This is a genomic window from Burkholderia pyrrocinia (assembly GCF_001028665.1).
Taxonomy (GTDB): domain Bacteria; phylum Pseudomonadota; class Gammaproteobacteria; order Burkholderiales; family Burkholderiaceae; genus Burkholderia; species Burkholderia pyrrocinia.
In genome coordinates this window covers 2,873,633-3,101,424 of the sequence record NZ_CP011504.1, presented here as the reverse complement: position 1 = coordinate 3,101,424, position 227,792 = coordinate 2,873,633, and the positions used below count along the sequence as shown (strand labels likewise).

General features: G+C 67.7%; 197 protein-coding genes and 3 pseudogenes (2 of these 200 running past the window's edge). 102 read left to right on the top strand and 98 right to left on the bottom strand.

Translation table 11 applies throughout. The features are described from left to right. On the bottom strand, nt 1–1,187 hold the 5' portion of the coding sequence (locus ABD05_RS29855; protein WP_047903519.1) for a sigma-70 family RNA polymerase sigma factor. Its footprint begins 349 nt before the window's first position; only the first 1,187 of its 1,536 coding nucleotides appear in the window; its start codon is at nt 1,185–1,187; its stop codon lies beyond the left edge, outside the window. Nucleotides 1,188–1,484: 297 nt separating this feature from the next. Between ABD05_RS29855 and ABD05_RS29850 the strand changes: the two genes are divergently transcribed. Further along, complete coding sequence (locus tag ABD05_RS29850) at nt 1,485–1,916, top strand: hypothetical protein (protein ID WP_047903518.1); 432 nt, start codon at nt 1,485–1,487, stop codon at nt 1,914–1,916. Between the two features lie 33 nt (nt 1,917–1,949). Next, the gene (locus tag ABD05_RS29845; RefSeq protein ID WP_047903517.1) at nt 1,950–2,777 is read left to right on the top strand and encodes an SH3 domain-containing protein; all 828 of its coding nucleotides are present in this window, start codon (nt 1,950–1,952) and stop codon (nt 2,775–2,777) included. A 182-nt stretch (nt 2,778–2,959) separates the two neighbouring features. On the opposite strand, the gene ilvD is transcribed toward ABD05_RS29845, so the two are convergent. The 5 genes from ilvD to ABD05_RS29820 all read right to left on the bottom strand — a co-directional run bounded on the left by ilvD (nt 2,960) and on the right by ABD05_RS29820 (nt 10,561). Beyond that, entirely contained in the window at nt 2,960–4,819 is a 1,860-nt protein-coding gene (gene ilvD / locus ABD05_RS29840; RefSeq protein WP_047903516.1) for a dihydroxy-acid dehydratase, read from the bottom strand. Nucleotides 4,820–5,098: 279 nt separating this feature from the next. Further along, on the bottom strand, nt 5,099–6,121 hold the full coding sequence (locus tag ABD05_RS29835) for an Ldh family oxidoreductase (RefSeq protein ID WP_047903515.1): 1,023 nt from the start codon (nt 6,119–6,121) through the stop codon (nt 5,099–5,101). Continuing rightward, a complete protein-coding gene (locus ABD05_RS29830) occupies nt 6,114–7,706 on the bottom strand; it encodes an aldehyde dehydrogenase (NADP(+)) (protein WP_047903514.1) in 1,593 nt (530 codons plus the stop codon). The genes ABD05_RS29835 and ABD05_RS29830 overlap by 8 nt, the downstream gene beginning before the upstream one ends. Before the next feature lie 77 nt (nt 7,707–7,783). After that, the gene (locus ABD05_RS29825; protein ID WP_047903513.1) at nt 7,784–9,409 is read right to left on the bottom strand and encodes an APC family permease; all 1,626 of its coding nucleotides are present in this window, start codon (nt 9,407–9,409) and stop codon (nt 7,784–7,786) included. Nucleotides 9,410–9,640: 231 nt separating this feature from the next. Next, nucleotides 9,641–10,561 carry a dihydrodipicolinate synthase family protein gene (locus ABD05_RS29820; RefSeq protein WP_011547925.1) on the bottom strand — a complete coding sequence of 307 codons (921 nt, stop codon included), beginning with the start codon at nt 10,559–10,561 and terminating at the stop codon, nt 9,641–9,643. Between the two features lie 251 nt (nt 10,562–10,812). Here ABD05_RS29820 and ABD05_RS29810 point away from each other — a divergent pair, with 251 nt between their 5' ends. From ABD05_RS29810 to ABD05_RS29795, 4 genes are read left to right on the top strand one after another with little or no spacing between them, the layout of a single operon-like run. Next, complete coding sequence (locus ABD05_RS29810) at nt 10,813–11,745, top strand: 4-hydroxyproline epimerase (RefSeq protein WP_047903897.1); 933 nt, start codon at nt 10,813–10,815, stop codon at nt 11,743–11,745. Continuing rightward, nucleotides 11,742–12,869 carry an NAD(P)/FAD-dependent oxidoreductase gene (locus ABD05_RS29805; RefSeq protein ID WP_047903512.1) on the top strand — a complete coding sequence of 376 codons (1,128 nt, stop codon included), beginning with the start codon at nt 11,742–11,744 and terminating at the stop codon, nt 12,867–12,869. Before ABD05_RS29810 ends, ABD05_RS29805 begins: the two co-directional genes overlap by 4 nt. Then, nucleotides 12,866–13,099: a 2Fe-2S iron-sulfur cluster-binding protein gene (locus tag ABD05_RS29800; RefSeq protein WP_012338331.1), complete on the top strand. Its 234-nt coding sequence runs from the start codon at nt 12,866–12,868 to the stop codon at nt 13,097–13,099. The genes ABD05_RS29805 and ABD05_RS29800 overlap by 4 nt, the downstream gene beginning before the upstream one ends. Beyond that, nucleotides 13,096–14,364: an NAD(P)/FAD-dependent oxidoreductase gene (locus ABD05_RS29795; protein ID WP_047903511.1), complete on the top strand. Its 1,269-nt coding sequence runs from the start codon at nt 13,096–13,098 to the stop codon at nt 14,362–14,364. Before ABD05_RS29800 ends, ABD05_RS29795 begins: the two co-directional genes overlap by 4 nt. Before the next feature lie 43 nt (nt 14,365–14,407). Here ABD05_RS29795 and ABD05_RS38010 read toward each other — a convergent pair. After that, nucleotides 14,408–14,560, bottom strand: a pseudogene (locus tag ABD05_RS38010) (LysR family transcriptional regulator); the annotation flags it as partial. A gap of 171 nt (nt 14,561–14,731) precedes the next feature. On the opposite strand from ABD05_RS38010, the gene ABD05_RS29790 reads away from it, so the two are divergent. The 3 genes from ABD05_RS29790 to ABD05_RS29780 are packed head-to-tail and all read left to right on the top strand — an operon-like array spanning nt 14,732 to nt 15,936. Continuing rightward, on the top strand, nt 14,732–15,082 hold the full coding sequence (locus tag ABD05_RS29790; RefSeq protein WP_047903510.1) for an ArsR/SmtB family transcription factor: 351 nt from the start codon (nt 14,732–14,734) through the stop codon (nt 15,080–15,082). Then, nucleotides 15,072–15,506, top strand: coding sequence for a YeeE/YedE family protein (locus ABD05_RS29785; protein WP_047903509.1), 435 nt, complete (start codon nt 15,072–15,074; stop codon nt 15,504–15,506). Before ABD05_RS29790 ends, ABD05_RS29785 begins: the two co-directional genes overlap by 11 nt. 1 nt (nt 15,507) lies before the next feature. Next, on the top strand, nt 15,508–15,936 hold the full coding sequence (locus ABD05_RS29780) for a DUF6691 family protein (protein WP_047903508.1): 429 nt from the start codon (nt 15,508–15,510) through the stop codon (nt 15,934–15,936). A gap of 144 nt (nt 15,937–16,080) precedes the next feature. Here ABD05_RS29780 and ABD05_RS29775 read toward each other — a convergent pair whose 3' ends face one another. Beyond that, a complete protein-coding gene (locus ABD05_RS29775; protein ID WP_047903507.1) occupies nt 16,081–16,431 on the bottom strand; it encodes a hypothetical protein in 351 nt (116 codons plus the stop codon). A gap of 203 nt (nt 16,432–16,634) precedes the next feature. Between ABD05_RS29775 and ABD05_RS29770 the strand changes: the two genes are divergently transcribed. Next, nucleotides 16,635–18,119, top strand: a complete 1,485-nt coding sequence (locus ABD05_RS29770; RefSeq protein ID WP_409994818.1) for an aminotransferase-like domain-containing protein — start codon at nt 16,635–16,637, stop codon at nt 18,117–18,119. Nucleotides 18,120–18,200: 81 nt separating this feature from the next. On the opposite strand, the gene ABD05_RS29765 is transcribed toward ABD05_RS29770, so the two are convergent. The 4 genes from ABD05_RS29765 to ABD05_RS29750 all read right to left on the bottom strand — a co-directional run bounded on the left by ABD05_RS29765 (nt 18,201) and on the right by ABD05_RS29750 (nt 22,463). Further along, nucleotides 18,201–18,476 carry a CppA family protein gene (locus tag ABD05_RS29765; protein WP_047903505.1) on the bottom strand — a complete coding sequence of 92 codons (276 nt, stop codon included), beginning with the start codon at nt 18,474–18,476 and terminating at the stop codon, nt 18,201–18,203. Between the two features lie 97 nt (nt 18,477–18,573). Then, complete coding sequence (locus ABD05_RS29760) at nt 18,574–19,992, bottom strand: cytochrome-c peroxidase (protein WP_047903504.1); 1,419 nt, start codon at nt 19,990–19,992, stop codon at nt 18,574–18,576. Further along, entirely contained in the window at nt 19,989–21,452 is a 1,464-nt protein-coding gene (locus ABD05_RS29755) for a metallophosphoesterase (protein WP_047903503.1), read from the bottom strand. The genes ABD05_RS29760 and ABD05_RS29755 overlap by 4 nt, the downstream gene beginning before the upstream one ends. Nucleotides 21,453–21,740: 288 nt before the next feature. Continuing rightward, the gene (locus ABD05_RS29750) at nt 21,741–22,463 is read right to left on the bottom strand and encodes a helix-turn-helix transcriptional regulator (protein WP_053059993.1); all 723 of its coding nucleotides are present in this window, start codon (nt 22,461–22,463) and stop codon (nt 21,741–21,743) included. Between the two features lie 644 nt (nt 22,464–23,107). Here ABD05_RS29750 and ABD05_RS29745 point away from each other — a divergent pair. From ABD05_RS29745 to ABD05_RS29715, 7 genes are read left to right on the top strand one after another with little or no spacing between them, the layout of a single operon-like run. Further along, a complete protein-coding gene (locus ABD05_RS29745; RefSeq protein WP_238594192.1) occupies nt 23,108–23,695 on the top strand; it encodes an NAD(P)H-dependent oxidoreductase in 588 nt (195 codons plus the stop codon). Beyond that, complete coding sequence (locus ABD05_RS29740) at nt 23,692–24,240, top strand: DUF2867 domain-containing protein (protein WP_047903502.1); 549 nt, start codon at nt 23,692–23,694, stop codon at nt 24,238–24,240. The genes ABD05_RS29745 and ABD05_RS29740 overlap by 4 nt, the downstream gene beginning before the upstream one ends. After that, entirely contained in the window at nt 24,240–25,463 is a 1,224-nt protein-coding gene (locus ABD05_RS29735; protein ID WP_047903501.1) for an AfsA-related hotdog domain-containing protein, read from the top strand. The genes ABD05_RS29740 and ABD05_RS29735 overlap by 1 nt, the downstream gene beginning before the upstream one ends. After that, nucleotides 25,460–26,653, top strand: coding sequence for an oxidoreductase (locus tag ABD05_RS29730; protein WP_053059991.1), 1,194 nt, complete (start codon nt 25,460–25,462; stop codon nt 26,651–26,653). The genes ABD05_RS29735 and ABD05_RS29730 overlap by 4 nt, the downstream gene beginning before the upstream one ends. Beyond that, nucleotides 26,643–27,416 (top strand): SDR family NAD(P)-dependent oxidoreductase, encoded by a 774-nt coding sequence (locus ABD05_RS29725; RefSeq protein ID WP_047903499.1) that lies wholly within the window; start codon nt 26,643–26,645, stop codon nt 27,414–27,416. The genes ABD05_RS29730 and ABD05_RS29725 overlap by 11 nt, the downstream gene beginning before the upstream one ends. 14 nt (nt 27,417–27,430) lie before the next feature. Beyond that, a complete protein-coding gene (locus ABD05_RS29720; RefSeq protein ID WP_158361697.1) occupies nt 27,431–28,168 on the top strand; it encodes an SDR family NAD(P)-dependent oxidoreductase in 738 nt (245 codons plus the stop codon). 20 nt (nt 28,169–28,188) lie between these two features. Then, nucleotides 28,189–28,608 (top strand): hypothetical protein, encoded by a 420-nt coding sequence (locus ABD05_RS29715; RefSeq protein ID WP_141685048.1) that lies wholly within the window; start codon nt 28,189–28,191, stop codon nt 28,606–28,608. Between the two features lie 77 nt (nt 28,609–28,685). On the opposite strand, the gene ABD05_RS29710 is transcribed toward ABD05_RS29715, so the two are convergent. The 5 genes from ABD05_RS29710 to ABD05_RS29690 all read right to left on the bottom strand — a co-directional run bounded on the left by ABD05_RS29710 (nt 28,686) and on the right by ABD05_RS29690 (nt 36,515). Then, the gene (locus ABD05_RS29710) at nt 28,686–29,000 is read right to left on the bottom strand and encodes a hypothetical protein (RefSeq protein WP_047903496.1); all 315 of its coding nucleotides are present in this window, start codon (nt 28,998–29,000) and stop codon (nt 28,686–28,688) included. A gap of 61 nt (nt 29,001–29,061) precedes the next feature. Continuing rightward, complete coding sequence (locus ABD05_RS29705; RefSeq protein ID WP_047903894.1) at nt 29,062–31,083, bottom strand: BCCT family transporter; 2,022 nt, start codon at nt 31,081–31,083, stop codon at nt 29,062–29,064. Between the two features lie 415 nt (nt 31,084–31,498). After that, a complete protein-coding gene (locus ABD05_RS29700) occupies nt 31,499–32,686 on the bottom strand; it encodes a porin (RefSeq protein WP_047903495.1) in 1,188 nt (395 codons plus the stop codon). Between the two features lie 109 nt (nt 32,687–32,795). Then, nucleotides 32,796–35,216 (bottom strand): glycoside hydrolase family 31 protein, encoded by a 2,421-nt coding sequence (locus ABD05_RS29695; RefSeq protein ID WP_047903494.1) that lies wholly within the window; start codon nt 35,214–35,216, stop codon nt 32,796–32,798. Nucleotides 35,217–35,243: 27 nt separating this feature from the next. Continuing rightward, nucleotides 35,244–36,515 carry an MFS transporter gene (locus tag ABD05_RS29690; RefSeq protein WP_047903493.1) on the bottom strand — a complete coding sequence of 424 codons (1,272 nt, stop codon included), beginning with the start codon at nt 36,513–36,515 and terminating at the stop codon, nt 35,244–35,246. A gap of 468 nt (nt 36,516–36,983) precedes the next feature. On the opposite strand from ABD05_RS29690, the gene ABD05_RS29685 reads away from it, so the two are divergent. From ABD05_RS29685 to ABD05_RS29650, 8 genes are all read left to right on the top strand, one after another. Further along, entirely contained in the window at nt 36,984–37,928 is a 945-nt protein-coding gene (locus tag ABD05_RS29685) for a MurR/RpiR family transcriptional regulator (RefSeq protein ID WP_082146287.1), read from the top strand. Further along, nucleotides 37,925–38,917, top strand: coding sequence for an isoaspartyl peptidase/L-asparaginase family protein (locus ABD05_RS29680; protein ID WP_047903491.1), 993 nt, complete (start codon nt 37,925–37,927; stop codon nt 38,915–38,917). Before ABD05_RS29685 ends, ABD05_RS29680 begins: the two co-directional genes overlap by 4 nt. A gap of 25 nt (nt 38,918–38,942) precedes the next feature. Beyond that, entirely contained in the window at nt 38,943–40,838 is a 1,896-nt protein-coding gene (locus ABD05_RS29675) for a dipeptide ABC transporter ATP-binding protein (RefSeq protein ID WP_047903893.1), read from the top strand. A gap of 129 nt (nt 40,839–40,967) precedes the next feature. After that, nucleotides 40,968–42,530, top strand: a complete 1,563-nt coding sequence (gene gsiB, locus ABD05_RS29670; protein ID WP_047903490.1) for a glutathione ABC transporter substrate-binding protein GsiB — start codon at nt 40,968–40,970, stop codon at nt 42,528–42,530. A 67-nt stretch (nt 42,531–42,597) separates the two neighbouring features. Beyond that, nucleotides 42,598–43,518 carry a glutathione ABC transporter permease GsiC gene (gsiC, locus tag ABD05_RS29665; protein ID WP_047903489.1) on the top strand — a complete coding sequence of 307 codons (921 nt, stop codon included), beginning with the start codon at nt 42,598–42,600 and terminating at the stop codon, nt 43,516–43,518. A gap of 7 nt (nt 43,519–43,525) precedes the next feature. Continuing rightward, a complete protein-coding gene (gene gsiD / locus ABD05_RS29660; protein WP_047903488.1) occupies nt 43,526–44,419 on the top strand; it encodes a glutathione ABC transporter permease GsiD in 894 nt (297 codons plus the stop codon). After that, the gene (locus ABD05_RS29655) at nt 44,419–45,492 is read left to right on the top strand and encodes a DmpA family aminopeptidase (protein WP_047903487.1); all 1,074 of its coding nucleotides are present in this window, start codon (nt 44,419–44,421) and stop codon (nt 45,490–45,492) included. The genes gsiD and ABD05_RS29655 overlap by 1 nt, the downstream gene beginning before the upstream one ends. Continuing rightward, nucleotides 45,489–46,316 (top strand): M55 family metallopeptidase, encoded by an 828-nt coding sequence (locus ABD05_RS29650; RefSeq protein WP_047903486.1) that lies wholly within the window; start codon nt 45,489–45,491, stop codon nt 46,314–46,316. The genes ABD05_RS29655 and ABD05_RS29650 overlap by 4 nt, the downstream gene beginning before the upstream one ends. A 35-nt stretch (nt 46,317–46,351) precedes the next feature. Here ABD05_RS29650 and ABD05_RS29645 read toward each other — a convergent pair whose 3' ends face one another. After that, entirely contained in the window at nt 46,352–47,131 is a 780-nt protein-coding gene (locus tag ABD05_RS29645) for an alpha/beta fold hydrolase (RefSeq protein WP_047903485.1), read from the bottom strand. A gap of 142 nt (nt 47,132–47,273) precedes the next feature. Between ABD05_RS29645 and ABD05_RS29640 the strand changes: the two genes are divergently transcribed. Beyond that, nucleotides 47,274–48,053: an AraC family transcriptional regulator gene (locus ABD05_RS29640; protein WP_047903484.1), complete on the top strand. Its 780-nt coding sequence runs from the start codon at nt 47,274–47,276 to the stop codon at nt 48,051–48,053. 460 nt (nt 48,054–48,513) lie between these two features. On the opposite strand, the gene pcaG is transcribed toward ABD05_RS29640, so the two are convergent. The 3 genes from pcaG to ABD05_RS29625 all read right to left on the bottom strand — a co-directional run bounded on the left by pcaG (nt 48,514) and on the right by ABD05_RS29625 (nt 50,659). After that, complete coding sequence (pcaG, locus tag ABD05_RS29635) at nt 48,514–49,107, bottom strand: protocatechuate 3,4-dioxygenase subunit alpha (RefSeq protein WP_047903483.1); 594 nt, start codon at nt 49,105–49,107, stop codon at nt 48,514–48,516. A 3-nt stretch (nt 49,108–49,110) separates the two neighbouring features. Then, nucleotides 49,111–49,818 carry a protocatechuate 3,4-dioxygenase subunit beta gene (gene pcaH / locus ABD05_RS29630; protein WP_034179751.1) on the bottom strand — a complete coding sequence of 236 codons (708 nt, stop codon included), beginning with the start codon at nt 49,816–49,818 and terminating at the stop codon, nt 49,111–49,113. A gap of 277 nt (nt 49,819–50,095) precedes the next feature. After that, nucleotides 50,096–50,659, bottom strand: a complete 564-nt coding sequence (locus tag ABD05_RS29625; protein WP_047903482.1) for a YiiX/YebB-like N1pC/P60 family cysteine hydrolase — start codon at nt 50,657–50,659, stop codon at nt 50,096–50,098. Nucleotides 50,660–50,779: 120 nt separating this feature from the next. Between ABD05_RS29625 and ABD05_RS29620 the strand changes: the two genes are divergently transcribed. The 4 genes from ABD05_RS29620 to ABD05_RS29605 all read left to right on the top strand — a co-directional run bounded on the left by ABD05_RS29620 (nt 50,780) and on the right by ABD05_RS29605 (nt 53,437). After that, nucleotides 50,780–51,517 (top strand): helix-turn-helix domain-containing protein, encoded by a 738-nt coding sequence (locus ABD05_RS29620; RefSeq protein ID WP_047903481.1) that lies wholly within the window; start codon nt 50,780–50,782, stop codon nt 51,515–51,517. A gap of 77 nt (nt 51,518–51,594) precedes the next feature. After that, nucleotides 51,595–52,581, top strand: coding sequence for a pca operon transcription factor PcaQ (gene pcaQ, locus ABD05_RS29615; protein WP_047903480.1), 987 nt, complete (start codon nt 51,595–51,597; stop codon nt 52,579–52,581). 127 nt (nt 52,582–52,708) lie between these two features. Next, nucleotides 52,709–53,068, top strand: coding sequence for a type II toxin-antitoxin system RelE/ParE family toxin (locus ABD05_RS29610; protein WP_047903479.1), 360 nt, complete (start codon nt 52,709–52,711; stop codon nt 53,066–53,068). A 72-nt stretch (nt 53,069–53,140) separates the two neighbouring features. Further along, complete coding sequence (locus ABD05_RS29605) at nt 53,141–53,437, top strand: XRE family transcriptional regulator (RefSeq protein WP_011355454.1); 297 nt, start codon at nt 53,141–53,143, stop codon at nt 53,435–53,437. A 100-nt stretch (nt 53,438–53,537) separates the two neighbouring features. On the opposite strand, the gene ABD05_RS29600 is transcribed toward ABD05_RS29605, so the two are convergent. The 3 genes from ABD05_RS29600 to ABD05_RS29590 form a co-directional block, all read right to left on the bottom strand. Then, complete coding sequence (locus ABD05_RS29600; RefSeq protein ID WP_047903478.1) at nt 53,538–54,812, bottom strand: APC family permease; 1,275 nt, start codon at nt 54,810–54,812, stop codon at nt 53,538–53,540. A 117-nt stretch (nt 54,813–54,929) separates the two neighbouring features. Beyond that, nucleotides 54,930–59,372 (bottom strand): DEAD/DEAH box helicase, encoded by a 4,443-nt coding sequence (locus ABD05_RS29595; protein ID WP_047903477.1) that lies wholly within the window; start codon nt 59,370–59,372, stop codon nt 54,930–54,932. A gap of 222 nt (nt 59,373–59,594) precedes the next feature. Beyond that, on the bottom strand, nt 59,595–60,119 hold the full coding sequence (locus ABD05_RS29590; protein WP_047903476.1) for a metal-dependent hydrolase: 525 nt from the start codon (nt 60,117–60,119) through the stop codon (nt 59,595–59,597). A gap of 402 nt (nt 60,120–60,521) precedes the next feature. Between ABD05_RS29590 and ggt the strand changes: the two genes are divergently transcribed. Then, nucleotides 60,522–62,243, top strand: coding sequence for a gamma-glutamyltransferase (gene ggt, locus ABD05_RS29585; protein WP_047903475.1), 1,722 nt, complete (start codon nt 60,522–60,524; stop codon nt 62,241–62,243). Between the two features lie 84 nt (nt 62,244–62,327). Here ggt and ABD05_RS39625 read toward each other — a convergent pair. Further along, nucleotides 62,328–62,498 (bottom strand): annotated as a pseudogene (locus ABD05_RS39625) (TolC family protein); the annotation flags it as partial. A 60-nt stretch (nt 62,499–62,558) separates the two neighbouring features. Between ABD05_RS39625 and ABD05_RS36910 the strand changes: the two are divergent. After that, nucleotides 62,559–62,780: a hypothetical protein gene (locus tag ABD05_RS36910; RefSeq protein ID WP_238594196.1), complete on the top strand. Its 222-nt coding sequence runs from the start codon at nt 62,559–62,561 to the stop codon at nt 62,778–62,780. 95 nt (nt 62,781–62,875) lie between these two features. Further along, a complete protein-coding gene (gene ppk2, locus ABD05_RS29575) occupies nt 62,876–63,823 on the top strand; it encodes a polyphosphate kinase 2 (protein ID WP_047903473.1) in 948 nt (315 codons plus the stop codon). A 55-nt stretch (nt 63,824–63,878) separates the two neighbouring features. Here ppk2 and ABD05_RS29570 read toward each other — a convergent pair whose 3' ends face one another. The 3 genes from ABD05_RS29570 to ABD05_RS29560 all read right to left on the bottom strand — a co-directional run bounded on the left by ABD05_RS29570 (nt 63,879) and on the right by ABD05_RS29560 (nt 66,077). Continuing rightward, a complete protein-coding gene (locus ABD05_RS29570; RefSeq protein WP_047903472.1) occupies nt 63,879–64,169 on the bottom strand; it encodes an H-NS histone family protein in 291 nt (96 codons plus the stop codon). Between the two features lie 266 nt (nt 64,170–64,435). Next, nucleotides 64,436–65,035: an IMPACT family protein gene (locus ABD05_RS29565; protein ID WP_409994817.1), complete on the bottom strand. Its 600-nt coding sequence runs from the start codon at nt 65,033–65,035 to the stop codon at nt 64,436–64,438. A 184-nt stretch (nt 65,036–65,219) separates the two neighbouring features. After that, nucleotides 65,220–66,077 (bottom strand): LysR family transcriptional regulator, encoded by an 858-nt coding sequence (locus tag ABD05_RS29560; protein WP_047903891.1) that lies wholly within the window; start codon nt 66,075–66,077, stop codon nt 65,220–65,222. A gap of 129 nt (nt 66,078–66,206) precedes the next feature. Here ABD05_RS29560 and ABD05_RS29555 point away from each other — a divergent pair, with 129 nt between their 5' ends. After that, nucleotides 66,207–66,785 carry a DUF4865 family protein gene (locus ABD05_RS29555; protein ID WP_047903471.1) on the top strand — a complete coding sequence of 193 codons (579 nt, stop codon included), beginning with the start codon at nt 66,207–66,209 and terminating at the stop codon, nt 66,783–66,785. 328 nt (nt 66,786–67,113) lie between these two features. On the opposite strand, the gene ABD05_RS29550 is transcribed toward ABD05_RS29555, so the two are convergent. From ABD05_RS29550 to ABD05_RS29540, 3 genes are all read right to left on the bottom strand, one after another. Next, complete coding sequence (locus tag ABD05_RS29550) at nt 67,114–69,315, bottom strand: glycoside hydrolase family 3 C-terminal domain-containing protein (protein ID WP_047903890.1); 2,202 nt, start codon at nt 69,313–69,315, stop codon at nt 67,114–67,116. A 453-nt stretch (nt 69,316–69,768) separates the two neighbouring features. Then, on the bottom strand, nt 69,769–70,848 hold the full coding sequence (locus ABD05_RS29545) for a glycosyltransferase family 2 protein (RefSeq protein ID WP_047903470.1): 1,080 nt from the start codon (nt 70,846–70,848) through the stop codon (nt 69,769–69,771). Between the two features lie 75 nt (nt 70,849–70,923). Beyond that, nucleotides 70,924–72,180, bottom strand: coding sequence for an oligosaccharide flippase family protein (locus ABD05_RS29540; RefSeq protein ID WP_047903469.1), 1,257 nt, complete (start codon nt 72,178–72,180; stop codon nt 70,924–70,926). A gap of 636 nt (nt 72,181–72,816) precedes the next feature. On the opposite strand from ABD05_RS29540, the gene ABD05_RS29535 reads away from it, so the two are divergent. After that, on the top strand, nt 72,817–74,673 hold the full coding sequence (locus ABD05_RS29535; RefSeq protein WP_047903468.1) for a serine aminopeptidase domain-containing protein: 1,857 nt from the start codon (nt 72,817–72,819) through the stop codon (nt 74,671–74,673). A gap of 161 nt (nt 74,674–74,834) precedes the next feature. Here the strand turns inward: ABD05_RS29535 and ABD05_RS29530 are convergent, their stop codons facing one another. Then, the gene (locus ABD05_RS29530) at nt 74,835–75,242 is read right to left on the bottom strand and encodes a hypothetical protein (RefSeq protein WP_047903467.1); all 408 of its coding nucleotides are present in this window, start codon (nt 75,240–75,242) and stop codon (nt 74,835–74,837) included. Nucleotides 75,243–75,369: 127 nt separating this feature from the next. Between ABD05_RS29530 and ABD05_RS29525 the strand changes: the two genes are divergently transcribed. The 5 genes from ABD05_RS29525 (at nt 75,370) to ABD05_RS29505 (ending at nt 82,821) form a co-directional block, all read left to right on the top strand. Then, nucleotides 75,370–76,575 (top strand): polysaccharide biosynthesis/export family protein, encoded by a 1,206-nt coding sequence (locus ABD05_RS29525; protein ID WP_047903466.1) that lies wholly within the window; start codon nt 75,370–75,372, stop codon nt 76,573–76,575. 55 nt (nt 76,576–76,630) lie between these two features. Continuing rightward, complete coding sequence (locus ABD05_RS29520) at nt 76,631–78,898, top strand: polysaccharide biosynthesis tyrosine autokinase (protein WP_047903465.1); 2,268 nt, start codon at nt 76,631–76,633, stop codon at nt 78,896–78,898. A gap of 65 nt (nt 78,899–78,963) precedes the next feature. Continuing rightward, the gene (locus ABD05_RS29515) at nt 78,964–80,400 is read left to right on the top strand and encodes an oligosaccharide repeat unit polymerase (protein WP_238594148.1); all 1,437 of its coding nucleotides are present in this window, start codon (nt 78,964–78,966) and stop codon (nt 80,398–80,400) included. Nucleotides 80,401–80,425: 25 nt separating this feature from the next. Then, entirely contained in the window at nt 80,426–81,484 is a 1,059-nt protein-coding gene (locus ABD05_RS29510; RefSeq protein WP_047903464.1) for an acyltransferase family protein, read from the top strand. A gap of 20 nt (nt 81,485–81,504) precedes the next feature. After that, on the top strand, nt 81,505–82,821 hold the full coding sequence (locus tag ABD05_RS29505; protein WP_047903463.1) for a right-handed parallel beta-helix repeat-containing protein: 1,317 nt from the start codon (nt 81,505–81,507) through the stop codon (nt 82,819–82,821). A 54-nt stretch (nt 82,822–82,875) separates the two neighbouring features. On the opposite strand, the gene ABD05_RS29500 is transcribed toward ABD05_RS29505, so the two are convergent. Further along, a complete protein-coding gene (locus tag ABD05_RS29500) occupies nt 82,876–84,456 on the bottom strand; it encodes a mannose-1-phosphate guanylyltransferase/mannose-6-phosphate isomerase (protein WP_047903462.1) in 1,581 nt (526 codons plus the stop codon). Continuing rightward, nucleotides 84,453–85,115, bottom strand: coding sequence for a GNAT family N-acetyltransferase (locus ABD05_RS29495; protein ID WP_082146255.1), 663 nt, complete (start codon nt 85,113–85,115; stop codon nt 84,453–84,455). Before ABD05_RS29495 ends, ABD05_RS29500 begins: the two co-directional genes overlap by 4 nt. A 197-nt stretch (nt 85,116–85,312) precedes the next feature. Between ABD05_RS29495 and ABD05_RS29490 the strand changes: the two genes are divergently transcribed. The 3 genes from ABD05_RS29490 (at nt 85,313) to ABD05_RS29485 (ending at nt 88,617) form a co-directional block, all read left to right on the top strand. Continuing rightward, entirely contained in the window at nt 85,313–86,536 is a 1,224-nt protein-coding gene (locus tag ABD05_RS29490; protein WP_047903887.1) for a glycosyltransferase family 4 protein, read from the top strand. A 403-nt stretch (nt 86,537–86,939) separates the two neighbouring features. Continuing rightward, nucleotides 86,940–87,080 carry a hypothetical protein gene (locus ABD05_RS38415; RefSeq protein ID WP_158361693.1) on the top strand — a complete coding sequence of 47 codons (141 nt, stop codon included), beginning with the start codon at nt 86,940–86,942 and terminating at the stop codon, nt 87,078–87,080. Nucleotides 87,081–87,225: 145 nt separating this feature from the next. After that, entirely contained in the window at nt 87,226–88,617 is a 1,392-nt protein-coding gene (locus ABD05_RS29485) for a sigma-54 dependent transcriptional regulator (RefSeq protein WP_047903461.1), read from the top strand. Between the two features lie 47 nt (nt 88,618–88,664). Here the strand turns inward: ABD05_RS29485 and ABD05_RS29480 are convergent, their stop codons facing one another. The 6 genes from ABD05_RS29480 to ABD05_RS29455 form a co-directional block, all read right to left on the bottom strand. After that, nucleotides 88,665–91,115, bottom strand: coding sequence for a glycoside hydrolase family 2 protein (locus ABD05_RS29480; RefSeq protein ID WP_420796366.1), 2,451 nt, complete (start codon nt 91,113–91,115; stop codon nt 88,665–88,667). A gap of 29 nt (nt 91,116–91,144) precedes the next feature. Then, nucleotides 91,145–92,200 carry a DUF1839 family protein gene (locus ABD05_RS29475; RefSeq protein ID WP_047903886.1) on the bottom strand — a complete coding sequence of 352 codons (1,056 nt, stop codon included), beginning with the start codon at nt 92,198–92,200 and terminating at the stop codon, nt 91,145–91,147. After that, nucleotides 92,197–93,171: an amino acid--[acyl-carrier-protein] ligase gene (locus tag ABD05_RS29470; protein ID WP_047903459.1), complete on the bottom strand. Its 975-nt coding sequence runs from the start codon at nt 93,169–93,171 to the stop codon at nt 92,197–92,199. The genes ABD05_RS29475 and ABD05_RS29470 overlap by 4 nt, the downstream gene beginning before the upstream one ends. Beyond that, nucleotides 93,168–94,364 carry an acyl-CoA dehydrogenase family protein gene (locus ABD05_RS29465; RefSeq protein WP_047903458.1) on the bottom strand — a complete coding sequence of 399 codons (1,197 nt, stop codon included), beginning with the start codon at nt 94,362–94,364 and terminating at the stop codon, nt 93,168–93,170. Before ABD05_RS29465 ends, ABD05_RS29470 begins: the two co-directional genes overlap by 4 nt. Continuing rightward, on the bottom strand, nt 94,361–94,612 hold the full coding sequence (locus ABD05_RS29460) for an acyl carrier protein (protein ID WP_047903457.1): 252 nt from the start codon (nt 94,610–94,612) through the stop codon (nt 94,361–94,363). The genes ABD05_RS29465 and ABD05_RS29460 overlap by 4 nt, the downstream gene beginning before the upstream one ends. A gap of 168 nt (nt 94,613–94,780) precedes the next feature. Beyond that, nucleotides 94,781–95,563, bottom strand: a complete 783-nt coding sequence (locus tag ABD05_RS29455) for a Crp/Fnr family transcriptional regulator (protein ID WP_175804786.1) — start codon at nt 95,561–95,563, stop codon at nt 94,781–94,783. Between the two features lie 918 nt (nt 95,564–96,481). Here ABD05_RS29455 and ABD05_RS29450 point away from each other — a divergent pair. The 5 genes from ABD05_RS29450 to polX all read left to right on the top strand — a co-directional run bounded on the left by ABD05_RS29450 (nt 96,482) and on the right by polX (nt 102,579). Beyond that, a complete protein-coding gene (locus tag ABD05_RS29450; protein WP_047903455.1) occupies nt 96,482–97,264 on the top strand; it encodes a Crp/Fnr family transcriptional regulator in 783 nt (260 codons plus the stop codon). A 32-nt stretch (nt 97,265–97,296) separates the two neighbouring features. Beyond that, nucleotides 97,297–98,682: an undecaprenyl-phosphate glucose phosphotransferase gene (locus tag ABD05_RS29445; protein WP_047903885.1), complete on the top strand. Its 1,386-nt coding sequence runs from the start codon at nt 97,297–97,299 to the stop codon at nt 98,680–98,682. Nucleotides 98,683–98,967: 285 nt separating this feature from the next. Further along, entirely contained in the window at nt 98,968–100,008 is a 1,041-nt protein-coding gene (locus tag ABD05_RS29440; protein WP_238594147.1) for a glycosyltransferase family 4 protein, read from the top strand. Nucleotides 100,009–100,319: 311 nt separating this feature from the next. Further along, nucleotides 100,320–100,712 carry a TraR/DksA family transcriptional regulator gene (locus tag ABD05_RS29435; RefSeq protein ID WP_047903453.1) on the top strand — a complete coding sequence of 131 codons (393 nt, stop codon included), beginning with the start codon at nt 100,320–100,322 and terminating at the stop codon, nt 100,710–100,712. Nucleotides 100,713–100,854: 142 nt separating this feature from the next. Beyond that, complete coding sequence (gene polX / locus ABD05_RS29430) at nt 100,855–102,579, top strand: DNA polymerase/3'-5' exonuclease PolX (RefSeq protein ID WP_047903452.1); 1,725 nt, start codon at nt 100,855–100,857, stop codon at nt 102,577–102,579. Nucleotides 102,580–102,966: 387 nt separating this feature from the next. Here the strand turns inward: polX and ald are convergent, their stop codons facing one another. After that, complete coding sequence (ald, locus tag ABD05_RS29425; protein ID WP_047903451.1) at nt 102,967–104,082, bottom strand: alanine dehydrogenase; 1,116 nt, start codon at nt 104,080–104,082, stop codon at nt 102,967–102,969. A 323-nt stretch (nt 104,083–104,405) separates the two neighbouring features. Between ald and ABD05_RS29420 the strand changes: the two genes are divergently transcribed. Beyond that, nucleotides 104,406–104,822: a DUF3995 domain-containing protein gene (locus ABD05_RS29420; RefSeq protein WP_047903450.1), complete on the top strand. Its 417-nt coding sequence runs from the start codon at nt 104,406–104,408 to the stop codon at nt 104,820–104,822. Nucleotides 104,823–104,834: 12 nt separating this feature from the next. On the opposite strand, the gene ABD05_RS29415 is transcribed toward ABD05_RS29420, so the two are convergent. Next, nucleotides 104,835–105,101, bottom strand: coding sequence for an RNA 2'-phosphotransferase (locus ABD05_RS29415; RefSeq protein WP_047903449.1), 267 nt, complete (start codon nt 105,099–105,101; stop codon nt 104,835–104,837). Nucleotides 105,102–105,553: 452 nt separating this feature from the next. Here ABD05_RS29415 and ABD05_RS29410 point away from each other — a divergent pair, with 452 nt between their 5' ends. The 4 genes from ABD05_RS29410 to ABD05_RS29395 all read left to right on the top strand — a co-directional run bounded on the left by ABD05_RS29410 (nt 105,554) and on the right by ABD05_RS29395 (nt 111,419). Then, nucleotides 105,554–106,294, top strand: a complete 741-nt coding sequence (locus tag ABD05_RS29410) for a gluconate 2-dehydrogenase subunit 3 family protein (protein ID WP_047903448.1) — start codon at nt 105,554–105,556, stop codon at nt 106,292–106,294. Further along, nucleotides 106,294–108,072, top strand: coding sequence for a GMC family oxidoreductase (locus ABD05_RS29405; RefSeq protein ID WP_047903447.1), 1,779 nt, complete (start codon nt 106,294–106,296; stop codon nt 108,070–108,072). The genes ABD05_RS29410 and ABD05_RS29405 overlap by 1 nt, the downstream gene beginning before the upstream one ends. Then, the gene (locus ABD05_RS29400; protein WP_047903446.1) at nt 108,069–109,493 is read left to right on the top strand and encodes a cytochrome c; all 1,425 of its coding nucleotides are present in this window, start codon (nt 108,069–108,071) and stop codon (nt 109,491–109,493) included. The genes ABD05_RS29405 and ABD05_RS29400 overlap by 4 nt, the downstream gene beginning before the upstream one ends. A gap of 207 nt (nt 109,494–109,700) precedes the next feature. Further along, entirely contained in the window at nt 109,701–111,419 is a 1,719-nt protein-coding gene (locus tag ABD05_RS29395; protein WP_047903445.1) for a cation:proton antiporter domain-containing protein, read from the top strand. Nucleotides 111,420–111,577: 158 nt separating this feature from the next. Here the strand turns inward: ABD05_RS29395 and ABD05_RS29390 are convergent, their stop codons facing one another. Both ABD05_RS29390 and ABD05_RS29385 read right to left on the bottom strand, forming a co-directional pair. Next, nucleotides 111,578–113,467 carry a peptidoglycan D,D-transpeptidase FtsI family protein gene (locus ABD05_RS29390; RefSeq protein WP_047903444.1) on the bottom strand — a complete coding sequence of 630 codons (1,890 nt, stop codon included), beginning with the start codon at nt 113,465–113,467 and terminating at the stop codon, nt 111,578–111,580. Between the two features lie 419 nt (nt 113,468–113,886). Then, nucleotides 113,887–114,231 carry a DUF3564 family protein gene (locus ABD05_RS29385; RefSeq protein WP_047903443.1) on the bottom strand — a complete coding sequence of 115 codons (345 nt, stop codon included), beginning with the start codon at nt 114,229–114,231 and terminating at the stop codon, nt 113,887–113,889. Nucleotides 114,232–114,882: 651 nt separating this feature from the next. Between ABD05_RS29385 and ABD05_RS29375 the strand changes: the two genes are divergently transcribed. Then, nucleotides 114,883–116,094 (top strand): SDR family oxidoreductase, encoded by a 1,212-nt coding sequence (locus ABD05_RS29375; RefSeq protein WP_047903441.1) that lies wholly within the window; start codon nt 114,883–114,885, stop codon nt 116,092–116,094. A 55-nt stretch (nt 116,095–116,149) separates the two neighbouring features. Here the strand turns inward: ABD05_RS29375 and hpaR are convergent, their stop codons facing one another. Beyond that, nucleotides 116,150–116,590: a homoprotocatechuate degradation operon regulator HpaR gene (gene hpaR, locus ABD05_RS29370; RefSeq protein ID WP_047903440.1), complete on the bottom strand. Its 441-nt coding sequence runs from the start codon at nt 116,588–116,590 to the stop codon at nt 116,150–116,152. A gap of 152 nt (nt 116,591–116,742) precedes the next feature. Here hpaR and ABD05_RS29365 point away from each other — a divergent pair, with 152 nt between their 5' ends. The 8 genes from ABD05_RS29365 (at nt 116,743) to ABD05_RS29330 (ending at nt 124,047) form a co-directional block, all read left to right on the top strand. Beyond that, nucleotides 116,743–117,432, top strand: a complete 690-nt coding sequence (locus ABD05_RS29365) for a fumarylacetoacetate hydrolase family protein (protein WP_047903439.1) — start codon at nt 116,743–116,745, stop codon at nt 117,430–117,432. Then, nucleotides 117,429–118,193 carry a fumarylacetoacetate hydrolase family protein gene (locus ABD05_RS29360; protein ID WP_047903438.1) on the top strand — a complete coding sequence of 255 codons (765 nt, stop codon included), beginning with the start codon at nt 117,429–117,431 and terminating at the stop codon, nt 118,191–118,193. Before ABD05_RS29365 ends, ABD05_RS29360 begins: the two co-directional genes overlap by 4 nt. 26 nt (nt 118,194–118,219) lie before the next feature. After that, entirely contained in the window at nt 118,220–119,683 is a 1,464-nt protein-coding gene (hpaE, locus tag ABD05_RS29355) for a 5-carboxymethyl-2-hydroxymuconate semialdehyde dehydrogenase (RefSeq protein ID WP_047903437.1), read from the top strand. A gap of 170 nt (nt 119,684–119,853) precedes the next feature. Then, nucleotides 119,854–120,702, top strand: coding sequence for a 3,4-dihydroxyphenylacetate 2,3-dioxygenase (gene hpaD / locus ABD05_RS29350; RefSeq protein WP_047903436.1), 849 nt, complete (start codon nt 119,854–119,856; stop codon nt 120,700–120,702). Nucleotides 120,703–120,743: 41 nt separating this feature from the next. Further along, entirely contained in the window at nt 120,744–121,136 is a 393-nt protein-coding gene (locus ABD05_RS29345; protein ID WP_034179677.1) for a 5-carboxymethyl-2-hydroxymuconate Delta-isomerase, read from the top strand. A 20-nt stretch (nt 121,137–121,156) separates the two neighbouring features. Next, complete coding sequence (gene hpaH / locus ABD05_RS29340; RefSeq protein ID WP_047903435.1) at nt 121,157–121,960, top strand: 2-oxo-hept-4-ene-1,7-dioate hydratase; 804 nt, start codon at nt 121,157–121,159, stop codon at nt 121,958–121,960. Between the two features lie 7 nt (nt 121,961–121,967). Next, the gene (gene hpaI / locus ABD05_RS29335) at nt 121,968–122,774 is read left to right on the top strand and encodes a 4-hydroxy-2-oxoheptanedioate aldolase (RefSeq protein ID WP_047903434.1); all 807 of its coding nucleotides are present in this window, start codon (nt 121,968–121,970) and stop codon (nt 122,772–122,774) included. Between the two features lie 220 nt (nt 122,775–122,994). Continuing rightward, entirely contained in the window at nt 122,995–124,047 is a 1,053-nt protein-coding gene (locus tag ABD05_RS29330) for an RNA-guided endonuclease InsQ/TnpB family protein (protein WP_047903433.1), read from the top strand. Here the strand turns inward: ABD05_RS29330 and ABD05_RS29325 are convergent. After that, complete coding sequence (locus ABD05_RS29325) at nt 124,044–124,826, bottom strand: AraC family transcriptional regulator (protein ID WP_047903432.1); 783 nt, start codon at nt 124,824–124,826, stop codon at nt 124,044–124,046. The two genes, ABD05_RS29330 and ABD05_RS29325, sit on opposite strands and share 4 nt — an antisense overlap. A 94-nt stretch (nt 124,827–124,920) precedes the next feature. On the opposite strand from ABD05_RS29325, the gene ABD05_RS29320 reads away from it, so the two are divergent. Beyond that, nucleotides 124,921–125,172, top strand: a complete 252-nt coding sequence (locus tag ABD05_RS29320; RefSeq protein WP_047903431.1) for a hypothetical protein — start codon at nt 124,921–124,923, stop codon at nt 125,170–125,172. Nucleotides 125,173–125,218: 46 nt separating this feature from the next. Then, nucleotides 125,219–126,181 carry a quinone oxidoreductase family protein gene (locus ABD05_RS29315; protein ID WP_047903430.1) on the top strand — a complete coding sequence of 321 codons (963 nt, stop codon included), beginning with the start codon at nt 125,219–125,221 and terminating at the stop codon, nt 126,179–126,181. Nucleotides 126,182–126,343: 162 nt separating this feature from the next. Here the strand turns inward: ABD05_RS29315 and ABD05_RS29310 are convergent, their stop codons facing one another. The 5 genes from ABD05_RS29310 to pdxR (ABD05_RS29290) all read right to left on the bottom strand — a co-directional run bounded on the left by ABD05_RS29310 (nt 126,344) and on the right by pdxR (ABD05_RS29290) (nt 133,343). Then, complete coding sequence (locus ABD05_RS29310; protein ID WP_047903429.1) at nt 126,344–127,435, bottom strand: porin; 1,092 nt, start codon at nt 127,433–127,435, stop codon at nt 126,344–126,346. 168 nt (nt 127,436–127,603) lie between these two features. Next, nucleotides 127,604–128,671 (bottom strand): ABC transporter ATP-binding protein, encoded by a 1,068-nt coding sequence (locus ABD05_RS29305; protein ID WP_047903428.1) that lies wholly within the window; start codon nt 128,669–128,671, stop codon nt 127,604–127,606. After that, nucleotides 128,664–130,436: an ABC transporter permease gene (locus tag ABD05_RS29300; protein ID WP_047903427.1), complete on the bottom strand. Its 1,773-nt coding sequence runs from the start codon at nt 130,434–130,436 to the stop codon at nt 128,664–128,666. The genes ABD05_RS29305 and ABD05_RS29300 overlap by 8 nt, the downstream gene beginning before the upstream one ends. Nucleotides 130,437–130,536: 100 nt before the next feature. Next, on the bottom strand, nt 130,537–131,637 hold the full coding sequence (locus tag ABD05_RS29295; RefSeq protein ID WP_047903426.1) for an ABC transporter substrate-binding protein: 1,101 nt from the start codon (nt 131,635–131,637) through the stop codon (nt 130,537–130,539). 218 nt (nt 131,638–131,855) lie between these two features. Continuing rightward, nucleotides 131,856–133,343, bottom strand: coding sequence for a MocR-like pyridoxine biosynthesis transcription factor PdxR (gene pdxR, locus ABD05_RS29290; RefSeq protein ID WP_047903425.1), 1,488 nt, complete (start codon nt 133,341–133,343; stop codon nt 131,856–131,858). A 111-nt stretch (nt 133,344–133,454) separates the two neighbouring features. On the opposite strand from pdxR (ABD05_RS29290), the gene ABD05_RS29285 reads away from it, so the two are divergent. The 3 genes from ABD05_RS29285 to ABD05_RS29275 all read left to right on the top strand — a co-directional run bounded on the left by ABD05_RS29285 (nt 133,455) and on the right by ABD05_RS29275 (nt 136,967). After that, on the top strand, nt 133,455–134,690 hold the full coding sequence (locus ABD05_RS29285; RefSeq protein WP_047903424.1) for a multidrug effflux MFS transporter: 1,236 nt from the start codon (nt 133,455–133,457) through the stop codon (nt 134,688–134,690). Between the two features lie 125 nt (nt 134,691–134,815). Then, entirely contained in the window at nt 134,816–135,487 is a 672-nt protein-coding gene (locus ABD05_RS29280; RefSeq protein ID WP_047903423.1) for a response regulator, read from the top strand. A gap of 79 nt (nt 135,488–135,566) precedes the next feature. Further along, a complete protein-coding gene (locus ABD05_RS29275) occupies nt 135,567–136,967 on the top strand; it encodes a sensor histidine kinase (protein ID WP_047903422.1) in 1,401 nt (466 codons plus the stop codon). 435 nt (nt 136,968–137,402) lie between these two features. Here ABD05_RS29275 and ABD05_RS29270 read toward each other — a convergent pair whose 3' ends face one another. The 8 genes from ABD05_RS29270 to ABD05_RS29235 form a co-directional block, all read right to left on the bottom strand. Beyond that, nucleotides 137,403–138,269 (bottom strand): MOSC domain-containing protein, encoded by an 867-nt coding sequence (locus ABD05_RS29270; RefSeq protein WP_047903421.1) that lies wholly within the window; start codon nt 138,267–138,269, stop codon nt 137,403–137,405. A gap of 93 nt (nt 138,270–138,362) precedes the next feature. Further along, a complete protein-coding gene (locus tag ABD05_RS29265) occupies nt 138,363–139,316 on the bottom strand; it encodes an ABC transporter substrate-binding protein (protein WP_047903420.1) in 954 nt (317 codons plus the stop codon). 37 nt (nt 139,317–139,353) lie between these two features. Continuing rightward, a complete protein-coding gene (locus tag ABD05_RS29260; protein WP_047903419.1) occupies nt 139,354–140,544 on the bottom strand; it encodes a c-type cytochrome in 1,191 nt (396 codons plus the stop codon). 50 nt (nt 140,545–140,594) lie between these two features. Then, complete coding sequence (locus ABD05_RS29255) at nt 140,595–141,422, bottom strand: ABC transporter ATP-binding protein (RefSeq protein ID WP_047903418.1); 828 nt, start codon at nt 141,420–141,422, stop codon at nt 140,595–140,597. Then, nucleotides 141,416–142,531, bottom strand: coding sequence for an ABC transporter permease (locus tag ABD05_RS29250; RefSeq protein ID WP_047903884.1), 1,116 nt, complete (start codon nt 142,529–142,531; stop codon nt 141,416–141,418). Before ABD05_RS29250 ends, ABD05_RS29255 begins: the two co-directional genes overlap by 7 nt. 4 nt (nt 142,532–142,535) lie before the next feature. Continuing rightward, on the bottom strand, nt 142,536–143,570 hold the full coding sequence (locus tag ABD05_RS29245; RefSeq protein WP_047903417.1) for an ABC transporter substrate-binding protein: 1,035 nt from the start codon (nt 143,568–143,570) through the stop codon (nt 142,536–142,538). Nucleotides 143,571–143,603: 33 nt separating this feature from the next. Beyond that, entirely contained in the window at nt 143,604–144,443 is an 840-nt protein-coding gene (locus ABD05_RS29240; RefSeq protein ID WP_047903416.1) for a class II aldolase/adducin family protein, read from the bottom strand. Nucleotides 144,444–144,463: 20 nt separating this feature from the next. Then, the gene (locus tag ABD05_RS29235) at nt 144,464–145,549 is read right to left on the bottom strand and encodes an LLM class flavin-dependent oxidoreductase (protein WP_047903415.1); all 1,086 of its coding nucleotides are present in this window, start codon (nt 145,547–145,549) and stop codon (nt 144,464–144,466) included. Between the two features lie 310 nt (nt 145,550–145,859). On the opposite strand from ABD05_RS29235, the gene ABD05_RS29230 reads away from it, so the two are divergent. Beyond that, nucleotides 145,860–147,203, top strand: a complete 1,344-nt coding sequence (locus tag ABD05_RS29230; protein ID WP_047903414.1) for an acyl-CoA dehydrogenase family protein — start codon at nt 145,860–145,862, stop codon at nt 147,201–147,203. A gap of 67 nt (nt 147,204–147,270) precedes the next feature. Here ABD05_RS29230 and ABD05_RS29225 read toward each other — a convergent pair whose 3' ends face one another. Further along, on the bottom strand, nt 147,271–148,245 hold the full coding sequence (locus ABD05_RS29225; protein ID WP_175804785.1) for a LysR family transcriptional regulator: 975 nt from the start codon (nt 148,243–148,245) through the stop codon (nt 147,271–147,273). Between the two features lie 17 nt (nt 148,246–148,262). Between ABD05_RS29225 and ABD05_RS29220 the strand changes: the two genes are divergently transcribed. Then, complete coding sequence (locus tag ABD05_RS29220; protein WP_047903412.1) at nt 148,263–148,829, top strand: cysteine dioxygenase family protein; 567 nt, start codon at nt 148,263–148,265, stop codon at nt 148,827–148,829. Between the two features lie 104 nt (nt 148,830–148,933). Further along, the gene (locus tag ABD05_RS29215; protein WP_047903411.1) at nt 148,934–150,559 is read left to right on the top strand and encodes a rhodanese-related sulfurtransferase; all 1,626 of its coding nucleotides are present in this window, start codon (nt 148,934–148,936) and stop codon (nt 150,557–150,559) included. A gap of 96 nt (nt 150,560–150,655) precedes the next feature. On the opposite strand, the gene ABD05_RS29210 is transcribed toward ABD05_RS29215, so the two are convergent. Then, nucleotides 150,656–151,801, bottom strand: coding sequence for a glycerophosphodiester phosphodiesterase (locus tag ABD05_RS29210; protein WP_047903410.1), 1,146 nt, complete (start codon nt 151,799–151,801; stop codon nt 150,656–150,658). Nucleotides 151,802–152,182: 381 nt separating this feature from the next. Between ABD05_RS29210 and ABD05_RS29205 the strand changes: the two genes are divergently transcribed. Then, on the top strand, nt 152,183–153,247 hold the full coding sequence (locus ABD05_RS29205) for a phytoene/squalene synthase family protein (protein ID WP_047903409.1): 1,065 nt from the start codon (nt 152,183–152,185) through the stop codon (nt 153,245–153,247). 476 nt (nt 153,248–153,723) lie between these two features. Then, on the top strand, nt 153,724–154,920 hold the full coding sequence (locus tag ABD05_RS29200) for a porin (RefSeq protein ID WP_047903408.1): 1,197 nt from the start codon (nt 153,724–153,726) through the stop codon (nt 154,918–154,920). Between the two features lie 226 nt (nt 154,921–155,146). Here ABD05_RS29200 and ABD05_RS29195 read toward each other — a convergent pair whose 3' ends face one another. The 8 genes from ABD05_RS29195 to pdxR (ABD05_RS29155) all read right to left on the bottom strand — a co-directional run bounded on the left by ABD05_RS29195 (nt 155,147) and on the right by pdxR (ABD05_RS29155) (nt 163,135). Beyond that, nucleotides 155,147–156,637 carry an efflux transporter outer membrane subunit gene (locus ABD05_RS29195; protein ID WP_047903407.1) on the bottom strand — a complete coding sequence of 497 codons (1,491 nt, stop codon included), beginning with the start codon at nt 156,635–156,637 and terminating at the stop codon, nt 155,147–155,149. A gap of 10 nt (nt 156,638–156,647) precedes the next feature. Continuing rightward, complete coding sequence (locus ABD05_RS29190) at nt 156,648–157,802, bottom strand: ABC transporter permease (protein WP_047903406.1); 1,155 nt, start codon at nt 157,800–157,802, stop codon at nt 156,648–156,650. Further along, nucleotides 157,799–158,758 carry an ABC transporter ATP-binding protein gene (locus ABD05_RS29185; RefSeq protein WP_047903405.1) on the bottom strand — a complete coding sequence of 320 codons (960 nt, stop codon included), beginning with the start codon at nt 158,756–158,758 and terminating at the stop codon, nt 157,799–157,801. The genes ABD05_RS29190 and ABD05_RS29185 overlap by 4 nt, the downstream gene beginning before the upstream one ends. Beyond that, a complete protein-coding gene (locus ABD05_RS29180) occupies nt 158,755–159,717 on the bottom strand; it encodes an HlyD family secretion protein (protein WP_047903404.1) in 963 nt (320 codons plus the stop codon). The genes ABD05_RS29185 and ABD05_RS29180 overlap by 4 nt, the downstream gene beginning before the upstream one ends. Continuing rightward, entirely contained in the window at nt 159,714–160,412 is a 699-nt protein-coding gene (locus ABD05_RS29175; RefSeq protein ID WP_047903403.1) for a TetR/AcrR family transcriptional regulator, read from the bottom strand. Before ABD05_RS29175 ends, ABD05_RS29180 begins: the two co-directional genes overlap by 4 nt. Nucleotides 160,413–160,688: 276 nt before the next feature. Further along, nucleotides 160,689–161,108 (bottom strand): cupin domain-containing protein, encoded by a 420-nt coding sequence (locus ABD05_RS29165; RefSeq protein WP_047903401.1) that lies wholly within the window; start codon nt 161,106–161,108, stop codon nt 160,689–160,691. A 10-nt stretch (nt 161,109–161,118) separates the two neighbouring features. Beyond that, nucleotides 161,119–161,556, bottom strand: coding sequence for a carboxymuconolactone decarboxylase family protein (locus ABD05_RS29160; RefSeq protein ID WP_047903400.1), 438 nt, complete (start codon nt 161,554–161,556; stop codon nt 161,119–161,121). A 94-nt stretch (nt 161,557–161,650) separates the two neighbouring features. After that, the gene (gene pdxR, locus ABD05_RS29155; protein WP_047903399.1) at nt 161,651–163,135 is read right to left on the bottom strand and encodes a MocR-like pyridoxine biosynthesis transcription factor PdxR; all 1,485 of its coding nucleotides are present in this window, start codon (nt 163,133–163,135) and stop codon (nt 161,651–161,653) included. A gap of 215 nt (nt 163,136–163,350) precedes the next feature. On the opposite strand from pdxR (ABD05_RS29155), the gene ABD05_RS29150 reads away from it, so the two are divergent. Together ABD05_RS29150 and ABD05_RS29145 are read left to right on the top strand one after the other, a co-directional pair. Further along, entirely contained in the window at nt 163,351–164,268 is a 918-nt protein-coding gene (locus ABD05_RS29150) for a LysR family transcriptional regulator (protein WP_047903398.1), read from the top strand. A 139-nt stretch (nt 164,269–164,407) separates the two neighbouring features. Continuing rightward, complete coding sequence (locus ABD05_RS29145) at nt 164,408–165,157, top strand: SDR family oxidoreductase (protein WP_047903397.1); 750 nt, start codon at nt 164,408–164,410, stop codon at nt 165,155–165,157. A gap of 104 nt (nt 165,158–165,261) precedes the next feature. On the opposite strand, the gene ABD05_RS29140 is transcribed toward ABD05_RS29145, so the two are convergent. Then, on the bottom strand, nt 165,262–166,899 hold the full coding sequence (locus ABD05_RS29140; protein ID WP_047903396.1) for a glycoside hydrolase family 32 protein: 1,638 nt from the start codon (nt 166,897–166,899) through the stop codon (nt 165,262–165,264). 156 nt (nt 166,900–167,055) lie between these two features. Further along, nucleotides 167,056–168,642 carry a glycoside hydrolase family 68 protein gene (locus ABD05_RS29135; protein ID WP_047903395.1) on the bottom strand — a complete coding sequence of 529 codons (1,587 nt, stop codon included), beginning with the start codon at nt 168,640–168,642 and terminating at the stop codon, nt 167,056–167,058. A gap of 203 nt (nt 168,643–168,845) precedes the next feature. Between ABD05_RS29135 and ABD05_RS29130 the strand changes: the two genes are divergently transcribed. The 5 genes from ABD05_RS29130 (at nt 168,846) to ABD05_RS29110 (ending at nt 174,012) form a co-directional block, all read left to right on the top strand. Beyond that, nucleotides 168,846–169,874: a substrate-binding domain-containing protein gene (locus ABD05_RS29130; protein ID WP_047903394.1), complete on the top strand. Its 1,029-nt coding sequence runs from the start codon at nt 168,846–168,848 to the stop codon at nt 169,872–169,874. Between the two features lie 396 nt (nt 169,875–170,270). Continuing rightward, nucleotides 170,271–170,957, top strand: a complete 687-nt coding sequence (locus ABD05_RS29125) for a type 1 glutamine amidotransferase domain-containing protein (RefSeq protein WP_047903393.1) — start codon at nt 170,271–170,273, stop codon at nt 170,955–170,957. Between the two features lie 141 nt (nt 170,958–171,098). Next, entirely contained in the window at nt 171,099–172,208 is a 1,110-nt protein-coding gene (locus ABD05_RS29120) for an NADH:flavin oxidoreductase/NADH oxidase (RefSeq protein WP_047903392.1), read from the top strand. Between the two features lie 136 nt (nt 172,209–172,344). Beyond that, nucleotides 172,345–173,415 (top strand): AI-2E family transporter, encoded by a 1,071-nt coding sequence (locus ABD05_RS29115; RefSeq protein ID WP_047903391.1) that lies wholly within the window; start codon nt 172,345–172,347, stop codon nt 173,413–173,415. A 222-nt stretch (nt 173,416–173,637) separates the two neighbouring features. Then, complete coding sequence (locus ABD05_RS29110) at nt 173,638–174,012, top strand: hypothetical protein (RefSeq protein ID WP_047903390.1); 375 nt, start codon at nt 173,638–173,640, stop codon at nt 174,010–174,012. A gap of 28 nt (nt 174,013–174,040) precedes the next feature. On the opposite strand, the gene ABD05_RS29105 is transcribed toward ABD05_RS29110, so the two are convergent. Beyond that, on the bottom strand, nt 174,041–174,835 hold the full coding sequence (locus ABD05_RS29105; protein ID WP_047903389.1) for an SDR family NAD(P)-dependent oxidoreductase: 795 nt from the start codon (nt 174,833–174,835) through the stop codon (nt 174,041–174,043). A 176-nt stretch (nt 174,836–175,011) separates the two neighbouring features. Here ABD05_RS29105 and ABD05_RS29100 point away from each other — a divergent pair, with 176 nt between their 5' ends. Further along, nucleotides 175,012–175,857, top strand: a complete 846-nt coding sequence (locus tag ABD05_RS29100; protein WP_047903388.1) for an AraC family transcriptional regulator — start codon at nt 175,012–175,014, stop codon at nt 175,855–175,857. A gap of 73 nt (nt 175,858–175,930) precedes the next feature. Here ABD05_RS29100 and ABD05_RS29095 read toward each other — a convergent pair whose 3' ends face one another. The 7 genes from ABD05_RS29095 to ABD05_RS29065 form a co-directional block, all read right to left on the bottom strand. Next, nucleotides 175,931–176,518 (bottom strand): LysE family translocator, encoded by a 588-nt coding sequence (locus ABD05_RS29095; protein ID WP_047903387.1) that lies wholly within the window; start codon nt 176,516–176,518, stop codon nt 175,931–175,933. 99 nt (nt 176,519–176,617) lie between these two features. After that, complete coding sequence (locus ABD05_RS29090; protein ID WP_047903386.1) at nt 176,618–178,093, bottom strand: heavy metal sensor histidine kinase; 1,476 nt, start codon at nt 178,091–178,093, stop codon at nt 176,618–176,620. Next, on the bottom strand, nt 178,090–178,785 hold the full coding sequence (locus tag ABD05_RS29085; RefSeq protein WP_047903385.1) for a heavy metal response regulator transcription factor: 696 nt from the start codon (nt 178,783–178,785) through the stop codon (nt 178,090–178,092). The genes ABD05_RS29090 and ABD05_RS29085 overlap by 4 nt, the downstream gene beginning before the upstream one ends. 22 nt (nt 178,786–178,807) lie before the next feature. Then, nucleotides 178,808–180,307, bottom strand: a complete 1,500-nt coding sequence (locus tag ABD05_RS29080; protein ID WP_047903384.1) for an efflux transporter outer membrane subunit — start codon at nt 180,305–180,307, stop codon at nt 178,808–178,810. Then, the gene (locus ABD05_RS29075) at nt 180,304–181,533 is read right to left on the bottom strand and encodes an efflux RND transporter periplasmic adaptor subunit (RefSeq protein WP_047903383.1); all 1,230 of its coding nucleotides are present in this window, start codon (nt 181,531–181,533) and stop codon (nt 180,304–180,306) included. The genes ABD05_RS29080 and ABD05_RS29075 overlap by 4 nt, the downstream gene beginning before the upstream one ends. Nucleotides 181,534–181,559: 26 nt before the next feature. Then, nucleotides 181,560–184,808, bottom strand: coding sequence for an efflux RND transporter permease subunit (locus ABD05_RS29070; protein ID WP_047903382.1), 3,249 nt, complete (start codon nt 184,806–184,808; stop codon nt 181,560–181,562). Nucleotides 184,809–185,036: 228 nt separating this feature from the next. Then, the gene (locus ABD05_RS29065) at nt 185,037–185,792 is read right to left on the bottom strand and encodes a Crp/Fnr family transcriptional regulator (protein ID WP_047903381.1); all 756 of its coding nucleotides are present in this window, start codon (nt 185,790–185,792) and stop codon (nt 185,037–185,039) included. Nucleotides 185,793–185,960: 168 nt separating this feature from the next. Between ABD05_RS29065 and ABD05_RS29060 the strand changes: the two genes are divergently transcribed. Continuing rightward, nucleotides 185,961–187,613: an acyl-CoA synthetase gene (locus ABD05_RS29060; RefSeq protein WP_047903380.1), complete on the top strand. Its 1,653-nt coding sequence runs from the start codon at nt 185,961–185,963 to the stop codon at nt 187,611–187,613. Nucleotides 187,614–187,648: 35 nt separating this feature from the next. Here the strand turns inward: ABD05_RS29060 and ABD05_RS29055 are convergent, their stop codons facing one another. From ABD05_RS29055 to ABD05_RS29045, 4 genes and pseudogenes are all read right to left on the bottom strand, one after another. After that, on the bottom strand, nt 187,649–189,631 hold the full coding sequence (locus ABD05_RS29055) for a methyl-accepting chemotaxis protein (RefSeq protein ID WP_047903379.1): 1,983 nt from the start codon (nt 189,629–189,631) through the stop codon (nt 187,649–187,651). A 143-nt stretch (nt 189,632–189,774) separates the two neighbouring features. Beyond that, nucleotides 189,775–190,206: a YqaA family protein gene (locus tag ABD05_RS29050; RefSeq protein ID WP_047903378.1), complete on the bottom strand. Its 432-nt coding sequence runs from the start codon at nt 190,204–190,206 to the stop codon at nt 189,775–189,777. Between the two features lie 85 nt (nt 190,207–190,291). Next, nucleotides 190,292–190,457 (bottom strand): annotated as a pseudogene (locus tag ABD05_RS39330) (voltage-gated potassium channel protein); the annotation flags it as partial. Beyond that, nucleotides 190,454–191,128: a LysE family translocator gene (locus tag ABD05_RS29045; protein WP_047903377.1), complete on the bottom strand. Its 675-nt coding sequence runs from the start codon at nt 191,126–191,128 to the stop codon at nt 190,454–190,456. The pseudogene ABD05_RS39330 and the gene ABD05_RS29045, both read right to left, overlap by 4 nt. A gap of 287 nt (nt 191,129–191,415) precedes the next feature. Between ABD05_RS29045 and ABD05_RS29040 the strand changes: the two genes are divergently transcribed. Together ABD05_RS29040 and ABD05_RS29035 are read left to right on the top strand one after the other, a co-directional pair. Further along, a complete protein-coding gene (locus tag ABD05_RS29040) occupies nt 191,416–191,898 on the top strand; it encodes an Lrp/AsnC family transcriptional regulator (protein ID WP_047903376.1) in 483 nt (160 codons plus the stop codon). 275 nt (nt 191,899–192,173) lie between these two features. Further along, on the top strand, nt 192,174–195,044 hold the full coding sequence (locus tag ABD05_RS29035; protein ID WP_063847297.1) for an alkaline phosphatase family protein: 2,871 nt from the start codon (nt 192,174–192,176) through the stop codon (nt 195,042–195,044). A 519-nt stretch (nt 195,045–195,563) separates the two neighbouring features. Here the strand turns inward: ABD05_RS29035 and ABD05_RS29030 are convergent. Further along, a complete protein-coding gene (locus tag ABD05_RS29030; protein ID WP_047903375.1) occupies nt 195,564–197,213 on the bottom strand; it encodes an IclR family transcriptional regulator in 1,650 nt (549 codons plus the stop codon). Nucleotides 197,214–197,390: 177 nt separating this feature from the next. Between ABD05_RS29030 and ABD05_RS29025 the strand changes: the two genes are divergently transcribed. Next, complete coding sequence (locus ABD05_RS29025) at nt 197,391–198,350, top strand: MBL fold metallo-hydrolase (RefSeq protein WP_047903374.1); 960 nt, start codon at nt 197,391–197,393, stop codon at nt 198,348–198,350. 157 nt (nt 198,351–198,507) lie between these two features. Next, nucleotides 198,508–199,860, top strand: a complete 1,353-nt coding sequence (locus ABD05_RS29020; RefSeq protein WP_047903373.1) for an MFS transporter — start codon at nt 198,508–198,510, stop codon at nt 199,858–199,860. Nucleotides 199,861–199,934: 74 nt separating this feature from the next. Here the strand turns inward: ABD05_RS29020 and ABD05_RS29015 are convergent, their stop codons facing one another. Continuing rightward, the gene (locus ABD05_RS29015) at nt 199,935–201,743 is read right to left on the bottom strand and encodes a sensor domain-containing diguanylate cyclase (RefSeq protein ID WP_238594146.1); all 1,809 of its coding nucleotides are present in this window, start codon (nt 201,741–201,743) and stop codon (nt 199,935–199,937) included. Between the two features lie 375 nt (nt 201,744–202,118). Further along, a complete protein-coding gene (locus tag ABD05_RS29010; RefSeq protein WP_047903371.1) occupies nt 202,119–202,919 on the bottom strand; it encodes an SDR family NAD(P)-dependent oxidoreductase in 801 nt (266 codons plus the stop codon). A 136-nt stretch (nt 202,920–203,055) separates the two neighbouring features. On the opposite strand from ABD05_RS29010, the gene ABD05_RS29005 reads away from it, so the two are divergent. Beyond that, a complete protein-coding gene (locus tag ABD05_RS29005; protein ID WP_047903370.1) occupies nt 203,056–204,009 on the top strand; it encodes a GlxA family transcriptional regulator in 954 nt (317 codons plus the stop codon). A gap of 283 nt (nt 204,010–204,292) precedes the next feature. Here ABD05_RS29005 and ABD05_RS38005 read toward each other — a convergent pair whose 3' ends face one another. Then, a complete protein-coding gene (locus ABD05_RS38005) occupies nt 204,293–204,484 on the bottom strand; it encodes a hypothetical protein (protein WP_141685040.1) in 192 nt (63 codons plus the stop codon). A gap of 206 nt (nt 204,485–204,690) precedes the next feature. Here ABD05_RS38005 and ABD05_RS29000 point away from each other — a divergent pair, with 206 nt between their 5' ends. The 4 genes from ABD05_RS29000 to ABD05_RS28985 all read left to right on the top strand — a co-directional run bounded on the left by ABD05_RS29000 (nt 204,691) and on the right by ABD05_RS28985 (nt 207,387). Then, a complete protein-coding gene (locus ABD05_RS29000; protein WP_047903369.1) occupies nt 204,691–205,572 on the top strand; it encodes an NmrA family NAD(P)-binding protein in 882 nt (293 codons plus the stop codon). A gap of 30 nt (nt 205,573–205,602) precedes the next feature. Then, the gene (locus ABD05_RS28995) at nt 205,603–205,977 is read left to right on the top strand and encodes a hypothetical protein (protein WP_047903368.1); all 375 of its coding nucleotides are present in this window, start codon (nt 205,603–205,605) and stop codon (nt 205,975–205,977) included. 72 nt (nt 205,978–206,049) lie between these two features. After that, entirely contained in the window at nt 206,050–206,763 is a 714-nt protein-coding gene (locus tag ABD05_RS28990; protein ID WP_047903882.1) for an SDR family oxidoreductase, read from the top strand. Nucleotides 206,764–206,925: 162 nt separating this feature from the next. Beyond that, nucleotides 206,926–207,387: a MarR family winged helix-turn-helix transcriptional regulator gene (locus ABD05_RS28985; RefSeq protein ID WP_047903367.1), complete on the top strand. Its 462-nt coding sequence runs from the start codon at nt 206,926–206,928 to the stop codon at nt 207,385–207,387. 97 nt (nt 207,388–207,484) lie between these two features. Here the strand turns inward: ABD05_RS28985 and ABD05_RS28980 are convergent, their stop codons facing one another. Next, nucleotides 207,485–208,264, bottom strand: coding sequence for an SDR family oxidoreductase (locus ABD05_RS28980; RefSeq protein WP_047903366.1), 780 nt, complete (start codon nt 208,262–208,264; stop codon nt 207,485–207,487). Beyond that, on the bottom strand, nt 208,261–208,593 hold the full coding sequence (locus tag ABD05_RS28975; RefSeq protein ID WP_238594145.1) for a nuclear transport factor 2 family protein: 333 nt from the start codon (nt 208,591–208,593) through the stop codon (nt 208,261–208,263). Before ABD05_RS28975 ends, ABD05_RS28980 begins: the two co-directional genes overlap by 4 nt. An 82-nt stretch (nt 208,594–208,675) precedes the next feature. Here ABD05_RS28975 and ABD05_RS28970 point away from each other — a divergent pair, with 82 nt between their 5' ends. Further along, nucleotides 208,676–209,044, top strand: a complete 369-nt coding sequence (locus ABD05_RS28970) for a winged helix-turn-helix transcriptional regulator (RefSeq protein WP_047903365.1) — start codon at nt 208,676–208,678, stop codon at nt 209,042–209,044. A 333-nt stretch (nt 209,045–209,377) separates the two neighbouring features. On the opposite strand, the gene ABD05_RS28965 is transcribed toward ABD05_RS28970, so the two are convergent. Next, complete coding sequence (locus ABD05_RS28965; RefSeq protein ID WP_082146252.1) at nt 209,378–210,355, bottom strand: LysR family transcriptional regulator; 978 nt, start codon at nt 210,353–210,355, stop codon at nt 209,378–209,380. A gap of 132 nt (nt 210,356–210,487) precedes the next feature. Between ABD05_RS28965 and ABD05_RS28960 the strand changes: the two genes are divergently transcribed. Then, on the top strand, nt 210,488–211,339 hold the full coding sequence (locus tag ABD05_RS28960; protein ID WP_047903364.1) for a class I SAM-dependent methyltransferase: 852 nt from the start codon (nt 210,488–210,490) through the stop codon (nt 211,337–211,339). 36 nt (nt 211,340–211,375) lie between these two features. Next, the gene (locus tag ABD05_RS28955) at nt 211,376–211,873 is read left to right on the top strand and encodes a hypothetical protein (RefSeq protein WP_238594144.1); all 498 of its coding nucleotides are present in this window, start codon (nt 211,376–211,378) and stop codon (nt 211,871–211,873) included. 88 nt (nt 211,874–211,961) lie between these two features. On the opposite strand, the gene ABD05_RS28950 is transcribed toward ABD05_RS28955, so the two are convergent. Beyond that, nucleotides 211,962–212,453, bottom strand: coding sequence for a 2,4'-dihydroxyacetophenone dioxygenase family protein (locus ABD05_RS28950; RefSeq protein WP_047903363.1), 492 nt, complete (start codon nt 212,451–212,453; stop codon nt 211,962–211,964). A gap of 159 nt (nt 212,454–212,612) precedes the next feature. Between ABD05_RS28950 and ABD05_RS28945 the strand changes: the two genes are divergently transcribed. The 3 genes from ABD05_RS28945 to ABD05_RS28935 are packed head-to-tail and all read left to right on the top strand — an operon-like array spanning nt 212,613 to nt 214,727. Beyond that, complete coding sequence (locus tag ABD05_RS28945; RefSeq protein ID WP_420796365.1) at nt 212,613–213,101, top strand: MarR family winged helix-turn-helix transcriptional regulator; 489 nt, start codon at nt 212,613–212,615, stop codon at nt 213,099–213,101. A 37-nt stretch (nt 213,102–213,138) separates the two neighbouring features. Further along, on the top strand, nt 213,139–213,474 hold the full coding sequence (locus tag ABD05_RS28940; protein ID WP_047903361.1) for a hypothetical protein: 336 nt from the start codon (nt 213,139–213,141) through the stop codon (nt 213,472–213,474). Next, nucleotides 213,471–214,727, top strand: coding sequence for an MFS transporter (locus ABD05_RS28935; RefSeq protein ID WP_047903360.1), 1,257 nt, complete (start codon nt 213,471–213,473; stop codon nt 214,725–214,727). Before ABD05_RS28940 ends, ABD05_RS28935 begins: the two co-directional genes overlap by 4 nt. A gap of 146 nt (nt 214,728–214,873) precedes the next feature. Here ABD05_RS28935 and ABD05_RS28930 read toward each other — a convergent pair whose 3' ends face one another. Continuing rightward, nucleotides 214,874–215,827: a LysR family transcriptional regulator gene (locus ABD05_RS28930; protein WP_047903359.1), complete on the bottom strand. Its 954-nt coding sequence runs from the start codon at nt 215,825–215,827 to the stop codon at nt 214,874–214,876. Between the two features lie 105 nt (nt 215,828–215,932). Between ABD05_RS28930 and aptA the strand changes: the two genes are divergently transcribed. Then, a complete protein-coding gene (gene aptA, locus ABD05_RS28925) occupies nt 215,933–217,291 on the top strand; it encodes an omega-aminotransferase AptA (RefSeq protein ID WP_047903358.1) in 1,359 nt (452 codons plus the stop codon). Nucleotides 217,292–217,341: 50 nt separating this feature from the next. After that, nucleotides 217,342–218,859, top strand: coding sequence for a CoA-acylating methylmalonate-semialdehyde dehydrogenase (locus ABD05_RS28920; RefSeq protein ID WP_047903357.1), 1,518 nt, complete (start codon nt 217,342–217,344; stop codon nt 218,857–218,859). A 146-nt stretch (nt 218,860–219,005) separates the two neighbouring features. Here the strand turns inward: ABD05_RS28920 and ABD05_RS28915 are convergent, their stop codons facing one another. From ABD05_RS28915 to ABD05_RS28900, 4 genes are all read right to left on the bottom strand, one after another. After that, nucleotides 219,006–219,380: a COG4315 family predicted lipoprotein gene (locus ABD05_RS28915; protein WP_047903356.1), complete on the bottom strand. Its 375-nt coding sequence runs from the start codon at nt 219,378–219,380 to the stop codon at nt 219,006–219,008. 294 nt (nt 219,381–219,674) lie between these two features. Next, a complete protein-coding gene (locus ABD05_RS28910; RefSeq protein ID WP_047903355.1) occupies nt 219,675–220,607 on the bottom strand; it encodes a DMT family transporter in 933 nt (310 codons plus the stop codon). A 127-nt stretch (nt 220,608–220,734) separates the two neighbouring features. Then, a complete protein-coding gene (locus ABD05_RS28905; protein WP_047903878.1) occupies nt 220,735–221,667 on the bottom strand; it encodes an AEC family transporter in 933 nt (310 codons plus the stop codon). 164 nt (nt 221,668–221,831) lie between these two features. Beyond that, nucleotides 221,832–222,716, bottom strand: coding sequence for a LysR family transcriptional regulator (locus tag ABD05_RS28900; protein ID WP_047903354.1), 885 nt, complete (start codon nt 222,714–222,716; stop codon nt 221,832–221,834). Between the two features lie 306 nt (nt 222,717–223,022). Between ABD05_RS28900 and ABD05_RS28895 the strand changes: the two genes are divergently transcribed. Then, a complete protein-coding gene (locus tag ABD05_RS28895) occupies nt 223,023–223,412 on the top strand; it encodes a nuclear transport factor 2 family protein (RefSeq protein WP_047903353.1) in 390 nt (129 codons plus the stop codon). 63 nt (nt 223,413–223,475) lie between these two features. On the opposite strand, the gene ABD05_RS28890 is transcribed toward ABD05_RS28895, so the two are convergent. Continuing rightward, entirely contained in the window at nt 223,476–224,411 is a 936-nt protein-coding gene (locus tag ABD05_RS28890; protein WP_047903352.1) for a helix-turn-helix domain-containing protein, read from the bottom strand. Between the two features lie 87 nt (nt 224,412–224,498). Between ABD05_RS28890 and ABD05_RS28885 the strand changes: the two genes are divergently transcribed. Then, a complete protein-coding gene (locus ABD05_RS28885; protein WP_047903877.1) occupies nt 224,499–225,938 on the top strand; it encodes a cytochrome P450 in 1,440 nt (479 codons plus the stop codon). Between the two features lie 188 nt (nt 225,939–226,126). Continuing rightward, nucleotides 226,127–226,432, top strand: a complete 306-nt coding sequence (locus ABD05_RS28880; protein WP_034191456.1) for a panthothenate synthetase — start codon at nt 226,127–226,129, stop codon at nt 226,430–226,432. Between the two features lie 155 nt (nt 226,433–226,587). On the opposite strand, the gene ABD05_RS28875 is transcribed toward ABD05_RS28880, so the two are convergent. After that, nucleotides 226,588–227,388, bottom strand: coding sequence for a helix-turn-helix transcriptional regulator (locus ABD05_RS28875; RefSeq protein WP_047903351.1), 801 nt, complete (start codon nt 227,386–227,388; stop codon nt 226,588–226,590). A 124-nt stretch (nt 227,389–227,512) separates the two neighbouring features. Between ABD05_RS28875 and ABD05_RS28870 the strand changes: the two genes are divergently transcribed. Further along, on the top strand, nt 227,513–227,792 hold the start of the coding sequence (locus ABD05_RS28870) for an APC family permease (RefSeq protein ID WP_047903350.1). The gene runs 1,127 nt beyond the window's last position; only the first 280 of its 1,407 coding nucleotides appear in the window; the start codon lies at nt 227,513–227,515; its stop codon lies off the right edge, out of view.

Sequence of the window (227,792 nt, the reverse complement as noted above, 5' to 3'; positions counted from 1 at the left end):
ACCGCGCGCAGCTTGTCCTCGTCGAACCCGGTTTCGGCCGCGAGTTCGGCAGGCGTTGCCTGGCGGCCGGTGCGCTGGCGAAAGCGCAGCGCATGCCGCCGTACACGCTGGTACTGGTCGCCGACGTGCACGGGCACGCGGATCGTGCGCGAGCGATCCGCGACCGCGCGCGCGACCGCCTGGCGGATCCACCAGGTCGCATAGGTCGAGAACTTGAACCCGCGCCGATATTCGAATTTCTCGATCGCGCGCATCAGGCCGAGACAGCCGTCCTGCACGAGATCGGGCAGGTCGATGCCGCGGTTCATGTACTTGCGCGCGATCGACAGCACGAGCCGCAGGTTCGCCTCGAGCATCGCGCGTGTCGCGTCGTGCACCTTCTGCTGGCCGTCGGTCAGCGCTGCCGCGAGGGCACGCCGGGCGACCGCGTCGAAGCAGCCGGCTTCGCCCGCGGCGGCGTCATGCGGTGCTGCCGCGAGCGCGCGCACGACGCGGCTTGCGTCATCGACGGCCGGCGCGACCCACGCGATCGAACCGAGCAGGGCAGCCATGCGGTTGCGCGCGTCGCGGTATTCGTCCGAACGGCAGCCATGCGCAAGCAATGCGCCGCGCAGCGCCGACACGGCTGCCTGCAGCGCGTCGTAGCTGGCGGGCACGGGCGTGTCGCCGTCGCCGTCATCGGGCGATCCGGTTGCGCTGGCGGCACCCGTTGCACGGTGACGCGCAAGCAGCGCGTCGACCGCCGCCGGACAGCCGGCGAGCGCGTGCAGCACCTGGTGGCGGCCCGTCTCGATTTCGCGGGCGAGCACGATTTCACCTTCGCGCGTGAGCAGCGGCACCGCCTGCATGCGCCGCATGTAGAGCGCGAGCGGATCGGTCGACGCGCTCGTGCCGCGTGCGAGGTCGCCAAGCACGGCCCGGCCTTCGTCGAGCGTGTCGCGATCGACATCGACAGGTGCCGGGCCGGCGAACGGCGCAGGTGCGGCCGGCTCGTCGAGCACGGCGATGCCGATGTCGGCGAGCGCGGCGCGCACGACGTCGAGCGCGTCGGCGCTGTCGCTTTCGGGCGGCAGCGCGTCGACGAGGTCGGCGTGCGTCAGATAACCCTGTTCGCCGGCGAGCGCCAGCAACTGGATGATCGGATCGAGCGGCGTGTCCGCCCGGGGAGTGGGGCGTGGCGTAGTCATGTCGATGGCGGCGTGAGCCGCGCTCCTGTCGGGGGCGGACCGAAGTCTGCCGGTTTCCGGCCGCCGGGTGTCCGCGAACGCTCGTCCGCGCCGGTCAGCCTGACATCGTTCAAGTTGAGGGCATTTGCGCCAACTTCAACGCGGGCGCGGCAGACGGGCCAGCACGCAGCATACCCGCACCACCGCCGGCGCAGGAAACAAAAAGTAACCGATCATACCCGCTGAAATCTGCAGGGGACGTAAGCTAGAGTCAGGCGCGCGCCCGGCGGCGGCGCGCGGATTTTGCCGGAGCACGAGATGAACCCGATTCCCGCCGCGAGACCCGCCGTCATCGCGTTGTCCGCGCTGACGCTCGGCGGCTGCTACTACACGAGCCCGTACGGCTATGCGCCTTATTACGCACCGGTGCCCGCCACGGTAACGCAGCGCGAGATTCCGGTTGCACCGGCCGCGCCCGGTCCGGCCGTTTCGCCGGCGCCCACCGCGCCCGACACGTCGGCCGACGTCGGCACGCCGGCGCCGGTCTATGTCGTGCCGGCCTATGTGCCGCCGCCGTATCCGTACTACTACCCCGCGTACTACCCGGGCTGGTACGGGCCGCCCGTCACGATCGGCTTCTGGGGCCGTTGGGGCGGTGGATACTGGGGCGGGCGCGGCGGGTACTGGCATCGTCCGTGGGGCGGCGGGCATTGGGGCGGCGGCCACTGGGGCGGCGGCCATCGGCACTGACCGACGTGCGGCGGGGCCGCGCGGGAGAGCATCATGAGCAACACGATTGTCCGAAGTCTGTGCGTCGTCCTGCTTGGCCTCGCGGCCGCGCCAGGCGTCGCCGATGCGCAGAGCACCGCTTACACGAACTCGCCGGCCGAACTGTTCGCCGGGCCGGCGCCTGATTATCCGGTGGTCGCGGAGCTCCCGCCCGACACGGCGCTGGACGTATTCGGCTGCCTGAGCGACTACTCGTGGTGCGACGTCGCGCTGCCGGGCGTGCGCGGCTGGATCGATGCGCAGTTGCTTGCGTATCCGTACCAGGGCAGCTACGTGCCGGTGCTCGAATACGGCGCGATCATCGGCGTCCCGGTGACCGGATTCGCGATCGCCGCGTACTGGGATCGTTATTACCGGCACCGCCCGTGGTTCCACGACCGCGATCGCTGGGCGCATCGCGCGGAACCGCGGCTCGGCCCCGGCGGGTTCCCGCCGGGACAGGGCCGTCCGCAGCCGGGCGGGCCGATCCAGGCCGCGCCGGGCGGCCCGTCGCCTGGGCCGCATGATGCGCGGCCGTCGGCCACGCGCGGCGGCTGGAACGGAGCGAACCGTACGCAGCCGCCGGCGGCACCTGCGCCGATGCCGGGCGCGGCGGGCAATGCTCGTTCGGCAAGCCCGCCGCCGGCCGTCATGCATCCATCACCCGCACCGGGCGGTGAAGTCCGTGCGATGCCGCCGCCGATGCGTCAGGGAGGAGGAGGTGGCGGCGGTGGTGGTGGCGGTGGCGGCGGTTACGTGCGGCCGCAAGGTGGTGGAAATGGCGGCGGTAGCCACGGCGGCGGTGGCGCAGGAGGCGTCGGATCCGACGAATTCCGTCGCTGACGGCGCCGGCGCGGCGGGTTCGCCGCGCGCCGGACGAAAAAAAGCCGCTCCGGAGAGCGGCTTCTGGATCGGGCGAGCGGGCGAGCGGGCGGTCAGGCGGTTGTATGGCCCGCAGCCCGACCGGATGGGATGCCCGTTGCCGGTACCCGTCGCCGGCCGACCGTCGCCGGTAGGCCGACCCGTCAGTCGTCGAGCAGCGACAGGTCGCGCACCGCACCCTTGTCGGCCGACATGACCAGCTTCGCGTAGGCCTTCAGCGCCGCGGACACCTTGCGCGGGCGCGGCTGCGCCGGCTTCCAGCCCTTCGCGTTCTGCTCTTCGCGGCGGCGCGCCAGTTCGTCGTCCGAAACCAGCACGTCGATCGTGCGGTTCGGGATGTCGATGCGGATCTTGTCGCCGTCGCGCACGAGGCCGATCGCGCCGCCCGCTGCCGCTTCCGGCGAGCAGTGACCGATCGACAGGCCCGACGTGCCGCCCGAGAAGCGGCCGTCCGTCAGCAGCGCGCATGCCTTGCCGAGCCCCTTCGACTTGATGTAGCTGGTCGGGTAGAGCATTTCCTGCATGCCGGGGCCGCCCTTCGGGCCTTCGTAGCGCACGATCACGATGTCGCCGGCCTTGACCTTGTCGTTGAGGATGTTCTCGACCGCTTCATCCTGCGATTCGGTCACGTGAGCCGAGCCTTCGAACACGAGGATGCTCTCGTCGACACCGGCCGTCTTCACCACGCAGCCGTCGAGCGCGATGTTGCCCGTCAGCACGGCGAGGCCGCCTTCCTTCGAGAACGCATGCTCGTACGAGCGGATGCAGCCTTCGGCGCGGTCGAGGTCGAGGCTCGGCCAGCGCGTGTCCTGGCTGAACGCGACCTGCGTCGGGATGCCGGCCGGGCCGGCCAGGTAGAACGTGCGGACCGCGTCGTCCTGCGTGCGGACGATGTCCCACTGGTCGAGCGCGTCCTTCAGCGTCGGTGCGTGCACGGTCGGCACGTCGGTGTGCAGCTTGCCGGCGCGCTCGAGCTCGCCGAGGATCGCCATGATGCCGCCGGCGCGGTGCACGTCCTCGATGTGGTACTTGTTCGTGTTCGGCGCGACCTTGCACAACTGCGGCACGACGCGCGACAGGCGGTCGATGTCCTTCATCGTGAAGTCGATGCCGGCTTCCTGCGCGATCGCCAGCAGGTGCAGGATCGTGTTGGTCGAACCGCCCATCGCGATGTCGAGCGTCATTGCGTTCTCGAACGCCTTGAAGCCGACCGAGCGCGGCAGCACGCGTTCGTCGTCCTGCTCGTAGTGCTGGCGGGTCAGCTCGACGATGCGGCGGCCGGCGCGCTTGAACAGTTGCTCGCGATCGGCGTGCGTGGCGACTACCGTGCCGTTGCCGGGCAGCGACAGGCCGAGCGCTTCGGTCAGGCAGTTCATCGAGTTCGCGGTGAACATGCCCGAGCACGAGCCGCAGGTCGGGCAGGCCGAACGTTCGACTTCGGCGACTTCGGCGTCGGAATACGACGGGTCGACCGCGATCACCATCGCGTCGACGAGGTCGAGCTTCTTCAGTTCGACGGTCTTGGTGACCGGGTTCGCGAGGCGCGTCTTGCCGGCTTCCATCGGGCCGCCCGACACGAAGATCACCGGGATGTTGAGGCGCATCGCGGCCATCAGCATCCCCGGCGTGATCTTGTCGCAGTTCGAGATGCATACCATCGCGTCCGCGCAGTGCGCGTTCACCATGTATTCGACCGAGTCGGCGATGATGTCGCGGCTCGGCAGCGAATAGAGCATGCCGTCGTGGCCCATCGCGATGCCGTCGTCGACCGCGATCGTGTTGAATTCCTTCGCGACGCCGCCGGCAGCCTCGATTTCGCGCGCGACGAGCTGGCCGAGATCCTTCAGGTGCACGTGCCCGGGCACGAACTGGGTGAACGAGTTGACGACCGCGATGATCGGCTTCGAGAAATCGTCGTCTTTCATGCCGGTGGCGCGCCACAGCGAGCGCGCACCTGCCATGTTGCGGCCGGCGGTGGAGGTTTTGGAACGGTAAGTGGGCATTGTGGTTGCTGAAGAAATATCGCGGAAAAGGGTGGAGGCACGGGAATAAAGGCCTCTCTCGCGCCCGTGCGAACAACCTCTTGAGCTGCGCCCTGGGCAAACCGGGCGATTATCCCACAGCCGCCGCGGGCGTGGCGCCCGCGGGGCCGGCGGCCGGCGCGTGCGATGTGCGCGGCGCGGCCCGCGCGGGCGGTTGCGGGACGCCCGCGCGGCCGGTCCGGGAGGCGGCCGGATGGCGCTTTATCGACGATGCATGCGCGCCGCCTCCGCGTTCCGGCGTCAGTCGAGCAGCGTCAGGATCTCGTCGTAAAGCGCCGTCGGAATCCGCACGCCGTTCGCGATGCTGCGCGCGCGGGCGTCGAAGCGCCGTTGCGACGGCAGCCGCGCGCCCTGCGCGACGATCGACCCGAACATCCGCTCGCCGCGCGCGAGCCCCGCGTCGAGATCGTCGCCGAGGAACACCTTCGGATCGAACGCGATCACGAGCTCGCCGTGACACGGCGTCGCGCCGATGCCTTCGTCGAAGTCCATCGATTCCTGGCTCGTCATGTCGCCGATCAGCGCGCCGCCGAGCAGTTCGACCATCGCCGCGAGCGCCGAGCCCTTGTGGCCGCCGAACGTGCGCATCGCGCCCTGCAGCGCGGCCTTTGGATCGGTGGTCGGCTGGCCGTCGGCGTCGATCGCCCAGTGCGGCGGAATCGCCTTGCCTTGCTTCGCGTGCAGCTCGATGTCGCCGCGCGCGATCGCGCTCGTCGCGAAATCGAACACGAACGGCTCGCCGCCCGGGCGCGGCCACGCGAACGCGATCGGGTTCGTGCCGAACACGGGTTCGCGGCCGCCTTCCGGCGCGACCCAGCTATGGCTCGGGTTCATCGCGATGCCGACCAGCCCCTCGGCCGCGATCGCCTCGACCTCGGGCCACAGCGCGGAGAAGTGGTAGCAATGGTTGATCGCCATCGCGGCGATCCCGTGCTGCTTCGCCATCTCGACGAGCACGGGCAGCCCGGTTTCGAAGCTCAGCAGCGAGAAGCCGCGATGCGCGTCGACCGCGACGATCGACGACGACAGCCGGCGCAGCGTCGGCACCGCTTGCGGATCGACCTTGCCCTTGCGCAGCGAACGCACGCAGACGAGCAGCCGGTACACGCCATGCGAATGGCATTCGTCGCGCTGGCCCTGCGTGATCACGTTGGCGATGGCCCGCGCATGCGCGTCGGACATCCCGTTGTGCGTCAGCACGCGCAGCGCGAGCGCATGGACTTCGTCGAGCGACAGGACGACTTCGGCGGTTTGCTCAGACATGGTTCACCTCGCGCGGCGCGGGCACGCCGTCGATGCGCTGCGGCACGTTCAGCGGATTGCCGTTGCGGATCGCTTCCGGCAACAGCGCGTCCGGCAGGTCCTGGTACGACACGGGGCGCAGGAAGCGCTCGATCGCGCGTGCGCCGACGGACGTCGTGCGCGTGTCGGACGTCGCCGGGAACGGGCCGCCGTGCACCATCGCATGGCCGACCTCGACGCCGGTGCCGAAACCGTTGACGAGAATGCGGCCGGCCTTGCGCTCGAGCGTCGGGCGCAGCGCGGCGAACAGCGACGTGTCGCCGTCGGCGAGATGCGCGGCGATCGTCAACTGGCCTTCGAGCGACTTCAGTACGCGATGCAGCGTGTCGGCGTCCGGGCAGCGCACGATCAGCGAAGCGGGGCCGAACACTTCCTCGCGCAGTTCGGGGCGCGCGATGAACGCGTCGGCCGACGTCGCGAACAGCGCCGCGCGTGCCTGATAGCGACTGCCCTCGACGCCTTCCGCGAGCAATTCGACCGCATCGTGCCCGCGCAGCGCCGCGACGCCTTGCGTGTAGCTCGCGTGGATGTGCGGCGTCAGCATCGTCTGCGCGGCCGCCGCGCGCACGGCATCGGCCGCTGCGGCTTCGAACGCGCGCAGCGCCGGGCCGTCGACCGCGAGCACGAGGCCCGGGTTCGTGCAGAACTGGCCGGCGCCGAGCGTGAGCGATGCGACGAACTGCGGCGCGATCGCATCGTGACGCGCATCGAGCGCGGCGGGAAACAGCAGCACCGGATTGATCGAGCTCATTTCCGCATAGACGGGAATCGGCTCGGGGCGTGCGGCCGCGATGTGCATCAGCGCGACGCCGCCGCGACGCGAGCCGGTGAAGCCGACGGCCTTGATGCGCGGATCGGCGACGAGCGCCTGGCCGATCTCGCGCGACGCGTCGAACAGCAGCGAGAACACGCCGGCCGGCATCCCGCATTCGCGGGCGGCCTGCTGGATCGCGCGGCCGACGAGTTCCGACGTGCCGGGATGTGCGGAATGCGCCTTGACGATCACCGGGCAGCCGGCCGCGAGTGCCGAGGCCGTATCGCCGCCGGCGACCGAGAACGCGAGCGGGAAATTCGACGCGCCGAACACGGCGACGGGCCCGACCGCGACGTTGCGCAGGCGCAGGTCGACACGCGGCAGCGGCTTGCGCTCGGGGCGCGCCGGATCGATCCGTGCATCGAGAAAGCCGCCGTCGCGCACCAGCGACGCGAACAGCGCGAGCTGGCCGACCGTGCGGCCGCGTTCGCCTTCGATGCGTGCGCGCGGCAGGCCCGTTTCGGCGACGCAGCGCTCGATCAGGTCGTCGCCGAGCGCCATGATGTGGCGGCCGATTGCGTCGAGAAATGCGGCGCGCGCGTCGAGCGTCGTTTCGCGATACGTGTCGAACGCGTCGTCGGCGAGCGCACAGGCCGTCTCCAGGTCGTGCAGGCTCGCGCCGCCGAAAGCAGGTTGGAGTGGCTCGCCCGTCGCGGCGGCGATCGCGTGGAGGGTGCCGTTCTGTCCGGCGACGGCTGACTGGCCGATCAGGAGCTGACCTGTGAGTTGCATGGTTTTCCTCGAAAAAAAAACAGGGGCCGGGCGTGGTGCGCCCGGCCGGAGTGACGGTGAGAAAGGGGGCGGGTGCGTCAGTTCTCGTCGTCGTCGAGCTGCAGCTTGTCGGAACGCACGCCGGTATTCGCACCCCAGTAGTAGATGACGAGCGCGACGGCCGCGACGACGACCGTGTCGTACGGGTGCGCGAGTTGGCCCGTGCCGCCGAAACCGCCGAGATACGACAGCACGATCATTGCGGCATAAAACGCGATCAGCCACGCGGACGAGCGCACCTGTTCGGCGAGGCTCAGGTGCGCGGTCGGCACCCAGCGGCGGCACGCGAGATAGATGACGAACATCGCGATCTGCAGGCCGAGCAGCCAGGACACCGTGCTCCAGCCCGACCAGTAGACGATCAGCGCGGCGATCACGAACGACGCGGGCCCGGTGATGCCGAATGCGCTCGCGCGGAACGGCCGCGGCAGGTCGGGCGCGGTGCGGCGCAGCGCGGCGACCGATACGGGCGCGACCGCGTAGCTCAGCACCAGCGCGGCCGACACGATGTTGATCAGCGCTTCCCACGACGGGAACGGCATCGTCCAGAAGATCGCGAGGCCGAACGTGAGCCACAGGCCCGCGCGCGGGATGCCCGACGCTTCGTCGACGCGCGTGAACACCTTGAAGAAGGTGCCCGTCTTCGCCCAGCCGTAGACCACGCGCGGCGTCGCGTTCATGTAGATGTTGCCGCAGCCGCTCGGCGAGATCATCGCGTCGGCGACGACCATCACAGCGAGCCAGCCGACGCCGAGCGCGAGCGCGATGTCGCGGTACGGCAGCGTGAACGCCTTGCTGATGTCGTGCCAGCCGCCGGCGAGCATCGCGGTCGGGATGCTGCCGATGAACGCGAGCTGCAGCAGCACGTAGATCAGCGTCGACAGCAGGATCGACAGGATCAGCGCGATCGGGATCGTGCGCTGCGGATTGCGCACCTCGCTCGCGACCGACACGATCGGCGTGAGCCCGAGATACGCGAAGATGATGCCGCCCGCGGATACGGCCATCTCGATGCCCGGCATGCCGAACGGCGCGAAACCGTGCACGGTCAGGTTCGCGGGCTTGAAGAACGTGAACAGCACGCCGATCACCGCGAGCGGCACGATGAACTTGAAGATGCTGATGATGTTGTTCGCCTTCGCGAACGTCTTCACGCTCGAATAGTTCAGGTAAAAGAAGAAGCAGAGCAGCGCGGCCTGCACGAGCCAGCCGATTGTCGTCGGGTCGCTCGACCCTTCGACCGTCAGGCCCGGAAACCACGCGGCTGCATATTGGCGCGCGGCGACGACTTCGATCGCGATCAGGCTCGAAAAGGCGATCAGCGTGATGAAGCCCATCAGGTAGCCGAGCAGCGGGCCGTGCGAGAACACCGGGTAGCGGACCACGCCGCCCGCGCGCGGCAGCGCAGCGCCGAGTTCGCAGTAGACGATGCCGAGCAGCAGCACCGCGAAGCCGCCGAGCAGCCACGAGAAGATGCCGGCCGGGCCGGCGATCGTCGACACGTGGCTTGCGGCGAACAGCCACCCCGAACCGAAAATGGCGCCGAGACCGATGAACGTGAGATCGGTCAGCGACAACTGTTTCTTGAACTTGCCGTGACCCGCGTCGGAGTGCGCGGTACGGGAAAGCGGGACAGACGGGTGAGCGTTGCCTTGGCCTGGCATGGGCTTGTCTCCTGGGGGAATGGCGGTGCAGGCGTCGTATGCGCCGCGCTCCGACGGAGCAGCGGCGCACGCCTGCCGGCCGGCGTCGCCCGGTTCGAACGACCGGGGCGGGCCGCGGGCCGTTCACGCGCGGCGCAGGCGGGCGCCGGGGCGAACGGGCCCGCAGGCCATGCCGGACCGGAGACGGCGGCGCGCGGGGGGAAGCCTGCACGCCGCCGCAGGGGGAGTCGATCAGAGACCGACGTCGGGCAGCGCCGGGCGCGTTTCGAGCGCCTTCGCGACGATTGCCTTCACTTCCGCGAGCGTGTCGCCCTGCAGCGCGAGGCGCGGCGGACGCGTGATCGCGCTGCCGCGGCCGACCAGTTCTTCGCACAGCTTGATGCACTGCACGAGGTCGGGGCGTGCGTCGAGGTGCAGCAGCGGCATGAACCAGCGGTACAGCGCGAGCGCTTCGTCGAAGCGCTTTTGCTTCGCAAGGCGGAACAGCGTCTCGCCTTCCTTCGGGAACGCGTTCGACATGCCCGACACCCAGCCTTCGGCACCGACCGCGATGCTTTCGACCACGACGTCGTCGAGGCCCGCGAACAGCACGAAGCGATCGCCGACTGCATTGCGCAGGTCGATGAAGCGGCGCGTGTCGCCCGACGAATCCTTGAAGCAGACGATGTTCTCGCAGTCCTGCAGCGCGATCAGCACGTCGGGCGTCACGTCGTTCTTGTAGATCGGCGGGTTGTTGTAGACCATCACCGGCAGGTCGGTGCTCGTCGCGACCGCGCGGAAGTGCGCGGCGGTTTCATGCGGCTTCGCCGAGTAGACCAGCGCGGGCATGACCATCACGCCGTCGACGCCGACGCGCTGCGCTTCGCGCACCGTGTTGCGTGCGAATTCGGTCGTGAATTCGGCGATGCCGGCGATCACCGGAATCTTGCCGCCGGCCGCGTCGCGCGCAGCCTCGATCACCTGCAGCTTCTCGCTCGTCGACAGCGACGTGTTTTCGCCGACCGTGCCGCAGACCACGAGGCCCGACACGCCGTCGTTCACCAGGTTCTTCACCACGCGGTGCGTGGCGTCGATGTCGAGGGAAAAGTCCGGCTTGAACTGGGTGCTGACGGCCGGGAAAACCCCGGTCCATTGAATGGCTTTGCGGCTCACTGAAATCTCCTACGTTCGTATCGGTCGGCCGACAGGTGTGTCGGTGTGGCAACCAGTATCGCCGCGCAAATGCCCATCACGCTTGAGTCGTATCGCGGAGCAAAATGACGAAATCGGCACAGCGGCCGGCAGGGGCGCGAAGGGCGCCTCGCGCTATGCCGATTTCGTCGTCGTCCCCATCGAAAAGCCACAAGCGGACGGACGCGCGACAGAGGAAGCTATGCTCCTTTCCCCACTTCGGACGGCTCATGATGAAGCGCATCCAGATCATCGATTCGCACACGGGCGGCGAACCCACTCGGCTCGTCGTGTCCGGATTCCCCTCGCTCGGCAGCGGCACGATGGCCGAGCGCCGCGACGTGCTCGCGCGCGAGCACGACCGTTACCGTACCGCGTGCATCCTCGAGCCGCGCGGCAGCGACGTGCTGGTCGGCGCGCTGCTGTGCGAACCCGTGTCGCCCGACGCGGCGGCCGGCGTGATCTTCTTCAACAATAGCGGCTATCTCGGGATGTGCGGGCACGGCACGATCGGCGTCGTGCGCACGCTGCATCACATGGGGCGCATTCGGCCCGGCATTCATCTGATCGAAACGCCCGTCGGCACCGTCGAGGCGACGCTGCACGACGACCTGTCGGTCAGCGTGCGCAACGTGCCCGCGTATCGCCACGCGAAGGGTGTCGCGGTCGACGTGCCGGGTTACGGCCCCGTGAAGGGCGACATCGCGTGGGGCGGCAACTGGTTCTTCCTGATCAGCGACCACGGGCAGCGCGTCGCCGGCGACAACGTCGCGGCGCTCACCGCGTATGCGTCGGCCGTGCGCGAAGGGCTCGAACGCGCGGGCATCGCCGGCGCGAACGGCGGCGAGATCGACCATATCGAGCTGTTCGCCGACGATCCCGAGCACGACAGCCGCAGCTTCGTGCTGTGCCCGGGCCTCGCGTACGACCGTTCGCCGTGCGGCACCGGCACGAGCGCGAAGCTCGCGTGCCTCGCGGCCGACGGCAAGCTCGCGCCGGGCGCCGTGTGGCGGCAGGCGAGCGTGATCGGCAGCGTGTTCCACGCGAGCTACGAGCAGGCCGACGGCGGCATCGTGCCGACGATCCGCGGCAGCGCGCACCTGAGCGCGGAAGCGACGCTGCTGATCGAGGAAGACGATCCGTTCGGCTGGGGCATCGCGCCGTGAGCGACGCAAGTACCGACGTCGTCGTGATCGGCGCCGGCATCGTCGGCGCGGCGTGCGCGCACGAACTCGCGCAGCGCGGGCTGCGCGTGCTCGTCGTCGACGACGCGAGCGGCGGTGCGACCGGCGCGGGGATGGGCCACCTCGTCGCGATGGACGACAACGCGGCCGAGCTCGCGCTGAGCCATTACTCGATCGAACTGTGGCGCGCGTTGAGCGGCGAGATGCCGGAAGGCTGCGCGTACCGCAACTGCGGCACGCTGTGGCTCGCGGCCGACGCGCACGAGATGGATCTCGCGCGCGCGAAGCAGGCGACGCTTGCCGCGCACGGCGTGGCCGGCGAGCTGATCGACGCGGCGACGCTCGCGCAACTGGAGCCGATGCTGCGCGCCGGGCTCGGCGGCGCGCTGAAGATTCCCGGCGACGCGATCCTCTATGCGCCCGTCACCGCGAACTGGCTGCTGCAGCGCGCCCCGCGCATCACGTTGCGCCGCGACCGGGCCATGGCGGTCGACGGCACGAGCGTGACGCTCGCGAGCGGCGACACATTGCGCGCGGAACGCGTGGTCGTCGCGAACGGCGTCGCGGCGCGCACGCTGCTGCCCGAACTGCCGCTGCGCCCGAAAAAGGGCCACCTGCTGATCACCGATCGCTATCCGGGCCACGTGTCGCACCAGCTCGTCGAGCTGGGTTATGCGGCGAGCGCGCATGCGAGCGACGGCACGTCGGTCGCGTTCAACGTGCAGCCGCGGCCGACCGGCCAGTTGCTGATCGGCTCGTCGCGCCAGTTCGATACCGAGGACGCGCGCGTCGAGCCGCCCGTGCTTGCGCGGATGCTGCGTCGCGCGGTTGGCTATCTGCCGGATCTGGCCGACCTGAACGGGATCCGTTCATGGACAGGGTTCCGTTCCGCGAGCCCCGACGGCCTGCCGCTGCTCGGCGAGCACCCGGCGCGGCCGGGCGTGTGGCTCGCGGTCGGGCACGAAGGGCTCGGCGTGACGACCGCGCCGGGCAGCGCGCGGCTCGTCGCCGCGCAGATGGCCGGCGAACGGCCGCCCATCGATATCGAACCGTATTTGCCGGGACGCTTCCTGACCGCGTCCCCCGTAGCTGGAGCGCTGACATGATCATTCATCTGGACGGCCGCGCGCTGACGGTGGCCGACGGCGCGACCGTCGCGGCCGCCGTCGCGGCGAGCGGCGACGACACGACGCGCGTGTCGTGCACGGGTGCGGCGCGTGCGCCGTTTTGCGGAATGGGCATCTGCCAGGAGTGCCGGATGACGATCGACGGCAGGCGTCGGCTGGCCTGCCAGACGTTGTGCCGCGACGGAATGCAGGTGGAGCGCACCAGATGAAACAGGAACGACTGAGCGTCGACGTCGCGATCGTCGGGGCCGGCCCGGCCGGGTTGTCGGCCGCGCGGGCCGCCGCGCAAAGCGGTGCAACGGTTGCGATCGTCGACGACAACCCGCGCGCGGGCGGGCAGATCTGGCGGCAAAGCGCAGCGGCCACGCCGGTTTCGGCCGCCGCCGAACGCCTCGCCGTCCTGCGGCAGCCGAACGTCACGCACCTTGCAGCGACGCGCATCGTCGCCGAAACGCAGCCGGGCACGCTGCTGCTCGAGGACGACGAACGCGGGCTGCTGCTCGATTTCCGGACGCTGATTCTCTGCTGCGGCGCACGCGAGCTGCTGCTGCCGTTTCCGGGCTGGACGCTGCCGGGCGTCACGGGCGCAGGCGGCTTGCAGGCGCTGATCAAGTACGGCCTCGACGTGTGTGGGCAGCGCACGGTGATCGCGGGCAGCGGGCCGCTGCTGCTGGCGAGCGCGGCGACGGCCCGTCAGGCCGGCGCGCGCGTGTCGCACGTGCTCGAACAGGCCGCATGGGGCGACGTGGCCGGCTTCGGCGCAGGGCTGTGGCGCTGGCCGTCGAAGCTCGCGCAGGCCGCGAAGCTCGTCACGGCCGCTTATCGGCCCGATGCGCACGTCGTCGAGGCGTTCGGCGACAAGCGGCTCGAACGCGTGCGGATCCGCCAAGGCGATCGCGAGTTCGTCGTCGATTGCGACCGGCTCGCGTGCGGCTTCGGCCTCGTGCCGAACACCGTGCTGCCGAGCCACCTCGGCTGCCGGATCGAGAACGGCGCGGTGGCGGTCGACGCGCACCAGCGTACGAGCCGCGACGGGTACTTCGCGGCCGGCGAGTGCACGGGCGTCGGCGGCAGCGAGCTGGCGATGGTCGAAGGCGAAATCGCCGGTTATGCGGCGACTGGGCAGACCGCGCCGTTGGCCGCGCTCGTCGCGCGGCGCGCGCACTGGCAGGCGTTTGCCGATGCCGTACGCGAGCGTTTCGCGATTCGCGAGCCGATCCGCCGGCTCGCGCGGCCCGATACGCTGCTGTGCCGCTGCGAGGATGTGCGTTTCGATGCGGTCGCACGCGAGCCGGGCTGGACGGCCGCGAAGCTGCAGTCGCGCTGCGGGATGGGCGCGTGCCAGGGCCGCGTATGCGGCGCGGCCGCGCAGGCGCTGTTCGGCTGGACGCCACCCGTGCCGCGCACGCCGCTCGTGCCCGCGCGGGTCGGCACGCTGATGCTGGACGGCACGGCATCCTGCGACGGCGCGTGACGCGTCGCAGTGAAGCGGCCCGGTCGATGCCGGGCCGCGTCATTCACTCCACCTCGACCTTCTCCCATCCACTGACCTGAGGCGCCGCACAGGCGCGCAGGCACTCGATCGTCGCGGCCCCGGCAGCGCGATTCGCGCTGTCGGGGTGCCGGTACATCGACACCGCGCCCTGGCCCTCGAGCTCCATCGGCAGGATGCTGGCGCGCGGCATGGTTCGCGCTGATGCGGCGCGTGCGTCGGCCGCCAGTGCGATTGCGGGCGAGCAAACCTGAGCGAAGAGGGCACAAGGTCGCCGATGGATAAACGGCGGGAAGCAATATTATATTTATAGATATAATATTGTTTTGTTAATTGTCCTCCCGCCCCGATGAACAACGACCCTCCCGCCGGGCTGCCCGAGCCCGACCAGATGCGCGCCGCCGCCGAATCGGCCTGTGCGTTCCTCAAGGTGCTGTCGAATCCCGACCGGCTGCTGCTGCTCTGCGAACTGTCGCAGGGCGAGCGCTGCGTGAGCGATCTCGAGACCAGGCTGGACATCCGCCAGCCGACGCTGTCGCAGCAACTCGGCGTATTGCGGGACAACGCGCTGGTCCGCACGCGCCGCGAAGGCAAGAACATCCACTATTCGCTCGACAGCCCGGCCGCGATCGCGGTGATGGGCGTGCTGTACGAACAGTTCTGCGGCCCGGCCGCGAAGGGGACGCGCGATGCAGCTTGATGCGATTCATTTCACGCCGTGGCTGTCGCTGGCCGGCGGCGTGCTGATCGGGCTCGCGGCCGCGTGGCTCGTCGCGTTCAACGGCCGGATTGCCGGCATCAGCGGAATCGTCGGCGGCCTGTTCGCGGCGGGTTCCGGAGAGCGCGACTGGCGCGTCGCATTCGTCGCCGGGCTGATCGCCGCACCGCTCGCGATGCGCGCCGCCGGAGCCGGCCTGACGCCGCAGGTCGATGCAGGCTGGCCCGAGTTGATGGCGGCCGGCCTGCTGGTCGGGATCGGCACGCGGTACGCGGGCGGCTGCACGAGCGGCCACGGTGTGTGCGGGATGTCGCGCGGCGCACTGCGTTCGGTCGTCGCGACGGCGACCTTCATGATCGCGGGCTTCGTGACCGTATTCGTGCGCCGGCACGTGCTGGGAGGTTGACATGCAGGCTGGATTCGCGTTTCTGGCGGGGCTGCTGTTCGGCGTCGGCCTCATCGTGTCGGGCATGGCCAATCCGCACAAGGTGCTCGGCTTTCTCGACCTGGCGGGCCGCTGGGATCCGTCGCTCGCGTTCGTGATGGCCGGCGCGACGGGCGTGGCCGTGTTCGCGTTCGCGTGGGCGAAACGCCGGAAGCGGTCGTGGCTCGGCTTGCCGATGCAGTTGCCGGCCTTGCGGGCGATCACCGTGCGCCTGGTCGCCGGAAGCGCCGTGTTCGGCATCGGCTGGGGGATGGCCGGGTTTTGCCCGGGGCCCGCGATCGTGTCGATCGGCTTCGGGTCGGCCAAGGGAATCGGGTTCGTCGTCGCGATGCTGGCCGGGATGGCGATATTCGAGTGGGTCGAGCGTCGCAGGAGCAGGAGTGCGCGGTGACGCGATGGTCGCCGCGTGCCGGGCAGGCTGCGTCGGTCGAGGCGCTCTCTCCGGATGAGGATGGCTGGAGCGCGATGCGTTCGCTCGTTGCCGCAATGATGTGGTGACTGCGTGGCCGATACCGCGGCTCGGTGCGCCGCGACGTCAGGAATGCTCTCGCACATGATGGCCGCCGCGCACCTGCCCGGACAGCCGGCGCAGGATCGCGCGCCACACCGCGAGCACGCTTCTGCGGCCGGCAGGCTCCACGACTGCCGTGCTGACCGCGCCGACGCCGCCGGCCGACAACGCCACGTGACCGGCCGTGTCGAGCACCAGGCATTCGCCTTCGTCGAGCACACGGCGGATGTAGTGCGGCGCGTCGGGCAGCCAGTCGAGCCCGCCGTGACGCAGCGTAACCGCGAGCGCACCGTCGAGCACGATCACCTGGCTGCCCTTGTCGAACCACGCAAAGTGGCTTTGCCCGGCGTCGAGCCGGATATGTTGCGTCCGCATGGCGATTCCTTTTCCCGGTTGCTCGGCCTCGCGACGGCGAGGCGACAGCGTGCAGTCAGGTTAGGGAAACAGGCGCGGGCACGACAGATTCAGGGACCGGGAATCTGTTGCGGTGCAGGTGCCGATTTTGCATCGCTGTATCGGCGGGTTTCCCCCGAATCTGTATCTGGCGTGCCCCGGATCGCGCGGGCACGATGGCCCGTATGACGCCTTTCGCCGATGCATCCCGCACGCCCTTGCCGATGGACGGCGAGCCGCTTTACGAACGACTTGCCGAACATTACCGCCGCATCATCGCGGCCGGCACGTTGTCGCCCGGCGACCGGATGCCGTCGGTGCGCGCATTCATGGCGCAGCACGGCGTGAGCCTGTCGACCGCGATCCAGGCATTCCGGCGGCTGGAGGATACGGGCTGGTGCGAGGCGAAGCCGCGCTCGGGCTACTTCGTGCGGCGCCGCGCGTCGGCCGCGCTCGAAACGCTGCCGGAAAGCGAAGGACCGCCGTTGAGCGTCGAGCCGCCGTTCGCGGGGCTGCACGAACGCGTGTCGCGCGTAATCGACCGCGCGAATGCGGCAACCGACGCGTTGAATCTCGGCGGCGCGTCCGCGCTGGCCGCGCTGTATCCGACCGAGCGCCTGCAGACGCTGGCGATCCGGCTGCTGCGACGCAAGCCGACGCTGTTGACCGACGCGGGGCCCGTCGGCGGTTCGCCCGAATTCCGGCAGACGATGGCCAAACGCGCGCTGTCGTATGGCGTGACCGTGTCGCCGGACGACGTGATGTCGACGAGTGGCGGTGTCGATGCAGTGAATCTCGCGCTGCGCGCGGTCGCGCGCCCCGGCGACACGATCGCGATCGAATCGCCGGCCTTCTTCGGCTTGATCCAGTTGCTCGAAAGCCTCGGCCTGCGCGCGCTCGAAATCCCGGCCAGCCCGACGACCGGCTTGTCGATCGAGGCGCTCGAAGTGGCGCTGGCCGCGTATTCGGACATTCGGGCCGTGGTCGTCGTGCCGAACCTGCAGAACCCGCTCGGCTGCGTGATGCCCGACGAACGCAAGGCCGCGCTCGTCGCGCTGTGCTCGCGCCACGGCGTGGCCGTGATCGAGGACGAGCCGTATCGCGAGCTCGTCGAGGCGCCGCAGGCGGTCAAGCCGGTCAAGGCATGGGACCGCGACGGCACGGTGATCTACTGCCCGTCGTTCAACAAGGTGCTCGCCCCCGGGATGCGGCTCGGCTGGATGAGCGCGGGGCGCTGGCATGCGCGCGTGAAGATGCTGAAGTTCGCGCACAGCCGGCACAACGCCGCGTTGCTGCAGGCCGTTGCCGCCGAGTTCGTCGGCTCGGGCGCGTTCGATCGCCATCTGCACCGGTTTCGCGAACAGTTGCGCGTGCAGCGCGATGTGACGATCGACGCGATTGCGCGGCATTTTCCGGCCGGAACCCGGATGAACCAGCCGCCGGGCGGGATGCTGCTGTGGATCGCGTTGCCGGACGGCGTGCGCTCCGATGCGCTGTTCGACGCCGCACTGGCGCACGGGGTCAAGATTGCGCCCGGTTCGATCTTCTCGAATTCCGACCGCTTCGACGCTTATATCCGGCTTGCGTGCACGCGCGTGTTCGATGCGGCGCACGAGGCGGCATTCGAAACGCTCGGCCGCCTGATACGCGACGCTGCGGCTGCTGCATAAGCACGGCGGCTGCCGGCCGGGCTCGCGCATGCGCGAGCGTTCCGGCCCGCCGCGCCACCTCGGCGGCCGGACGCCGCCATGTCAGCGGCTGGCCGAGTGCGAGGCGAGGTGCTGGCGGATCAACGACAGGTAACGATCGCCGACCGAGAAATCGCGTGCGACGCGCGGCCGTTCGGCCTGGCGCAGCGTGGCCGGCGCGCTCATGCCCAGATACCGGCAGACGGCAGACGGAAAAGGCTTGCGGGTATGCCCGAGCTGGCGCGCCGCGCGCTCGACGCGGGCGTCGCCGGCCTGGGTGCGAAGCCACGCCAGCACTTGGCGATCGGTGTCGTTGACGATACGGACCAGATGTTCCATCGCGCACCTCACTGTTCATAAATACAGTGCTGTAAATATAACCAGTGTTTGCGGCGACCGCAAGCGGGCGCGCGTGCGGCTGGCCGTTCGGCCAGGGTCAGCGCGCCGGCGCGGCGGTTCGACGGTCCGGCGATCCGGTGATCCCGGCGACGGGGGCGGCAGGGGCGGCAGGGGCGGCGGCCGCGGCGATGCCCGTATAGCGCGCGTCGGTCAGCGTGCCGAGGAATGCGACGATGTCGTCGATTTCCGCGTCGGTCAGCGCGGGCGGCGTGCCGGGCCGGCGGTTCATCGGCGTCGAGTTGACGTTGATGTTGCCGCGATAGGCGGCCGGCACGTCGTCGAACGTCCTGGCGCCGTGATACCAGAAGCCGGGGTCGGTCGAGCGCGTGTTGTAGAACGCGACCGCGTCGCGCAGCGTCGTGAACACGCCGTTGTGCATGAACGTCTGCTTGACCGCGACGTTGCGCAGCCCCGGCGTGCGCAGGTAGCCGCACCATTGCGTCGGCTCGGGCCAGCGCAGCCGCCGCGCGGTGTCGCACAGTCCGTTGTCGAAATGGCGCGGATCGCGGTTCGCCGGCAGCGCGCGGTTGCGCGGCACGGCGATCGCGTCATAACCGAAATCGGTGAAGAGCGAGCGCTCCGGGCGGTTCGACGTGTCCGACAGCGTATGGCAGGTCATGCAGTTGCCCTTGTCCGGATTCCGGAACAGCGCGAGGCCGCGCATCTCGGCCGGCGCGAGCGGCTTGCGGGTGCGCAGGAACGCGTCGAAGCGCGACGTGAACGGCGCCATCTCGTCGCTCTGCAGATAGGCCTCGACGGCCGAACCCAGCGCGCGCACGAGTTGTTCGGGATCGCGTCGCACCGGCGCGCCGAAACGCGCGGCGAGGTCGGGCGCGAGTTCGGTCGTATTGACCTTGCGCAGCAGCGCGGCCGGCGACCGGTTGTTCATCTCGTTCGGATCGAACAGCGGCCCGCGGATCTGCTCGGCGAGCGTATCCGCGCGACCATCGCTGAACAGGCCGCCGAACGGCGACGGCGCGGGCGCATCGTCGTCCTGGTAGAAGTGGCGGCGCGGCACGTAGCGCACATAGAGCAGCGACGGCGCATTGCGCTGGCTGAAGCGCCCGTGCCGGCTGCCTTCCGGCACGCCGGGCCCCGCGAGCGAAGCCGCAGACAGCGTCGGCGCGAACGCGCGGCCCGGATCGTGGCAGCCCGCGCACGACATGCCGCGCGGCTCGGACAGCCGCGGGTCGAAGAAGATCCGACGGCCGAGCGCGACGAGCGTCGGGTCGGGCGCGAAGCGCGCGGTGGCCGCGTCGATCTTGCCCGTCACCTGCGGCGTGCCGTTGCCGATCGTGTCGACGACGCGCGACGGCGGCGCGCCGGGAAGCAGGACCGTTTCGGACGGCGCGGCGTGCGTGGCGAGCGCCAGGCCGGCGAGCACGGCCGCGGCAAGCGTGTGCAGCGTTTGCCGGCCGAGCGCAACGCGGCCGTCGCATCGAACCTCTTCACTCACGGCGCAATGAACCCCGTCTTGTCGCAGGCGAGCGTCGTGCCCGACTGGTTGCACGACGCGAGCAGCTTGCCTGCCGCCGAATACGCACGGAACACCCAGCCCGTCGCGGGTGCCGCACGGCGTTCCATGATCAGGAAACCGAAGCTGTTGTTGTGCGACAGCCGCTCGATCACGGCGCCCGGTGCGGGCGTCAGGCCGGCCGGGAACGGGTCGGGCAATGCGACGTCGAGGTTGTCGCCGCCGTTGCCTGACACGATCGTCGCCGGGTGTCCGGACGAGAAGTTGATCGCCTGGAAGTCGTGCACGTGACCGTGCAGTGCGACGTGTACGCCCGGCGGGTAGTACGCCTGCGCGTAGAGGCTCGACATCACCGACTGCAGCGCGAGGTTGCCCGGCGCGGGCGTGCTGCCGGCGATCGGCGCGAACGCGAGGATCGGATGATGATTCGTGAAGATCGTCGTCGTCATGCCGGCCTTCGACGCGAGCGTGGCCACCGTCTGGAACTGCTTCTGGTAGATGCCGAATTGCGCGTCGGTCGTCTTGAGCGGCGTGCGGCCGACCTTCGCGGTGTCGAACACGATCACCTGCGAGCCGCCGCCGAGCGACACCGCATAGGGATCCGAATAGTTCGCGTTGGTGTCGTTGGCCGGATCGTCGCACGAGCGGGCAGCCGAATACGGGCGCGGATCGAGGAAGCGGAACCAGCCCTGGCCTGCGCGCGCGCATTCCTCGTGGTTGCCGCGCACGACGACCCACGGCGCCTTCGCGAGCAGCGGCGCGGCCGGGCGGAACAGGTCGGCCTGCCACGTATCCCAGCCATAGCCCCACGGGCTGTCCTTGCAGCCGGCGATGTCCGGCGGGCAGGCGTTCTCGCGATAGTGGTAGTCGCCCACATGCATGACCAGGTCCGGCGACAGCTTCGCGACGCTGGCCGCGATCGTGTCGAACGGCCAGACCGTCGCGTCGTTGCACGCCTGCCATGCGTTGTCGGCCTTCTTCATCCGGCAGCCGGTGTCGGCGATGATCGCGATGCGTTGCGGCTGCGCTTTCGGCAGCGGCAGCGTGCGGCCCGCGACGCTCGCCGCCTGTGCATCGGCCGGCAACGTCGTTTCGCAGACGGAGACCGGGAAGTTCGACGGCTTCGAATCGGCCGGGTCGCTGGCGGTCGGCCGCTGGGCCCGGGTCGCGGCGCCTGCGCGCAGCGTCATGCGCGACAGCTTGCCGTCGACGGTCAGTTGCGGACACAGCGGATCGCTGGCCGACGCGGGGGTGTAGTTCGTGATGACGCGTGCGATCGCCTGGTTCGCGTCGCCGATCTCGACCCATGCGGCCTGGACGTTGATCGCGGCGCTTGCCGGATCGGCCGGCGTATCGATGTGATTCGAGCACGCCGACAGCGCGGCGAGGGCAACAAGGGGGGCGCAGCGCGCAAGCAGTGCGCGCGGGAGGAGTCGTCGCATGGGAGGCACCGTAGGAAAGTCGTCAACGATACGCAGCGCGAATGTAAGAAATGTGAAAAAACGAGGCACGTCGGTTCGCGCATGACGAAGCCACGCTGCGGTTCGGCATCTGAGACTGATTGCTGGCCAGCGCCACTCAGGCGATCCAGAAGCGACGAACGACTGGCACCGGGCCGACTGGTGCTGTATTTGCCACGGCCGCGAAATCATCCGTCGCTCAGATCCTCCGGGGGAGGCTAGTGTGCATACCACGCACCGGATGGACGGCTTCGAGCGGACATGGGCGCTTCAGGTCGGAGCAATGAGACCATGGCAAATCCCTTTGATAACGGCTTGCTGCCGGGTTCTTACGCCAAACTTCCTGATCAGGTTGTAGACATGGAAATTAACGGTTGCTTCCGAACACGTCAGGATTCGCGATATTTCCCACGACGTTTTGCCGATGCCGAGTAATGTCAGGCATTCGAGCTCGCGTGCCGTCAGGTTGATCGCACGATTTGAATTGAAATGGCTTGCCGAGAATGCAATCGATGTTTCGGTTGCGTAATCACTCAACATAGACAGCGATGCGTGCAGTTTTTTGCACGCGAACATGCTTCCCGCATTTGCTTCGTTGGAAACGAAGCTCGAGACGCCAAACTGACCATCCGGGCCGTGGACAGGAAAGGCGATGCCTGATCTCAAGCCGTGATCGAACGCATCTTCATATAACACTCGCTGGATTGGCGTTACATAGGTTCGCTCGTCCCAGATCAGCGGTAGCTTGTGCCTCATGCAATGGTCGATGATAGGGTCAATGCCATAGAACTGTCGGTGCTCGTAGCGATGAAGCCATGTCGTGGAGAGATTGGTTTTGATGAACGCAGACGAAAATTCTGCTGCCTTACTTCTCTTGATTCCATACACTACGCCGGCTAGTCCAAATGACTCGACCAACGAGAATAGGCGGGATGCCCACGAGTCGACCGTTTTGCAATCGACTAACTCGATCAATTTATCAAGATGATTCATGATAGACCTTCGCTGGATGGCGATAGTCTAGCCGAATGCAGGAGTTTTGAAATTTTGGGATGGACTGGATCGTGAGTATTCCGGAAGACTGGGGTGCGATTGATGTGCATGCCAAATTTAACAATTTGAAAGATTTGGATGAATTTCGAACCGTTTATTCATGTTATTTTTTCGTCAAAGTTGCTGAATGTTGCGAAGCGTCATCGGATAGGTTGGCGGTATCGTTCTGCGCGGCAAGAGCACGGAATGCTCATCGTTCATCGAGCGTGTGGCGATGTTCCCATCGGCGCAAATGGAGCGGAGATTCGACGGTATGGCACAGTTTGAAATAATTTATATGCATTCCATAGTGTCTGTGCGGATTGGCGCGAAGTTCGATTTGCAGTCTGAGTATCTTGTCGCAAGATAAGAGTGAGGTCGAAGGCAGGCGTCAGATCCAGAATCCTTATATAACCTATAAAAAATTGCAGGTTACAGATTATTCGATTTATCGTTTAATGGTGGTGCTTGATTAATTTCGAGGTGCGTCGTTAATGATGAGTGTTTCTCGTGTGGGGTGGCGATCTGAATCGTAGGGTCGTAAGTCTAGCGGAATGGTAATTTTCGTTTTTGTATATTAAAAAATGGAGGTCGATTTGAGTGAAATGCTGGTAATTTGTGGTCACCCAGATCTCGAATCTTCGCGTGTTAATAGGGCGGTGGTCAGTGCGCTGCGTACGGATAACGCTATCACGCTGCACATTCTTGCGGAGAATTTTGCTAACCATCAATTTGATGTTGCGGCCGAACAGGATCGACTGACGCATCATAATCGGATTGTTTTGCTGTTTCCGATGTATTGGTATTCGTGCCCCGCGCTGATGAAGCAATGGATCGATGATGTATTTACGCCCGGGTTTGCCTATGCCCGTAACGGAGACAAGTTGCGCGACAAGGAATTCCTGGTTGTTACCACGATTGGGGCGCCAGAATCGGCTTATAGAGCGAGCGGATTCAACAATCATACGGTCGATGAGCTGCTTCGTCCACTGCAGCAGACGGTGTGTTATATAAGGGCCCGATATTTGGGAGCTTTCTCGGCTTATGAGTCGGTATTTATCGATGATGTTGCTCTTGTGGAGGCGGTCGATAAAATCATGGTTGAGATCAAGAGAAGTTATGATACATCGGCTCGCGCTTATGAAGAATTGCTTTGCAAGGCTGAGTCAGCAGGGATTTCGCTCATCCAATGAAAAGATCCTATATTGCGGATATTCCGGACAGTGCATGCTTGGTCGGGAGTGCGAACAATTTGAATTTCCTGCACGTCGATTGTGCGCCGCTGAATGGTCCGTTTACGGCATTCGAGGCCTACCGCATCATGACGACGGATATTTCGTTACCGTTGCGAGGTGCATTTTTTTTGCGCGACAAGATATCAAGACTGTTCAACGTGCGGGAAATTAAAGGGTTTTCGAGAAAGAGACCGAGGTCGACACCTTTAGTCGGCGGTCGGCTCGATTTCTTCACGGTTGAGAGGATCGGTGACTACCAACTGGTGCTGTCTTCCCGAGACCGGCATCTGGCCGTCATGGTTTCTGTCGATATCGTGCCCCGTGCTGACGGCGCAATAGTGACCGGCCGTGCCAAGTCAATGTATGTTACGACGTCGGTTGAAACCTACAACATGTATGGGCGCCTCTACATGGTCCCGGTTGCGGTGGCGCACCGGCATATCGTTCGCAAGATGCTGAGAAAGGTGGAAGCGATAACCGGCGCAATCAAGGAAAGGTCGTGATGATGTCATTAAAGCCCATTACTCCGGATATTGTTCACAAAGACAGCGTCCACGATGTTTTGATCGCGGGTGAAAATCATGTCATTCCCGTATGGATAGAAGAGGCGCAATGCGTAACGCTTGAGAGGCATTGGTCGGTCGACGATATCGATAGATTTAATGCGATTTATCGTAAGGAAGACGGTTTTTTTGTATTGAAAGGCGTTCCCCTGTATCTGAGTCGTGGCGTAGTGGAATCCGGGAAGGATTTTGATCTGGATTTGTCGGAGTACTACGCATTGGATGCGGGCCGATACCGGATCGACGCACGCTATCTACCCAGGTCGGTCGAGACATGTCTGCGCCGGCGCTTCTTTCCCGCGGTAGTGCCTCCGGGCGAACAGGCCATTGCACACATCGCCAGGCTCCTGACGCGTTCGCCGGATTGGAACGCTGCCCCAATGAGCAGTTACCGGATGGTAAACGACACGGAAAATTACTTCTTTTATCGCAAGCCCCACGAGCATGTTCCTGGCTTGATGCTGATCGAAGTTGCTCGTCAGTCGATGTACCACTACCTCTACAATTTCAGCGGTTACGAACGCGGAGATGTGTCGATCTCGATGTCGAGGCTCGATGTTCGCTTCGTCAGCTATGTCGAGTCGGCATACGACGTCGAAGTACTGGTCACCCAGACGGAAGGCGTGACCCGGATCAAGCCACGGTTCATTGACAAGACCGCTAGCTTTTACCAGAACGGCAGGTTGGTTGCACAAGTGCATCTTGTAGGCGGGGCGATGAAAGTCGATGTGTTCCGCAGGATGCGCGTTCTGAATGTTCCGGAAAGTCACTGGTTTGTTCCGTCTTCCAGATTATCCATTCGGACACTGATCGGCATACCCGGCGGCCTGCCGATTCAGGCGACGTTGACGGCCCTGTCTTTGCGTGCCGGTCGATTACGTGTCAGTCAAGGATTGGTCAATATGCTTCGGACTGCGAAGCATATATCAATTTATGTAGAAAAAAGCGGTTTCCTGTCATTTCCTCTGGAATCGATCGAAACCTCTCCGCATGAAGGCGAAGTCACGGTGAAGTTTGGAGATTTGTCGCGCGAACAGATGGTCGCTCTCAAAGAAACGATCAAATGCCACTGTTTTTTTGGGGAGTGTGCATTCGAGATCGGCCAGGCGTCCAGTTCGTGCGTTGCCGAGTTGCCCGCCGCCCAGAGGAGTGATGTGGAATGACTTCGCGTGTCAACGAATATCGGTATTCGGCGGCATTGTCACCGTTGCGAATCGGTCGGATGCAGATGGTAAAAAACCGGGTGTATTTTGCCCCGATGGGCATCGATCTTGCGGATAAAGACGGTTCGTTATCTGAATCGATGATGCATTTTTACGAGGGCATGATCCTGGGTGGCTGCGGTATGTTGGTACTCGGCAATTCGTCAATCGATTCATCGACGCGATTGCAGAGCCGGGGGCTGTGCCTGCACACTGCCCACCACGCGAATCGCCTCGCGCCGGTGATAGCCTACGGTGCGGATCACCATTGCCGCGTCGCCGTGCAACTCCAGCACTATGGTGCTCAAGGCAAATGCCTGCCTACTGGCGCGCCGTTGTTGAGTCCTAGCGGGGTTCCGTGTCGCAGAATGCAGAAGATCGATCCGACATACCGCGTTCGAACCATGGATCTCGCGGACATCGCGGCGGTGCGCGCGCAATTTGTCCGTGCGGCATGCCTTGCTCGGCAGTCTGGAGCCGATCTGGTGCAACTGCAAGCCTCGAATGGCTATCTGCTCAGCAGCTTTCTGTCGCCGCATACCAACAGAAGAAAGGATGGCTATGGCGGTACACCCATGCGTCGCGCTCGACTGCTCCTCGAGGTTATCGACGATATCCGTTCGGCGACCGGAAACTCGCTCGAGATAAGCGTTCGCCTAGGCATAGACGATTGCCTTGGCGACACTGGACAGCGGCCGCATCTACTGCATGACGTGGCACGAGCATTGGAGCAGGCCGGCGTGGTGGCGATCATGTGCTCCATCTCGATTGGAGAGACCTTTGACCGAATGATGCGCCCGACACCGGAGACGCGCCAACTGTTGCTCAGCGGTGTTCGATCGATTCGTTCGACGGTGTCCATTCCGATCGGCTTCGCGGGCTTCGTCGGTTCGCTGAGCGAGATCGAAGCTCTTGTTGCCGATGGTACGGCCGACTTGGTCGGTATGACACGCGCGTTATTTGCCGACAACGACTTGATCCTGAAATCAGTTGCCGGACAAGCGCATCTAATCAACGCATGCCGATTCGATGGAAATTGCTTTCGGGATAAGAGCAATCCGAATCTCGATCGCGTCTATTGCTGCGTCAATCCAAATTATCGGCGCCCCACGCATATCAAATATTCATTGGACGACGATCATGATGTTTAACGGTAAAACCTGCGTTATTTCTGGCGGAACGAGCGGCATCGGTTTGGCGGTGGCCGAGCGGATGGTTCGTGAAGGTGCTCGCGTCGTCATTCTGGGGCGTGATGGGGACAAGGGGCGAAGAGTGGTGGAGCACCTTGGCCCGGCAGCCGCTTTCGTTGCTTGTGACGTCGGAGATCTCGCATCAGTAGAAGCTGCGTTCGACGAAATAGAGCGTCGCTTCGAGCATTTTGAACTGGCGGTGAACAATGCGGGCGTCACGGCGCCTTACGGTCCGGTTGCACAGATTTCGGCGGCGAGCTGGGAGCATGTGCTGCGAGTCAATGTTTCCGGTCCGCTGTATTGCATGCGTCGCGAGTTGCAATGCATCGGGCGATCGCCCGGTGGAGCGATTGTAAATGTCTCGTCGTGTGCCGGCGTCGTGCCAATCCCGAATCAGGCGGCTTACGTGGCCAGCAAGGCGGCACTCAATGCATTGACTCAGGTGGCGGCGATGGAGAGTGCGTGTGACGACGGTGCGGACAGTTATGCGGTACGCGTCAACGCCGTGGCGCCGGGGCCGACCTATGGCGGTATGAACTCTCCCGAAAGGCTCGCGGCCAACCCAGAACGGACGAGACTCAAGGCGGCGTCAACCGCGATGAAGCGCTTCGCCGAGCCGGAGGAGATAGCAGGCAGTGTCGTTTATTTGCTGGGCGGTGAATCATCCTATGTCACCGGGACGATTCTGAATGTCGACGGTGGCTATCAAGCAGGCAAATGCTGAATGGGGTCGTTTCTATGAAATCTATTCTGGTGACTGGCGTCAGCGCCGGCATTGGCAAGGCGTTGGCAAGGCTTTATCTTGAGCGAGGCTATCAGGTGTGCGGGATGTCGAGACGCCCACCCGGCGAACTTGCAGGTCATCCCAATATGCATTTCGCGGCTTGCGACATGCGGAATCTTCATGAGGCTCAGGAGGTGGCGAGTCGTTTGCTGGATCAGGTCGGCCATGCGCCGCCCGAAATCGTCTTCCTCAATGCTGGGAAATTTGGCGATGCGCCGCGACTTGCGCATGAGACGACGCCGAGTCAGTTCGAGGACGTGCTCGCGTTGAATCTGCTCGCGAACAAAGCGATACTCGATGTTTGTTTCACGCGGGCGAAAAAGCCCGAGTGCATCGTGATTTCTTCGTCCATATCGGCGATACGCCCACGTGCGGGCATGTTGTCCTACGCGGTGTCGAAAGCCGCGCTGAATACATTGGCGCAGGTCTATCGGCAGGAGAATCCCGAGGTGTTCTTTGCGGTACTGGGATTGTGCTCGGTCGATACGGATCTTGCCGCTGCCGTGAGGAAGGCGGGCCCGAGTTTCCCGGAGCTATGTGCATTGCGAGAGCGAGCGTTGCAGCCTGGATATCTGGTGAGCGCCCAGGACAGAGCTGTTCATGTGGCTGCGGTCGTTGATCAGCGAGACCGCCTGGGCGTCGTATCTGGTCAATTTCACGAGATTCGGGAACTGATTCCTCTTCTTGCATGATGTTCTACCGAGGCCCCAACATGATTTCCACTTTCGACAAACGCGTTGTGCAAGTCGGTGCAATCTACGATCTGCTTGCTACCGTTGCATTGGCCGTTCCCATTTCACTGGCGTATGTGTTGTCAGCGATTCAGGCGCTGGATGAAGCACTCGGGTTCAATACTCGATTCGAATCGCTCGATCCGACGGCGCATTTCCTGATTAATCTCGGCGGGTGTGCGTATGTGATTTGGGCGCTGGCACGCTTGCGCAATCCTGGCCGAGAGTTGGCGCGTCTTGATGCCTGGCTGAGATTGATGGTCGTACTCTGCCAGATATGGGCAGTCATACAAGGCGCCACGCCTGTTTTGTTCGGCCTGGCGGCGATTCTTGCCGTGATTGGCATTCTGGAGTTCCGGCAAGGTGGGCCAGCCACGCGCGGACGACAGGTCGCAGGCTGAGGCCGAGCCGCGTCGCGTGTGCGGCTGCGGCTGCGGCTGCGGCGCTACGCGGTGCGCAAGCAAGTCGTAACCCGTTGTCATCGCGGCGGCCGGTTGCGCAGCATCAGCCACGCGCAACCTCCGGCAACCAGCACGAGGCCAAGCAGGACGGCCTCGACGCCGAGCGCGAAGCCGGGCGGCATTTCACCGCTGTTCGGCACGGGCGACAGGTTGCCGCCCATCGCGATCGCGCCGCCGGCCAGCAACACCATGCAGACGATCCAGTAGAGCTTGCCGCGCGGCGCCGCGGCCCGGATCCGCCACAGCGCGATGCCGGCTCCGCCGAGATAAAGCACGGCGAGCGTGCCGAGCGCGGCGATGTCGGCGGAGCGGCTTTGCAGGAGCGCGTTCATCGCGCGGCTCCGTCGAACGTGCCGGATCGGCGCGGTGCAGCAAAGGCTGCGGCGTGCGCGCTCATTCGGCCTCCGTCGCGTGCCCCGGCGCGCGGCTCAGCAGGTGCGTGCGCTTGTCGGCCGCGAGCGACACATAGCGTTCGTACTGGCGCAGCACGTCGGCGATCACTTCGTCGCCGCGCAGGTATTCGACGTCGTAGCCGAGCCGCCCGTCCTCGAAGAACGTGACGATTCCGTACACGTGCGCACGCGCCGCGTCCGGCTCGGCTGCTTCGCGCACCAGGAACGCGGCCGCGGATTTCACCGTCACGCGCACGCCGTACACGAAATCGCGGTGCTCGGCAGTCGGCACGGTGAGCCGCACGGCGTCGTCGCTGTCGCGCTGTACGTGCGCATCGACGCCGCTCGCGCGCAGTTCGTCGGCAACTTTGCGCAGCGCAGGCTCGACCGTCTCGGCGACGAACTGGCGCGCCTCGGCCTCGGTCGTCTGCCGCAGGATGTGCGTCAGGCGGTGGCGCCAGTGCTGGCCGGTCCAGTAGCTCGTCGCGGGCGCGATGTCCTGCGAATAGTGCGCGCGGTCGGCCGCGAGCCCGCGCCACAGCCCGTAGCAGAGCGCGAGCATGATGATGGCGACCGGCAGCGCGGCGATCAGCGTCATCGCCTGCAGCGCGCCGAGCCCGCCGGCGACGAGCAGCACCGCGGCCGTCACGCCGAGCAGCGCGGCCCAGAACAGCCGTTGCCAGGCCGGCGAGTGCGCGCTGCCGCGCGTCGCGATCTGGTCGATCACGAACGCGCCCGAATCGGCGGACGTGACGAAGAACACCGCGATCAGCACGATCGCTGCGATCGACAGCCCTTGCGACAACGGCAGGAAATCGAAGAAACGGAACAGCAGCGCATCGACGCTGGTGGCCGTCTGCGCGAGCGCGCCGGCCGCGCCGTGCGTATCGAGCCAGATTGCGCTGTTGCCGAACACGGTCATCCACACGAGGTTGAACGCGGTCGGCACGAGCAGCACGCCGATCACGAACTGGCGGATCGTGCGGCCGCGCGAGATGCGCGCGATGAACATGCCGACGAACGGCGACCACGATACCCACCACGCCCAGTAGAGGATCGTCCAGCCGCCGAACCAGCCTTCCTCGCGCGGCGACGCATACGCATAGGTGCGGAACGACAGGTCGACGAGATTCGACAGGTACTGGCCGATGTTGTCGCCGAGCGCGCGCAGCAGGAACGCCGTCGGGCCCGCGACGGCCACGAATGCGAGCAGCAGGAACGCGAGCAGCAGGTTCAGTTCGGACAGCCGCCGCACGCCCTTGTCGAGGCCGCTTGCGGCCGACAGCCCTGCGAGGATCACGACGAGCGCGACGAGCCCGATGCGAAACGCATTGCTGCCCGTGTCCCAGCCGGCGACCGTATGCAGGCCCGCGCTGATCTGCATCACCCCGTAGCCGAGCGTCGTCGCGATGCCGGCGACGGTGCCGACCAGCGCGAACGCGTCGACCGTGTGACCGATCCAGCCGTTGATGCGCTCGCGCAGCACCGGATACAGCCCCGAGTGCAACGTCAGCGGCAGGTTGTAGCGAAAGCCGAAATACGCGAGCACGAGCCCCATCAGCCCGTAAATTGCCCACGCATGGAAGCCCCAGTGGAAGAAGGTCATCAGCATCGCCTCGCGCGCGGCGGCGTGCGTGCCGGGGTCGACCGTCGGCGGTTTCAGGAAATGCTGCATCGGCTCGCCGACGCCGAAGTACATGAGCCCGATGCCCATGCCGGCCGCGAACAGCATCGCCGTCCACGACATGAAGCTGAATTCGGGTTCGGCGTCGTCCGGGCCGAGGCGGATGTTGCCGAAATCGCTCGCGGCGATCAGTACGAGAAACACGAGGAAGCCGGTGACGGCCAGCACGTAGAACCAGTCGAAGCGCGCGATGACCCATTGCTGGCCGGCGGAGAACAGCGCGCCGGCTTCGCTCGGGAGCAACGCGCACACGACGAGCAGCGCGCCGATGACCGCGAGCGCGGGCAGGACGACCTGCGGCTTGAATGTCGTGCGGGGCGAGGGGCGGGAATCTGGCATGTCGGGCATCCAGTTGTGGGCGCAACGAGGCGCGACGCCGCCCGGCGCGCATGTGGCGCGTCGGACCCTGATACGGCGTGCGTCGAGTGTACCGCGGTGTCAGGACTGCAAGAAGGGGCATGCAGGAGAGATGAGCCTGACGGATTGTAAGGTATCGGGGCGATCGAGGAAAACCGCGCGGTTCGCGCGGCGTGGGGACGGGACGTGGAAAGCGCGGCGGGCGCCGGGCCTCGGGCGCCCGGACGGCGCGCGTGCAATGCGCATCGTCCGGGGCGAAGGCAGCGCGCTGAAGGCGCTGCCGTGCGGGTTCTCAAGAAAACGCTGGGCCGCCCCAAGTTTTCCGCCCCGGAGGAAGTCCCCTTGGGGGATGACCCCCTCGGGGGTGCCTGGCGCGAAGCGACAGGTCCGGGGGCGCTCAGAACGTGACGGCGATCCCGGCCATGCCGACGAACTGGCCGTGCGTCGTCGCCGGCGTGAGCTGCTGCGAATCGCCGACGATCGGCGCCGCGTCGATGATGTGGCCGGCGCCTTGCGCGCCGAGCGTCTGCCCGCTCGAATGCGTGTACGCCTGCAGCGCATAGAGCGTCGTGCGCTTCGACAGGCTGTACGACTCCTTCAGCGAATACTGCTGGTAGCGGGCCGCGTTCGCGACGCCGTTCGCCTTCGACGCGAGCGTGTACGCGAACGCGCCGGCCACCGAGAACGCCGGCGTGAAGCGGTATGCGGCCAGCGCGCCGTAGGTGTTGAACACGGCCGTGTCGGTGAATACGGAACCGTTGCCGGGCAGGTACTTCACGTTCGAATAGTTGACGCCCATCGTCAGGTTGCCGAGCGTGTAGTTGCCGGCTGCCGCAACGTGTTCGATGGCCTTCGCGGTCAGGTAGCCCTGGTTCAGCACGGACACCGCGAAGCTGCCCGACGACGCGGTGGCCGGGTTCTGGAAGCCGGCGGCCGAGCCCGAGCTGTTGATGCGCAGGTAACCGGCCGCGATCCCGATCGGCCCGTTCGCATAGCGCAGCGCGGCGCTGAACGTGTTGCCCTTGCCGGTCGCACCGGCAATGCCGCCGAATGCGTACATCGCGCTGGCGCTCAGCCCGGCGAAGGTCGGCGACGTATAGGTAACCGAATTGTTCACGCGGATCGTCGTGTCGAGGCCGTCGATGTCGCCCGGATGCGCGCCCGTCGCGCCGGTCAGCCAGCTGCTCGACGCGTACGGGCCGACGAACAGGAAGTAGGGCGTGTACTGGCGGCCGGCCGTCAGCGTGCCGTAGTGATCGTTGCGCAGGCCGACGAATGCCTGGCGATTGAAGATCGTGCCGGCGGCGGCCTGCGCGCCGTTGTTCAGGTTGAAGCCGGACTGCAGGTCGAAGATCGCGTGCGTGCCGCCGCCGAGATCCTCGTCGCCGCGCAGCCCGAACTTCGACGCATACAGGTTGCCGTCGCGCATGTAGAGGTTCGAGTGGCCCTGCTGGTTGTTCACGTACGCGAGCGAATCGTCGACGACACCGTACAGCGTCACGCTGCTCTGCGCGTGGGCGGCAGCCGAACCGAGGGACGCGGACGATAAAATAAGGATTGCATAGCGATTGACGGATGCTTTCATTGTTGACCTCCAGACTCTTTGTTCAAAGGGGGCGGGAGGTTCGGAGACCTCCTCTGTGGCGGGTGGCGGACCGCGCGAACGGCCCGCCTGATCGGTGCGGCGTGCGCGGTCAGCTATCGAACGCGACGACGATGCGGCGCCATGCGCCGTCCTGCGCTTCCTGTTCGACGCGCGCGCCGCGGACGGCGACCGAGCCTTGCAGCGACGCGGGCAGCAGGATCTCGACGCGGTCGGCCGGGCGGGCCGGGCGGCCGTCCCAGCGGACCGACACGCCGAGCACGCCCGACGCCTCGCGGCCGGTCTCGATGCGCCACAGTCCGTATTCGCCGTCGCGCCATGCTTCCGTCTCGCCGTCGTCCTCGACGCATTCGCCGTACGCGACGCCGTCCTCGATGCGCGGCGCGACGAGGAAGCCTCGCGTGTCGGCGCGCGCACCGAAATGCTGTGCCGCGACGTTCAGCGGCAGCACGCGGCCTTCGCGCAGCAGCATCACCGGTGTATCGAGCGGCGCGGGCAGCGTCACGCTCGTGCCGCCGTCGAACGACTGCGCGCTCGCGCAGCACGTCCAGCGCGCGCCCGACGGCAGGTAGACCGTGCGTTCCGTGCGACCGGGATCGACGACGGGCGCGACCAGCAGCGCGTCGCCGAGCATCATGTCGTCGCACTCGTCGTAGCAGCGCGCATCGGCCGGGAAATCGGCGAAGGTCGGCCGCAGTACGGGCTCGTAGCGGGTCGTCGACAGCCACAGCAGGTGATAGAGGTAGGGCAGCAGCCGGTAGCGCTGCTTGATCAGCGACGCGACCTGCGCGGCGATCTCCGGGTACATCCACGGTTCGTTGACGGTGCCGTCGTCATTCCACGAATGGATGCTGAAGCGCGGCATGAAGATGCCGAACTGCACCCAGCGCAGCAGGAGCTCGGGTGACGGCGCGGGCCCGGAGAAGCCGCCGATGTCGTGGCCGATGTTCGACACGCCCGACAGCGCGAGCCCGAGGCCCATCTTCAGGTTGTAGCGCAGCGTTTCCCACGACGTGTAGTTGTCGCCGGACCAGGTCTGCACGTAGCGCTGCATGCCGGCGCCGCCGGAGCGCGACACGAGGAACGGCCGCTGCGCCGGCGCATGCGCGCGCTGCGCGTCGCGCGACGCACGCATCATCAGCATCGTCTGCAGCACCTTCGCCTCGCGCGCGGGGAACGGCCGGCCGAAGCCGTGCGCGATCGCGTCGGGCGACCAGATCTCGTATTCGTTGTTGTCGTTCCAGGTCGACTCGATCCCGTACTCGAGCAGCGCCGACGTGACCTGCTCGCGCCACCAGCGGTACGCGTCCGGCTGCGTGAAGTCGAGATACGCGCCGACCTCGTCCCAGAACTGCACCCATGCAGGCTCGCCGGACGCCGAGCGGATCAGCAGCCCGCGTTTTGCGGCATCGTCGAATGCGGGATGGTCGCGCAGCAGGCACGGCTTGATGTTCGCGCACAGGCGGATGCCGTGGTCGCGGTAGTGCTTCACGAAACCCTTCGCGTCGGGAAACTTGTCGCGGTTCCAGTTGAACACGTAGCGCTTCGCGCCGATCGACGTATAGCCAGACGACAGGTGGAACGAATCGCACAGGATGTCGTGCGCGTCGCACTGCTCGACGAACTGGTTCATCTGCTGCTGCGCGTCCGGCGCATCGGTGTAGCTCATCGTCGAGCCCGAATAACCGAGGCCCCATTTCGGCGTGCGCGCGGGGCGTCCGGTGAGCCACGTGAAGCGCCGCGCGGCCGCGAGCGGCGTATCGGGCGATGCGATGAAGTAGTAGTCGAGATCGCCGTGCTCGGCGACGAAATAGCGGTACGGGCCGTGATAGTTGTCGAGCTCGCGGCCCATGTCGAACGAGCAATCCGACAGCGTGTCGTAGAACAGGCCGAACCCCTGGCACGCAGCGGGCGACCACGTGATGTAGAACGGGATGTGCTTGTACAGCGGGTCGGTGTGTTTCGCGCTGTAGCCCATCGCGTCGATGTTGCGCATCTCGAAGCGCGCGCCCGTGCGGTCGAGGTCGCCCGCGCGTTCGCCGAGGCCGAACACCTTGTCGCCGCGCTCGCGGGCGACGTAGTGATACGCGCGATCGTCCCACCAGCCGAAGTTGTATGCCTGCGTCGCGCGGTCGGCGAGCGCGACGCGCCATGCGCCGTCCGCGCCGCGCATCGACCACGTGCAATGGCCGCCTTGCCAGCGCACCGCGAGCCGGATCTGCGCGGTTTCGATGCGCAGGCCGTCGTCGTCTTCGACGAGGCTATAGGACGGCAGCGCGAAGCCGTCCAGGTCGACGCGGTCGCGCCCGTCGAGCGGCACGTCGTCGAGGCCCGGCGCGATCGACCATGTGCGCGGGTTGCGTGCCGTCGCGTCGGGCAGCACGCGCACACGGACGATGTCGTCCTCGAGCACGAAGATCTCGAGGGTCGCGCCCGCGTCGGACGCGAGCAGCAGGCGGTTGGCGTGCCGGCCGGCGATGCGGAACACGGGCGGATGAAGAAGCGAAGTCATGAATGCGATTCCTGGTGAAAGCGAATGTCAGGCGTGCCGTGCGAGCAGGCGTTCCTGCTTCGACTGCCCGCGGATCAGCACCGCGAGCAGCGTAACGCCGATGATGTCGAACAGGCCGAGGCACGCGAACAGCGGCGCATAGCCGATCTTGTCGGCGAGCGCGCCGACCAGCAGCGAGAAACCGAGCCCGCCGATCCACGCGGCCATCCCGGCGAAGCCGCTCGCGGTGCCGACTTCCTCGGAATCGAACACGTCGGCCGACAGCGTGTTGACGAGCGCGGAGATCATCTGGTGCGCGAAGCCGCCGACGCAGAACAGCGCGATGGCCGTGTACGGCGACGACACGAGACCGATCATCGCGGGCCCGAGCATCAGCACCGCGCCGAGCGCGACGCCGGCGACGCGCGACCACACGAGCGGCAGTTTGAATCGGTTGGCGAGATACGGCGACAGATAGCCGCCCGCGATGCCGCCGGCGTCGGCCGCGAGAAACGGCATCCACGCGAAGATCGCGATCTGCGCGAGCGGCATGTGGCGCTCGGTCGCGAGGTACAGCGGAATCCAGAAGCTGAAGGTCTGCCATGCGGGTTCGGCGAAGAAGCGCGGCAGCGCGATGGCCCAGAAGCGCCGCGCGGTGACGACGTCGCGGATGCGGCGCTTCGACACGGACGGCAGGGTTGCCTGGCCGTCGCGGATCAGCGCGCGCTCCTGCGGCGTGATGCGCGGATGATCGGCCGGCGAACGGTACTGCGTGTACCAGAGCGCGGCCCACACGAAGCCGAGCGCGCCGGTGACCATGAACGCCGACTGCCAGCCGAACCGCATCGAGATGAACACGACGAGCGGCGGCGCGATCGCGGCGCCGAGCGACGTGCCCGCATTGAAGTAGCCGACCGCGACGGATTTCTCGCGATCGGGAAACCATTCGGCGACGGCCTTCATCCCCGACGGAATCGCGGCGGCCTCGAACAGCCCGAGAAAGCCGCGCAGGATGCCGAGCGACAGCCAGCCCGACGCGAAGCCGTGCGCGACGCCGACCACCGACCACAGCATCGCGAACAGCGCAAACCCGAGCCGCAGCCCGATCAGGTCGACGATGAACCCGCACACGGGCTGCATGATCGTGTAGCCGATCTGGAACGCGCCGACGATGTACGAATACTGCTGCGTCGAGATCGCGAATACCTGCTTCAGCTCGGGGGCGAGCACCGCGAGGGAGTTCCGTGCGAGGTAGTTGAGGATCGTGCCGAGACATACGAGCACGATGATCCACCAGCGCAACGCCTTGACTGTTTTCACTACTGTCTCCTGTTGGGCAGGGCGGGCATGCGGCACCTGCCTGATCCATGCAAGCCGTCCGGTCAGGCCGGCTTTATCGGCTTATTCATACGATGTCCGATCTTGATAGGCGCCGATTTTACCGGCTTATATCGAAATTCCGCTGTTCGAGCGAACATTTCGTCGTCGTCGGATACGGATGTTATCTGACGACTGATCATTTTCGAGCATCCTATGTTCGAATTCGAATCCGGTCAACGTGAATTTGCATTCGAACGAACATGATCGGGGTTTTCCCGAGGGCAGGGGCAACGGCGTGCGCAGAGAGGCACGGCGGTTGCGTGCCGGATGCCCGTGCGGCGGGGCTGTGCGATGGCCGGGCGATCGGTGGACGACGGATGAGCCGTGACAACTCTGATGAAAATTTATTTTTTTCTCGGCTGCGGATTGTGTAAATTGATTTTCATCCACCTTGCAATGACCATTCGCATGACGCCTCTCGATCAGCACGACGCCAGTCACGACGAACCCGCGATCGCCGAGCGGATCGCGTCGGCGATGCCGTTGATGACGCCGATCCATCGGCGCATGGGCGAATTCGTGCTCGCGAATCCGTTTCGCGCGGCGACGATGCGGATCGATGAACTCGCGCAGGCCGTGAATGCGTCGATCGCGACCGCGAACCGCTTCGCGAAGGCGCTCGGCTTCGACGGCTATCCGGCGATGCGCGCGGCGCTCGTGCGCGGCTTCGAGGCGACGCTCGGGCCGGTCGAACGGCTGCGCTCGGCGCAGGAGCAGGAGCCCGGCGTACGCGGTGCCGCATGGATCGACGCGGTGTTCGACCAGGCTGTCGCGAACATCGAGAACACGCGCGCGCAACTGGACGCGGCCGATGTCGAGGCCGCGGTCGAGGCGATCGTCGGCGCGCGGCGCGTGCTGATCCTCGGTGCGGGGTCGAGCGCGTTTCTCACCGGGCTGATGGAGCACGGGCTGTCCGTGTGCCACGACAGCGTACAGTCGCTCGCGCTGCTCGGCGGCCCGTCGCATGCGGCGCGGCGCCTGTATACGGCCGACTCGCGCGATCTCGTGATCGCGCTCGCGTTTCCGCGCTACGTGAAGGACACGATCGAGCTGGCCCGCCGCGCGGCGGCGCGCGGCGCGCGCGTGCTCGGCATCTCCGACGGCCCGCAATCGCCGCTTGCGCCGATCGCGTCGCTGAACCTGTACGTCAAGGCCGAACGGCGCTTCGCGGCCACGTCGGAGGCGGCCGTGCTCACGATGATCGAGGCGCTGATCGATGCGGTCGCGCTGCGCACGCACCGGTCCGCGAAATCTGCCGCCGAGATGACCGAATTCCTGCTGCCGTGGCTCGTGCAGCCGCAAGCGGCGCTGCAGGCCGCCAACCCTTCTTCCACCCGTCCGAAAAAATCATGACTTCAACCGCGATCGTCGCGATTCACGGCGGCGCAGGCACGATCCTGCGCGATGCGATGGATACCGACACCGAACGTCGGTACCGTGCCGAACTGACCGCGATCCTGCAGGCCGCGCAGCAGGTGCTGGCCGACGGCGGCAGCGCGCTCGACGCCGTCACCGTCGCGGTGCGGATGCTCGAGGACTGCCCGCTGTTCAACGCCGGGCGCGGCGCGGTGTACACGGCCGAAGGCAAGCACGAACTCGACGCGGCGATCATGGATGGCGCGACGCTCGATGCCGGCGCGATCTGCTGCGCGACGCGCGTGCGCAATCCCGTGCTTGCCGCACGGCGCGTGATGGAGGCAAGCGAACACGTTCTGTTTGCCGGCGCGGGAGCGGATGCGTTCGCGGCCGCGCAAGGGCTCGAACTCGCGGAACCCGGCTACTTCGACACCGAAGCGCGCCATGCGCAGTGGCTCAAGGCGCGTGCGGCGGCCGGCATGATGCTCGATCACGATGCGGCGACGTTCGCGTTCGGCGCATCGCAGCCGCAGCCGGCCGAGCCGCTCGATCCGGATCGTAAGCACGGTACGGTCGGCGCGGTCGCGTGCGACCTGCACGGCCACATCGCGGCGGCGACGTCGACGGGCGGCATCACGAACAAGCAGCCGGGGCGTGTCGGCGATTCGCCGATCATCGGCGCCGGCTGCTACGCGGACGACGCGACCTGCGCGGTATCGTCGACGGGCACCGGCGAGATGTTCATCCGGCTCGCGACCGCGCATGACGTTGCCGCACAGATCGCGTATCGCGGCGCATCGCTGGCCGACGCCGCGCACGACGTCGTGATGAACAAGCTGTCGCGCCTGGCGGGCCGCGGCGGGATCATCGCGGTCGACGCGCACGGCAACGTCGCGATGCCGTTCAACACCGAAGGGATGTACCGAGGCTACGCGCGTGTGGGCGAAGCGCCTGTCGTCGGCATCTATCGCGACGACGCAGCCTGATTCCGGATCGCACGAGGAGAACCGCATGACTTCGAGCCGTAACCCGTCGGGCCTGGCGCTGCCCGAGCAGCGCGTCGTCGCCGTGGACGACCTGTCGGTCACGTTCCGCCGCGAAGGCGCGACGTTCGACGCGGTGCGCAACGTGTCGTTTCACGTCGATCGCGGCGAGACGCTCGCGATCGTCGGCGAATCGGGTTCCGGCAAGTCAGTCACGTCGCTCGCGCTGATGCGGCTCGTCGAGCATGGCGGCGGCGCGATCACGGGCGGCCGGATTGCGTTCCGGCGCCGCGGCGGCGCGCTCGTCGATCTGGTGCAGGCGAACGCCGCGACGATGCGCGGCATCCGCGGCTCGGACATCGCGATGATCTTCCAGGAGCCGATGACGTCGCTGAACCCGGTGTTCACGGTCGGCGACCAGATCAGCGAGGCGATCGCGCTCCACCAGTCGAAGAGCGCGGCCGAAGCACGCGCGGAAGCGCTGCGGCTGCTCGATCTCGTGCGCATCCCGGAAGCGCGCCGCGTGTTCGTGCGCTATCCGCACCAGTTGTCCGGCGGGATGCGGCAGCGCGTGATGATCGCGATGGCACTGTCGTGCCGGCCCGCGCTGCTGATCGCCGACGAGCCGACGACCGCGCTCGACGTGACGATCCAGGCGCAGATCCTGCAACTGGTTCGCGGGCTGCAGGACGAGATGAACATGGGCGTGATCTTCATCACGCACGACATGGGCGTGGTGGCCGAGGTGGCCGACCGCGTGCTCGTGATGTATCGCGGCGAGAAGGTCGAGGAGGGCGAGTCGGACCGCATCTTCGCGGCGCCCGCGCATCGCTACACGCGTGCGCTGCTCGCGGCCGTGCCGCGGCTCGGCTCGATGCAGGGCACCGATGCGCCCGAGAAATTCCCGCTGCTGAAGGTGGACGGCGCGAGCGCCGCGGCACCGGCGCCTGGGGCGAACCACGATGTGCAGCCGCCCGTCGATCAGGCCGCGCCGCCGATCCTGCGCGTACGCGATCTCGTCACGCGCTTTCCGGTGAAGAGCGGCGTGTTCGGCCGCGTGTCGCAGTACGTGCATGCGGTCGAGCGCGTGAGCTTCGAGCTGCGCGCGGGCGAGACGCTCGCGCTGGTCGGCGAGTCGGGCTGCGGCAAGTCGACCACCGGCCGCTCGCTGCTGCGCCTCGTCGAGTCGCGGAGCGGCTCGATCGAATTCGACGGTCGCGACATCAGCGCGCTGAAGGGCCCGGACCTGCAGGCGCTGCGCCGGAACATCCAGTTCATCTTCCAGGATCCGTTCGCGTCGCTGAACCCGCGTCTCACGGTCGGTTTCTCGATCATGGAGCCGCTGCTCGTGCACGGCGTCGCGAGCGGCCGCGAAGCGCAGGCGCGCGTCGACTGGCTGCTCGACAAGGTCGGCCTGCCGCCCGAGGCCGCGCGTCGTTACCCGCACGAATTCTCGGGCGGCCAGCGCCAGCGGATCGCGATCGCACGTGCGCTCGCGCTGAACCCGAAGGTCGTGATCGCCGACGAATCGGTGTCGGCGCTCGACGTGTCGGTGCAGGCGCAGATCGTCAACCTGATGCTCGACCTGCAGCGCGAACTCGGCGTCGCGTACCTGTTCATCTCGCACGACATGGCCGTCGTCGAGCGCATCAGCCATCGCGTCGCGGTGATGTATCTCGGCCAGATCGTCGAGATCGGCCCGCGCCGCGCGGTGTTCGAAGCGCCGCAGCATCCGTACACGAAGAAGCTGATGAGCGCGGTGCCCGTGGCCGATCCCGCGCGCCGGCATGCGCCGCGCCAGCTCGCGGCGGACGAGATCCCGAGCCCGATCCGCGCGGTCGGCGACGAGCCGGTGGTTGCGCCGCTCGTCGCGGTCGGTCCCGATCACTACGTCGCGACGCATCGCGTCGGCGGCGCGTACTGAACGCGCGGGAGGTCGCATATGGACCGCAGCTGCGCACGAGCGAGGCAACGGCGTCTTTATCCCGAGCGGGGGCAGTCACGCCGCGATTTCAACCATGCGTTACCGAATCATCCACAGGAGCCCAACAAGATGAACAAGCCGTATTCGTTCCCGATGTTCCGTCCGCGCGCGCTGCTCGCTGCGGGTGCCGGCGCGTTCGCGCTGTCGGCCGCGGTGCCCGCGTTCGCGCAGCAGACCGCAGTGATGGCGGTGGATTCGACGTTTACGACGATGGACCCGTACGACGCGAACGACACGGTGTCGCAGGCCGTCGTCAAGTCGTTCTACCAGGGGCTGGTCGGCTTCGACAAGGACATGAAGCTCGTCAACGTGCTGGCGACGAGCTACGACGCGAGCGCCGATGCGAAGACCTACACGATCAAGCTGCGCCAGGGCGTGAAGTTCCATGACGGCACCGATTTCAACGCGGCGGCCGTGAAGGCGAACTTCGACCGCGTGACCGATCCCGCGAACCACCTGAAGCGCTACAACATGTTCCGCGTGATCGAGAAGACCGAGGTCGTCGATCCGTACACGGTGAAGGTCACGCTGCGCGAGCCGTTCTCGGCGTTCATCAACACGCTCGCGCACCCTTCGGCCGTGATGATCTCGCCGGCCGCGATGAAGAAGTGGGGCCGCGACATCGCGCTGCATCCGGTCGGTACCGGTCCGTTCGAGTTCGTCGAATGGAAGCAGACCGACGACCTGAAGGTGAAGAAGTTCGCCGGCTACTGGAAGAAGGGTTACCCGAAGATCGACGCGATCGACTGGAAGCCGGTGGTCGACAACAACACGCGCGCGGCGCTGATGAAGACGGGCGAAGCGGATTTCGCGTTCCGCATTCCGTTCGAGCAGGCGGCCGACCTGAAGGGCAACCCGAAGGTGGATGTCGTCGAGCGGGCATCGATCGTGCAGCGCTTCGTGTCGCTGAATACGCTGCAGAAGCCGTTCGACAACCCGAAGGTGCGCCAGGCGCTGAACTACGCGGTAAACAAGGAGGCGCTCGCGAAGGTCGCGTTCTCCGGTTTCGCGACGCCGGCCACCGGCGTGGTGCCGCAGGGTGTGGACTACGCGACGAAGCTCGGCCCCTGGCCGTACGACCCGGCGAAGGCGCGCGCGCTGCTGAAGGAGGCCGGTTATCCGAACGGCTTCGAGACGACGCTGTGGTCCGCATATAACAACTCGACGTCGCAGAAGGCGATCCAGTTCGTGCAGCAGCAACTCGCGCAGGTCGGCGTGAAGGTGCAGGTGCAGGCGCTGGAAGCCGGCGAGCGCGTCGCGAAGGTCGAGAGCGCGCCGGATCCGGCGAAGGCGCCGGTGCGGATGTACTACATCGGCTGGTCGTCGTCGACGGGCGAGGCGAACTGGGCGATCACGCCGCTGCTCGCCGCCGCGTCGGCGCCGCCGAAGCTCGTCAATACCGCGTACTACAAGAACGACGCGGTCGACGGCGATCTCACGAAGGCGCTCGAGACAGTCGATCGCACGAAGAAGGCCGAACTTTACAGCGACGCGCAGAAGCAGATCTGGGCCGATGCGCCGTGGATCTTCCTCGTGCAGGAGAAGATCGTGTATGCACGCAGCAAGCGGCTGCAGGGCGCGTACGTGATGCCGGACGGCTCGTTCAACTTCGACGAGATCTCGCTGAAATGACGGCGGTTTGCCCGCCACGCGACGCCGGCGGCGCAATCCGCCGGCGCGTTGACCCGATCGGTGCCCCATGCTGAATTTCCTCGTCAAACGCCTGTTCGGCCTGCTGCCCACGCTCGCGATCGTCGCGGTGCTGGTGTTCATGTTCGTGCACCTGCTGCCGGGCGATCCGGCGCGGCTCGCGGCCGGCCCCGAAGCCGACGACGCGACGGTCGCGCTCGTGCGCGCCGATCTCGGCCTCGACAAGCCGATGCCAACCCAGTTCGCGAATTTCTTCATGAAGATCGCGCACGGCGATTTCGGCATGTCGACCCGCAGCAAGCGGCCGGTATCGACCGAGATCGGCGAGCGCTTCATGCCGACGCTGCTGCTGACGCTCGTCAGCATGGTGTGGGCGACGCTGTTCGGGATGGCGATCGGGATCGCGTCGGCGGTGTGGCGCAATCGCTGGCCCGACCGCATCGGGATGACGATCGCGGTGTCGGGCATCTCGTTTCCCGCGTTCGCACTCGGCATGCTGCTGATGGAGATCTTCTCGGTGAAGCTCGGCTGGCTGCCGGTCGTGCCGGACGGCACGTGGAAGAGCTACGTGCTGCCGTCGCTGACGCTCGGCGCCGCGGTCGCGGCCGTGATGGCGCGCTTCACGCGCGCGTCGTTCGTCGAGGTGCTGAACGAGGATTTCGTGCGCACCGCGCGAGCGAAGGGCGTGCACGAGCCGATGGTCGTGCTCAAGCACTGCCTGCGCAACGCGATGATCCCGGTCGTCACGATGATGGGGCTGCAGTTCGGCTTCCTGCTCGGCGGCTCGATCGTCGTCGAGGCCGTGTTCAACTGGCCGGGGCTCGGGCGCCTGCTCGTCGACGCGGTGACGATGCGCGACTACCCGGTGATCCAGGCGATCGTGCTGCTGTTCTCGCTTGAGTTCATCCTGATCAACCTGACCGTCGACGTGTTGTACGCGGTCATCAACCCGACCATCCGGTTCAAGTGAGGCGAGCATGAACGCGACTGTCCAGACCGCGGCACCGGCCGCATCGACCGCGATCCGCACGCCGTGGCGCGAATTCTGGCGCAAGTTCCGCAAGCAGACGGTGGCGCTCGTCGCGGGCGGCTTCGTGCTGGCGCTCGTCGTGCTGGCATTCGTCGGCCCGCACATCGTGCCGTTCGATCCGGAAAACTATTTCGACTACGACGCGCTGAACGCGGGGCCGTCGGCCGTGCACTGGTTCGGCGTCGATTCGCTCGGCCGCGACATCTTCAGCCGGATCGTCGCCGGCACGCGCATCTCGCTCGCGGCCGGCTTCTTCTCGGTCGCGCTCGGCGCGCTGATCGGCACCGTATTCGGGCTGCTCGCCGGCTACTACGAAGGCTGGTGGGATCGCATCACGATGCGCATCGCCGACGTGCTGTTCGCGTTCCCGGGCATCCTGCTCGCGATCGGCGTGGTCGCGATCCTCGGCAACGGGATGGTCAACGTGATCTGCGCGGTCGCGATCTTCAGCATCCCGGCGTTCGCGCGGCTCGTGCGCGGCAACACGCTGATGCTCAAGCACATGACCTACGTCGAGGCCGCGCGCAGCATCGGCGCGTCGGACTGGACGATCATCATGCGGCACATCCTGCCGGGCACCGTGTCGTCGGTCGTCGTCTACTTCACGATGCGGATCGGCACGTCGATCATCACGGCCGCGAGCCTGTCGTTCCTCGGGCTCGGCGCGCAGCCGCCGACGCCGGAGTGGGGCGCGATGCTCAACGAGGCGCGTGCCGACATGGTGACGGCGCCGCACATCGCGGTGTTCCCGAGCCTCGCGATCTTCCTGACCGTGCTCGCGTTCAACCTGCTCGGCGACGGGCTGCGCGACGCGCTCGATCCGAAGCTGGAGCGCCGTTGATGCCTGCTGCACCGATGTGGGCCGCGACGCTGCCGGCCGGGCCGCGCGGCACGATCGCCGACGTGCCGGGCGTGACGGTCGGCCATTGCACGCTCGATGCCGGCAACGTGCAGACCGGCGTGACCGTCGTGAAACCGCATCCGGGCGATGTGTACCGCAGCAAGGTGCCGGCCGGCGCGGCCGTGATCAACGGCTTCGGCAAGAGCGTCGGGCTCGTGCAGGTCGACGAACTCGGCACGCTCGATACGCCGATCGCGCTGACCAATACGTTCGGTGTCGGCGCGGTTGCACAGGCGCAGATCCGCGCGGCGATCGCCGCGAATCCGCAGATCGGCCGCGACTGGCCGACCGTCAACCCGCTCGTGTTCGAATGCAACGACGGTTACCTGAACGACATCCAGGCGTTCGCGGTGACGGCCGCGCATTACGACGACGCATGCCGCGCCGCGTCGCACGACGTCGCACGCGGCGCGGTGGGCGCCGGGCGGGGGATGTCGTGCTTCGACCTGAAGGGCGGGATCGGTTCGGCATCGCGCGTCGCCGTCGCGGCAGGCAGGCCCTATACGGTCGGCGCGCTCGTGCTCGCGAATTTCGGCCGGCTGCCGATGCTGACGCTCGGCGGCGTGCCGCTCGGGCGCATCGTCGCGCAACGGCGGGCGTCCGGGGCCGCGCACGCGGCGCCGCCCGAGCAGGGTTCGATCATCCTGTTGCTCGCCACCGATGCGCCGCTCGATGCGCGGCAACTGTCGCGGCTCGCGCGCCGCGCGGGCGCGGGGCTGGCCCGCACGGGTTCCGTCTACGGGCACGGCAGCGGCGACATCGCGCTCGCATTCTCGACCGCATACACGATCGCGCACGACGCGTCATATGTCGCGCTGCCGGCCCTCGTGGCCGATGCGGCGCTCGATCCGCTGTTCATGGCCGCGGCCGAAAGCGTCGAGCACGCGATCGCCGATGCATTGCTGCAGGCCGTGACGGTGACCGGCCGCGACGGCCACGTGCGGCAATCGCTGCGCGACGCGCTTCCCGACCTCGACCCTCTGCTCAACGCACACCGTCCCAACTATTCATGAAGATCCTGATTTCGACCGACATCGAAGGCGTCGCCGGCGTGTTCGCCACCGAGCAGACGCGCGCCGGCAATCCGGAATACGAGCGAGCGCGCCGCTGGATGACCGCGGAAGCGAACGCGGCGATCGAAGGCGCGTTCGCGGGCGGCGCGCAGGCCGTCTGGATCAACGATTCGCATGGCGGCTATCGCAACCTGCTGCCCGACGGGCTCGATGCGCGCACGCGCGTCGTGCTCGGCAAGCCGCGCACGCTCGGGATGATGGCGGGCCTCGAGCAGCAGCCCGACCTCGTGTTCATGATCGGCTATCACGCGAAATCGCAGACGCGCGGCGTGCTCGCGCACACGATCAACAGCTTCGCGTTCACGCAGGTATGGCTGAACGGCGTCGAGCTCGGTGAAGCCGGGTTGTACGGCGCGCTGGCGCGCGAATATGGCGCGCACGTCGCACTGGCAACCGGCGACGACGTGTTCGCCGAGGAAACGCAGCCGCTGTTTCCGGACGCGCGTTTCGAGACGGTGAAGACAGCCGGTGGCGCATCGAGCGGCGACACGCTCACGCCTGCCGCATCGTGTGCGCGCATCGCGACCGCCGCGCGCGAGACGGTTGTGCAGGCGCTGTCGTCCGGTTGTCGCGCGGGCGCACATCGCCCCGCGCCGGCCGCTTGCACGCTGCGCGTGCAGACGGCCGCGCTGGCCGACCTGTTCTGCGTGCTGCCGTCGCTCGAGCGCGTCGATGCGGTGACGCTGCGCTTCGACGGGCCGTCGGTCGAGCATGTGGTGCGCACGCTGAACAGCCTGTCGGCGATGTCGTTCATGCTGAGGTGATGCGCGCCGCAACGATGCCGCTTGCGTGCGGCGGGTCAGTCGCTGGCGACGGGGTGTGCTGCCGCGGCGAGCAGGAACGCTTCCATCGCCGCGACCAGCGCGAGCGGCGTCTCGTTCATCGGATAGTGGCCGGCGTTGCGGAGCACCTCGACGGTGGCGCACGGATAGCGCCGCAGGTAGGTGCGCGCCATCAGCGCCGCGTCGAACGCCGGATCGTGTTCGCCGATCAGCACTTTCACCGGATGGATGCCCGCGATCTCGTCGCTGAAATCCGTATCGGCCCACGCGCGGAAGTACGCGCAGAACGCAGGCGCCGACGAACAGGCTGCCGAATACGCGGCTTTCCACTCGACCCAGGCGGCGGGCAACCGGCCGCCGGTGCTGCGATCGATGATGGTCCTGCGATCGGCGAGGGTGTCGGCGGCGCGCTCGAATAGCGCGCGTCGCTCGGCGTCGAATGGCAGGCCGCCGCACGGCACGGGCGCGATCGGCACCAGCGCGCGTACGCGTTCGGGCGCGACGGCGGCGATTTTCTCGATCGCCATGCCGCCCATCGAATGGCCGACGAGGCTGAAGGTCGGGAAGCCGAGCATGTCGGCGAGCGCGAGCGTGTCGGCGGCGATCTCGTCGATCGTGTAGTTGCCGCGTGCGTCGCGCATCCGGCCGTAGCCGCGATAGTCCATGAACACATAGCTGAAGCGGTCGCGCGACAGCCACGCTTCGACGGGTTCGAACGCGCGGGCGTCGCCGAACCAGCCGTGCAGCACGAGAACAGGGTGGGGGCCGTCCCCCACGCGATGAAACGTATTCGGCATCTCCGCTCCGATGAGGTTGTTATCCGGCCGATCAGGCCGACGGGTCTTGCGGCCGTCAGGTCGCGCAAGCGTGGAGCGGATCGTAGATGGATCGAGGGAGACCCGCCTTCGATATCGGGTCATTGATGATGGAATTCGGGCCGTGAGAAATACGCTGTTAGATCCCTACGAACACATTCCCCGGAGCGTGGTCGTGACCGCCAACGACTATGCGGCGGGCACGACGTTTCCGGAACACGCGCACGGGCGCGGGCAATTCGCGTTCGCGTCGCGCGGCACGATCAGCGTGTCGACGCCGCACGGCCGCTGGCTGGTGCCGCCGCAGCGCGCATGCTGGGTGCCGGCCGGCGTGCGGCACGAAATGACGATGACCGGGCCGGTCACGATGCTCAACACGTTCGTGTCCGGCGACGCCGCGCAGGAAGCGGGCCTGCCCGGGCAGTGCGGCGTGTATGGCGTGTCCGCATTGCTGCGGCAGCTGATCGACGATGCGATCGACCTGCCGGCCATGTACGACGTCGATGGCCGTGCGGGCAAGCTGATGGCGCTGCTGATCGCGGAAATCGCGACGATGCCGCGCCTGTCGCTGCATGCGCCGCTGCCGGCCGACGCACGGCTGGCGAAGGTCTGCCGGCACCTGTTCGCGTCGCCGTCGATCGCGGCCGATCTCGACCGGGTGGCCGCCGACGCGGGCGTGAGCCGGCGCACGTTTACGCGGCAGTTCCGCGCGCAGACGGGCGTGAGTTTTGCCGCGTGGCGTCAGCAGGTGTGCATGCTCGCGGCGATTTCCCGCCTGAGCGACGGGCAGCAGGTGACCCGCGTTGCGCTCGATCTCGGGTATGCGAGCGCGAGCGCGTTCACGTCGGCGTTTCGCCGCATTCTGGGCGACACGCCAAGCCGGTATCTTGAGATTCGGCGCTAGGCGGAAGGATTCGGCGACGCGCACCATGCCCGTTCGCCGGTCGCAGCCGCAAAAAAATACGCGCCTGCCCAATTCGGTCAGACGCGTTTAAAGGCACTCGGTCAGAAAAAATGCGCGCACAGCAAGCGGGGCGGTTGCGCGCATTCCTTGCGTAATTATTGCTTCTTCCGATTCAATTCGGTCGGCGCGTTGCGGATAACGAAGGATACGCCGCATAACGCGCAAACGATACACCGCCGAACGGACGATTCATGTGCTGTCGCAGCATGCGTTTCAATCGCGCGTTTGATGTAGGGGCAGAAGTCCCGACCAATGGACATCGGCAACCGTGTCCCGGCGCGATGCGGTGCAGCATCGAAACATTGACGGCACAGCAAAAACGCTGCGTGGCGCGATGCCTGTCGGTATCGCGCCACGCGGCGGTGCGTCTGAATCCGGCCGGCCTGCGCCGGCAGGTGCGTCAAACGTCGAAGAACACCGTTTCGTCCGGCCCCTGCATGCGGATGTCGAAGCGGTAGACGACCGGGCGGCCCGGCTGCGCGTCGCGTTTCGCGACGAGCGTCGCGCGGCGCTCGGCCGGTACCGCGTTCAGCACGGGGTCGGCTGCGTTCGCCGCGACCTCGTCGTCGAAGTACACGCGCGTGAACGCGTGGGTGAGGATCCCGCGCATCATCACGGTCACGTTGACGTGCGGCGCTTCGTCGGCGGCGATGCGGCCCGGCTTCACCGTCTCGACGACGAAGCGGTGCTGCGCATCGGTGCCCGTGCCGACTCGCGCGAAACCGGTGAAGCCGGATTTCGCGATGTCGTCGCGCGATGCAGGGAAGCGGCCCGCGCTGTCCACCTGCGTGAATTCGAGCACCGCGTCGCCGACGACGTTGCCGTCGCCGTCGAACACCTGCCCGACCAGCAGCACGTGCTCGCCGTCGGCGTGCGTCGCGGCGATCGTCGGCGTGAACAGGCTTTTCAGGTCGTAGTCGTATTGCTGCGGGCACAGGCCGTATGCGAAGTACGGGCCGACCGTCTGCGAAGGGGTTTGCTTCAGCGTCGTCATGGTTCAGCGCTCCATCGGGGTAGCGTCGCGGCCGCGCAGCACGATGTCGAATTCGTAGCCGAGCGCATAGCCTTCTTCGGTGATGTCCATCGAGAAGCGCGAGATCAGGCGATCGCGCGCGGCCTCGGGCGTGCCCTGGAAGATCGGGTCGTACGCGAGCAGCGGGTCGCCGGGGAAGTACATCTGCGTGACGAGACGCGAGCCGAAGTAATCGCCGAACAGCGAGAAGTGGATGTGATTCGGGCGCCACGCGTTCGGATGGTTGCCCCACGGATAGGCGCCGGGCTTGATCGTCAGGAAGCGGTAGCGGCCTTCGTCGTCGGTCAGGCAGCGGCCCGCGCCGAGGAAGTTCGGGTCGAGCGGCGCGTCGTGCTGGTCGACCTTGTGCACGTAGCGGCCGGCCGCGTTTGCCTGCCACACCTCGACGAGCGTGTTGCGCACGGGCTTGCCGCCTTCGTCGAGCACGCGGCCCGTGACGACCATGCGCTCGCCGAGCGGTTCGCCGTTCTTCACGGCGTTCTTCGTCAGGTCGTGGTCGAGCGCGCCGAGATCTTCCGCGCCGTAGACGGGCGCGTACTGGTCGCGCAGCTTGTCCTTCAGCGGGATCAGCGGGCGGGTCGGGCCGCGCTTCACGGACGAACGGTACTCGGGGTGGACATAGGCCGGATGCGACGGCCAGTCGCGCGGCGTGAGGATCGTGGGGGAATCCATCGGGCGTCTCCTGATAGGTATTTCGCGAAGTGGATGGCAGGACTGTAGCTAATCCGGAAAGTTATGCAAAATGACCTTTTTTCGCGAGACGCATAACCGTTCGTTATGTTCGCGGCGCCAATGAAAAATCCGCCGGACAGGATGCCTGTCCGGCGGATGAAAGCGATCGGGCTTCGCGTCGTCGGTGACGACCCCGTGCACGGCCCTCCAGCCAGCCCGTCGCTATTTTTTGTCTTTTGTTCTTGTTGTTATCCGGCCTCCCTGAGCCTGCCCGTTGTCATTTGCAGCCGGGATCGAACACGATCCCGTCGAATTCGAGCGACAGCGTGCCGCTGCGCAGCAGTACGGCCGGCGTCGCGGCCCGGTCGGCGCCGAGCACGTCGCTCACGTACTGCGCGCAGAACCCGCGCCGCGCCCTCAGGTTGAAGCGGTTGCCGAGCAATGCGTCGATCCGCCGTTCGGCCGTCGCATGCACGTTGCGCTGCTCGTCGGCGGTCGGTGCCGCGACGCGGCGCGCCAGCGCGATGCGGCCGCCGTCGGTATGGGCGACGAAGCGCGACAGCGGCGTGAGCTTCGTCCACGCAAACGCGGGCTCGGCGATCACGGGTTCGTCGCCCGACGTATCGACCACGATGCCGAAGCGATTGGCCCATGCGCCCGTCGTGCCTGCCGCGTCGCGTGGCGAGCCGGCCGGCACGCGGATGAACACGAGATCGCCGACATGCGCGCTGGCGGCCAGCGTGCGGACGGTGGCGAGCGGCATCGTGCGATCCGTGTCGCGTGCATCGCGCGGTGCGGTGTGCTGCGGTTCGTAAGCGGCGGTGTCGGTTCGGGTGGCCATTTCGGCTCCGTCGTTGAGTGACAGGACGGAGCGGATTATGCAGACAAGTATCCGAAAGTGTTCATCTGTATGCGCAGGTAGCCTAATATCCGACCTTAAGCATCATTTTTCGATACCAAAATGACCGAACCCGCCCAACTCATCGAAACGCTGAAGCGCCAGTTGAAGGCGCAGGGAATGACCTACCGCGACGTCGCGCGTGCGCTCGACGTTTCCGAGACGAGCGTGAAGCGGCTGTTCGCGAGCGGCCGCTTCACGCTGGAGCGCGTCGCGGAGATCGCGCAGTTGCTCGGCTATACGCTGGCCGAGCTCGTGCAGGAGGCATCGGCGTCGGCGCCGAGGCTGCACGTGCTGACCGAGCAGCAGGAGGCGCTGCTCGTGTCGGACGTGAAACTGCTGCTCGTCGCCGTCTGCGCGATCAACTACTGGACCGTGCAGGACATCGTGTCGGCCTATCGCGTGACGAAGGCCGAGTGCGTGAAATACCTGCTGATGCTCGACCGGATGAACGTCGTCGCGCTGCTGCCGGGCGACCGGATTCGCGTGCGCGTCGCGCGCGATTTCGACTGGCTGCCGGGTGGGCCGATCCGCCGTTATTTCCATGCGCACGCGCTCGGCGATTTCCTCGACAGCCGTTTCGACGGCGCGGGCGAGACGATGACGTTCTCGCAAGGGATGCTGACGGAGGCCGCCGCCGCGGAGCTCGAACTGGAATTACGCCGGCTGCGCAGCAAGGCGGCCGCGCTGCATGCGGAATCGTCGTCCGCGCCGCTCGGGCAGAAGCACGGGACGGGTTTGCTGATCGCGACGCGGATCTGGGAGCCGACCGGTTTCCACGCGCTGCGGCGTGATGCGTGACGTTTCACCGAATGCTTGGGACTATCCGGAAAGTTATGCAAAATGGCATTTCATCGTCACTCACATAACCACACGTTATGAATAACCGTATCGCCGACGGCCGCGTCAAGTTCCGGCACTTGCAGTGCTTTCTCGCGGTCGCGCAGTTGGGCGGCGTGCAGAAGGCGGCCGAAAGCCTGTCGATCACGCAGCCGGCCGTGTCGAAGACGATCGCCGAACTGGAGGCGATCCTCGGCGTGAAGCTGTTCGAGCGCAGCCGGCAGGGTGCGCAGCCGACCCGCGAAGCGCAGTTGTTCATGCCGCATGCGAACGCGTGCGTGCTGGCGCTGCGGCAGGGCGTCGGGCTGCTCGCGCGCGAGGGCGGGGCCGCCGCGGCGACGCTGGAAATCGGCATGCTGCCGACCGTCGCGGCATCGCTTGCGCCTGCGTTGATGAAGGCGCTGGCCGAGCGCTGGCCGCGCATCGTCGTGCGGATCGCGACGGCCGCGAACGCCGATCTGCTGGAGCGCCTGAAGTCCGGTGCGATCGAATGCGCGATCGGGCGACTGTCGGAGCCGGAGCGGATGATCGGGCTCGCGTTCGAGCAGTTGTACAACGAGCCGCTCGTCGCGGTCGTGCGCGCCGGGCATCCGCTGCTGTCGAGCGCGGCGCCGGCCACCGAGCTCGCGCGCTATCCGGTCGTGCTGCCGCCGTACGGCACGCTGATCCGGCAGTCGGCCGAGCAACTGCTCGGCGCATGCGGCGCGCCGCCGCTGGATTCGTTCATCGAGGTGTTGTCGGTATCGGTCGCGCGCGCGCTGGCGCTCGAGAACGACGCGGTGTGGTTCGTGCCGCTCTACGCGGCCGAATACGATCTGTCGGCAGGTGCGCTGGCGCGCCTGCCGCTGCCGTCCGCGGGTACCGACGAGCCGGTCGGGCTCATCCTGCGCACCGACGCGCAGCCGTCGCCGGTCGCACGGACGCTGATCGATGCCGTGCGCGACATCGCGCGGTCGCGGTTCGGCGACAAGCGCCCGCACCGGACGCCACGCGCCGCGCGCAAGCCGGGGCGCAGCGATCGCTGATCCTTCGTGCCGGGCGACAAGCCCGGCTCAGTCTTTTTCTCCGCTTCCGGATTGGCCATCCGGCCAGTAGCCGTCCTCGTGGTGCTTGGCATATCGTATCGTTTTTGGTACGATTGGTGACAAGACGATGGCGAGACAGCAGATCCAGGTCACGCTCGGCGTGCGGTTCTTTCGCACGGCCCGAGGCAACGAGCCGGTGCGCGAATGGCTCAAGGCGCTCGGGCAAGTGGAGCGAAGGGCGATCGGCGAAGAGATCAAGACCGTTCAACTCGGCTGGCCGCTCGGCATGCCGCTGGTCCGGAAGATGGCGAAGGATCTATGGGAGATCCGCGTGATGCTGCCGGGGCGGAGCGCCCGCGTGCTGTTCACGGTCGTCGGCGACACGATGGTCCTGCTGCACGGCTTCTTCAAGCAGTCGCGGGCCACGCCGTCGGACGATCTCGACGTCACCGTCGCGCGCCTGAAAGCGCTGACGCACGCCATTTGAATTCCCGGTTGCGCCGCAACCCACCGTCGTCGACGGTCGGGCAGCCGGCAACGCCATGCATTGGAGTACGACATGACGACCACGAACAACCCGCATATCGGCAGCGACTTCGATACCTTCCTCGAAGAGGACGGCAATCTCGAAGCGGCCACCGCCACCGCGATCAAGCGCGTGATCGCGTGGCAGATCGGGCAGGAAATGAAGGCGCAGCACATCACCAAAACCGCGATGGCCGCGCGGATGAAAACCAGTCGTGCGGCGCTCAACCGGCTGCTCGACGAAACCGACACGAGCCTCACGCTGGCGACGCTCGCGAGCGCGGCCGCCGCGCTCGGCAAACGGCTCAGCTTTGAGCTGGTGCCGGCCTGACCGAAGCGATGCGCGCGGCGATCCGGCCAGCGATTCGGCCAACGATCTGCCGGCGCGTCGCCGCGAGCGGGCGGGTGTCAGCCCGCGCGCGCACGGCCGGTCATTTGCGCGGCCCGGTCACCCGCAGATAAAGCAGCGCGCCGCCCGCGAGCAGCAGCGGGCACAGGAGATACCAGCCCGTCGTCAGGAACAGCCCGGCAACCGCAACCAGCGAAATCCACGCGCAGCGGTAAGCGATGCCGCCGCGCGGTAGCAACTTCAGCGCGGCGGCCGCACCGAGCCCATACACCATCACGAAACACCCGGACGTTACGAGCACGAGCGGTTTCGGTCCGACGTCCGAGATCGTCGTCGCGGCCAGCGCGACGGCCGCGAGCACGGCGATCACGCCGAGGCTACGGCGCGGGACGCCGCCGACCTGGCTGCCTTGCGCGAGCCACGCGGGCAACGCGCCGTCGCGCCCGAGCGCCGCGCCGAGCTTGGCCGCGCCCGCGAAATACGCGTTCATCGTGCCGAGCGTGAGCAGCAGCGCGGCCGCGGCTGCGAGCACCTGCGCGTGGCCGCCGATGCCGCCCGCGATCAGTTCGGCGAGCGGCGCGCCCGAGGCGCCGGCAGACGGCCCGAGCACCGTCACGCTCGCGGCGGCGACCGACAGATACAGGAACCCGACGACCACGACCGCAATGGCGGCCGAGCGCGGCATGTCGTGCGCGGGCCGGCGGAATTCGGCCGCGAGATGCGTGATCGCTTCCCAGCCCGCGAAGCTCCATACGAGCAGCGCGGCGGCCTGGCCGACCGCGAGCCAGCCGTGCGGTGCGAACGGCTGCAGGTTCGCGGTGCGCGCATGCGGCGCGGACGCCAGCACCGCGGCGACCAGCAGCGTGACGAGCAGCGCCGACAACACGAGCTGCATGCGGCCCGATACGGTGACGCCGAACGCATTCGCGGCCGACACGGTCGCGATCAGCGCGGCAGCCGTGACGATGACCGTCGTGTGCCCGCCGCCCGTGACGGCCGCGACGTACGCGCCGCCGAACATCGCGGCGGCCGGCGCGCCGGCCGGCACCGCGAAATAGAAGCACCATCCGACGATCGCCGCCGCTTTCGGCCCGAATGCGCGCCGCGCGTAGGTCGAAACGCCGCCCGCGTCGGGATAACGTGCGCCGAGTGCGGCGAAGGTGGCCGCAAGCGGCCCGGACAGCACGACGAGTGCGGCCCATGCGAGCAGCGACGCCGGGCCCGCGACCTCGGCTGCCAGCGCAGGCAACGCGATCACGCCGGTGCCGAGCACCGCGCCGATATACAGCGCGGCGCCCTGGAAAATGGTCAACGAGCCCGCGTGATGAGCGGCGGGCGAGTCGGCATGCGAAGTCATGAGCGGCAGTCTCCGGAAGTCTTGTTTTGTCTGGGCGCGGGAGCCCGCGCGGGCAATCGTCCGATGCTACCCGAACGCTGCCGGCAGCGCGGCCCGGCGATCAGTAGTCCGTGGATGTCAGCAGTGGCGCGCGAGCCGCAGGCGCGCATCCTCGCGCGCGGCGGGCGACAGTTCGGGTGCGTAGTGGAACGTACCCGACACGAGCGATGCGACAGGCACGCCGTCGCGGAACAGCACGCGATTGCCGGCCAGCGCCGGCACCTTGTCGCCGGGCAGCAGCGTGCCGGCGAGATTCAACGGGTCGGCGCCCGTCACGCAGACGTACTGCCCGTCGCCGGGTTGCCGCCGCAGCTCGCGCAGGATCGGAATCGCCTCGGGCAGCGCGAACTGCTCGCCCGCGAGCCCGGCGACGAAACGACCGCCGCGAATCTCGCCGCGCGCTTCGAGGCGCTGCAGCACGCGCGCGAGTTCGCGCCAGCTCGGCAGCCAGTCGGCTTCGCGTTCGAGCAGCCGCCAGAACACGACGCCGTAGCGGCGCAGCAGCGTCCACGCGATGTGTTCGAGCGCGTCGGGATCGGTCGCGGCCGGGCCGCGTTTCGGCGCCGGCGCATCGTCCGGCGGCGCCTGACGCTGCACGAGCGCCCAGCGGCCCGCGTCGTCCATCCCGCCGATCAGCGCACCGCCGCGTCGCGTGCGCGGCGCATAGGTCGCGCTGCGCTTGACGGCCGGTTTCAGCAGCGCGCGCAGGCCCGCGTAGCTGTCCGCATTCACGAGGCCGGCCGATACGAGCTCGCCGAGTGCCTGTTCGAGTTCGACGGGCAGCATGTGCAGGTCGTCGAGCAGCGCATCGAAGAACATCGCGCCGTGCGCGGCGAGCGCGTCGCGCACCTGCGTGGCCCGCGCGGACAGCGCCGGTTGCGCGTCGGGGTCACGCAGCGCCTGCCATGCGGCGAGGTGGCGGCGCGGCAGCAGCACGATCGGCGTCGTCTTCACGGGTGTGCCGGCCGCGCGCGCCGGTGCGCCGATGCGCGTCCACACGAGCTTGCCCGAGCGGCACAGCTCGTCGAGGCCGCCCGCCATATAGTCGGTGAGCCGCGCGGGCAGCAGCGCGTCTTCCCATGCGCTCGCCGCGGCCTCGAAGCCTTCGAGTTGTTCGACGACGGCTGCGAGTGCATCGCGGCCCGTGCCGCGCGTGTCGGGCGTCAGGTGCTGCCAATGGAACAGGAAGCGCATGAAGTCGGCGCGTTCGACCGGTTCGATCTCGCGGCGCAGCCGCTTCACCGTATAGCGATGAATGCGCGCGAGCAGGTGGCGTTCGCACCATTCGTCCGTCGTCGCGCCCGGCGTGAACCGGCCGCGCATCACATAGCCTTCGCGCTCCAGCGCCGCGAGCGCCGTCGCGATCGACGCCGGCGGAAGGCCGAGCGGTGTCGCAATCGCGTCGAGCGCAAGCGGCCCGAAGCCGGTGAGCCGCGCGCGGACCACGTCGACGAGTGCGGCATCCGCTTCCCACGGTTGCGCGCAGGCGGCCGGCACCTTGAGCGCCGGTGCCACACGTGCGTCGGGATGCAGCGCACGCATGCACACGAGCCGTTCGACCGGCACCCACAGCGCGGCGCTGCCCGGCACGACGAGTTGCGTCGCGCGGCGGCGTTCCGCGAGTTCCGCGAGCCGGTCGGGCCAGCCTTCGTGTGCCTGTGCTTCGCTGTCGGCGACGCACGCGAGCGTGAGCAGCGCATCGTGCATTTCGTCGGCGTCGCGCACGAGCGGCCATGCTTCGTCGCGCACCGCATCGATCGCGTCGGCGTCGAGCGCGCCGAGATCGTCGGCCGATTCGGGATCGCTCCAGCGGCGCGACTGCACGGCCTGCGTGCGGCGCTCCTCGAGCGGCGCATCGTCGAGGAACGCATACGGTTTCGCGTTCAGGATCTCGGCCGCGAGCGGCGACGGCGCGGGCAGGTCGCGCGCGACCAGCTCGATCGCGCCGCTTTCGATCCGGCGCAGCAGCGCGAGCCAGCCGTCGGTGTCCATCGCGTCGTGCAGGCAATCGTCGAGCGTCTGGTCGACGAGCGGGTGATGCGGGATCTCGCGTTCGCCGACGATGTTCTCGATGCACGCGACCTGGTCCGGGAACACGGTCGCGAGCAGATCCTCGCTCTTCATCCGCTGCAGTTGCGGCGCGGTGCGCCGGCCGCCCGTGAAGCGCGGCAGCGCGAGCGCGGTCGTCGCGTTCCAGCGCCAGCGCACGCCGAACATCGGCGCGTCGAGCAGCGCCTGGACCAGCACGTGCTCGGCGCTGGCCGAACGCAGGTAGCGCCACACTTCGTCGAGCGCGAAGCTGTGCGCGAGCGACAGCGACAGGATGATCGCGTCGTCGGTCGCGGCGGCCTGCAGCTCGAAGTTGAAACTGCGGCAGAAGCGCTTGCGCAGCGCGAGCCCCCACGCGCGGTTGATGCGGCTGCCGAACGGCGAATGGATCACGAGCTGCGTGCCGCCCGATTCGTCGAAGAAACGCTCCATCACGAGCGTGTCCTGCGTCGGCAGTGCGCCGAGCGCGGCACGCGTGCGGGCGAGGTAGTCGGCGATCTGGCGCGCGGCGTCGGGCGACAGGTGGAGATCGTCGACGAGCCAGCGCAACGCCGGTGCGAGGCGGCTTTCGGCGGTGCTTGCGGCGGCTCCCGCTTGGGCTGCTGCCTCGCTCGCCGCGTTACCGCCCGCGCGATTGCGTCCGCCGGTGTCGGCTTGCCGGTCGCCGTCGGCGAACAACCCGTCGAGCCGCGCGCGCAGCCGGCCGACCGCCGCCGACAGCTCGTCGCTGCGCCCCGGCGCTTCGCCGAGCCAGAACGGAATGTTCGGCGACTGGCCCTGCGCGTCCTCGACGCGCACGCGGCCCGTTTCCACGCGAATGATCCGGTACGACTGGTTGCCGAGCTGGAACACGTCGCCGGCCAGGCTCTCGATCGCGAAATCCTCGTTGACGGTGCCGACCTGGATGCCCTGCGGTTCGAGCAGCACCGCGTAGTCGGCCATGTCGGGGATCGTGCCGCCCGACGTGGTCGCGGTCATCATCGCATTGCGGCGCCCGCGCACCGTACCGCCGACCACGTCGCGATGCAGGTACGCGCCACGCACGCCGCGGCGGCTCGTGAAGCCTTCGGCGAGCATCTTCATCACTTCGTCGAAGCGCTCGCGCGTCAGCCGCGCATACGGCGCCGCGCGCGTGAAGCTTGCATACAGCGCGTCCTCCTGCCATTCCGCGCACGCGACTTCGGCGACGATCTGCTGCGCGAGCACGTCGAGCGGCGCTTCGGGAATCCGCAATGCGTCGAGTTCGCCGCGTTGCACGCAATCGAGCAGCGCCGCGCATTCGACGAGTTCGTCGCGCGACAGCGGGAACAGCCGGCCCTTCGGTATGCCGCCGACGTGGTGCCCCGAGCGGCCGACGCGCTGCAGGAACGGCGCGATCCCGCGCGGCGAGCCGACCTGGCAGACGAGATCGACATCGCCGATGTCGATGCCGAGTTCGAGCGATGCCGTTGCGACGAGCAGCTTCAGTTCGCCGCGCTTCAGGCGCTGCTCGGCATCGAAGCGGTGCTCCTTCGCGAGACTGCCGTGATGCGCGGCGATCGATTCCTTGCCGAGCCGGTCGGCGAGATGGCGCGCCATGCGCTCGGCGGTGCGCCGCGTGTTGACGAACACCAGCGTCGTGCGATGCGCAGCCGCGAGCCCCGCGATCCGGTCGTATATCTGTTCCCACACGTCGGTCGCCATCACGGGTTCGAGCGGCACGTTCGGCAGTTCGAGCGCGAGGTCGCGCTCGCGCGTGTGGCCCGTGTCGACGATCGTGCAGTCGCGCGGCGCATCGGCCGGCCCGCCGACCAGGAACCGCGCGACCGCGTCGATCGGTTTTTGCGTGGCCGACAGCCCGATGCGCGGCAGCGCATGGCCGGCCAGCGCGTCGAGACGTTCGAGCGACAGCGCGAGATGGCTGCCGCGCTTGGACGATGCGAGCGCGTGGATTTCGTCGACGATGACCGAGCGCACGTTCGACAGCATCTGTCGTCCCGACGTGGACGACAGCAGCACGTACAGCGACTCGGGCGTCGTGACGAGGATGTGCGGCGCGCGCTTGCGCAGCGCGGCGCGCTCGGCCTGCGTCGTGTCGCCGGTGCGCACCGCGGTGCGGATCGCCGGCACCGGCAGGCCGAGTTGCGCGAGCGATTCGGCGATGCCGGCGAGCGGCGCGTCGAGGTTCACGTGGATGTCGTTCGACAGCGCCTTCAGCGGCGACACGTAGACGACGAGCGTCGCATCGGGAAGCGTGCCGTCGCGCGACAGCGCATCGCGCACCAGATCGTCGAGCGCGCACAGGAACGCGGTGAGCGTCTTGCCGGAGCCGGTCGGCGCGGCGACGAGCGTCGAGCGGCCGGCCTTGATGTGCGGCCACGCGAGCGCCTGCGCGCCGGTCGGCGCGGCGAACGTGCGCCGGAACCACGCGGCGACGGCCGGGTGGAACACGTCGAGCGCACTGGCGGCAGGGCGGGTAGCGGTGACGTCCATCGGAGCGTTGAAATGGGGTGCGAGCGTGCGGGCGGATCGCGCGAGAATCGAATCGCCAGTGTGCCAGACGTCGCGCGTGCGTGCCGGGCATCGCGTGCCGTTCCGGCACGCGCGTCGGCGATCCGGATCGAGATGGGGGCCCGCATCGCACTTTCAACGATGGACGTAAAGTTGCGTGCGCGCCGGCACGCCGATATCGCACGGAACCGCGACTGCAAGCGACTACACGCGATGCAGCCAGCCGAGCCAGTGTTCGAGCAGCGGCGCGCGCGTCCACAGCGACTGCGCGAGCCACAGCGTGCCGCCCCATGCGGCGGCCACCACGATCAGGTCGCAATGTCCGCTGTTCCACAGGTTGAGCGAGTGACGCCGCCAGATCCACGGCACGCCGAGCGGGTTCGGCCAGTCGGCGAGCAGGTGCATTACGCCGCCGCACGCGAAGCCGAACAGCGGCGCGGCCCACAGCGGATGCGGATGATGGGTGAGCCCGTGCCACCCGAGCGCGAGCAGCGCGATCCAGCCGATGCCCCAGTGCGTGACGGTGCGGTGCGTGATCCACAGGCGGCGCTTGCGGCTCCACCATGCGACTTCGAGCCAGTCGGGCGCGGTGCCGCCCGCGACGCCGGCTGCGAACGCGGCGAGCAGGCCCGCATGCCACGGGCCTGTCGTACCGGTCTGCGCGACGAGGACGGCGGCGGCGACGCCGGCCGCGAAGCCGGACGCATGATGCGCATTGTGTGATGCCATAGGGAATGAGACGAAGAAACGTGAAGCGGCGCGTGAACGAAAGAAAGCGATGCGGCGCGAAAGCGGGGCGCTATCTTCTCAGATCGGTCCGGGCAACGGGTGGCTCGTCCGCAGATTTTTTTGTGTGCATGTGTTGCACGCAGCGCAGTTCGCAACTTTCCGTTTTGTGCGTTGCGTGATGACGCGTCGTACCGCATGCAATTTCGACCGGCCCGCATGCATGCCGCAGCGCCGCTGCGTGACCGGGCGCGCCCAATCGAAGCGCTTTCGTGGCGCGCCGCGTGTTCGACCCTTTTTGTCCCCCTATACTACGAAACCGGCATATGGCCGTCGGCGCGCCAGCGGCTATAAGCGGATCAGGTGCTTTTCCTGCCTGAAGGAGATCTACATGGGGGACATGCAATGACTACGCTGAATCGCTTCAAATCATCCGCTGTCGTGCTTGCGACTGTGGCCGGCATCGGTTTCCTGCCGAACGCGCCCGCCTATGCGAAAGGGCCGCAGCCGGCGGTCCTGACGAGCTCGGCGGTCGCGGTGGCCGACAAGTACAGCGCGGATGCCGCGGAGCGGATCTTCAAGGAAGGCGGCAACGCGATCGACGCGGCGGTCGCGATCGCATTCACGCTCGCCGTCACGTACCCCGAAGCCGGCAACATCGGCGGCGGCGGCTTCATGACGATCTACAAGGACGGCAAGCCGTACTTCATCGACTACCGCGAGCGCGCGCCGCTCGCCGCGACGAAGGACATGTACCTCGACAAGGATGGCAACGTCGTCAAGGGCATGAGCCTGTACGGCCCGCGCGCGGTCGGCGTGCCGGGCACGGTCGCGGGCATGTGGGAAGCGCAGAAGCGCTTCGGCAAGCTGAAGTGGAAGCAGGTGCTCGCGCCGGCGATCCACTATGCGCGCGACGGCTTCGTCGTCGACGAGCAGCTCGCGCAGCGCGGCGTCGACGCGTCGAAGGAGTTCGGCGGCAAGACCAACTTCGACAAGTACTTCTCCGGGCTGAAGGCCGGCGTGAACTTCAAGCAGCCCGACCTCGCCGACGTGCTCACGCGGGTCGCGAACGACGGCGCGGAGGGTTTCTACAAGGGCAAGACGGCCGAGCTGATCGCGGCGTCGATGAAGACCGGCGACGGCAACGGGCTGATCACCACCGAGGATCTCGCGCAATACCGCGCGGTGTGGCGCCAGCCGGTGCAGGCAAAGTGGAACGGCTATGACGTGATCACCGCGCCGCCCCCGAGCTCGGGCGGCATCGGCCTCGTGCAGTTGCTGAAGATGAAGGCCGACCTCAAGCAGGACTTCGAGGGCGTGAAGCTCAACTCGCCGCAATACATTCACCTCGTCGCGGAAATCGAGAAGCGCGTGTTCGCCGATCGCGCGCAGTATCTCGGCGACCCGGACTTCTACAAGGTGCCGATCGCGCAACTGACCGCCGACGCATACATCGCGAGGCGCGCGGGCGAGGTCAACCCGAAGGAGCCGTCGGACACGAAGAGCGTGCAGCCGGGCCTCGGCACGACGATGCCGGAGAAGGCCGAAACGACGCACTTCTCGGTCGTCGACAAGTGGGGCAACGCCGTGTCGAACACGTACACGATCAACGGCTATTTCGGCTCGGGCGTGATCGCCGACGGCACGGGCATCGTGTTGAACGACGAAATGGACGACTTCTCCGCGAAGCCGGGCGTCGCGAACATGTTCGGCGTGGTCGGCAGCGATGCGAACGCGATCGAACCGAAGAAGCGCCCGCTGTCGTCGATGTCGCCGACGATCATGACCAGGGACGGCAAGGTGTCGCTCGTGATCGGCACGCCGGGCGGTTCGCGCATCTTCACGTCGATCTTCCAGGTGATCAACAACATCTACGACTTCAAGATGCCGTTGAAGGAAGCCGTCGGCGCGATGCGTTTCCATCACCAATTGCTGCCGCCGAACACGATCTTCTGGGAGCCGTACCACCCGATCGAAGGCGAACTCGCGAAGCAGATCGAGGCACGTGGCTACACGCTGAAGGGGCAGGACTTCAGCGGCGACATCCAGGTGATCAAGATCAACGGCAAGACGCCGGAGGCGATGGCCGACCCGCGCGGGCGGGGGGTGACGCGGATCATCCACTGACGTGAAGCGACGCGTGCGCGTTCGCGACAGCGGGCGTGCATGCCGTTGCGCGGCCGGGTGTTCGGGCCTGGCCGCGAATCGCACTCAGCCCGGGTCGCTCGCCGCATTGTTTTCAAGAAAACCGTCCACCGACACCAGCGGCTGTTCGTCGAGCATGCCGAGCACGCTTTTCAGCTTCAACTGCAGCTTCAGCGCATCGAGATCGCTGTCGAACAGCTTCTGCCGGTTGCCCGAGATGTCGCGCCGCAGGTTCAGCAGCCGACCTGGCGGATCCGGGATGCCGGCGGCGACCTGCTGCTGTCGGGGAAGACCAACGTGTCCGCGAAGGTGAAGAGCGTATGGGAGCCGGTGTTCACCGTCGGCGCGAGCTACCAGATCACGCGCCGGTTCTGGATCACCGGGATGGTGACCTACATCCCGTTGCGTACGAAGATTACGCTCGACATCAGCCAGCCGAACCGGACGCTCGCGTCGAACACGTTCGACATTTCGGCGAACCCGGTGCTGGCCAGCGTGCTGCTCGCATTCCGCTTCTGACGGGCCAGGGCCTGGACAGCCGGTTTTCATCAATTTGACGCGCGACACTGGGATAATGGCAAAGTTTGCCTGCGTCAATGATGGAAGGAGGCCCCATGGGCGAAAACGATACCCGCACCGACGACGACGTCGCCGATACGACGTCGATGGAAACGCGCCAGCGCCGTTTCGAGGAAGATCTCGTCGACGCGTACGACGAAGAGCTCGAGATGGAGCTCGACGATCGCCGCTTCGACAATGGCGAGGACCTGCTGTTCTCGCCGGAGCGTCGCGAGGCGCGCAAGGAGTATTTCCGCGAGCTGTTCCGGCTGCAGGGCGAACTCGTGAAGCTGCAGGACTGGGTCATGACCACCGGGCACCGGCTCGTCGTCATTTTCGAGGGGCGCGACGCGGCGGGCAAGGGCGGCGTGATCAAGCGCATCACGCAGCGCCTGAACCCGCGTGTCTGCCGGGTCGCCGCGTTGCCCGCGCCGAACAACCGCGAGCGCACGCAATGGTACTTCCAGCGCTACGTCGCGCATCTGCCGGCCGGCGGCGAGATCGTGCTGTTCGACCGCAGCTGGTACAACCGTGCGGGCGTCGAGCGCGTGATGAATTTCTGTACCGACGACGAGTACGAGGAGTTTTTCCGTTCGGTGCCCGAGTTCGAGAAGATGCTCGTGCGCAGCGGAATCCAGATCGTCAAGTACTGGTTCTCGATCACGGATCACGAGCAGGAGGTGCGCTTCGAGGCCCGGATCCAGGATCCGCTGAAGCAGTGGAAGCTGAGCCCGATGGACCTCGAGAGCCGCCGCCGCTGGGAGGCTTATACGGCCGCGAAGGAAGAGATGCTGCAGCGCACGCATATTCCCGAGGCGCCGTGGTGGGTCGTGCAGGCGGTCGACAAGAAGCGCGCGCGGCTGAACTGCATCCACCACCTGCTGGGCCAGGTGCCGTATCACGACGTGCCGCGCCCGTCGATCGACCTGCCGCAGCGCGAGCATCACGAGGATTACATCCGCCGGCCGGTGCCGGACAACATGATCGTGCCGGATATTTACTGAGCGGCCGGGCGGGTTTGAGCGGCGGAGAGGGGCGCGCCGCGCAAGGCGGCGCGCGTTACTCCCGGATCAGGAAGGCGGCCCGGTCGCGCCCGGCAATCCATGCGGGTGCGCGGCCGCGGCCGCTCCACGTTGCGCCCGTCACGGGGTCGCGATACTTCACGCCGACGGTGAACAGTTTCGCGCGGTCGCTGTAACCGTGACCGAAGATTTCACGTGCGGTCAGCGCGTAGCTCGTGACGAGTTCGCGCACCTGCTCCAGCACCACATTGCGTTCGCGGCACCGCGCCGCCTTGATGCGCTGATCGAGTTCTGCAAGCTGGGCCTGCAGTTTTTGGATGTGCCGCATGCGTCCGTTATCCCGTGGCTGATTTGATTATTGGCGACGCGTGATGAGCCGCATGGCAGCATGCCCTGCCATGGCGTGCTGCCTTGGCCGGAGGCGCATCTCATGCAGCGTGCTCCGGCCTGCCGGCAAGGCGTTTGCGGAGCGTGTCGCCGGGAACCCGGTGAGATTAGGATTTGGCGCGCGGTTTTTCTATCGGACGTATCCGAATTTTCGGCTGAATTTGCATGAGGCCATGATGGCGAGGCGGGAGGGGGCGCGTCAGTTCGTCACAGCTCCGGAAACCCCGACCGCCCCTGCGTGAGATCGAACAACTCGGTTCTCGCAATCCCCTCGGCGGTTTCGGGCAGCTTGATCACGAGCTTCACCGTCATCCCGTATGCGCTGTCCACCAGTTCATAACCTGCCTGTTCCACCCAGCGGCGCACGCGCGCCTCGTCCGGGTAACCCATCTCGATCGCGAGCCGCGTGTGGCGGATGCGTTCGACGCGCTCGGCGTCAAGCAGCGCCGACGCGATCGCATCCGTGTACGCGCGCACCAGCCCGCCCGCGCCGAGCTTCACGCCGCCGTAGTAACGCACGACCGCGCCCAGCACGCCGTCGAGATCGTGATGGCGCAGCACTTCGAGGATCGGCCGGCCCGCCGTGCCCGACGGCTCGCCGTCATCCGACATGCCCGACTGGCCGCCCGCCAGCAGCGCCCAGCACACGTGGGTGGCCGCCGGATGCTCGTCGCGCAGGCGCTGCAGCACCTGCATCGCGGCGTCGCGGTCGTCGACGGGAATCGCGTACGCGATGAAGCGGCTCTTGCGGATCTCGAGTTCGGTCGTGCGGGAAGCGGATAGGGTGTAAGTCACGTCGATCGTCATGGGCAAGCACGATCGATGCAATCGCGTGCCCGTATTCCGGGTGTTGTCTGGATCGGCCGCGGCGGATGCGCGGCGCGTGTCGAAGCATACCGCGTGCGAGCCGGGAGGGCGGCGAAATGTCCGGCGAACGCGTTTTTGTTCGGCAGCCGGCACATATGCCGATCCGTCGATGCCGCGCTCGACGTCAACGCGCGCCGACCGACGACCGCAGCGCCGCGCCCAGCGTGCGCAACGCCTGCCGGGCCCGCGCATCGGTCAGGTTCGAGTAGAGCACGACATCGCGCGTCGGCAACGGCGGCAGCCCGTATCGCACGCTCACGTCGACCGTACCGGCGGGCGCCACGCGATGCCCGAGCGCCGCGACGGCCAGCCCCGCGGACACCGCCGCGCCGATCGTCGCCACGCCGCCGCCGACAAAGACTTCCGTCCATGCGATGCCGGCTTCGTCGAGCGCACCGACCGCCATGCGGCGGACGCTGCAGGGCTCGGCCTGCGTCGCGAGCCGCAGCGGTTGCGGCGGATGGTACTCGAAATCGGCCGCGGCCATCCAGCCGAACGACTCCGACAGGATGGTTTCGCCGTCCAGCCGCCGGCTGTCATGCTGCAGCGCGACGGCCGCGTCGAGCTGGCCGCGGTCGAACGCATCGAGCACGTCGCGCGACGCGGCGACGCGGATCTCCAGCACGAGCCCCGGCTCGGCCTCGCTCATGCGCCGCAGCAGCATCGGAAGATCGGCGCCGACGACATGGTGGCTGACGCCGATCACCAGCCGCCGTTGGCCGGTGCCGAACGCGCCGACCGCACCCTGGTGCGCGGCCACCAGTTCGCGCGCCGGTTCCAGGAACGCGGTGCCGTCGGCCGACAGGCGGACCTGCCGCGGCGTGCGCTCCAGCAGGCGGCGGCCGAGACCGTCTTCGAGGCGCTTGATCTTCAGGCTTACCGCGGACTGCGTCGTGTCCATCGCCTCGGCGGCCCGCGTGAAGCTCTTGAGGTCGGCGGTCAGCACGAACGCCTGCACGGCTTCGATGTCGAGTGTTTTCATCGCGCGCTTATCCATTTCAGAATCGAATCATTGAAATATTCTGCCATCGTATTTTCAAATGATCCAAGGTCTTCTACGCTGCTCCCAAGCCGTCCGGAATTCCCGCGTTTCTTTCGCCAGGAGTCGATCATGCTGACCGCGTACTACGTGCACCGCCTGCCGGCGGACTACGACCTCGACATCATCCGCAACCGCGTCCGCGAACGCGGCAGGCTCTGGGACGACACGCCGGAACTGGTGTTCAAGGGATTCCTGCTGCGCGAGGCCGGCCGCTACGGCGCGACGGAAAACGGCTATGCGTCGCTTTATCTGTGGCGCAACGACAGCGCATTCGCCGGGTTCGTGACGGACGGCCGTTATCGGGTCGTGACGGACAGCTTCGGGCGCGCGCCGATTGACGTGCAGGTCGCGCTCGACGCGCGCAAGGGCAGCGCGTCGACGGGGCGTTTCGCTCGTCTGGAAGCGCTCGATATTCCGGCGGATGCCGACCTCGACGCGACGCTTGCACGGGAGATCACGCGCAACCGCGAAGCGGCGGCGCGGCCGGGTGTCGTCGCGGCTGCGGTCAGCCTCGATCCGCTGCGCTGGCGGCTGACGCGGATACTCGTTTCTGAACACGAACCGGACGACGGCGGTGCGGGCACGGTGTACCAGGTCCTGCATCTGGCCAAACCGTTGCTCGACACGCTGGAAGGGAGCGGCGCGTGATGGCCGGCGTGGTGTCGCGATCGCGGGCCAGGCCGGCGGCACGCGGCCGATCGCCGGGCAGGGCCGGCGATCCACCATCGACGCGATTGCCCGCAGGCCTCGCGGTCGCGGCTCATCTGGCGGGCGTAGCGGCCGGGATAGCTGCCATCGCCGTGCTGACGACGTTGCTGGCGCTGATGGTCCGGTAAGGATCGTCAGCGGGCGGGCAAGCCCTGGGCATCCAGGAACCAGCAGACAAGACGAGACGCGATGCAGCCGTCGCGCCGTCGCATGACCGGAAGCGCCGCACGCGATACGCGCGGCGCTTCCGGCTGCTTCACCTCGCTGCTCAGTTACCCTGCAGCCGGATATCGCGCGACGACGCTCCGACATACACCGTCCCGCCCGGCACAACCCGCCAGCCGTTGCGCGACGTATCCCACACGCTCTGCATCCGCGGCGACACGGTCACGCGAACATGTCGCGCCTCGCCCGGATTCAGCCGGATCTTCTCCCAGCCGACCAGCCGCTTCGGCGGCTCGTCCTTGTACGGCACGCCGAGATAGACCTGCGGCGTTTCCGCGCCGGCGACGCGCCCGTCGTTGCGCACGGTGAACGCGACGCTCAGCGAGCCGTCCCATTGCTTCGACACCGACAGCCCCGAATACGCGAAGTGCGTATACGACAGCCCGTAGCCGAATTCGAACATCGGCTTGATGTTGCGCGCGTCATACCAGCGATAGCCCATGTTTAGCTTCTCCGCGTAGACGGGATCGTTGTCGAACGCGCCGTTTTGCCCCCACGCCGGCGAATCCTGGTCGCGCGCCGGGAACGTGACGGGCAGCTTGCCGGACGGATTGACTGCGCCGAACAGCACGTTCGCGATTGCCTTGCCGCCGGCTTCGCCCGGATACCATGCCTCGACGATCGCGGACACCTGGTCCTTCCACGGCATCAGCACCGGATTGCCGCTCTGGACGACGACGATCGTATGCGGATTCGCGCGCGCAACGGCTTCGACGAGCGCATCCTGGTTCGACGGGTTCGCGAGGCTCAGGCTTTGCAGATCGCCGAAATCCTCGCCGGCCGGCTGCGCGACCACGACGATCGCGACGTCCGAGCGGCCCGCGAGTGCGGCGGCCTGGTCGATCTCCTGCTGCGTGTACGCGCGGAACGGCGACTGCTGGTCGCTGTTGCCCGCGTACGTGACCTGCGCGGCCGGCGCGAGCGCTCGGATCGCCGCGACGATCGGCACGTCGACCTTCAGCCACGGATTGCGCCACCAGCTGCAGCCCGTCGACGATCCGAACGTCAGGCCGCCGCAGCCCGCGAACGAACCCGTCACCGGGTCGCGCGTGTTGCCCGAGCCGCCGCCCGACAGCACGGCCGCGTCGGCATGGCCGCCGATCACGGCGATATGCGACAGCGCGGACGCGGCAAGCGGCAACTGGTTGCCGTCGTTCTTCAGCAGTACGATCGACTGCTCGGAGGCCGCTTGCGCGAACCGGTTCGCGGCTGCGAAGTCGATCGTGCCGCCGCCCTTGGCCGGATCGTCCATCACGCCGACGCGGATCATCACGGCGAGCTTGCGGCGCACCATGTCGTCGAGGCGCGCGGTCGACACCGAGCCGTTCGCGATCGCCTGCTTGACGGCCGCCGGCGTCAGGTACACGGTCGGCCCGACGTCCTCTTCCTCGTCGAGCCCGGCGTTGATCGCGGCGGCGGTGCTGTGCGCGGCGCCCCAGTCGGACTGCACCTGGCCCTGGAAGCCCCATTCGTTCTTCAGCACGTCGTTCAGCAGGTGATTGTTCTCGCACGCATACGTGCCGTTCAGGCGGTTGTAGCTGCACATCACGCTGCCTGGCCGCCCGCGCTTCGCGGCGATCTCGAACGGCAGCAGGTACAGCTCGCGCAGCGTGCGTTCGTCGATCTGCGTGTTGCCGCCCATCCGGCCGTGTTCCTGTTCGTTGCCGGCGTAGTGCTTGATGGTCGCGATGACTTTCTGCCGCTGCGTCGCGAGCGTGCGTTCGGCGAGCAGGTCGCCGGCGAGCAGCGGATCCTCGCCGAGATACTCGAACAGCCGGCCGCCGCGCGGTTCGCGCGCGAGATTGGTGCCGCCGGCGAGGCCCATGCCGAACCCTTGCGCGCGCAACTGGATCGCGACCTGCTTGCCGAAGTCGTACGACAGGCGGCGATCCCAGCTCGCGGCAACGGCGATCGTCGCGGGGAACGTCGTGCTGGCTTGGGACGTGCTGCCGGAACCGGTCGCCGAGTCGACCATGTTGAGATCGGGAATGCCGAGCCGCGGCACGCCCTGGATGTAGCCGGCGCCGCCGCCCGGCACCTTCGACATTTCGTATTGCGAATGAATGAACTGAAGTTTTTCGTCGAGCGTCATCTTGCGCACGAGCAGGTCGGCGCGTCGTTGCGCGCCGGCCGACGCGAATGCGTCGGTGGCGTCGCCCTGCGAGTTGAAATCGGCGTTGCCCGCGTACGCGGTGGTGCAGAGGGTCGCTGCCAGCACGACGGCCGGCCAGAGTTTGTCCCGCATGTTGCTCTCCATGATCGTATTGCTCGTTGTTCGGATGATGTCTGGAGCTGCGTACGCCCGGTGGATTCGCACCGGACGAAATCGGCTGGCGATGCAGGGTGGTTGCGCGTCGGCATGCCAGGCCAGGCGGGGAATCGTTACGGCCGGTTGGGCTCGACCGGTCAACGCGGGCGGCGACGCGCAGGCCGTCCGACGCTGCCGAATCGGATGTAGCGACTCTCAGCAGCGACTAATGGTATGAATGTAGTTCGACTACAGCATCGGTGTTTCTACCGATACGTACGATCTTTATTCGGTACCGTCGCGAGACGTGAAGAAAAGACGGTCATCGTTCCCGATTGCGACTGCGTGGCGGGGTAAGAAGTACCTGCGTACAGGTGTTTGCGCGGGGAAACGTGGCGATCAACGAAGTCCGGCTCGTTGCGTGCGCATCGAATCGACAGGAGCCTGTCGTCATCCGGCGGCGCGGGATTCCGGATCGCGTGCAGTGCGCGGATCGGACGGCTTGCGGGCGCGGGCGAGCGGATTGGCGATGTAGCGGATCGCCCGGTCGCTGAGCGTCGACGACGGCAGCAGGCACGCAAGCGACAGCCCGGCGACGGCCAGCTTCTTGAACGGACGCCAGAACGGATTGCGCAGCACCGTATGCCAGTAACGGCCCGAATCGGACAGGAACCAGCGCCAGCGGCGCGCGAGCGGCGCGCGGTACAGCGTGCTCGCGAAGCGGGCCTTTTCGATCGAGAAATCGAACGGCTCGCCCGGCAGCGCTTCGTGAAGCCGCGAGCCGGCAATCGTGCGCAGCGTCGACCATCGGCGTTCAGCCTTCAATGCGCCGGTGGCTGCGTCCTCTGCGTTGGCGAATGCGAGATCGGCGGTGTCGCGGTTCGCGTCGCCGGCTGCGTGTGCGGCCTGTTGGTGAACGCGATAACCACCGAGCGACGCGTCGATCATGTGAATGGCGCCGAGCAGCACGATTCCGTAGATCGCATAAAAATCGGCACCGTGCAGGTTGTCGGCCGTGACGGGCACCGGGAAGATGCGCCTGAGCGCGTCGCTCCGGTACGCGTTGCCCGACGCGGGCGGCGACGGATACAGCCAGCCCGCGCGCAGCAGGCGTCCGCAATCCGTGTCGACGCCCGACTGCGGGACGGTGACGCCGGTTGCGGCGCCGTCGCGCGTGATCACGTCGAGCCGGAAATGCACCTTCACGAAGTCGCCGGACGCGAACGCGGCCAGCACGCGGGCGGCCGCGTCGGGATAGAGCAGGTCGTCCGCGTCGAGCAGGATCACGTATCGGGTCGCGACATGCTCGAGCGCGCGGTTGTACGCGGCGACCTGGCCGCGATTCTCCTGGAAGACCGACGCGATGCGCTCCCCGTACGAGCGGATGATGTCTCGGGAATCGTCGGTCGATCCGTCGTCGATCACGAGCACGCGGATGCCGTTCGCGGTCTGTGCGAGCGCGGAATCGATCGCGGCACGCAGATAGGCACCGTGATTGTAGTTGCAGATTGCAATGGTCAGGTCTGCCATGAGCAGCTCCCCGGTGAAGCGGGTTCGAGTCGTCCGGCGCGGGCGGTGCGCACCGCGCGGTCGCGCGGCCGCACGCTAGCGGCGCGCAACGGAGCTGCCGAGCAGCGGAATGCCGGCGCGATAGACCACGGCCGCGAGCGCGGCGGCAACTGCCGCCTCCGCGAGCAGCACGGCGGCGGCGGCGCCCAGTTCGGCGAAATACTTCGCGAGCACCGGCAGCAGCACGATGTTCAGGATGCCGGACGACATCAGGATGCGCGTGAAGGCCGTCTTCATGCCGAGCGGCAGCATGGTCTGCACGCCGAACAGGTCGGTCATGCCGGCCATGAACGGGATGAACGCCATCCAGCGCAGCACGTGAACGGTCGGTTCGTACGACGGGCCGTACAGGATGCGCACCGCCAGCGGCGCACCGAAGAAAATCACGAGCGAGATGCCGAGCACCATCACGACCTGCACGACGAACAGCTTGCGCAGGAACGAGAACGCGTCGTTGCGCGCATGCCGCATCAGGTAGCTGATGCGCGGATAGGTGGCGGCTTTCAGCGGCTGGAGCATGCTGAGCGCTGCGCGGATCAGCTTGTCGCCGGCGGCGAAGTAGCCGGCCGCGACGTTGCCCGACACGAAGCCGAGCAGCACGGTGTTGGTCGATGCGTAGAACGCGATCGACGTCGATGCGAGAAACACCTGCCAGCCGCCTTTCAGCGATTCGGCAATGTCGGCAACGCCGACGCGCACGAAGTCGATTTCGCGATGGAGATACAGGTAGACGGCCAGCGCGATCGCCGACAGCACCGGCACGGCGGCGTTGACGATCATCGCGCGATCGATGTCCGCCGGGCTGTGCACGACGGCGAACATCGCGGGAAGGCTCAGCACGCGGCCGACGAACAGGATCACGCTGAGCGCGCGCAGCTTCTCCATGCCCTGGAAATACCAGCCGGGCGTGAATGCGACGCCGGCCACCATGCCGAACCCGATCAGCAGCAGGTCGCGGTCCTCGCCGAAGCGCCCGATCACGAGGGTCAGCACCACCAGTACGACGAAGCAGACGGCCGCGATCCCGATCTGCGCGTACAGCGTCGCCCAGAAGATGCGCGAGCGTTCGGCGCGGTCGTCGCGGGCGAGCGCGATGCGCGGCGTCGCGGTCAGGTCGAAGCTGTAGCTCGTGCAGTTGGTGAGATACGCGATGACCGCGAGCGAGAACGCGAGCTGGCCATAGCCTTCCGGGCCCAGTGCGTGCGTCAGCAGCGGTGCGATCAGCAGCGGCACCGCATACATCGAAATCTGCAGCGTCAGCAGCAGCAGGAAGTTCTTCTTGAGGTTTGACATTCGCTCGGTCGGCGCCGTTGGGTGTCGCATGGCGGCGGGTTGCGTGCTGCCGTGCGGATGCGCGGCCGGTCGGCGCTGACCCGGCTGCGAGGATTCGCGACCCGTTCCGGCGATGCCGGCACGGCCACATCTCGTATGGCGGCCATGATACGGGCCGTGCGACGAGGCATTGTTCGCGAGCCTACCGTACGCGGATTCCGTTCGCGCGAGCGGAACGAATCGCGAAAGGGCGCGCCGTGTTGTATCGCCGCAGTGATGAATGCATTTGTAAGCTGGCGCACCGAAGGCCGATCGGGCCGAATGATCTAATCAGACGCACTGTTTCGTCCGTCGCCGAAAGGATGCGGGCGGCGCCTGCGACCGGCGGCACGACCGGCCCGCGAGCGGATGAAGCCGGTGCAACGCGGCGAATGTGATGCATGCCGGCCGGCGCGCGCTTGCGCGAGACCGGTTCGTGCGTGGGGCAGTGCGGCACATGGAAGTCGGCGAGCGGGCCGCGCAGGGGCGCGGCGGAGGGCTGCAGCCGGTCGTCCTGCCGTCGCCGGCCCGCCGCGGGAATTGCGCAGCCGCGCATGCCGGTGGAGCCGCCGGCGCGTGTGCGCATGGAATAACAAATACCGATCCGAGGAGTACCGAGTGAAACCGATAACGTTCGGCAGTTGCGTGGGGTGGCTGCACGAAGGACAGACGGGACAGGGCGTGATCCTGTGCGAATCGCTGGGCCACGAGGCCGCGTGGACGCACAAGCTGATGCGGGCGATCGCGGAGCGACTCGCCCGTGCGGGCGTCACGGTGTTGCGGTTCAACTACCCGTGCGCCGGCGATTCGGCGGGCGACGATCTCGACGCCGGGCGGCATGCCGCCAGCATCGACAGCATTCATCGCGCGATCGACCTGCTGCGCGACGAAGCCGGCGTGACCGCGCTGACGCTCGTCGGCCTCCGCGCGGGCGCGCTGTTCGCGATGCTCGCCGCCGCGGGCGCAGGCCGGCACACGTTGCCGCGCGTCGATGCGATGGTGGCGCTGTCGCCGGTCGTGCGCGGCCGTGCATACCTGCGCGAGCTGTCGTTCGTGCATCGTCAGTGGCTCGATACGACGCCGCCCGCGATCCGTGTCGCGCACCGCGACGAACCTTGCATGAACGTGCTCGGGCATCGCTACCCGGCCGATTTCGTCGATGCGCTGAAGGCAAGCGATCTGTGCGACGTCGTGCGCGACGCGCCGGCGCTGCCCGGCGCGATGCTGCTGATCCAGCCGGAACAGGGCGACGGCCCCGCGTTGCGCGACGCGTTGCTGGCGCGCGGCGTGGACGTGACATGCGAGCCGTTCCGCGAATGGCCGACGACGATGCTCGACGGCACGCGCTCGCACCTGCCGCACGCGGCGATCGACACGCTGGTCAACTGGATTGTCGAGCGCGCGCCGCATGCAGCCGTCGCCGCTGACGTTCCATCGCGTGCGGTCGACGCGTGGAACGGCGAGTCGGGCGTCGCGCTCGACATGAGCGACATGACGGAGCAAGTCGTCGCGGTCGGCCCCGGGCGGCTGGTCGGCGTGCTGTGCCGGCCGGCGGAGACGCGGCCGGCTGCGCCGGTCGGCCCGGCGCTCGTGATCGCGAACACGTCGACCAATCCGCGCAGCGGCGAAGGACGCTTCGGCGTGCGCATCGCCCGCGCACTGGCGCGGGCCGGCGTGACGACGTTGCGGATCGACGTGACCGGCGTCGGCGACAGCGGGCCCGATGCGCCGGACGACCAGTCGGGCGTCGTGTATTCGCCGCAGGCGATCGACGACGTCGCGGCGGCCGCGGACTGGTTGCGCGCGATCGGCCATCCGGACGTGATCGCGGCCGGCATCTGCTCCGGCGCGTACGCGGCGTTGCATGCGGCGGTGAAAACGGCTTCGCTCGGCGGCGTGATCGCGATCAATCTCGCGCGCTTCGTGTGGCCGGCCGGGCTCACGCTCGAAGCCGCGCAGAAGCAGCGGATCAATTCGGTGCGCGGCTACTGGCTGTCGGTGCGCGACTGGCGGCGGTGGAAGCGGCTCGTCGTCGAGCGGCGCGACCTGCGTCCGATCCTGCGCGCGGTGGCGGCGAACGGTATCGCGCGCATCAGCGTGCCGGCGAAGGCGGCGGCCGCGCGCGTCGGCTGGAAGCCGCGCGCCGATACGCCGCGCGGCGTGATGCGCGAACTCGCGCAGCGCAACGTGTGGACGATGCTCGTCTACGGCGCGCTCGATCCCGGCATCGACGACGTCCGGCGCCACTTCGGCGCGGTCGAGCGCGCGTTTCGATGCTCGCGCCACGTGCGCGTGCACCTGATGCCGCAGGTCGACCACGCACTGTACGGCGCGGCGGGAACGGCCGCGGTGATCGATCTCTGCACGCAGGCGCTGGGCGGCGATCCGGGTCGGCCGGCCGTACGCGTGGCCGATCCGTCGGCACCCGACGCAGCCGGGCGCCCGTACGCGAACGTATCGGTCGGAAGTTCGTGACGCGCATCGCGTCGCGGTTGCGCGGATTACGGGGTGCGATCCCCGCTTCGTATGAAGATCGACGTTCGGTGGGCTCGCTCACAGACACGCCGGTCGCGGCGGTGTCCAATCCTGCATCGGTGCATGCGTCGTGATGCCGGCGCATGACCGGCCGGATCGCATCACTCCGGATCGCCCGGCTGCGCGTAGGGCCACGTCGTGTACGGCGAAGCGTACAGCGTGTCGCTGCGCCACAGGTCGTCGGCGGGCGCACTGGCCGCTTTCGGGCGGCTCGGCCGGCCCGGCACGAGCGGCCGCCGCAGCGCGCTGCGGGCGCGCGAGGCCGGTTCCTCGGCGGTGCGAATGCCGGGAAGCGCAAGGTTCGGTGCCGCTGCATCGGATGCCGACAGTGCGACGCCGGCAGTCGTGGTTTGCGCCGAACGTAGCAGCGGAACCGGCGCGATCAGCGCGGACGATGCGAAGTCCGGCGCGTCGGCCGGGTCGGAGTGCACGGATTGCGCGGCGGCGGTGCACGCGAAACCGGCCGACAGGATGCAGACGAACGACGAAAGCGACGAAGAGCAGTTCATGACGAATCGTACGGAATGACGTGCGGTGACGAGGGAGGCGCGGCGCCGTATGGCGAGCCGCGCTGGCAAGCGTAATGCCGGAGCCCGCCGGGTTTGGCGGGTTACCGCACAGTTTCGGAAGGACACCATGTCAACGACGCAAAAGGAATCGACGGCCGGGAGGCAGCGGCCCCGCATGCCCTGGCTGTCGCGCGTGGCGCTGGCGGCGACCGTGTGCGCGCTGAGCGCGTGCGCGCTGTCGCCGGGCATGACGTATCGCCCGCCTGCCGAACGCGACGCGAATGCGCGCGTGGGTGCCGACGCATCGGGTTCGGGCGGCCTCGACGGCGTTCGGAACGTAGCGGGCGAGGATCTGATCGAGATCACGCCGGCGTTCGTCGAGCGGCAGCATGCGGCACAGTCGGCCAGCGTCGACGCGGAAATCCGCCAGCTGTTCGGCAAGCCGAAGCCGTACGTGATCGGCCCCGGCGACGTGCTGAGCATCGTCGTGTGGGATCACCCGGAACTGAACCTGCCGACGACCCAGACGACGGGCGGCGGCGACGGCGTCGGCGCCAGCTCGGTCGCAACCGGTTATACGGTGGACGCGAGCGGCAGCGTGCAGTTCGCCTATGCGGGCCTGGTGCACGTGGCGGGGCTGACCGAGGCGCAGGCGCGCGCGGTGCTGACGAAGCGGCTCGGCGAATACGTGCGCAAGCCGCAGATCGCCGTGCGCGTCCAGGCGTACCGCAGCAAGCGCGTCTATCTCGACGGCGAAGTGCGCACGCCGGGGCTGCAGATCGTCAACGACATGCCGATGACGCTGCCCGAGGCGATCGACCGCGCGGGCGGTTTCACCGCGACGGCCGACCGCTCCCGGGTGTCGGTGACGCGCGGCGACAAGACCGTGATGGTGAGCCTGCCGGCCATGCTGGCCGCAGGCATCAATCCGACCAGCATCCTGTTGCACGACGGCGATCTCGTGCGCGTGCGCGCGGCGAGCGACAGCAAGGTGTTCGTGCTCGGCGAAGTGTCGCGTCCGGCGACGCTGACGCTGACCGACGGCCGGATGAGCCTCGGCGAAGCGCTCGGCGACACGGGCGGCGTCAGCCAGTACACCGCGGACGCGCGGCAGGTGTACGTGGTGCGGCGCGGGCCCGGCAACCGGCCGCAGGTCTATCACCTCGACGGGAGTTCGCCGGCCTCGTTCGCACTGGCCGACCGGTTCCCGCTCGAGCGTCGCGACGTCGTGTTCGTCGATGCGTCGTCGCTGGTGCGCTGGAGCCGTGTCGTCAACCTGCTGATCCCGTCGTCCGCGCAGGGTGCGCTGACGGCCAAGGCCATTTCGCCGTGAACCTCGCGACCGATTTCGCGACCGCGACTCGTCGCGCCTACGGGACTGATCCTGCATGAACTCCCTGACCCTGCCTGACCCGCACGACGGGCCCGCGTTGCGGCCGTCCTATCCGTACCGCCGCTACTGGACCATGCTGGTCGGCGGCCGGCGGCTGATCCTGTGCACGGCGCTCGCGGGCGCGCTTGCCGGGGCCGTCTATGCGCTTTGCGCGCGCCCCGTCTACCGGACCGACATCCTGTTCCAGGTCGAGCAAAGTCCGACCGAATCGAAGCCGAGTTCGCCGGCGGGCGATCCGTCGTCGGTGTTCGACCTGAAGACGGATGCGTCGACCGAGATCGAGGTGCTGAAATCGCGCGCGGTGATGGCGCGGGCGGTCGACGATACCAACCTGGCCGTCGATGCGCGGCCGCATTACCTGCCGATCGTCGGCTGGCGGTTCGTGAACGCGGCCGACGGGCTGTCGTCGCCGCTGCCGGGCGGTTACGTGTACGGCACGGAGCGCATCGACGTACCGACCTTCGACGTGCCGAAGCGTTTTCTCGGCATGCGTTTCGCGCTGACCGTCGGCAACGACGGCGCCTATACGCTGCAGCGCACGGGCTTGCTCGGCAGGACGGGGCCCGTATGGCAGGGCAGGGTCGGCCAGCCGCTGCACGTCGAGACACCGCAGGGGCCGCTCGACGTGTTCGTGCGCGGCGTCGCGGGCGAGCCCGGCGCGCGCTTCGACCTGACGCGCTACGCCGACGAAGAGGCGACGGCGTGGCTGCAGAAGAACGCGCTGATCTCGGAGCGCGGCAAGCAGTCGAACATGATCGGCGTGACGCTCGACGGCACCGATCCCGTGCACGACAGCCGCGTGCTGAACGCGGTCGGCGACGCGTATCTGGCGCAGAACACGCAGCGCAAGTCCGCGGCGGCCGACAAGCTGATCCGCTTCATGGACGCGCAGTTGCCGCAACTGAAGGCGCAGCTCGAACAGGCGGAAAGCCGCTTCAACGCGTTCCGCGCGTCGCACGGCACGGTCAACACGAGCGACGAAGGGCTGGCGCTGCGGCAGCAGTCGGTCGACATCGAGACGCGCGTGCAGACGCTGCAGCAGCGCCGCGAGGAACTGCTGACCCGGTTCATGCCGAAGCATCCGGCCGTCGTCGCGGTCGACGCGCAGCTCGCCGACGCACAGCATGCGCTCGACACGGTGCGCAAGCAGATCCAGCAGTTGCCGACCGTCGAGCAGGGCGTGCTGCAACTGCAGCGCGACGTGGCCGTCGATACCGCGCTCTACACGAACCTGCTCAACTCGCGCCAGCAGATGATCCTCGCGCGGGCCAGCAAGACCGGCACCGTGCGGATCGTCGATGCCGCGAAGGTCGCCGAGACGCCCACCGGGCCGCATCGCGGGATGGCCGTGATCGCGTCGCTGATCCTCGGCCTGCTGGCGGGCGCCGCGGTCGTGATCGTGCGGCAGCGTGTCGCCGGCACGGTCGGCGACGCCGAGGAAATCGAATGGTCGACGGGCCTGCCGGTGTTCGCGGCGGTGCCGCACAGCCCGGTGTCCGGGCAAGCCGTGCCGCCGTCGAAGGGCGCGCGGCGGCGCGCCGCGCGCACGCCGGAGCCGCCGGGCGCCCCGGAGGGCGCGGCGCTCGAAAGCCTGCGCAATTTCCGCACGGCGCTGCAACTGGCGATGCCCGACGCACCGAACCGCGTCGTGCTGATCTCGGGGCCGACGACGGGCGTCGGCAAGTCGTTCGTCGCCGCGAATCTCGCGTCGCTGGTGGGCGCCGCGAAGCGGCGTGTGCTGCTGATCGACGCGGACCTGCGCAAGGGCTCGCTGCACGAGCGGTTCCGCTTCAGCCGCGCGCCGGGCCTGGCGGATGTGGTGGCCGGCACGCACGCGCTCGACGAGGCGATCAAGCGCGACGCGACGCCCGGCCTCGATTTCATGCCGATGGGCAACGTCGTGCCCGATCCGGGCGAACTGCTGCTGCAGCCCGCGCTTGCCGAGCTGATCGAGCGCGTCGCGTCGCGCTACGACATGGTCGTGATCGATGCGCCGCCGCTGCTGCCGGTGGCCGACGCGCTGGTGCTCGGGCGCCTGGCCGGGACCGTGTTCCTCGTCGCGCGCAGCGGCGTGACGACGCTGACGGAGCTCGACGAAAGCGCACGACGGCTCGAGCACGCGCATATCGACGTACGCGGCGTGATCCTGAACGACTTCACGGGCAGCCCGGGACGGTACGACTACGGTTACACGGATGCGAACACCCATCAGGCCGCGTCCGGCTACGCCGGCGCGATGGCGGCGCGGCGGCCGGCGCGCTGAGCGGCGAACGCGTGGCGCCGGCGGGTTCGCGCGGTGCGCGCACGGGAAGCGATGGAACGGACATCATGAACAAACGAGTGGCGGCCGGCGTGCGCGTGCGGCACCGACAGCCGGCGACGGTGCGCCGGGTGGCGCGCGCCGGCCGGGCTGCAGGCTACGCGGGTTACTGGTGGGAGGATCCGGCGCGGCTCGTGCTGATCTTCATCCTGCCGTTGTACGCGATGCTGTCGATCGGCCTGCTCGGCGATCAGAAGTCGATCGCACGCATCTATTTCGACGGCTACGCCGCGTTCGCGGGCGGCCTGTTCCTGCTGGTGCTGACCGCGTCCGCGTGGTTCGCGGCGACCGACGCGCAGTTCCGGCGCGCGCCGGACGACGGGCCGGTCGAGCTGTCGCCGCGCGTGCTCGATTTCGTGTTCGCGCTCGCGCTGTTCGGTTATCTCGTGATGATGAGCGGCATCCTCACGCATCCGGCCGTGCTGTTGTCGTTCCTGTCCGGCACGGCGAACACGTTCGAGCTGATCGAACTGAAAGGGCGCATCACCGGCCTGAGCACCTTCACGCAGGCGACGGCGCCGTTCGTCGCGCTGTATTTCTACGTGTTCAGGACGCCGGTCAAGGGCTTCAACCGCTACAAGGCCTACCTGGCCGTGCTCACCGTGCTGACGCTGCTGCGCAGCTTCATCTTCGCGGAGCGGCTCGCGATCATCGAGATGGTGCTGCCGTTCGCGCTGATGGCCGTGCGGTTCCGGTTCGGCCGCAAGCGTTCGCGGCTCCTGGCGCTCGGGCCGTATGCGGCGATTCCGCTGCTGCTCGGGCTGTTCATCGTGAACGAATACAACCGGTCGTGGGAAACCTACTACATCAACATCTACGACAATATCTTCGATTTCGCGCTCGAACGCCTGGGCCTGTACTACTCGACGTCGCTGAACAACGGCGCCGGGATCCTCAACGTGCTCGGCTGGGGCAGCGGGCATCCGATGTTCACGTTCGACTGGCTGCTGCGCTTCCCGGTGATCGGCGCAACGCTCCAGCCGTGGCTCGACTCGGGCGACAGTCTCGACCTGTTCCTGAACAGCTATGCCGATCCCGAGTTCAACAATCCGTCGGGCATCTTCGTCCATTTCTACGAATGGGGCTGGTTCGGGTTGCTGAACGCTGCGTTTGCCGGCTGGGTGTTCGGTCGCGGCTACGCGGGCTGGCGGGCCGGGAACGGCTTCTGGTGCTGCGCGCACGCGGTGCTCTATGTGTCGCTGATGGAAATCCTGCGGATTCCGAACCTGTTCAGCGGTCGCAACTTCGTACCGGTCGTGCTGCTGATCGTCGTGTTCCGGTGGTTCGCGAAGCGGCCGGAACGGGCGTCGCCCGCAGCCGCGCGCGGCGCCGCGATCCGGCGCGCGCCCGACATCGGCCAACTGTCGCCCAGCCCACAGTCTTTCGCTGCCGGCCTGCATAGAGTGGAGCGTCTCATGACCACTCGCAACGCGCGCGGACCCTGACGGGGCCGCCGCATCGACCATTCACATGACTACGACTGCACGCGAAACCAGCCTCGACGTCGCCCGTGGCGCGGGGATCATTCTGGTCGTCTACGGACATGTGTTGCGCGGAGCCGTCTCGTCGGGCCTCATGCCGGCGGGCCTGCCCGATACCGGGTTCGCGTGGATCGACTACGTGGTCTACACGTTCCACATGCCGCTGTTTTTCTTCCTGTCAGGGCTGCACGTCTGCAGTTCGCTGCGCAGCGCGCCGCACCGGTTCATCGGGGCGAAGGCGCGGGCGATCGCCTATCCGTACCTGCTGTGGTCGGTCCTGCAAGGCAGCGTGCAGATCGCGATGGCGTCGCACGGCACCAATCATCCGTTCACGGTCGCCGACCTGCTGGCGATCGGCTGGCGGCCGTTCGCGCAGTTCTGGTTCCTGTATGCGCTGATGCTTTGCATGACCGGCGTCTGGCTGCTTGCGCAGCGCGTGCCGGCGCTTGCGCGAGTGCCGATGCCGCCGCGCATCCGCGGCGCGCTCATTGCGAGCGCGGTGCTCGGGCTGGCCATCGGCGCGGCGACGCAATGGGGCATCCTGTCGACGACGCTGATGAACTGGCCGTTCTTCGTGGCGGGTGTCGTTGCATCGCGTGCATTGCCGGGCTGGCTCGGACGCCACAGCCATCCCGTCGCGTGTGCGGTGACGGCGGCGATCTTCGTCTCGGCGGTCGCGTTCGCGCACGGGCTGGGCGGTGCAACGAGCATCTGGGCCGTTCCTGCCGCGTTCGCCGGCATCGCGCTGATGCTGCAGTTCGCGTACCGGTATGCGTCGTCTCACGAGCGCGCCGGATGGCTGGCGGCGGTCGGGTGCGCGTCGATGCCGATCTACCTGATGCATATCCTGGTGATGGCCGGCGTGCGCATCGTGCTGATGCGCGCGGGCATCAGCAACCTCGCGGCACACCTCGCGCTCGGTACGCTCGCCGGCGTCGCGGTTCCAATGGCGGCTTACCTGATCGCGCTGCGCACGGGGGCCGCGCGGGTAGCCGGATTTCCGTCGTGGCCGGGGCGCGGGGCGGTCGTGCGCCCGCAGGCTGCATGAGACGCGTGGACGCGGTTCGCATGCGCAGGCGCCGATGCCTTTCCCGTCTCTGCAGTGCGATGCTCGGCGTATTCGGTGCATTCGGCGTATGGGCGACGTGCAGTCCCGCGCTGGCGGCGCACGCTGCGGCGGCGGCCGCGCCGATGGCTCAACGCACGATCAGCGGCGTGACGATGCCGGATGCGCATGTCGACCCCGCGCCCGACGGCGCGGATCAGGCCGACGCGCTGCAACGCGCACTGGATGCGCTGCATCCCGGCCAGCGGCTCGTGTTCGCGCCGGGGCGCTACATCGTCAGCCGTTCGCTCGTCGTTCGGCAAACGCAGGTCGTGCTGTCGGGCTACGGCGCGACGCTGATCGCAACCGTGCCCGACGACCAGACGATCGAGATGCGTGGCGACGGCACGACGATCGTGGGATTCAGGCTGGCGGGAACGGGCTCGACGCGGATGGAAACGCCGCAATCGACCAAGATCGAAGTGACCGGGCGCGGCGTGCAGGTGCTCGACAACGCGATCGACGGCGGCGGCGGCGGGATTTTCGTGTTCGGCGGAGCGGATGTCGCGATCGTCGGCAACGAAGTGCAGGCGACACTGGCGGACGGCATCCACATCACGCACGGCGCGCGCAACGTGCTCGTGCAGGGCAACGTCGTGCGCGGCACCGGCGACGACATGATTGCGGTGGTGAGCTACCAGGGCGACGGCGTACTCAGCCGCAACGTGATGATTACCGGCAACTCGCTCGAGGGTAATGCGTGGGGGCGTGGCATCACGGTGGTCGGCGGCGCGGACGTGACGATCGCGAACAACATCGTGCGCAACGTGCAGGTGAGCGCGGGCATTCTGGTCGCGCAGGAGGACAGCTTCCGGACCTACGGCGCGTCCGGCGTGTTGGTCGAGAACAACGAGATCTCGGATATCCAGACCGCGACCGCGCGGACCGATCCGCGCCCGCTGACGCAGCAGGCCGCGATCGACGTCAGTACGTGGTCGGGCTCGGTAACGCGCGTGGCCGTGGTCGGCAACCGCGTGTCGCGCGCGCGGTTCGCCGGCATTCGCGTATGGGGAAATGTGTCGCAATACCGGATCGCCGACAACCGGTTGACCGCGATCGGCGGGATGCCGGTGCAGGTGGGCGGTGCCGGAGGAGGCTGTATCGCGGGCCGCCCGAACGCGGGCCGCCCGAATGCCGGCGGATCGAAAGCGGGGCAGTGCGGGGCGGCGGGCGTGCAGCCGCTCGCGACCGGCGTGACGGTGGGCGCGGACGCGTCGCAGTTGCCGCGCGTGCGCGAATCGTTGAGGCAGGCACGCTGGTCGCAACGCGGCATCGATTGATGTCACGATGCGCGCGCCGGCGTGCACTGCCGGCGATTGCCGCGCTGCCCGCGCTTACCGCACGACATCTCCTTCCACCGCCCGTTCATGCGGTTCCCGCGAAGCGAGCGGCACCGCATGCGTGTCCGGCAGCGAGTCGACGACGGCGCGTCCGTACTGGTCGTCGAAGCGCACGATATCGTCCTCGCCGAGATAGTTGCCCGATTGCACCTCGATGATCTCGAGCGGAATCCGGCCGGGATTCTCGAGGCGATGGACCTCGCCGACGGCGATGTACGTCGATTCGTTCTCGCTGAGCAGGAACGTCTCGCTGCCGCGTGTCACCTTCGCGGTGCCGCGCACGACGATCCAGTGCTCGGCACGGTGATAGTGCATCTGCAGCGACAGCCGCTTGCCCGGTTCGACGACGATCCGCTTCACCTGGAACCGTTCGCCGAGATCGATCGAATCGTAGTGCCCCCACGGACGCTGCACCTTGCGGTGCTCGCTCGCCTGCGGACGCCGGTCGATCTTCAGGCGCGCGACGATGTTCTTCACGCGCTGCACGTCGTGCTTGTTCGCGACCAGCACCGCATCGGGCGTTTCGATCACGACGACGTCCTTCATCCCGACGCACGCGATGAGCCGCCCCTCCGAACGCACGAAGCTGTCCTGCGTATCCTCGAACACGATCGGGCCGCGCGCGACGTTGCCTTGATCGTCCTTCGGCATGATTTCCCAGATCGCATCCCAGGTGCCGACGTCCGACCAGCCGGCCGCGAGCGGCACGACGATCCCTTCGATGCCGAGCTCGCTGCTTTCGGCGAGGCGCTCCATCACCGCGTAGTCGATCGAGTCGGACGGGCACGCGTCGAACGCCGCCGCGTCGACCCGGAAGAACGGGTCCTCGGCGACGCCCGCGCGCCACGCCGCTTCGCAGGCCGCATGGATCGCGGGCGCCAGCGCGCGGATTGCCTTCAGCCAGACCGACGCGCGCGTGACGAAAATCCCGCTGTTCCACCAGTAGTCGCCCGACTGCAGGTAGCGTTCGGCGAGCGTCGCGTCGGGTTTCTCGACGAAGCGCCCGATCGAATAACCGCCTTGTCCGCCGAGGCGGCCGGTGCGCGGCTCGCCGACCTGGATGTAGCCGTAGCCCGTTTCCGCACGGCGCGGCAGCACGCCGAGCGTGACGATCGCGCCTTCCTGCGCGTAACGCGCCGCGCGCGCGATGGTGTCCTGGAATGCGCCGACATCGGCGATCACGTGATCGGCCGGCATCACCGCGAGCACGGGATCGTCCGCGAGCACGCTCGCGTCGAGCGCGGCGAGCGTGAGCGCCGGTGCCGTGTTGCGTGCGGCCGGCTCGAGCAGGATGCGCGCCGGCGCCGCACGATCGGCCACTTGCGCGGCACTCATGATGCGATGCTGTTCGCCGCACACCAGCAGCAACGTGTCGCCGAGCGACGCGTTCGCGATGCCGTTCAGGCGGCGCGCCGTCGCCGACAGCGGCGATTCGTTCGAGGTCAGCTCGATCAGTTGCTTCGGAAACTGCTCGCGCGACAGCGGCCAGAGGCGCGTGCCCGAGCCGCCGGCGAGGATGACCGGCAGGATGCGCGGAAGGTCGGGTTCGGGAACCGGGCGAAGGGTGCGGGTCATCGATTGGCTCCGGTATCGGCGGGCAGCCGGTTGTGCGCGCGGCCGTCGGCGCGTGCATCTTCGTTTCGGGGCCGGGGCGCCGCAACGGCCCGGGACAGCAGTTGACGCAGCGCACCGGCGGCGCGATCGGCCGGCCGGATGATGCCGACGAACGGCGCACCCTGTTCCAGATACGGGCCGTACGCCTTGCGGAATCCGAAGCGTTTGTAGAACGCCTGGCGCGGCGCGGGAACGTGCATGCGGAGCGCGGCGTCCGGCCACGCGGCCAGCGCGGCGGTCAGCGCGCGTTCGAGCAGGCGTTCGAGCGTGTCGCCGTCGCGACACGCCTCGCTCGTCAGTACCTTGTCGATCACGACATCCGGATCGATGTCGTCGCCGGGCAGGATGCGCGCGTAGGCCGCGACTTCCGCCATGTCGCCGTTACGTACGGTCGCGTACACGTGCAGTGCGCCCGCGTCCTTGCCGTCGATGTCGAGATGCGTGTGCGCATCCTCGACGACCAGCACGGCGTTGCGCGCGCGCAGGATTGCGTAGAGATCGACGGCGCCCAGATGTTCGAATTCACAACAATACCATTCCATGATGCGGTCCTCGCGTGAAGCCTTCAGCACGCAGTACCGCACGGACGCGTTCGTTCCGTGCGGTGCGGCGATGGTCATGATGCGGACACCGCGCGCGCCGGTCTGTTCGAAAGCGTACTCACGCCATGGTTTCGCGCGGCCGGCGCGCCTAGAGCGGCGCAATGTGCGGTAGCACACATCGGCCGTGACGGGGCTTTCCGATAATTGGCACGTCACGGCGGCCGCGCTGCGCGGCCCGCCGATATCGAACGTGAATGAAGAACCAGGGGCAGTACTTGAAGATTGCGATCGTTCACGACTGGCTGGTCGTGCCTGGCGGCGCCGAACGCGTGCTGGCGCACATGATCGACTGCTTTCCGCAGGCCGACATCTACAGCCTCGTCGATTTCCTCGAGGATCGGGACTGCCTGCGCGGCCGCGCGGTACGCACGTCCTTCATCCAGAAGCTGCCGTTCGCGCGCAAGCGCTACCGCAGCTATCTGCCGTTGTTTCCGCTGGCGATCGAACAGTTCGACCTGTCGGAATACGACGTCGTGCTGTCGAGCTCGTACGCGGTCGCGAAGGGCGTATTGAGCGGACCGGATCAGTTCCACGCCAGCTACGTGCATTCGCCGGTGCGCTACGCGTGGGATCTGCAGCACCAGTACCTGAAGGAGGCGGGGCTCGCGCGCGGGCCGAAATCGGCGATCGCGCGGGCGCTGCTGCATTACATCCGCAACTGGGATGCGCGTTCGGCGAACGGCGTCGATCGCGTGGCCGCGAATTCGCACTTCATCGCGCGCCGCATCCGCAAGGCCTACCGGCGCGATGCGACCGTGATCTATCCGCCGGTCGACGTCGACCATCTGTCGCTGCGCACGGACAAGGACGCGTTCTACCTGACCGCGTCGCGGCTCGTGCCTTACAAGCGGATCGACCTGATCGTCGAGGCGTTCTCGCGTACGCCGGAGCGCCGTCTCGTCGTGATCGGCGACGGTCCCGACATGGCGAAGATCCGCGCGCTTGCGGGGCCGAACGTCACGCTGCTCGGCTACCAGCCGTTCGATGTGCTGCACGACCACCTGCAGCGCGCACGCGCGTTCGTGTTTGCGGCGGAAGAGGATTTCGGCATTTCGCCGGTCGAGGCGCAAGCGTGCGGCACGCCGGTGATCGCGTACGGGAAGGGCGGCGTGCGCGAGTCGGTGCGCGCGTGGCCGGGCGCCGGCGCGACGGGCCTGTTCTATCGCGCGCAGACGGTCGACGCACTGGTCGACGCGCTGGCCCGCTTCGAAGCACTGCCGCGCGGATCGTTCGATCCGCACGCGTGCCGCGCGAATGCCGAATTCTTCGGCTCGGCGCGTTTCCGCGACGAGCTCACGCGCTTCGTGACGGATGGCTATGCTGCATTGCAGGAGGAGATGGCCGGCACCGCCGGTTTCACGCCGGACGACGGCGTTTCGGCCCGTGGCAACATGCGCGATCGGCACGCCCTGCCAGGCGAGGCGGCGCTGCGGACCTGACCGGCGGCGCCGGCGTTTGGTTACGACGCTGTAACGGAGGACCGGGGCGCGTGCATTCGCCGCGCGGTGCCGGCGGGGCATGTGCGCCGCGATTATCGACTCGCCGAATGGGACGTGCGGCTTTAATCCGGGATTTCGGTGAAAATCGCGTGCAATGAATGCCCCGATCTTGCCGAAAAGTAGGATTTGCCACTGACTGACGGGAATAGTCGGAGATAATCAAATTTCAGTGGTCAAAGGCGGGTTGTGCGGGCCGACCGGTGGCGTAATAGGCTGAATCATGTTTATCTTTTGGTAACACGGCCATCTCGAAACGGAGTGTAAATTCAGGAACGGATGAAATGAGGCGGTCATTCCGGGAGCGGGTTGGCGGCCATCCGGTTCGGCATCAGGCGCGACTGTCGTGTACGACGCGACGCATATGCGGACGGATTTCCCGTTTGCCGACGTGCCCCGCCTGACGGCGCGCCGCATCAAAGCCGGAACGTCGTGGCTCCTGCGGCTGCGCGTTCCCTTCCAGTTCGATGACAACGAGGCCGGATGAGATCCGGCTCGACCTCCGGGGGCTCTGCCGTGTGCAGTTTCGATCTTCGCCAATGCTGCGGAAACGCAGCGCGGACAGGTGGCCATGCGCCGCCGGCCGCAGCGCACGCGAACGGTTCGCGGAGTGGAGAAAGTGATGGTTCGTTATGAATATGCCAATAACGCGCGATAAGAGCGCCGGCGGGGGAAGCGGTAACGGGCAGCGTCCGCTGATTTACTGGACACAGTCGCCGTCCGTCATGCTGCGAAAGGAACTGGCGCGACGCGACTGGAAGGTTTCGATCGTCGCGCATGCGAACGAGCTGCGCGACACGTCCGGCGAAATTACCTGCGGCATTCTCGACTTGAGCGGTGGCCATGCCGATGCGATCGGCAGCATCGCGTCGACCTGCGCGTCGATGCGCGACGTCGTGTGGGTTGCGCTCGTCGACGTCGGCCAGACCGCGTCCCCGAATGTGCGCGCGCTGTTGCGCGACTATTGCTTCGACTACGTCACGTTGCCCGCGTCGCATCAGCGGATCGCGGATACGGTCGGCCATGCGTACGGCATGGAATGCCTGTTCGCGCGCGACCGCGAACAGCTCGAATCGGACGAGAAAGGCATCGTCGGCACCTGCAGCGCGATGCTGCGGCTGTTCGATACGGTGCGGCGCTTCGCGCGCACCGACGCGCCGGTGTTCGTATTCGGCGAAACGGGTACCGGCAAGGAACTGACGGCCGTCGCGATCCATCGTCATTCGGAGCGGCGCAACGGCCCGTTCGTCGCGGTCAACTGCGGCGCGATTCCGCCGCATCTGCTGCAATCGGAACTGTTCGGTTATGAGCGCGGCGCGTTTACCGGCGCGAACGCGCGCAAGATCGGCTATGTCGAGGCCGCCAACGGCGGCACGCTGCTGCTCGACGAGATCGGCGACCTGCCCCACGAGAGCCAGGCGAGCCTGCTGCGGTTTCTGCAGGAGCGCTCGATCCATCGCCTCGGCGGCAGCGATCCGGTGCCGGTCGATGTCAGGATCGTATCGGCGACGCACGTCGACCTGCGCGGCGCGATGGAGGAAGGGCGGTTTCGCGCGGACCTGTTCCACCGCCTGTGCGTGATGCGGATCGACCAGCCGCCGCTGCGCGCGCGCGGCAAGGACATCGAACTGCTCGCGCACCACATGCTCGAACGTTTCCGCGGCGACGCGCGCCATCGCGTGCGCGGCTTCTCGACAGACGCGATCACCGCGCTCTACAAGCACGACTGGCCCGGCAATGTTCGCGAGCTGATCAACCGCGTGCGCCGCGCGGTCGTGATGACCGAAGGGCGCCTGATCACCGCGCGGGATCTCGAACTCGAATACTGTCTCGATGCGGCGTCGCCGTCGGTGGCCGACATCCGCAAGTCGATCGAGCGCGAGGCGATCGAAACCGCGTTGCTGCGCACACGCGGGCGCGTCGCGGCTTCGGCGCGCGAGCTGGGCGTGTCGCGCGCGACGCTGTATCGCTGGATGGAGGCGTACGGAATCGAGCGGCCGCGCGGCACGGGCTCGTCCGACTGACGTTCGAATGGTGACGCTCGCGGCGCACCGGGGCCGCGAGCATCACGTCAACCGGCCTGCGTGGCGCGCACCGTTCGCGCGGCATTCACCGCGCGGATTTCCACGACAGGCGGCCCGCCGTCTGCATCCCGAATCTTCCCGGCAGTGTCCAGCGGAACGAGCGCGACGCGCACCGGCGTACCGGGTGCGAGATGAAACCAGTCGTCGCGCGGCATGAAACCCGGCGCGTCGATCTGCACGTGACGCGCGACGTGCCGCGTATCGATGTCGACGTGCCATGTATCGCCGGTGCGCGACACGCACGCTTCGATCCCGAGTTCGCGCCGCGCCAGCACGGCCGGATGCGTGCGGGACGGGAAATGAAACGCCTGCGACAGTTGCGTGCCGTCGTCGGCGCGCAGCGTCGCGACGACGGTGTCGTGTTCGCAGGGCCCGAAACGATACGCATAGGTCCAGTCGAAGAACCGGCCGAGCAGTTCGGCCGAGCCGATCCGCACCGTGTCGTGCGCGGCGATCCGCACCGGGCAGCCGGCCCGTGCGACCGGCGTGCGGCCGTCGCGCAGCGCGACCAGCTCGACGGCCGCCGACAGCGGCGCCGGGCGTTCGTTGACCACGTGCACGTCGAGCCCGTTCAAGCCTTCGTCGACGAGCAGCACCTGCACGGGCTGCAGCACCTGGCGCAGCGCATGCCACGCCGATTTCGGCCGGTGCGTGGCGTCGATCACCCCCCACCCGGCGCCGGGCATCACGTCCTGGAACTGCCACACGAGCGCACCGGCGCAGCGCGAGCCGGTGCGCCGCCATTCGGAGAACGTCTCGCGCATCACGTCCGCGATCGCGGCCCTCGACAGCTCGAAGTAGCGTGCCGGATCCTCGCGGCGCAGCCGGTCGGGCGCGACGTCGTACAGCGTCTGCAGATAGTGGTCGCGAATGTCCTCGAAATCCCACGACGTGCCGGGGTCGCGCGGCACGGCCGCCTTCCAGCGCGGCTCGTGCACGCCCGGCCAGCCGAGGCTGGCGAGCGTCGCATCGCACGGCACGTTCGCGAACGCGAGGCATTCGCTCGCGAAGCGCACGTCCGCGCGGCGCGCGTCGTCGAGCGGGCGCAGGTACGCACCGACGCCGTAGTAGTGCGACACGCGTTCGCGCGGCGCGAACGGCAGCACGCCGCCGTCGGGCGAATCGGGCACGTACGGGACGTCGGGCCGGCGCGCGGCCGCATGGCCGGCCAGCCGTTCGGCGGTCAGCTCGAGGAAGCGTTGCTTCGGCCCGAGGCCCGACATCGCCGCCTGTTGCGCGATCTCGCTGCCGCCGCACAGCACTGCGAGCGACGGCGACGCGCCGTGGCGTGCGAGGAATTGATTCGCTTCACGGTCGACGTTGTCTGCGAACGCGGGATCGTCGAGCGCGTGATCGAAGTTCGCGAACATGAAATCCTGCCACACCAGCAGCCCGAGCCGGTCGCACCACGCGTGGAATGCGTCGGCCTCGTAGGTCATCGTGCCGCCGACGCGGATCATGTTGAAGCCCGCGTCGCGCGCGAGCCCGAGCAGGCGGCCGTAGGTCGCGTCGTCCGCATGCAGCGCGAGCGGCGCGGCGCTGCTCCAGCATGCGCCGCGCGCGAACACGGGCACGCCGTTGATGCGCAGCCCGAAACCCTTGCCGTCGGCGCCGGCATCGATCTCGATCGTGCGGAAGCCGGTCGAGCCGAGCGGCCGCCGTTCGTCGCCGATATGCAGCGTGATCTCGTACAGCGCCGGCTCGCCGTGCGTATGCGGCCACCAGCGGCGCACGTTGGGCACTGGGACGCTCGCGCGCAAACGGTCGGCGCCGGCGCGTTCGAGCGTCGCCTGGTGTTCGCCGCACGACAGTCGTGCCGCGAGTGCGTCGGGCAACGGCGCGGCAAATGTCAGTTCCGCATCGAGCCAGCCCGTGTCGCCTTCGATGCGCGCACGCAGGTCGCAATCGACCGGCACGAAGCCGTCGGCCGGGTCGAGTACGTCGACGGGGCGCCACGGGCCGGCCGGCACGTACGGCGGAAACCAGCCGGGCATGTGCCCGAACAGCGACGTGCGGACCGTGCGCAGCGTCGCCGGCTCGGCGAGCCGCGTGCGCCAGCGCGCACGGCGCGGCGCGCGCGCGTCGCGCAGGTGCGGCGCGAGCGCGCGGAAGCAGAGGGTCAGCCGGTGCGTGCCGTCGAGCGACACGGGAACGTCGTGTGCGACGAACATGCTGTCGGAGCGGAGGATCGGCGTGTCGTCGAGCCACGCCTGCGCGAGCGTCGCGAGCCCGTGAAAGCGCAGCACGCGCGGCCCGCGCCCGCGCAGTTCGATCCGGTACCAGTGGTCGCGTTCGTCGAGCGACGCCGCTTCGTCGAGCCGGCCGGCCAGCGCGAGCGCCTGCGCGACCGTGCCGGGCACGGGTGCCGCGATCCAGCCGTCGCCGGCGGCCGGGAGCTCGCGCGGTTCCTGCGCGGCGCCCGCGGCCGTCGCCAGCATCGACCACGCGGGCAGGGTACGCGCGCGCGTCACCGCATGGCCGGCACGGGCGCCGCGTCGCTGCGCGCGGGCGTCACGTGCCGCAGCGGCGAGCCGATCTGCCGCGCGCAGGCAACGAGGTCGACGTAGGCGGCCCCGATCGCTTCGAGCGTCGAATCGCCGCGTTCCTCCTTGCCGCGTGCGCAGGCGCGCGCGAGCCGGAACTCCAGCACCATCGCTTCGGACGCGATGCGGTCGCACGCGGCGCGGATCTCGGCGAACGGCCCGACGCAGCCGCTGGCCTGCAGCCAGCGCGCGTAATGGCCGAACAGTTCGAAATTCGCGCCGAGCTGCCGCACCGAATTGAACGAGTACGCATGGAAGTGTTCGAGCGGCGCATCGGCGAGCGTCTTCGCATCGGTCTGCAACTGCCGCCGGAATGCCGCGATCGGATCGACGACCGGCAGGCGCCGCAGGTGGCGCTGCAGCGCGGCGAGCGATGCGTCGCAGAGCACGCGCTCGTCGAGCGGCGCAAAGCGCCGCTTCGCGATTTCGACGTACGGCGGCAGCGTCATCGGCGAACTGCCGCCGACGAGCCCGTTGTAGTCGAAATCCTCGGCCACGTAATAACCGCTGTTGTGGAAATAGCCGATCTGGTGTTTCGCGCGATCGATCGCGTCGATGCCGATCGTCGTCTTCGTGTGCTGCGTGCGATAGCTGCTGCCGCGCGTGTCGGGCAGGAACCACGCGTCGACCTCGACGATCATCAGGTGACCGCGCGCGACCTGCGTTTCGATGTGCTGGTCGAGCGGCTCGTAGATCGAGTGCTCCTGCACGACGATCCCGTAGAGCCGCTCCAGTTCGTCGTGCGGAAACTTGAAGAACGTGAACTGGTCGCCCTCGAAATCGAGCGCGATCGTAAACGGCAGCGCCGCATACGGATTGAAGCCCCACCAGCGGAGCACCTCGAGCCACATGTCGACGTAGCAGTTGGTCTGCTTCCAGACCATCTCCTGACTGTGCAGCGGGTGCGGCCGGTAATGACGCGCACGATGGCGCACGGCGTCGAACGACGCGTCTTCGCCGTCGCGGGACACGAACCTCATCGCGTCCCCCACAGCACGTCGCGGACGTCGCGCGGCCACGCGTCGATATCGAAGCCGTGGTGGCGGAACAGCGCGAGAGTGAGCCGTTCGAGGCCGAAGCCGACGCAGCCCGTGTGCGCGACGTCGCCCGTCGCGGTGCGGATGTCCCACAGCAGCCCGAAATGATCCATGTGGTAGTTGAAGCTCAGGCATGCCGTCTGCCGGTCGTCGTGCTCGATCGGGATCAGCAGCTCGAACTTCAGGTTCTGCTCGCGCTGGCTGTTCGCGACGATCTTGCCGCCGCGCCCGAAGAACGGGTCGTTCGCGAGATCGATCGCGTTCGGCAGGCGCAGCGCGTCGATCATCCGCGTGCCGCGCTCGATCCACGTCTCGCGGAACGCGACGATCTGCTCGGGCGTGCCGATCCGCACGTATTCGCGCATCCGGAACAACTGCATCCGGGTCGGGTCGAGCGACGGCTCGTGGCGGAAGCAGTACGAGAACACGTCGACGATCCGGCCGTCGCCGGGTAGCGCGCCCGCGCGTGCGACGACCGGATAGACCGGGTAGCACGCGGCCGGCGTCATCACGACGTAGGTCGGCTTCTGGTTTTCCGTCCAGTCGTCGCCGCGATCGAGGCACTGCAGCAGGCGCTGGTGCTGGTGCTCGTCGCCGCAGAACGCATGCACGCTGCCCGCGAGCTGCGGGAAGCTCTTCATGTATTCGCTGCGCTCGAACTCCAGGCGGCTCATCGCCGGCGGGAAGCGCAGCACTTCGGCCTGCTGGTCGGCGCCGAGGCGCGTGACGAACGCGTCGAGCGCTTCGACGACGCGCTCGAACCGCTCGCTGCGGCCGAACAGGCCCTGGATGCCGGTCGAGACCAGCAGGCCGGCGTCGATCAACTCGTCGCGCAGCGGGTTGACGCCCGCGCGGTCGAGCGGCGCGTCGGCGGGAGTGGGGGCGGTGGAGGGCACGGCGAGGCGATCGTTCACGAATGTTTCTCCAGCGTCGCAGGACGCAGCGCGAGCAGCAGGCTCGCAGTGTTGGCGGCAATGCGGTCGTTGCTGATCATCAGCGGCGCCGCGTGCAGGTCGCGAATGTGGCGGCCGATGCTGAACGGCGTGCCTTGCTTGTAGCCGGCCATCCCGCAGATCATCATTGCCTGTTGCGCGACTTCGAGTGCCGTGGTCGACACGTAGGTCTTCAGCGTGTTGATCTCGGCGGCCCAGGCCATGCCGGCCGACCACGATCGGGCCGACGTATTCGCGTGGAGGCGCAGCACGGTGTCGACGCGGGCCTGCATCGCCTGCATCAGCTCGAGCGATTCGGCGATGCGCCGCGACGCGGGCGACGGCGCGCCGTCGGTCTGGCGTGCCTGCGCGCGGAAGAACTGGTGTGCGCGATGGAATGCGTCGCCGGCCACGCCGATCCAGACCGCGGCCCACAGGATGTGCGAGACCGGCACCATCGTGTCTTCGGCGATCTTCGCGAACGGCACCGGCAGGCACTGAACGGCGGCGCCCTGTGCGTCGAGCACGAAGCCGTTGCTGCACGTGCCGCGCATCCCGAGCGTGTCCCATTCGCCGCGGCGCGTGAGCGTATAACCGTCGCGCAGCAGCGTGACGAGCACCTGTTCGGAAGCCGGCGCGTCCGCGTCGCGTCGCGCGGTCGCGAGGATGCCGTCGGCGTAGTCGCCGTACGAGATCGTCGGCGCGGATTTGCGCAGCCGGAACTCGCCGCCGCTGGTTTCGAGCGCGCACTGGCTCACGCGCAGGTTGCCGCCGACGCCGTCTTCCGACGTGGCCGACGCGAGCAGCCACTGGTGGCGCACGAGCTGCTGCAGGAACAGCTTGTGCCAGCCCTGGTCGACGGCGTGGTTGACGATGCAGGCGACCTGGATCTGGTGCATCGCGAACACCATCGCCGACGATGCGCAGGCCTGGCCGAGGATCGAGCAGGCCGAAGCGATCTCTTCCAGCGTCGCGCCCGCGCCGCCGAGATGGGCCGGCACCATCGCGCCCAGCAACCGGCGTGCGCGCATCGCCTCGATCGCCTCGACGGGGCAGCGCGCGTCGCGGTCGACCGCATCCGCGTGCTGCGCGGCGATCTGTGCGACGGCGTGCGCGGCCTCGTCGAGCCGATGCGATTCGCTGTCGGCCGCGAGTTCGGGGAGCAGCGCGCTCATGCGGAGTGCTCGCTGCGTTGCAGCGTGGCGATCGTGTCCGCGAGTGCGTCGATGCTGCGGAACAGGTTGCGGTTCAGCATCTCGTCGGGAATCTCGATGTTGAACTGCTTCTCGATCGCGAGCATCAACTGGATCGTATCGAGCGACGAGAGGCCTGCTTCGTAGAGGTCGTCCCCGTCGCCGATCGAATCGATCGCGGCTTCGAGGTGGGCGACGTGTTTGAGGATGGTTCTGATTTCGTTTTTCACGTGCGGCTCCGGCGTGCGTGGTGTCGTCCGCTCGGGCAGACGCGCGCATTGCGCTGACATCCCCCCGGCAGTCCGGCATCAGTAGACCATTCGCACGCACGGCGTTCTGTTCGCCACCCTACAAACCGCTAACCCCGCACGCAGGCGCCGCACGAATCGGCGCGGCAATCAGGCACGCGATGCGGCCGGCACGCCCGAGTCGGCCGACAGGATGCGCTTCATCTCGTCGCGCACGATCGCGCGGCAGCCGCACGACATCTTCTCGAGGCCGTCGAGGTCGGCGAGCTCGATCGAGCTTCGGTATTGGCGGATCAGGCCGAGCTTCTGGATTTCGCCGGCGGCGTCCGTGACCGTTTCCCGCCGCACGCCGAGCATCTGCGCCAGCATGCTGTGCGTGACCTGGATCTCGATGCTGCGCGTGCGGTCGTACGCCAGCAGGAACCATCTGCATAACTGATGTTTGAGCACGTGATGACGGCTGCAGAACGTGATCTGCGAGACCTGCGCCATCAGCAGCCGCACGCAGACGAACACGAGATGGCGGATCACCGGCGACACGTCGAACGCGGCCGCGAACACGCGCCGGTCGAGCCGGTAGACGAAGCCGTCGCGGCAGGCGACGGCACGGCACGGCATGTGGCCGCTGCCGCCGATCACGTCGTCGCACACCACGCTTTCGCTGCCGATCTCCGCGACTTCCAGCGTCATGCCGCCGGACGACACGTACTGCAGCGAAATCGCCGTCGTGACGGGCAGGTAGACCGCGGCGAGCATTTCGCCGGGTTCGCACAGCACTTGCCCCGATTTCAGGTGAACGAGTTGGAGGTGGGGAACCAGCGTGGCGAGTTCGTCGCGATCGACGGCCGCGAGAAAGCGGTTCGCATCGAAGCTGTGGGAAAGCTCGATCATGCCGTTCGCGTGCGCGACGGCGTCGGGGGCCTGGTGAGTCACGGCGCATCCTCGTTGGGTGGCGGTCACGCGTCGTCGCGGCGATACCCCGGAAAAGGGAATTTCGCACGCTCGTGCGGACTTGTGTTCATCGAAAATCGAATGACGATGCTGCGGAAAGGCTAGCACGCAATTGAATTCAACCAATTGCACATTGCGTCATTTCACAAAGTTTGACGATTTTGATTCGATGCAAACGTTATCCGGATTTAATGATTCATTTTCGAGAAATTAATCATCCTGGAGCGGAATGACAGGCGGGTCAGCCATTCAATGTCGATCGGGAATCAATCGGTCGAAGCCGTGCATCGTACAGGGAAAGTGCCGAAAGACCATTGAACATTATTTGACAAATAAACGGAGAGTGCATGATTGTTCAATTGGATCAATGACTTGTGAGCGATGTGTGCGGCGGGTGACAAAGCCTGAATTTAGTGAGCCGATTCAAATTTGAGACAGTTTCAAACGACCGTGTGAAGCGTGGAGGCGCTGTCACATGTTGTCCGGCACATCACGGAAACAATTGAAAATCGACTGTAAGTATATGACCGATAAGCCTCGCGGCACCGCTGCGGCGGCTTCGATTCGCTGCGTGAATTGGTCAGGCGAAAGCCGTGCTGTGTCCGTCGCGCGGAAGAGTGTCCGGAAATGAGACGTTTTTCGAGTTTTAGGCGGGTTATTCGGTCGATCTAAATCGGACGTGATTCATATATTAAGGATGGGCGGGTATTGGCACGTAAATCGCTTATTCGGGCTGGCGTGTCGAAACGGGACGGTCGACTCAATCCAGCGGCAAAAGCCGATGGTCGGTCGGATTCAGGGTTGTGGGCCGCAACCGCTGCCTACGTCCGGGCGCGCATCGCGATAACGAGTTCCGTGCATGCGGCTGCAGGCGGCGCGGACGATAAAAGGGATACAGACATGCTTCATCTTCACTCGAGCTACTCGGCGAATGCCATCCTCGATGCCCTCCCGGAGGACAGCATCCGCACCATCGCACCGCATCTCGAACTGGTCAGGATCAAGGCCGGCATGCTCGACCGGGTCGGCGAGCCGATGCGCCATCTGCATTTCCCGACGACGGCAATGATGTCGGTGCAGCACCTGATGGAGGACGGCGCGATGGTCGAGGTGGCGGTGGTCGGCCGCGAAGGCGTGGTCGGGCTTGGCACGCTGGTCGGTGGTGTCGCGGCGTCGAACCGGGTCGAGGTGCGCATCGGCGGCATGGCCTATCGCGTGCCGACCTGCGTGATGCGCGCCGAATTCGAGCGGTCGCCCGAGACTTACCGGCTGCTGCTCAACTACTGCCAGGCGACGATGGCGCAGATCTCGCGCAGCGCGCTGTGCAACCGGCATCACTCGGTCAGCGAGCAGCTCAGCCGTTGGCTGCTGCTGGTGCACGACCGTATCGACGGCGACGAGCTGACTGTCACGCAGCAGACGATCGCGAACATGCTCGGCGTGCGGCGCGAGGGCGTGACGGAAGCGGCCGGCAACCTGCAGGAAGCCGGGCTGATCCGCCAGCGCCGCGGCCGCATCACGCTGCTCGACCGCGACGGCCTCGAACATCACGCGTGCGAATGCTACGACCTGATCCGCGCCGACTATCGCAGGTTGCTCGGCACGCGCGGGAATGCGCGGCCGATGCCGGTGCGCCCCCGCATGCCGGACGCACGTTGCGGATTCCCGGCACATGGTGCGTGACGATGCAGTCGGTGTCCGGTGGAGCGAATACGATGCGGCGTGCCGCGATCGCGGCGACCGACGTCGTGCTCGTGCTGGCAGGGGCGCTCGCGGCGCAGGCGGCGTCGGGCCTGGCGTGGCGCGAGCTGTCCGATGCGCAGCGCGGGGCGATCGCGCTGCTGTGCGTGTTGACCGCGGCGCTGCTGCCGCGTTACCTGCGCACCGTGCGCGGCGGCGTGGCGCCGCATGGCGGCACACACGTACTGACGCAGACGATGGTGGCCGTCGTCTGCGCGAGCGTGCTGACGGTGGCCGGCACGATGTGGATCATGAACCGCGGCGGCACGGTCACGACACGCTGGATCGTGCGCACGGTGCTGGCCGGCGATGCGGCGCTGCTGCTCGGCCGCGCCGCGCTGCTGGCGCTCGCGCTGACGCGTGACGACCCGCGCACGCGGCAGCGCCGCGTGGCCGTCGTCGGCGCAACCGCGTACGGGCGCGTGGCGATCGAGCGGATGCAGCTCGCATCGAATGGCCCGTTCGTGGCGGCCTGCGTCTTCGACGACGATGCGCCGGCTGCCGCGGGCGGCATCGGCGGCGTGCCGGTGATCGACGACTGGAACGCGTTGCGCGACATGATTCGCGGCGGCGAGATCGACGAGGTATGGCTGACGCTGCCGATGTCGCACGAGTGGCGGATCCAGCGCATCGTGCGCGAGCTGCGCGACGAATTCGTCGAGCTGCGGCTGCTGCCCGACGTGCGGCAGATGGCAGTCGTCGATCGTTCGGCGACCGACGTGCTCGGCATGCCGGCGATCAATCTCGCGACCACGCCGCGCTCCGCGCCGGAGCTGTGGGCGAAGTTCGCGTTCGACCGGCTGTTCGCGGTCGGCGTGCTGATTCCGTTGCTGCCGCTGCTGTCGATGCTGGCGATCGCAGTCAAGCTGTCGTCGCCGGGGCCCGTGCTGTTCAGGCAGCGTCGCAAGGGCGTCGACGGCCGCGAGTTCGACATCCTGAAGTTCAGGACGATGCGCGTGCATCGCGTCCAGCCGGGCGTCCTGCGGCAGGCGTCGCGCAACGATTCGCGCATCACGCGCGTCGGCGCGTTCCTGCGGCGCACGTCGCTCGACGAGCTGCCGCAGTTCTTCAACGTGCTGTTCGGGCAGATGTCGGTCGTCGGCCCGCGTCCGCACGCGATCGAGCACGACGACTTCTATCGGCAACTGATCGACTGCTACATGTACCGCTACCGCGTGCGGCCCGGCATCACCGGATGGGCACAGGTGAACGGCTATCGCGGCGAGACGCGCAAGGTCGAGGCGATGGCCGCACGCGTGAAGTTCGATCTGTTCTACATGCAGAACTGGAGCTTCTGGTTCGACATGAAGATCATCCTGTTGACGGTCGTGCGCGGCTTCATCGGGCGCAACGCATTCTGAGGATCGCGAATCGTCCGGAAAGCGCTGCGTTGTGCGGTCGAACGTACCGACCGGATCGCGGGCGGCGGACACACTGACGGCACAGCAGCATCCCGCGTAACGGGGTGTCCGGCGGCGCGCAAGCGCGCCGCAGCCATCGGAACAGTCACGATCATGTCAACGTCGATTCGGGAGCGAAGCGTACCTGCGTTGCAGGAAGCGCGCGCGGAGCGGGGCGTCGGCACAGCCGCGCACACCACGCGGTTGCACCGCCTCGCAATCAACGGAAAATTCACTGCGCAGCGCATGACGGGCGTTCAGCGGGTGGCATACGAACTGACGGCCGAACTAGCACGCCTCGCGAACGCCGACGATGCGCCGGCGCTCGTCGTGCCGTCCGATCACGATCCGGCGGCATTGCCGGCCGGCGCACGGTCGCAGACCTCCGATCGCCGGCACGGTGCGCTCTGGGAACAATGGACGCTGCCGCGCACGACGCGCGGCCGGACCTTGCTGAGCCTGTGCAACATCGGGCCGCTGGCGAAGCGCGATCAATTGCTGATGATTCATGATGCGGCGATTTTCGATCTGCCGGCCGGTTATTCGCTCGCGTTCCGTCTGTGGTATCGCTTCGCGTTCTCGATCCTGAAGCGGCGCGCACGCCATATCGTGACGGTCTCGCATTTTTCGCGGGCGCGGCTGGCCGCGCGGCTTGGCGTGCCGCCTGCACTCCTGTCGGTCGTGCCGGGCGCAGTCGATCATATCGACCGGATCGATGCCGACCCCGCCGTGCTGTCGCGGCTGAATCTGGAGACGGACCACTACGTGCTGTTCGTCGGGTCGCTCGCGCCCGGCAAGAATCTCGTGCGAGCGCTTGCCGCGATCGCGCTGATGCGCGAGTCGCACCCGATGTTGCGCTTCGTGATCGCGGGCGGCGCCAATGCGAAGATCTTCGGCGCACGGGCGGCCGGCTTGCGCGAAGACGACCCGTACATCACGTGGGCCGGCTACGTGACCGACGGCGAACTGAAGGCGCTGTACGAGCACGCCGGCTGCTTCGTCTTTCCATCGTTGTACGAAGGGTTCGGGCTGCCGCCGCTCGAGGCGATGCGGTGCGGCTGCCCCGTCGTCGTGTCGCACGAGGGCGCACTCCCGGAAGTCTGCAGCGGCGCGGCGCTGTTCTGCGATGCGTATTCGCCGCCGGATATCGCGGCGTCGATCGCGCGCGTGATGGACGATCCCGAACTGCGAGCGCGGCTGCGCACGATGGGCCGCGAGCACGCACGGCGTTATAGCTGGCAGCGCTCGGCGCGCGCGTTGCTCGACATCGTTCGTGCCGATGCCTGACATGCGATGACGCAACGTTGCGCCGCGTATCGGGCGATTTCTGCGGCGCTTGCGTCAGACGAATCCGGTGAGGCCGCGTTTTCGTGTCGGTCCCCAGTTTCCGCACGCATGCGGCGAGCGCCGCGTGTCGCGCTGATTCCGGTCAACACACGCGTGTTCAATGGGTTTATCCTGCGTCGAATGCATCCGGCGCTTCGTGCGTCCGGGCGCACATCCGGGCGCGGCGGCGCCGGTCGTGTCTGCCCGCCGCGCACCGGCGCGACACCGCGCGCCATACTTTCCGCGCGGAACCCGGAACAGGAGAGACGGCCATGGCGCTCGACCAACAACAACGGCAGACGCTGCAACAGCGGCTGAAAGAGAGCGAGCAGACGCTGCGTGCGGAAATCCGCACGAGCGAAGACCAGCGCGCGTCGGAATCCTATGCGGACCTTGCCGGCGCGTCGCCGGACGAGGGCGACGAGGCGAACGCGGATCTGTTCGTCGACGTCGATCATGCATTGATCGGCATGAAGCTGACCGAACTGCGCGCGATCGGGCGCGCACAACTGCGGATGCGCGACGGCAGCTACGGCGAGTGCATCGATTGCGATGCGCCGGTCGGTTATGAGCGCCTGCTCGCGCGCCCGGCGGCCGAACGCTGCACGCATTGCCAGTCGGTCTACGAACGACGCTACGCGACGACGCCGCGCGCATCGCTCTGACGTCGCGATCCCGCCTTCGCGCTGCACGGCCGGCGTAGGATGAAGAACGGGCGCCCGGCGGCGTCGACATGCGGCGCCGGGCGGGCAGACGCCGTCGCGCACGCGTGCGGCGCCATCCACGTGGAAGGGAGCCACGCCGATCATGCCGATCCACAACGCCGAGTGCGCGGCCGTGTTCGCCGAGATCGCGGACATGCTCGAGATCCAGGGCGCCAATCCGTTCCGCGTGCGTGCGTACCGCAACGCCGCACGGACGATCGCCGACTACGGGCGCGATATCCCGACGATGATCGCCAACGGCGACGACCTCGGGAAGATTCCGTCGATCGGCCCCGATCTCGCGGCGAAGCTGCGCGAGATCGCCGCGACCGGCACCTGCGAACTGCAGCAAACGCTGCGCCACGCGCTGCCGGGCGCGATCGTCGAGCTGCTCGACGTGCCGGGGCTCGGCGCGAAGCGCGTGAAGGCGCTGCATGATGCGCTGCACATCGATTCGCTCGAACAGCTTCGCGTCGAAGCGAAAAGCGGGCACGTGCGCGAGCTGCCGGGCTTCGGCGCGAAAACCGAAGCGCATCTGCTCGAAGCGATCGACGATCGCCTGCAGCGCGAACCGCAGCGCTTCCTGCTGCCCGATGCCGCACAAGCGCTGACGCAGTTGCTCGAACGCCTGCGCGCGGTCGCAGGCGTCGGCAAGGCCGTGCCGGCCGGCAGTTTTCGCCGCCGCCGCGAGACGGTCGGCGATCTCGACATTCTCGTCACCGCACGCGATCCGGTTGCGGTCGCCGACGTGTTCGTCGGCTACGGCAAGGTGGCGCGCGTGCTCGCGCACGGCAAGACGAAGTCGAGCGTCGTGCTCGACAGCGGGTTGCAGGTCGACCTGCGCGTGGTCGACGCCGATGCGTTCGGCGCGGCGCTTGTCTACTTCACCGGATCGAAGGCGCACAACATCGCGCTGCGCAGGATCGCGCAGGCCGGCGGGCTGAAGATCAACGAATACGGCGTGTTTCGCGGTGACGAGCGGATTGCCGGCACAACGGAGGCGTCGGTCTACGCCGCAATCGGGCTGCACGACGTGCCGCCCGAGCTGCGCGAGAATCGCGGCGAGATCGACGCATCGCGCGCCGGCACGCTGCCGGCGCTGGTCGAGCGCAAGCACATTCACGGCGACCTGCATGCGCATACGAATGCATCGGCCGGCCGCGACAGCCTGCGTGCGATGGCCGACGCGGCGCGCGCACGCGGGCTTGCGTACCTGGCCGTCACCGACCGCGCACCGCCTGCCGGCGGCGGCCGCAACGGCTTCGAATGGCTCGTGCGGCAGCTCGACGAGATCGATCGCGTCAATGCGTCGTTCGACGATTTCGTGCTGCTCAAGGGCGTGGAAGCCGGCATTCGCAAGGACGGCAGCCTCGACGTGCCCGACGCGATGCTCGGCCGGCTCGATCTCGTCGTCGGCGCGGTACGCGATGGCTTCGACCTGTCGCGCGCCGCTCAGACCGACCGCATGCTGCGCGCGATGGATCATCCGCATTTCACGATACTCGCGCACCCGACCGGCCGCGTGCTCGGCGAGCGCGACCCATGCGAACTCGACGTGCCGCGCGTGATCGCGCAGGCTGCGGCGCGCGGCTGCTTCGTCGAACTCGATGCGCAGCCGCGGCGGCTCGACCTGCCGGACATCTGGTGCCGCGAGGCCGCGAAGGCCGGCGTGCCGGTCGCGATCGGCTCGGATGCGTGCAGCGCGGACGAACTCGACAACCTCGCGTACGGCGTCGATCAGGCGCGACGCGGCTGGCTCACGCGGCCGGACGTGCTCAACACGCGCACGCTCGCGCAACTGAGGCCATTGCTGGCGCGCACGATGTAGGGCCTGTTCCCGCTATTAACGGGCTTGCGCTGGCCCCCAGAAGGGCCAAGCGCAAGGAATGCGACGAAGCGAATACTCGACGTATTCGCGAGGAGCATGACGCGGCGATCGGCCCTTCTGGGGGCCAGCCCCACGAATGAATTTTTCCAAACAGGGGAACGTGCGTTGCCGGCCGTATTGCGGCGTCGATCGTCGCTTGTTTGGCTCGGCCAAACGGCGCTCCTCGCTCCTTGCACTACGACCGGCAACGCACGTTCGCAAGCCCGTTATTAGCGGGAACAGGCCCTGGGGCGGCGGGTCGAAGCGGAGCCGCTCGAAGCGCGCGTGAGGGCGGCCGGCGGCGCGTGCGTCACGCGCCACCGTGCGCTCGACATCGAGCCGGCGTCGTCATGCGAGCACGCCGGCGGCCGGCACATAAGGCAGGCCGAGCGCCAGCGCGACCGCCTCGTACGTGATGCGCCCGTCGCAGACGTTCAGGCCCGCGCGCAGATGCGGATCGTCGGCCATCGCCTGTTTCCAGCCCTTGTCGGCGAGCGCGAGCGCATGCCCGAGCGTCGCGTTGTTCAGCGCGAAGGTCGACGTGCGCGCGACCGCGCCGGGCATGTTCGCGACGCAGTAGTGCACGACGCCGTCGACGACGAAGGTCGGGTCCGCGTGCGTTGTCGCATGCGATGTCTCGAAGCATCCGCCCTGGTCGATCGCGACGTCGACGACGACGGCACCCGTGCGCATCGTCGCGATCATGTCGCGCGTGACGAGCCGCGGCGCCGATGCGCCGGGCACGAGCACGGCGCCGATCACGACGTCGGCATCGCGCACGGCTTCGTCGATCGTCTGCGCATTCGAGCAGACGGTCGTGATCCGGTTGGCGAAGACGAGGTCGAGCTGGCGCAGGCGGTTCACGTTGTTGTCGAGCACGGTGACGCGCGCGCCGAGGCCGACCGCCATCTGCAGCGCACCGGTACCCACCACGCCCGCGCCGAGCACGACCACATGTGCGGCCGGCACGCCGGGCACGCCGGCCATCAGCAGGCCGCGGCCGCCGCGCGGGCTTTCGAGGTGGGTCGCCGCGACCTGGATCGACATGCGTCCCGCCACTTCGCTCATCGGCGCGAGCAGCGGCAGGCCGCCGCCGGGCCCCGTCACGGTTTCGTAGGCGATGCAGACGGCGCCGGACTTCACGAGCGCGGCCGCCTGTTCGGGATCGGGCGCGAGATGCAGGTACGTGTAGAGAATCTGCCCGCGCCGCAGCATCGCGCATTCGGCCAGCTGCGGCTCCTTGACCTTGATGATCATGTCGGCGCGCGCGAAGATTTCGTCGGCGCCGTCGCAGAGCGACGCGCCCGCGGCCGTGTAGTCGTTGTCGAGCAGGCCGATCGCCGTGCCCGCGCCGCGCTGCACGAGCACGGTGTGGCCGTGCCGCGTGAGTTCGCGCGCGCTGGCCGGCGTGAGGCCGACGCGGTATTCGTGGTTCTTGATCTCCTTCGGCACACCGATCAGCATGAGTCGCCTCCATGGCCTTCGTTATCGTTGTCGTGCAGGTGCGCCGCGCGGCGAACGATGCACGTGCGGCCGGTTGCGCAGGGGCATGCCGACCGCAGTACTGGAATACCAGCGTAGTAGTGCGCGGAGGGAAGTCAAGCGGGCGGCCGGCGTGACGATGCCTGCGCATTGCACCGCAGCACGCGCCGCGGCGAGTTGCGACCGGACGTCGCAATGCACGCACTGGCGGGTTTCGGTATCGTCATGCGTGTCGCGGGCCGGGGCCGCGTGCCGGAACCCTTCCGGCAAAACAACGAGACAACGAGACAAGGACATTTACCGACATGACCGGTGCGTATTTCAGCGTGCCGACGCTTTGCGCGATCGCGCTCGTTCACGTCTACTGGGCGTTTGGCGGGCGGCTCGGCAAGCGTGCGGCCATTCCGGAGCAGGACGGCGTGCCGCTGCTGCGGCCGACCGCCGTCGGCACGCTTGCCGTCGCGGTGGCGCTGCTGGCCGGCGCATGCGTGGTCGCCACGCGTGCCGGCTGGCTGGGGCGGAACGCGTATCCCGGCACGATCGCGTTCGCGGTCGTTGCGTTCGCACTGATCTTCGCGGTGCGGGCCGTCGGCGATTTCCGCTATGTCGGCTTTTTCAAGCGGATTCGCGGGTCGCGTTTCGCGCGGATGGACACGCTGTATTACTCGCCGCTTTGCGCGGCGCTCGCGCTGTCCCTCGCGTCGATGTTCTGGCCGTGGTGAGCGGCGTGCGGCTCAGCGCGCCGGCTTGTCGATCCGTGTGAGGTATTCGGCCGGCACGGCATCGGTCAGCCAGACGCCGTTTTCGGCGACGAAGAACGTGTGGCCTTGCCGGTGCATGCGCTGCGCATCGACTTCGAGAATCGCGGGCACGCCGTAGCGCGTGCCGACGGCCAATGCAGTCCGGATGTCCGGCGACAGGTGCACGTGATGACGGGCGCCGGGTTTCAGCCCTTGCGCCCGAATCGCGGATCGGCCGGCGATCGCGCCATCCTTGCGCATTCCCGCTTCCGGATTTTTCAATTGTTGCAATTTTCGACGCATTGAATTGCATCGAACCACCTAGTAATGGAACCGGTTCCATATATAATTCGCGCCACGCGTCGCCGGACCCGAAAGAGGGTCGTGCACGCCGCGCTTGCCGCCGGCAAACGCGGCGTCTAAGTTGGATCAGGGTCATGGCGATAGCGGGCAGATGCGGGCCGGAAGGCGGGTATTTGTCCGAAGATAAGGTCCGCGAAGAGGCCGATCCGCGCAGCGCTGCCGGAACCGGCACGCACGCGGCTGCACGACGCCGCCGCAGCACATCGCGCGGCCGGTGTCCGCATCGAGGTTGTTCGCAACACACGAATGAACAGGACGGCCGGCCGCATGCGGCATGGCTGCCGTGCCGGACTCGCCGCATGCGGAATGCGCGCGTCCGGCCCCCGATCCCCAACGATCAACATCCGACCATGTCCACGCCACCTGACAAACCCAACTCGCGTCGCCGCTTCCTGCGCACGTCGGTCGCGCTCGTGCCGATCGCGTCGGTCGCCGGCTGCGACCTGCGCTCGTCGTCGCCATCCGCGACGACGGCCGGCAACGCGCTCGCCGCATCGGCCGGCGCCGAACGCGCCCCGTACAAGCCGACCTTCTTCGATGCGAAGGAGTGGGCGTTCGTCCAGGCCGCCGTCGACCGGCTGATACCGGCCGACGCCGAAGGCCCCGGCGCGCTCGAATCGGGCGTGCCCGAATTCATCGACCGCCAGATGGAGACGCCGTATGCGCACGGCGCGACGTGGTACATGCAGGGGCCGTTCCAGCAGGGCGTGCCCGAGCTCGGCTACCAGTTGAAGCTCGTGCCGCGCGACATCTACAGGCTCGGCATCGTGGCCGTCAACCGCTATTGCGAGAAGGCTCACGGCAAGGCGTTCGCGGAACTCGACGCGCCGACGCGCGACACCGTGCTCGGCGCGCTGGAGAAGGGCGGCGCACAGATCGACGACGTGCCGCCCGGCGTGTTCTTCGGCCAGTTGCTGCAGAACACGCGCGAAGGCTACTTCTGCGATCCGGTACACGGCGGCAATCGCGACATGGCCGCGTGGAAGATGATCGGCTTTCCGGGGGCGCGCGCGGACTTCATGGATTTCGTCAACCAGAACGGCAAGCCCTATCCGTACGGCCCCGTCTCGATCAACGGGGAGCGCACCTGATGGCCGCAGATAACAAGCCGCATGTCGATGCGGTGATCGTCGGCTTCGGCTGGACCGGCGCGATTCTCGCGAAGGAACTGACCGAAGCGGGCTTGAAGGTCGTCGCGCTCGAGCGCGGCGAGTATCGCGACACCTATCCGGACGGCGCGTATCCGAACACGATCGACGAGCTGACCTACAACATCCGCAAGAAGCTGTTCCTCGACCTGTCGAAGACGACCGTGTCGATCCGCCACGGCGTGCAGGACACCGCGCTGCCGTATCGGCAGCTCGCCGCGTTCCTGCCGGGCGAGGGCGTCGGCGGCGCGGGGCTGCACTGGTCGGGCGTGCATTTCCGGATCACGCCGGAAGAGCTGCGCCTGCGCAGCCACTATGAAGAGCGCTACGGCAAGAAGTTCATCCCCGAAGGGATGACGATCCAGGATACCGGCGTCAGCTACGACGAGCTCGAGCCGCATTTCGATTTCGCCGAGAAGGTGTTCGGCACGTCGGGGCAGGCGTACAAGGTCGGCGGCAAGGTGGTCGGCGACGGCAACGTGTTCGAAGCGAACCGCAGCAACGATTTCCCGTTGCCCGCGCAGCTCAATACCTATTCGGCGCAGCGCTTCTTCGATGCGGCGCAGTCGCTAGGCCTGCATCCGTACCGGTTGCCGTCGGCGAACACGTCGGGGCCGTACACGAACCCGTACGGCGTGCAGATGGGCCCGTGCAATTTCTGCGGCTACTGCAGCGGCTACGCGTGCTACATGTACTCGAAGGCGTCGCCGAACCTGAACATCCTGCCCGCGCTGAAGCAGGCGCCGAACTTCGAGCTGCGCTCGAAGTGCCACGTGCTGCGCGTCGACCTCGACGATACGAAGAAACGCGCGACGGGCGTCACCTACGTCGACCCGGCCGGGCGCGAAGTGCACCAGCCGGCCGATCTCGTGATCGTGGCCGCGTTCCAGTATCACAACGTGCACCTGCTGCTGCTGTCGGGCATCGGCAAGCCGTACGACCCGATCTCCGGCGAAGGCGTCGTGGGCCGCAATTTCGCGTACCAGAACCTGTCGACGATCAAGGCGTTCTTCGACAAGGACACCTACACGAATCCGTTCATCGGCGCGGGCGGCAACGGCGTCGCGGTGGACGATTTCAACGCGGACAACTTCGATCACGGGCCGCTCGGTTTCGTCGGCGGCTCGCCGCTGTGGGTGAACCAGGCCGGCGTGAAGCCGGTCAGCGGCATCGCGACGCCGCCCGGCACGCCGCAGTGGGGCTCGGCGTGGAAGAAGGCGGTCAAGGACAACTACGCGCACACGATCTCGATGGACGCGCACGGCACCAACATGTCGTACCGCGACGTCTATCTCGACCTCGATCCGACCTATCGCGATTCGTACGGCCAGCCGCTGTTGCGGATGACCTTCGACTGGAAGGACAACGACATCAGGATGGCGCAGTACGTGACCGGGCAGATGAAGAAGATCGCGGAAGCGATGGGGCCGAAGGCGATCGGCGTGTCGACGCGCGAGTTCGGCAAGCATTTCGACTCGCGCGCGTACCAGACGACCCACCTCGTCGGCGGCGCGATCATGGGCACCGACCCGAAGACGAGCGTGCTGAACCGCTACCTGCAGTGCTGGGACGTGCACAACGTGTTCGTGATGGGCGCCTCGGCGCTGCCGCAGGGCATCGGCTACAACCCGACCGGGATCATCGCGGCGCTGGCCTACTGGTCGGCACGCGCGATCCGCGAGCAATACCTGAAGAATCCCGCCCCGCTGGTGACCGCATGAACAGGACGATGAACCACAACGCCGCGCGCCGCGTTTCCCCGGTGCGGCGCGCGCTGGCGGCCGGCGCGGCCTGGGCCGCATTCGGCCTCGCGGGCACCGCGGCTTTCGCGCAACCGGCGGCAGCGCCCGCGGCGGCTTCCGGCCCGACCGCCGCGCCCGTGGCCCAATCCGCCGACGCGAACCTCGTCAAGCGCGGCGAATACCTGGCCCGCGCGGGCGACTGCATCGCGTGCCACACGGCGAGCGGCGGCAAGCCGTTCGCGGGCGGGCTGAAGTTCGACACGCCGATCGGCGGCATCTATTCGACGAACATCACGCCGGACCCGAAAACGGGCCTCGGCGGCTGGACGTTCGACGACTTCACCCGCGCGGTGCGCGAGGGCGTGCGCAAGAACGGCGACACGATGTATCCGGCCATGCCGTTCCCGTCCTATGCGCGCCTCACCGACGACGACATGATGGCGCTGTACGCGTACTTCATGCACGGCGTCGCGCCCGTCGAGCACGAGAACCGCACGGTCGACATCGTGTGGCCGCTGTCGATGCGCTGGCCGCTCGGGATCTGGCGCAAGATGTTCGCGCCGTCGCCGAAGCCGTTCGACGCGGCGCCGTACACCGACCCGGTGGTCGCGCGCGGCGCGTATCTCGTGCAGGGGCTCGGCCACTGCGGCGCGTGTCACACGCCGCGCGCGCCGACGATGCAGGAGCGCGGGCTGACCGACGCGGATGGCCCGGACTTCCTGGCCGGCGGCGCGGCGATCGACGGCTGGGTGCCGACGAGCCTGCGCGGCGAGCTGCGCACCGGGCTCGGCACGTGGACGGAAACCGAGATCGTGCAGTTCCTGAAGACCGGCCGCACGCTGCGCACGGCCGCGTTCGGCGGGATGACGGACGTGGTCGGCCACAGCATGCAGCACATGACCGACGACGACCTGAATGCGATCGCGCGCTACCTGAAGACGCTGCCGCCGCGCGTGCAGGGCGAGCAGCCGCACGTGTACGACGCGGCCGCCGCGAAGGCGCTGCAGACCGGCGACGCGAGCAGGCCGGGCGCGGCCGTCTATCGCGACAACTGCATGGCGTGCCACCGCAGCGACGGCCACGGCTACACGCGCGTGTTCCCCGCGCTCGCCGGCAACCCGGTCGTGCAGGGCGGCGATCCGACGTCGCTGATCCACGTCGTGCTGGAAGGCAGTGCGCTGCAGGGCACGCGCACCGCGCCGTCGACCTTCACGATGCCGCCGTTCGGCTGGCGCCTGTCGGACCAGGACGTCGCGGACGTGTCGAACTTCGTGCGCACGAGCTGGGGCAATACGGGCGCGCCGGTGACGGCCGCGCAGGTCGCGAAGGTGCGCAAGAGCGTGCCGTCGACCCGGCCCGAACCGCCGCCGGGCGCGCGGTTCCCGCAAGCGTCGCGCTGACGGGGCGGCGGGGCGTCAGCCCCGCCTTTCCGAGCCGCTTCAAGGCGCCGCCGAGCCCGCGCGGCGCCTGCCGCTTCGCCGGGGTTGCACCCCGCACAGGCGCGCCGCCGCGTGAAATTTTCGCGGTGGCGCGCCATTGTTCCGCCTCATCCCTTATCCTTCCACTCTTGAACCTTACTAAATAGTTACAAGAACTTGGGAGGGGGGATGCCCCATGACGTCAGCCTGATTGCGTTGCTCGCGGCCGGTTTCGGTCTCGCGATGATTTTCGGTTACTTCGCGTCGCTGCTGAAAATGCCGCCGCTCGTCGGCTATCTGCTCGCCGGGATCGTGATCGGCCCCGGCACGCCCGGTTTCGTCGGCGACCTGTCGCTCGCGCAGCAACTCGCCGAAGTCGGCGTGATGCTGCTGATGTTCGGCGTCGGCCTGCATTTCTCGCTCGGCGACCTGCTCGCGGTGCGCAAGATCGCGCTACCGGGCGCCGTCGTACAGATTACCGTCGCGACGCTGCTCGGCGGCGGGCTCGCGCTCACGTGGGGCTGGAGCCTCGGGGCGGCGCTCGTGTTCGGGCTCGCGCTGTCGGTCGCGAGTACCGTCGTGTTGCTGCGCGCGCTCGAAGGGCGCGGGCTCGTCGAGACGGTCAACGGGCGCATCGCGGTCGGCTGGCTCGTCGTCGAGGATCTCGTGATGGTGCTGGTGCTCGTGCTCCTGCCGCCCGTCGCGGGGCTGCTCGGCGGCACGCCGCCCGGCGACGCGCAGGCGGCCGGCGGCAGCCTGTGGGGCACGCTCGGCGTGACGATGCTGAAGGTCGCGGCGTTCATCGCGCTGATGCTCGTGGTCGGCAAGCGCGTATTCCCGCGCATTTTGTGGCTCGTCGCGCGCACGGGTTCGCGCGAGCTGTTCACGCTGTGCATGATCGCGGCCGCGGTCGGCATCGCATTCGGCGCGGCGAAGCTGTTCGACGTGTCGTTCGCGCTCGGCGCGTTCTTCGCCGGGATGATGATGCGCGAGTCGGAATTCAGCCGGCGCGCGGCCGACGAGACGCTGCCGCTGCGCGACGCGTTCTCGGTGCTGTTCTTCATCTCGGTCGGGATGCTGTTCGACCCGAAGGTGCTGGTCGACGAGCCGCTGCACGTGATCGAGGTCGCGGCGATCGTGCTGGTCGGCAAGACGCTCGCGGCGGTCGCGCTCGTGATCGCGTTCCGCTATCCGCTGAATACCGCGCTGACGGTCGGCGCGGGCCTCGCGCAGATCGGCGAATTCTCGTTCATCCTCGCGGGGCTCGGCCGTGCGCTCGGGCTGCTGTCGGCCGAGGGGCAGAGCCTGATCCTGGCGGTTGCGCTGATCTCGATCGCGATGAACACGCTGCTGTTCGCGATGATCGATCCGGCGCTCGCGTGGATCCGCAAGCATTCGGCGTTCGCGCGCAAGCTCGAGGCGCGCGACGATCCGCTCGCCGCGCTGCCGATGTCGACGCCGCAGACGCACCTGACCGGGCAGGTCGTGATCGTCGGCTACGGCAAGGTCGGCACGCGGATCGCGCATGCGCTGGACGAGCGCGGGATCGCGTATGTCGTCGTCGAGCAGAATCGCGAGCTCGTCGAGAAGCTGCGTGCGGACGGCATCGCGGCCGTGTCGGGCGACGCGATCGAGCCGATCGTGCTCGTGCAGGCGCATATCGCGCGTGCAGGGATGCTGGTCGTCACGCTGCCCGACGTGTTCGACGTGCGGCAGATCGTCGAGATCTCGCGCACGCTCAACCCGACGCTCGAGGTCGTGCTGTGCACGAACAGCGGCGACGAGGCCGCGCTGCTGTCGAGCGAAGGCATCGGCACCGTGTTCATGGGCGAGACCGAACTCGCGCGCGGGATGACCGAGCACGTGCTCGGCAGGATGGCGAAGCCGGTCGCGGCGGCGGCGCATTGACTGCGCGCGGGCAAGACCGCCCGCGGCGCGAAAAAAATGCAGGAGGGCGCAGGAGGAACGCTCAAATAGTGCGGGGCGTTCCTGGAAAGCGGGATGAAAGCGGGGAGCGGAGATGGCGCGCGGGCGGTGCGGCATGCCGCATCGCCCGCCCGGCGGCTTCAGCTTGCCGCTGCCTTCGCCGGCACGGTCGTGCCGGACTGCGCGGCCGTCTTCACCGGCGCGGCGGCCTTCTGCGCGGCAGCCGTTTTCGGTTGAGCCGCCGCCTTCGGCGCCGCGACCGTCTTCTGGGGGGCAACCGCCTTGGCCGGTTGCGGCTTCTCCGGTTCGACCGGCGCGTCGGGCGGCACGCCGAGCAACTGCAGCGAGCCGCTCGTGACCGACGCGAATACCGGGCCGGCCACCGTGCCGCCGTAGTAGCCCTTGCCGCGCGGCTCGTCGATCATCACCGCGACGATCAGGCGCGGGTTGCTCATCGGCGCCATCCCCGCGAACAGCGCGCGGTACTTGCCCTTCGCATAGGTCGCGCCGACCTGCTTGCGCGCGGTGCCCGTCTTGCCGCCGATCCGGTAGCCGTCGACGCGCGCGCGGCGCCCCGTGCCGCCTTCGCCGACCGCCATCTCGAGCATCGAGCGGATCGACGCGGCCGTTTGCGGCGACGTCACGCGGTGGCCGCGATGCGCATCGATCGTCTGCTGGTCGGTGCCGTTCTTCAGCAGCGACACCGGGTGCAGCGTGCCGTCGCCCGCATAGGCCGTGTAGGTCTGCGCGATCTGCAGCAGCGACATCGACAGCCCGTAGCCGTACGCCATCGTCGCCTGCTCGATCGGGCGCCAGCGCTTGTAGCCGCGCAGCCGGCCCGATGCGACGCCCGGGAACGTCAGCTCCGGCGCGCGGCCGATCCCGTATTCCTGGTACTTGTTCCAGATCGTTTCGGCGGGCAGGTTCAACGCGAGCTTCGCGAGCGCGACGTTGCTCGACTTCTGCAGCGCCTGCGACACCGTCAGCGACCCGTGGTTCGACGTGTCGTGGATCACGGCCGGGCCGATCTTGTAGGTGCCCGGCGACGTGTTGATGATCGTGTTCGGCGTGACCTTGCGCTCGTCGATCGACAGCGCGACGACGAGCGGCTTGATCGTCGAGCCGGGCTCGAACGTGTCGATCACCGCGCGGTTGCGCAGCTGCTGGCCCGTGAGGCGCGCGCGGTCGTTCGGGTCGAAGGTCGGGTAGTTCGCGAGCGCGAGGATCTCGCCGTTCTGCGCGTCGAGCACGACGACGCTGCCGGCCAGCGCGTTGTTCTCGACCACGGCCGCCTTGAGCTGGCTGAACGCGAGCTGCTGGATCCGGCGGTCGATCGTCAGCTCGATCGTCGCGCCGTGCTGCGCGGGAACGAGCGGGCGCGTGTCCGACACGATGCGGCCGAGCCGGTCGCGGATCACCTCGCGCTGGCCGGACGTGCCGGACAGGCGCCCATTCGCCGCGAGTTCGACGCCTTCCTGGCCCTTGTCTTCGACGTTCGTGAAGCCGACCACGTGCGCGGCCGATTCGCCTTCCGGGTAGAAGCGCTTCGAATCGGCGATCTGCGTGATGCCGTCGATCGCGAGCTTGTCGAGCCGGCTCGCGGTGTCCGCGTCGACCTGCCGCTTGAGCAGCACGAACGTCTTGTCGTTGCCGAGGCGCCGTTTCACCTCGACGAGCGGTATGTCGAGCAGCTTCGCGATCTGCGGATAGTCGGTATCGGCGACCTGTTTCGGATTCGCCCAGATTTCATAGGTCGACAGGCTGACCGCGAGCATCGCGCCGTTGCGGTCGACGATGCGCCCGCGCATCGCGTCGAGCTCGATCGTGCGCTGGTAGCGCTTCTGGCCCTGGCCGACGTAGAAATCCTGGTTCGCGACCTGCACCCAGAAGGCGCGCGCGACCAGCGCGGCGAACGCGAGGAACACGACGATCACGACCAGTTTCGAGCGCCACATCGGCAGGCGCGACGCGAGCATCGGATTCTTGGCCGCGTACGGATCGGCGGGGTGGGTCTTCTTTTTCACGCTCATGCAATGGCCGGGTCGGGCCGCCGGACGGCGGCAGGTCAGTCTGAATAATGCGATTGTAATAAATGAGTAAACGCCGTGTGGGGAAAGTATGTTCCGGCCCCGTGAAAAGGTGCGTGGCGAAGAATCGGTCAAGTGCCGAAAAGGGGGCAGGAAAGGCGGACGGAAGCGGAGTTTCACCGCCGCGGCAGACGATGAAAGGTGGACGATCCGCTGCGTGTCGATCCGGATGCATGACATCCGGGACCGATCGATTCAGATCGTCGCCGGTATGCGATCAATTGCCCGGCACCTGATTATTTCTTTAAAGCGGAAAATGAAAAACGCCCCAAAGAGGGGCGCCGTTAATACTGAATATCGAAATGAATATCGCTGAAACCGGAATAAACCCGAAGACCGCAGACGATTTACGTCAAATATTCCTATCGGTCGACGGAAATGAATTCATGGTATTCCGGCTCGGTCGTGCAACGATCGACGGCCTGCAGCCGCCACGCACCCGGGTGATCGCCGGCGAGCACGGCCGGGCCCTGTTCGCGCTGCGTCGCACCGAACGACAGCCCCTTCAACTGGCATACGGCTTTCCCGCCGTCGGCCGCGCAGAGCGCCATCGCACCCTCGACGTCGCGGACCTTGCCCCAGGTCGGAAGATCGATGCCCTGATGTGCCTCGCGCGACCACAGTCCCTCGTCGGTATCCACCCACAGCACCGCGAAGGATTGCCGGGTTGCGGATTCGCTGCCATTAATCCGAATCGTGAGGCGCATTGGATCGTCTCCTGAAAGAAATGATGCATTCGACCGTTTTGACTTGATCAGTCTAGATAGACTGGTGTGAAACGCAAGTGATAATCCGCAATAACTCCATATTGAGTCCATTGCGGTTTCAGATGAAACGACGTCTGACGATTCGCGGTCGTTCCGGTGGCGCGCGCAAACGCACGTGGCATAGGCGATGGCGGTGTCGGCGCGCGCATCGGTGACGGTCGAGACATGGGATGACATGGCCGGGGGCGCGTCGATCTGTCGCGCGCGGGCCGCCGCCGAAACCGGGCCGACCGACGCAACCCGGCACCGCCCGGAAGGGGCCCGACCGGATGTTTCAGCGCGTTGACGGCGCGGCCGGAACGACACACTCCGACAATCGCGTACAAATCGGCACACTTTCACGAAACTTTCGGGACAGACTTGCATGCGATCGGGCCCCACACTGGAAGCTTCCCGATCCCGTGCCGCGGACGCCCGTCCTCGGCGGCTGCCGCCGCCTCGTGCCAGAGACGCGATCGACGCGATCGCGGGCCGCACGCCCGATCGGGACAGCCAGGGCGCGCGCGTCAGCCCCGGCCCGGCCGGTGAGCCGTGCGCAGCCCGCAACCGCGGGCGCCGCGCCGCCCGGCCGACTCTTCGAAGGAGACTATCGTGCTGATCTGGAAAACCGCGTTGTCGCTCAACTGGCGGACGAGCCTCGTGTCGCCGGCCAGCGCACCGGTCGCGGCGGCGAACGTCGGACGGCTGGTGCTGACCGGCGCGACCGGCTTCATCGGCAGTACCGTGCTGACGGCGCTCGTCAATGCAGGGCTGCTCGAACGCATCGTGTGCGTCGTGCGCGCGCAGGATCGCGGCCATGCAGTCGCGCGGCTGCGCGAGGCGGCGCTGCGCGCGGGGCTTGCGCCGTACTGGGCGTCGCGCCTGACCGAGGCGAACGTGATCGTCGGCGCGCTCGGCGACGTGTGGCAGGGCGCCGACGCGCCGCGCCTCGCCGGTGCGACGCACGTGATCCACTGCGCCGGTCATGCGTCGCCGGCCGACGGCGCGCACCTGCAGGCGGACATCGCCGATTCGGTGCGCTTTGCCGAACGCTTCGCGCGGGCGCCGCGCCTGCAGCGTTTCGTGTACGTCGGCACGGCCTATGCGCATGCGGGCCGCGGCGGCATCGTGCACGAAGAAGCGGCGGGAGCCGCGGCGAACGAGGTCGCGCAAGACGGCGAAGGGCTGCCGGGCGCAGTGCTCGCGGCCGACTACCTGCATGCGAAGGCGGAAACGGAGCAGCGCCTGCGCGCGCTCGGGCTGCCGCTCGTCGTCGTGCGGCCGTCGCACGTCGTCGGCCACACGGTGCTCGGTACGCGGCCCGCGCCGAATTCGTTCTGGATGTTCCGGCTTGCGCATGCCGCGCGCCGCTTCACCGCGCGGCCGATGACGCGCATCGACATCGTGTCGGTGGACGACGTGGCGCGCGCGACGATGCTGCTGGCCGTCAAGCCGACGCTCGCGCACGATCTCTATCACGTGTCGGCCGGCGACGAGGCGCCGCAGGTCGCGCAGATCGTGCGCGCGATGGACGAGGCGGCGGGGATGACGGGGGCGCCGCGCTACGCGGCGTGCGCGCCGGCCGAGCTGCCGCTCGTGGTGCGCGACGTGCTCGGGCGGCCCGATCCGGCGCTCGAGCGCGTGATCGGCCGGGCGCTGCAGCGTTGCGGGGAATTCGCGACGGTCGATCGCGTGTTCGACAACCGCCGCGTGCGCGACGAAATCGATTTCGAGCCGTTGCCGTTCATCGATTACGTCGAGGAATGCATGCGCACGTCGCGCGGCGTCGCCGTGACCGAGCTGATGCGCGGCGCGCTGCACTGACCGCCCGCGCTGTACCGGTGCCCGTTCCCGCTGCTGGCGGGAACGGGCACCATCATCATGCGTTGCCGCCGAGTTCGATGAGCCGGTCGAGCGCGCGGTAGATGTCTTCGAGGCCGTCCTGGCCGAAGCGCGATTCGAGCTGCCGGTATTGCTCGTCGATGCGCGGACCGATTTCCGTGACGAGTTTCCTGCTTTGCGGCGTCAGGCTGACCAGCAGCCGGCGCTGATCCTCCTGCGCGCGCGTGCGCGTGATCAGTCCGTCGCGCTCCATCCGTTCCAGCACGCCCGTGAGGCTCGGGCTCAGGATGCAGCAGCGCCGCGCGATCTGTCCCGCTTCGAGTGCATGAGACGGTTCGCCGTCAAGCACGCGGATGATCCGCCATTGCTGTTCGGTCAGCGCGAATTCCTTGAGAATGGGGCGAAACAGGCCCATCAGCGTTTCGCGGGCCTCGAGCAGCAGCATGGCCAGGTTGCGATGGTCGAGCGTACGGTTCATCGGGGTGGGCAGTGGACGGGGACGCATCAATCTTAACAGCCGAAGGTGGTGAATTTCGCGTATCAGGGTAATCGAGGTTGCCAGCACCCGATTGTTTACTTAAGATATTAACTATTGACGATGCGCCGCGACGCGCGGCAGGGGAATGACGCATGGAGCTGTCTTGCACGACCGCCGCGGCGCCGCCGTTGCCGGTCGCCATCGGTACCGTCTACGGTGCGCTGCTCAACGAGCGAGCGGCGCTCGACGCGCTCGGCGATGCGGTGAACGCGCCGCCTTACGGCCGCCCGCCGCAGGCACCGATCCTTTACATCAAGCCGGCCAACACGCATGCGGCCGACGGCGCGGCCGTCGTCGTGCCGGCCGGCGTCGATGCGCTGGAGATCGGCGCGTCGGTGGCCGTCGTGTTTTCCCGGCGCGCCACGCGCGTGCCGGCCGCGCAGGCGCTCGACTACGTGCACGGCTTCACGCTCGCGAGCGACGTGTCGGTGCCACATCCCGATTACTACCGTCCGGCCGTACGCTTCAAGTGCCGTGACGGTTTCTGCCCGCTGGGGCCGGCGATCGTACCGGCCGCTGCGCTGGCCGATGTCGACGCGCTCGCACTGACCGTGCGGATCGACGGCGAGGTGGCCGCATCGGCGTCGACTTCGACGCTGATTCGCCCGGTGCGCGAACTGATCGCCGACGTGACCGCGTTCATGTCGTTCGACGCGGGCGATGTGCTGCTGCTCGGCGTCGCGGGCGGCGCACCGCGCGCCCGCGCGGGCAGCACGATCGAGATCGCCGCCGCCGGCATCGGCACGCTGCGGCACACGCTGATTGCGGAGGAAACACGATGAAGACGGCGCGCGTGATCTACAACGGCGCACTGCATGCGGCCGAGCCGGCCGGCGACGGTGCGATCCGCCTCGACACGGGGCGCGTGGTCGCCGAGGAGGCGGTCGCATGGCTGCCGCCCGTCGCGCCGCGCACGACGTTCGCGCTCGGCCTCAACTACGCCGACCACGCGAAGGAACTCGCGTTCAAGGCGCCGAGCGAGCCGCTGATCTTCCTGAAGGGGCCGAACACGTTCGTCGGCCACCGGTCGCGTACCGTGCGCCCGGCGGACGCGACGCACATGCACTACGAGTGCGAACTGGCCGTCGTGATCGGCCGGCCCGCGCGCAACGTGAGCCGCGCGCAGGCGATCGACTACGTGGCCGGCTACACGGTCGCGAACGACTACGCGATCCGAGACTATCTCGAGAACTATTACCGCCCGAACCTGCGCGTCAAGAACCGCGACACCTGCACGCCGCTCGGGCCGTGGTTCGTCAGCCGCGACGAGATCGGCGACGCGGGCGACCTGACGCTGCGTACGACGGTGAACGGCCGGGAGACGCAGCGCGGCAGCACGCGCGACATGATCTTCGACGTGCCGGCGCTGATCGAGCACATCAGCAGCTTCATGACGCTCTCGCCGGGCGACCTGATCCTGACCGGCACGCCCGAGGGGCTGGCGGACACGCAGCCGGGCGACGAGGTCGTGACCGAAATCGAAGGGATCGGCCGGCTCGTGAACACGATCGTCGGCGAAGCAGACTACTATCGCGCCGGCTGAGCCCGTCGCCCAAGGAAGGAGAGCACATGACCATCAAGCACTGGATCGACGGCCGCGAAGTCGAGAGCCGCGAGACCTTCACGACGCTGAATCCCGCGACGGGCGACGTGATCACCGACGTCGCGTCGGCCGGCGAGGCCGAAGTCGACGCGGCCGTGCGCGCGGCGAAGGAAGCGTTCCCGAAATGGGCGAACACGCCCGCGAAGGAGCGCGCGAAGCTGATGCGCAAGCTTGGCGAGCTGATCGAGAAGAACGTGCCGATGCTCGCGGCGCTGGAGACGCAGGACACCGGCCTGCCGATCGCGCAGACGAGCAAGCAGCTCATCCCGCGGGCATCCGAGAACTTCAATTTCTTCGCGGAAGTGTGCGTGCAGATGAATGGCCGCACCTATCCGGTCGACGACCAGATGCTGAACTACACGCTGTACCAGCCGGTCGGCGTGTGCGCGCTGGTGTCGCCGTGGAACGTGCCGTTCATGACGGCCACATGGAAGACGGCGCCGTGCCTCGCGCTCGGCAACACGGCCGTGCTGAAGATGTCGGAGCTGTCGCCGCTGACGGCCGACCAGCTCGGCCGGCTCGCGCTCGAAGCCGGGATCCCGCCCGGCGTGCTGAACGTCGTGCAGGGCTATGGTGCAACCGCCGGCGACGCGCTCGTGCGGCATCCGGACGTGCGTGCGGTGTCGTTTACGGGCGGCACCGTCACGGGCAAGCGGATCATGGAGCGCGCGGGCCTCAAGAAGTATTCGATGGAGCTCGGCGGCAAGTCGCCGGTGCTGATCTTCGACGACGCGGATTTCGACCGCGCGCTCGATGCGTCGCTGTTCACGATCTTCTCGATCAACGGCGAACGCTGCACTGCGGGCTCGCGGATCTTCGTGCAGCGCACGATCTACGACCGCTTCGTGCAGGAATTCGCGCGCCGTGCGAACAACCTGGTGGTCGGCGATCCGTCCGATCCGGCCACGCAGCTCGGCGCGATGATCACGCGCCAGCACTGGGAGAAGGTGACGGGTTATATCCGCATCGGCGAGCAGGAAGGCGCGCGCGTGGTCGCGGGCGGCGCGGACAAGCCGGCGGGCTTGCCCGACCATTTGCGCAACGGCAACTTCGTGCGGCCGACCGTGTTCGCCGACGTCGACAACCGGATGCGCATCGCGCAGGAAGAGATCTTCGGGCCGGTCGCGTGCCTGATCCCGTTCGAGGACGAGGAAGAAGGGCTGCGGCTCGCTAACGACACGTCGTACGGCCTCGCGTCGTACATCTGGACGCAGGACGTCGGCAAGGTGCATCGCCTCGCGCGCGGCATCGAGGCCGGGATGGTGTTCGTGAACAGCCAGAACGTGCGCGACCTGCGCCAGCCGTTCGGCGGCGTGAAGGAATCGGGCACCGGGCGCGAGGGCGGCGAGTACAGTTTCGAGGTGTTCGCGGAGATCAAGAACGTGTGCATCTCGATGGGTTCGCATCATATTCCGCGCTGGGGCGTGTAACGGGCGCCGGTCGTTTCGCCGCAAGAACGATCCCTTGGCCGGCATGCCGGCTGCGGGACTGCGAAGCATGGGGCCGGAGTAACCGCTAAAGCGCTAACTCCGGCCGACCGCGAAGCATGGGGCTGGAGTAACCGCTAAAGCGCTAACTCCAGCCGACAGGAGACTTAACGATGGGCAAACTGTCCCTCGCCGCGAAGATCACGCATGTGCCGTCGATGTACCTGTCGGAATTGCCCGGCAGGCATCACGGCTGCCGCGAAGCGGCGATCCGCGGCCATCAGCTGATCGGCGAGCGCTGCCGCGCGCTCGGCGTCGACACGATCGTCGTGTCGGACGTGCACTGGCTCGTCAACGCGGGTTATCACGTGAACTGCAACGCGCGGTTCGCCGGCACGTACACGAGCAACGAGCTGCCGCATTTCATCCGCGACATGCAGTACGCGTATCCGGGCAACCCGGCGCTCGGCCAACTGATCGCCGAGACGGCCAGCGCACGCGGGATCGCGACGCGCGCACACGAGATCGACAGCCTCGAACTCGAATACGGGACGCTGGTGCCGATGCGCTACATGAACGGCGACCAGCACTTCAAGGTCGTGTCGATCGCCGGCTGGTGCATGTGGCACACGCTCGACGAAAGCCGGCGCTTCGGCGAGGCGCTGCTCGAAGCGATCGAGAAAAGCGATTCGAACGTCGCGTTCCTCGCGAGCGGTTCGCTGTCGCACCGCTTCAACGATAACGGCAGCCCCGAGGAATCGATCCACCAGATCAGCCGCGAGTTCTTCAGGCAAGTCGACCTGCGCGTGGTCGAGCTGTGGAAGCAGGGCGATTTCAAGACCTTCTGCGCGATGCTGCCCGAGTACAACACGCATTGCCACGGCGAAGGCGGCATGCACGACACGGCGATGCTGCTCGGCCTGCTCGGATGGGATCGTTACGACAAGCCCGTCGAGATCGTCACCGACTATTTCGCGAGTTCGGGCACCGGGCAGATCAACGCGATCTTTCCGCTGCCCTGAACGCTGCCGCCCCGCATACGACATCCGACCGGAGATTTGCCATGCCCCACATCGTCGTCGAATACACCGCGAACATCCGCGACGACGCGCGCATCCCCGCGCTGCTGCGCACGATCAACGCCACGTTGATCGCGCAGGGCGGCGTGTTCCCGACCGGCGGCATCCGCTCGCGCGCGATCGAGCTGCAGGACTACTGCGTTGCCGACGGCACGGAGGACGACGCGTTCGTCCACGTGACGCTGAAGATCGGCTCGGGCCGCAGCGACGACACGAAGAAGGCCGCGTGCGACGCGCTGTTCGACGCGATCAAGGCGCATTTCGCCGAGCTGTACGCGAAACGCTATCTCGCGCTGTCGATGGAGCTGACCGAGTTCAGCGAAAGCGGCTCGTACAAGCACAACAACATCCACGCCCGCTACAAGCGGGCCGGCTGAACCCCATTCCCGACCCGACCATGCTCGAACCCGCCATCATCGACCAGCTCGCGCAGCGTCTGCACGACGCCGAGCGCGAGCGCAAGCAGATCCGCCAGATCTCGCTCGACCATCCCGACATCACGATCGACGACGCATATGCGATCCAGCGCGCGTGGGTGACCCTCAAGCTCGCGGAAGGCCGCACGCTGAAAGGACACAAGATCGGCCTCACGTCGAAGGCGATGCAGAACACGTCGCAGATCGACGAACCCGACTACGGCGCGCTGCTCGACGACATGTTCTTCGCGGATGGCGGCACGATCCCGACCGGCCGCTTCATCGTGCCGCGCGTCGAGGTGGAACTCGCGTTCGTGCTCGGCAAGCGGCTCTCGGGGCCGGACTGCACGATCTTCGACGTGTACGACGCAGTCGACTATGTGGTGCCCGCGCTCGAGATCATCGACGCGCGCAGCCAGTCGATCGACCCCGATACGAAACGGCCGCGCAAGGTGTTCGACACGATCGCCGACAACGCGGCGAACGCGGGTGTCGTGATCGGCGGGCGGCCGGTGACTCCGCACGACGTCGACCTGCGCTGGGTCGCGGCGATCATGTCGCGCAACGGCGTGGTCGAGGAAACGGGCGTCGCGGCCGGCGTGCTGAACCATCCGGCGAACGGCGTCGCGTGGCTCGCGAACCGGCTGTCGCGCTTCGACGTCGCGCTGGAACCCGGGCAGATCGTGCTCGGCGGCTCGTTCACGCGGCCGTGCGCGGCGCGGCCGGGTGATACGTTCAGTGTCGACTACGGCCCGCTCGGGACGATCCAGTGCTACTTCGAGTGAGCGAGCGATGCAGATTCCTTCGAATGTCTTCAAGGCCGCGCTCGCGCGCGGCGATGCGCAGATCGGGCTGTGGCTCGGCCTCGCGAATCCGTACAGTGCCGAAGTCGTCGCGGGCGCCGGTTTCGACTGGCTGCTGATCGACGGCGAGCACGCGCCGAACACGGTGCCGACGATCCTCGCGCAACTGCAGGCGATCGCGCCGTATCCGTCGCATCCGGTCGTGCGCGTGCCGTGGAACGATCCGGTGATCGTCAAGCAGGTGCTCGATCTCGGCGCGCAGACGCTGCTGGTGCCGATGGTGCAGAGCGCCGATGAGGCGCGCGCGGCCGTTGCCGCGACGCGTTACCCGCCGCACGGGATGCGCGGCGTCGGCAGCGCGCTGGCGCGCGCGTCGCGATGGAATCGCGTCGGCGACTACCTGCATCGAGCGAACGACGGGATGGCCGTGCTCGTGCAGGTCGAGACGCGTGCAGGGCTCGATGCGATCGACGCGATTGCGCGCGTCGAAGGCGTCGATGGCGTGTTCATCGGGCCGGCCGATCTGGCTGCCGATCTCGGGCATCTCGGCAATCCGGGGCACCCGGACGTGCAGGCCGCGATCGACGGCGCGATCCGGACGATCAAGGCAGCCGGCAAGGCGCCGGGCATGCTGAGTGCGGATGAAGCGGCGGCGCGGCGGTATCTGGAAGCAGGTGCGCTGTTCGTCGCGGTCGGGGTCGATACGACGCTGCTGGCGAGGAGTGCGGAGCGGCTCGCGGCGCAGTTCAAGGGGAAGGGCGGCGAGGCAGTGAAGAAGGGCGATGGCACGTATTGAAAGTCTGCGTGACCGTCAGAGAGGGTACTGACTGAATGCGCCGCACGTGCCTCTGTCTTCTGGCGTAGTCAGCATCACGAGATTCACCCACTGCACAATCGGGTTCATCGGGTTTTCTGAGAAACACGTCCATTTCCGTAAGGGCACTTTCTTCAGGACGCAGGGCGGTGAGGAAAGGAGCGCCGTTGACAGGCGTCATTCCAACGGTAGAGTGATTGTTATGATCATTGTCTACCGCTACCGAGTGAAGTCGCTCAACGGACTCCTGAACAAACAGAGCCGTGCGGTGAATTACGTCTGGAACTTCTGCAATGACACACAGAAGCACGCGCTCAAGTGGAGCAAGAAGTGGCCGACGGGCTTCGATCTGAACAGGCTTACGGCGGGAACTAGCAAAGAACTTGGCATCCACTCCGGCACGGTCAACGCAACGTGCGAGCAATACGCGAAGTCGCGCAGCCAGTGCCGACGTCCTTACCTGCGTTATCGCAGTAGGAAATCGCTCGGTTGGGTGCCGCTGAAGGGCCGTGACCTGAAGCGAGAAGGCGATGCGTTTCGCTTTGCCGGCAACACCTTTCGTGTGTTCAACAGCCGGCCGCTTCCCGAAGGGAAGATCAAAGACGGCACTAACTTTGCACGGGATGCGCGCGGCAACTGGTTTCTCAACATCGTGATTGAGATGCCTGATGTTCCAGCCCGACCGATCCGTTCCGGCGTCGGTATCGATCTCGGTCTGAAAGACTTCGCCACACTTTCGACCGGCGAGAAGGTGCCCAACGACCGGTTCAGCCTGCGCGCGGCCGAAAAGCTGGCGAAAGCCCAACGGGCGCGAAAGCACAAGCGCCATATCGCGAAACTGCATGCGAAGGTGGCGAATGCCCGCGCCGATTTCCAGCACAAGCTCGCGCTCGCCCTGGTGCGGCGCTTCGATTACCTCGCGGTCGGCAACGTTTCGGCCGTCGGTCTCACCAAAACCAGGATGGCGAAAAGCGTCAACGACGTATCCTGGTCGTCCTTCCGCCACAAGCTCCGTTACAAAGCGATAGCGCACGGAGCCACGTTCGAGGAAGTGGACGAAAGCGGTTCTACCCAGTCCTGTTCGGCGTGCGGGTCGAAAGACAGCACGACGCGGCCGAAAGGTATCGCGGGGCTGCGAATAAGAGAGTGGGCTTGCAGTGAATGTGGTGTCTTGCATGATCGTGATACCAACGCTGCGTTGAACATTCTCCGATGCGGACGTGCATCGCCAGTCGTGGGAATCACCTGCCTTTAGGCGGATGAGGACGTCAAATACCGCCCCGGCGTCGTCCCCAGCGCGCGCCGGAACATGTCGATGAACGCGCTCACGTTGTCGTACCCGAGATCGAGCGCGATCGTCGTCACCGACACGCCATCCGCGATTTTCTCCAGCGCACGCAGCAGCCTTGCCTGCTGACGCCATTGCGCGAACGTCAGCCCCGTCTCGGCGACGAAGCGGCGGCTCATCGTCCGTGCACTGATGCCGGCCCATTCGGCCCATTCCTCCAGCCGCCGGTTGTCCGCGAGGTTCGTGGCCAGCGCGTCGGTGATACGCACGAGCCGCGCGTCGCGCGGCCGCGCGAGACTCAGCGATTCGACTTTCGACGCGGCGATTTCGTCGAGGATCACGTCGGCGATCCGCGTCTGCGCGTCGTTCAGTTCCGCATCGTCCCAGCTTGCGGCGCGCTGCACGGCTTCGCGCAGCAGCGGCGACGCACGGATCGCGCGCGGCGTGTCCGGCAGCGCCGCGCAACGCGCTTCGGCGACGAACGCCGACCAGCCGGAAATCGGCCCGAACGAACGCAGCGAATGCCGGCAATGCGGCGGAATCCAGATCGCGTGGATCGCCGGCACGACCCAGTCCTGGTCGTCGAGACCGATCGTCAGCAACCCGCTCAGCGCGCCGACAAGCTGGCCGCGCGCATGCGCGTGCGGCGCGGTCACGCGCGGGTCGCGTTGCGACAGGACGGCGGCGACGACGAACGGGCCGTCGTCGGACGTGATGAATCGGGCGGGCAGGAGTGGATCGGACATGGCCGGATAGCGGTATCGAATGGCTGTTATACCGGAGATCGGCCGGTCTCGCACGCCTACACTGCGTCATCGATGACAACCGGAGTACGACGCGATGCGAGCCGAACAGATGCTTCCCGACCATGCCGACCGGATCGACGCCGGCGGAACGACGATCCGCAAGGGCACCATCGGTGCGTTTCTGGTCAACGCGCGTGTGCTGACCGATCCCGACGCCACGCCCGCCGACCGGGCACGCGCGGAAGCCGACACGATCGATGCGTTGCCCGCGCTGCGCGCGCTCGGCCTGTTCGACGTGCTGGAAGTGCGCGATCCCGCGCTGCGCGCGTGGCTCGATGCGCGCTGACGTCCGCCGGAACCGTCGATCGAGATCCCCGATTCAAGGAGTCACCATGAAAGCTGCAGTCGTGACGGGCGCCGGCGAGCGTCCCGTTCATATGGAATTCGAACCGCCGCGCGCGATGCCGGGCCACAGCCTGATCGACGTGACGGCGTCCGCGCTGAGCCGGATCGCGCAGGCGCGTGCGTCCGGCACGCATTATTCGTCGGACGGAGGTTATCCGCTCGTCGTTGGCGTCGACGGCGTCGGCCGCCGCGACGACGGGCAGCGCGTCTATTTCTTCGGCGTCCCCGCGCCGTTCGGCGCGATGGCCGAGCGCACGATCGCGCCCGACACGCAGTGCGTGCTGCTGCCGGACGGGCTCGACGACGTCACGGCCGCGGCGATCGCGATTCCCGGGATGTCGTCGTGGGCCGCGCTGACCGAACGCGCGCGGCTCGTCGCGGGCGAGACGGTGCTCGTCAACGGCGCGACGGGTACGTCGGGGCGGCTGGCGGTGCGGATTGCGAAGCATCTCGGCGCCGCGAAGGTGATTGCGACGGGCCGCAACGCGGCCGCGCTGCAGGCATTGCTGAATGCGGGCGCGGACGCCGTCGTGTCGCTACAGCAGGACGAAGCGCATCTGGCGCGTGCGCTGGAACCGCATTTCCGCGCCGGCGTGGACGTCGTGCTCGACTATCTGTGGGGTATCAGCGCGCAGACGCTGCTGGTTGCCGCGGCGAAGGCGACGCCCGATGGCCGCCGGTTGCGTTTCGTGCAGATCGGCTCGATCGGCGGCGCGGACGTGTTGCTGCCGGGCGCGGTGCTGCGCGCAACCGCAATCGAATTGATGGGCAGCGGCCTCGGCAGCGTGTCGCTGCCGCGCTTGCTGGATTCGGTGCGCGGCGTGTTCGACGCGGCCGGGCCGGCGCGGCTGACGATCGAGACGCGCATCGTGCCGCTGTCGTCTGTCGGCGAACACTGGGGCGATACAAGCAGTCTCGTGCGCCCGGTGTTCACGATGCGCGGCGACTGAGGCGACTGAGGCGACGACCGGGCCGCGGTGCACCGGATGCGGCGCGATGGATGTGCGGCGCGGGCTACAACCGTTCATTCGCCGCCGTGCCGCCGAGCGTTGGGCAAGGAAGGGCGGGCGGCCGAAGGCAAACAACCCCCGTCGCCACCCGCCGCATCAGGCTCAGAACCGTTGCTGAATCCCCGCCGTCACGCCGACCTGCGTCGTGCCGTACCCGTTGAAGTCGCGCGACACGCCGACCTTCTGGTCGTGCTTCGCGATCGCGAACGCGCCGGCCGCATACAGCACCGTGCGCTTCGACAGCGCGTAGTTCGCGCGCAGCGACACCAGCGTCGGATCGGCGTCCGTGCCGCCCTTGATGTTCTGGTGATAGACGGCCGCGATCAGCGAGAACGTCGGCGTGAACTGGTACGACCCGCCGACCCAATACATGTCGCTCAACTGGTTTGCCGCAGTGGTTCGGAACGTGCGTTTGTAATTGCGGTAACCCGCCATCGTCTTCAGGTTGCCGAAGTCGTAGCTCAGGCCCGCGTGGATGCCCTGGATGTAGTTGACCGTATCGGCCGGCGTGACGCTGTCGGCCGCGCCGTTCTGCCGGTCGAACGTGACCACCGCCGCGAACGGGCCTTTCTCGTAGCCGACCGCGAAATCGTATTTGGAGCTGGTCTTCACGCTGCCCGGCACGTTGCCGAAGCCGTACAGCGCGCCGAACTTGAAGCCGCTGAATTCGCCGTCGTAGCGCACCGCGTTCGACGAGCGCGTGAACATGCCGTCCTTGCGGCCGCCCGTCGCCGTCGACGCCGAGGCCCACGAGTAGTTCTGAGCGTAACCCATCGGGTCGAACGGCAGCATGTAGTCGTAGGTGACGGTGTAGTTGCGGCCGAGCGTCAGTTCGCCCCATTTGCTTTTCAGGCCGACCGTCGCGCGGCGCGCGAAGATCGAGTCGGGGCCGTCGTCGAGCGCGCCGTTCGCGAGGTCGATCCCGCTTTCGAGGCGGAACACGGCCTTCAGCCCGCCGCCGAGATCCTCGACGCCGCGCAGGCCCCAGCGCGACGTGTTCTTGTTGCCCGACTTCAGCTTGACCGCGCTGCCGCCCTCCGGCGCCGCGTGGCTCGTGTATTCGATGCCGGCGTCCATGATCCCGTACATCGTGACCGACGACTGCGCGTGCGCGGCGGGCGCGGCGATGCAGGCCGCGGCGGCCGATCCCGTGAGGACTACTGTGCGAATCGAACGTTCTGCACGTGACTTCATTGACGGTGTCTCCTTGGTTCTTGTGGGTTGGGTGAAACAGGTGCGGCGCGCAACGGGCCGCGGCGGACGCCGGAAGACGTCCGCCGGACCTGCAGGTCATCGCATGGCGCAATGCGCGCGATGTGCGCGACGTGCAGGCGCGGCGGCGCGCGGGCCGCCGCGATCGGGTCAGCCCGCTTTCGCGAACGCCCAGCAGTCGTTGGTCGGGAATTCGATCCAGTGCTTGCCGGCCGCGCGCGGCACGTGGCCGAACGCGCGCAGGCGCATGTCGCCGCAATGGAACAGGTATTCCCAGCGGTCGCCGAGATACATCGACGTGACGAGGTCGGCCTGCAGCCGGTTCGCGCCCGGGCCGTCGGTGACCTGCACGCGTTCGAGGCGGATCACGGCTTGCGCGTCCTGGCCCGGCGCGAGCGTGTCGCGTGCCATCGCGCGGATTTCCCAGCCGTCGCCGGCGAGCGTCACGCATTCGCCGTCGATCGCGGCGACTCGCGCGTCGATCCGGTTGTTGCTGCCCATGAACTCGGCCGTGTACAGCGAGCGCGGCGCGCCGTACAGCTCGGCCGGCGTGCCTTCCTGCTCGATGCGGCCGTTGCGCAGCAGCAGGATGCGGTCGGACATCGCCATCGCTTCGGTCTGGTCGTGCGTCACGCACAGCGCCGACAGCCCGAGCGACACGATCAGCTCGCGCAGCCACGCACGCGCTTCCTCGCGCAGCTTCGCGTCGAGGTTCGACAGCGGCTCGTCGAGCAGGATCACCGGCGGGTTGTAGACGAGCGCGCGTGCGATCGCGACGCGCTGCTGCTGGCCGCCCGACAACTGATGCGGAAAGCGTTCCGCGAGATGGCCGAGGCCGAGCTGGTCGAGCGCGCTTTGCACGCGGCGTTTCTGTTCGGCAGGCGCGACGCGGCGCAGCTTCAGCCCGTAGCCGACGTTGTCGGCGACGGTGCGGTGCGGCCACAGTGCGTACGACTGGAACACGAGGCCGAGCGAGCGCTGCTCGACGGGCAGGTCGACGCGCTTCGCGCCGTCGAAGAACACGCGGTCGTCGAGCTGGATGCGGCCGTCGGACGGCTGTTCGAGGCCGGCCACCGCGCGCAGCAGCGTGGTCTTGCCGCTGCCCGATGCGCCGAGCAGGCACACGACTTCGCCGGCCTTCAGTTCGAACGACACGCCCTTGAGGATCGGATTGGCGCCGTAGCTGAGATGCAGGTCGTCGACGATGAGCTTATCCATGAAGTTTCACTCCGAAACGCAGGGCCACGCCGAGACCGGCGCCGACCATCGCGATGTTGATGACAGAAAGCGCGGCGACCTGGTCGACGGCGCCGGTCGCCCACAGCGACACGAGCAGCGCGCCGATCACTTCGGTGCCGGGCGACAGCAGGTAGACGGCCGTCGAGTATTCGCGCTCGAAGATCATGAAGATCAGCAGCCACGCGGCGAGCAGGCCGAAGCGCACGAGCGGCAGCGTCACGTCGAGCGATACGCGGCTGCGCGTCGCGCCGACGCTGCGGCCGGCTTCCTCGAGCTCGGGGCCGACCTGCAGCAGCGCACTCTGGATCAACCGCATCCCGTACGCGAGCCACACGACCGTGTACGCGATCCAGATGCTCCACATCGAGTTCTTCAGCTCGCGCAGGCCGGGGACGAACAGGAAGATCCACAGGAACGCGAGACCGGCGAGCAGGCCGGGCACCGCACGCGGCAGCAGCACCAGATAGTCGAGCAGTTTGGTCGCCCAGTCGGGGCGGCGGTGGCCGGCGAATGCGACGAGCGAGTAGAAGCCGACCGCGAGTGCGCCGCCGATCACGCCGATGCCGAGCGTGTTGACGATCGCGCGCACCAGGTTGTCCTGCTCGAACAGCTCGATGAAGTTCGACAGCGTCAGCACTTCGGCGAGCGCGACGCCTTCGCCCCAGTTGGTCACGAACGCGCGCAGCACGATGCCCGAGATCGGCACGATCACGGTCAGCATCAGCCACAGCGCGACGATCGCGAGCGCAACCCAGCGCCACACGCCGAGCGGCAGCACCGTCGCGCGACCGGCCTTGCCCTTCACCGTGACGAAGCGGTTCGCCGTTTTCAGCAGGCGGCGCTGCAGCAGCACGAGCGGGAACGTGATCGCGACGATGCACACCGCGACCGCGGCCATCAGGTGGTACGACGGCACGCCGAGCTTGTTGGTCAGCTTGTACAGGTAGGTCGCGAGTACGAGGTGGCCTTCCGGATCGCCGAGCACGAGCGGCAGCCCGAACACTTCGAAGCCGAGGAAGAACACGAGCACGCCGGCGAACAGCAGCGCGGGCATCGTCATCGGCAGGCTCACGTCGAGCGCGACGCGGAACGGGCGGGCGCCCGTCACGCGCGCGGCTTCCTCGACGTCCGAGCCGAGGTTGCGCAGCGCGGCCGACGAATACAGATACACGTGCGGCACGTGCGTGAGGCCGACGATCACCGTGATCGCGAAGATCGAGTACACGTTCCAGGGCACGCTTTGCACCCCGAACAGTTCCTTGAACCACACCGAGTAGAAGCCGACCGGGCCGGCCGCGACCACGTAGCCGAACGCGAGCACCATCGGCGACACGAACACGGGCGTGAGCAGCAGCGGTTCGAGCCAGCGGCGGCCGGGCAGGTCGGTGCGCACCATCAGGAACGCGAGGATGCCGCCGAGCGGAATCGAGATGAACAGCATCCCGCCGGCGATGATGAACGAGTTCTTCACGGCCGACCAGAAGTCGGGATCGCTGAAGATGAAGCGGAAACCTTCGATGCCGAGCGTCTTGTTCGCATCGAAGAACGGCGCGGACAGCAGGCTCTGGAACAGGATGAAGCCGAGCGGCAGCGCGACCGCGATGGTCAGTACCGCGACGACGATCCAGCGCAGCATGCCGGCGAGCGGCTGCAGGCTGTTGACCGGCAGCGCGGGAATCGCGTCGCGCTGGCCGGTGGCGGGCGCAACGGCCGGCGCCGTTCCGCGTGTGCTGGTTGAAAGCATGAGTTCGCCCCTGCGGCCATCCGGATGGCCGCCTCTAGGAAATCGGTAAGGGGAAGGGGCCGCCCGCGCCAGGTGCGGCGGGCGGCCGGCAATCAGCGGATCAGCGCTTGATCGACTGCTGCCATTGCTTCAGGAAAGCCAGGCGCTTCGACTGGTCGAGATAGACGAGCAGGCCGGTGCCGATCTGGATCGGCTTCAGCGAATCGCCGAGCTCCTTCGACAGGCTCGCGGCCGACGTTTCGCCCGTGACGTCCGCGCGGATCGCGTACAGGTTCGCCTGGTTCGCGATCAGCGTCTGGCCGCGCTTCGACAGCAGGTAGTCGACCCACAGCTTCGCGGCGTTCGGGTTCTTCGCCTTCTTCGAGACCGTCGCGAGGCGGCTCACGACCTGCGTGTAGTCCTTCGGGAACACATAGCCGATCGACTTGTCCTTCTTCGCCTTTGCATACGCATACGAACCGATGATGTTGTAGCCGATCAGGTTCTCGCCCGACGAGATCCGCTCCATCATCGCGCCCGTGCTCGACTGCAGCTTCGGGCCGGTCGCGCCGATCGCCTTCACGAGTTCCCACGTGACCTTCTCGTTCACGTGCGCGTCCTGCGTCAGGTAGTTGAAGCCGACGCCCGATTTCTCGATGTCGTAGGTCGTGACCTTGCCCTTGAACTTGTCACCCGGCGTGGTGAGCAGCTTGATCAGGTCGGCGCGCGTCGTCGGCACTTCGTTCTCGGGGATCAGGCGCTTGTTGTAGACGATCGCGAGCGGCTCGAACGTCGTGCCGTACGCCTGCTTCTGGTATTGCGACCATTGCGGCAGGTTCGGGCTTTCGGGCGAATCGTAGGACGCCATCAGGCCGTCGTTGACGAGCTTGACCTGCAGGTCCATCGCCGAGCTCCACAGCACGTCGGCGCTGGTGCTGCTCGCCGCGTTCTCGCTGATGTAGCGGTTGTACAGCTCGGTGCTGTTCATGTCGTTGTACTCGACCTTGACGCCGTACAGGCTTTCGAAGTCCTTGATCAGCGGGCGCACGAGGCCCGTGTCGGTCGTCGAGTAGACGATCAGCTTGCCTTCCTTCTTCGCGGCGTCGATCACGCCCTGGTAGTTACCCGGATACCCGGCCGGAACCTGCGCGACGGCGCTGCCGGCGGCAGTGCCCAGGACGATCGCCAGCGCGGCGGCGAGGTGCTTCGGTGCAAACGGCATGTCTTCCTCCAGTTACGCATAGATGTTGTTCGAGTGACGCGGATGTTAATTGCGGGGCACTTTCAGCCTGCTTTCATTTCCGTTCACAATCGCGTCCTTTGTGTCATGGATTTCCCGAGGTCGAAACGACGGTGGCCGCGGTTTTAGCGGCGCGCGGCTCGGTTTGAAAAGGGAAGGAAGCGGGTTGCAGCCGAACGCGGCAACGATGGCAAAGGCGGCTATGCGGATTGCGCCAGCAGCTTTCCGAGGATCCGGCCGCCATGCCGCGCATGCGCGGTCGTCAGTGCCGAATACCCGACGACGACGCCCGCTTCGCAGTCGGCGCTTCGACAGAATCCGCGGATCGTCTGCAACGCGACGCCGGCCGCGTGGGCCTGCGCGACGTACGATGCGTCGTCCGTCCCGGGCGGCAGCCACAGCACGAAATGAAATCCCGCGTGCTCGCCGGACACCGTGTACCGCCCGCCGGCGTGTTTCGCGAGCTGGTCGAGCACGATGTCGCGCCGCTGGCGGTACGCGTGGCGGCTGGCGCGCAGGTGCTTCGCAAAATCGCCGTGCGCGATGAAGCGGGCCAGCGCAAGCTGGGGCGCCACGCCGACCGAGCGCGCGGTCGCGTGCCACACGGCCGACAGCATCGGCTGCAGTTCCGCCGGCACGACCATGAAGCCGATGCGCAGCCCCGAGAACAACGTCTTGTTGAACGAGCCGCAGTAGATCACGCGATCGCATGCGTCGAGCGATTTCAGCGCGGGCAGCGGGGCGGTCTGGTAACTGAATTCGCCGTCGTAGTCGTCTTCGATGATCCACGCGCGGTTGCGCTGTGCCCAGTCGAGCAGTTCGAGCCGGCGCGACACCGACATCGTGACGCCGAGCGGCGCCTGATGGGCGGGCGTCACGTAGGCCGCGCGCGCATCGGGGTGGCGATCAAGCGTCGCCGTGTCGATCCCTTCCCGATCGACCGGTACGTCGATCACGGTCGCGCCCGCGATCGTGAAAATCTGCCAGGCCGACGCATAACCGGGATCTTCCATCAGCACTGTCGAGCCGGGCGCGAGCAGCGTTCGCGCGACGAGATCGATCGAATGCCGGATGCCGGTCGTGATGAAGATGTCGCCGGCGTCGCACGGAATGCCGCGGTATTCCCGCAGGTAGGCGGCGATTTCAGCGCGAAGGCCTTCGACGCCTTGCGACGGTGTCGCCCCGAGGTCGTTCGCCGTCGCGGCAAGCAGGCTTGCGCCGAGCGCCTTCTTCCATTGCTGCATCGGCATCAGGCCGGGATCGGCGAGCCGCGCGACGAACGGGACGCCCGGGCGCACGCCATGTTCCGGCGCAGCCGCATCCGTCGTGCCCGCCGACGCGCGGGGCGTGTCGGGGCGGTGGATGGTGCCGTCGCGCGACTGGGCAGCCGCGCGCAGAAAGCTGTCCGGCACCACCGCGCAGACCCGCGACCCGGAGCCGCGCGTGCGTGCGATGTAGCCCTCGGAGCACAGCAGGTCGTACGCCGCTTCGACGGTTCCTCTCGCGACACCCCAGCGCGCGGCAAGGGTCCGGCTGGACGGCAGCGGGCTGTCGCCGGGAAGCAGGCGCTTCAGGATCGCGTCGCGAATCGCGTCGGCAATGCACGCCTGCTTCGACTGCGGGCTGCCGGTCGACAGCCCGGAAGGGCACGGCAGATCAAGCGGAATCGCGGCTTTGCCTCGCGGCATAGTGGTCCAGTCGATGTTCGATTTAATGGTCCTTCAGCTTATATCACTTTCCCCTTAGATTGCTGTCGACCACACCAACCACATCCATTCGACCGGAGACGAACTCACCGCATGAAGACGCGTTCCTTGCCCCAGTGGGGCTGGCTGTTCCTGTTGATGCTCGTCGTGTGCCTGCCGCGGGTCACGATCGATGCATACCTGCCGTCGCTGCCTGCGATGGCGGACGCGCTGCACGGCACCGATGCCCAGTTGCAGCTCACGCTGACCCTCTACATGGTCGGCTATGCGCTGTCGATGCTGGTGTCGGGGCCGTTGTCCGATCGGTACGGCCGCCGTCCGGTACTCGTCGGCGGCCTGTGCGTCTACGCGATCGCGAGCGTTGCGTGCGCGCTGTCGACCAGCATCCCGGCGATCATCGCCGCACGCATCTTCCAGGCGCTGGGCGGTTGCAGCGGGACGGTGATCGGGCGCGTCATCGTGCGCGAGCGTTTTCCGACCGCGATGCAGGCCACGATGCTCGGTCGTATCTCGGCCGGCATGGCGCTGTCGCCGGTGATTGCGCCGCTGGCCGGCAGCGCGGTCGCCGAGTGGCTCGGCTGGCGCGGCGTGTTCGGATGGCTGGCGACGGGCGGGCTCGTCGCGACGGCGATGGTGCTGCGCTACCTGCCCGAGACCCGCGAATACGATGCGCGGCCGACGCTCGGCCCCGGGCTCCTGCGGACCTATGCCGGCCTGCTGCGCGAGCGCCGCTTCCTGCGCTACTCGCTGGCCATCAGCTTCGCTTACTGCACGTACTATCCGTTCATCGCGGAATCGTCGACGCTGTTCCAGCGGCAAATGGGCGTGTCCGGCCCGGTCTATGCGGCGATCTTCGGCCTGACGGTGCTCGGCTACCTGATCGGTTCGAGCGTGTTCGCGCGGACCAGCGGCCGCTGGAAAGCCGATTCGGTCATCGTGGCGGCGGCAGCCGTCAATCTGGCCGGCGCCATCGCGCTGTGGGGCTGCGGTGCGATCGCCCCCACGGCGGTAGCGGCCCTCGTCGTGCCGATGTTCGTCGTGATGATCGCCGTCGGGATCGCGATTCCGGCCTGTCAGTTTGCGGTGATGCAGCCGTACCCGAAGATCGCCGGCACGGCGTCCGGGCTCTTCTTCTTTATCCAGATGGCGATCACGGCCGCGTGCGGCGGCGTGCTGGCGTGGCTGTCGGACGGCACCGCCCGCCCGATGATTGCCGTCACGGTCGGCGCGAGCGCCGCGTTCCTGGCGGTGGTCGCCGGTCTTCGCGAGCGGCGCGTGACCGACGGTCCGCGCTTCGCGACGGGGAGCCGTCCCGCTGCCGAGCGATGAGCGGCGGTCGGCCGGAACAGGCGACGCGGGTTCGCAGGGGCGGCGCAACCGGTGTTTCCGCGAGGCGTCGACATGGAAAGGATCATGTAATGTAGCGGCCTGTCGCTGACCTTACCGGAATCCCCATGCGTGTGCTGCTCGTCGAAGACAATCCGAACCTGGCGCAGTCGCTGAACGACGCGCTGAGCGCCGCGCGCTTCGCGGTCGATCACATGGCGGATGGCGAGGCGGCGGACCACGTGCTGCGCACGCAGGATTACGCGCTGGTGATCCTCGATCTCGGGCTGCCGAAGCTCGACGGGCTGGAGGTGCTGCGGCGGCTGCGCGCGCGCCGCAATCCGGTGCCGGTGCTGATCCTCACCGCGCACGGGTCGGTCGAGGACCGCGTGAAGGGGCTCGATCTCGGCGCCGACGACTATCTCGCGAAGCCGTTCGAGCTGACCGAGCTGGAGGCGCGCGCCCGCGCGCTGATCCGGCGCAGCCTCGGCCACGAGCATTCGCGCGTCGAATGCGGACCGCTTTCGTACGACAGTATCGACCGCAGCTTCCACCTCGCGGGCGAACCGCTGTCGCTCACGCCGCGCGAGCGCTCGGTGCTCGAGGTGCTGATCCTGCGCAACGGCCGCGCGATCAACAAGGAAACGCTGTCGGAGAAGATCTTCGGGCTCGACGAGTCGGTCAACGCCGATGCGATCGAGATCTACGTGTACCGGCTGCGGAAGAAGCTCGAGAACACGGGCGTCGCGATCGTCACGCTGCGCGGGCTCGGGTATTTGCTCGAAGCGAAGGCGGTATGAGTTACGACCCCCACGCTCACTTTTGTTCGCTGCCCCCCAAGGGGGCGCATGGCTTCCTTGGGGCGGCCCGGCGGGAGCCATGGTAACCCGCCCGGACCTGCGCACGCAGGTCGCGCTGTGGCTGCTGCTGCCGCTGCTCGGCCTGCTCGCACTCGACTCGTGGCTCACGTACCAGCGCGCGATGAGCGCCGCGCACGTCGCGTTCGACCGCACGCTGTCGTCGTCGCTGAAGTCCATTCGCGAAGGCGTGCGGCTCAACGACGGCGAGATCGAGGTCGACCTGCCGTATCTCGCGCTCGAAATGCTCGAATCGAGCGACGGCGGCAAGATCTACTACCTGATCCGCGAGGACAACGGCCACACGATCACCGGCTACCCGGACCTGCCGTTGCCGCAGGAGCGCGACGCGGGCGACGGCGCGCTGTTCGTCACGCGCTACTACGACGTCGTCTATCGCGGCGAGCAGTTGCGGATGGCCGCGCTGCGCATCCCGGTGCACGACGTGCCGACCGCGCAGTCGCGCATCGTCTGGGTGATGGTCGGCGAGACGATCGAGGCGCGCCAGGCGCTCGCGCGCGAGATCCTGGTCGGCTCGCTGCTGCAGGAAGGGCTGCTCGTCGTGCTCGCGCTCGGGATCGTGTGGCTCGGCGTCGGGCGCGGGCTGCGGCCGCTGAACCGGCTGTCGGCGACGGTCGCCGCGCGCAGCGAGGACGACACGACGCCGCTCGACACCGGCGCGATGCCGAGCGAGCTAACGCCGCTCGTCGATTCGATCAACCAGTACATCGGCCGCACGCAGCGGATGCAGGTCGCGCGGCGCCGCTTCTTCGCCGATGCGGCCCATCAGTTGAAGACCCCGCTCGCAGCCGTGCAGGCCGGTGTCGAGCTTGCGCTGCGGCCCGACGAGCAGCCGCGCGTGAACGGTCACCTGCGGCGCGCGAACGGTGCGGTGCGGCAGGCGGCGAAGATCGTCCAGCAACTGCTGTCGCTGTCCCGGCTCGATTCGGACAGCGGCCATGCGGTCGCGCACAAGCCGGTCGCGCTGCACCGGCTCGCGCGCAGCGTGACGCTCGACTGGTCGCCCGTCGCACGCGCGCGCGACATCGATCTCGGCTTCGAGCACGAGGCCGACGTCGACGTGCATGGGCAGCCCGATTTGCTCGGCGAGATGATCGGCAACCTGATCGACAACGCGATTCGTTATGCGGGCGACCGCGCGGTGATCACGGTGCGCGTGTCGCGCGACGGCGAGCATGCACGGCTCGACGTGATCGACAACGGGCCGGGCATTCCGGCGGACGAGCGCGACGCGGTGTTCGAACGCTTCCATCGCGGCAGCAAGACGCAGACGGTCGAAGGGACGGGGCTCGGGCTGTCGATCGTGCGGGAGATTGCGCGCGTGCATCAGGGCAGGGTGACGCTGGCCGATGCGGGCGGCGGCGGGCTGGTCGTCACGGTGGCGCTGCCGATCAGCCTTTAGAAACACGTTTCGGAATGTGTTTCCCGGGATACGGTGGATATGCGGAGGGCCGGTGATTATCCGCGCCATTATGCGCAATCGCGAGATTGGATAAAATCGAGGCGTTCAATAATGGAATTGAATGTTTTTATAGCCGCGTGACATGCTGCTATTTATAACAGCTACAAAATCCAATTATCCGGCTCCGGTGCTGGATCTGTCTTCCCTGATTCCGCAGGGTTCGAAAACCGGAACGGCCAACTATACGAGCGTCGATCCCCAAAATCCGGAAGAAAAGATCTCGGTGAGCGACGCAAGGATTACGGAATTGTGATTCCGGAAGAAATCAATCGGCGCATTGTCTGAAATCGAATCCGGTGGCGCATTGCGGTAAACGATCGCATGCGCCGCCTTCTGATTCAGCGTCTTGCGCCACGCATGCGGGTTCGCGATTTTCTAATCGCCGAACCCGATCTCCGCTTCGACCGACTGCCCGATTTCGAGCCACGCGCCTGCGCCTTCGACGACGATCGCGTTGATGCCGAACGTCAGCGCGCCGTCGAAGGTCGGGTTCGCGCGATAGGTCTGCATCGTGTCGGTCGGTTCGTGCGGCCATTCCGGGTCGGGTGCGCCGGTAACCTGGTCGATCGTCGGCATCGGGCAGCGCGTGCACAGCTTCACGAGGCGCAGCCGCACCGGCGTCGCGCCGTCGGTGTCGAGGTGTTCGACGAAATCCTCTTCGTATGCATCGAGATCCGACACGACGATGTTCGGGCGGAAGCGGTTCATCGGGATTGCCGGCGCGCCTTTCGCGACGAGCCGCGCGTTCAGGTCGTCGAGCGACGACTGGCCGATCACGAGCAGCGGATAGGCGTCCGCGAACTGCGTGTGCGTATCGATCTCGCCGGTCCAATTGTGGTCACAGCCGCGGCGCGCGTCGGCCCCGAAGCGCGCGAGCTTGGTGGGCACGCCGAGATATTCGGTGAGCCAGGCGGCCGTTTCGGCGCCCGTGTCGATCGCATCGACCGTGTCGCGCCAGACGGTCGCGGCCATTTTCGGCGTGGCGGGCGATACATCGCCGTCGAGCGGCGTGCGGATCTCGCGCATGCCCGGCGCGTTCAGCACGAGTGCATCGCTGTCGAGTGCGGTGCGGATCAGCGCGAGGCGCGGGTGCGTGCGCTGCGTGATCATCTGTCCGTCCGGATCGGTGATCAGCCAGTGGCGGTCGTAGGCGAGGCCCGTTTCGAGCAGTTGCGCGCGCGGCAGCGCGATGCCGGCGCAGGATTTGATCGGGTAGACGAAAAGTTCGCTGATGGCTGGCATGGCGCTGGCTTCGAATGACGTGGATGGTCGAAGCGCGATTGTGCCAGATCGTGCCGAAGCCGTTCGGGCGCTTGCGTACCGCCGCGCGGCCCGTCATGCGAGCGGGAAGCCTCCGTCGAAGGTCGTGCGCACGTCGAGCGGCTGGCGCAGCAGCCCGGCCTTCAGATAGAAGTCGGCCGTGCGCTGCTGTTCGGCGATCACCGTCGCATCGAGCGGCAGCCAGCGCGTGTTGCGGCGCTCGAACTGCAGCTTCGCGGCTGCCGGCGGAATGCCGATGATGCGCGCGAGCGCCGCGGAATACGCGTCGACATGCCGGTACGACCATGCCTGCGCGCGCACCACGCGCCGCAGGAAGTCGTGCAGCACGTCGCGCTTGGACGCGATCGCCGCGTCGGTCGCCGCGAGATAGCTGAGGCCCGACCACAGCCCGCGGCCGTTGACGAGCACGCGCGCGCGGCCGCTCGTTTCGGCGAGCGCGGTGTAGGGCTCCCACGTCGCCCATGCGTCGATCGATCCGGTCGCGAGCGCGAGCATCGTGTCGGCCGGCGGCAGGAAGCGGAACGACACGGCATCGGGCGGCAGGCCGGCCGCGTCGAGCGCCTTCAACGTGACGAAATGGCCGATCGAGCCGCGCGTGGTGCCGATGCGCTTGCCCTTCAGGTCGGCCGCGCCTTTCAGCGCTGCGTCGGGCCGCACAAGCACGGCCGTGCCGTACGGATCGGAACGGTTCGCGCCGATTACCTTGATGCGCGCACCCGATGCGAGCGCGAAGATCACCGGCGCATCGCCGATCGGCCCGCAATCGACGGCGGCCGCGTTCAGCGCTTCGGCGAGCGGCGCGGCGGCCGGGAACTCGGTCCACGCGATGTCGTATGCGAGGCCGTTCAGTTCGCCGGCCGCTTCGAGCAGCGCGCGCAGCCCGCCTTTCTGGTCGCCGGCGCGCAGCAGCGGCCGTGCGCCCGATTGCGCGCGCAGCGCGGCCGGGGCCGCGGCGATCGTGGCGAGGGCACTCGCCTGGGCGAGGAAATGGCGTCGGGTCGGATTCATCGTGAAGTTCGGTCGATCGAAAGAGAGGTTCGGGAATTCAGTGCGGGAGCCCGCCCTGCACGTCGCGCACGGGTTCCGCGTCGACGCGCAGCAGCAGCGCGGTCAGCGGGTCGCCGTTCGCGGCGGCGGCAGCAGCGGCGGCCGGCCGTGCGGCGGCATCGGAACGGCACAGCAGGTCGGCATCCGACCAGCCGGCGCTGCCCGGCAACGCGCGCGCCCGCAGCCAGCCGCGCCGATCGGCGAGCAGTTGCGTGCCGCCGAGCGCGTCGGGCGCGACGCCGGCAATCGTCGCGAACGCGAGCCATGCATCGGGCGTCGACGCAAAGCAGTTCGCACGCGTGCCGGATGCCGGCGGCACGGACGCGCCGCGCGCGGTGACGAGCAAGGTTTGCCAGCGTGCGTCTTCCGGCGGTGGCACGGCGCCCGGCGCGAGCGCGACGATGCGCACGCGCTGGCCTTCGCGCCAGCGATCGAGCGGTTGCGGCACGGCGCTGCCGCAGCGCACGTCGAGCGCCGGCAGAGGAACAGGCACGGGCCACGCGCCTTCCGCCCGCGCGCCGCTGCCTGCAGAGAGCGCTTTCAGGTAGTCGAGCACGGCCCACGTGTCCTGCGGGCCGAGCGTCGCGGCAAAGCCGGGCATCGTCGGTGCGCCGTGTTCGTCGCGCGTGCCGTGGCGCACACGCCAGAACAGTTCGCCGTCGAGGCGACGCGCGAGCAGCGAGCCGGCAAAGGTCGGCGGCCAGTGCGTGAGCGTGCCCGCGAGCGGCCCTTCGCCGCGGCCGTCCGCGCCGTGGCAGGCCGCGCAGTGTTGCGCATACAGGTGTGCGCCGCGTATCACGTTCGATACCGAAAAAGGCGCGGGATCGCGCTGGAAACTCGTCGGCACGGCAGGCGCGAGCCACAGCGACGACGGCGGCCACGGTGCGAACCATGCGATGACGAGCGCGGCGATCGAGGATGCGAAACGCCACTTTCGCGAAGCGAGCGCGACGAAGCCGAGCGTTACGGCCAGCGCCGTCGCCGCACCGGCAAATGCGAGTTGCCGCGTGAGTCCCGCGTCGATGCGCAGCGTTTCGAGCGCGATCCGGTGCGCCCACGGCCACGCAGCCTGACTGTCGGCGTCGCCGGTCAGGCCGACCGCATGCAGCACGCGCGCCAATGCGATTTGCGCGCGATACAGCAGTTGCAGGAAGGCGAGCGCCCAATCGGAGAACGGCGGTGCATTCATCGCACACGTCTTTGCCGCGCGGCGGCCAATCGTCGAACGGCACCCTGCATCTACCAGCTCGCATCGAGCCCGAGATGCCGCAGCGCGTCGTGGCGCAGTTCGGCGAGGCGCGGATCGCCGCGATGGCGCGGGTAGGGCAGGTCGACGTGCAATTCGGCGACGATCCGTGCCGGACGCGGCCCGAACACGATCACGCGCTGTGCGAGGAACAGCGCCTCCTCGACATCGTGCGTGACGAGCAGCGCGGAAAACCCGTCGCGTTGCCACAGCGCGGTCAGCTCGGCCTGCATCGTGAGCCGCGTCAGCGAATCGAGCTTGCCGAGCGGCTCGTCGAGAATCAGCAGGCGCGGATCGTTGACGAGCGCGCGAGCAAGTGCGACGCGCTGCGCCATCCCGCCGGACAGTTGATGCGGGAACACGTTCGAGAATTCCTGCAGCCCGACGCGTTCGAGCGCATCGTCGACGCGATGCTGCGCGGCCCGCGCCACGCCGCGCGCTTCGAGGCCGAGCGCGACGTTCGCGCGCACGCGTCGCCACGGGTACAGCGTCGGGTCCTGGAACACGACGATGCGCGACGGATCGGGTTGCTCGATCGGCACGCCATCCTGCGCGATCGTGCCTTGCCGCGCGGCGTCGAGGCCCGCGACGAGGCGCAGCAGCGTCGATTTCCCGCAGCCGCTCGGGCCGAGCAGCGCGACGAATTCGCCGGCCGCGACCGACAGCGTCACGTCGTCGAGCACCGGCAGCGGGCCGCCGGGGCCGTCGAACGCATGGCTCACGCGGCGGATATCGATGCGCGCGCCGCGCGGCGCCGTGATGGTGGACGAAGCGGCGGGCGAAGCGGCAACGGACGGTTCGAGTACGGCGGCGCTTACCATTTGACGGTTCCTTTCTGCCACGCGAGCGCGCGGTCGCGCACCGCGAACAGCAGCGCGATCAGCCCGGAAAACAGCAGCGCCATCACGATCAGCGCCGCATACATGTTCACGTACGATGCCCAGCCCTGCGCCCAGCTCAGGTACCAGCCGAGCCCCGACTTGACGCCCATCATCTCGGCGACGACCAGCACCGTGAACGACGCGCTCAGCCCCATGAAGATGCCGACGAACACGTGCGGCAACGCGGCCGGAATCGCGACGCGCAGCACGAGGAAGCGCGCGTTCGCACCGAGCGTGCGCGCGACGTCGTAGTACTGCCGGTTGACGCTCGCCACGCCCGACCATGTCAGCACGGCGACCGGGAAGCCGGTCGACAGCGCGATCAGGAACGCGGCGGCCGAATAGCTCGACGGGAAGAAGTAGAACGTGAGCGGCAGCAGTGCGGTGGCCGGCACGGGGCCGAGCACGCGCAGCACCGGATGCACCCAGTAGCCGATGCGGCGCGACCAGCCGATCGATACGCCGACGGCGAAGCCGACCGCGACGCCGTACGCAAAGCCGAGCGCGAGCAGCTTCAGCGTGTTGCCGGCGCTGCCGAGCAGGCGCGGCCAGTCGTCGATGTAGACCTCGATCAGCGCCTGCGGCGGTGCGAAGAACGGCGTCGGCAGCCAGCCGGTTTTCGCGGTGACGATTTCCCACGCGGCGAGCACGAGCGGCAGCGCGACGAGCCACGGGCCGGCCGGACGCACGCGCGCGAGCCGCGTGCGCGTGGCGGGGACGAGATGGCCGAGCGTCGCGACGACGAGCAGCAACGTGGCGATCGACCACGCGGCCGTGCCGAACGTGTCCGTGTACGCCCAGTCGGTGAAGCCGACGACGCGGTTCGGCCACAGTTGCGTGAGCGCGCCGAGCGCGGCCCACGCGAGTGCGGCGACGATGCCGGTCGGCCAGGTGCGTGCGCGGCGGGCTTCGGCCGCGAGCGTGGCTTCGCAGGCCGTGCAGGCGATGCGAGCGGATGCAGTGGACGCAGTGGATGCAGTGGACACATTGGCGCCGCCGGCCGGTGCCGATGCGGTGCGTGCGGGGGACGCGTGTTCGATCGTCGACATCGCGTCACCCCAGCACATTCGCATAGACCTGCTGCGCGAAGCGCTGCGGGTCCGTGCTTTTCTTCAGCACGCTGATGCGGCGGAAATCGTCCGCATAGAACGCGATCTCCTGCTGCAGGTCGACGTTGGTCGGGTGATGCGTGTAGGTGAGCGTCGCGTACAGCTTGCGCAGGTCGTCGGGGCTGATCTTCGGCGAATACTTCGCGAACACCTTCGCGGCTTCGTTCGGGTTGTCGTGCGTGAACTCGGTCGCCTGCACGATCGAACGCGCGAGCGCGGCGGCCGCCGGCCGGTCGTTGCGCACGAGGTCGCCGCGCGCGCCGATCACGCAGCACACCTTGCGCGCGTATTCGCCGGACAGGTTGGTCGCGAGTTCCGTATACGCGCCGTTGCTGCGTTTTTCGAGCAGGAAGAGGTTCGGGTCGCCGTCGGCGATCGCGTGGATCTCGCCCTTGTCGACCGCGACGCCGAGCAGGTCGGCCGGGTACTGCCGCCACGTGATGTCGCGTTCGGGATCGATGCCGTTCTTCGCGAGCAGGATCGAGAAGAAATGCTTGCCGGGCGCGGCGAGATCGCTGACGCCGACCGTCTTGCCCTTCAGCGCCTGCAGCGTCGTGACGCCGGCCGCCTTCGCGCCGACCAGCCGCACGCAGCCGCCGTGCGAACTGCCGATGATCTTCACGTCGAAGCCGGCTTCGAGCGGCTTCAGCCAGCGGTGGATCATCCCGACCGCCGCATCGGCCTTGCCGGTCGCGATCGATTCGAGCAACTGGTCGGTCGACCCGCTGTAGTTGATCAGGTCGACCTTCAGGCCGTTCTTCTCGAAGAAGCCGCGCTCCTGCGCGACGACGATCGGCGTCAGGCAGAACGCGTTCTGGTTCCACGCGAACGTGAGCTTCTTCAGCGGCGGCGCGGACCATGCGTTGCGGCCGAGCGTGATCGCCGGCGCGGCGAGCGCGGCGGCGCCGGCCGCGCGCAGCAGCCGGCGGCGTTTGTCATCATGTGCGGCGGCCGGCGCGGGTGCAGTGGGTTGGGTCATGGTGGTCTGGTCTCCGGTCTTGCGGAAGGGCGCTCAGTCGAGCAGGTCGGGTTCGTCGGCAACGACGCGCGCGAACAGGCTGTCGAACGCATGCAGTGCGCCGTCGGGGCCGCCGATCTGGCTATGCGTATGGCGCGCCGTCGCATGATCGATCGGCTGCGGCGTGCCGGCCGCTTCGGCCAGCAACTGCGTGTGCGCGACGTTGTCGAGCGCGATGTACCACCACGCGGCGGCCTCGACGGTCGGGCCGGCCGTCAGGATTCCGTGGTTCTTCAGGATCGCGCCCTTGTGCGTGCCGCCGTCCGGCTTCTCGAGCGCGTGCGCGATCCGCGTGCCTTCGCTCGTGTCGACGACCATCCCCGTGAAGTCGTCGAACAGCGCGTGATCCTCGTAGAACACGCACGCATCCTGCGTGAGCGGATCGAGCGGGCGGCCGAGCGTCGACCACGCCTTGCCGTAGGTCGAATGCGTATGCGCGGCGGCGACGACGTGCGGATGGGCTTCGTGGATCGCCGCATGGATCGCGAACGCGGCCTTGTTCAGCGGCCGCGTGCCGATCGCGGTTTCGCCGCGCGCGTTGACGAGCAGCAGGTCGGACACCTTGATCTGCGAGAAATGCACGCCGAGCGGATTCACCCAGAAATGGTCGGGCAGTTCCGGATCGCGCGCGGTGATGTGGCCGGCGAGCCCGGACGCGAAACCGTAGCGCGCGAACAGGCGGAACGCGGCCGCGAGCCGCTCCTGCCGGTGGCGGCGTTCGGCGGCGACGTCGATGCGCGGCGCGGGCGCGTCGAACCAGAAATGCTGGCGCGGTGCTTCGGCGAGCACGAGGCCCGATGCGGTACGGACGGGCGTGTCGAGGACGGCGGACATGGCGTGCAACTCCGTTGGCGTCATGCGGCGCGGCGCGCCGCGTCGCGTGCGGCGACGGCGCTGCGCACGCGCGGAATCAGTTCGCGGCCGTAGTCGATCGCGTCTTCCAGCGGATCGAAGCCGCGGATCAGGAACGTCGTCACGCCGAGGTCGTAGTAGTCGAGCAGCGCATCGGCGACCTGTTCGGGAGTACCGACGAGCGCCGTCGAGTTCGAGCGCGCACCGGTGAGCTTCGCAATTTCGGTCCACAGCCGCTTGTCGACGCGCGAGCCGCGTTCGGCCGCGGCGAGCAGGCGGCGCGCGCCTTCGCTCTGCTGCGGGCCGCCTGCGCCGAGGCCGGATGCTTCGCGCAGCCGGCGCGTTTCGTCGAGGATGCGATGCGCGCGCGCCCACGCTTCGTCCTCGGTCGCGGCGAGGATCGGGCGAAACGATACGGAGAAACGCACTTGCCGGCCGTGTTGCGCGGCTTCGGCGCGCACGCGCGTCGTCAGGTCGCGCACCTGGTCGAGCGATTCGCCCCACAGCGCGTAGACGTCTGCGTGCTTGCCGGCCACCGCGAGCGCGGCCTCCGATGCGCCGCCGAAGTAGATCGGCACATGCGGCTGCTGGAACGGTTTCACTTCCGAAAAACCCTGCTTGAAGCGGTAATGTGCGCCGTCGTGATCGAACGGCTGCGCTTCGGTCCAGATCCGCCGCAGGATGCCGAGGTATTCGTCGGTGCGCGCATAACGCGCGTCGTGGTCGAGGAAATCGCCATCGCGCTGCTGCTCGCTGTCCGAGCCGCCGGAGATGAAGTGCACGGCGAGCCGGCCGCGGCTGAACTGGTCGAGCGTCGCGATCTGCCGCGCGGCCAGCGTCGGCGCGGTGAAGCCCGGGCGATGCGCGAGCATGAAATGGATGCGCTCGGTCGCGGCGGCCGCGAACGCGATCGTCAGCGTTGCCGACGGGCCGGTCGAGTGATGCGGCACGAGGATCCGGTCGAAGCCGGCCGTTTCGTGAGCGCGCGCAAAGTCGCGCACATAGTCGGGATCGACCACGGGGCCGGACGGCGGGTGGATCTCCGACTGCTTCTGGCTCTGGATCATGCCGATGAATTCGACGCTCATCTGGGTCTCCGGTGCAGGGACGTCCCGGCGCACGGCCGGGCAGGAATGGAGCGCAGGTTAACGCCGGGATCATGCGGAATGGAAATAATCAATCCCGATTTGAATATCAGATTTGCATGGTTTGGGTGGGTGGGCACTGCGCATACGCTGTGGGCTCACGAACGATCGGGCGGGTGCGCGTTCAACACGTTGAACTTCGCCGACTTCACGCGAAACTGCGCCGTGTGGCGATCGATCTCCGCTATTGCGGCGTTTGCAGCGGTGGCTGCCTTTGCGTCGCCTTTGCGTATTACCCAGGGAATCCGTCTCGATGTCCGCCAGCCTTGCCGCTTCCTCACCGTCGCCGCAGCAGCCTTCGCTGCGCCTTCTGCCTGCCGCCGCCGACAAGGCCGACGATGCAGAAGACGCGCGCATCGCCGCGCTGCTCGACCGCCTCGCCCCCGAACTCGCGGCCGATGCGGCGCGCAACGATGTCGACGGCCGTTTTCCGCACGAGAACTTCGCGCGGCTGCATCGCGCGGGGCTGATCGCGCAGGTCGTGCCGCACGAACATGGCGGAGCGGGCGCGACGCTCGCGCGGGCGAGCCGGATCGTGGCCGCCGTCGCGCACGCCGATCCGGCGACCGCGCTGGTGCTGACGATGACGTATCTGCAGCATCGCGCGCTCGCCCGTGCCGACAACCGCTGGCCGGGACAGGTGCGGCGCGCGGTGTTCGACAGTGCGGTCGTGCAAGGCGCGCTGATCAACGCGCTGCGCGTCGAGCCGGCGCTCGGTTCGCCGTCGCGCGGCGGCCTGCCGGAAACGGTTGCACGCCGCGACGGCGACGGCTGGCGGCTGTCCGGCCACAAGCTGTACAGCACCGGGATTCCGGCGCTGCGCTGGCTGGCCGTGTGGGCGCGCACCGATGAACCGGAGCCGCGCGTCGGCGTGTTTCTCGTGCCGCGCGACCGTGATGCCGACGGCGACCGCATCCGCGTGATCGAAAGCTGGAATCACCTCGGCCTGCGTGCATCGGGCAGTCACGAGGTCGTATTCGACGATGTGCGGTTGCCGGCCGACCACGCGGTCGACGTGCGTGCGCCGCACGCGTGGGCCGTGTCGGCCGCGACCCATGCGGATGTCGACGCGCAGGCCGACCAGCAGGCGTGGATGGTCGTGCTGCTCGGCAGTCTGTACGACGCGGTGGCGCGTGCGTCGCGCGACTGGCTGGTCGGATTCGCGACGACGCGTGCGCCGAGCGGGCTCGGTGCGCCGCTGGCGACGCTGCCGCGCGTGCAGGAGGCGGTCGGCGAAATCGAAGGATGGCTGCATGCGAACCGCGTGCTGCTCGACGATCACATCGCACGCACCGACGCCGGCAACGCGCCGTCGCTGACGACGAGCGGCCTCGTCAAGCGGACCGTGACCGAGCACGCGATCCGCGTGGTCGAGCAGGCACTGAAACTGTCGGGCAACCACGGGTTGAGCCGTAGCAATCCGCTCGAACGCCACTATCGCGACGTGCTGTGCAGCCGCGTGCATACGCCGCAGGACGACGCGATCGCGGTGGCGGCGGGGCGTGCGGTGCTCGAAGCGGCGAGTCGGGGCGAAACGACAGCGGACGCGGGCGAGGCGTCACGCAACGAGGTCGAACGCGGTCGAAACGATGCGTGAGCGGTGCAGCGCTGCCGTGGAAGCAAACAGAAACAGGGTGGCGCGATGTGGGCGCCGCCCCGTCCCGTCACGCGGCCTTGCCGTGCGTCTGCTCGGGCAATGCAAATGCCGCGCGCGCATGGGCGGCGACGGTCGCGAGCGGCGCGTCGAAGCGCGCCGCATCGTGCCGGCGCAGCAGCCACAGATCGATCTGCGGCTTGAAATCGGCGAGCGGCACGATCTCGAGCGCGTCGCGCAGCGGGCTGCCTTCGACGAGCGGCAGCGGCATCAGCCCGATGCCGAAGCCGTTCGCAACGCTCTGCAGTTGCAGGTCGCGGCCATAGGCGTCGAGCGTGACCGGCATCGGCAGGCCCTGCGCGTCGAGCGCGCGCCGCAGGCCCGCGCGAAAGCCGCAACCGTCGGGATTGAGCACCCAGCCGCGCGCGTGGCAATCGGCGAGCCGGTAGCTGCGGCGCGGCCAGTCGCCCTTGCGGCCGACCGCGACGAGCCGCGTGGCCAGCAGCCGTTCGCCCTCGACCTGCGCAGGCAGCACCATCTCGCGCGCGAGGAACACGAGCGCCGCATCGAGTTCGCGGCGTGCGACGCGCTCGACGAGCAAACCGCCCCACGCGGTAGTCACCTGCGTCGCGAGCGCAGGCCACTGCGCGGCGAGTTCGGCGATGAGCGCGGGCAGCATCAGTTCCCCGAGCCCCTGCGTGAGCCCGATCCGGAATTCGCCGGCGGGCGGCTGCTGGCCGGCCGTCAGTTCGCGCAGCGCATCGACTTCGCGCAGGATTGCGCGACACTGTTCGAATACCTGCCGGCCGATATCGGTCGGGCGCGGCGGCTTCGTGTTGCGATCGAGCAGGATCACGCCGAGCGCTTCCTCGAGATTCTGGACGCGCCGCGTGATCGCGGGCTGCGTCATCCCGAGCTCGGTCGCGGCCTGGCTCAGGGTCTGGCAGCGGACGACCGCTGCAAAAGCGTCGATATCGCTAATTTTCATGTTTGTTCTGCATGGTCTTTCGGGTGCATCATGACGATCCATCATATTCGGCATCATATTCGAGGAGGCAGCCGATGAGTACGCTTTCGTTGCATCAGACGCCGCTGCGTCCGTTCGTCGACGGCCTGGGCGCGCTGCTCGCGTCCGGCGCGAACGAGGCGCGCATCCTCGACGAGGGCGGCGCGCTGCTCGCCGCGCTCGTCGAACACGACGACTGGTTGCCCGACGCGTTCGCGCAGCCCGATCCCGCGCGCTATCGCCAGTACCTGCTGCATCTCGACCCGGACGAGCGGTTCTCGGTCGTCAGCTTCGTGTGGGGGCCCGGCCAGACGACGCCGATCCACAACCACACGGTGTGGGGGCTGATCGGGATGCTGCGCGGCGGCGAGTTTTCGCAGCCTTATCGATTCGACGAAGCGGGCAAGCCCGTGCCGGCGGGTGAAGCGGTGCTGGTGCGGCCGGGCGAGGTCGAGGCCGTATCGCCGCGTATCGGCGACGTTCATCGCGTGACCAACGCATTCGACGATCAGGTATCGATCAGCATCCATGTGTACGGCGCGAACATCGGCAAGGTCGAGCGCGCGGTGTACCTGGACGACGGCACCGTGAAGCCTTTCGTGTCGGGCTATTCGAACGCCTGACGCAAGGCCTGCCGGCGCAGCCCGTTGCGGGTGTGCGCCGGCAGGTCGAAGACTCATCCGTTTCGCTTTCTTCACCGACTTCAACTGAATCCGACAGAGACACCGTGACGCAATCCGCCGATTCCACCTCCCGCTTTCCCGCCGCGTCGTACCAGGACGTGCGCGCGCGTCTGCTTGCCCGCGACGAGATCGCGCTGATCGACGTACGCGAGGAAGATCCGTACGCGCAGGGCCACCCGCTGTGGGCCGCCAACTTTCCGCTGTCCAAACTCGAACTCGACGCGTGGACGCGGATTCCGCGCCGCGGCACGCCGATCGTCGTGTTCGGCGAAGCGGGCGGCGAGGATCTCGCGCCGCGCGCGGCCGCGAAGCTCGCGCAGCTCGGCTATACCGACGTGCGGCTGCTCGACGGCGGCCTCGCGGGCTGGCTCGCCGCGGGCGGCGAACTGTTCATCGACGTGAACGTGCCGAGCAAGTCGTTCGGCGAATGGGTCGAGGCCGAGCGGCATACGCCGTCGCTGTCCGCGCAGGAAGTGCAGGCGCTGATCGACGCGAAGGCCGATGTCGTGATCGTCGACGCGCGCCGTTTCGACGAATACCAGACGATGAACATCCCGACCTCGACCAGCGTGCCGGGCGCGGAACTCGTGCTGCGCGTGCGCGCGCTCGCGCCGAACCCGGCGACGCAGGTGGTCGTCAACTGCGCGGGCCGCACGCGCAGCATCATCGGCACGCAGTCGCTCGTCAACGCGGGGCTGCCGAACCCGGTCGCGGCACTGCGCAACGGCACGATCGGCTGGACGCTCGCCGGCCAGACGCTCGAGCACGGCGCGGCGCGCCGCTTTCCGGACGAGATCGACGCGACGCAGCGCGCCGACGCGCGCCAGGCGGCGCGCGCGGTGGCCGAACGTGCCGGCGTGCCGCGCATCGCGCTCGCGGACGTCGCCGCGCTCGACGAGCCGGGCCGCACGCTGTACCGCTTCGACGTACGCACGCCGGAGGAATATGAAGCCGGCCATCTGCCGGGCTTCCTGAACACGCCGGGCGGCCAGCTCGTGCAGGAGACCGACCATCACGCGGCCGTGCGCGGCGCGCGGATCGTGCTCGCCGACGACGACGGCGTGCGCGCGGACATGACCGCGTCGTGGCTCGCACAGATGGGCTGGGACGTGCGCGTGGTCGAACCGGCCGGCGCGACGGCGTTCGGCGAGCGCGGCCAGCCGCCGCGCGACGTGCCGGCGACGCCGCCCGCGACCGACGTGTCGCCCGCGACGCTCGCGGGCTGGCTGAAGGAAGCCGCGCCCGGCGAACTCGCGATCGTCGACGTGACGGCCAGCGCGAATTACGTGAAGCGCCATATCCCGGGCGCGTGGTTCGTCGTGCGCGCGCAGTTGCGCGACGCGCTCGCGGCGATCCCGCCCGCGAAGCGCTACGTGTTCACGTGCGGATCGAGCCTGCTCGCGCGGTTCGCGGCCGACGACGCGCGCGCGCTGCTGCCGCCATCGGCCGACATCTCGGTGCTGACCGGCGGCACGGCCGCATGGATCGATGCCGGGCTGCCGCTCGAAAGCGGCGAGACGCGGCTCGCGTCACCGCGCGTCGACCGCTACCGGCGCCCGTACGAAGGCACCGACAACGCCGCTGCCGCGATGCAGGCGTATCTCGACTGGGAATACGGGCTGGTCGACCAGCTGAAGCGCGACGGCACGCACCACTTCAGCGTGATCTGACCGATACGGCGGCAACCGGGTGCGGCGGCACGCATTGCGCCGCGCCCGGCTGCCGCACGTTCAGCACGTTCAGCACGTTCAGCACGTTCAGCGCATTCAGCGCTTGAACGTATCGACAGCCGTGCGGCCGACCGCCGGATCGTCGGTGAAGAAGCCGTCGATGCCGGCGCGCAGGTAGGCCTGGATCTCGCGCACCGAGCCGGCCGTGTTGCGCGTGGCCGCCGTGCCGCCGTCCTTCAGCGACGCCGGCAGGAAGTTGTTTTCCGGGCGGAACGTGTACGGATGCACGACGAGGCCGGCCTCGTGCGCATAGCGCACGTACGGCGTCGGCTGCTGCAGCGTGCCGTCCGCGGCGACCGCGATGATCGACGTCTTGTACGGGCCGACGCCGTTTGCATAGGTCGCGATCTCGCGCATGCCGTCGCGCGTCGACAGGTCGCCGTAGGTGCGCTTGTCGTTCGCCTTCACGAAGTCGTACGGACGCTGGCCGGCTTCGTCCATCAACTGCACGAGCTTCCAGTTCGGCTGGCTCGACTTGATCCGGTTGCGGATCGTCTTCAGGTTCGCGACCTCGAACGACTGGATGTAGACGGTCGCGGTGCGCGACGTGTACGTATCGTTCAGCAGCGCGTCGACGAGGCGGTCCTCGAGCGGCAGGTTGATCGACTGGAAGTAGGTCGGATGCTTGGTTTCCGGATACAGGTGGATCGTGCGGCCGGTCTGCGCGGACATCTGCTTCGCGAGCGCGACGATCTCGTCGAAGGTCGGAATCTCGAACTGGTCGTTGTACGCGGTGTTCGCGGGGCGGACCTGCGGAATGCGCTCGCGCGCGCGCAGCGTCTTCAGCTCGGCGAGCGTGAAATCCTCGGTGAACCAGCCCGTGAGCTGCGTGCCGTCGATGGTCTTGGTCGCCTTGCGGCTTGCGAACTGCGGTAGCGCCGACACGTTCGTCGTGCCCGAGATCTCGTTCTCGTGGCGCGCGACGAGCACGCCGTCGCGCGTCGACACGAGGTCGGGCTCGATGACGTCCGCGCCGTCCTCGATCGCCTTGCGGTACGACGCGAGCGTGTGCTCGGGGCGCAGCGCGCTCGCGCCGCGATGGCCGACCACCTGGACCTTCGCGGAAATCGGCTGCGTGGGATCGGACGTCAGGTCGTCGCCGTCGTTGCACGCGGCGAGCAGGAAGGCGGCGGCACAGGCGAACGGGACGTAGCGCAGGGCGCTCGGGCGCATAAAGGACATGTCGATGAACCTTCGGAACGGGAGTCGGAACAGTCGGAAAAGGGCGCTCGCTCCGCCGGTGCGGCTGTCATGCCGTGCCATACGGAATCGAACGGGACGCGATCGTCGCACCGAATCATTACATATGTATTACTTTGTCCTTTCCGTTTTGTTCGAGGGTGCGATGAGGGCGGCGGGGAGGGGCGCGGCGGCCGTGTGCGTGCCGCATTCCGGTGGTCGCGGGCAGGCCGCGCGCCGGATGCACTAAACTTGCGGGAATTTTGCATCGCAGCGCCCGGGCCGACGCCCGCGCGGCGCGACGATGCGGCGACTCGCGGGCCGGCGCGGGCGCCCGGCGCCCGTGGGCGTCCGGGGCCCGCGCCGGCCGATTTTTCCCGACCCATGACGACCCGAACCGATTCCGCCTACCTGCTCGGCGACCTGCTGAAGAACGTTTCCCGCTCCTTCTACCTGACGCTGCGCGTGCTGCCCGACGGCATGCGCGACCCGGTCGGCCTCGCGTACCTGCTCGCGCGCGCGGCCGATACGATCGCCGATACCGCGCTCGTCGCACCCGATCGCCGGGCGGCGTTGCTGACCGATCTGCGCGACGAGGTCGAGCGGCTCGGCGACGGCGCGGCGCTGTCGCGTTCGCTCGACGACGTGACGCGGATGCAGACGGATTCGCACGAGCACGTGCTGCTCGGCTCGATGGAGCCGATGCTCGCGCTGCTGCGCGCGCAGCCGGACGCCGACCGCGCGTCGATCCGCAAGGTCGTCGCGACGCTGACGTCAGGCATGGAATTCGACCTGCGCACGTTCCCGGACGAACAGTCGGGGCAGGTCGCGTCGCTGCCGACGCGCGCGATGCTCGACCGCTACACGTATCTCGTCGCGGGCTGCGTGGGCGAGTTCTGGACCGACATGACGGGCGCACACACGGGTGCCGCGCGCGGCTTGGACTTGCCGGACATGCGCGAGAAGGGCATCCGTTTCGGCAAGGCGCTGCAGATGACCAACATCCTGCGCGACTGCGCGAAGGACCTGCGCATCGGCCGCTGCTACCTGCCCGACGACGTGCTGGGCGCGCACGGGCTCGGCGTCGCCGAATTGATGCAGCCCGATGCGTCGGTGCGCGCGCGCGGCGTGCTGGTCGACCTGCTGCGCATCGCGCTCGACCAGTATCGCGACGCGTGCCTGTATACGCTCGCGATCCCGCGCCGCTTCGTGCGGCTGCGGCTCGCGTGCCTGTGGCCGATCATGATCGGCCTCGAAACGCTCGAACTGCTCGCTGGCCACGATGCGTGGCTCGACCCGGCGAAGCCGGCCAAGGTGCCGAGAAAACGCATCTACCGGATCATGGCGTCGTCGCTCACGCTGGTCGGCTCGAACACGGCGATCCGTGCGCGGATGACCGCGCTCGCCGATGCGGTGAACGCGCGGCTCGCGTCGCCGGCGTCGCGTTGAATGTCGCCGGCGCGCCGCGCCGGCATCGTCCTTCGGCCCGCGTTCGCCGGGCCGCTTCCGTCCGATCTCCCGGTGCGGACTGAAACGTTTTCACGATTTCGTTTCCCGAAATGTGGGTGTCATGAACGTCAGCGATCCTGCGCGGCGGCGTGAATCGCGGCGTCAGCTGCGATCGCGCATTGGTAAGAGGATTGTTGCCGAAGGCGTCTGACGACATCGGTCGGTCGTGTTGCACCAGTAAAAATGTAAAGCTAGGGTTTTCACCGGGAAATGCCGGAAAGGCCCGTCGCGTAAGCGTTTTCAGGTGTTATGTAACCGCTTGGTGAACCCGCGCGTTGCGTCGATCATACGATGACCGACTGCACATGTTGGGAAACGATTGGTAATCCGTCAGAATTGCGCCGGCATGTACTCGCACATGTGTCAGTCATAAAACCACACCAGAAAAGAAATCATTCTTTGAGGACGGAGAATCAATGAAAAAGCGCGTCGCTTTCGCCATGACGGCAGCGGGCCTTGCAGCCGCTACCGCCGCCCACGCCCAGAGCAGCGTGACCCTGTACGGTATCGTCGATAACGCTATCGCTTGGCAGAACAACTCGTCGGCAGTCGGCGCGACCACGGGTGGTCACTCGAAGGTGCAGATGGCCACCGGCATTTGGGCAGGCAGCCGCTTCGGCCTGAAGGGCAGCGAAGATCTCGGCGGCGGCACGAAGGCGATTTTCCAGTTGGAAGCCGGCTTCAACGCGAACAACGGCTCGTCGCAGTGGGCGAACGGCATCTTCACGCGTCAGGCGTGGGTCGGTATGACCAACGCATCGTACGGTACGGTGACGGCCGGCCGCCAGTACACCGCGTACTACACGCTGCTGTCGCCGTATAGCCCGACGACCTGGCTGACCGGTTACTACGGCGCGCACCCGGGCGATATCGACTCGCTGGATACCAGCTACCGCGCGAACAACTCGCTCGTCTACATGTCGCCGAAGTTCTACGGCTTCACGGTCGGCGGTTCGTACTCGCTCGGCGGCGTGGCAGGCAGCTTCAACCGTGGCTCGACGTGGAGCGCGGCGATCCAGTACCTGAACGGCCCGGCAGGCATCGCGGTCGGCTTCCAGAAGGTCAACAACTCGACGCTCGGCGGCGGCGTGTGGGGTGACAACTCGACGGTCACGAGCGGCGGCCAGCCGGCCGTGTCGTCGATCAACAGCGGCTACCAAACGGCGCAAACGCAGCAGCGCCTCGGTGTGACGGCCGGCTACCAGTTCACGCCGGCATGGGACGTGTCCGTGTCGTACACGAACGTCCAGTACGTGCCGGGAGTCGGTTCGGCGTTCCGCAACACGGCGATCTTCAACACGGCAGGCGCCGTGCTGCACTGGAAGGCAGCGCCGCAGTGGGACTTCGCGGCAGGCTACTCGTACACGGCGGCAACGCAGTCGAACGGCGTCTCGAGCGCAGCCAAGTACCACCAGGTCACGCTGTCGCAGTACTACAGCCTGTCGAAGCGCACGGGCCTGTATGCAGTTGAGGCTTACCAGCACGCGAGCGGCAACACGCTGAACAAGGCTGGCGGCATCCAGGCAGCAACGACGTCGATCGGCGACGGCGTGGGCGCGGGTTCGAAGCAGAACCAGATCGCTGCCGGCGTCGGCCTGATCCACCGCTTCTGATGTCGCGCGGCGCGCGAGCGCCGCTCACGGCATGCGGTATGAAAAACCGGCCTTCGGGTCGGTTTTTCTATTTGCGGCACGCGTTGCGCGTATTGCGGGTTCAGTCATAAGCGGGCATCGAATGGAAGCGGGCGGCGACGGAAGCCGAGCCCGACAAGTGCGCCGCTCATGCGGTGCATGGCGTGCAGGCCGGCGGTGTTGGCCGGTGCCAACACCATCCTGACGGTCACTTTGCCGCATCATCCATCCAGCTACCCGCCAGCGCCTGAAACAGCGCCGCCGTGTCGGCGAGCCGGTCGGCCTGCGCGCGGGTACGGTCGAGCGCCGTCTGCAGCGCCTGCCGCTGCGCGTCGAGCAGGTCGAACGTGCTGATCCCGCCCGCCGCGTAACGGTCGCCGGCAATCGCGTTGCTTGCCGCCGCTTCCCGAGCGGCCGTGTCTCTCGCCTGCAATTCGGCCGCGTCGTGTTCGACCGCGCGCATCGCGTCGGCCACCTGCTGAAGCGCCTGCAGCACGGTTTCCCGATAGCTCGCGAACGCGGCGTCGTACGCCGCTTCGGCCGCACGTTTCTTCGCGCGCAGCTCGCCGCCGTGAAAGAGCGGTTGCGTCAGACCCAGGCCGACGTTCCACACATTCAACCCGCTCACGATATCCGCGATGCGCGTGCGCTCCGAGCCGATTCCCGCCGAAATCGAAAAACGCGGATACAGGTTCGCGGTGGCCACGCCGACGTTCGCGCTCGCCTGGTGCAGCACGGCTTCCGCCGCGCGGATGTCGGGCCGTTCGCGCGCGAGCGTCGACGGCAGCGTGACGGGCAGCGTGCGCGGCAGCACGAGTGCATCGAGCGTGAGGTCGGGCAGCATCGCGCTGGACGGCGGCGCGCCGAGCAGGATCGCGAGCCGGTGGCCGGCCTGCGCGAGGCGGGCCGCGAGCGGCGGCAGCGATGCTTGCGTTTGCGCGAGCAGTGCGCGTTGCGCGTGCACGTCGGCCTGCGACACGCCGCCCGCCGCGAAGCGCGCTTCGACGATGCGCAACTGCCGCGCCTGCGCGTCGACCAGTTGCTGCGTGAGCGCGACCTGTTGCGCGAGCGATGCGCGCAGGATCGCAGTGGCGACGACGTTGCCCGCGAGCGTCAGCCGCGCGGCATCGAGCGTGTACGCCTGGTAGTCGACCTGCGCGCGCAGCGCTTCGAGCGCGCGCCGGTTGCCGCCGAACACGTCGAGCACGTACGACACGCTGACCGACGCGTCGTACAGCGTGAACGGGCCCGGATTCGGCACGTTGGCCGGCAGCCCGAACGCCGTCGTGTCGACCTTCTGGCGCGTGGCGGACAGGTTCGCGTCGACGCGCGGCAGCATCGTCGCGCCGGCTTCGGCCGCATGGTTCTGCCGCGCTTCGTCGAGCCGCGCGCGGGCCTCGGCGAGCGTCGGGCTGTTTTGCCACGCGGTGTCGACGAGCCGGTTCAGCGGTTCCGAGCCGAACGCGGTCCACCAGTGTTGCGGCGTGTGCATGGCGGCTGCGAACGTCTGCGCGTCGCCGGTCGGGCCGCCGGCGGCTGCTGTCGTGACGGGCGGTTCATCCCGCGTGTATTGCTGCGTGGCCGGCGCGTCCGGCGTGCGGAAATCCGGCCCGACCGCACAACCGGCGACGAGCAGCGCAGTGGCGGCAAACGTAAAGCCGCGGGCAGCGATGGAGGCGCGATGCGAGGCCGGTTTCATCGCGCGGCGCCTAATCGAGCGTGCGCCGGTAGAAGCGCAGCGCGATGCCCATCACGACGACGGTGAACAGTGCGACCGGCCACACGGACGGCCACAGGTCGGCCCAGCCGTTGCCTTTCAGCAGGATGCCGCGCACGAGGCGGTTGAAGTAGGTGAGCGGCAGCAGGTTGCCGATGAACTGCGCCCACTTCGGCATCCCGGCGAACGGGAACATGAAACCCGACAGCAGGATGTTCGGCAGGAAATAGAACACCGCGAGCTGCATCGCCTGCAACTGGTTCTGCGCGAGCGATGAAAGCGTGATGCCGACCGTCAGGTTCGCGGCGATGAACAGCAGCGCGGACAGGTAGATCGCGAACACGCCGCCGACGAACGGAACCTCGAACACGAACCGCGCGGCCGCGAGAATGATCGACACCTGGATCAGCCCGATGAACACATAAGGGACGATCTTGCCCGTCATCACCTCGAGCGGGCGCACGGGCGTCGCGAGCAGGTTCTCCATCGTGCCGCGCTCGCGTTCGCGCGTGATCGCGAGGCCCGTCATCATCACCATCGTCATCGTCAGGATCACGCCCATCAGGCCCGGCACGACGTTGTACTGCGTGATGCCCTCCGGGTTGTACAGCCGGTGCAGCACGACGTCGAACGCGGCCGGGCGGCCGTTCAGGTGCGCGAGCGGTCCCGTCAGGTCCTTGTCCGCGACGGGCTGCACGAGGCCCGGCAGCGCGCCGATCGCCGAGGCGGTCGCGACGGGATCGGTGGCGTCCGCCTCGACGACCAGCGCCGGACGCTCGCCGCGCAGCAACCGCCGCGAGAAATCGGCCGGCACGCTCAGCACGAACTGCACGTCGCCGCGGGCGAGCGCATGCCGGCCGGCCGCTTCGTCGGGCAGCGTCTCGACGATGTCGAAATACGCGGAATTGCGCATCGCGGCGATGAAGCTGCGCGCGAACGGGCTCGAATCGGCGACGATCACCGCGGTCGGCAGGTGCTTCGGATCGGTGTTGATCGCGAAGCCGAACAGCGCGAGCTGGATGATCGGCACGCCGACGATCATCGCGAACGTCACGCGGTCGCGGCGCAGCTGCAGGAATTCCTTCAGCACGATGCTCCACCAGCGCGCGACCGAGAACCATTCGCGCAGGCCCGCCCACGCGTTCATGACGATGCTCCGCCGGGCGGCCCGGATGCGCGGCCCATCATGTAGATGAAGACGTCCTCGAGCCCGGTGTCGATCGGCGCGACTTGCAACGCCGCATTCCCGTCGGCCTGCGCCGCGACCTGCGCGAGCGTCGCGTCGAGCAGCGCGCGATCGCGGCCGCTCACGTGCAGCGCGGAACCGAACAGGACGGTTTGATCGACACCGGGCATCGTGCGCAACCGCGCGGACAGTTCGGTCAGGTGCTCGCCGGTGATCGTGCGCGTCGACAGGTGCTGCGACGCGACGATCTCCGCCGACGTGCCCTGCGCGAGCAGTTCGCCGTACGCGATGTACGCGAGCTTGTGGCAGCGCTCTGCTTCGTCCATGTAGTGCGTGCTGACGAGCACCGAAATCCCTTGCGCGGCCAGCCGGTGCAGTTCCTCCCAGAAGTCGCGGCGCGCGGCCGGATCGACGCCGGCGGTCGGCTCGTCGAGCAGCAGCAGCTCGGGCTCGTGCAGCATGCACGCGGCCAGCGCGAGGCGCTGTTTCCAGCCGCCCGACAGCGCGCCCGTGAGCTGGTCCGCACGGCTCGCGAGGCCGAGCCCGTCGAGCGCGCGTGCAACAGCAGCCTTGCGGTCGGGCATTCCGTACACGCGCGCGACGAAATCGAGGTTCTCGCGGATCGACAGGTCGTCCCAGTACGAGAAGCGCTGCGTCATGTAGCCGACGCGTCGCTTGATCTGCGCGCTGTCGCGCACGATGTCGTAGCCGAGGCAGGTGCCGCTGCCCGAGTCGGGCGTGAGCAGGCCGCACATCATCCGGATCGACGTCGTCTTGCCGCTGCCGTTCGGCCCGAGAAAGCCGAAGATCTCGCCGCGCGCGACGCGCAGCGACACGTCCTTCACGACGTGCTTGTCGCCGAAGCGCTTGTTCAGGCGATCGACGTCGATCGCGTACGGAGCGGCCGGCGCATTCATTGCACCCTCACGGAGACGGGCTGGCCCGGATGCAGCTTCGGCGCATCCGCGACGGCGGGGCGCGCCTCGATCATGAACACGAGCTTGGTGCGGCTCTCGTTGCTGTAGATCACGGGCGGCGTGTATTCGGCCTCGCTCGACACGTAGGTGATGCGCGCGGGCACGTCGGCCGCGCAGCCGTCGCAGCGGATCGCGACCGCGCGCCCCGGCGCGAGCGATGCGATCGCGGCTTCCGGCACGAAGAAGCGCACCTTCAGGTTCTGCGGCGGCAGCATTTGCACAACCGGATTGCCGGCCTGCACCCATTCGCCGACGCGGTACAGCGTGTCGTACACGTGCCCGGCGGCGGGCGCGGCGACGCGCTTCTGGTCGAGCTTCCATTGCGCTTCGGTGACCGCCGCCTGCGCCGCGTCGACCTGCGCGGCCTGCGCGGCGACCTGCTGCGCGCGGCCCGGCAGGCGCGCGACGTCGACCTGGTTCTGCAGCTCGCGCATCTGCGCGGCGGTGGTTTGCGCGGACGTGCGCGTATCGTCGAGCTGCTGTTTCGACAGGCCGCCGGCCGCGTACTGGCGTTCGTCGCGCGCGAGTTGCGCGGCGGCCCGTGCGGCCTGTGCGGTGGCCTGCGCGAGTTGCGCCTGCGTGACGGCGACTTCCGGCGGGCGCTTGCCGGTCTGCAGGTCGGCAAGCTGTGCACGCGCCGCGGCAAGTTGATGCTGTGCCTGCAGCAGCGCGGCCGTTTCGTTCACGGCTTCGAGCGAGAACGCCGGCGCGCCGGCGACGACGGCCTGGCCGCGTGCGACCGACAACTGCGTCAGCGTGCCCGATTGCGACGACGACAGGTACACGAATTCGCCTTCGACATAGCCCTGGTAGGTCGTGCCGTTGTCCGTCGACCGTCCGCAACCGGCGAGCAGCGCGACGGCGGCCAGCGCGAGCGGCAGTGCGCGGGCCGCGTTCATGACGGCCTCCGCGGCGAGCGGGCTCGCGCGCGGGGCGCGGCGGCCGGCGGCTGCAGGCCGGAACCGAGCAGCGCACGGACGTGCCGGTGCAGCACGTCGCGATCGATCGGCGGCAGGCCGCGCGCGCTTTGCCACAGCTTCGCGGTCGCGAGCGGCAGCATCACGAGCGCGATGATCGAATGAAACAGGAACGCGGGTTCGAGCGCCGGATTCAGCGTGCCGGCCTGCTGCGCGGCGCGGACGCGTTCGGCGAAACGCCCGACATGCTCGAGCGGAATCCGCCGCAGCATCCGCTCGCGCAGCAGCCCGCCTTCATGGACGATCTCGCGCAGCCAGATCGACGGCAGCCAAGGCATGCGATGCGTGACGTCGAAGAAGCGGTCGACGAGTTCGGCGACGAGCGCGAACGGATCGTTCTCGATCTGCGGCTCGGTCGGCCGCCACACGAACGCGATGACCTGTGCGAGCCGCTCCTCGACGATCGCATCGAGCAACTGCTCGCGGTTCGTGAAGTAGTAGTGGACCATCGCGGACGTGACGCCGGCGGCGGCGGCGATCTGCGCGACCGTCGTCGCGGCGATGCCGCGCTCGGCGAACAACTGCATCGCGACGTCGAGCATGTGGTCGCGCAGGTCGAAATCGTCCACCGACGGGCGGCGCCCGCGCGGCCTGGCGACGGTGGATTTCGCGTTCATGCAGACGACGCTAATTGATGAGTTAGTTAATTTCAAGGAAGGGTTTTCGCCCGCGTTGATCGCGATCAGGCGCGCGTCGAATGGCGGCGCGGACGAGCTGGGAGGCGGCACGGCGGCGGGCAGGGTGCCGGCGGCGAAGTGTAGGGAGCGGCTAATGGGGAAACGGCGGAGGGAAGCGTCGAAACAGCGCGATGGCGAAACGGCACGGTACCGGTGGGGAAGCCGGTCGCAAAGCGGAGGCGCGGACCTGACAGGGTTCGCGCCCCCGAAACGTCGTCACTGATCGATCGGCGACTTCAGCGGCTCGTGTTCGCCGGTCAGCCCGAACACGACGAGCTGCGCTGGCTCGGTCGCACTCGCGTTGCGCGACACCTGATGGCGCGAGCCGGGCGCCTCGTACCAGCCTTCGCCGGCGCGATAGCGATGCAACGGGCCGCCGTTGACCTGCGACAGCACTTCGCCTTTCGACACGACCGCGAACACCGAGCCGAGGTGCCGGTGCGCTTCGGAAGCCTGGCCGGGCGCATAGTCGACAGTCGCGACGACGGCGAGCTTGCCGGGCGCTTCGGGCACGGCCTGCTGCATGATCGCGTGCACGTTGTCGCCGGCGTCGTGCGCATGGACGGCGGTCGGCAGCGCGGCGCCGAGCGCGAGCCCCGCGTACAGGGCGGCGCGATGGAGCGTGGAGCGGATCATCGTCGTCTCCTTACTCGGGCATCTTGCGGAACGCGATCGCGAAGCGGTTCCACGTGTTGATGGTCGCGATCAGCATCGACAGGTCGAACAGTTCCTCGTCGCTGAAGTGCGGCTTCACGGCTTCCCAGACGGCGTCGGGCACGTGGTTGCTTGCCACCAGCGTCAGCGCCTCGGTCCATTCCAGCGCCGCGCGCTCGCGCTCGGTGAAGAACGGCGTTTCGCGCCACGTGACCACGGTTGCGAGGCGGCGGTCGGTTTCGCCGCCCTTGCGCGCGTCGGTCGTGTGCAAGTCGACGCAGAACGCGCAGCCGTTGATCTGCGACGCGCGCAGGCGGACGAGTTCGGCGAGCGGCTTCTCGATCGTGCTTTTCGCGAGGAAGTCCTCGGCGTTGCGCATCACCTTGATCGCATTCGGGCTGGCGGTATAGAAGTTCAGGCGCTGTTGCATGGCAGGTCCTTGTTCGGTTGGTGCGCACGGTGGCGCGACAGGACCCACTTTAAGACTCCGATTGGCCTGCTTGAATAGCCAATTCTGTGTAAATTCAGGTAACCAGTGCCGGGGCGCCGAAACCGTCCGAATCCAGCAGCCGGGCCAGTTGCGCGAGCGCCGTGTCGATGCGCAGCGCGTCGATCCCGCCATAGCCGAACAGCAACCCCGCGCGGACCGGCACACCGACGTGGAACGCCGAGATCCCGTACAGGCCGATGTCCTGCTCGCGCGCGGCGCGAACCAGCGCCGCTTCGTCGAGCCCCGGCTTCAGGTGCGCGGCGAGGTGGATGCCGGCGGTCGGCACGATCGCGTCGAACCATGGCGCGAGTTCGCCGCGCAGATGCGCGATCAGCATCTTTCGGCGCGCGTCGTAGTGCTTCTGCACACGCTTCAGGTGCCGCGCGAAATCGCCTTCGAGCATGAAGCGCGCGAGCGCCGCCTGCGTCAGCGTGCAGGTGTGCCAGTCGACGATCTGCTTTGCCTTGGCGAGCGCGCCGCGCAGCGCGCGCGGCGGAATCGCGTAGCCGATCCGCAGTTCCGGGAAGATCGTCTTCGAGAACGTGCCGACGTACGCGACGAGGCCTGTGCGGTCGAGGCTCTTCAGCGATTCCACCGGCCGGCCTTCGAAGCGGAACTCGCCGTCGTAGTCGTCCTCGATGATCACCGCGCGGCGGCGCTGCGCCCATTCGAGCAGCGCGATGCGCCGTTCCAGCGTCATCGGCATCCCGAGCGGGAACTGGTGCGACGGCGTCACGTAGACGAGGCGCGCTTCGTCGGGCAGCCGTTCCGTGACGAGGCCGTGCGCGTCGACCGGCACGCCGATCACCGTCGCACCGAGCGACGCGAACGCGGCGCGCGCCGGCGGATAGCCGGGATCCTCGACCGCGACCACGTCGCCGGGCCGCACGACGACGCGCGCGAGCAGGTCGAGCGCCTGTTGCGCGCCTTGCGTGACGAGCACGTCGTCCCAGCTGCACGCGACCGCGCGGCTGAACGCGACGTAGCGCGCGATCGCGCCGCGCAGCTGCGGGTCGCCGGCCGGGTCGTGGTACTGGCCGGGGCCGCGCGCCTGCTGGCGCAGCGCGTGGTGCAGGCAGCGCCGCCACGCGTCGAACGGGAACAGCGTCTTGTCGGTCACGCCGCCGCGGAAGTCGAAGCCGGGCGCATCCTGCGGCGCGGGCATCGCGAGCGCGTCGGGCAGGTCGTTCCACAGCGCGCGCGCGTCGACCGCGTCGACGCGCGGCGTGTCCTCGACGATCGACGGCGCCGACATGGCCGCGGCGTGCGGCACGCGCGCGAGGCCGTCGGCGACGAACGTGCCGTCGCCCGCACGCGTATTCAGGTAGCCCTCGGCGACGAGACGCTCGAACGCGTCGAGCGTCGTCTTGCGCGATACGCCGAGCTGCTTCGCGAGGTCGCGCGTCGACGGCAGCCGTGCGCCGCCTGCCAGGCGCCCGTCGACGATCGCGGTGCGCAGTTGCCGGAAGATTTGCCCGGTGAGGTCGTGACGGCCTTCGATGCGGATCGCGATGTCCATCGCAGTGGTTACCTCGATTGATGCTGTTTTGCCGGAATCGGTGTGCCGCCAGTATGCCGCCGGTGCGCGGATTCGGGTTGGCGGGATGTTGCGTTCGATACCAGCCCGCCCATTCGCCGCATCGAATGCTGTCCGATTGGACCGCCGACCGCCACTGCCTTACGATCCACGGGAGCCACGACCACCCCAGACCAACCCCACACCGGAGCGACCCCATGCTGTCCGAAGACGAACTTGCGCTGCTCGACGCGATCCGCGCGACCGGCAGCCTGTCGCGCGCCGCCGCGCGGCTCGGCAAGGCGCCGTCGACCGTGTCGCACGCCGCGCGCCAGCTCGAAACGCGTTTCGACGCGCTGCTGTTCGACCGGCGCGGCTACCGGCTGCAGTTCACGCCGGCCGGACAATTGCTGGCCGACGAAGCGTCGCGGCTGGCGCTGGACGTCGCGCGGCTGACGCAGCGCGTGCGGCAGGTCGCGAGCGGCTGGGAGGACCGGCTGTGGATCGTCAGCGACGAGGTGCTGGAGTTCGATACGCTGCTGCCGGTCGTCCGCGCGTTCGACGCGCTCGATTCGGGCGTGTCGCTGCGCTTCACGCACGAGGTGCTCGGCGGCACCTGGGAAGCGCTGCGCGACGGTCGCGCGGATCTGGTCGTCGGCGCGACCAACGAGCCGCCGGCGATTCCGGGTTTCAAATGGTTCGAGCTGGGCGCGATGGAGTGGGTGTTCGCGGTGTCGCCGCGCCATCCGCTGGCCGCCGCGAGCGACGCGCTGACGCGTGACGCGATCGGCGCGCATCGCGCGGTCGTCGTCGCCGATTCGTCGCGGCGCGCGGCCGGCCGCGCGTATGGCCTGCTCGGCGGACAGGCCGTGCTCGCGGTGCCGTCGATGCGCGCGAAGATCCTCGCGCAGCGCGACGCGCTCGGCGTCGGCTGGGTGCCGCGCCGGCGGGTGGCGTCGCTGCTGGCGCGCGGCGAACTCGTCGAGAAACAGACGGCCAACCCGCGCGAACCGAACGTGCTGTATGTCGCGTGGCACGGCGACCGCGACGGCCGCGCGCTGCAATGGTGGCTGGAGCAACTGCGCGAACCCAGACTCGCGCAGCGCCTGCTCGACGGGATCGACGTGACTGGCTGAGACGGAAAACGACGACGGAGCGCCCAATCAAACATGTTCGACGATTTCGAACATGTTCGTCGCCCCCGTCGTACGGCATGTCCGGGCGCCGAGCGCATCCTGTGTTCACGGTCAACTCACCGGTTCACAGGAGAACATCATGCAACGCTTCGAAGGAAAAACGGTCCTCGTCACGGGCGGCAACAGCGGCATCGGCCTGGCGGCCGCCAAGGCATTCGCGGCCGAAGGCGCGCGGGTCATCATCACCGGACGCGACGCGCAGACGCTGGAAGCCGCGCGGCAAACGCTCGGCGCAGGCGCGCTCGCGATCCGCAACGAGGCCGGCAGCGTCGCGTCGGCCCGCGCACTGGCGGACGCGATCGCCGCCGCGGGCGCACGGCTCGACGCCGTGTTCATCAACGCGGGCGTCGCGAAACTCGCGCCGTTCGCGGACAGCGACGAGGCCATGTGGGACCTCGTGTTCAACACCAACGTGAAGGGCGCGTATTTCCAGATCCAGTCGCTGGTCCCGCTGCTGAACCGCGGCGCTTCGATCGTGATCAACGGCTCGATCAACGCGCATATCGGGATGCCCGGCTCGTCGGTGTACGCGGCGAGCAAGGCGGCCGTCAATTCGTTCGCGAAGACGCTGTCGACGGAACTGCTGCCGCACGGCGTGCGCGTGAACGTCGTGAGCCCGGGGCCGGTTCAGACGCCGCTGTACGGCAAGCTCGGGCTCGATGCGGCGACGCTCGACGAGACGGCCGAGAAGATCAAGGGCCTCGTCCCGGTCGGCCGGTTCGGCACGCCGGACGAAATCGCGTCGACGGTGCTGCACCTGAGCGCGGCGGAATCCGCGTTCATCGTCGGCGCGGAGATCATCGCGTCGGGCGGGATGGGATTGCTCTGAGCCGCGACACAGGCGGGGACCGCAACCGACCGACGCAACGCCGGGCGGACGGTCCCCGTCACATGCGCGAAGGGGGCGACGCTCGCGAACCGCGCCTACCGCACCTACCGCGCCGTACAGGCGCTACGCGTATCGCCGCCGGCTTCGAGTTGCGTCACCGTGAGCCCCGAGAACGTCGCGCGGCCGTGCTCGGCAAACACGGCGACGCGGTCAGCGTCGAGCGGCGGAAAGACCAGGTCGGTGAGCGTGACGCGACCGCCGTTCGCAAACACTTCGACCGACCCGCGATCGATGACGATTTCGAGCCGCAGTTGCCCGTGTTCGAGCGGCAGGTCGACGATGTGCTCGCGGCTGAACGTGCCGGCGAAATTCGCTTCGCCGGACAACGAGCGGTCGAGCGTCAGCGTGCGTTTCGCCGTGTCGTACACGATCCGGGTGCCGGTCGTGCCGTCCGCCGAGCGCCGGACGATCAGGCCCGCGCGCGCCGCGCGCTGCGGGGCGATCGTCACGGTGATGCGTTGAACGACGCCGCGCGTCGCGGCCGACAGCTCGCGCGTGGCGGACTCGACGGCGAGCTCGCCTTCATGCACGGCGGGCCGGCCGTCCGCCCACGCGTCGAACGCGGCGGCCGGCGCGGCGACGAGCCGGGGTTCGCCGTCGATCGTCTTCAGCGCCAGCTCGCGCGGCAGGGTCGTCGCGCCGCGCCACGGCGTCGTCGGCACTTTCGCGGCGTAATCCCAGTTGCTCATCCACGCAATCGCGACCGGTCGAGTGCCGGGCGCGCCCGCGAAGGTGCCCGCGGCATAAAAGTCGGCGCCGTGATCGACCCAGCGGAATCGGGCCGGATCGGAGCCGGCCGGCGCGACCCGATCGGGCGTGAACGTGCGGCCGTCGAAGTCGCCGACGAAATACATCGCGCCCGAGCCGCCCGCGACCGACCACGGATTCACATTGACGATCATCACCCACTTGATGTGTCGAGGATCGCCGTCGAGCGGCAGCGGCACAAGGTCGGGCATCTCCCACAGTGCGCCTGCGTGCGGCACGTCCGGTAACGTGAAGTCGCTCAGGAACGACCAGTGGATCAGGTCGTCGGAACGATAGAGCTTCACGACGTGCGCATCGGCGACGACCGTCGTCATCAGCCAGTAGCGTCCCGGCGCGTACCACGACACCTTCGGGTCGCGGAACTGCTTCGATTCGGGATCGAGCGTGAGCACGGGGTTGTGCGCGTAGGGTTGCCACGTCGCGCCGTGGTCGACGCTGTAAGCGAGCGACTGCGCCTGCGTGCCGGGCACGTGCCCCGAGCCGTCCTTGTAGACGCTCGTGTAGAGCGCGACCAGCGGCGCTTGCCCGGGCGACCCGAGGCCCGACGTGTTGCGCGTATCGGCGACGATCGAGCCGGAAAAGATTTCCTCGGTGGCGTTCGCGCGCATCGCGACCGGATGCTCGCGCCAGTGAACGAGATCGGTGCTGGTCGCATGGCCCCAGGACATGTTGCCCCAGTCGTTGCCGACCGGGTTGTACTGATAAAACAGGTGGTAGCGACCGTTGTCGTAGACGAGCCCGTTCGGATCGTTCATCCAGTTGCGCTGCGGCGTGTAATGCAGCGCGGGGCGCCATTGCGGCGTGCCGTTTTCGGGCGATGTGCCGCAGGTCGCGGCGGCGACATGCGTGCAGGCCACGCAGCCGAGCAGCAGCCGGGCGATCCGGAAGGAAAAGCGGAAAAACGTCGATCTCATACGGGGTTCCGTGCTCCGTCGCGCGAAGCGGGAAAGGAGGGCGCATGCCGCTTGTGACGGCGGCACGCGCGAATTGCGGAAGAAAAAAGGCGGCGCGCACGCGACACGCGCGATGTGCGCCGCCTCACTGCCTGCGGGCGGTGCCCGCCGCGGCCGTTACGGGCGAGTACCCGGGCCGTCGTTGTGGCCGGCGCCCGTCGCGGGCAGGTTCGCCGGGATGTCGCCGTAACCGCCGAGTCCGCCGCGTCCGTATGCGCGGTCGACCGCCGTCGACGTGCCGTTGATGTTGACCTTCACCGTCGGCGCGAGCGTGCCGCCGCGACGCGCGCCGATCGCATCGATGAACGACTCGACGAGCCCGCCCGGCATCACGTAATGCGAATACGACTGGAATTCGCGCGGGTTCTGGTTCGGATCCTGCGAATACGGTGCGCCGGCCGGTGCGGAGAAGTCGGTCGGGTTGCCGAGCACGAGGCCGCTGCCGCCGTTCAGCGGCTGGAAGTCGCTGCGGATGCCGTTGCCGACGAAGCCGTACACGCCGTCCGGCCCGTCGACGCCCGCGGCCATCGTCGTCCGGTGGCTGATCGTGAACAGGTAGTACTTGCCGTCCTTCAGGTAGATCTGCGGGCGCTCGGTCTGGTCGTCGACGCAGTTCGCCGACAGGATCGGCGGCAGGAACTTCCATTCGGTCAACTGCGGGTTCGTCGCGACGGCGAGGCCGACATTGGCCTTTTGATACACTGCGCCCGAATTCATCACCGCGTTGAGATCTTCCTTGTACGGATCGTTCGGCGCGTAGCCGAGATCGGCCTCGGTGCAGGTGCGTGCGCCGCGCTGGCCGCCCGTATTGCCTTCGAACACCATGTAGGTCTTGCCCGGGTGCGCGGGATCGGTGAACACGAACGGATCGCGGAACGAGAAGTAGGTATTCTGCTGGCCGGTCTGGTAGTAGTTGCCGTCCGGCTGCAGCAGCGCCTTGTGATCGTCGAAGCCGTTGAACCACACGTGCTTGTCGTCGGCATGGATGTGGCCGTCGGCGCGCGTGATGATCGCCTGCGGCGGCGTGATGTCGGCACCGCCGGGCGCCGAGCGGTTGAACGACGTCGCGGTGTAGTAGAGGCTGACCTTGTCGCCGTGCGTGAGGCGCGCGGAGCCCGACCATTCGGCGTTGTTGGTCATCGGCGCGGTGCCGAACACCTTGGCGCTCGCGCCGTCCGGGAACAGGTGGCCGCCCCAGGTCCAGCCGCCGTTCGCGGGGCGCTGCGACGCGGGGATGCCCGCGCGGCGGTAGAAGAAGCCGATGCGCGCGTGAACGTGGCGGTCATCGAACGTGTAACCCGCGTGCGGATCGGCGGTGAGCGAGAAGATCACCTCCCAGCCCTTGTAGCTGAGCTGGTTCGCGCGCAGGTCGGCCAGCGGCCAGGTATCCCAGACCCATACGTTCGAGTTGATCAGCGGGAAATCCTGCGGGATGTCCGGCATCGTCAGCGCTTGCGGCAGCGAGTTCCTGTCGGCGCCGGCGGTGTGCGACTGCGCGACGATCTGGCGGATGTCCGCGCGGGTCCAGCGCATCGTGAAGTTGCCTTCGGGATCGTAGGCCTGCTGCGTATGCGGCGTGGGCACAGGGGCGCCGGCGCTCTGCGCGTGCGTAACGGACGACGCGGACGCGAAGGCGGCCAGTGCCGCGCCAGCGAACAGCAAACGTTTGGCCGCAGTCGTGCGGCAAAAAGGAAAGTGTGTCATCTCGACGTTATTTCAGTTGACGGTGAAAGGGAACGGCTGAAGGTGGCATCGATGTCCAAACCGGTTTGGATAGTATTTCAAACCGGTTTGGGACGCAAAAGATATTTATTTGACGGTAATGCTTACCAAATGGAAATAATTACCCGATTGAAGCGTACGGGCATCCGGCGTACGGGCATCCGGGCGGCCGGGCGGACAAGCGAATGCGAGGAGCGACGGTGAAGGTGAATCTGAAGGCGCTGTCGGATGCGCTCGGGCTGTCGCGGACGACGGTCAGCCGCGCGTTGAACGGTTACGACGACGTCAGCGAAGCGACGCGCGAACGCGTGGCGAAGGCTGCACGGGAAATGGGCTATGTGGCGGACCCGACCGCGCGCCGGCTCGCGACCGGGCGGGCGGACGTGATCGGGATCGTCTATCCGTTCGGCGCGGGCGATCTCGGCGATCCGCGTTTCGGCGAGGTCGTCGCGGGCATCACCGAGCGGCTGGCCGAGCGCAATCTCGATTTCATCATCGCGTCTGCGCGACCGAATGCGGAACTGGACACCTATCGGCGGATCGTCGACGGCAAGCTCGTCGACGGGCTGATCGTCGCACGCACGCTCGTCGACGATCCGCGCATTGCGTACCTGCAGTCGAGCGCGTTTCCGTACGTCGCGTACGGCCGCACGCAAGCGGCCGAGCCGTATGCGTGGTTCGATTTCGACAACGAGGCGGGCGCGCGCGATGCCGTCCGCCGGCTGATCGGTTTCGGGCACCGGCGGATCGCAATGATCAGCGCGCCGCTGGCGCTGAATTTCGCCGCGCAGCGTCGCGCAGGCTATCTGTCGGCATTGCACGAAGCCGGTATCGAGCCGGATCCGGCGCTGCTCGTCGAGTGCGCGTTTACGCACGACGGCGGGCTGCAGGCCGCGCGGGCGCTGCTTGCGCACGCCGGGCGGCCGACGGCGCTGCTGGTCGACAACAACATCGCGGGCGGCGGCGCGTTTCGGGCGCTCGCGGACAGCGGGCTGCGCCTGGGGCAGGACGTGTCGCTGATCGTCTATGACGGCGTGCCGCCGGACCTCGCGCATCCGCATCGCGTGACGGCGGTCATGCAGCCGACCGGGCATGCGTCGGGGCGTGCGTTGGCGGAGTTGATGCTGAAGCGGCTGGACGACGGCGCTCGCGAGCATCGGCTCGAGGCGCCGGTAATCGAAGCCGGCGATACCGACGGCCCGGTGCGCGGCTAGCCGGCACGACGGATCCGGACAGGGCGCGATCGGTGACGGACATTGCCGATCGTGCCCGGTCGAAAAGGCCATGACGCTTGCAGGGATGAATGCCTGTTCTCTAGACGACCGGTCTAATCAGCGGATATCATCCGGCCTGACGAATGCGACGACACCTCCCGGCTCGGGCAACGCGGACGCGAAAATGCCATATCGCACTGCGATGCCGAACGTGCAGCGAGACGCCGTCGTTTTTTTCGGATTTTTCCTAGACGACTGGTCTAATAGGATCATGCGGTATTTCGGATCCGCGAGCGGCACGTTGACGCGCGGTATCTGACTAACCGACAGGCGTGCCGTGCCGGCCGAAACCGGGTCGCGCGGCCCCGTTCCCCCCATTTCGAAGGAGTTTCGATCATGAAGATTCTGGTTGTCCTGACCTCGCACGACACGCTTGGCGACACCGGCAAGAAGACCGGCTTCTGGCTCGAGGAACTGGCCGCGCCGTACTACGCGTTCAAGGATGCGGGCGTCGAGCTGACGCTGGTTTCGCCGAAGGGCGGCCAGCCGCCGCTCGACCCGAAAAGCAGCGATCCGTCCGCGCAGACCGACGCAACGCGCCGCTTCGACGCCGATCCGGCGGCCAAGGCCGAACTCGCATCGACGCGCAAGCTCGCCGACGTGTCGGCCGACGACTACGACGCGGTGTTCTACCCGGGCGGCCACGGCCCGCTGTGGGATCTCGCCGAGGATCTGCATTCGATCGGCCTGATCGAGCGCACGCTCGCAGCCGGCAAGCCGGTCGCGGCCGTCTGCCACGCGCCGGGCGTGCTGCGACACGTGAAGAACCCGGCAACCGGCGAATCGGTCGTGCGCGGCAAGCGCGCGACGGGGTTCACCAACAGCGAGGAAGCGGCTGTCGAGCTGACGGAAGTCGTGCCGTTCCTTGTCGAGGACATGCTGAAGACCAACGGCGCGGCGTTCGAGCGCGGCGCCGACTGGGCGCCGCATGTCGTCACCGACGGGCTGCTGATCACGGGGCAGAACCCCGCGTCGTCGGAACCCGCCGCCGAGGCGCTGCTCGCGAAGCTCGGCCACCGGTAAGCACCTGGCGCCGGCCGGGCCGGCGCTATTCCGTATCCGTCGCCGGGCGCAGCCGGCCCGTCGACGGCCCGAATCGTTCCGCCGTGCGCGTCGCGCGGCGAATTCCCAGTCGTTTTGCAGAGCCAAGCAAAGGAGCCGTGGATGTCTGCCCTGTTCGAACCGTTCAAGCTCAAGGATGTCACGCTGCGCAACCGTATCGCGGTGCCGCCGATGTGCCAGTACGTCGCCGAAGACGGCGTCGTCAACGACTGGCATCGCGTGCATCTGGCCGGCATCGCGCGCGGCGGTGCGGGCCTCGTGATCGCGGAGGCGACGGCCGTGTCGCCGGAAGGGCGCATCACGCCGGGCTGCGCGGGGTTGTGGAACGATGCGCAGGCCGAAGCGTTCGCGCCGTCGGTCGCGGCGATCAAGGCGGCGGGCGCGGTGCCCGGCATCCAGATCGCGCACGCGGGCCGCAAGGCGAGCGCGAACCGTCCGTGGGAAGGCGACGACCATATCGTCGACGGCGATCCGCGCGGCTGGCAGACCATCGCGCCGTCGGCCCTGCCGTTCGGTGCGCACCTGCCGAAGGTGCCGCGCGAAATGACGCACGACGACATCGCCCGCGTGCAGGCCGACTTCGTCGCAGCGGCGAAGCGTGCGCGCGACCTGGGCTTCGAATGGCTCGAACTGCACTTCGCGCACGGCTATCTCGGCCAGAGCTTCTTCTCGGTGCATTCGAACCGTCGCGACGACGAATACGGCGGTTCGGCCGAGAACCGCGGCCGCTTCCTCGTCGAGACGCTCGCGGCCGTCCGCAAGGTATGGCCCGAGCATCTGCCGCTGACGGCACGCCTGGGCGTGATCGAATACGACGGCCGCGACGAAGAGACGCTCGCCGAGTCGATCGCGCTCACGCAACGGATGAAGCAGGAAGGGCTCGACATGCTGAGCGTGTCGGTCGGCTTCACGACGCCCGACGCGCAGATTCCGTGGGGCCCGGCGTTCCTCGCGCCAATCGCCGCGCGCGTGCGCCGCGAGGCCGGGCTGCCGGTGTCGTCCGCGTGGGGGATCGACACGCCGCAACTGGCGAACCGCGTGGTTGTGGAAGAACAGCTCGATCTCGTGATGGTCGGCCGCGCGCATCTGGCCGATCCGCACTGGCCGTACTACGCGGCGAAGCAGCTCGGCGTCGAGCGCCCGTCGTGGACGCTGCCCGCGCCGTACGCGCACTGGCTCGAGCGTTACCGGGTCGCCGACAAGGTGGCCTGAGCGGGCGCGGCGACGTAGCGCCGGGGCGGCCCGCGCAGGACGCGCGCCGCCGATCCGGTGGCGATGGATAGAATGGCGGTTCGTGCAGGCCGGTTGCCTGCGCGAACCGCCATTTTTCCATTTCGACAGAGGTGCCATGGACGCACATGTCCCGTCGTCTCACGAGTCCGCCGCACCGTCGCGCGCGCAGCAGATCGCCCGCGTCGCGCTGTATGCGGCGCTGCTGGTGCTCGCGCTGTGGGTGATCCGCGACTTCATTCCCGCCATCGCGTGGGCCTGCGTGATCGCCATAGCGATGTGGCCGCTGCTGAAACGCTTCGAATCGCACCGGCTGTTCCGCAACCGGCCAACGGTCAACGCGGTCGTCATCACGGCGGCGATCTCGCTGCTCGTCGTGCTGCCGATCGCCGTCGCGGCAATCCAGGCGATCGGGCAGGCGCACGACCTGCGCGAGTGGCTGCGTACGATCCAGGACAACGGCATTCCGCTGCCCGACGTCGTCAGCCGGCTGCCTTACGGTTCGGCGCAGATCACCGAATGGTGGCAGGCCAATCTCGGTCATCCGCTGCATGCGGCCAGCGCGATGCACGGCGCCAACGGCGAGAAATTCCTCGCGTTCGGCCGGCTGTTCGGCACGAAGCTCGCGCATGCGCTGCTCGAATTCGGCTTCATGCTCGTCACGCTGTTCGTGATCCTGCGCGCCGGCCACAAGCTGTCGGGCGCCTTGCTGCAGGGCGCGCAGCGCGCGTTCGGCCGCAACGGCGCGGAACTGATCGACCGGATGGTCAAGGCCGTGTACGGCACGGTGACGGGGCTCGTCGTCGTCGGGCTCGGCGAGGGGGCGCTGCTCGGCATCGCCTATGCGTTGGCGGGCGTCCCGCATGCGGCGCTGCTCGGCCTCGTCACGGCGATTGCCGCGATGCTGCCGTTCTGCGCGCCGATCGTGTTCTGCGGCGCGGCGCTCTGGCTGTTCGTGCAGGGCGCGACCATGTGGGCCGTGGTGGTGGCGGTGCTCGGTTTCGTCGTCGTGTTCGTCGCCGAGCATTTCGTGCGGCCGGTGCTGATCGGCAGTTCGGCGCGGTTGCCGTTCGTGCTCGTGCTGTTCGGCATCCTCGGCGGCGCCGAGACGTTCGGCCTGATCGGGCTGTTCGTCGGCCCCGCGCTGATGACGGTGCTGACGATGCTGTGGGCCGAATGGATCGCGTGACGAGGCTCGCCGTCGCGCCGATTCCATGCATCGGCGCGACGGGATGGATGCGCGTGCAAGCATGCGCCGGCCGCAACGGTCGGCAATGATCCGGCTGGCGCGAGGGCATGCAACGCAGCGGTTCGGATACGGATCTCTACATTTCTTTTCGATCCGGACCCAAAGGTCGAGTAGCATGGGGCTTTCGATCACGCCGGCATGGCGCAGCAGATTTCTCCAAGCATGCGATTGATTCCGATGTCCCGTCCCGCGGCGGCGCTGTCCCTGGCTGCAGGCTGCCTGATGTTGCACGGCTGCGCGTGGTTCGACTCGTGGCTACCGTTCTCGTATTCGCGCACGCCGCTCGCGCGGGCCGCATCGCGGCATGGCGCGACGCGCGCCGATGTCGTCCGCGCCGGCGGCAACCCGCGCAGCGTATGGATGGTCCGCAACGGCAGCGGCGTCTGCTACAACTACTTCATCGAGCACGGCAACGATCACCGGCCTTACTTCGTCGTATTCGACAAGGCCGGCGTCGTCACGCAGTACGGCTTCGATACCTGCATGGACGCCGACCGCAAGGGCACGCTCCAGCCGGACAAAGCCGCTTCGCGCTAGCGCGGCGGCGAGCGCCGCGCGTGAGCGGTCAGGCGAGCGTGTCGACCACGCCGCCGTCGACGCGCAACGCCGCACCCGTGGTCGCCGAAGCCTGCGGCGAGCACACGTACACCACCAGGTTCGCGACTTCCTCGGGCGTCGCGGGCCGCTGGATGATCGAGCTCGAGCGATGATCGCGCACGAAATCCACGGCCACGTCCTCGACACTGCGGCCCGTTTCGTCGGCCGTTTTCTTCAGCAGCGCGCGCACGCCTTCCGACAGCGTCGGCCCCGGCAGCACCGAGTTGACGGTCACATGGGTGCCGGCCGCGAGCTTCGCGAGGCCGCGCGCGATCGACAGTTGCGCGGTTTTCGTGAACCCGTAATGAATCATGTCGACCGGGATGTTCAGGCCCGATTCCGACGAAATGAACACGACGCGCCCGGCATTGCGCTCGATCATCCCCTTCAAGTAATGCCGCGAAAGCCGCACGCCGGACATCACGTTCATCTGGAAGTAATGTTCCCATTCGGCGTCGTCGATGTCGAAGAACGCCTTCAGGCCGTAGATGCCCGCGTTGTTGACGAGGATGTCCGCATCGGGCGTGTGCTGCGTGACGCGCGCGACGCCGGCCGCGTCGGACAGGTCGGCGGCGACGCCATCGAGGCTCGCGCCGGGCACGGCGGCGCGCAGTTGCGCGAGCGCGGACTGCACCGATGTGTCGCTGCGGCCGTTGACGACGACGCGCGCGCCGGCGCGCGCGAGCCCTTCGGCGATCGCGAGCCCGATGCCGGCGGTGGAGGCGGTGACGACCGCGGTCTTGCCTTTCAGATCGATGTGCATGAGCGTGACGTGACGGGAGAGGAGTAAACGGGAACCGCCGCGCGTGTCGCGGCGGCCGGAATTCAAAGCTTAGGCGAAACGGCGCGATCCGGCGTCGAAGCTGCAAGCCGCCGGTTGCATCGTCCCGCGCACTCTTGTACGGTGAGCGTTCGCCGTTCGAACCAGGAGCCCGCCGCGTGAGCCGTCCCGTCAACCGATCCGCCGTACCGTCGCCGTTCTGGCGCGACGCCGCGCTGCCGTTCATCGAGGCGCGCACCGTCGACGACGGGCGCGCGATCTGCTACGTGAAGCACACGCACGACACGTTTTCGCTGGGCGCGATCGTCGGCGGCACGAGCACCTACGTGAACGGTGCGACGAACGCGCATGTCGGGCGCGGCGTGCTCGTGATCATCGATCCGGAGCAGGTGCACGCGTGCAATCCGTACGGCACCGACGCATGGGCGTACCGGATGGTCTACGTCGACGTTCCATGGCTCGCGCGGCTGCAGCATTCGCTGGGCCGCGATCCGAACAGCGATTTTCACGGGTTTTCGCCGAAGTTGACGGAGCGGCGCGATCTGTTCGCGCAATTTGGCGGCTTCTACCGCACGCTCGTGTCGCCCGGCATCGATCCGCTCGGCAAGGAGAGCGCGGCGGTCGAATTCTTCACGCAACTGCACGGCGCGCTCGATCGCGAGCTGCCCGGCATGCGGCCCTCGGACGACAACGCGAAGCTCGCGCGTGCGGCCGACTACATCGCCGCGCATTGCCGCGAGGGCGTCACGCTCGATGCGATCTGCGCGGCGGCCGACCTGTCGCCGTCGTACCTGATCCGCGCTTTCAACGCGCGCTACGGGATGACGCCGCATGCTTTCCTGATCGATCGCCGCGTGCAGTACGGCCGCACGGAGCTGCGCCGCGGCCGGTCGATCGCCGAGGTCGCGCTCGACGCGGGCTTCGCGGACCAGGCGCATTTCCAGCGTGCATTCAGGCGGATCGCGGCCGCGACGCCCGGGCAGTACCGTAGCGCGATGAGCTGAACGGCAGCGCGCGGAGCGCGGAGTGCGCTTGCGCCGTCGATGCGCCGAAGTGCCTGATTCGCGAGCCGGCCGGCTAGACGTCCAGCAGAAACAGCGCGCTGCCCGCGAGCAGCAATGCCATCAACCGGTTGAACACGCGCATGCGTCGCGCGTTCGCGAGCCGGTGCCGCAGCGACGCGCCCGCATATCCCCAGCACGCGATCGACGCGAAACAGATCACCAGATACAGCGCGGCGAATAACCAGACCTGCGCGCGGTCGCCATCGGCCGCATACGCGCCCATCGCGGCCACGCTTGCGAGCCACGCCTTCGGATTCAGCCACTGCATCGCCGCGCCGGCCGCCGCCGACGGGCCGGCCACGTCAGGGTCGGCCGACAGTTGGCCGTCGTCGAGCGCGAGCCGCAGCGCCATATAGAGCAGGAACGCGATTCCCGACCACTGCGTGGCGGTCGTCAGCACGGGCCAGCGCACGAGCGCCGCGTGCAGGCCGAGGCCGATCAGCAGGAACAGCGCGACGAAGCCGAGCGTCGCGCCGGCCGCATAGCGCAGGCTCGCGCCGAGGCCGTGCCGTGCGCCGGCGCTGAGCGCGACGATGTTGACGGGACCGGGGGTGATCGACGAGGCGAGCGCGAACGCAGCCATCGAAACCAGCATGTTCATCAGGTGTCTCCATGCGAAATGTCTAAAGTCGCATCGAGACTACGGGAGCCGCACTGGCCCGTATTGAAGAAAACTGCCCTCGGCGGCGCGCGGCCGCCGTCAGTGCAACGCGCGCGGCGCGTGCGCCGGCCGCGTGGCGTGCGGATCGGCCGCGCCGGCGGAATCGGTTGTATCGGCTGCATCGACCGGGCGCAGCGGGCCGCCCGCGCAGGGTTGCGTCGACACCGAGAAGCCGAACGTATTGATGCCGCCCGAACACGCGACGAACACGCTGCCGCCGTGCATCTCGGCCACGGCCTTGACGATCGACAGCCCGAGCCCGTGGTTTTCCTTGCTGTTCGCACGCGCTTCCTCGAGCCGGTAGAAGCGTTCGAACACGTGCGACCGCTGCACGGGATCGATCGGCTCGCCGGGGTTCGAGACGGCCATCTCGACGAGCGTGTCGCGGCGCGCGATCGTCACGTTCACCGTCGCGCCGGGCGCCGAATGCTGGATCGCGTTGATCAGCAGGTTCGTCATCGCGCGGCGGAACAGCGACGGATCGACGGCCGCGCGCGCATCGCCATGCAGTTCGGCGCGCAGTTGCGCTTCGTCGAGCGGGATTTCGAGGAAGTCGAGCATGCGCCGCACCTCGTCGGCAAGCGACACGTCCTTCAGGTCGGTCGCGCGTTCGCCGCGATCGCTGCGCGACAGGAACAGCATGTCGTTGATGATCACGCGCAGCCGCTCGAATTCCTCGAGGTTCGACTGCAGCGTCTGGCGCATCCGGTCGACCGAGCGGTCGCGGCTCGTCAGCGCGACCTGGGTCTGGCCGATCAGGATGCTGACCGGCGTGCGCAGCTCGTGCGCGACGTCCGCGTTGAACGCTTCGAGCCGCGCGTAGGTTTGCTGGATGCGTTCGAGCGCGCCGTTGAACGAGGTGGCGAGGTCGCGCAGCTCGGCCGGCAGCGCGTCGGTCTGCAGCCGCTGGCGGCGGTTCGCGAGGCTGATCGCCGATGCATCCTGCGACAGCCGGTCGAGCGGCGCGAGCCCGAAGCGCGCGACCGCGCGGCTCAGCAGCAGCGCGATGACGGTGGCCGTGGCGATCAGCGCGGCGAGCGTCAAGCCGAAGCGGCGCAGCATCCGCTGCGTTCGCTCGCACGAGCTGGCGACGATCAGCTTCAGTGTCGGCCGTTCGCCGCTGCCGGCCACCGTGACGGTCTTCGTCATCACGTGGTAGCTGCTGTTGTTCAGCGCGTAACGCTGGAACGCGCCGAACGGCGGCTCGACGGGCACGCCGTTGACCGGCGTACCGAAGCGGAATGTCGGGTTCGTGCTGTCGACCTGGTAGTGCGTCGAGCCGTCCGGCGGTTCGAGGTCGGCCAGCTTTTCCTGCATGAGCCGCCCGCGCGCGGCCGTCGTCGCATGCGACACGATCATCTCGGCGACCTTCGCGCGCGTATCGAGCGTCGCGCGCAGCTCGGCGAACAGCTGGCGCTCCATCATCACGAACAGCCCGCAGCCGACCAGCGTGAACACGAGCAGCGACACGATGCCGAACATCGCCGACAGCCGCAGGACGATCGAGCGTTTCATGCGGACCTCTCGGTGTCGCCTTCCTCGCGCGCCTCGAGCACGTAACCCATCCCGCGGATCGTGTGGAGCAGCTTGTCCGCGAACGGGCCGTCGAGTTTCGCGCGCAGGCGCTTGATTGCGGTTTCGACGACGTTCGCGTTGCTGTCGAAGTTCACGTCCCACACGAGTTCGGCGATCGTCGTCTTCGACAGCACCTCGCCGCTGCGCCGCGCGAGCACGCCGAGCAACTGGAATTCCTGCGCGGTCAGGTCGAGGCGCGTGCCGTCGCGGGTCGCGCGGCGGCCGATCAGGTCGACGCGCAAGTCGCCGATCGAGATCAGCGTCGATTCCTGCACGCGTGCGCGGCGCGTCAGCGCGCGCAGCCGTTCGATCAGTTCGAGGAACGAGAAGGGCTTGGTCAGGTAGTCGTCGGCGCCGCCGCGCAGCCCGCGCACGCGGTCGTCGACGCGGTCGCGCGCGGTCAGCATGATGACGGGCGTCTGCTTCTGTGCGCGCAACGCGCGCAGCACGCCGAAGCCGTCGAGCTTCGGCAGCATCACGTCGAGCACGACCACGTCGTAGTCGAATTCGACGGCCTTCCACGCGCCGTCCTCGCCGTCGAGCGCGGTGTCGACGACCCAGCCTTCCTCGGTCAGGCCGCTCTTCAGGTATTCGACGACTTTCGGTTCGTCTTCGACGATCAGGACTTTCATGTTGGTTTTCCGCCTAATCGGGTTAAGGGGCGACGCCCGCGGTGCGCTGCGCGCCGGCTGCCGCGACGTCGGACGGAGCGGGGCCGTCCCAGCCGCCGCCGAGCGCCTTCGCGAGAAAGACGACGAGCGCCGCGCGCTGGCCCTGGATCTGCACGGCCTGGCGCTCGCTCGTCAGCAGTTGCTGCTGGGCCGTCAGCACGTCGATGAACGGCGTCAGGCCGCCCGCGTAGCGGTCCTGCGCGAGCGACACGAGCTTGCGCGCGTCGTCGACGGCCGCCGCTGCCTGCTGCGCGGCATCGGCCAGCACCGACAGGCCCGTCACCGCATTCTGCACCTCCTGGAACGCGGTAAGCACGGTCTGCCGGTAGCTGGCCTGCGCGGCGGCATAACCGGCCTGCGCGAAATCGACGCCGGCCTTCAGCTTGCCGCCTTCGAACAGCGGCTGGCTGACCGACGCGCCGACCGACCACAGCAGCGCCGGCACGGTGAACAGGCCCGCGAAGCGGGTCGCATCCCAGCCGATGTCCGGCGACAGCGTGATGCGCGGGAAATACGCGGCGCGCGCGACGCCGATCTGCGCGTTCGCAGCCGCCATCGCGCGCTCGGCCGACGCGACGTCGGGGCGCCGCTGCAGCAGGTCGCTCGGCATGCCGGTCGGCAGCGCGGGCGCGTTGATCGGCACCACGCGCGGCGGCAGCGAGAATCCGGGCGCCGGCGTGCCGACCAGCGTCGCGATCGCGGTTTCGACCTGGGTGCGCTGCTGGATCAGCAACTGCAACTGCGTGCGCGTCGCGTCGAGCTGCGAGCGCTGCTGCAGCAGGTCGAGGCCCGATACCGCGCCGAGTTCGTGGCGCGCGCTCACGTAGTCGAGCGCCTTTTGCTGCAGGTCGATCGAACGCTTGACGACGTCGATCTCGCTGTCGAACTCGCGCAGCGCGAAATAGCTCGACGCGAGATCGGCGGTCAGCACGAGGCGTGCGTTCGCGAAATCGTCGTGTGCCTGCTCGGTGCTCGCCTGCGCGGATTCGACGCTGCGCCGCACGCGGCCGAACAGGTCGAGTTCGTAGCTGACGCTTGCGCCGACCTGGATGTCGTTCTGCACGGTCGACGTGCTTTGCGTCGCGTAGTTGGTCCGCGGCCGGTCGGCGGAAATCTTGAAGCGCTGGCCGCTCGCGTTCAGGCCGACCGCCGGATACTGCGCGGACGCGACCGATGCGAGCGTGGCCTTCGCCTGGTCGTAGCGCGCGGCGACGGCCTTCAGGTTCTGGTTGTTGCGCAGTGCGTCGGTCTCGAGCGCGTCGAGCTGCGGATCGCCGAACGCGGTCCACCACGCGGGATCGAGCGGCGCGCGGGCCGGCTCGGCCGGGTGCCAGTACGCGTCGGCCGGGTCGAGCCGCCATGCGGCCGGCGTATCGACGGCCGGGCGCCGGTAGTCGGGGCCGACCGCGCAGCCGGCGAGGGCGGCTGCCGCGATGACGGCGGCGAGCGCCGCGGGCCGCACGCGGGCGCGTTTCGCGATCACGACTTCGCTCCCGCGACGGCCGATGCGGGTTTGGCCGCCGGCGTCGACACGACGACCGGGTCGCCGTTCGCGAGCGCGTCGCTCGGGTTCGCGACGAGGCGGTCGTTCGGCGTGAGCGGCCCGTCGACTTCGAGCGTCTGCCCGATCGTGCGCACGACCGTCACCGGTTTCAGGCGGACCTGGCCGTTTGCATCGACGGTCGCGACGGTCGGGCCTTCGGCGCGGAACAGCAACGTATTGGCCGGGATCTGCAGGCGGCCGACCGGCGTCATCGGCAGCGTCGCCTGCACGTACGCGCCGGGCAGCAGCCGTGCATCCGGGTTCGGCAGCGTGATCTCGATCTGCAGCGAGCGCGTCGCGACATCGATCGCCTCGGACGTGCGCGTGATCGTGCCGTCGAAGGTCCGGCCCGGCAGCTCGGCCTGCGCGACGCTCACGTGCTGGCCGACCTTCACCTGCTGCGCGTAGGCCTGCGGCACCTGCACGTAGAGGCGCAGCCGGTCGGCCTGAACGACCGTGAACAGCGAGCGGCCCGCGTTGCCGGAGCCGACGAGATCGCCGACGTCGACGTTGCGCTGCGTGACGATCCCGTCGATCGGCGCGACGATCCGCTGGAAGCCCTTCAGCTCGGTGAGCCGGCGCATGTTCGCATCGGCCGCGGCGAGGTTCGCGGTGCCCTGGTTGAATGAGCCTTGCCGATCGTCGAGTTCCTGCTGCGACACCGCATCGCGCTGGCGCAACTGCTGCGCGCGGTCGAACGACGTCTTCGCGAGCGCGAGCGCCGCCTGCGCCTGCTGGCGCTGCGCGGTGGCCTGCGCGAGTTCCTGGTTCAGTTCGGGCGTGTCGAGTTCGGCGAGCACTTGCCCCTGCTTCACGTGCGCGCCGATGTCGGCCTGCCAGCGCAGCACATAGCCGCTCGCGCGCGCGTAGATCGGCGCCTCGACGAAGCCGCGCAGCGTGCCGGGCAGCGTGAGCTTGCCGCCGGTGGCCGCGTCGGCCGGGCGCACGACGTTCACGTACTGGCGCGTGTTCTGCTCGGCGATCGCGTCGAGCCGGTTGCGGTTCAGCACGTTGACGACGATCGTGCGCGCGGCGCCGGCGGCCAGCAGCACGCCGATCACGATCAATACGATTCGCCCGCGCCGCGACACCGACGTGCGCGTCGGCAGGTGCATGCCGTGTTCATCCACCTGGATGCCGACGGAGCTGTGATGTTTCTCTTCCATGAATTGACCGGGTCTTTAGGCGAAAGTCAGTGTCCGGCCTGGCGCGCGCGCCGGCGGGCCAGCCGCGAATGCACGCCGCCGAACACGAGCGGCACGAACAGCAAAGTCGAAACGGTCGCGAACAGCAGACCGCCGATCACCGCGCGGCCGAGCGGCGCGTTCTGCTCGGCGCCTTCGCCGAGACCGAGCGCCATCGGCACCATCCCGATGATCATCGCGAGCGCCGTCATCAGCACCGGCCGGATCCGCGTCGCGCCGGCCTCCAGCGCGGCCGTGAGCGGCGGCGCGCCGGCCGCGAGCCGCTGGCGCGCGAACGACACGACGAGAATGCTGTTCGCGGTCGCGACGCCCACCGTCATGATCGCGCCGGTCAGCGCGGGCACGCTCAGGTGCGTGCCGGTGATGAACAGCATCCACGCGATGCCGGCGAGCGCGGCGGGCATCGCGCTGATGATGATCAGCGGGTCGAGCCACGACTGGAAATTGACGACGATCAGCAGGTAGACGAGCACGATCGCCATCGCGACGCCCGCGCCGAGGCCGATATACGACGTGCGCATCGTCTCGATCTGGCCGCGCATCGTCAGGTCGGTGCCGCGCGGCAGGCTCGCGCGCATGTCGGACACGATGCGGTCGATCTCGCCCGCGACCGAGCCGAGGTCGCGGCCCTCGACGCTCACGTACAGGTCGATCGCCGGGCGGATGTTGTAATGCGTGATCACGGCCGGATTCGCGGCGGTGCGCACCTGCACGAGGTTGCCGAGCAGCTGCAGCGGCATGCCCGTGCGGCCGCTCGCCGAGATCGGCGTGCCGAGCAGGTCGTCGACCGACGAGATGCTGTATTGCGGGGTCTGGATCTGCAGCGGGTACTGGACGCCCGATTTCGGGTTGATCCAGAACGACGGCGTCGTCTGCGAACTGCCGGACAGCGAGATCAGCATGTTCTGCGCGACGTTCTGCGCGGAGAGATTGAGCTGCTGCATGCGCGTACGATCCATGTCGGCCAGCAGGGTCGGCTCGTCGTTGCGTTGCAGCACATGCACGTCGACGGCGCCGGGGATTTGCCTGACCTTTTTCATCAGGTTGCTCGCGATAGTCATGTTACTCGCGAGATCGTTGCCGAGCACCTGCACGTCGATCGCGGCCGGCTGACCGAAGTTGAGGATCTGCGTGATGATGTCCGACGGCTGGAAGAAGAATTCGACGCCCGGGAAGCGTTCGGGCAGCAGCTTGCGCAGCGTCTGCACGTAATGCTGGGTCGCGCGGTGGCCGGGCTTCAGCGCGATCAGCAGCTCGCCGTCGAGCGTGCCGATCGTGCCGGCATTGCTGTACGACAGGTTGATGCCGCTCACGGGCAGGCCGAGGTTGTCGACGATCGCGCCGAGCTCGTCGGGCGGCACGACTTCGCGGATCACTCGCTCGACCCGGTCGGCGAGGCGCGCGGTTTCCTCGATCCGGTAGCCGGTCGGCGCGCGCATGTGCAGCCGGATGTTGCCGGAATCGGCGTTCGGGAAGAAGTCGCGGCCGAGCGCGAACACGAGGCCCGTCGACAGCACGCAGAAGCCGAGGAAGCACATCGCGTAGAAGCGGCGGCGCACGAGCAGCATGCTGAGCAGCACGATGTACCACGCGCGCAGCCCCTCGAACGCGTTGTTGAACGCATGATGCACGCGCGCGAAACGCGACGTCGCATGGTCGGGGCCGGTGCTCGCCTGCTGCGGGCGGAACAGCAGCATCGCGAGCGTCGGCACGAGCGTGCGCGACAGCACGTACGACGCGAGCATCGCGAACACGACGGCTTCCGCGAGCGGCACGAACAGGTAGCGCGCGACGCCCGTCAGGAAGAACATCGGCACGAACACGATGCAGATGCACAGCGTCGACACGAACGCGGGCACCGCGATCTCGCCGGCGCCTTCGAGGATCGCCTCGTGCAGGTCCGTGCCGAACGACGACCCCCACGCTCCCTTCGGTCGCTGCCCCCCGAGGGGGGCGCTCGTCACGCTTGGGGCGGCCCGGCGCATGCCGAGATGCAGGTGCCGCTCGATGTTCTCGATCGTGACGGTCGCGTCGTCGACCAGGATCCCGACCGCGAGCGCGAGCCCGCCGAGCGTCATGATGTTGATGGTCTCGCCGAGCGCCGACAGCGCGATCAGCGACGTGAAGATCGACAGCGGAATCGAGATCGCGATGATCAGCGTGCTGCGCCAGTTGCCGAGGAACAGCAGGATCATCATCGCGGTCAGCACGGCGGCGATCAGCGCCTCGTGGATCACGCCTTGCACGGCCGCGTTGACGAACACCGACTGGTCGAACAGCGGCGTGATCGTGAGCCCTTCGGGCAGCGTCGGGATCACCTTCGGCAGCAGCGCCTTCAGGTCCGACACGACCTTGAGCGTTGACGCGTCGCCGCTTTTCAGGATCGACACCAGCACGCCGCGCTGGCCGTTCTGGCGCACCACGTTGGTCTGCGGCGCGAAGCCGTCGCGTACCGCCGCGACCTCGTTCAGGTAGGTCGTCGCGCCGCCGACGGTCTGGATCGGCAGGCGGCTGATGTCCGCGATCGTGTCGGCCGACGCGTTGGTGTCGATCCGGTACTCGGTCTGGCCCATCTTCGCGGTGCCGGTCGGCAGCACGAGGTTCTGCGCGTTGACCGCGTTGACGATGTCGGCCGGCGTGAGCCCCTTCGCGAGCAGCGCCTGCGGATCGAGATCGATCGCGACCACGCGCGTGCGGCCGCCGTACGGAAACGGGATCTGCACGCCCGGAACCGTGATCAGCTGCGGGCGCAGGAAGTTGAGCGCGATGTCGGCGAGCGACTGTTCGCTGAGCGTCGTGCTCGACAGCCCGAGCTGGATCACCGGGATGCTCGACGCGGAATAGGTGATCACGAGCGGCGGCGTCGCGCCCTGCGGCATCTGCCGCACGATCGCCTGCGCGGACGACACCGTCTGCGCAATCGCCGTCTGCACGTTCGCGCCGGGCTGCAGGAACACCTTCACGACCGCGATGCCGGGCAGCGACGTCGACTCGACATGCTGGATGTTGTTGACGGTCGTCGTCAGGATCCGTTCATGGACGGCCGTGATGCGGTTCGTCATCTCCGTCGCGGAGAAGCCGCCGTAATTCCAGATCACGCTGATCACGGGGATGTTGATCGCGGGCAGCACGTCGACCGGCGTGCGCATCAGCGCAAGCGGGGTGGCCAGCACGATCATGATGGCCATGACGATGAACGTGTAGGGGCGCCTGAGCGCGAGATTGACAATCCACATGGAGGCAGCGGGTCAGGCGGTGATCAGGCGTCGGTGAAGGGAACCCGAATGATAGGCGTCGGCATGGAACGGGTTACTGTCGCGAAACTGGCGGAATCGTCAGGTCGGGGCGCGGTCGACGTCGGCCGATTCTGCTGACGAAATGCGTGAGCGTGCTGCGATCCGCGAGCGGCCGCGGCAACGTCAGCGTACGTCATGCCGGCGACGGTTTCGTTCATCGCGCCGCGCTCAGATCTGCTCCATCCCGACGCGCGCGAGCGCACCCAGATCGACGACGTCGATCTGGTTGTACGCGAGCCGCAGCGCGCCGAGTTTCTCGAGTTGCTGCAGCGCCTGGTTGATCCGCTGCCGCGACACGCCGACGAGCATCCCCAGTTCCTCCTGCGAGATCGACAGCGACGGGCCGGTGTCCGGGTACAGGTCCGGGTTGAAGAGCTGCGCGAGCGACTGCGCGACGCGTGCATCGACGTCGAGCAGCCGGCTGTTCTGGATCGACGCGATGAATTCGCCCATCCGGTTGTTCAACTGGTGGATCACGAAGCGCGTGAACGGCAGGCTCGTGTCGAGCAGCGCATGGAACGTGTCGACCGGCACGAACAGCACGGTCGAACGCTGGATCGCGACGACCTCGTACTTGCGCAGCTCGCGCTTGATCACGCTGCCTTCGCCGAACCAGCCGCCCGACGGCACGCCGGAAAACGTGCAGCCGCGCCCCGATGCGTTGAAGATCGCCAGCTTCAGCAGCCCGCGATGCACGCCGATCCAGTATTCGGACGGCGCGAGCCGGTGCGCGATCACGTCGCCGGCCTCGCACTGCTCGACGCGCGACTGCGCGAGCACCAGCGCCTGGTGTTCGGGCGCGAGCGTGCGGAACCACGCGCACTGGCCGAACAGCGTCGACAGCGGCGGCAGCGGGCCCGCTTCGGGAAGCGCGTCGGCCGGGTGGGCGGCCGCGCCGGGCGGCGCAACGAGGGGGGCGTGCATGGGTGCGGGTTTGCGAGGTTAGGGATAACGCGCAGCGCTCGAAAGGCACTCTGTCGTTTCGATGACAGACGGCTCACAATAACGCCGGTTAGGCTGTCGGCAATTGAACCACATCAAAACGATCCGGGGTGCATGCACACCGGTCGACAGAACACGGGAGACAGGATCATGACGCAGATGTTCGAGGCCGGGCTCGGCCGCCGCGATGCCAATTACGTACCGCTCACGCCGATCGACTTCCTGGTCCGGACGGCCGAGGTCTACGGCGAGCGCCTCGCGATCGTGCACGGCGACGTGCGGCGCACGTGGGGCGAGACCTACGCGCGCGCGAAGCAGTTGGCGAGCGCGCTCGCGCAGGCCGGCGTCGAGCGCGGCGACACCGTCGCGGCGATGCTGCCGAACATCCCGGCGATGGTCGAGGCGCACTTCGGCGTGCCGATGGCCGGCGCCGTGCTGAACACGATCAACACGCGGCTCGACGTGCCGTCGGTGCTGTTCATGCTGCGTCACGGCGAGGCGAAGGTGCTGATCGTCGATACCGAATACGCGGAGCTCGCGCATCGCGCGGCGCTCGAAGTGCCGGGCCTGAAGATCGTCAGCGTGGCCGATGCGATGCCGGCCGATCCCGACCGGTTCGCGGGCGCGACCGACTATGAAGCGTTCGTCGCCGGCGGCGATGCCGACTACGCATGGACGCCGCCCGCCGACGAATGGGACGCGATTGCGCTGAACTATACGTCCGGCACGACCGGCGATCCGAAGGGCGTGGTCTACCACCATCGCGGCGCGTATCTGGCGGCGATCAGCAACCTCCTCGAATGGGACATGCCGAAGCACGCGGTGTATCTGTGGACGCTGCCGATGTTCCACTGCAACGGCTGGTGCTTCCCGTGGGCCGTCGCGGCGCGCGCCGGCGTGAATGTGTGCCTGCGCAAGTTCGACGCGAAGACCGTGTTCGACCTGATTCGCCGCGAACGCATCACGCACTATTGCGGCGCGCCGATCGTGCAGAGCGCGATCGCGAACGCGCCGGCCGAATTCCGCGAAGGGATCGACCACACGGTGCACGCGATGGTCGCGGGCGCGGCGCCTGCACCGGCCGTGATCGCGAAGATGAAGGAAATCGGCTTCGACCTGCTGCACGTGTACGGGCTGACCGAGGTTTACGGCCCGGCGACCGTGTGCGCGAAGCAGTCGCACTGGGAAGAACTTTCCGATGAAGAGCGCGCGCGGCTCAATGCGCGCCAGGGCGTGCGCTACCACCTCGAAGCGGGCGCGACGGTGCTCGATCCCGACACGATGGCGCCGGTGCCGGCCGACGGCGAGACGCTCGGCGAGATCATGTTCCGCGGCAACATCTGCATGAAGGGCTACCTGAAGAACCCGAAGGCGACCGACGAGGCGTTCCACGGCGGCTGGTTTCATACGGGCGATCTCGGCGTGCTGACGCCGGACGGCTATATCCGCATCAAGGACCGTCGCAAGGACATCATCATTTCGGGCGGCGAGAACATCTCGAGCATCGAGGTCGAGGACGCGCTGTACCGGCATCCGGCCGTCGCCGTTGCGGCTGTCGTTGCGATGCCCGACCCGAAATGGGGCGAGGTGCCGTGTGCGTTCGTCGAGCTGCGCGAAGGCGCGAGCGCGACCGAGGAGGAAATCGTCGCGCACTGCCGGCAACTGCTCGCGGGCTTCAAGGTGCCGAAGGCCGTGCGCTTCGGCGAGCTGCCGAAGACGTCGACCGGCAAGATCCAGAAGTTCCAGTTGCGCAATGCGGTCGGATCGGACAAGGCGATCGACCTGGCGGGGGAGAAGAAGTAGGCAGCGAGCGGCCACCGCTCGCCGCCGGTCGACGCTCATGCGTCGCGCTCGAGCCGGAACACGCTGACGGCTTCCGACAGTTGCGCGGCCTGGTCGCGCAGTGCGACGGCCGCGCGTTCTGCATCCGAGATCAGCGTCGCATTCTGCTGCGTGGCCTCCCCGATCTGCGTAACGGCCTGGTTCACCTGCTCGATACCGGCCGATTGCTCTCGCGACGCGGCGCTGATCTCGCCGATCAGCGTGCGGACCTGATCGACGCGGGCGACGATGTCGCGCATCGTGCCGCGCGCCGCGTCGGCGATTCGGTAACCCTGTTCGACGGTCGTCGACGATTCGGCGCTCAGCGCGTCGATTTCCTTGACCGCGGCCGCGCTGCGCTGCGCGAGCGCGCGCACTTCGGCCGCGACCACCGCGAAGCCCTTGCCGTGCTCGCCCGCGCGGGCGGCCTCGACGGCTGCGTTCAGCGCCAGGATGTTGGTCTGGAATGCGATGCCTTCGATCGCGCTCGTGATTTCGGCGATCCGGCGCGTTGCACGGCCGATTTCGTCCATCGTCGCGACCACGCGCTGTACTGCCGCGTCGCCGTCGGTCGCGGCGGCCGATGCGTTCGCGACCAGCGCGTTCGCTTGCGCCGCGTGCTCGGCGTTCTGCTGCACGGCGGCCGTGATCTGCTCCATGCTGGCCGCCGTCTGTTCGACGCTGCTCGCCTGCGTCGCGATCCGCGCGGCGATGTTACCGCTGCCGGCCGCGATGCCGACCATGCCGCGCGCGATGCCGGCCGAGCCGCTGCGTACCTGTGCGACGATCCGCGCCAGGCCGTCGCCGATCCCGTCGACTGCCTGCACGAGCCGGCCGATCTCGTCGTTGCCCGCGGCACTGCGTGCCGCCTCGCCGTCGCGGATCCGCACGCTGAGGTCGCCCGCCGCGTAGCGTTCGGAAGCACGTGCCGCCGCGTCGAGCGGCCGGCTCACGACGCGCTTCACGACGACGACGAACAGCGCCGCGAACGCCGCGACGAGCACGGCTGCGATCATCAGGAAGCGGTCGCGGAGGGTGCGCATGCCGGCGAGCAGTTCGTCGTCGACCGCGATGCCGCCGACCAGCCACTGCCACTGCGGAATCGTCGTGAACGACACGAATTTCGCGGTTGGCTGGCTGTCGTGCGCGGCCGGGTCGGCCGACGTATACGCGAGCCGGCCCTGGCCGGCCGCGAGCATCTGCGTGTACGGCGCGCGCGAGTCGTCGGCGCGCTGGCCGGCTGCGTCGGGATGGACGACGAGGGTGCCGCGCGATGCGCCCGGCGATGCGTCGAGCACGAAGTAGTAGCCGTTCTCGCCGACCTTCAACGCACGGATGCCGTCCTGGACGACTTGCAGCTCGGCGCCGACGTCGAGACCGACGAACAGTGCGCCGATCACGCGGCCGGTTGCGTCGGTGACCGGCTTGTACTGCGTGATGTACGACCGGCCGAACAGTTTGGCGAGGCCCGTGTAGCTGCGCCCGGCGACGAGCGGCGCGTACGCGGGGCTCGCGCGATCGAGGCGCGTGCCGACCGCGCGTGCCCCGTCCTGTTTCTTCAGCGACGTCGTGATGCGCACGAAATCGTCGCCGTCGCGCGCGAAGATCGTCGCGATCGCGCCGCTTTTCTTCAGGAACTGGTCGGGAATCGAGTAATCGAGGTCGAGCGGCTGGCCGCCCGCGGAAAGCGTGGGCGCGGCAACGCCGCCGATGTCGACGGTGCGCGCCGGGTCGAGCGAGAAATCGGCGGGGAGGAAACTCGCGAACAGCGACATCGAGCGACTGGCTTCGGCCGACAGCGCCTTGTCGAACATCTCGACCATCGCACGGATCGACTGCTCCTTGTCGGCGATTCGCGCGTGCGCCTCGTCCGCGAGTTGTTGGCTGGCAAAATGGGCGAGCGCCCAAGCGAAAACGGTGAACAGCAGTGCAACGAGCGCGCACGCCAGCGCGGCAAGGCGCGCGCCGACGCTCACCCGGCCCAATTGGGTCAATCTCATACGGCATCCTGAGTGGGGAGGGAGAGGGGCGGAACGCACGCGTCACCGCACATCGTAAGGAATACGGCAGCTTTGGCGAATTCTTTAGCGATGCGAAGCCGGTGGTGGCGCGAGCAGGCGCCGTCGGCGGAGGAAAGGCCGCGTCAGACCGTCACGAGCCACGCGACCGCCAGATAACGACCGACCTTCGCGATCGTGACGATTGCGAGAAAGGTCGGCAGCGGCTCGCGCAGCACGCCGGCGATCATCGTCAGCGGATCGCCGATCACCGGCGCCCAGCTCAGCAGCAGCGACCAGCGGCCGTAGCGCGCATACCAGCGCTCGGCGCGCGCGAGCGCGGACGGCTTGACCGGAAACCAGCGGCGGTCGCGGAAATGCTCGATGCCGCGCCCGAGCGCCCAGTTGATCGCGGAGCCGGCGACGTTGCCGATGCTCGCGACGAGCACCAGCGCCCACACGGGTTCGCGCTCGGCGAGGAGCAGGCCGGCGAGCACGGCTTCGGACTGGAGCGGCAACAGGGTCGCGGCGACCATCGACACGGCGAACAGGCCGCCGTAAGTGAGCAATTCGGACATCGCGCGATTGTACCGGCCGAGCGCCGGTGGCCGTGGGTCACACTGTCAACGGCTCAACGGCTCAACGGCTCAACGGCTCAACGCATCATGCGGCATCGGCCGTGCACGTACAGCAGGTGCGAGATCACCGACTTGTCGACCGGTTCGTCGTTGAGCGTGCGCGCGAGAAACTCGCCCGCGAGTTGCAGCGGCGAAAACACCATGTCGGGTTTCGGCAGGCGCAGCCGTCCGAGGTTGCGCTGCTCGCTCAGTTCCAGCCGACCATGATCGCGCCCATCCCGACGAGCAACCCGCCCGTCACGCGGTTCATCGCGCGCATCCGCGCCGGCCGCTGCAATGCGCGGCTCAGCCGGTGCGAGAACAGCGCCATCGATGCGACGCCGCCCGCGAACAGCAGCGCGAACGTCGCGGCAAGCAGCAGGAATTGAAGATTCAGGCTCCAGTCGGCAGTCGGGCTGATGAACTGCGGAAAGAACGACGGAAAGAACAGCAGCGTCTTCGGATTCAGGCCCGACGTCGCGACGCCGCGCCAGAACAGCGCGCGTCCGGTGTCGGTGTCCTGCGGGACGATCGCGGCTCCGGCTCCGGCTCCGGCTCCGGCTCCGGCATCCGCCGAAGCGGCAGGCGCATTGGCCGGCGCGCGGCTGAGCCATTGCTTGCCGCCGAGCCACACGAGATACGCGGCGCCGGCCCAGCGCAACACGGTCAGCGCATGCTCATTGATGTGGACCAGCGAATTCAGGCACAGCGCGGTCAGCGCGAGTTGCAGCAGCACGGCGAGCGTGCCGCCCCACACGCACGGCAGCGCGCGGCGCCAGCCGGCGCGCAGCGCCTGGTTCATCGTGAGCAGGTTGACGGGGCCGGGCGCGTAGATGAGAACGGCGGAAGCAGCGAGGAACGACAGATAAAGCCTGAACGACATGACGGGAAGTGCAAGAACGGGGACGCAGGCACCGGCTCCGCACGCGGTCGGATAGGCGTGCGGGCGGCGGGGAATCGCATGCCTGCTTGTCCGGCACCGCAACTCGTGATTGCGGCCGTGCGTCCCGGTGCGAAGGGGTTGTCGCGGGGAGCGTGCCGGGCAACAGGCATGGAGAAAATGTATCAAGCGGGCCGGTTAAAAGGCTTCCTGTTTTCCGGCGAAACGGGTCTGAAACCGGAATCCTGTTCAGATAGAATGCCGATTTTCAGTAGAAGATTCTTCTCATCATGGCCAACCGCGAACGCACGCCGAAAACGCTCGACAATCAGGACCGCAAGATCCTTGGTGCATTGCAGAAAAATGCGCGCCTGTCGAACGCCGAACTGGCCGAACAGATCGGCATGTCGACGACCGCGTGCTGGAACCGCACGCGGCAGCTCGAAGCCGACGGCTACATCGACGGTTACGTCGCGCTCGTCAACCAGCGCATGCTCGGCTACGCGGACATCGTGATCCTCGAAGTCACGCTCGATCGTCACGAAGACGATGCGCTGGCGCGTTTCGGCGCGGAACTGGCCGCGCTGCCGGAAGTGCTCGAAGCGTATCTGGTGTCGGGCGAGTACGACTACTGGATCAAGGTCGCCGTGGACGGCACGGCCGGCTACGAGCGGTTCCTGCGGGAAAAGCTGTACAGGATCTCGAGCATCCGTCACAGCCGCTCGATGTTCGCGCTGCGCTGCATGAAGGATGTGCCTTCGATCCAGGTGTGAACGTTCGGGGCGCGGGTCGCTGCGCGCGCCGCACCGCGCGGGTTGCCCATCGCCCGCGATCGGCATGCGCGGCCGTCGTCGACGCGCAATGCGCACGGGCCGGCGCGCGCACCGAGCCGTGATGGAAGGCGAAACGAAAGCGCTTGAATGCCTTCGGCAAGGTTGCCGTCACCGGTGGTTCACCCACGGTCAATATCCTGCTGTTCGTTACGAATTATTACCGCTCGTTTCGGTGGGGCGGTGAAAACGTTCTCATTCGACGACCAGGAGCATCCGTGTACAAGATTCTCGTCCTTGCCGGAGCGGTTGCCGCGACATTGACCGCGTGCAACAGCGATTCCGTGAACACGACCGCGACGCTCGGCGACACCACGTCGACGCTGCTGTCGACCGGACAGCGCGTCACGCCGTCGGCCGCGCCTGGCACGACGCTCGTCGCGCTGAATCCGGGGCTGCAGGATGTGCCGGACCTGATCGCCGGCCAGCCGGTGTCGGAGGCGCTCAGCCCGGACCGCAAGACGCTGCTCGTGTTGACGAGCGGCTACAACAACAGGCTCGATGCGGGCGGCAAGCTGATCAGTGCGGATTCGAGCGAGTACGTGTTCGTGTTCGACGTGTCGGGCGGCACGCCGGTGAAGAAGCAGGTGCTGCCGGTGCCGAATACCTACGTCGGCATTGCGTTCGCGGCGGACGGCCAGCATTTCTACGTGACGGGCGGCGGCGACGACAACCTGCATGTGTTTGCGCTGTCGCAGGGCGTGTGGGGCGAAGCCGGCGCGCCGATCGCGCTGAATCACAAGGGCGGCAACGGCCTTGGCAGCTCGCCGCTCGCGACCGGCGTCGACGTGACGGCGGACGGCAAGCGCGCGGTCGTGGCAAACCGCTATCACGACTCCGTCACGCTGGTCGATGTCGCGGCCGGCGCCGTTCTGGCCGAACGCGATCTCCGGCCGGGCAAGAGCGGCGGCGCAGCGGGCGCGCCCGGCGGCGAATATCCGAACGCAGTGCGCATCGTCGGCAACAAGACGGCCTACGTGTCGAGCGAACGCGATCGGGAGATCGTCGTCGTCGACATCTCGACCAATGCGCCGCAGGTCGTCACGCGTATCCCGGTCAAGGGCAATCCGAACAAGATGGTGCTGAACCGGGCGCAGACGCGCCTCTACGTCGCGTCCGACAACGCCGACATCGTGTCGGTGATCGATACGACATCGAACAAGGTGGTGTCGAGCGTGTCGACGGTTGCGCCCGCGGGGCTCGTCACGGAAATGCAGTATCGCGGCGCGTCGCCGAACGGGCTTGCGCTGTCGCCGGACGAAACCGCGCTGTACGTGACCAATCGCGGCACCAACGACGTCGCGGTCGTCTCGCTGTCCGGCGATACGGCGAAAGTGACCGGACTGATTCCGACCGGATGGTATCCGTCCGACGTCGCGGTCGGCGCGAACAACGCGCTCTACATGGTCTACACGAAGAACATGCCGGGGCCGAATCCGGGTAACTGCAAGGACAGCGGCCGGACCGTGCCGTGCCCGGTCAAGAACTCGCCCGTGCACCTGGTGGAGAACCAGTACATCGAGCAGTTGAGCAAGGGCGGCTTCATGTGGATGCCCGCGCCGGACAGCGCGACGCTCGGTCTGCTGACGAAGCAGGTTGCCGACAACAACAGCTTCAATGCCGCGCTTTCCAGCGCCGACGTCGCGACGATGAACGCGCTGCGGCAGAAGATCAAGCACGTGATCTATATCGTCAAGGAGAACCGCACGTATGACCAGGTCCTCGGCGATCTGGGCCGCGGGAACGGCGATCCGTCGCTGGCCGAGTTCCCGGACGCGACGACGCCGAGCATGCACGCGCTCGCGAAGACGTTCGTCACGCTCGACAACTTCCACGATTCCGGCGACGTGAGCGGCAACGGCTGGCCGTGGTCGACCGGCGCGCGCGAATCCGACGCCGGCGCGAAGATGCTGCCCGTCAACTATGCCGGCAGCCCGGTGCGCAGCGGCTCGCGTGGCGGCTCTTACGACTGGGAAGGCCAGAACCGAAACGTCGACGTCGGCCTGACCGGCGCGCAACGTACGACGGCGAACCCGCTCACGCCGGCCGACCCCGACCTGCTGCCCGGCACGGCCGACGTGTCGGCGCCGGACGGCCCGTCCGACGCCGTGCAGCAGGGCTATATCTGGAACGCTGCGCTGCGCGCGGGGCTGACGGTGCGCAACTACGGCTTCTTCATGGATATCTCGCGCAACGGCGGCCCGAACGCGATTCCGATGGATCGCGCGCCGTTCGCCGACAACAAGGTGCAGGGGTACAGCGTGACGCCTGCGCTCGTCGATCGCACCGATCCGTATTTCCGCGGTTACGACAACGCGTATCCGGACCTGTACCGCGAGCTGGAGTGGGAGCGCGAATTCAACCAGTTCGTCGCCAACGGCCAGATGCCCGCGCTGACGCTGTTGCGCCTGCCGCATGACCATACCGGCAGCTTTGCGTCGTCGCTGGACGGCGTCAACACGCCGGAGCTCGACATGGCCGACAACGACTATGCGGTCGGCCGCGTCGCGCAGGCGCTGGCGAACAGCCCGTATGCGGCGGACACGCTGATCTTCATCGTCGAGGACGATGCGCAAGACGGGCCGGACCACGTCGACGCACATCGCAGCACGGCATTCGTGATCGGGCCGTACGTGAAGCAGAACGCGGTCGTCAGCACGCATTACACGACGGTCAACATGATCCGCACGATCACGGAGGTGCTGAATCTCGATCACCTCGGGCTGTTCGACGCAACGCAAGGGCCGATGACCGACGTGTTCGACATGAATCAGTCGAAGTGGACGTACAAGGCGGTCGCGTCGGGCCTGCTCGCGAACACGCAGTTGCCGATCCCGGCGGGCGACATCAAGACGGCGGCGCTCAAGCCGACGCACGGGATGCGCTACTGGGCAGCGGTCACGCGCGGGATGGACTTCTCGGTCGAGGACCGGCTCGATGCGGTCGCGTACAACAAGGTGCTGTGGAAGGGGCTGATGGGGGCGAAGGCGTACCCGGTGCGGCCGGGCGATACGCAGCAGGCGACGCGGCGGCACGACGACGATGACGACGCGCGGCCGGCGCCCGCGAAGCATGCGGTGAAGGGCTGACGCCCGCCCGTCGCAGGAACCCGGCCGGGAGACCGGCGCAGGCCGCGGCGGAAAGCATGCCCGATTGCAAATGACGGTCCGCTCGACGGACCGTCATTCATTTCAAACCCGTGCTGCCCTGGTCCTACCGCTCAGCGCGGGAGGCGCGCGTGCGCTTCGGCGATGACTTCGCAGTTCTCGAGGTGGAGTTGCCAGGCCTCTGCAAGCAGCTCGCCAACACGTGCGAGCCAGCCAGCGGATTGGGTGGAACGATCGGAGACATTAGACGTTTGCATGACGAAGCCCCATATAGGTGGCGAGTTAGGGATAACCCTAATCATAGCGAAACGTCACCGCCTTGTGAAATGCGATTTCGTTATATGAGAATTACTGACAATTTGTGTTGCTGCTGCGCAACATGAATTTGTGCGGTCCGCCAGGTCGCGGACAGGCGCGACGAGGCCGTGGCAAGCACGGCCTTGCAAGGAGAAAGAGAGCGGGAATCGAGCGACGGAGAGGAAGGCGGCGGCGACGCGGCGATTACCGGCCGATCCACCCGAACCGCCACGACAGCCGTCGCGTCGCGGCGAGCAGCGTCTGCGCGAGGTCGCTGTCCGGCCCGCGCGGGAAGCTGCGCGACGAGCCGATGATCGCGATCACGAGCCGGATGCTGCCGGTGTGATCGAACACGGGCGCGGCGATCGTCCCGATGCCCGGCACCGGCGCGTCGAACGCGAAATCGAGCGCGTCCGCGCGGATCGCCGCGAGCCGCGCGCGGAATGCCTCGTCGGCCTGCGCGGGGCCGCTGCCGGCGAGGCGCACGGGCTCGTTGGCGAGCAGGTCGGCCAGCACGTCGTCGGACATGCCGGCCGCAAAGATCCGGCCGATCGCCGTATTGACGAGCGACATCACGGTGCCGACCTGCAGGCTCACATGCTGCGGCCGCGCCGATTCCTCGAGGCGGATCACGGTCGGCCCGAGCGGCCCGAGCGTCGCGGCGGCCACGCTCATGTCGGTCGCGGCGGCCAGCGCGACGATCTCGGCTTCCGCGTCGCGCGTCGGCGACACGCGCTGCATCGCGATCAGGCCGAGCGCCTGCCCGAGCGGGCCGCCGTCGAAACAGCCGGCGTCGTCGCGGCTCAGCAGGCCGATCTTCTGCAGGCTGACGAGGTGCGGAAACGCCTTTGCCGCCGGCATGCCCGCCGCCGCCGCGAGATCGCGCAGCGGCAGCGCGCGGCCTGCGGATACCAGCGCGAGCAGCAGCTCGCCGGTGCTGTCGAGCGCGTTGATCCCGCGTTGCGCTTTTGCGTCGTCGGCCAGCGCCGGCGGCACGCGCGGTGCGCTCGCCGCCGGTGCGGGCGGCGGTTCTGCACGTTCCGCGCCGAGCGATGCGGTGGCCTGCCGCGCGGCATCGCGCAAGGCGGTCGCGATCGGCCCGTCCCAGCCGACATCGATCGACCCGGACGATCCGATCACCGTCAATGCGAGTTGCAGGCGCCCGTGCGCGTCGAATACCGGCACGCACATCGCGCTGACGCCGGGGCTCGGCCGGTCGACGCTGCGTTCGATGCCGCGCGCGCGGATCGCGTCGAGTTCGGCCAGTTTGGCTGCGGCGTCCGGCGCGGGCTGCATGCCTTCGGCGCCCGCGAGCGTATCGCCCGCGCCGGCCTGGCTGGCCGCCATCGCGTCGAGTTGCGCGGGATCGCCGAATGCGCGGAACACACGGCCCGTCGCCGACGTGTCGAGCGACATCACCGAGCCGACGTGCAGGTTCACGTGCAGCGGATAGCCGCCGTGCTCGATGCGCACGATCGTCGGGCCGAGCGCGCCCGGCACCGACAGCGCGACGCTCAAGCCCACCGTTTCCGCGAGCCGCACCGCGTGCGGCAGCGCCGCGCGGTAGGCCGGCTGGCGCTCGATCGACATCAGCCCCAGCCGCAACGACAACGGGCCCGGCTCGTAGTTGCCGGTGATCGCGTCGCGCTTCACGAGCGCGAGCCGCGTCAGGCTGACGAGATAGGTGTGCGCCTGCGCGGTCGACAGGTCGGCTGCCGCGGCCAGCTCCGACAGGCCGAGCGGCTTGCGCCGGCGCGCGAGCGCGTCGAGCAGCCGGCCGCCGACCTCGACACTCTGGATCCCGCGCTGCGCCTTGGGCGGCGCGTCGTCTGCGCTGACTTCGTGGTTCTGCACGCGATGAATCTTCCGTTGACGAAACCCCGCATGGTATCCGACGCCATTTATCGCGCCAGCCCGCAGGTTTACCCGTATTAGACAATAGCAAGTGACTTTGTCATTGACAAATAATCGGTGCGGGAAGATGATCCGCTCACACCCCTCAACACATGGCTCGCAGCCACGGAACGCAACATGGCCAAAGCATTCGCCTCCCAAGCCGATCTGGAAGAGAAGAAAGTCACCTGGACGCAGTTGTCCGAGAACGCGTACGCGTACACCGCCGAAGGCGACCCGAACTCGGGCGTGATCGTCGGCGACGACAGCGTGCTGATCGTCGACACGACCGCGACGCCCGCGATGGCGCAGGACCTGATCGCGAAGATCCGCAGCGTGACCGACAAGCCGATCAAGCACGTGGTGCTGTCGCACTACCACGCGGTGCGCGTGCTCGGCGCATCCGCGTATTTCGACGAAGGCGCGCAGCACGTGATCGCGAGCCGCGGCACGTACGAGATGATCGTCGAGCGCGGCGAGGCCGACATGAAGTCGGAGATCGAGCGCTTCCCGCGCCTGTTCGCCGGCGTCGAGACGGTGCCCGGCCTGACCTGGCCGACGCTCGTGTTCGAGCGCGAGATCACGCTGTTCCTCGGCAAGCTCGAAGTGAAGATCATGCATGTCGGCTCGGGGCATACGAAGGGCGACACGATCGTCTGGCTGCCGTCGCAGAAGGTGCTGTTCTCGGGCGACCTCGTCGAATACGACGCCGCGTGCTACTGCGGCGACGCGCAGCTCGAACAGTGGCCTGCCACGCTCGAGGCGCTGCGCGCGCTCGGCGCCGAGAAGCTCGTGCCGGGCCGCGGCCCCGCGCTGCTGAATCCGGCCGACGTGAACAAGGGCCTCGACTACACGAAGGATTTCGTCACGACGCTGCTCGCGCAGGGCCGCAAGGCCGTCGAACGCAATCTCGACCTGAAGGCGTCGATGGCGCTCACGCGCGAAGCGATGGATCCGAAGTTCGGCCACGTGTTCATCTACGAGCACTGCCTGCCGTTCGACGTGTCGCGCGCGTTCGACGAGGCGAGCGGCATCGCGCATCCGCGCATCTGGACGGCGCAGCGCGACAAGGACATGTGGGCCGCGCTGCAGGACTGAGCGGCACACGGCGGCGGGGCGTTCGCATGAACGCGTCGCCGTTTCACTGAGGGCGGCGGTTTCCGCCGCCGTATCCGGTCTCACAAGAAAGCAGGGCGCATGCACGCCCTCGGAGACTGCTGCGCGGTCGATCCGCGCGGCCCGTTTGGAGAGAGACATGCCCCAATCGCTTCCCGCCGAAGCGACGCTCGTGCACACGAGTGCTTCGGTATCCTCATTGACGTCCGAATCCGGCGACGCGCTGCTGTTCCGCAAGATCGCGTGGCGGATCGTCCCGTTCCTGTTCCTCTGCTACGTCGTGTCGTTCCTCGACCGCATCAACATCGGCTTCGCGCAGTTGCAGATGAAGCACGATCTCGGCTTCAGCGATGCGATGTACGGCCTCGGCGCCGCGGTGTTCTACGTCGGCTACGTGTTCTGCGAAGTGCCGAGCAACCTGCTGCTCGCGCGGTTCGGCGCGAGGCGCACGTTCACGCGGATCATGCTGCTGTGGGGCATCGCGTCGACGGGGATGATGTTCGTGTCGCAGCCGTCGCATTTCTACGTGCTGCGCTTCCTGCTCGGCGTGTTCGAAGCCGGCTTTTTTCCCGGCATCGTGCTGTACCTGACCTGGTGGTTCCCCGCGAACCGGCGCGCGGCGGCGATCTCGGTGTTCTTCGCGGGCGTCGCGGTGGCCGGCGTGCTCGGCGGCCTGATGTCGGGCTGGATCATGCGCGACATGAGCGGCGTGCTCGGGCTGCACGGCTGGCAATGGATGTTCGCGATCGAAGGCGCGCCGGCGATCCTGCTCGCGTTCGCCGCGTTCACGTTCCTCGTCGACCGGCCGCAGGATGCCGCGTGGCTCACGGCCGATGACAAGGCGCGCGTCGCCGCGCTGTGTGCGGACGGCCGCGGGCACGGCAGCGCGCACGACGGGCGCAGCCTCGCGGCCGCGCTCGCGAACCCGCGCGTGTACCTGTTCGCGTTCATCTATTTCTCGCTGACCTGCGCATCGCTGACGCTCAACTTCTGGATGCCGCTGATGATCCGCGACTTCGGCGTGACCGACGTCGTCGCCGTGAGCCTCTACACGGTCGTGCCGAATGCGGTCGGCGCGGTGGGGCTGATCCTGATCGCGCGTCGCTCGGACCGCACCGGCGAACGCCGCAAGCACTTCGCGTGCTGCACGATCGGCGGCGGTCTCGCGCTCGCGGCGCTGACGCTGCACCTGCACAGCTTCGCGGCGATGCTCGCGTGCCTGTCGATCGCGGCGACGCTGATCTTTGCCGCGCTGCCGATCTTCTGGGCCGTGCCGACCCGCTACCTGTCGGGCAACGCGGCCGCGGCCGGGATCGCGCTGATCAGCAGCATCGGGATCACGAGCGGCATCGTCAGCCCGTGGGTGATCGGGATCATTCGCACGCGCACGGGCAGCATGGATCTCGCCGTGTACCTGCTGGCCGCGCTGCTGGTTGCCAGCGGCGTCGCGCTGATGCTCGGCGTGAAGGGTGAAGCCGCGCAGCGCGACTGAACGACGGCCGGCCGCTGCCCGCGGGTAGCGGCGCGTTGCCGTTGTCCCGTTCCGGCCGGAAGCGCACGCGACGGCTACGCCCGATAAACCTCGATCCGGTTGCGGCCGCGATCCTTCGCGAGATAGAGCGCCTTGTCGGCGCGCGACAGCGACTGGTATGCGCCGAAATCCGACTCCCGCATCGCGTCGATGCCGATGCTGACGGTCAGCTCGACCGGCTGATCCTCGTGAATGAGCCGTGCCTGCATCGCGCGCTGCTGCAGGCGCCGTGCAAACGCAATCGCCGTGTCGAGGTCCGATCCCGGCAGCACGATCGCGAATTCCTCGCCGCCGACCCGGCCGACGATGCTGTCCGGCCCGGTTTCCGCGAGCAGCAGTCGCGCGAAATGCCGGAGCGCGCGATCGCCGAGCGGATGGCCCCAGCGGTCGTTCAGCGCCTTGAAGTGATCGAGGTCGAGCATCAGCACCGCGGCGGCCCGGCCGGTCGCGCGCACGCAGCGCAGCGCGGCTTCGCTCTGCCGCATGAACGCGTGGCGGTTCGACAGTTGCGTCAGGTGGTCGGTCGTCGCCATCCGGTGCAGTTCGGCCTCGATGCGCTTGCGGTCGGTCGCGTCGGTGATGAAGCCGTGCCACACGGTGCCGCCGTCGGCCATGCGTTGCGGGCGCGCATCGCCTTCGCGCCATCGCAGGCCCTGGCCGGGCAGCAGCACGCGATATTCGAGGCGCCACGGCGTCAGTCGCATGGACGACTCATGCAGCGACTGCCGATACGCGATCAGGTCGGCCGGATGGATCCGCGTCTCGACCGCCTCCGCGCTGCGGGCGATCTGCTCGGGCGTCAGTTCGTAGATGTCGCTGACACCCGCACTCGCATAGGTAAAGGTGCGGCGCCCGTCGGCTGCCTGCCGCAGCTGGAACACGAGCCCGGGAACCTGGTCGGTGAGGTCCGTGACGAGCGCGGCCGAGTCGCGCAGCCGCGTGGCGAGTTCGCGCAGCGCCGTGATGTCGGTGGTCGTGCCGACCATGCGCAGCGCACGGCCGATACCGTCGCGGCTGATTACCTTGCCGCGGCTGCGGATCCACTTGTACGTGCCGTCCTTGCAGCGGATGCGGTGCTCGACCTCGTAGTTGTCGGTCCGTCGCTCGAAGTGCGCGAGCATCGTGGCCTTCACGTCGTCGACATCGTCCGGGTGCAGCCGTTGGTAGGCATCCTCGATCCGGCTGCTCAGTTCGTGCGGCGCGTACCCGAGCATTGCCTTCCAGGCCGGCGAGTAATGGATCTCGCCGGTTTCCACGTTGCGGTCCCACACGCCGGTGCCGCTTTCGGTCAGCGCGAGCGTCGTCAGCGTGCTGTGCTCCTCGACGATGCCGAGCCGTTCGCGCAACGCGGCTTCCGCAATCGCGCGGGTGAGTGCGCGTTCGGCCAGCGCGGCGAAGTCGCGCAGCAGCGCGCATTGCGTGGCGTCGAGCGTCAGGGCAACAGCGTTGACGATGCACAGCGTGCCGAGCGCGGCGCCGTCGGGCGCGACCAGTTCGCAGGCGGCGACGACTTGCGGAGCGTGAGGCGTGGTGTTGTCGGACTGCAGGCTGCCGTTCGCGCCGGGCAGGACGAATCGCCTGTCGGCAGACGGATCTCGTTCGACGTGTGGCGGGAAGAAATCGGCGGGAGGCCGGTCGGGCAGCGCTCCGTCGGCCGCAAGCACGCGTTGCGTGCCGGCTTCGGCGTGAGCAACGAAGGCGCCGGCCGTGCCGAAATGCGCACGCGCGACGCGGCAGACGATTTCCAGTTCGGGCGGCGGCGCAAGCGCCGGCTGACGGTTGGCCGAACCGCGCGCGGTGGCCGGTGCGTCGCCGGCCTCGGTGATGAACATACGGAACCGCATGGTCGAATTCCGCAACGGACGATTGCACTCGTGATCGGACGAATGCCGACCGGATGATATTGCTCGGGAAACTGCAATCGTAGAGCTTACTGTTGCGCAAATTGCGTGGCAAGCGGGTTGGAATCGGATTTCAGTACGATCCATTTACGCTTGCCGGGAAAGAATTGGGGGCGTTTTCCCGGCACGCGGGGGGCACGAACGCCGTGCGTCGCCGGCGCCTTCCCGCAGACGAATGAAGCGACCGGCGCGCGTCCGGAAACGTACCGCCGAACACCGGATGACCGCCGGCCGATTCGCCGCGCGTCACCTTGTCCCGCAGCACGTCCCGGTGTTCGGCGGGCTTGCCGCCTTCGATCCGCAGGATGTCCTGTGCGATCAGTGCGCCGGTGCGTAGCGCGGCGCCGGCGTATCGGTCGACAGGTGCGGCGCCATCGTGCGGCGCGCGGCCTCGTACGCATCCCATTCGTCGGCCGCGTGCAGCGACGGAATCGTCACGAGTTCGTCACGATCGAAGCCGACCAGCGCCGCGTCGACCATGTCCGCCGCCGGCATCACGATTTCCTTCGGCAGGTGCTCGAGCGGCAGGCCGGCCGTCTGCCAGAAATCGGTGGCCGTCGCGCCGGGCAGCACCGCCTGTACCTGCACGCCCTTGTCGGCGAGCTCGTGGTGCAGCGACTGGCTGAATGCGAGGACGAACGCCTTGCTGCCGCCGTACACGCCGTTCAGCGTCTCCGGCGAGATCGCGACGATCGACGCGATGTTGATCACCGCACCGCGACCGCGGGCGACGAAGCCGGGCACGGCCGCGTAGGTGAGGCGCGTGAGCGCGGTCACGTTCAGGTCGATCATCCGCGTCATCGCGTCGACGTCGCTGTCGAGCAGCGGCGTGTGCGTGCCGACCCCCGCGTTGTTCACGAGCAGCGTGATGCTCGCGTCCTGCTTCAGCTTCGTTTCGACGGCGGCGAGCGCCGCGCGGTCGTTGAGGTCGGCGTCGACGATCTCGACGCTGCGCTGCGTGTCGTTCGTGATGCGTTCGGCGAGGGCGGCCAGCCGGTCGCGGCTGCGCGCGACCAGGATCAGGTCGTAGCCGCGGCGCGCGAGCCGGTCGGCGTAGATGGCGCCGATGCCCGACGAGGCGCCGGTAATGAGGGCGGTACCGCGATGTGCTTGAGTCATGATGTTGCTCCGTGTCGATGAAGTTGGCCGAATGGCGTGAATGCATTCTGGCTTCGAATCGCTGCGACACAAATGACGTAGATGGGTATGATTCAGGACATCGGGCCACAGATACGCCCGGAACCGGAGAACGCGCATGCACCGAATCGGCTTTCTGATCAGCGACGGTTTCCAGATCATGGCGCTCGCCGCGCAGTCGGTGTTCGAATACGCGAACATGGGCGCGGGCGAGGCGTTCTACGTGATGGACAACTATTCGGTCGACGGCGGCGACGTGCGCTCGTCGCTCGGTCTGTCGGTCGCGACGCGCGCGCTGCGCGGGCGGATCGACGTCGATACGTGGATCGTCGCGGGCGTCAACGATCCGCTCGCTTCGCCGGCGCCGGCCGGCGTGGTTGCGTTCCTGCGCCGCGCGAACGCGCGTGCGCGGCGGATCGCAGGCATCTGCACGGGCGCATTCGTGCTGGCCGAGGCCGGGCTGCTGGCGCAGCGCCGCGCGACGACGCACTGGGCGTTCGGCCGCGACATGCAGCGGCACTACCCGGAGACTCGCGTCGAGGAGGACCGGATCTACATCGTCGACGGGCCGGTCTGGACGTCGGCCGGGATGACGGCCGGCCTCGACCTTGCGCTCGCGATGGTCGAAAAGGATCTCGGCGCCGATGCCGCGCGGTCGGTCGCGCACAAGCTGGTGATGCACCAGCGCCGGGCCGGCGGCCAGTCGCAGCATTCGGAAATGCTGGAACTCGCGCCGAAATCCGACCGGATCCAGAACGCGCTGAACTACGCGCGGCAGAACCTCGGCCGCGCGCTGACCGTCGAGGAGCTGGCCGATGCGGTCCACCTGAGCCCGCGGCAGTTCAGCCGCGTGTTTACGCTCGAAACGGGGCAGTCGCCGGCGAAGGCGATCGAGCGGCTGCGGCTCGAGTCCGCGCGGTTGATGATCGAACAGAGCAGGCATCCGCTCGACGTGATCGCGAAGGAGAACGGTTTTCGCGACCGCCGGCACATGCGCGAGGCGTTCGTGCGCGGGTTCGGCGTGCCGCCGCAGGCGATGCGGCGCGATGCGCGTACGGATGACCGGGGCTAGGGCGGTGGTCGCCACAGGCGGGGGCATGTGGACGAATCGGGTCAGCTTGGCTTGAGTGGGGGCGAGGGCCGCTACCGGCCGGGTTCGGCCATGAAGCGCCATTCATCTAGGCCGCCGCATGGGTATTCGTGCGACCGCTCCGCCCCTGTGAACCGCCGTGCGACCGTTAACGACGTGCGTTGCGTCGTCGGTCATAACGGACGTTCGGCTGTCGCCGTGCGCGAGGCACCTCCATGTTGCTTTACTGCCATTGGGACGTCCGCGGGCTCAGAACGTTCTGCTTTCAGGCTATCGGTGGTCGTTCAGGCAGAACGATGATCCCGACTTTTCCGCGCGCGACGTCGCAGACAAGACCTGACACCCTATAGCTGCCGGGAATATCAGGATTCGCCTTGAGCGTGGCAACGTCGAGCGCAACGGCCTTGTAAGGATCAGTGGTCGCCAATGCGTCGAATTCTTCCGGCGCGACGCTCAAGTGCTTTGCCCGCAACTTCGAGGCCTGGTGGTAGCCAGAGCCCGTCGAACCGTCCCACCCCAATGCCTTCAGCCCGATAAAGCACCGCGTTCCCAGGGGCGCGACATCGCATCCAGCACGGACAAGAATGCCTTGACAATTGAAGCATATGCTCCTATCTTGGCTACAAGAGAGCATATGCTCTTATTTCCAAATGGAGCCAAGCCATGAACCAGGCCGAAATACTTGTGAGCGGTGCAACCGGACGGACCGGAGGTATCGCTATCGACGAATTGCTCAGGATGGGCAGGCGCGTGCGCGCATATGTGCGTACAGACGACGATCGGGCAACTGCCCTGAGGCAGCGCGGAGTCGATATCGCCGTCGGAGACTTCACCGACATCAATGCCATCCGCGCAGCCATGGAAGGAATCCGATCGGCCTATTTTCTCCATCCGATCGCGCCAGGAATCATCGGGGCTGCTGCTTATTTCGCGCAGGCCGCAAAGGAGGCGGACGTCAAGGCGATCGTCAACATGTCGCAGATTTCCGCGCGCCGGGAGTCGAAAAGCCACGCGGCCCAGGATCACTGGGTTTCCGAGCGGGTCTTCGATTGGTCAGGCGTCCCGACTACACATCTCCGCCCCACGTTCTTTGCCGATTGGCTCGTCTATCCGCATTTTGCGAAGGAGATTTGGGCTACGAAAAAGATTGAATTTCCCTTTGGCAATGGCCGTCACGCACCCATCGCCACTGATGATCAGGGGCGGGTGATCGCCCATGTCCTGGCCAACCCCGAAGGTCACGAGGGCAAGATCTATGCGCTCCATGGTCCCGTCGAGATGAACCATACCGAGATCGCCACGGCGATGAGTGAGGCTCTCGGAGCCCGGATCGAATACGAGCCAAGTTCCATCGAGGCGTTTCGGATCAAGATGGAAAATCTCTACAAATTTCCGCCGTTCCTCACGCAGCATCTGGTCGAGGTTGCTCAGAACTACCGTGACGGCGTCTTCGCGGGTACCAACGATGTCATCGAGAAAATTACCGGAAAGCCGCCACTCTCGGTCCAGCAGTTCGTCGCTCGGAATCGAGCCGTATTCGCGTGAGCATGACCCCAAACGAGTCGAGGTTTGAAAATGGCACACACTCAAGACGAGCGTCACCCGTTTCTGGACGATCTAACAACTGATGCAGAGTTGGTCAGCTCGGTGTTGCGTGGCCCCGTATCAGGGCGCGACGAAATCCGGCTGGCAGTCAACGCCGTCGGAACCTTCTACGCCTCGCAGACGACCACATTTCTTCAGACTGTCGGTTCGCGGCTCTTTCTCGAGTACGAAGCCGTTCTGACGAGCGGTGAGAACCTGAGTGCGGTCGTCGTCGTCGACCACAACTCCGACGGATCAGTGCCGCGCGTTAGCGTACGGATGAGCCCGCTTGACGCTGTGCTGACTCTCGCTGCCCATCTGCGGGAGTCACTTTCAAAGCAGCTTCCGGAAAACCTTTTTCTTTGAACCAGGCGCCCGCAGGCCGGCGGAGGCGGATGCATCTCCCCGGAGCACGCGGCTTTAAAAATGGAGCTTGTCATGGAAATCAAGAACGCCACCGTCTTTATCACCGGCGCCAATCGCGGCCTGGGCCTGGCTTTTGCACGAGAGGCACGTCGCCGCGGGGCGACGAAAGTGTACGCGGGCATGCGCAACACGAATGGCTTTGAAGAGCCGGGCATTGTGCCGGTCAAGATCGATGTTACGGATACGGCGTCGATCGCGGCAGCGGCGAAACAGGCGGCGGATACGACACTGCTGGTCAACAATGCGGGCATAGCCGCTCTGATCGACGGGCCTCTGGCGGCCGACGTCGAAGCGCAATCCACTCGCATGTTCGATACCAACTACTACGGCGTAGTGCGTGTCACGCAGGCCTTCGAGCAGATATTGGCGGCCAAGCCGCATGCGGCGATCATCAACGTGCTTTCCGACATCGTATGGCTTCCGCGCCCCTATCTGACGCCGTATGCGGCGTCAAAGGCAGCAGCATGGAGTTATACGAACCAGCTTCGCTTTCATCTGCATGAGCGTGGCATCCAGGTTCTGGGCCTACACGTCGGATTCGTGGATACCGACCTGACCAATGGCATTGACGTGCATAAAGCTAGCCCCGAGGATGTTGTGCGGCAGACCTATGACGCTCTCGCCGCCGGCAAGAGCGAGGTGATGGCCGACGAGGGTACAGCGGTGCTAAAGAGTACGCTAGCGGCTGAAGTGCCGGGCTACATTAGTCCGCCGGAAGGGTTTTAAACGCCGCAGATGACGAGAGTCGGCCACGGGGGCGAGACTTGGGGCGCGCAGATTACCGGGGCGCCAGCGTTTTCAGTGTCGACTTTCATCGAACGATGCCGCCGTACCTTCGCGCGTGCGCGTAGCGTTCCGGCAATCAAAAGAAATGAGGAGTGGAACCAGATGTTGCCGTTCGACCAACCGCTTGGAATCGATCAATGCAACTGCTTCGCAGTGAGGAAGGCGAGCAGGCAGATATCGCGCCTCTACGATAACCATCTCGAGCCGGCGGGCCTGCGCATTACGCAATTCCTCACCCTGGCCGCACTGGACGAGGTGGGAAGTGCCGCGGTGAACGCCCTTGCCGAACGGCTCGATATCGAACGGACGGCGATGGGGAAGATGGTTGGCTTCCTTGAGCGCGACGGCTTTGTCGCGATCAAGCCCTCGCCCACGGACGGTCGAAGCCGCCTTGTCGAGCTCACCGAAGAAGGACGGCGCCTGCACAAAAAGGCGGCCCCGCTATGGCGGGAAGCGCAGCGGGAGTTCGAGCAGCTGAACGGCGTAGAGAATGTCACGGCGCTGCGGGAGGGGCTTAGAGGAGTGGTCGTCGGCGATGTGACGGTACGCCCGCCCGGGGACTGACGGTCCACAAGAATTGCCACAAACGCATGAGACCGCCGCTGCCCGGGACGATAGGAAGTGACGAGGCGCGCCGACGTCCACCGCCAAGCGGCTCAGATCACGCAGTCGGAACGGTTCCGCCGTCGATGACGTACTCGGTGCCGGTGATGGCGCTGGCGCGCGCGGAGACGAGGAAACCGACGAGCTCTGCCACTTCCCGGGGAGCGCATGGCCGGCCAAGAGGAATGCCACCGAGCGAATCCATGATGACTTTCCGAGCGCCGTCCATGTCGGTGCCGTTCTGCCCGGCAATCCTGGCGACGAGATTCTCGGCGGCTTCTGTCTCGACCCAACCCGGGGAGACACGCACGACCCGAACGCCTTTCGGACTGACTTCCTTGGACAACGCCTTGCTGTAGTTCGATAGGGCAGCCTTGGCGGCGGCATAGGCAATCGTGGCTTCCGGCAACGGCAATTGCCGCTGGATCGACGTGACGTGGATGATGACGCCCGAGCGCTGCTCGAGCATTGAGGGTAGCAGCGCGCGATCGATGCGTACCGCCGGGAACAGATTCAGGTTCAATGCCTTGTTCCATTCGTCGTCGTCGAGCACCCTGAAGCCACCCGCCGGCGCAGATGAGCCACCAGCCACGTGCACGACTATATCGACGCCGCCGAGCCGGTCGAGTACGGCGTCGACAACGGTTTTACATCCTTCGGCCGTCGTGATGTCCGCACCGATGAACCTTTCTTCGGCAAGTTCATCGGAACGAGAACGCGCAGTCGCGAGGACGTTCGCGCCCGCCTCGCAAAGGTATGCGACAACGGCTTTGCCGATGCCTTTGGTCCCGCCCGTGACAAGTGCGCGAAGGCCTTGAAGTTCGAATGTAGCGCTCATCCGCGAATCTCCAGAGACGCGATCTTGCCGCCGGCCAAGACAAACGTGTAGGTCAGTTCGAGCGGGCTACCGGGGAAGGAACCGGTGAGCCTGGCGCGCATCGTCACGACCGCGCCATCCTGGGACACGTTCAACGGTTCGACGCGGTACTGGTACTTGGCTTTGCTGTCTTTCTTCCAGGCCCGGATTGCTTCGAGCCCCTCGATCGTGCGTCCCTCGTCATGCACAACGGCATCCGAAGCGAAGCAGTGGACGAGAGGAGCGGTGTCGCTATTGGCCTCCGCGTTCAGATAGACATCCAGCGGCGACGGCAAGGTCACGTTCATCATGCTTTTCCTGAAGATCATGGATTCACGTCCCAATGATGTCGCTACACTTACTCTTTCACAAGAACGCACTAAAAAGTAAGTCATGCCTAACCGAAAAGCCTACACTCCCGCGACCGCCGCGATCGATGTCGAGGCCGCATTCAAGCTGCTGGAAGGACGCTGGAAGCTGGTCATCCTGTTTCACCTTTTCGGTGGCCAAGTGCGACGCTTTTCGGAGCTCGAGAAGCTGATCCCCGGCGTCACGCAAAAGATGCTTGCCCAACAGCTACGCCGGCTCGAAGAGGACGGCATTGTGACGCGCACGGTCTATCATGAGGTGCCACCGAAGGTGGACTACCGTCTAACTGATTGGGGGCAGGCGCTGTGCCCGGCACTGGACGCGATCCTGAAATGGGCGGAGTGCCGCCAAGACTTTCCATCGGCCGCACCGAGCGTGCGTACCCAAGGCTGACTGACCTATTTCATGTATCGGGATTTTGTGGGTCGTCGATGATGGCCGACGTAACAAGGGCCGACGCTTTATCAGCGGTCGTCTCATGCCGCACCGGGAGCGGGCAGCGGTAGAACCTGTCCGAGCGTGTCGATAGGGTCGCAATCTGCCAGACGAAATTCCACGAACGGGCGCGTCGCCCGATGCGACCGAGAAATCCGCTTTCCGACATCCGCCGAGGCGACCGCGGTGCTGAGCCAGAGGGGACTCGAGCGAACGACGCCCTGACCGGCACGCATCAACACAGCCAATCCCGACCATCCGATCCGCTAATCGGCCACACGAAAGAAAACATCATCCGTTTTTCCTCGGTCCTGCACGCCCCGGCGCATGACGCACCAAAACTTTGCCAGGACCTGGCGGGTGGTTCTTCACGTGATCGATGAACGCGCGCAGCTTCGGCATGATCTGCCGGCGGCCTGGATAGTAGAGAAACACGCCTGGCCTCACCGGCGCGAACGGCTCCAGCACGTCCACCAGGGTTCCCGCTTTCAGCGCTTCCGAGACCATCGGCTCAGGTAGCTGCGCAAGGCCCAGCCCCTCGACTGCCGCACCCAGCAGGGTAGGAAAATCGTGCGCGATAAACGGGCCCGATACGGCGACCTCGATCTCGCGGTCGTTTTCGTTGTCGTTGAATGACCACGGCGCGAGCGCACCGTTGGATCTCCGCCATCGCAAGCACGCATGTTCGCGCAGATCGTCCACGTGTTCGGGACGGCCGCGGTCAGAAAAGTAGGCAGGACTGCCGACGATGACGAGACGGAACGAGGGCGTCAACGGCACCGCAACCATGTCGGCGTCGACGAACTGGCCCAGGCGGATGCCGGCGTCGAACCCTTCCGCCGCGAGATCGACCAGCGCCTCGTTCGCGGCAATCTCGACTTCGATCTCGGGATACGCCCGGCAGAAGGATGCAATCAGCGGTTCCAGCAGGATCGGCACCACCGCGCGCGGCACCGAAAGGCGCAACAGTCCGGTGGGCCGCTGGCCGAGATCGCGGGCTACCTCGCTGGCGGCGACGAGCTCTTCGAACGCTGGCTTTGCTCGCGACAGAAACCGTTCGCCGGCTTCCGTCAGGCCGACACTGCGCGTGGTGCGGATGAAGAGTGCTGCGCCGATGCGTTCTTCAAGCGCATGCACGGCCTGGCTGACGGCCGACGGCGTGACGCCGAGTTCGGCGGCAGCGCGGCGAAAACTGCGATGCTGGGCAACGCTGAGGAACGCTTCCACACCATCGAGTGCGCGTTGCCTGACTGTGAAGTTCTGCTTCATGGCCCATCAACATTGTGATGAATAGTCGCTCGCCAGCGGCCATGTTACACCTACGCCTGCAGACGAGGCATCGCGCCGATCTCGACGCGCAAGCCCGGAACGATCTGCTTGAATCCATGGAGGAACCTCACCATGAACGATGCGCTTGATGGCGTGCGCGAGCACTATCGCGCGACCGGCCTGACCGAGCGGCTGAAAGCCGCACTCACGGTGCTCGGGCCGGAGGATCAACCGTTCGCACCGCGGCAACTGGACGCCATCGACCAGTTTCACACCCGCGGGCTGGCGGCGACCGACGAGCTTGCCGAACTGGTCGGGATCACCGCCGACATGGCGGTGCTGGACGTCGGTTCGGGCATCGGCGGGCCGGCTCGCGTTCTGGCTGCAACCCATGGCTGCCGGGTGACGGGCATCGACCTCAGCGAGCCGTTCGTGGATGCCGCGCGCTATCTCGCGCAGCGCACCGGGCAGAGCGGGCAGGTGTCGTTTCGTACCGCCAGCGCGCTGGATCTTCCGTTCGACGACGGCCGTTTCGATGTCGTGTTGCTGCAGCATGTGGCGATGAACATCGCCGATCGCGCACGGCTTTACCGGGAGATCCGGCGCGTGCTGAAGCCGGACGGCAAATTCGCGACGTACGACGTCGTCGCAAACGGCAGCGAACTGCACTATCCCGTTCCGTGGGCGCGAACCCCGGACACGAGCTTCCTGATGACGGCCGACGCAACACGCGAGGCCATCGAGGCAGCAGGTTTCCGCACGCTGACATGGCAGGACGACACCGAGGCCGCAAAAGCGTGGATCGCCCAACGGCGCGCGTCCGGGCCGCCGCCGTCGCCGAATCTCGGCATCGTGCTGGGGCCGGACTTCGCGCAACTGTTCGCGAACCTGGGGCGCAATCTCGTCGAAGGCCGGGTCGGCATTCTCACTGCGGTGTTCGAGGCCGACGCCACGAATACCCGGAACCGCATGGAGGCCCGCTGATGACAGCCGCTCCCTTTCCTGCCGGACTCGCCGCCGTTGCTGCCGTTGGCGATCGTTCTGCCGGTGCTGATCGGCGCGCCACTGTTGCTGTTGTCGAGGCGGGTCGGGCAGGTGCTCGATGCGATGCCGGCGACGTGGCTCGTCGCGCTTCAGCTTTACCGCGTATTCGGCGGTTGGGCGCTCGCCGCGTGGCTGCATGGAGGGATGCCCGGCGTGTTCGCGTTGCCGGCGGGAATTGGCGACGTGCTGACCGGCGTGTTCGCCGTGCCGGCGGCAATCGCCGTCGCGACCGGTACGGCCGACGGGCGGAAGGCGGCGATCATGTGGAACCTCTTTGGCCTCGCGGATTTCGCTATCGCGATCACGATGGGGTTGATCACGTCGCCCGGCCGGTTCCAGCTGATCGTTCCGAATGTGCCCAGTATCGGTGCCGGTGTTTATCCGGATGTGTTGCCCCCGGCGTTCTTAGTGCCGACCTCGATCCTGCTGCACGCGCTGTCGCTGCGCCAGTTGATCCGGCGGTCCGCTGACTAGGCCCGTTCGGCGATGCGGCGCGGCTCCGGCATTTCGACGCCGAGCGTGCCTGCGCCGTGATCGCCGAATCCGACTTCGCCCGACGACGTCAGCGCGTGACGAACGCCACGGCGTCGTCCGGCGCCGTCCGCGCATGCTTGCGCTGGCGCAGCAGCGCGACGCGGCAATTCTCGCGCGCGGTCTCGCGGCCGTCGTCGTCGAGCAGCACGAGATCGCCGCGCATCACGTTGAGCGTGATCACATCCTCGCCCGGCGCGCCGAGCGTTTGCGGCGTATGCACCGAGCCGGCCGGTTCGAGCACCGTCGAGCCGGCGTGCGCGACCCAGTCGTATTCCAGGTAGCGCCACGCGCCCTGCAGCGTATGGACGAACACCTCGCCGTCGTGGCGATGGCGCGGCAGCGTGCCGCCGGCCGGCATCTTCAGCAGCGCGGTGAGCGTGTCCTCGGCCGCATTGATGTGCAGGTACTTGATCGCCAGCCCCGGCAGGTCGGCGCTCATCGGCAGCCACGGCAGCGCATCGCCGGGCAGGCACGAGATCGGCGGCAGGTCGGTGGAGAGCGGGGCGGACGGCTGCGTCATGGCGGGAGGCGGAGCGGAAATGGGGAGCCCGCATTATCGCAGAGGCGGATCGGGCGGCTGAACGCGACGTATCGCGTTCGTCTCCGATTCGCGGACCTCCGCACGCATGTGCCCGTCGTGTCTCGATATATACAGTCAAACTGTACAGTTTGACTGTATATGTGCTATCGTGGATTCATGAACACGCCATCGCCATCTTCCGAATCGCTCCCACTGGCCGGTCTCGCCGGCGAACTCCGCATCTCGGTCGGCAAGCTGATGCGGCGGATGCGGGAGCAGACCCACCCGAACGACCTCACGTCTTCCCAGAAATCGGTATTGCTGCGGCTCGATCGCGACGGCCCCGCGACCGTGTCGGCGCTCGCGCGTGCCGAAAGCGTGCGACCGCAGTCGATGCGCGTGACGGTCGCGACGCTCGAGGCGCTGGGTGCCGTCAGCGGCGCGCCCGACCCGACCGACGGACGACAGACGCTGATCGCGCTCACGCCCGGTTTCCGCAAGGTGCTGCTGGCCAATCGCGCGGCGAAGGACGACTGGCTGTTCCGCGCGCTGCATGCGCAGTTATCGGAACAAGAGCAGGCCGAGCTTGCAGCGGCCGTGAAGCTGCTGCAGCGGCTCGCCGAATTCCAGGACCCGGCGCGCCCGTGAACCGCATCGACCCGCCCGCCGAAAGGACAGCCCGAACATGAACGCCTTGCCTCTCGTGTCGTACTTTTTCGGCGGCGCGTTTCTCGCGAACGCCGTGCCGCATCTCGTCAGCGGGCTGCGCGGCGAGCCGTTCCAGACGCCGTTCGCGAATCCGCCCGGCCGCGGGCTGTCGTCGTCCACCGTGAATGTCGTGTGGGGCGTAGTGAATCTCGCGATCGGCTATGCGCTCGTGTGCCGCGTGGGGGCTTTCGACCTGAAGGTCACGGCCGACGCGGCTGCGCTCGGGCTCGGCGTACTGGCGCTCGGCCTGTTCGTCGCGCGCCATTTCGGCGCGCTGCACGGCGGCAACGAGCCCGACCAGGAGGGGCCATGAGCGTGCCGGCCGCGGGCGTGTTTCGCTCGCTTCGCAGTTTCAACTACCGCGTGTGGGCGATCGGCGCGCTGGTGTCGAACATCGGCACGTGGATCCAGCGCACCGCGCAGGACTGGCTCGTCCTCACGCAGCTCACGCATCACGACGCGTCGGCGGTCGGCACGGTGATGGCGCTGCAGTTCGGGCCGCAGCTCCTGCTGTTGCCGTGGACCGGCTACGCGGCCGATCGCTTCGACCAGCGCAAGCTGCTGATGGTGACGCAGGGGCTGATGGGCGTGCTGGCGCTGGCGCTTGGCGCGCTGACCGTCACGGGCGTCGCGCGGCTCGAGCATGTGTACGTGTTCGCGTTCCTGTTCGGCTGCGCGTCGGCGTTCGACGCGCCGGTGCGGCAGACCTTCGTCGCGGAACTGGTCGGCGACCGCGAGCTGGCAAACGCGGTCGCGCTCAATTCGACGTCGTTCAATGCGGCGCGGATGATCGGCCCGGCGGCGGCCGGGTTCCTGATCGCGTCGATCGGCACCGGCTGGGCGTTTCTCGCCAACGGTCTCAGCTTCTTCGCGGTGCTGGCGTCGCTGTCGCTGCTCCGGGAGGACGAACTGCGCGCGAATGTGCGGGCGGGCCGCTCGCGCGGCGGTCTGCTCGACGGGTTCCGCTATGTGTGGCAGCGCGACGACCTGAAGGCGATCCTCGTGATGCTGTTCCTGATCGGCACGTTCGGGCTCAATTTCCAGCTGTTCATTTCGACGATGGCGGCCAGCGTGTTCCATGTCGATGCGCGCGGCTTCGGCGTGCTGTCGTCGATGATGGCGGTCGGCACGGTGTCGGGCGCGCTGCTCGCGGCACGCCGCGAGCAGCCGCGCTTCCGGCATCTGTGGTTCGGTGCGGCGCTGTTCGGGCTCGGCTGCACGCTCGCCGCGCTGGCGCCGGGCTACTGGCTGTTCGGGGCCGCGCTCGTGCTGACCGGGATCGCCGCGATCACCTTTATGAACTCGACCAACAGCCTGATGCAACTGTCCACCGAGCCGGCGATGCGCGGCCGCGTGATGGCGCTGCGCCTCGCGGTCGCGCTCGGCGGCACGCCGCTCGGCGCACCGGTGGCGGGTTGGGTCGCGAACCATCTCGGGCCGCGCTGGGCGCTCGGCGTCGGCGCCGCGTCCGGTTTTGCCGCCGCGCTCGTCGCGACGCATTTCATGAAGCGCAGCCGGGCCAGGCAGCGCGCGGGCGGCGCGGTCGATAAGGGCGACGGCGCATGACGTAGCAGGGCGGAAACGAAGGCGCGGCTGAGCCTATTCGTCTCATATTCGATGCAGGCGCGCGTGCGCTGGGCCAGCCAGTCGTTCTGCCGAGCAGCGATGCTGCACCGCGCGCCGCCGGGAACCGGATTCCCCGAATGAGCCGCCTACGCCGCCGGCCGCGCCTTGGCATCGTGCGCGGCTTCCAGACACGACTGAAACAGCAGCGCAGCCCGCGACGGCCGCGGCGAGCGCCGCAGCAGGCTCACGAACCGGCACCGGTAGTTGAACCGGTGCGGCGCGATCGGCTGCATCAGCCCCTTGTTTTCGAAGCTTTCCGCGTAATGGTCGGGCAGGAAGCCGAGATAACGACCGGACAGGATCAGCGTCGCGATCGACTCCTGGTCCGACGCGGTCGCGCTGCGCGTGAGCTTCGCGCGATGGCTCAGTTCCATGTTCGGCGAATGGAAGCCGAGCCCCGCGAACGCATGGTTGCGGATCGTCGTCCACGTGAGCTTGCCGTGCGGCGCATCGTAGAGCGGATGCTGGCGGCCGCAATAGAGCAGCATCCGTTCGTCGAACAGCTCCGAATACACGAGGCTGCCCGAGTGGCGGTGCGCGGGAATGATCCCGACCTGGTAGCTGCCGTCGATGATCCCGCGCTCGACTTCGTTGATCGACGCGACGTGCAGGTTCAGCGTGACGTCGGGCGCCTCGTCCGCGAACTGGCGGATCGCGTCGCCGAGCCGCGCGTTCGCGTTGGTGGCCGTCTTGTCGAACACCGCGACGTGCAGTTCTCCGCCCATCCGTTCGTGAATACCGTCTATCCTGCTGCGAAAGGCCTCCATCGACGCGAGCAGCCGCAGCGTCTCCTCGTACACGGTCTGGCCCTCGGGGGTCAGCGTGAAGCCGGCGCGGCCGCGCCGGCACAGCACGAGGCCGACGCGCGTTTCCAGATCCTTCACGTGCCGGCTGATCGTCGAGATGCCGATATTCAGTTCCAGTTCGGCTGCCGCCATCCCGCCGCACTGCACGACGCCCTTGAAGACCCGCAGCAGGCGGAGATCCATGTCGCTGAGCTGCCCGAGCAGCGCGCGGCTCTTCGGTTTCTTTGCTTGCATAGTTTTGCAAGTGAACATTGATATTGCGATATTGAAGAGACTAATTGGCCTCCCGACAATACGCAACATCATCACAAGAAGGAGGGGCGCGCCGCGCCGACCGACATGACCGACATCACCACCGCCGCGCAGCACGACGACACGACTATCCGCACCGACGCCGCGTGGCTCGACGCGCACTGGATGCCGTTCACGGCCAATCGCCAGTTCAAGGCCGATCCGCGCATGATCGTGTCGGGCCAGGGCGCGTATTACACGGACGCCGAAGGCCGCAAGATCTTCGACGGCCTGTCGGGTCTCTGGTGCACGGGCCTCGGTCACGGCCGCACGGAAATCGTCGAAGCCGTGAGCCGCCAGGTCGCGCAGCTCGACTATGCGCCGGCGTTCCAGTTCGGCCACCCGAAGTCGTTCGAACTCGCGAACAAGATCAAGGAGCTGACGCCGGCCGGCCTCGACTACGTGTTCTTCACGGGTTCGGGCTCGGAAGCGGCCGACACGTCGCTGAAGCTGGCCCGCGCATACTGGCGCGCGAAGGGCAAGGGCACGAAGACGCGCCTGATCGGCCGCGAGAAGGGCTACCACGGCGTGAACTTCGGCGGCATCTCGGTCGGCGGGATCGGGCCGAACCGCAAGCTGTTCGGCCAGGGCCTCGACGCCGATTTCCTGCCGCACACGCAACTCGCCGAGAACAAGTTCTCGCGCGGGATGCCCGAACACGGCGCGGAGCTGGCCGACCGCCTGCTCGACCTGATCGCGCTGCACGACGCATCGAACATCGCGGCCGTGATCGTCGAGCCGTTCTCCGGTTCGGCGGGCGTGGTCGTGCCGCCGAAGGGCTATCTGAAGCGGCTGCGCGACATCTGTACCGCGCACGACATCCTGCTGATTTTCGACGAGGTCATCACGGGCTTCGGCCGTGCCGGCGCAATGACGGGCGCCGACGCGTTCGGCGTGACGCCGGACATCCTGAACTTCGCGAAGCAGGTGACGAACGGCGTGCAGCCGCTCGGCGGCGTGGTCGCGACGAAGGAAATCTACGACACGTTCATGGCGGCAGGCGGCCCCGAGTACATGCTCGAGTTCCCGCACGGCTACACGTATTCGGCGCACCCGGTCGCGTGCGCGGCCGGCGTCGCGGCGCTCGACCTGCTCGTGAAGGAAGACGCGGTGGCCCGCGTGCGCGATCTCGCACCGCATTTCGAGGCTGCCGTGCACGGGCTGAAGGGCCAGCGCCACATCGCGGACATCCGCAACTACGGCCTTGCGGCCGGCCTGACGATCGCGGCGCTGCCGGGCGAACCGGCACGGCGCCCGTACGAGATCGCGATGCGCTGCTGGGCGAAGGGCTTCTACGTGCGCTACGGCGGCGACACGATCCAGCTCGCGCCGCCGTTCATCTCGGAGAAGCGCGAGATCGACAACCTGGTCAACGCGCTGTCCGACGCACTGAACGAAGTGGACTGAGCCGCGGCTCGCCCCCCAGCGACAACCGAATTCACGAAAGAGCCTGAACGATGAAACACGACAGCAATGTGACCTCCACCCTCGGCCACCTGATCGACGGCAAGCGCGTCGACGGCGGCAGCCGTGTCCAGCCGGTATTCGACCCGGCCACCGGCGCATCGCACAAGAGCGTCGCGCTCGCCGACAAGCTGACCGTCGAAGCCGCGATCGCGTCCGCGCAGGCCGCGTTCCCGGCGTGGCGCAACACGCCGCCGCTGAAGCGCGCCCGAGTGATGAGCCGCTTCAAGACGCTGCTCGAGGAGCACGCCGACGAGCTGTGCGCGCTGATCACGGCCGAGCACGGCAAGGTGCTCGCAGATGCGATGGGCGAGCTGCAACGCGGGATCGAGAACGTCGAATACGCGTCCTACGTGCCCGAGCTGCTGAAGGGCGAGCACAGCAAGAACGTCGGCCCCGCGATCGATTCGTGGAGCGAATTCCAGGCGCTTGGTGTCGCCGCCGGCATCACGCCGTTCAACTTCCCGGTGATGGTGCCGCTGTGGATGTGGCCGATGGCCGTCGCGTGCGGCAACACGTTCGTGCTGAAGCCGTCCGAGCGCACGCCGTCGTCGACGCTGCGCATGGCCGAGCTCGCGCTCGAGGCCGGCCTGCCGCCGGGCGTGCTGAACGTCGTGAACGGCGACAAGGAAGCGGTCGACACGATCCTGACCGATCCTCGCGTGAAGGCCGTGAGCTTCGTCGGCTCGACGCCGATCGCCGAATACATCTACTCGACCGGCTGCGCGCACGGCAAGCGCGTGCAGGCGCTCGGCGGCGCGAAGAACTTCGCGGTCGTGATGCCCGACGCGGACATCGGCAACGCGGTGAACGCGCTGATGGGCGCCGCGTACGGCTCGTGCGGCGAGCGCTGCATGGCGATTCCGCTGGTCGTCGCGATCGGCGACGAGACGGGCGACCAGGTCGTCGCGGGCCTGAAGGCGGAAATCGACAAGATGAAGGTCGGCCCGGGCAACGGCGCGGGCGTCGACATGGGGCCGCTCGTCACGCAGCAGCATTTCGAGAAGGTGACGGGCTTCGTCGAAGCGGGCGTGGAAGCGGGCGCGACGCTCGTCGTCGACGGCCGCGGCGTGAAGGTCGACGGCCACGACGGCGGCTACTACCTCGGCCCGTGCCTGTTCGACAACGTGAAACCCGGCATGCCGATCTACCAGCACGAGATCTTCGGGCCGGTGCTCGGCGTGATCCGCCTGAAGTCGCTCGACGAGGCGATGGCGCTGATCGACGCGCACGAATACGGCAACGGCACGTGCCTGTTCACGCGCGACGGCGAGGCCGCGCGCTACTTCAGCGACAACATCCAGATCGGCATGGTCGGCATCAACGTGCCGCTGCCGGTGCCGGTCGCGTACCACTCGTTCGGCGGCTGGAAGCGTTCGCTGTTCGGCGACCTGCACGCATACGGCCCGGACGCCGTGCGGTTCTACACGAAGCGCAAGACGATCACGCAGCGCTGGCCGTCGGCCGGCGTGCGCGAAGGGACGGTGTTCAGCTTCCCGTCGAACCGCTGACGCGCATGCCGGCTGCATGCGTCGCCGGCCCGCCGGCTGGCGATGCAATGTGGCAGGTGTGCAGATATGAAGGCCCGCCCCGATCGACAATCCGGGCGGGCTTTTTTACGTCCGCGCCGGTTGCGCGGACGGCGGCGGAACAACGCTTACGGCGCGACCACGTGCCACATGTCCTTGAAGTTGTCGCCGTTGCGGTCGCCCTGTTTCATGTCCTTCGAGAAGAAGTACAGCGGCTTGCCCTTGTATGCCCATTGCGGGCTGCCGTCGTCGCGTTTCACGATCGTGTAGGGCCCGACCGGTGCGTCGGTCGCGCTGGCCTTGTACGGCGGCCAGAAGGATTCGCACTGGCCCGTGCATGCGCTGGTGCCGGCGTTGGGCTTGTCCTTGTCGAAGGTGTAGACGGTCATCCCGTTCGCGGCGACGAGTGCGCCGTTTTCGACTTTCGTGATCGAGCCTTGGCCCGAGGCCGAAGCGGACGCAATGGCGAGCAGGGCGGAACTGACGAGCAGCGCGGCTTTCATGAGTGCCTCCTGTAATCCGGTGGGCGGCCGCGATTGCGCGCACGGGCGAGCGGGCGCGACGATCGCGATGAATGGTGCCGGAACGCGGCACCGTTGCCGCCGGTGCGAGCGACGCAGGGTCGGATGGCGGCAAACGGAGCGCTTCATTCACGATAGGCGTTTTTTTGCGGGGCTGCGAGAGAGTCCGGGCGCGTAGCGGCGGCGCGCGGGTGTCGCGCAACGGTGTGGCGAATGCCGTCGCGGCCCGGTATTCGGGATCCGTCCCCGAGCCTGCGCGGCGCCTGCGCCGATGCGTCAGCGCCGTGCGCGATTGGTCAGCGCGACGCCCGCGATCACGAGCGCGCCGCCGGCCAGCATCGATGGCGACAGCGGTTCGCCGAGCAGCACGACCGACAGCAGCACGCCGAACACTGGCACCAGGTTGGTGAACACAGCGGCGCGGGCCGGCCCGAGTTCGCGAATCCCCTGCGAATACCAGACGAACGCGACCACGGTGCCGATCGCGCCGAGATAGATCATCGACACGACGGCCTGCCACGTCAGCGGCATGCCGCCGCTTGCGCCCGGGCCGAACAGATGCGCGACGACCAGCAGCGCGAGGCCCCACAGCGTCGCGTACGTCGTTGCCGCGAGCGGCGACAGCCCGTCGAGCGCGCGCCGGCCGATCACCGTATAGGCGGCCCAGCTCAGCACCGCGCACAGCATGGTTCGTTCGCCGGCGCTGAACGTGTTGCCGAGGTCGGTCAGCACGCGCAGCCATTCGCCGCGACTGATCACGACCAGCGCGCCGAACAGCGCGACGGCGATGCCGGCCCAGCGCGACAGCGACAGGCGTTCCCGCATGACGACCGACAGCAGCACGGCGGTGGCGACCGGATTCAGCGCGACGAACAGTGCGGTGCGGCCGGCCGGCATCCGCGCGAGCGCCGCGAAAAAGCACACGTTGTACAGGAAGATGCCGGTCGCGCCGAGCGCGAAGGTCGTCACGACCTGGCGGCCGTTCAGCTTCGGCAGGCCGCCTTCGAACGTCCACGTCAGCGCGACCAGCAGCAGCGCGGCGATCGCGAAGCGGCCGGTGGCCGCGGAAGTCGCGGACATCGACGCAGCAAGGATCCGGCCCGCGATGAACGTGCCGCCCCAGAACAGCGCGACGAGCGTGAGCTTCACGTAGATGGCCGCATTCGGCCGGGTGGCGGCGATGCCGGCGGGTGGGGCGGGAGCGTTCATGTGTGGTGGCTTCTCGAAAGGGGGGCGAGGCAATGCGTGCATGACCGCGCCGCGGCCGACGATGTCGAACCGTGCGAAAACTGGCCTGCAGGCCGATTCAGCGGGGATGGAGTCGGGTGCCGCGCCGTCAGCGAAACGCGGGCGCCGACGCGAGCGCCGTCAGCACGACGGGCATCGCGAGCGCCGCGGCGACCGTCTGGAACGCGGTGATGCCGGCCATCAGCGGCGCGTCGCCGCCGAGCTGGCGCGCCATGATGTACGACGCCGACGACGTCGGCAGCGCCTGGAACAGCAGTGCGACCGTCAGCGCCGCATCGCCGAGCCCGAACAGGCGGCCGGCCGCGAGCGTGATGAGCGGCATTGCCATGAACTTGAACGTCGACGCGACGCACACCGGCTGAATCCACGTACGGGCCGCGTCGAATTTCAGCGCCGCGCCCACGCACAGCAGGCCGAGCGGCATCGACGCCGCGCCGAGCGCGCGCACGGCCGGCTCGACGGCCGCCGGGAACGCGACGCCGCCGGCTTGCAACGAAATCCCGAGCACGCACGCGACGACGAGCGGATTCGACAGAATCTGCCGCATGAGCGCGCCCGCGCCGAGCCGCGAATCGCCATACCGCGCGAAGACCAGCACGCACATCAGGTTGACGGTCGGGACGATCGCTGCAACGCACACGGCCGCGAGCGCGATGCCCTTTGCGCCGAACAGCCCGGCGGCGAGTGCGGTGCCGACATAGTTGTTGAAGCGCACCGCGCCCTGGAACACCGACGTGAAGCCGGCGCCGTCGACCCGGACGAACGGGCGGACCAGCAGGAGAAGCACCGCGGCGACGGCGGTCGAACCGACCAGCGCGGCCGCGAGCGGTAAAACGGGCAGCGCTTGCAGTCGCGCGTTCGCGAGGCCGTCCGCGAACAGCGCCGGCAGCAGCACGTAGTAGCAAAGGCGCTCGGCCTGCGGCCAGAACGCGTCGGCGATGAATGCCGTGCGCCGGAGGCCGTGGCCGAACGCGACCAGCAGCGCGACCGGCGCCAGCGCGAGCAGGATCGGGCCGATCATCGGCGCGCCTTCACGCCGGCCGTGCGGAGCGGCTGGCAGGCGGAGCGGCGGAACGAGGCGGGAATCCATCCGGCGGGCAACATGGCGGCACGCAATCGAAAGAGTGACGATGCCGCCAAGTTAACACGCGAAAGCAACAGGAATAATTGTTAATTATCGGGTGTTCAATGAGAAATTCTCATCGATGATGCGGTCACTTCGGCGGCCAGCGCACGTGCGAAACGCTCGGCCGGACGCGACTGGTGTTCGAGCAGCACGACCGCGCGCCCCATCTGCGGCTGGCCGAACGGCAAGCGCGTGACGGGCGGCAGGCGCGCGAGCGTCGCATCGGGAAGCGCGACGATCGCCGCGCCGAGCCCGCGCGCCACCATCCGTGCGATCGTTTCCGCGCTGTCCAGCACCATCTCTTCTCGCACGCGCACGCCGATGCGGCGCAGCTCGGCGGCGATCATGCGGCCGGCCCAGGCCTGCGCGTCGAAGCGGATGAACGGCAGCGCTTCGAGCAGCGTGCGCGCGTCGCGTTCCGCATGGTCCGGCGGCGCGAGCAGCCAGAAGCGATCCTCGTACAGCGTGGTCCACGTCAGTTCCGCCGGATGCGGGCGCACGGGGCGCGTCGTGATCGCCGCATCGAGTTCGCCGGCCGCGACGCGGTTCGCCAGTTCGGCCGACATGCCGGCCGACACGTGCACGCGCAGCGACGGATGGGCGTTGCGCAGCGCGAGCAGCGCGTCGGGCAGCGGGCCGGACAGCGCGGTCTGGATCGCGCCGATCCGCAGGCGGCCGACGAGCTTCTTCTCGTCGCTGAGCGCATCGGGAATCCGGTCGACCATCGCGAGCACCTGCTCGGCCTGCGCGAGCAGGATGTTGCCGGCTTCGGTGAGCACCGGCTGCCGGCGCGAACGGTCGAACAACTGCACGTTGTATTCGCTTTCGAGCGTCTTGATCTGCAGGCTCACCGCCGACTGCGTGAGCCCGATGGCTTCGCCGGCGCGTGCGAAGGTCCGGTATCGGGCGATGGCGACCAGCGTTCTGAATGCGCGTAGTGACATGGACGAAGTGACGTGGGCGGCGGGGCCGGCATGCGGATTGCTCGCGTGACGGCGGCTGCGTTCGCGTGACGCGCCGCGCAGGTGCGGCGAGGTCGGCGTGCATCGGCGGAAAAAGCGGCCGGCGAGTTCGCGGACATCATGCCCGTGCCCGCCGAATCGGGCAACCGCGGCATTGCCGGCATACGATGGAAGGCAGCGGGCTGTCGGCCGATGCGGCTCGACGTGGAGGGTAACGGGCGCGTTCCACCGGAACACCGGAACCCGCGCGAGCGAGGCTCGCACCGACCCTTCGAGGAGGACACGACGATGCTTGAGGAACCGAGCAACGAACCTGGCGCCGTTGCACGCGCCTGCTATCGCGCATATGCCGACAAGGACCGCGACGCGATCGAAGCGCTGATCACGCCGGACTTCCATTTCACGAGCCCGCTCGACAACCGGCTCGACCGCGACACGTATTTCCGGCGCTGCTGGCCGAACAGCGTGACGCTGGCGCGCTTCGATTTCGTCGACGTCGTCGTTCGCGGCGAGCACGTATTCGTCGTGTACGAGGCTGAAACGAGCGGCGGCAAGCGGTTCAGGAACGCGGAGCGGTTGCGCATCTGCGACGGCCGGATCGTCGAGGCCGAGGTGTACTTCGGCTGGAACGTGCCGCACGCTGCGCCTGAAGGCGGTTTCGTCGAACCGCGCGATTGAGCGGAGGACGCAAGCGGGTCGTTCATCGCGAAACGAATGACCAAAGCGGGATCCGCCGCCGCGTCACACCCAGAGCCGGTACATCCAGAACGATTCGTCGTCGATGAAGCGTTGCGTGAATTCGCTCGGCGAGAATCCCGTGATGCGCTTGACCTCGCGGCTCAGGTGCGCCTGGTCGGCGAACCCTTCGTCCAGCGCCAGCGTGGCCCAGTTGAACGCGGCGCCGGCTTCGAACCGGTCGCGCGCCGCGAAGAACGCGCTTTCCGTCCTGACGAGCGCCTGCCACTCGCGCAGCGATCGGCCGCTGTAGGTCTTGATGCGCCGTTCGACCTGGCGCGGGCTGTGCGTGCCGCGCCATTCGCGCGCCTGCAGCGCGAGGCGCTCGACCCAGCTACGCCCCGCGTTGCGGAGCGACGACAGCGGCGTCGCAGGCCGAAGCGCCTGCCAGCGGGGCGCGAGGTGGCGATCGATTGCCGCCAGCGCGTCGGCGTCGCGATCCGCGGCGATCAGCGCATCGAGCAGCGGGTGCCAGTCGCGGCCGAGGCACGCGTGCGCGTCGAGCACGCGGTCGTGGATGTCAGGCAACGCGATGCCGAACAGCGTCCGTGCCGCATCGGCGTTGAAACAGATCATGCCGATCAGCCCGCCCGTCGGCGCCCACGCGACGGTGGGGGCCGAGTGGCTGCCCGACAGCGTCGCCGAGGCACCGAAGGGGCGCCATTGCGGGCCGTCGGCCGTTGGTTCGATGAAGCCCACGTCGAGATCCCGATACCACGACACGCAGACGAGCGGCGTGGCCGGAAAGTGCGAGAGCCGCTGCGCGTCGCCCAACGCGAAGCCGCGCGTGTCATGCAGGACGATCGCGACCACTGCGCCCTGCAGCGCGGCCGGCGCGGGATGCAGCCGCGCATGCGGCGACTGTCCGCCGCTCGACACACGAGGTGCGCGCGCAAGCGGATCGGGGCATGACGGCGGGATCGATGGCGGTCCGGAGAACATGACGCCGAAGTATAGGGACCGGCCGCACGCGTGTCGATGTCGTTTGCGTTCAAGACCGCCGGCTCGCCGACGCGGACAATCCGGCGCATGAACACACGATCCTCTTCCCAATGTCCATTCCATGCGGGCGCCGCTGCACCGGCGCCCGTGCTTCACCCGCCCGGCGTATGGCCGCCGGGGCCGCGTGCCGGCCTGACGGGGTGGGGGCTGCTGCGCAAGATGTCGCGCGACCTGATCGGCACGCTGTCCGGCTGGCAGCGCGAATACGGCGACCTCGTGCACTTGCGCGTGTGGCCCGAGCACGCCGTGGTCGTGACCGATCCGGCGCTCGTGCGCGAGCTGCTGGTCACGCATCACGACGCGTTCGGGCGCTGGGAGCGCGCGATCCGCATCTTTGCGCAGGTCCACGGCCATAGCGTGCTGGTTGCCGAGGGCGATGCGTGGCGCGACAAGCGGCATGCGCTGCAACCGAACTTCATGCCGAAGCCGGTTCAGGCGTTCGTTCCGGCGATCGCGGCGACGGCCGGTCATGCACTCGCGCAGTGGCCCGCGCGCGATCCGGACTGGCCGATCGAAAGCGCGCTGACGTCGTTGGCGATGGACGTGATCATGCGCACGATGTTCTCCGATACGATCGGCGACGATGCGCGTGCCGCCGAGGATGCGGTGCGGGCGGTGAGCGCCGCGGCCGACGCAGCGTTCTACCAGCCGGCGAGCACGCCGGACTGGATGCCGTGGAAGCGCGGCAAGGTTCGGGCGACGGCGGTGCTGAACGGGCTGATCGACCGGCAACTGCGTGCTCGCGTCGACATGCCGGAGCGCACGTGGCCCGACGATCTGCTGTCGCGCCTGTTGCGGCTGCATCGGGCAGATGGTCGGAAATGGCCGCTGCAGGCCGTGCACGATGAATGCATGACGGCGTTCCTGGCCGGCCACGAGACGACGGCCGGGGCGCTGACCTGGTGGGCATGGTGCATGGCCACGAATCCGGCCGTGCAAGCCGCCGCGCGCGACGAGGTTTCCCGCGTGCTGGGCGGTCGCGCGCCATCCGCCGAGACGCGATCTTCGCTGCGCTACCTGACGCAGACGCTCGACGAAACGCTGCGCCTGTATCCGTCCGCGCCGATCCTGATCAGCCGCCGTGCATCGCGGCCGGTCGCGCTGGGCGCATGGCAGTTTCCCGCACGGACGCTGTTCATGCTGCCGCTGCAGCTGATGCAGCGCGATCCGCGATGGTTTCCGGAGCCCGACGCGTTTCGTCCGGAGCGTTTCGCCGACGATGCGCCGGCGCTGCCGCGCGGCGCGTACATGCCGTTCGGCACGGGCCCGCGCGTATGCCTCGGGCAGCATCTGGCGATGACGGAGATGACGGTTGTGGCCGCAATGATCCTGCAGCGTCATGTTTTGTCGGTGCCGCCCGGCATGGCGGCGCCGCGCGCGGTGCTGAACGTGACGCTGCGGCCGGAGCGGGCGCTGCATCTGGCGATCGAACCGACGGGGCTGGCGGCCGATACGGTCTCCGCATGATGGGGGCGTAAGAGGTCGATTCGACCCGGCCTGCATCGCGCGGGCGATTGCCGTTTGCGCGACGCGGTGTCATCGAATCGTCGGAATGTGAATGCGTGCCGGCAACTGCTTGCGGCGCCACTGGCGCGGCGTCGCGCAGCACCTATGCTTGAAGGGCCCACGCCGGGCGGAGCCCAAGGAGGATGGTCATGCGCATGCTTCTCAACATACGAATCCCTCACGAGCCGTTCAACACGCTGGTGCGCGACGGCAGCGTCGGCGACGTGATCTCGCGAATACTCGAAGCGGTCAAGCCGGAGGCCGTGTATTTCACGGAGCAGAGCGGCGGGCGCGGGGCGGTCGTGATCGTCAATCTGGATGACCCGTCGCAGATCCCGGCGCTCGCGGAGCCGTGGTTCCTGATGTTGAATGCAGACTGCGAGTTCCGCGTGGTGATGCTGCCGGACGATCTCCGGAACGCCGGGCTCGCGCAACTCGGCGCAAAGTGGCGGTAGCAGGACGCTGCGCATGACCGTGCCTTGCCCGAAAACCGGGCAGCCTGGTTGTCGACGGAACATCCGCGTGTGCTTCCCCCGATGAGCACGGATTGCGGCGATTCACGGATAGTGCACGATTCCGCGCCCGTTGCCATCCGTGCTGCTCGATGCGCTCATCCGGCCGCATCTTCTCCCAGCGCCTGGATGAACCGCGAAAACAGCTCGGGCTGCGACGAGATCCCGAGCTTCGCGTAAAGATGCCGCCGATGCACCTTCACCGTTTCCGGTGAAATCGCGAGCCGCTCTGCAATCGCCTTCGACGAATTGCCGCGCAGCACCATTCTCGCGATCGACATCTCGCGATCGGTCAGCACGCCCGCGCCGAAGCGTGCGAGCGCCTGCTCGACGCGCACGCCGAGATCGGCGTCGGGCGTCACGCGCGCGGTGTCGCCCACCAGCCGCCAGTGCTGCCGGATCGTCGCGAGCACCCACGGCATTGCGGCCGTCAGCTTGCCGAGCGGCTCGACGTCGAAGCGCGCGGCCGCGCCGAGCGACAGCGACAGCAGCGTGTCGGCGTTCGGCCGCACCAGGATCTGGATCTCGTCGTCGCCGACCGCATCGCGGAAATAGCTCAGGAAATACTCGCTTTGCCTGAACAGGTCGGGCGCGACTTCCTCGAGCCGGTAGCAGCCGTCGGCGAGCCCGTCGTGCGCGGCCTGCAGGAACGGGTCGAGCAGATATAACCCGTTCAGGTAAAGCGGCACCGGCGATGCGGTGTCGGTGCCGCCGGTGTCGTATTCGTCGAGCACGAGCGGCACGCCGTCGCGGCCGACTGCGGTCGCGAGCGCATTGTCGAACGGCGCCATTTCATTGAGCAGCAGCACCAGGAACCGCCAGAAGCGCGGCTGGCCGAGATGATCGATTGCGCGGCCAAGCGCCTGGTGCATCGCGATTTCGGAAAAGAGACGATCCATACCACCACCGGAAAGGCGTAACACGAAGGGGGAATAGCGGTCCTGAAATTGGCTTCCTAGACTGCCACGCAATCAGTCGGGCCCGAGTATGGGCGTTCAAAAAAGTGCAGCACAGGAGAACGAGATGGCGATGATGTCGGAATCGACGGGCACGCTGCAAGCGGCGCCTGCAACGGAAGACGCGCCGCGCGCGCTGTCGCAGACGCTCAGCGTGCGCGACGCGGTGATGATCACCGTGTCGGGCGTGACGCCCGCAAGCTCGATCTTCGTGATCGCGCCGTTTGCGATCCAGCAGGCCGGCAGCGGCGCGGTGCTGTCGTTCCTGCTCGGCGGCGTGCTCGCGCTCGCGTTCGCGCTCTGCTATGCGGAGCTCAGCGCCGCGCACCGCAGCGCGGGCGGCGAGT

What these genes read in the sequence shown, in the direction of transcription:
- ABD05_RS29850 (WP_047903518.1), top strand. Translation starts at nt 1,485, where the DNA reads ATGAACCCGATTCCCGCCGCGAGACCCGCCGTCATCGCGTTGTCCGCG.
- ABD05_RS29845 (WP_047903517.1), top strand. Translation starts at nt 1,950, where the DNA reads ATGAGCAACACGATTGTCCGAAGTCTGTGCGTCGTCCTGCTTGGCCTC.
- ilvD (WP_047903516.1), bottom strand. Translation starts at nt 4,819, where the DNA reads ATGCCCACTTACCGTTCCAAAACCTCCACCGCCGGCCGCAACATGGCA.
- ABD05_RS29835 (WP_047903515.1), bottom strand. Translation starts at nt 6,121, where the DNA reads ATGTCTGAGCAAACCGCCGAAGTCGTCCTGTCGCTCGACGAAGTCCAT.
- ABD05_RS29830 (WP_047903514.1), bottom strand. Translation starts at nt 7,706, where the DNA reads ATGCAACTCACAGGTCAGCTCCTGATCGGCCAGTCAGCCGTCGCCGGA.
- ABD05_RS29825 (WP_047903513.1), bottom strand. Translation starts at nt 9,409, where the DNA reads ATGCCAGGCCAAGGCAACGCTCACCCGTCTGTCCCGCTTTCCCGTACC.
- ABD05_RS29810 (WP_047903897.1), top strand. Translation starts at nt 10,813, where the DNA reads ATGAAGCGCATCCAGATCATCGATTCGCACACGGGCGGCGAACCCACT.
- ABD05_RS29800 (WP_012338331.1), top strand. Translation starts at nt 12,866, where the DNA reads ATGATCATTCATCTGGACGGCCGCGCGCTGACGGTGGCCGACGGCGCG.
- ABD05_RS29795 (WP_047903511.1), top strand. Translation starts at nt 13,096, where the DNA reads ATGAAACAGGAACGACTGAGCGTCGACGTCGCGATCGTCGGGGCCGGC.
- ABD05_RS29790 (WP_047903510.1), top strand. Translation starts at nt 14,732, where the DNA reads ATGAACAACGACCCTCCCGCCGGGCTGCCCGAGCCCGACCAGATGCGC.
- ABD05_RS29785 (WP_047903509.1), top strand. Translation starts at nt 15,072, where the DNA reads ATGCAGCTTGATGCGATTCATTTCACGCCGTGGCTGTCGCTGGCCGGC.
- ABD05_RS29780 (WP_047903508.1), top strand. Translation starts at nt 15,508, where the DNA reads ATGCAGGCTGGATTCGCGTTTCTGGCGGGGCTGCTGTTCGGCGTCGGC.
- ABD05_RS29775 (WP_047903507.1), bottom strand. Translation starts at nt 16,431, where the DNA reads ATGCGGACGCAACATATCCGGCTCGACGCCGGGCAAAGCCACTTTGCG.
- ABD05_RS29770 (WP_409994818.1), top strand. Translation starts at nt 16,635, where the DNA reads ATGACGCCTTTCGCCGATGCATCCCGCACGCCCTTGCCGATGGACGGC.
- ABD05_RS29765 (WP_047903505.1), bottom strand. Translation starts at nt 18,476, where the DNA reads ATGGAACATCTGGTCCGTATCGTCAACGACACCGATCGCCAAGTGCTG.
- ABD05_RS29755 (WP_047903503.1), bottom strand. Translation starts at nt 21,452, where the DNA reads ATGCGACGACTCCTCCCGCGCGCACTGCTTGCGCGCTGCGCCCCCCTT.
- ABD05_RS29750 (WP_053059993.1), bottom strand. Translation starts at nt 22,463, where the DNA reads ATGAATCATCTTGATAAATTGATCGAGTTAGTCGATTGCAAAACGGTC.
- ABD05_RS29745 (WP_238594192.1), top strand. Translation starts at nt 23,108, where the DNA reads ATGCTGGTAATTTGTGGTCACCCAGATCTCGAATCTTCGCGTGTTAAT.
- ABD05_RS29740 (WP_047903502.1), top strand. Translation starts at nt 23,692, where the DNA reads ATGAAAAGATCCTATATTGCGGATATTCCGGACAGTGCATGCTTGGTC.
- ABD05_RS29735 (WP_047903501.1), top strand. Translation starts at nt 24,240, where the DNA reads ATGATGTCATTAAAGCCCATTACTCCGGATATTGTTCACAAAGACAGC.
- ABD05_RS29730 (WP_053059991.1), top strand. Translation starts at nt 25,460, where the DNA reads ATGACTTCGCGTGTCAACGAATATCGGTATTCGGCGGCATTGTCACCG.
- ABD05_RS29725 (WP_047903499.1), top strand. Translation starts at nt 26,643, where the DNA reads ATGATGTTTAACGGTAAAACCTGCGTTATTTCTGGCGGAACGAGCGGC.
- ABD05_RS29720 (WP_158361697.1), top strand. Translation starts at nt 27,431, where the DNA reads ATGAAATCTATTCTGGTGACTGGCGTCAGCGCCGGCATTGGCAAGGCG.
- ABD05_RS29715 (WP_141685048.1), top strand. Translation starts at nt 28,189, where the DNA reads ATGATTTCCACTTTCGACAAACGCGTTGTGCAAGTCGGTGCAATCTAC.
- ABD05_RS29710 (WP_047903496.1), bottom strand. Translation starts at nt 29,000, where the DNA reads ATGAACGCGCTCCTGCAAAGCCGCTCCGCCGACATCGCCGCGCTCGGC.
- ABD05_RS29705 (WP_047903894.1), bottom strand. Translation starts at nt 31,083, where the DNA reads ATGCCAGATTCCCGCCCCTCGCCCCGCACGACATTCAAGCCGCAGGTC.
- ABD05_RS29700 (WP_047903495.1), bottom strand. Translation starts at nt 32,686, where the DNA reads ATGAAAGCATCCGTCAATCGCTATGCAATCCTTATTTTATCGTCCGCG.
- ABD05_RS29695 (WP_047903494.1), bottom strand. Translation starts at nt 35,216, where the DNA reads ATGACTTCGCTTCTTCATCCGCCCGTGTTCCGCATCGCCGGCCGGCAC.
- ABD05_RS29685 (WP_082146287.1), top strand. Translation starts at nt 36,984, where the DNA reads ATGACGCCTCTCGATCAGCACGACGCCAGTCACGACGAACCCGCGATC.
- ABD05_RS29680 (WP_047903491.1), top strand. Translation starts at nt 37,925, where the DNA reads ATGACTTCAACCGCGATCGTCGCGATTCACGGCGGCGCAGGCACGATC.
- ABD05_RS29675 (WP_047903893.1), top strand. Translation starts at nt 38,943, where the DNA reads ATGACTTCGAGCCGTAACCCGTCGGGCCTGGCGCTGCCCGAGCAGCGC.
- gsiB (WP_047903490.1), top strand. Translation starts at nt 40,968, where the DNA reads ATGAACAAGCCGTATTCGTTCCCGATGTTCCGTCCGCGCGCGCTGCTC.
- gsiC (WP_047903489.1), top strand. Translation starts at nt 42,598, where the DNA reads ATGCTGAATTTCCTCGTCAAACGCCTGTTCGGCCTGCTGCCCACGCTC.
- gsiD (WP_047903488.1), top strand. Translation starts at nt 43,526, where the DNA reads ATGAACGCGACTGTCCAGACCGCGGCACCGGCCGCATCGACCGCGATC.
- ABD05_RS29655 (WP_047903487.1), top strand. Translation starts at nt 44,419, where the DNA reads ATGCCTGCTGCACCGATGTGGGCCGCGACGCTGCCGGCCGGGCCGCGC.
- ABD05_RS29650 (WP_047903486.1), top strand. Translation starts at nt 45,489, where the DNA reads ATGAAGATCCTGATTTCGACCGACATCGAAGGCGTCGCCGGCGTGTTC.
- ABD05_RS29645 (WP_047903485.1), bottom strand. Translation starts at nt 47,131, where the DNA reads ATGCCGAATACGTTTCATCGCGTGGGGGACGGCCCCCACCCTGTTCTC.
- pcaG (WP_047903483.1), bottom strand. Translation starts at nt 49,107, where the DNA reads ATGACGACGCTGAAGCAAACCCCTTCGCAGACGGTCGGCCCGTACTTC.
- pcaH (WP_034179751.1), bottom strand. Translation starts at nt 49,818, where the DNA reads ATGGATTCCCCCACGATCCTCACGCCGCGCGACTGGCCGTCGCATCCG.
- ABD05_RS29625 (WP_047903482.1), bottom strand. Translation starts at nt 50,659, where the DNA reads ATGGCCACCCGAACCGACACCGCCGCTTACGAACCGCAGCACACCGCA.
- ABD05_RS29620 (WP_047903481.1), top strand. Translation starts at nt 50,780, where the DNA reads ATGACCGAACCCGCCCAACTCATCGAAACGCTGAAGCGCCAGTTGAAG.
- pcaQ (WP_047903480.1), top strand. Translation starts at nt 51,595, where the DNA reads ATGAATAACCGTATCGCCGACGGCCGCGTCAAGTTCCGGCACTTGCAG.
- ABD05_RS29610 (WP_047903479.1), top strand. Translation starts at nt 52,709, where the DNA reads ATGGCGAGACAGCAGATCCAGGTCACGCTCGGCGTGCGGTTCTTTCGC.
- ABD05_RS29605 (WP_011355454.1), top strand. Translation starts at nt 53,141, where the DNA reads ATGACGACCACGAACAACCCGCATATCGGCAGCGACTTCGATACCTTC.
- ABD05_RS29600 (WP_047903478.1), bottom strand. Translation starts at nt 54,812, where the DNA reads ATGACTTCGCATGCCGACTCGCCCGCCGCTCATCACGCGGGCTCGTTG.
- ABD05_RS29595 (WP_047903477.1), bottom strand. Translation starts at nt 59,372, where the DNA reads ATGGACGTCACCGCTACCCGCCCTGCCGCCAGTGCGCTCGACGTGTTC.
- ABD05_RS29590 (WP_047903476.1), bottom strand. Translation starts at nt 60,119, where the DNA reads ATGGCATCACACAATGCGCATCATGCGTCCGGCTTCGCGGCCGGCGTC.
- ggt (WP_047903475.1), top strand. Translation starts at nt 60,522, where the DNA reads ATGACTACGCTGAATCGCTTCAAATCATCCGCTGTCGTGCTTGCGACT.
- ppk2 (WP_047903473.1), top strand. Translation starts at nt 62,876, where the DNA reads ATGGGCGAAAACGATACCCGCACCGACGACGACGTCGCCGATACGACG.
- ABD05_RS29570 (WP_047903472.1), bottom strand. Translation starts at nt 64,169, where the DNA reads ATGCGGCACATCCAAAAACTGCAGGCCCAGCTTGCAGAACTCGATCAG.
- ABD05_RS29565 (WP_409994817.1), bottom strand. Translation starts at nt 65,035, where the DNA reads ATGACGATCGACGTGACTTACACCCTATCCGCTTCCCGCACGACCGAA.
- ABD05_RS29560 (WP_047903891.1), bottom strand. Translation starts at nt 66,077, where the DNA reads ATGAAAACACTCGACATCGAAGCCGTGCAGGCGTTCGTGCTGACCGCC.
- ABD05_RS29555 (WP_047903471.1), top strand. Translation starts at nt 66,207, where the DNA reads ATGCTGACCGCGTACTACGTGCACCGCCTGCCGGCGGACTACGACCTC.
- ABD05_RS29550 (WP_047903890.1), bottom strand. Translation starts at nt 69,315, where the DNA reads ATGCGGGACAAACTCTGGCCGGCCGTCGTGCTGGCAGCGACCCTCTGC.
- ABD05_RS29545 (WP_047903470.1), bottom strand. Translation starts at nt 70,848, where the DNA reads ATGGCAGACCTGACCATTGCAATCTGCAACTACAATCACGGTGCCTAT.
- ABD05_RS29540 (WP_047903469.1), bottom strand. Translation starts at nt 72,180, where the DNA reads ATGTCAAACCTCAAGAAGAACTTCCTGCTGCTGCTGACGCTGCAGATT.
- ABD05_RS29530 (WP_047903467.1), bottom strand. Translation starts at nt 75,242, where the DNA reads ATGAACTGCTCTTCGTCGCTTTCGTCGTTCGTCTGCATCCTGTCGGCC.
- ABD05_RS29525 (WP_047903466.1), top strand. Translation starts at nt 75,370, where the DNA reads ATGTCAACGACGCAAAAGGAATCGACGGCCGGGAGGCAGCGGCCCCGC.
- ABD05_RS29520 (WP_047903465.1), top strand. Translation starts at nt 76,631, where the DNA reads ATGAACTCCCTGACCCTGCCTGACCCGCACGACGGGCCCGCGTTGCGG.
- ABD05_RS29515 (WP_238594148.1), top strand. Translation starts at nt 78,964, where the DNA reads ATGAACAAACGAGTGGCGGCCGGCGTGCGCGTGCGGCACCGACAGCCG.
- ABD05_RS29510 (WP_047903464.1), top strand. Translation starts at nt 80,426, where the DNA reads ATGACTACGACTGCACGCGAAACCAGCCTCGACGTCGCCCGTGGCGCG.
- ABD05_RS29505 (WP_047903463.1), top strand. Translation starts at nt 81,505, where the DNA reads ATGCGCAGGCGCCGATGCCTTTCCCGTCTCTGCAGTGCGATGCTCGGC.
- ABD05_RS29500 (WP_047903462.1), bottom strand. Translation starts at nt 84,456, where the DNA reads ATGACCCGCACCCTTCGCCCGGTTCCCGAACCCGACCTTCCGCGCATC.
- ABD05_RS29495 (WP_082146255.1), bottom strand. Translation starts at nt 85,115, where the DNA reads ATGACCATCGCCGCACCGCACGGAACGAACGCGTCCGTGCGGTACTGC.
- ABD05_RS29485 (WP_047903461.1), top strand. Translation starts at nt 87,226, where the DNA reads ATGAATATGCCAATAACGCGCGATAAGAGCGCCGGCGGGGGAAGCGGT.
- ABD05_RS29480 (WP_420796366.1), bottom strand. Translation starts at nt 91,115, where the DNA reads ATGCTGGCGACGGCCGCGGGCGCCGCGCAGGAACCGCGCGAGCTCCCG.
- ABD05_RS29475 (WP_047903886.1), bottom strand. Translation starts at nt 92,200, where the DNA reads ATGAGGTTCGTGTCCCGCGACGGCGAAGACGCGTCGTTCGACGCCGTG.
- ABD05_RS29465 (WP_047903458.1), bottom strand. Translation starts at nt 94,364, where the DNA reads ATGAGCGCGCTGCTCCCCGAACTCGCGGCCGACAGCGAATCGCATCGG.
- ABD05_RS29450 (WP_047903455.1), top strand. Translation starts at nt 96,482, where the DNA reads ATGCTTCATCTTCACTCGAGCTACTCGGCGAATGCCATCCTCGATGCC.
- ABD05_RS29445 (WP_047903885.1), top strand. Translation starts at nt 97,297, where the DNA reads ATGCGGCGTGCCGCGATCGCGGCGACCGACGTCGTGCTCGTGCTGGCA.
- ABD05_RS29440 (WP_238594147.1), top strand. Translation starts at nt 98,968, where the DNA reads ATGACGGGCGTTCAGCGGGTGGCATACGAACTGACGGCCGAACTAGCA.
- ABD05_RS29435 (WP_047903453.1), top strand. Translation starts at nt 100,320, where the DNA reads ATGGCGCTCGACCAACAACAACGGCAGACGCTGCAACAGCGGCTGAAA.
- polX (WP_047903452.1), top strand. Translation starts at nt 100,855, where the DNA reads ATGCCGATCCACAACGCCGAGTGCGCGGCCGTGTTCGCCGAGATCGCG.
- ald (WP_047903451.1), bottom strand. Translation starts at nt 104,082, where the DNA reads ATGCTGATCGGTGTGCCGAAGGAGATCAAGAACCACGAATACCGCGTC.
- ABD05_RS29420 (WP_047903450.1), top strand. Translation starts at nt 104,406, where the DNA reads ATGACCGGTGCGTATTTCAGCGTGCCGACGCTTTGCGCGATCGCGCTC.
- ABD05_RS29415 (WP_047903449.1), bottom strand. Translation starts at nt 105,101, where the DNA reads ATGCGCAAGGATGGCGCGATCGCCGGCCGATCCGCGATTCGGGCGCAA.
- ABD05_RS29410 (WP_047903448.1), top strand. Translation starts at nt 105,554, where the DNA reads ATGTCCACGCCACCTGACAAACCCAACTCGCGTCGCCGCTTCCTGCGC.
- ABD05_RS29405 (WP_047903447.1), top strand. Translation starts at nt 106,294, where the DNA reads ATGGCCGCAGATAACAAGCCGCATGTCGATGCGGTGATCGTCGGCTTC.
- ABD05_RS29400 (WP_047903446.1), top strand. Translation starts at nt 108,069, where the DNA reads ATGAACAGGACGATGAACCACAACGCCGCGCGCCGCGTTTCCCCGGTG.
- ABD05_RS29395 (WP_047903445.1), top strand. Translation starts at nt 109,701, where the DNA reads ATGCCCCATGACGTCAGCCTGATTGCGTTGCTCGCGGCCGGTTTCGGT.
- ABD05_RS29390 (WP_047903444.1), bottom strand. Translation starts at nt 113,467, where the DNA reads ATGAGCGTGAAAAAGAAGACCCACCCCGCCGATCCGTACGCGGCCAAG.
- ABD05_RS29385 (WP_047903443.1), bottom strand. Translation starts at nt 114,231, where the DNA reads ATGCGCCTCACGATTCGGATTAATGGCAGCGAATCCGCAACCCGGCAA.
- hpaR (WP_047903440.1), bottom strand. Translation starts at nt 116,590, where the DNA reads ATGAACCGTACGCTCGACCATCGCAACCTGGCCATGCTGCTGCTCGAG.
- ABD05_RS29365 (WP_047903439.1), top strand. Translation starts at nt 116,743, where the DNA reads ATGGAGCTGTCTTGCACGACCGCCGCGGCGCCGCCGTTGCCGGTCGCC.
- ABD05_RS29360 (WP_047903438.1), top strand. Translation starts at nt 117,429, where the DNA reads ATGAAGACGGCGCGCGTGATCTACAACGGCGCACTGCATGCGGCCGAG.
- hpaE (WP_047903437.1), top strand. Translation starts at nt 118,220, where the DNA reads ATGACCATCAAGCACTGGATCGACGGCCGCGAAGTCGAGAGCCGCGAG.
- hpaD (WP_047903436.1), top strand. Translation starts at nt 119,854, where the DNA reads ATGGGCAAACTGTCCCTCGCCGCGAAGATCACGCATGTGCCGTCGATG.
- ABD05_RS29345 (WP_034179677.1), top strand. Translation starts at nt 120,744, where the DNA reads ATGCCCCACATCGTCGTCGAATACACCGCGAACATCCGCGACGACGCG.
- hpaH (WP_047903435.1), top strand. Translation starts at nt 121,157, where the DNA reads ATGCTCGAACCCGCCATCATCGACCAGCTCGCGCAGCGTCTGCACGAC.
- hpaI (WP_047903434.1), top strand. Translation starts at nt 121,968, where the DNA reads ATGCAGATTCCTTCGAATGTCTTCAAGGCCGCGCTCGCGCGCGGCGAT.
- ABD05_RS29330 (WP_047903433.1), top strand. Translation starts at nt 122,995, where the DNA reads ATGATCATTGTCTACCGCTACCGAGTGAAGTCGCTCAACGGACTCCTG.
- ABD05_RS29325 (WP_047903432.1), bottom strand. Translation starts at nt 124,826, where the DNA reads ATGTCCGATCCACTCCTGCCCGCCCGATTCATCACGTCCGACGACGGC.
- ABD05_RS29320 (WP_047903431.1), top strand. Translation starts at nt 124,921, where the DNA reads ATGCGAGCCGAACAGATGCTTCCCGACCATGCCGACCGGATCGACGCC.
- ABD05_RS29315 (WP_047903430.1), top strand. Translation starts at nt 125,219, where the DNA reads ATGAAAGCTGCAGTCGTGACGGGCGCCGGCGAGCGTCCCGTTCATATG.
- ABD05_RS29310 (WP_047903429.1), bottom strand. Translation starts at nt 127,435, where the DNA reads ATGAAGTCACGTGCAGAACGTTCGATTCGCACAGTAGTCCTCACGGGA.
- ABD05_RS29305 (WP_047903428.1), bottom strand. Translation starts at nt 128,671, where the DNA reads ATGGATAAGCTCATCGTCGACGACCTGCATCTCAGCTACGGCGCCAAT.
- ABD05_RS29300 (WP_047903427.1), bottom strand. Translation starts at nt 130,436, where the DNA reads ATGCTTTCAACCAGCACACGCGGAACGGCGCCGGCCGTTGCGCCCGCC.
- ABD05_RS29295 (WP_047903426.1), bottom strand. Translation starts at nt 131,637, where the DNA reads ATGCCGTTTGCACCGAAGCACCTCGCCGCCGCGCTGGCGATCGTCCTG.
- pdxR (WP_047903425.1), bottom strand. Translation starts at nt 133,343, where the DNA reads ATGCCGCGAGGCAAAGCCGCGATTCCGCTTGATCTGCCGTGCCCTTCC.
- ABD05_RS29285 (WP_047903424.1), top strand. Translation starts at nt 133,455, where the DNA reads ATGAAGACGCGTTCCTTGCCCCAGTGGGGCTGGCTGTTCCTGTTGATG.
- ABD05_RS29280 (WP_047903423.1), top strand. Translation starts at nt 134,816, where the DNA reads ATGCGTGTGCTGCTCGTCGAAGACAATCCGAACCTGGCGCAGTCGCTG.
- ABD05_RS29275 (WP_047903422.1), top strand. Translation starts at nt 135,567, where the DNA reads ATGGTAACCCGCCCGGACCTGCGCACGCAGGTCGCGCTGTGGCTGCTG.
- ABD05_RS29270 (WP_047903421.1), bottom strand. Translation starts at nt 138,269, where the DNA reads ATGCCAGCCATCAGCGAACTTTTCGTCTACCCGATCAAATCCTGCGCC.
- ABD05_RS29265 (WP_047903420.1), bottom strand. Translation starts at nt 139,316, where the DNA reads ATGAATCCGACCCGACGCCATTTCCTCGCCCAGGCGAGTGCCCTCGCC.
- ABD05_RS29260 (WP_047903419.1), bottom strand. Translation starts at nt 140,544, where the DNA reads ATGAATGCACCGCCGTTCTCCGATTGGGCGCTCGCCTTCCTGCAACTG.
- ABD05_RS29255 (WP_047903418.1), bottom strand. Translation starts at nt 141,422, where the DNA reads ATGGTAAGCGCCGCCGTACTCGAACCGTCCGTTGCCGCTTCGCCCGCC.
- ABD05_RS29250 (WP_047903884.1), bottom strand. Translation starts at nt 142,531, where the DNA reads ATGTCGACGATCGAACACGCGTCCCCCGCACGCACCGCATCGGCACCG.
- ABD05_RS29245 (WP_047903417.1), bottom strand. Translation starts at nt 143,570, where the DNA reads ATGACCCAACCCACTGCACCCGCGCCGGCCGCCGCACATGATGACAAA.
- ABD05_RS29240 (WP_047903416.1), bottom strand. Translation starts at nt 144,443, where the DNA reads ATGTCCGCCGTCCTCGACACGCCCGTCCGTACCGCATCGGGCCTCGTG.
- ABD05_RS29235 (WP_047903415.1), bottom strand. Translation starts at nt 145,549, where the DNA reads ATGAGCGTCGAATTCATCGGCATGATCCAGAGCCAGAAGCAGTCGGAG.
- ABD05_RS29230 (WP_047903414.1), top strand. Translation starts at nt 145,860, where the DNA reads ATGTCCGCCAGCCTTGCCGCTTCCTCACCGTCGCCGCAGCAGCCTTCG.
- ABD05_RS29225 (WP_175804785.1), bottom strand. Translation starts at nt 148,245, where the DNA reads ATGATGCCGAATATGATGGATCGTCATGATGCACCCGAAAGACCATGC.
- ABD05_RS29220 (WP_047903412.1), top strand. Translation starts at nt 148,263, where the DNA reads ATGAGTACGCTTTCGTTGCATCAGACGCCGCTGCGTCCGTTCGTCGAC.
- ABD05_RS29210 (WP_047903410.1), bottom strand. Translation starts at nt 151,801, where the DNA reads ATGTCCTTTATGCGCCCGAGCGCCCTGCGCTACGTCCCGTTCGCCTGT.
- ABD05_RS29205 (WP_047903409.1), top strand. Translation starts at nt 152,183, where the DNA reads ATGACGACCCGAACCGATTCCGCCTACCTGCTCGGCGACCTGCTGAAG.
- ABD05_RS29200 (WP_047903408.1), top strand. Translation starts at nt 153,724, where the DNA reads ATGAAAAAGCGCGTCGCTTTCGCCATGACGGCAGCGGGCCTTGCAGCC.
- ABD05_RS29195 (WP_047903407.1), bottom strand. Translation starts at nt 156,637, where the DNA reads ATGAAACCGGCCTCGCATCGCGCCTCCATCGCTGCCCGCGGCTTTACG.
- ABD05_RS29190 (WP_047903406.1), bottom strand. Translation starts at nt 157,802, where the DNA reads ATGAACGCGTGGGCGGGCCTGCGCGAATGGTTCTCGGTCGCGCGCTGG.
- ABD05_RS29185 (WP_047903405.1), bottom strand. Translation starts at nt 158,758, where the DNA reads ATGAATGCGCCGGCCGCTCCGTACGCGATCGACGTCGATCGCCTGAAC.
- ABD05_RS29180 (WP_047903404.1), bottom strand. Translation starts at nt 159,717, where the DNA reads ATGAACGCGGCCCGCGCACTGCCGCTCGCGCTGGCCGCCGTCGCGCTG.
- ABD05_RS29175 (WP_047903403.1), bottom strand. Translation starts at nt 160,412, where the DNA reads ATGAACGCGAAATCCACCGTCGCCAGGCCGCGCGGGCGCCGCCCGTCG.
- ABD05_RS29165 (WP_047903401.1), bottom strand. Translation starts at nt 161,108, where the DNA reads ATGATCCGCTCCACGCTCCATCGCGCCGCCCTGTACGCGGGGCTCGCG.
- ABD05_RS29160 (WP_047903400.1), bottom strand. Translation starts at nt 161,556, where the DNA reads ATGCAACAGCGCCTGAACTTCTATACCGCCAGCCCGAATGCGATCAAG.
- pdxR (WP_047903399.1), bottom strand. Translation starts at nt 163,135, where the DNA reads ATGGACATCGCGATCCGCATCGAAGGCCGTCACGACCTCACCGGGCAA.
- ABD05_RS29150 (WP_047903398.1), top strand. Translation starts at nt 163,351, where the DNA reads ATGCTGTCCGAAGACGAACTTGCGCTGCTCGACGCGATCCGCGCGACC.
- ABD05_RS29145 (WP_047903397.1), top strand. Translation starts at nt 164,408, where the DNA reads ATGCAACGCTTCGAAGGAAAAACGGTCCTCGTCACGGGCGGCAACAGC.
- ABD05_RS29140 (WP_047903396.1), bottom strand. Translation starts at nt 166,899, where the DNA reads ATGAGATCGACGTTTTTCCGCTTTTCCTTCCGGATCGCCCGGCTGCTG.
- ABD05_RS29135 (WP_047903395.1), bottom strand. Translation starts at nt 168,642, where the DNA reads ATGACACACTTTCCTTTTTGCCGCACGACTGCGGCCAAACGTTTGCTG.
- ABD05_RS29130 (WP_047903394.1), top strand. Translation starts at nt 168,846, where the DNA reads ATGCGAGGAGCGACGGTGAAGGTGAATCTGAAGGCGCTGTCGGATGCG.
- ABD05_RS29125 (WP_047903393.1), top strand. Translation starts at nt 170,271, where the DNA reads ATGAAGATTCTGGTTGTCCTGACCTCGCACGACACGCTTGGCGACACC.
- ABD05_RS29120 (WP_047903392.1), top strand. Translation starts at nt 171,099, where the DNA reads ATGTCTGCCCTGTTCGAACCGTTCAAGCTCAAGGATGTCACGCTGCGC.
- ABD05_RS29115 (WP_047903391.1), top strand. Translation starts at nt 172,345, where the DNA reads ATGGACGCACATGTCCCGTCGTCTCACGAGTCCGCCGCACCGTCGCGC.
- ABD05_RS29110 (WP_047903390.1), top strand. Translation starts at nt 173,638, where the DNA reads ATGCGATTGATTCCGATGTCCCGTCCCGCGGCGGCGCTGTCCCTGGCT.
- ABD05_RS29105 (WP_047903389.1), bottom strand. Translation starts at nt 174,835, where the DNA reads ATGCACATCGATCTGAAAGGCAAGACCGCGGTCGTCACCGCCTCCACC.
- ABD05_RS29095 (WP_047903387.1), bottom strand. Translation starts at nt 176,518, where the DNA reads ATGAACATGCTGGTTTCGATGGCTGCGTTCGCGCTCGCCTCGTCGATC.
- ABD05_RS29090 (WP_047903386.1), bottom strand. Translation starts at nt 178,093, where the DNA reads ATGAAACGCTCGATCGTCCTGCGGCTGTCGGCGATGTTCGGCATCGTG.
- ABD05_RS29085 (WP_047903385.1), bottom strand. Translation starts at nt 178,785, where the DNA reads ATGAAAGTCCTGATCGTCGAAGACGAACCGAAAGTCGTCGAATACCTG.
- ABD05_RS29075 (WP_047903383.1), bottom strand. Translation starts at nt 181,533, where the DNA reads ATGGAAGAGAAACATCACAGCTCCGTCGGCATCCAGGTGGATGAACAC.
- ABD05_RS29070 (WP_047903382.1), bottom strand. Translation starts at nt 184,808, where the DNA reads ATGTGGATTGTCAATCTCGCGCTCAGGCGCCCCTACACGTTCATCGTC.
- ABD05_RS29065 (WP_047903381.1), bottom strand. Translation starts at nt 185,792, where the DNA reads ATGCACGCCCCCCTCGTTGCGCCGCCCGGCGCGGCCGCCCACCCGGCC.
- ABD05_RS29060 (WP_047903380.1), top strand. Translation starts at nt 185,961, where the DNA reads ATGACGCAGATGTTCGAGGCCGGGCTCGGCCGCCGCGATGCCAATTAC.
- ABD05_RS29055 (WP_047903379.1), bottom strand. Translation starts at nt 189,631, where the DNA reads ATGAGATTGACCCAATTGGGCCGGGTGAGCGTCGGCGCGCGCCTTGCC.
- ABD05_RS29050 (WP_047903378.1), bottom strand. Translation starts at nt 190,206, where the DNA reads ATGTCCGAATTGCTCACTTACGGCGGCCTGTTCGCCGTGTCGATGGTC.
- ABD05_RS29045 (WP_047903377.1), bottom strand. Translation starts at nt 191,128, where the DNA reads ATGTCGTTCAGGCTTTATCTGTCGTTCCTCGCTGCTTCCGCCGTTCTC.
- ABD05_RS29040 (WP_047903376.1), top strand. Translation starts at nt 191,416, where the DNA reads ATGGCCAACCGCGAACGCACGCCGAAAACGCTCGACAATCAGGACCGC.
- ABD05_RS29025 (WP_047903374.1), top strand. Translation starts at nt 197,391, where the DNA reads ATGGCCAAAGCATTCGCCTCCCAAGCCGATCTGGAAGAGAAGAAAGTC.
- ABD05_RS29020 (WP_047903373.1), top strand. Translation starts at nt 198,508, where the DNA reads ATGCCCCAATCGCTTCCCGCCGAAGCGACGCTCGTGCACACGAGTGCT.
- ABD05_RS29015 (WP_238594146.1), bottom strand. Translation starts at nt 201,743, where the DNA reads ATGCGGTTCCGTATGTTCATCACCGAGGCCGGCGACGCACCGGCCACC.
- ABD05_RS29010 (WP_047903371.1), bottom strand. Translation starts at nt 202,919, where the DNA reads ATGACTCAAGCACATCGCGGTACCGCCCTCATTACCGGCGCCTCGTCG.
- ABD05_RS29005 (WP_047903370.1), top strand. Translation starts at nt 203,056, where the DNA reads ATGCACCGAATCGGCTTTCTGATCAGCGACGGTTTCCAGATCATGGCG.
- ABD05_RS29000 (WP_047903369.1), top strand. Translation starts at nt 204,691, where the DNA reads ATGAACCAGGCCGAAATACTTGTGAGCGGTGCAACCGGACGGACCGGA.
- ABD05_RS28995 (WP_047903368.1), top strand. Translation starts at nt 205,603, where the DNA reads ATGGCACACACTCAAGACGAGCGTCACCCGTTTCTGGACGATCTAACA.
- ABD05_RS28990 (WP_047903882.1), top strand. Translation starts at nt 206,050, where the DNA reads ATGGAAATCAAGAACGCCACCGTCTTTATCACCGGCGCCAATCGCGGC.
- ABD05_RS28985 (WP_047903367.1), top strand. Translation starts at nt 206,926, where the DNA reads ATGTTGCCGTTCGACCAACCGCTTGGAATCGATCAATGCAACTGCTTC.
- ABD05_RS28980 (WP_047903366.1), bottom strand. Translation starts at nt 208,264, where the DNA reads ATGAGCGCTACATTCGAACTTCAAGGCCTTCGCGCACTTGTCACGGGC.
- ABD05_RS28975 (WP_238594145.1), bottom strand. Translation starts at nt 208,593, where the DNA reads ATGATGAACGTGACCTTGCCGTCGCCGCTGGATGTCTATCTGAACGCG.
- ABD05_RS28970 (WP_047903365.1), top strand. Translation starts at nt 208,676, where the DNA reads ATGCCTAACCGAAAAGCCTACACTCCCGCGACCGCCGCGATCGATGTC.
- ABD05_RS28965 (WP_082146252.1), bottom strand. Translation starts at nt 210,355, where the DNA reads ATGAAGCAGAACTTCACAGTCAGGCAACGCGCACTCGATGGTGTGGAA.
- ABD05_RS28960 (WP_047903364.1), top strand. Translation starts at nt 210,488, where the DNA reads ATGAACGATGCGCTTGATGGCGTGCGCGAGCACTATCGCGCGACCGGC.
- ABD05_RS28950 (WP_047903363.1), bottom strand. Translation starts at nt 212,453, where the DNA reads ATGACGCAGCCGTCCGCCCCGCTCTCCACCGACCTGCCGCCGATCTCG.
- ABD05_RS28945 (WP_420796365.1), top strand. Translation starts at nt 212,613, where the DNA reads ATGTGCTATCGTGGATTCATGAACACGCCATCGCCATCTTCCGAATCG.
- ABD05_RS28940 (WP_047903361.1), top strand. Translation starts at nt 213,139, where the DNA reads ATGAACGCCTTGCCTCTCGTGTCGTACTTTTTCGGCGGCGCGTTTCTC.
- ABD05_RS28935 (WP_047903360.1), top strand. Translation starts at nt 213,471, where the DNA reads ATGAGCGTGCCGGCCGCGGGCGTGTTTCGCTCGCTTCGCAGTTTCAAC.
- ABD05_RS28930 (WP_047903359.1), bottom strand. Translation starts at nt 215,827, where the DNA reads ATGCAAGCAAAGAAACCGAAGAGCCGCGCGCTGCTCGGGCAGCTCAGC.
- aptA (WP_047903358.1), top strand. Translation starts at nt 215,933, where the DNA reads ATGACCGACATCACCACCGCCGCGCAGCACGACGACACGACTATCCGC.
- ABD05_RS28920 (WP_047903357.1), top strand. Translation starts at nt 217,342, where the DNA reads ATGAAACACGACAGCAATGTGACCTCCACCCTCGGCCACCTGATCGAC.
- ABD05_RS28915 (WP_047903356.1), bottom strand. Translation starts at nt 219,380, where the DNA reads ATGAAAGCCGCGCTGCTCGTCAGTTCCGCCCTGCTCGCCATTGCGTCC.
- ABD05_RS28910 (WP_047903355.1), bottom strand. Translation starts at nt 220,607, where the DNA reads ATGAACGCTCCCGCCCCACCCGCCGGCATCGCCGCCACCCGGCCGAAT.
- ABD05_RS28905 (WP_047903878.1), bottom strand. Translation starts at nt 221,667, where the DNA reads ATGATCGGCCCGATCCTGCTCGCGCTGGCGCCGGTCGCGCTGCTGGTC.
- ABD05_RS28900 (WP_047903354.1), bottom strand. Translation starts at nt 222,716, where the DNA reads ATGTCACTACGCGCATTCAGAACGCTGGTCGCCATCGCCCGATACCGG.
- ABD05_RS28895 (WP_047903353.1), top strand. Translation starts at nt 223,023, where the DNA reads ATGCTTGAGGAACCGAGCAACGAACCTGGCGCCGTTGCACGCGCCTGC.
- ABD05_RS28890 (WP_047903352.1), bottom strand. Translation starts at nt 224,411, where the DNA reads ATGTTCTCCGGACCGCCATCGATCCCGCCGTCATGCCCCGATCCGCTT.
- ABD05_RS28885 (WP_047903877.1), top strand. Translation starts at nt 224,499, where the DNA reads ATGAACACACGATCCTCTTCCCAATGTCCATTCCATGCGGGCGCCGCT.
- ABD05_RS28880 (WP_034191456.1), top strand. Translation starts at nt 226,127, where the DNA reads ATGCGCATGCTTCTCAACATACGAATCCCTCACGAGCCGTTCAACACG.
- ABD05_RS28875 (WP_047903351.1), bottom strand. Translation starts at nt 227,388, where the DNA reads ATGGATCGTCTCTTTTCCGAAATCGCGATGCACCAGGCGCTTGGCCGC.